This window comes from Halanaerobium hydrogeniformans (genome assembly GCF_000166415.1).
Classification (GTDB): Bacteria; Bacillota; Halanaerobiia; order Halanaerobiales; family Halanaerobiaceae; genus Halanaerobium; species Halanaerobium hydrogeniformans.
Genome location: NC_014654.1, coordinates 1,787,817 through 2,018,502 on the forward strand (window position 1 = coordinate 1,787,817; position 230,686 = coordinate 2,018,502).

Consider the following 230,686-nt stretch of genomic DNA (forward strand, 5'->3'; position numbering starts at 1 on the left):
CAAGCATTTCTGCTCTTTCAATTATTTTAATTCGATTATTTTGAGCTGCATTAATTTCTGGATTATTTTCTGGAATAGCGCTTGTTTTTACTATTAAGTCTGCTCCCACAATATTTTCTTTTTTATGACCTAAATAAATATCAATATCCTTTTTTCTTAATAAATCTAAATATTTACTGTTATTTAAATCAGATCCAGAAACCTTATAACCACGCTTGTATAATATTTCTGCAATCCCACTCATTGAAACTCCACCTATACCTATTAAATGAATATGACTACTTTCTTTTAACACATTAATCACCTAATCTTTACTTACTATATTATCAATTAAAGTAATAATTTTTTCTAGTGAATTATAATTTGCTGATTCTTTAGCTGCCTTAGACATTTCTTTTAATCTGCTGTTCTCAGCAAATAGTTTCATAACTTTTTCGTATAATATTTCTTCTGACAATTCTTTTTCCTTAATTATTAATGCTGCTCCATTTTTTTCTAAAGTTTTTGCATTATAAAATTGATGACCTTCTGCTGCAGAAGCTAAAGGAATTAAAATTGAAGGAATACCACAAATCATTATTTCTGAAAGTGCCGTTGCCCCAGCTCTAGAAATAACCAGGTCTGCTACTGCTAAGGCGTATTCCATCTCATTCAAATAAGCAATTACTTTAATCAATTTATTATCAAGATTTATATTATTTTCTTTTAAAGTCTGAACAACTGAATCATAATTTTTTTTGCCTGTTAAATGGACTATCTGAAATTTTCTTTTTTCAGATACAGATTGATAAAGTTTTATTAAATTTTTATTTATTATTTCTGCTCCCTGGCTTCCACCTGTAATTAAAAGAGTTTTTAAATTATCATCCAGATTTAAAGCTTTATAAGCTTTTTCACGATCAACTGAAGTTATTTCTTTACGAACCGGATTACCTGTTAAATAAATCTTTTTTTTATTTGCTTTTAGCTTTTTTTCTGCTTCAGGAAAATTAAGAAAAATATAATCTACAAATAAAGCTAATACTTTATTTGTAATTCCTGGGTAGGCATTTTGTTCATGAATAATTGTTTTCTTTTGCAAAAGTACAGCTGCTAACACCACCGGTCCAGCTACAAAACCACCAGTACCGATAACTAAATCTGCTTTAGATTTATAAATTATTTTTAGTGCATTTACAAAAGCTTTAAGATTATAAAAAAAAGCAGAAAATATTCTCAAAGAAATATTGCGAGGTAACTGCCTGGAAGCTAAACCTTTAAATTCATATCCTTTTTGGGGTACTATTTCTGCTTCCATTCTTTGCTTTGAACCAAGATAAAGTATCTCCCAGCCTCTTTTCTTTAATTCATCTGCAATCGCTAAAGCAGGATAAATATGACCACCAGTACCACCGCCCGTAATAATTGCCTTCATAATTCGCCTCATTCCTCCACATACCGAGAAAGGTTTAATAAAAGTGCTAAAGATATTATGTTAACCATCAAAGATGTACCTCCATAACTGATCAGGGGAAGAGTAATTCCTGTAACCGGTAAAAGTGAAGTAACAACCCCTATATTAATAACAGCCTGGATTACAACCATAACTGTGACTCCAATTGCCAGCATTGAAGCAAAAATATCATCAATTCTAATTGCTATCCTAAAGCCCCTCCAGATAATTACAAAGTATAAAGATAATATAAGCAAAGTACCAATTAATCCAAATTCCTCTCCTAAAACGGCGAAAATAAAGTCAGTTCCCGGTTCAGGAAGATATAAAAATTTTTGATAGCTATTACCGGCCCCAACACCTAAAAAACCACCTGAACCTAAAGCTAATAAGGATTGAATTATGTGATAACCACTGTCTAGAGGATCTTCCCAGGGATTCAAAAAAGAAAATAATCTTTTGCGTCTATAAGGCTCTATATATATAAATATCATAAATAATGCCGAAGCAACTAAAGAGAGAAGTGCAAACCAGCCTAGTTTAATCCCACCGATAAAAATCATTGAACCTGCCAGTGCAACTATTGTAATTGCAGTACCTAAATCAGGTTCTAACAAAATCAAAGCAAAAAATACTGACACTACCATAACTGGAGGCATTATTCCACTTTTCATTTTTTTCATTTTTTCTTTGTTTTTACTTATATAAGCCGCTAAATAGATAACAACTGTTAATTTTGCGAACTCAGAAGGTTGAAAACTAAAAGGTCCTAAAGTCAGCCATCTTCTTGAGCCACCTACAACCCTTCCAACCCCAGGAATAAGAACTAAAATAAGAGTGATCAAAGAAAAAAGTAAAATAACTGGTGCCATTTCTTTTATTTTTTTATAATTTATTTTATAAGCAAAAACTGCTAAAACTAAAGAAAAAGCAAGATAAATTAAATGTCTTTTAAAAAAATAATAACTGTCACCAAATAAAGTATTTGCCCTAACAGAGCTGGCCGATAAAATCATTACTACACCACTTAAGATAAGAGTTAATATTGTAAAAAGCAATATAAAATCTGGTAGCTTTTTTTCCATTGCAAAAATGCTCCTCAATTAAGATTCTTTAAGACATGTTTTCTAAATGAATCTCCTCTTATTTTATAACTTTCAAACATATCCCAGCTAGGACAGGCAGGTGATAAAAGCAAACAATTATTTTCGCTTAATTTTTCAGCTGCAATTTCAGCTGCTTTCTCCATGTTTTCTGCTTTAAATATTTCTAAGTTGCTTTCTCCAACTGCAGCGGCCAGCTTATCGCTTGTTTCACCGATAAGAATTAAAGTACTCACTCTTTTTTTAATCTCTTCAGCTAGTTGACTAAAATCAGCTCCTCTGTCCTGACCACCAGCAATCAAAATTATATCTCTATCTAAACTTTTTACTGCATTAAGAGCAGCACTTGGGTTTGTAGCTTTGGAATCATCAATAATTAAATATCCCCTATCATTATCAATTTTTTCCATTCGATGTGACTTTAATTCATATTTTTGAGCAGCATGCTTGATCTTTTCTAATTTTTGTCCACTTAAGTAAGCTGCCAGGGCAGCAAAAGTAATATTTTTTTTATTATGCAGAGCAGAAAAGTTTAATTTATCAAAATCAATTAATTCCTGCTTTTTATCTTCACCATTTTTTTGCAGAATAGCTTTATTATTTTCAATTATTACATCTGCTTTTTTATTAAAAGCTGATATTGTAAAAAGTTCTGCTTTAATTTGATTTTTTATTTCTGCTAAATATTTATCATCAAGATCAATTAAAGCATAATCTGACCTGTTTTGTTGACTAAAAATTTTCTTTTTAGCATTTTTATAATTTTCTTCACTTTTATGTCTATCAAGGTGATCTGGACTATAGTTTAAATATAAAGCTATTTTCGGGTGGAAATTTTTAACTGCTTCTAATTGAAAAGAACTCAACTCTAGAACTACTAAATCATCTTTCCCCATTTGCTCAACAATGGAGATAAATGGTATGCCTATATTGCCCGCAGCTTGAACTTTTCTACCGTTTAATTTATTAAGCATTTTCGCAAGTAGGTCAGTGGTTGTTGTTTTACCATTAGTACCTGTTACAGCAATTATATCTGCCTCATTCATTCTATAGGCAAATTCTATTTCACTGATAGTTTCTATTCCTTTTGTTCTGGCTTCTTTCAATATTTCAAGGTCATAAGGAACCCCAGGACTTAAAATAATTAATTCTGCTTCTAAAATAGCTTTAGTATTTCCGCCTAAGTCATAGCTAAGATTCTTTATTTCTCTTAATTCGTCCATTATAGGCTCTAGTTCTTTACTGCTTTTACTATCAGAAACAATAATTTTGGCTCCATATTTATCTAAATATTTTACAAGTGCCAGGCCAGTTCTTCTACTTAAACCAACAATGGCGACTTTTTTATTCTTTAATTGCAAAACAATCTAGCTCCTTTTGTTGATAAAAATTTAAATAATAGTTTTGATTTTTCTTATAAAAATGAACTTAAAGAAAGTAAAGCTAATATAATAGTAATAATTACAAAGCGAACAACTATTTTATTTTCAGCAGTTCCACCTAATTCAAAATGATGATGGATTGGTGTCATCTTAAAAAATCTTTTTCCACCAGTTAATTTATAATAGGGAACCTGGATCATTACAGACAATGTTTCAATAACATAAATAAAACCAATTACAAATAAAAAAAATTCAGTTCCAGTTAATACTGCAGTTGATGCTAAAAAACCACCGATAGCAAGTGAACCAACATCTCCCATAAAGATTTCTGCTGGATAACTATTAAACCATAAAAAAGCCATACAACTACCTGCCATGATAAGCATCATGATCATAAATTCTTCTAACGCAAGTAAATAAAAAATAATTGCAAAACTCAAAGAAACTATAACTGTAACTGAAGCAGCTAAACCATCTAATCCATCTGTAAGATTAACCGCATTAGCTGTACCAATTACTACAAATAGTGTTAAAGTAAATCTCAAAATACTATTTAACTCAAAGCTGTTAAAAAAGGGTAAAAGAAGAGGTGGAGTATCATTAAAATATATTAAAACTATCGCTACAATTAAAGCAGCTAAAGTCTGCAAGGTTAATTTCTGCCAGGCCTTTAACCCTAAAGAACGAGAGAATTTTATTTTTAAAAAATCATCCAAAAATCCTGCCAGCCCCATAAAAAAAGTTGTAAATAATACCACAGCTGTATTAAGCTCTAGATCAATGATAATTGATGTTATAAGCAAAAAAGTAAAAACAATCATCAAGCCACCCATAGTAGGAATGCCAGCCTTTTCGAGATGGCTTTCAGGACCATACTCTCTAATCTGCTGACCAAAATTAATATTTTTTATAAATTTAATAAAAATATTACCAATTAAGATGATAATTATCATCGGTAATATAAAAGCTTTTATATAGATCATTTAATAATTAAACTCCTTAATTTATAGTTCTGCAACTATTTTTTCCATTTGATTAGATCTTGAGCCTTTAATAAGCAAAAGATCATCTTTTTTTAAATTATCTTTTAAAAATTTTAAAGTGCTGGCTTTATCAGCAAAAGAATATATTTTTTCAACGGGCATTGCGGTTCTTTCTGCTCCTTCTGCGATTAATTCTGCAATCTCCCCAACTGTGATTAAAAGGTCTATATTTTGTTTAGCTATATATTCACCGATTTCCAAATGGGCCTTTTTTTCCATTTTTCCTAATTCAAGCATTGAAGCTAAAACAGCAATCTTCCGTTTACCTTTCATTTCTGCTAAAACATCAAGCGCTGCCCTAACTGAAATAGGATTAGCATTATAGCTATCGTTAATCACAATTGCTCCATTTTCTAATTCTTTTATCTCCATTCTTAAATCAGAAAAATCTATTTTACTTAAGCCATCTTGAATACCTTTAGGATTCATATTATTTAAAAAACCAATAGCAATAGCAGCTAAAGCATTATATATATTATGTTTGCCAGGCTTATTTAAATAAAATTTAAGCTTTTTTCCCTGCCAGATAATCTTAAATTCTTCCCTATTTAAATCTTTATTAAATTTATTTTCTATTACCTGCAGATCTGCTCCTGCAGAAAAACCAAAAGTTATTAGCTTTGAATTAAAATTTTCTGCCATTTTTCTCGTATATTCATTATCATAATTTAAAATTGCTGTACCAGATTTATCCAAAGAATCAAGAAGTTCTTTTTTTGCTGCTGCCACATTTTCAATTGAACCCAGTTGTTCAATATGAGCAGGTCCAACATTAGTGATCACAGCTATTTGCGGCCGGGCTAATTCTGCTAATAGTTCAATTTCTCCAAAACCACTCATACCCATTTCTAAAACTGCAAACTCATCTTTAGAACAGAGTCGCAGTAGAGTTAAAGGTAAACCAATTTGATTATTATAATTACCTGAGGTTTTTAAAGTTTTATATTTCTGGGCTAAAACTGCAGCTATCATATCTTTTGTACTTGTTTTACCTACACTTCCAGTTATTGCAGCAATTTTTAGATCTTTAAACTTCATTCTGTAATAATGAGCAATATCCTGTAATGCTTTAGTTGTATCATCAACTTTGATAACAGCAAGATTTGAATAATCATTAATTTGACGATCTACAATAACTGCTTTTGCTCCATTTTCTACAGCTGAATCAATAAATTCGTGACCATCATTTATTTCCCCAATAATAGCAATAAATAAATCATCTTTTTTTACCTCTCTGCTGTCAATAACAATATCTTTGATTTTGATTTCTGCTTTACCTTTAATAATTTTTCCAGAAGCCGCTTCTGCAATTTGGGCTAAGGTTAAACTTTCCATAATTAGCTGCTTCGCTCCTTTAAGGCTTGATAGGCAACCTTTCTATCATCAAGCTCAATTTTTTTATCTTTTATTACCTGATATTTTTCATGTCCTCTCCCTAAAATGAGTATGATATCATCTTTTTTTGCAAAATTAATCGCTTCAACTATAGCTTTTTTTCGATCAGATATAACCTCATAATTTGAAAAAGAATTACTAAATCCACTTTTAATTTCACTTAAAATAAATTCTGGATCTTCAGAACGAGGATTATCATTAGTTAAAAAAACATAGTCTGCATTATCCTCGGCTAGTTTTGCCATAACCGGTCTTTTAGAACGATCTCTATCTCCACCACAACCAAATAAAACAATTAACCTATTTTTTGTTATTTCTTTAGCTGCTTCTAAAACATTTTCCATACCATCAGGAGTATGAGCATAGTCGACTATTAATTGGAAATCTTGGCCCGCATTAATTAACTCGAATCTACCTGGTACTCCTTTAATTTCTTCTAAACTATTAACGATCTTATCAGCACTTATGCCAAGCAAAAAAACGCTTAAAACTGCAGCAAGTGAATTATAGATGTTAAATATACCACCTAGTTTAAGTTGAAAATTTCTTTTTATTAAACCCTGACTTTGATAATTCAAGGAATTTTGTTTTAATTTATAATTTTGACAGTATAAATCTGCATTTTGATTGCTTAAACTATATTTAAAATTATGTGCTTTTGATTTTTCCAGCATAAACCCAGAATTTTTATCATCCAGATTAATTACAGCAGATGCATCAGGGCTTAATTGAGAAAAAAGTTTTGATTTTGCCTGACGATAGCTGGCTAAATCTTTATGGTAATCAAGATGTTCTGGACTCAAGTTAGTAAATACAGCTAAAGAAAAATCCATCTGATGAACTCTATAAAGGTCCAGCGCATGAGACGATACTTCCATAACAATATATTGAACACCAGCAGTTTTTGCTTGAGAGAAATAACGATATAAATCTAAAGATTCTGGAGTAGTTCTTGTCGCAGAAATTTCTTCTCCAGCAATAATATTTTTAATTGTTCCAAACATTGCTGTTTTAAAAGAGTTTTTTCTTAAGATGTTGTAAATTAAATAGGCAGTTGTTGTCTTTCCATTAGTACCTGTAATTCCTATTAAATCAATATCTGCCAGTGGATTAGCAAAGAAGTTTTTTGCAAGCACAGCCATTTCTTTTCTCGTGTTTTCTACTTCAATATATGTTATCCCAGACAAATATTTTTTTAATTTTTTTTCAACAATAACCGCAGTTGCACCCTTTTCAACTGCTTCTTTTATATAATCGTGCCCGTCAACATTAAAACCTTTTATTGCTATAAAAAGATCATTATTTTTTATTTTTCGTGAATCATACTGCAGATCAGAAATATTAAGATCATTCTTGCCGTTTATAATTTTATGTTCAATTCCATTTAAAATTTTATTCAATTTCATTAAGCTTCCTCCAATAACAATGGGGATATCTTACTGCAGTTTTAAATTGATAACCTCATCAGTTTCAATTCTTCTACCTGGATAAACTGATTGTCCAATTACCTTACCACTATTACCACTGTAAGAAATTTTCAAACCTTTTAAAGCTGCCAATTCTTTTGCTTCCTCTATATCCATATTTCGAAAATCTGGAACAGGAATTAAAATATTATAATTTTTCACTTCATCATCAAAAAGCCAAACTGTAGAATCTTTATTTACTACTGCACCAGCTTTAGGAAGTTGATCAACAATTATATCTCCATCTCCCTGTATTTTAACATTAAAACCTTTTTCTCTCAAGCTTTGTTCTGCTTTAAATCTACTGAGATTTTTTAAATCTGGCACAGTTAATTTTTCATCACTAAGTTCATATTCTGGCTGCTGATTAAAATTAGGCTTTACATCTAAATAACTTAAAATATTTTCACCAAGATTTTTAAATACTGGAGCAGCAGTTTGGCTCCCATAATAACTATCTCCAGTTATATCGTATAAAATTACTAAAACCGTAAGGTCAGTTTGCTCTGTTGGCAATATCCCAACAAAAGAAGCATCATAAAGATCAGCATTATAATGCTGAGCAGTACCAGTTTTACCAGCGATTTCATAACCTTCAATTGCTGCTTGAGTACCAGTGCCACTTAATACAGTTTGTTTTAAAAGTTCTTTAGTTTTGTTGGCGGTCTGCTCTGAAATTACCTGACGGATAGCTGCAGGCTCATTTATGATATTTGCTTGGTTTTCTCCTCTATCAATCTCTCTTACCAACCTGGGCTGCATTAATTTGCCTCCATTTGCTACTGCAGATACTGCTGAAGCCAATTGGATGGGAGTTACAGAAAGCCCATGCCCAAAAGAGAAAGTAGCCAATTCTACTTGACCAATCCTATTATACTCAGGCAAAATACCATCAGCTTCAGCGGGAAGTCTAATAGAAGTTCTATTTCCAAAACCAAAGGCATCAATATAAGAATAAAATGTGTCTTTATCCATTTTTAAAGCAACTTCGACAAAACCTGGATTACATGATGTTTTTACAACATCTGCAAATGTATGAGCACCATGACCGGTATCACTCCAACAACTTATTTCATGTCGGCCAACATAAATATGGCCAGGATCAGTTAAAATATCATTTTCAGTGATTACACCTTCTTCTAAAGCTGCTGCTGTAGTAATAATTTTGAAGGTTGAACCAGGTTCAAAAACATCATTAATTGCTCGATTACGCCAATTTTTTTCTGGATAAGCTTGAAAATTATTGGGATCATAGGTTGGGGTGTTTGCTAAAGCCAGTACATCTCCATTCTGAGAATCCATTACAATGATTGAGCCACCAGAAATCTCAAAATTTTGCTCTGCTAATCTAAGTTCTCTTTCAGCAAAATATTGAATAACCTGATCAATGGTTAAATGAAGATCATGGCCGTTTTGAACTGGGATTGATTCTCTGATACCAGCTGGTATTGTTTGACCTGCTGCATCCCTTTCTACAGCCATTCTTCCTTCTTTACCAACCAGATAATTATTATACGAAAGCTCTAAGCCACTTAAACCATTATTATCAATACCCGTAAACCCTAATAAATGAGATGCTAATTCTCCCTCAGGATAATGTCTTTTGCTTTCATCAATAAAAATTATACCAGGAATATCTCTATTTAACAATTCCTGATGTAGTTCATCATCAATTTTCCTCTGCAAAAAAATAGCTGCAGCATCTGAGGTGATTCTTCGATAGATAGTATTATAATTTGCATCCAGTAAAACTGCCAATTCTTCAGCAGTTTTTTTGGGGTTTATAATACTATCCGGCAGTGCAACTACAGTTTTTGCCGCTAAACTAACTGCAAGTTTTCTGCCGGTATTATCATAAATTATTCCTCTTTCTGAATTAACAACAAACTCTCTCATTCTTTGATTTAAAGCTTTATCTTTATATTCTGCACTATTAATAACCTGTATCCATACTAAGCGGAAAGCAATAATAACGAATAGTAAAAAAATAACTACAAAATAAAACATTGCCCGATTTTTGATACTTTCTTTAAACTCTTGCAATAGCTTTCCTCCTAATCAATCGACTCAGCCTGTACTGTCATGATTCTAGCTACTATTTTATCATAAATACGAGCCAATAAAAACTGTTCTTGAGGAATATCTGCAACAAAACTCTCTTCAACTTCAATTTGATCATTATATACCAAATATTCTCTGTTTTTAGCTTCTACCATATTTAATTCATTTTTAGCTATTCTCTCTATCTGTGAGAGTGAGGTTTTTTGAGCAAGATTAAGTTCTAATTTTTGATTTTCGGCTTTAATGCTCTCTAACCTTCTTTCTAATTCTAAAAGTTCATAACTTGTTTGATTAATTTTTAAAGTTTGAGAAATAAATAATATAATAGAAATGCTGATTAATAATAAAATTATTATGTAAAAAATACTAAAAGCCTGTTTTTTTAGATCAAAAATTCCATAAGAAGAGCTGTCTAAATATTTATGCTGATAATTAAGATTATTATAACTTTTCTGATACATAATTTTACCTCCTCAAAACTCAAATTTTCTCTGCAGCTCTTAACTTAGCACTCCTCGCCCTTGGGTTACTATCTACTTCATTCTTTTTGGCTTCAATTGGACTTCTAGTAATTACTTTAACATGAGAAACCTTATCACACACACAGATTGGAAAGTCAGGTGGACAGGTACAATCTTTTGCTAATTCTCTAAAGCTATGTTTAACAATTCTATCTTCTAATGAATGAAAACTTATGATTACAATTCTTCCACCTTTATTTAAAAACGAAACACTTTTTTTAATTAATTTTTGCAGTTGGTTTAGTTCATCATTGGTTGCAATTCTTAGAGCTTGAAAAGTCCGTCTTGCAGGATGACCTCCACCCCTTCTAGCTCCTTTTGGAACTGCTGCTTTTATTATTTCAACAAGTTCAGAAGTTCTTTCTATTTCTTCTTTTTTTCTTGCTTCAACAATGAACTCAGCAATTCTAACTGCCCAATTTTCTTCACCATAATCACTAATAATCTTAATTAGTTCTTTCTGACTGTAATTATTAACAATATCTGCTGCTGTTAGAGCTTGATTTTGATTCATCCTCATATCAAGTGGACCATCTTTTTGGTAACTAAAACCACGTTCTGCATTATCAAGCTGTGGAGAAGAAACACCAAGATCAAACAACATACCATCTACTTTAGAAATTGAATGTTTATTTAATACTTTATCAAAGTCCAAAAAATTAGCATGTTCTAAAATTAGGGAAGAATTTTCTGGTTGTTTTTCCCGCACAGCTTTAATTGCTTCTATATCCCGGTCAATAGCAATTAATTTACCATGCTCTGATAATTTTTTTAAAATTTCAAAACTGTGACCCCCCCGGCCAAGTGTTCCATCAAGATAAACTCCGTCTTCTTTTATATTCAAATATTTTATTGCCTCATTTAATAAAACTGCTTTGTGTTCAAAACTCATATCTAATCCCTTCTAGATTCCTAGTTCTTCCATTGCATCTGCTATATCTTCATAAGAATCTTCTACATCTTCCATATATTTGTCCCATTTCTCTTTTGCCCAGAGTTCAATTCTGTTAGCTAAACCTATAATAACAATTTCGTGTTCAAAATCTGCATAATCTCTTAAATTTACAGGCAGCGATACTCTACCCTGTTTATCTAGATTACATTCATTTGCGCCAGAAAAGAAAAAGCGGACAAAATTTCTAGCATTTTTACTTGTCATAGGCAAAGAAGTGAGTTTTTCTTCTAATATTTTCCATTCATCCATAGGATAGAGAAAGAGACAATTATCCAGGCCACGAGTTATTACAAATTCCTCACTCAGCTCTTCTCTAAGCTTAGAAGGAATGATTAATCGGCCTTTATTATCCATATTATGTGTAAATTCTCCCATAAACATAATATCACTTCCCACTTTCCACCCTTTTACTCCACTTCTTACCACTTAATTATATCATTCTTCATAAAAGAAAAAAATCCTTTATAAATCCAAAATTATTTTAAAAATAATTGGATTTAAAAGGATTTTTATAATAAATAAGACTATTTTTATTATTTTCGTTATGATTTTAGCATAAATTGAGCAAAAAGCTTATTCATCATTTTTTAAATATAATTTTCTAGCTCGTGATATTTTATCAAAACCAAATTTTCTTTTTATATCATCTATGGTATCATCCAGATTATCATTTTCTTTTTCGAAAAGATTTAGTTGCTTTTGTTGAGAATCATGCAAATTGCTTACTCCAATTCCAAGTAATCGTACCGGTTTATCAAATAAATCATCTTTATCAATCAATTCTTGTGCAATTTTATAAATATTTTTTGTACTATCAAGAGAAAATTTAAATGATTTTTGTCTGTTTAAAGTTTTAAAATCGGCATATCTGACCTTGATGAAAACAGTATTACCACTTAAAGAATTGCTGTGCAAACGAAAAGATATTTTTTCACTCATTTTTAAAAGATAGGCCAATAATTGCTCGGAATCTTCAATGTTTTCAGCAAAAGTCTCTTCATGGCTAATAGATTTAATCTCGCTTTGACTTTCTACTTCTCGATTATCTATTCCTCTAGAAAGGTAAAATATTTTTACTCCAGCTTTCCCGAATCTATTTTTTAATTCTTCAAGCGAATAAGGCCAAATATCTTTAACCTTTTTAATTCCAAGCTCATTTAATTTTTTAGCAAAACTATCTCCAATCCCCCAGATCTTTTTAATATCAAGTCCTGCCATAATTTTTTTTATCTCAGCTGCTTCAATTACCGTCAACCCATCTGGCTTTTCAAAATCTGAAGCAAGTTTGGCCAAAAATTTATTAACTGAAAGCCCAATCGAAATTGTTAAGTCAGTAGTATCTTTTACATCTTTTTTTATTGTTTTAGCAATTTTTAAAGGACTTCCATATAGGCGCTGACAGCCTTTTATATCTAAAAAAGCCTCATCAATAGAAATTTTTTCGATCAAAGGCGTATATTTGTTTAAAATAAAAAATACTTCTTTAGAAACCTGTTTATATAATGTGTGGCGGGCTGGCAGATAAATACCATCTGGACATAACTTTTTCGCCTGAGCAATTGGCATTGCAGAGTGTATCCCATATTCTCTTGCTTTATAAGATGCGGTTGAAACCACACCTCTATTGCTTAAACTCTTACCTCCAATAATAACTGCTTTTCCCTTCATATCAGGATTTTCTCTCATTTCTACTGCAGCAAAAAAAGCATCCATATCTGCATGAATAACCCTTAGCTCATCCATTTTATATATCTCTATTCAAAGCTTGTTCTATCATTTGATCTAAAAGCTTTTGATAGGGAAAACCACTTTCTTTAAAAAGAAGAGGATACATACTAAATTGAGTAAATCCAGGCATGGTATTAATTTCATTAACTAAAAGATCATTGTTTTCGGTTAGAAAAAAATCAATTCTTGCCAGTGCATCTCCACCTACTGCATTAAAAGCTTTAACCGCCAGGAGTTTTATTTCTTTTTTTATTTTATCATCTATCTCAGCTGGAATAACCAACCTGGTCTTTGAATCTTGATATTTAGCTTTATAATCATAAAAATCATGTTGTGCAATAATTTCTCCAGGTATAGATACCCTGATTTCATTATCTAATGATATTATAGAGGCTTCTATTTCTCTTGCTTTGACGAAGTTTTCTATTATAATTTTATTGTCATGTTCAAATGCAGAATTTATTGCTTCAGCAAAGTTTTTTTTCTCATTCACTTTAGTTATCCCAATACTTGAACCCATATTTGCTGGCTTTACAAAAAAAGGAAGACCGAGTTTCTTTGTTAATTCTTCATAAAATTCTTTTTTTCTTTTTACTTTATATTGAGATTTTTTAAGTACCTGAAATTTAGTCTGAGGGATATCATGATAAGCAAATAATTTTTTCATAAGTTCTTTATCCATAGAAACAGCTGAAGAACTCAAATTGCAACCAACATAAGGTATATCTAATATTTCGAAAAAACCCTGTATTTTACCATCTTCACCATAAGGACCATGTAAAACAGGAAATGCTAAATCTATGTTTTTCTGCAAAAAATCAATAACTTCTAAAGGAAACAACTTCCTATCTGCTTGATCAGGAATACTATTTGTTTCACTATTTAAATATTCTAGAGATTTTTCAGTTTCAAACCATCTCCCTGTTTTAGATATTGCAATGGGAAAAATATTATATTTGCTTTTATCTAAATTATTATATATTGAGCGGGTAGAAAGAATTGAAACTTCATGTTCAGCTGATCTTCCCCCATAAATTAAAGCAATATTAATTTTAGAACTAGACAATATAATTCTCCTTTCTAAAAAATCTGCTTATAAATACTTTAATTATTAAAATAATCTATTTTCATAACTTCTCGAACCTTTTTTAAAGTTATGGCTGCTTCTTTTCTAGCTCTTTTAGTGCCTTTTTGAATGATTTCTTCAATTAGCTCTGGATTTTCTAAATATTTTTTTCTTCTTTCTCTCATTGGATCTAAAAATTCATTTAATTTTTTAGCCATTCTTTTTTTGCAAGCAACACAACCGATGGTTCCAGCCCTACATCTACTTGCAATTTCACCTGATTCTTCTTTATTAAAAGCCTCATGATAATGGAATACTGTACAGACTTCTGGATGGCCTGGATCATCTTTATGTATTCTAGCTGGATCAGTTTTTGCTTGCATTATTTTTTTATTAACTTCTTCAACAGAATCAGATAAATAAATAGCATTATTTAAACTTTTACTCATCTTGCTTTTTCCATCTAGCCCCATCAGACGAGGAAAATCACTTATTAGTGCTTTAGGTTCTGGAAATACTTCACCATATAAATTATTAAATTTACGCACAATTTTTCTTGTTTGTTCAATATGAGGTATTTGATCTTCACCGACAGGTACTAAATTAGCTCTGCAAAAAGAAATGTCTGCTGCCTGACTAACAGGATAACCCAAAAATCCATAACTCATTTCTTTATAACCATACTGATCTGCCTCAGACTTTATAGTCGGATTATGACGAAGTTGATTTACAGTAACCAGCATTGAGAAAAATATTGTAAGCTCAGCAATTTCTGGTACCATTGACTGAACAAAAATAGTTGTTTTTTCTGGATCGATTCCTGCTGCTAGATAATCTCTAGCAACCTGTCTAACATCCTCACCTAATTTTTCAGGTTGCTCAAAGTTTGTTGTCAAAGCCTGAACATCGGCAATAATTAAAAAGGTATCATATTCTTCCTGCAGCTCAACTCTATTTTGTAGACTCCCTACATAGTGACCCAAATGGAGCTTACCAGTTGGTCTATCTCCGGTTAAAATTCTTTCTTTTTCTTTATTTGACAATTTAATCACCCTTTGTTTTTGTTAAATTTACTTGAATTAAAAAATAAATTCTGTTAAAATATAATTAACAGTATTAATAATTATTATTTGTTTCAAAAGGAGGTTATTATGGCTAAACAAACAAGAATGACAAAACAGCGTAAAGCCATTTTGAGAATTCTAAAAAACACAGACTCCCATCCAACTGCTGACTGGATATATGAAAGGGTCAGAGAAGAAATCCCAAATATTAGCCTGGGAACAGTATACAGAAACTTAAATGTTCTTGCTGAACTGGGGAAAATAAATGTGCTAGATTATGGCAGTAATCAAAGTCGTTATGATGGTAAGTCTGGTCATCACTATCATTTCCACTGTGAAAAATGTGGTAATGTTTATGATTTAGAAATTGACTTAGATACTGATTTAAATAATAAGATAAATGAAGAAACCCAATTTATTGCGGAAAACCACCGTCTCGAATTCAGTGGTATCTGCCATGAATGTCAACAAAAAAACTAATCTTTTTTAATTTCCTTTTTAGCTAAAGAATCAACTTTTTCGTTATATTCATCACCACTATGACCTTTCACTTTTTGAAATTCAAGTTTATAATCAGAAATTAATTTATCAAGGTGTTGCCATAGATCTTTATTGGCAACATTTTTTTTTGAAGCAGTTTTCCAACCATTAGACTTCCAGGTTTTAATCCACTTACTCAACCCTTTTAAAACATAAGTTGAGTCACTAAAAAGTTCTACACTACTTCCTTTAGGAACTCTTTTTAAACCTTCAATAACAGCTTTTAATTCCATTCTATTATTGGTTGTATCTTCTTCTGACCCACTTATTTCCTCTAATTCTTGATTATCATTTTCTAAAATTAAGGCTGCATATCCACCTGGCCCCGGATTGCCAGAACATGCTCCATCTGTATATAATTGATATTTTTTTACTTCTGTAAGTTTATTATTCGAGTTCTTTGTTTCTGTTTTAAATTCACTATTAAAATCAAATTTTTCCAGTATTTCTGCAGCCCTTCTGAGATGAGGGATTACTATCGAACCTCCTACAATTAAACCTACATTCAGTGCTTCGTATATTTCTTTTTTAGTCCACCCTGCTTCAGCTGCATTAATTAAGTGATATCTAATACAATCATCACATCTTAAAACTAAAGATGCAGTTAAACCCAATAATTCTTTGTATTTTGAAGAAAGCTCTCCAGTTTGATAAACGCTATTATCCAAATTAAAGAATCGCCTGGTATTTAAATCTCCCTCTTCTAAAATGATTTTATCCATTTTCTCTCTAAATTGATTGAATTCTTCCTGTTCTTTCATTATCTCACCTCAAATTGATGTAATATAATCTAATATAAGCAGGGTTATTAATAAAATTGTAGAGTAATAATATAACTTGCGAGAAAAAGAAACTATTTTATATTTTTTATTGTATGACAAGAGATTTTCCTTGTTTTTTATTTTAGTCATTACAAATGGTAATGATATGTATAATAATAAAAAGAGTACATTATTATAATATGAGAATATTAAAGCAAAAGAAGCATAAATTAAAAGCAGTAAAACTTTAAAGCCTTTAAATGAATATTTGTTATTATGCTGGCTGACCCACCTTAAGTTAATTATAAATAAAGCTATAGGTAGAGAAAGTAAAATAACAGCAAGATTAAACTCACCACTGTGAATAATATATGAAATAGAAATTAACATTGGGCCACCCAGTAAACCAATTATGAATTCATCAAAATAACTATCGATAATTTTTACCTGAAGAAAAATATAAAGAAAAAATAATAGCAAAGATGAAATAATTAATATAAATAAAATATTAGATATGTTTATAGTAAAAAAAATTAAAGTTATAGTCAATAAAGTGAAAATAATAGCGATTAAAAATAGTTCTTTTTTTTCGATTTCAAAATATTTTGCAGTTGATTTTTTTTTGTTTTTCAAAAAGTGAAGCTGATAAATAAATTGATAAAGGTTGGCCTTATCAAAAAAATATTGAATCCAGCTGTTAGCTGCTATTATAAAAACTAAAAGTGTAAATAAAGTAATTAATAAATAAATAATATTAAATTGTGAACTTAAATTCAAGGCTAAAGCTGCTCCAAGTAAAATAGGCAATAAAATATCCAGCCAGATATCTTTTAAACTTAAATAATATAATTTATAAATTAAAGTATTTTCTTTAATAGACATTTATTCAATTATCTCCTATTATTTTATATTATGATTAGAATCCGGACAGCCTATGCTATCCGGATTATTTTTTAAAATATTTTTTTTTCTTAAATAAATAGTTATTTTTGAATGCTTTTTAAATAATCTTTAACCTCATCAACAGATTTAAGCTCTAATACTTTTTCTGCTTTTTGAGCTGCTTCACTGATCGTCCACTGTGAAAGCAGTTCTTTGATCTTTAAAATAGACACAGCACTCATACTGAACTCATCCAGTCCTGCTCCCAGCAAAAATGGTAAGAGCAGTTCATTACCGGCTGCTTCTCCACACATTCCTACCCAGATATTTTCCTGGTGGGCACTCTCAATCGTCTTTTTTACCATCCTTAATACTGCTGGATGATAAGGATTGTGCATCTGAGCAATCTTCTCATTCATCCTATCTACTGCCACTGTATACTGGATTAAATCGTTTGTTCCTATACTGAAAAAATCAACCTCTTTAGCCAGCTGATCTGCTGTCATCACTGCTGCTGGTATTTCTATCATCATCCCGATTTCTAGATCTTTATTATAATCTTTGTCTTCACTTTCTAACTCTGCTTTGACTTCTGCCACCTTTGCTTTGGCTGCTAATAGCTCATCCATTGTCGCTATCATCGGAAACATTATCTTTAGATTACCAAAGGCACTTGCCCTTAATAGTGCTCTGAGCTGTGGCTTAAAGATATCATCTCTTTCTAAACAAATTCTGATCGCTCTGTAACCTAAAAATGGGTTCATCTCTTTTGGAAAATCTAAATATGGTAAATCCTTGTCTCCCCCAACATCTAATGTTCTGATTACTACTGGCCTATCACCCATTGTTTCTGCTGCTTTTTTATAAACCTCAAATTGTTCTTCTTCTGTTGGTAATTCACTGCGATCCATATATAAGAATTCGGTGCGGAAAAGGCCTACTCCTTCTCCCCCTTTTTCTAAAATGGGCGCTATATCATTTAAATTACCCATATTACCTACTACTTCTATATCTACCCCATCTTTGGTCTGGGCTTTTTTGTCCTTATAAAATTCTAAACGCTTCTGCTCTGTTTTATATTCTTCAAGCTTGGCTTGATACTCTTCTTTTGTTGCCTTATCAGGTGAAAAATACACCTTACCACTGCTGCCATCTACTATTACTTCCTCATCATTTTCGGCGGCTGTTAAAAGCTCTTCACCTAAACCTACTACTGCTGGTATACCAAGCGTTCTTGCCATTATCGCAGTATGAGATGTTCTTGAGCCATCTTTGGTTAAAAAGGCCAGTACTTTTTCTGTATCAAGCTGAGCTGTGTCTGAAGGGGTTAAGTCCTCGGCTATTATTACTACCTCTTCTTCCATCTTTTCTGCTATATCTTCTACCCCAAGCAGAATCTTAATTACCCTCATTCCTACATCTTTAATATCTGCTCCTCTTTCTTTTAAGTACTCGTCTTCCATTGCCGAAAACATCGCAGCATACTCATCTACTACTTCTTTAACCGCTGCTGCTGCATTTAACTTTTCTTCTTTAATCTTATTTTCAAAAGCTGGAATAACTTCTGGATCATCTAAAATCATCAGATGGGCTCCGAATATTTCTGCTTTTTCTTTTCCCATCTTTTCAGCAGTACTCTCTTTTAACTCTTTAAGAGATTTTTTTGCTTTTTCAAGTGCACTGTGAAGTTTGGCTATTTCTTTTTCGACCGCTGAATCTGTTATGTTCTCATAATCAATTTCTACTTTTTTATCTTTTTTGATTAATACCTTACCAACTGCAATTCCTGGTGATGCTCCGATTCCCTGCATCAAATCACCCCTCATCTTCTTTCAACATCTCAACTTCAACAAAATCAACCAATTCTTTTACTGCCTGCTCAGAGTCTTCACCCTCAGCTTTAATTGTAATTGTATTCCCTTTACCTGCTCCGAGACTCATAACACCCATGATACTTTTAGCATTAACTTCTTTACCTTCATGAATAATGTTAATTTTAGATTCAAATTGACCAGCTTTTTGTACAAACTGAGCTGCCGGTCTAGCATGTAAACCGGTTCTATTTTTGATTTCTACAGATTTTTCAATTGACAATTCAATCATCCTTTCTAAAAATATTTTAATTGTTTCATCTATTTATATATCTTATCATAAAGAAAGGGATGATTTCATCCCTTTTTATAAAAAAATTAAATTAAATTTGTTTTATAATGATTAATAATTCCAAAGTTCCTGTCTACTGGTAGAAATTGCAAAAACTCCTTTATCCACCAGATATTCTATTTCTTTTTTTTCTTCTACTAATCCTCCAGCAATAATTTGATAATTATTATTTTTATCCTGTTGAGATTTTTTTATAAAATGTGGAGCTGCAATAGCAGGTAAAATTTCAACCGCATCAACTGAACGATCTCCTAACATTTTTTTAGCACTTGTTAAAGAACCAGAATCTAAAAGAAATATTCTTTGAATTGTCATCAAACCATTTTTATGAGCAATTTTTATTAAATAACTTTTAGTTGAAATAATTCCATCACATAAATTGTTTTCTGCTAAATACTCAATCCCCTTTTTGTCATGGGCAATTCCTTTTAAAAGATCTATATTTATCATTAAGATTTTATCATTTTTATGGGCAAGCTCCATTGCTTCTTTTAAATCAAAAATAGATCCAGCAAGTAAAAATATAATTACCGCCTCTTTTTTCCCCATTGCCTGTTCTAATAGCTTCATATCTCTTACTGCAGGAATTACCGGATATTTTTTAAAATAACTTGCTAAATGTCTCAATTTTACACCCCCAATGTAATCTACTAATTTCCATTACTATATATACTTTTATCTAGCATAGCAAATTCCTTCTTTTTAATTAACATTTTAAGCAAAAAACATATTTTAAATTTAAAAACCCCAGGAACTTTTAAGTCCCTGGGGAAAACAAACTTATAAATTTCTAGCTAAATTTCTTGTAGCAACTATGTCTGCTCCAGTGTCTAAGATGTTTTCGATTAAAACATCTCCCATTTTGATTGGAGCTTCAACTTCTAGGCTACCAATAATTGACATTGCATCATGTATAACTTCAAGCGGAATTGCTTTGGTTGTCTTAACTGGTACTAAAGGAAGGGAACCATTTTTTACAACAGCAGTGGTTGGTAAAATTCTTGTTGGTGCAACTACCTCTTCTTTAGCATAATCTTCTCCCTGAGGACAAGCATGTCCATCAATTGAGATGATCTCATTACCTTCAAATTCAACTGCTACCTCACAGCCTTTAGGGCAGGCAACACAGGTTAATTGTTTTTTCTCTATCATTTAATTTCCCTCCTTTTCTATAATATCTACTCTTATTTCTGATAAGTCATCTAGACCATCTAAGGTTTTTTGGGCTAAAGGAACACTTATCATTTCACCAGGTTTAGCAAATGGTTCTGAGAAAGAATATAGTTTTTTACCATCTGCATATAGGTTAATGTCCACAGCAGTTAATGGAGTTGAAACTCTCATATAAAGAGGAATTCTTTTTCTATCTTCTGACTCCAGCTCTATTTTTTGAGGTATAACATAGCTTACATTTTCCCCTGCTTTTACATCTACTTCAGCATCTGTTCTTTTGTAGTCACCTTTAATATACTTAGCTGCCCAATCTCCGGCAATCTCTGACTCCTGGGTTACCCAGTCTACAAGGTCATGTACATGTAATACATTACCACAGGCAAAAATACCTTCTATATTAGTTTCACGACCTTCATTAACAATCGGGCCACTAGTTCTATCATCAAGTACTACATCAGCTTTTTTAGAAAGTTCGTTTTCAGGAATTAATCCAACAGATAATAGCAAAGTATCTGCCTTGATAATTTTTGCAGTCTCAGGAATAGGGTTAAGATTTTCATCAACCTCGGATATCTCAACTGCCTCTAATTTACCATTACCTATTATTTCTGTAACTGTGTGGTTCAGCATAAGGGGTATATCATAGTCCTCTAAACACTGAACTACATTTCTGGTTAATCCACCAGTATAAGGTAGAAGTTCACAAACAGCTTTTACATCTGCACCTTCTAATCTCATTCTTCTAGCCATTATTAAACCAATGTCTCCTGAACCAAGTACAACTACTTCATCTCCAGGAACATATCCTTCTATATTTGTATACCTTTGAGCAGTACCTGCAGTAATAACTCCAGCTGGTCTTGTACCTGGAATTCCAATTGCACCAGCTGTTCTTTCTCTACATCCCATAGCTAAAATTACTGCTTCAGCCTGGATTTCTGAAAATCCTTCATCTTTATTAACCGCATATACTTTTTTATCTTTGCATACATCTAAAACCATTGTATTTAACTTAACTTCAATATTTCTCTCAGCAACATCGTCAATAAAGCGCTGAGCATATTCAGGGCCAGTTAATTCTTCTTTAAAGTGATGAACACCAAAACCATTATGAATACATTGAGGAAGAATACCTCCCAATTCCATATCTCTTTCAATTACCATTATATCTTTTATACCTTTATCAAATGCTTCTTTGGCAGCTGCTAATCCGGCTGGTCCTCCACCTATTACTACAAGTTCTTTGTTTATTTTATGCATTAACGCTCACCTTGCTTTCAAGTAATTCTTTTATTTTATAATCAAGAATTTTTGAATTGTCTTCTTCCTGCTTAATCTCAGTTGGATCAAGTCCAAGTTCATCTGCTAATATTTCTACTACTTTTGGTCCACAGAAACCACCCTGACATCTTCCTGCTCCTGCTCTAGTTCTTCTTTTTACTGCATTAACAGTTCTTGCACCTACAGGTCCATGAATTGCATCTACAATTTCTTTGTAGGATACTGTTTCACAGCGGCAAATGATCTGACCATAATCTTTATCTTCATTTACATATTCTGCTCTCTCTTCATTTGTCATTTCATAAAATCTTACTGGTTCTTCCCGTGTCTCAATAATATTATCTTTTTCAGAAAGTTTTAAGCCCTCTTCCTCTAATATCTCTGCTGTAAGATCTGCAATTGCTGGAGCAGATGATAGTCCCGGTGACTGAATACCTGCTACGTTAACGAATCCTTTAACATTTTCCGCTGCTTCAATAACAAAATCTTCACTCTGGTCAGCAGCTCTTAAACCTGCAAAAACACGAATTGTATCTCTTAAATCTAATTCAGGGAATAATTTCTTCGCACCAGTATAAACTTCTTTTAACCCTTCTGGGGTAGTTGACAGATCTTCTTTACTGTCTACTGTTTCTGAAGTTGGTCCAATTAAAATATTATGTTCTACTGTAGGTGCTACTACTATCCCTTTACTAATTGGGGTAGGGATTGGGAAAACTACATGATTTAATTCATAATCTTTAGCATGATCATAAATATAGTATTCTCCCTTACGAGGAGTAATATCTACTTTCTCTACACCAGCCATTTTAGAAATTTCATCTGCATAAACTCCTGCAGCATTAATTACATAATCAGCTTCAAATTCACCCTGGTTAGTTTTTACACCAACAACCCTATCATCTTCAATTATAATATCTTCTACTTTAGTTTCTAATTGAACTTCAGCACCATTTACTACAGCATTTTCAGCCATTGCAAGAGCAAACTCCCAAGGTGTTATAATACCTGCTGTAGGTGCCCAAAGCGCTGCAACTGCATTTTCAGCTATATTAGGCTCATTCTCACGCAGCCACTCTTTATCAACTATTTTTAGCCCCTCTACGCCATTCTCTTTACCTTTTTCTAATAAATCATCTAATACACTTAAATCATCACCTTCTACTCCAACTACTAATGAACCAATTTCTTCAAAGGGTATATTTAAATCTTTAACAATTTCTTTTATTTGAATATTACCTTTATTATTTAACCTACCTTTAAGCTTTTTAGGATCTGCATTATATCCAGCATGGATTATTGCAGTATTAGCTTTAGTAGTACCTGTAGCAATATCAGCTTCTTTATCTAATAATAAAATATCTAGATCATAACGTGCAATCCTCCAAGCAACTGCACATCCGGAAATACCTGCACCAATTATAATTACATCATATTTTTTTGACAATTAGTTCCCTCCTAATTATTGTTAATTCCTTTTAACACGATTTAAAATGATTTTAAAGTTAAATAAATTTATTTGTTTTTTTTAGTTTATAAGATCCTCCTTTCATTAAAATTTAAGGTAGATAGACTTTTCTTGACTCAAAAATAAATTTTAAAAACAAAAAAACCTTATTGAAATCAAGTGATTACCGTTGACATAGTAATCCCCAGGTTTCAATAAGGTTATCTTTTCGACTCTACCTTATAAAATATTTAATTTGAAATAAGTATACCATTGAATTTTAACTTTGTCAAATACTTTACAAAATTTTTAATTTCTCATTTTTGGATCCAGGGCATCTCTTAAGCCATCTCCAAGCAAATTAAAGCCAAGTACTGTTAACATAATTGCAATTCCAGGAAAAGTAGTAACATGATGAGCAGTTCTTATATAACCACGCCCTTGACTTAAAATAGCTCCCCATTCTGGTGTTGGAGCTTGAGCACCTAAGCCAAGAAATCCAAGTCCTGCTGCCCATAAAATTGCAACACCTATTTGAAGTGAAGACTGAACAATAATTGGCGCAAGACAGTGTGGTAAAATATGCTTAAATATAATTACCGATTCTCTAACACCAATGGCCTTAGCAGCTTGAACGAATTCTTTGTTTTTTATAGATAATACCGATCCTCTAACAAGCCTAATATAGGTTGGTATAGAGACAATCCCTACTGCAATCATAGCATTTACAAGCCCAACCCCCATCACAGCAACAATAATTATTGCCAGCAGCATACCAGGGAATGCCATCATAATATCAACGAATCTTTGCGTGATAATATCTATTTTACCGCCATAAAAACCTGATATAGCACCAACAGGAACACCAACAATCAAACCTATCGCAACAGATATAAATCCGATGGTCAAAGAAATTCTAGCCCCATAAATAAGACGGCTCAAAACATCTCTACCTAAATCATCAGTGCCTAATAAATATTCTCTAGATGGTCCCTGTAATGTATTAAAAAAGTCAGTTTGATATGGATCATGAGGGGCAATATAGGGGGCAAATAAAGCTATAATAAATAAAGAAATTATGAATACTATTCCAATAATAGCTAACTTATTTCTTTTTAGTTGTCTTAAAGCTTTTTGATCTATTAAACGCATATTTCCCCTCCTCTAACTATAACTAATTTGTGGATCTAAAAATGCATACAAAATATCTACAAATAAATTGATTATAACAAACATTAATGCTAAAAGTAAAACAGAACCCTGAACTACCGGATAATCTCTAGCAAGTATGGAATCAACCATCAAACGTCCAACTCCTGGCCAGGAAAAAACAGTTTCTGTTAAAACTGCTCCACCTAAAAGCATCCCAAATCTTAATCCCAGGATTGTTGTAATAGGAATTAATGCATTTCTTAAAGCATGTTTAATTATAATAGCTTTTTCTTTTAATCCCTTCGCCCTTGCTGTAGTAATATAATCGTTTTTCAATACTTCCAGCATGCTTGACCTTGTCATCCTAGCAATTAAAGCTGTTGAATTAGCAGCAAGTGTAAGGGAAGGCAACACAAAATGAAGAGGTGTTCCCATTCCAGACGAAGGAAACCAGCCTAAATTAACCGAGAAAATAAGCATTAAAATCAATCCTAACCAGAATACAGGAGCTGCAACCCCAAATAATGAAAACATCATTACAACTTGATCATAAATTGAATAGGGTTTTACCGATGAAATAACTCCAGCCGTTATCCCAACCAAACTAGCAATAAAAAGCGCAATTGCTGTTAAATATACCGTGTTTTTAAATCTAGGCCATATTTCTTGAGCAGCCGGCCGCCTGGTTCGAGTAGAAACACCTAAATCACCTTCAAATAATCTATTAACAAAAACTCCAAACTGAACATGGATTGGCTCATCTAAACCCAATTCCGCTCTTACCTGTGATATATATTGTGGAGTTGCGTGTACTCCTGCCATTGCTACAGCAGGATCACCTGGTAACAACCTTACTATCCCAAAAACAATAATAGCAACTCCAATTAAAACAGGTATTAATAATAATAATCTTCTTAAAATATACGAAGACATATTAATCCCTCCAAGTAAATAAATTTACATAAAATAAGACCCTGCCTTTGCCTTGATGCAGGGCCCATTTAATTTTAATGATTAAACTAAATAAAGTCTAATTTCAGCCAATTCTATTCTACAAAATAAGCATCCATTACTTCGATGTGTTCTCTTGGATGATGAACTAAACCTTCAACTTCATTCCTAACCCCATTCAATTGAGAAATACTGTGTAAGAAAAGCCACTGAGCATCGTCCCAAATTAGTTCAATTGCTTCAGCATATAATTCTTCTCTTGCTTCAGGATCAGTATTAACTCTAGCTTCATCAAGCAATCTGTCAATCTCTGGATTATCAGCAAAGTGCCAGTTGTTGCCTTTAGGAGCGATTTCATCTGAATGGAATAATGCATATAAACCATAATCTGCATCACCAGTTACTGTACCCCAACCAAGGAAATACATATCATGTTCTACTTCTTCGGGAGCTCTTCCAACTAATTCAAGATAAGTAGCCCATTCCATAGTAGTCATTTTAGCATTGATACCAACTGCAGCCAACTGACTCTGAACTGCCTGAGATATAGTTGAATCCATTGGATATCTTCCAGTAGGATAATAAAATTCTACATCTAAACCATCTTCATAACCTGCTTCTGCAAGTAATTCTCTTGCCCTTTCTGGGTTATACTGATAAATTTCCTGAGCAGAGTAGCCGAAGATATCTGGAGAAATTGGAGCATCTGAAGGACGCCCAGCACCAGCTAAAATATTATCAACAATTGCTTCACTATCTACTGCATAATTTACAGCTTTTCTGACTCTAACATCGTCAAAAGGTTCTCTTTGATTATGAAGACCAATATATAGAGTTCTTAAGCTTGGAACACTTTCTACAGTGACTTCAGGATTTTCATTTAACCTTGGCACATCTCTTGATGGAACATTCATAATAGCATGTGCTTCTCCAGTTTCAAGCATAACTACCCGTGTAGCTTCTTCAGGTACAACTAAAACTTTAAAAGTTTCGATATTAGCATTTTCTCCCCAATAATCTTCATTTCTGGTCATAACAATTTCTTCTCCCCGTGACCATTCCTGGAAGATATAAGGACCTGTTCCAACAGGATTACTTCCAACATCATCACCATATTCTTCTACAGCTGCTGGACTAATCATTGAAATAAAATCATGAGATAAATGAGCTAAAATCGGAGCAAAAGGCTCATCAGTTTTTAATCTAACAGTATATTCATCAATTACTTCTATTGTAGTAATTCGATCAATTAGAAAAGAATAAACTGCTCCACCCTCTATTAAACGATCTAAATTAAACTTAACAGCTTCTGCATTAAAAGGTGTACCGTCATGAAATTCTACATCTTCACGTAGATATAGGTCATAAGTCAACCCATCTTCAGAAACATCATAATCTTCAGCTAATAAAGGAACAATATCTCCATTAGGCTTCATCTCAAACAATGTTTCCATCATATGAACCATAACCATAGCTGCTGGAGATGATTGAGCATAGAATGGATCCAGAGATTCCGGATCAGCACCGAAGGCAACTCTAATTTCATCACCTTCCTGGGCAGCAGCAGCAAAAGGTAATAACAAACTTACTGCCAATAAAAATATTAACATAGATAAGATCTTTTTCTTCATTAAAAATTCTCCTTTCTAATTTTTAAATATTGTATACTCTAATTTTATATATTAGATATAAATGTCTAAATTCCTCTTTTTTTATCTAAAATTGCCAAGAAAACTCCATCCAAGCTATGCATTGGCTGGAGATGAATTGGCTATTTATTCTGATTTTCAATATACTTTTTAATTGTCTCAATAGTAGCACCACCAGAAGATACAATAATGATATTGTAGACTATAAACAGAATGATAATTGTTATTTAAGTCTCTATTCATAAAAATCAAACCTCCATGTTTTCTTTTACAAGCAAACATATGTATGATATAATTATAGTAGGATGGAGGTGAAAAATCAATGCGATTATCATTTAAATTCAAGCCTAAATTAAGCCATAAGCAATTAGTAATAATTAATGAATTAGCCTGGCATTGCTCTAAATTATATAATACAGTCAATTATCAGATTAAAAATAATAAAGATGTAAAAGCTGTCTATACTGAATTAGAAACTAGATATAAAAATAACTGGCATAATGACTACCTTCACTCCCATAACAGACAACAGGCATTAAAGCAGTTAGCTAAGGACTGGAAAAGTTTTTTTAATTCTCTCAAAGATTATAAAAAGAATCCTCAAAAATATAAGGGGCAGCCAGAGTCACCTAATTTTAAACATATGAACAGTAATCCCTGTGAAATAATTTTTACCAATTTAGCTGTTAGAATTAAAGATAACAAATTACTCTTATCCTTATCTAAAAAGATACAATCTAAATATAATGTGAAGGTCACTAAAGCTTTTAATTTATAATACGCAAGGAAAGCTTTAGTATGACCGTATTCGATTTGGCCTCTTAATTTTGAGCTGCCTGAAGCAGTTCAAAGCATTATAGATTTAGATGCTGTCCAGCAGATAAAGATTAAGCAGGACCGTATTTCTAAAAGATGGTATCTCTTAATTATCTACAAAGTTAAAGAGGCAAAAGAAAGTAAGAAATCTAACATAATGGCAGTTGATCTAGGTCTTGATAATTTGGCTACTTTAACATTTAAAAACAATTCTGATTGTTATATTATCAATGGTAAAACTATTAAATCCAAAAATTCTTATTTTAATAAAGAAATTGCCAGACTACAAAGCATTAGAATGAGGCAGTTAGCTACCAGTAAAATTAGAGATACTAAACGAATAAAATATCTGAGATTAAAGAGAAAAAATTATATTAGAGATTATCTCCATAAAGCTAGTTGCAAAATAGTTGATTTAGCAATTGAAAATCAAGTAGAAACTATTGTAATTGGAGATATAAAAAATATTAAACAATGCAGCAAACTTAAATCTTTTGTCCAAATACCGATGTATATGATAATCTAAAAGTGACCCAGGATAATAATTTAAAATTGACCCGTTTAAATAGATAATATAAACTGTCCATAATAAAATAAAAATTATGGGCAGGTGAAAAAGGTGATAAAATTGAATGAAAAAGCCGATATTCTAATTAAACATTTTGTCGAGGGTCAATCAATTAGAAAAATAGCTAGAGAGTCAGAATTTTCAAGAAATACTATCCGCAAATATATCCGAGATCATGAAGAAAAACTTCAGAATCTGGATAAAGCAAAATCCAGAGATGAAATATTAACCTTAATTGAATCTCTAGTAGAAACTCCTGAGTATGACAGCTCTAACCGTAATAAATATAAAATGAATGAAGCTATCAAAAAAGATATTGATTACTGCATTAAAGAAAACAAAAAACGGCGAGCAACAGGTATGCGTAAGCTGCAGCGTAAAAAGATTGATATTCATGAATATCTGCTCGGTAAAGGTCATGATATTAGTTACTCAACAGTCTGCAACTACATCAGAAACACCTATGAAAATGCAGCCAAAGAAGCATATATAAAACAGCTCTATCATGAAGGAGAATCCCTTCAGTTCGACTATGGTGAAGCCAATTTAGAAATTGCAGGTAAAAACAAAACCCTTAATATGGCTCTATTCACAACTGGTTTTGGTTTTCATCACTATGGTAAATTTTATGCTAATAAAAAGATGACTTCATTTTTAGATGCTCATGTTAAAGCATTTAAGAACTTCAATGGAGTATATCATGAAGTAGTTTATGATAATTTAAAACAGGCTGTAAAAAGATTCGTTGGTCCTTCTGAAAAAGAAGCTACTGAGGATCTAGTTAAGCTTTCCCTCTACTATGGCTTTAAATACCGCTTTTGTAACGCATATCGCGGGAACGAAAAAGGCAAAAGTTGAGAAAGGCGTTGATTTCGTCAGGCGGCGGATCTTCTCCCAGAAAACAAGTTTTGAATCCATAGAAGAAGCAAATGAGTATCTTGCTGCAGGACTAAAAAGGCTTAACTCAATGAAAAAAAGCTGAATTAGATAACAGATCACCATATGAGCTCTGGCAGCAGGAAATACCATATCTACTGCCTTTAAAACCTCCATATGAGGCCTGCAGAGAAAAAGAATGTAGAGTCAATAAATACAGCTTTGTAACCTTTGAGCAGAATAAATATTCTGTACCTGATCATCTTGTTGGAAGATTTGTTAACAGCAGAATTTACTCAGATTATATAAAAATATACTACAACGATGAGCTGGTAGCAAAGCATCAGAGAATATATGAAGTTCATAAATGCAGTATTGAAATAGAACATTATCTTCTAACTCTAAAAAGAAAGCCTGGTGCATTGAAAAATCCCTAGCTTTTCATCAAATGGCACCAGACCTCAAAGAGATATATAAATTATACTACGATAATTATACCAGAAAAACTAAAGAATTCATAGAGCTTTTAGAACTGGTAAGTGAGAAAGGTCTGGATGAAATTAAGGGTGCTATAGAAACTCTTTCTAAAAACAAAAAGTCAATGGTAACAACTGCTAATATCAAAGTGTTAGTTCAAAAGGAGAATACTCCTGATTTTACAATTTCCAGTGAAATAAATGAGAATTCTCTGGAACTATTAAAAAAATGGGATACTATGTTTAGTCTCCAAAATCATCAGGAGGTGATCCAGTAATGAATAAAGAAATAATACTGGAAACTAAAAATTACATCAAAGAACTAAAGATTGCTGGTATTAGAAACGACTTAAATCAAAAACTGGCTGAAGCTTATCGCAACAATACACCTTACGAAGAACTATTAAGAGATCTATTTCGAGATGCATATGATATGCGTAAAGAAAATGGCCGTAAAAATAGGATTAAAAATGCTAAATTCCCATACAAAAAATATTTGGATACCCTAATTGTAGACTATCTACCTGAGAGTGCTCAAGCTAAGTTTAAAGAGTTAAAGTCGCTTAAATTTATTGAAGAAAATAGAAACATAATTTTCTCAGGAAATCCTGGGACTGGAAAAAGTCATTTGTCTATAGGCCTTGGTATCAAGGCCTGTAACGAGGGCTATAAAGTCTTCTTTGCCACAGTACCACAGTTTATCAACCAATTGAAAGAAGATTAACTAATTTTGAATCTAAATTCCAAAAATATGACTTAATAATTTTAGATGAATTGGGCTACATCTCTTTTGACCAGAAAGGAAGCGAACTTTTATTCTCCTTTCTTTCACTAAGAGCAGAACGCAAATCTACTATCATAACTTCCAATCTCTCATTTGAGAGGTGGAATGAGGTGTTTAATGATCCAGCATTAACTGCAGCTATGGTAGATAGATTGACCCACAAATCATATGTAATTAATATGAATGGTAATTCTTACCGAATGAAAGAAACTGAAGAGTGGCTGGGTCAATAAAATTAATATTATTTTTTGCTTACCCGGGTCAATTTTCAATTAATAAAAGGGTCAAATTTCACTTGACAAAAACATACCGATTCAGAGATTAAAAAAATTAATTGAATACAAAGCTAAACTAAAAGGTATCAAAGTTGTTGAAATTGATGAAAGCTATACTTCTGGGTGTAGTTCAGTAGATCTGGAAAAAATAAATAAAAGTAACTATGATAAATCCAGAAGAATTACTAGAGGTCTCTTTAAAACTAACGAGGGCCTATTAATTAATGCTGATCAGAATGGTAGTTTTAATATACTTCGTAAATACCATAACGATAAATGTATTCTCAGACCTATCAAAGAGGCGAGAGATAATGGATTTGTGGACAATCCTTCAAGATTAAGGGTATCCTAAACTATTAGGAGCAAAACTTAAAAGCCAAACATCTTGTAAACTGACCTAGTAATATAGGTTGAACTTTAATCTATATGAAGCAGTTAGAAGCTCCCTCTAAATCTTGGTTTTGATTTAGGTGGAGAGGTTCACAAATATTTGTTACTTATTTAAAGTAAATTATGACAGCATAAAAGTATTTTTCCAATATTCAGACAAATTAAAAAGGCATAAAAAAAGAATCCGGCAGAGACCTACTCTCCCACATCGTTACCAATGCAGTACCATAGGCGCTGGAGGACTTAACTTTTGTGTTCGAAATGGGAACAAGTGTTACCCCTCCGCAATTACCACCGGAAAGCTGTAAATTCAAAGATACATATAGGAAATAAATATGATTAAGCCCTCGATCTATTAGTACCGGTCAGCTCAGTGTATTACTACATTTACACCTCCGGCCTATCTACCTTATCATCTTTAAGGGATCTTAACTCTTTAACAGAGTGGGATACCTTATCTTGGAGTTTGTTTCACGCTTAGATGCTTTCAGCGTTTATCTTTGCCACACTTAGCTACTCAGCTATGCTCCTGGTGGAACAACTGATTCACCATCGGTGTGTCCATCCCGGTCCTCTCGTACTGGGGACAGCTCTCCTCAAGTATCCTCCGCCTGCGACGGATAGGGACCGAACTGTCTCACGACGTTCTGAACCCAGCTCGCGTACCGCTTTAATGGGCGAACAGCCCAACCCTTGGAACCTGCTTCAGCTCCAGGATGCGATGAGCCGACATCGAGGTGCCAAACCTCCCCGTCGATGTGAACTCTTGGGGGAGATAAGCCTGTTATCCCCGGGGTAACTTTTATCCGTTGAGCGACGGCAATTCCACACTATACCGCCGGATCACTAAGTCCTACTTTCGTACCTGCTCGACTTGTTTGTCTCGCAGTTAAGCTCCCTTCTGCCTTTACACTCTTCGTGCGATTTCCATCCGCACTGAGGGAACCTTTGAGCGCCTCCGTTACTGTTTGGGAGGCGACCGCCCCAGTCAAACTGCCCGCCTGACAATGTCCTGTGACCAGTTTATGGCCTCCAGTTAGAATTCCGCTGTAGAAAGGGTGGTATCCCACCAACGGCTCCACTGATATTAGCATACCAGCTTCAATGCCTCCCACCTATCCTGTACATTCTACACCAAAACCCAATATCAGGCTGCAGTAAAGCTCCACGGGGTCTTTCCGTCCTGTCGCAGGTAGCCTGCATCTTCACAGGCAATTTAATTTCACCGAGTCCCTTGTTGAGACAGCATCCAAGTCGTTACGCCATTCGTGCAGGTCGGAACTTACCCGACAAGGAATTTCGCTACCTTAGGACCGTTATAGTTACGGCCGCCGTTTACTGGGGCTTAGGTTCAGACCTTCGTACATAAGTACTAAGCCTTCTCCTTGACCTTCCAGCACCGGGCAGGCGTCAGCCCCTATACTTCGTCTTACGACTTAGCAGAGACCTGTGTTTTTGATAAACAGTCGCTTGGATCTTTTCACTTCGACCCTCTAGGTATTCCTAAAGGGTACCCCTTCTCCCGAAGTTACGGGGTCATTTTGCCGAGTTCCTTAACAAGGGTTCTCTCGCGCGCCTTAGAATTCTCTTCCCGTCTACCTGTGTCGGTTTGCGGTACGGGCACTGTAAATCTCGTTAGTGGTTTTTCTTGGCGATTTATCCGGTGGCTTCGCCTCTTTTGGCTCCACATCACTTTAAGCTGTTTAGATGGGTAAAGGGATTTGCCTCCTTACCCCAGCTTAATAGCTTATACATGCTCTTCCAGTCACATGCTCCACCTTCTTTACCGCGTCCCCACTTCACTCAATCAATTTACAGTGGTATCGGAATCTTTACCGATTTTCCATCACCTACGCCTTTCGGCCTCAGCTTAGGTCCCGACTAACCCTGAGAGGACGAGCCTTCCTCAGGAATCCTTAGACTTTCGGCGAAGGAGATTCTCACTCCTTTTTTCGTTACTCATACCGGCATTCTCTCTTCTGTGCCGTCCACTACTCCTTACGGTATAGCTTCACCCAGCACACAATGCTCCTCTACCTCTCTAGAAACCGCCCATAAAACCTATCTAAATTCATCCTAAATCATTAATAGATAAATTTTATGGACAGTTCCTAGAAACCACAGCTTCGGTGATATGCTTTAGCCCCGTTACATTTTCGGCGCGAAACCGCTTAACCAGTGGGCTATTACGCACTCTTTAAATGAATGGCTGCTTCTAAGCCAACATCCTGGTTGTCTGTGCGATCTCACTTCCTTTTCCACTTAGCATATACTTTGGGACCTTATCTGGTGGTCTGGGCTCTTTCCCTCTTGACTATGAAGCTTATCCCCCACAGTCTGACTCCCAGAGAACATTAATTGGCATTCGGAGTTTGAATGGATTTGGTAACCTTGTTGGGCCCCTTGTCCAATCAGTGCTCTACAACCAATTAACTTTTACTCTGAGGCTAGCCCTAAAGCTATTTCGAGGAGAACCAGCTATCTCCGAGTTCGATTGGCCTTTCACCCCTATCCACAACTCATCCCATGTTTTTTCAACAACACCGGGTTCGGGCCTCCACAGGCTCTTACACCCGCTTCACCCTGGTCATGGATAGATCACTCGGTTTCGGGTCTACTCATCATAACTTCCGCCCTATTCAGACTCGCTTTCGCTCTGGCTACACCTCTATGGCTTAACCTTTTGCTACGATCAGTAACTCGCCGGTCCGTGATACAAAAAGTACGCAGTCAGACTTTCTAATAGTCCTCCTACTTGTTGTAAGCTTACGGTTTCAGTTTCTATTTCACTCCCCTTCCGGGGTTCTTTTCACCTTTCCCTCACGGTACTTGTTCACTATCGGTCATTCAGGAGTATTTAGTCTTGGAAGGTGGTCCTCCCATATTCTCACAGGGTTTCTCGTGTCCCGTGATACTCTGGATATCGTTTGACTTCTTTTGCTTTTCGCCTACAGGGCTATTACCCTCTCTGGCGGAACTTTCCAGTCCCTTCGACTTAGCAAAAAATTTAAGCCATCTAAAGGCTGTAGCCTCTAATTAACAATATCCCACACCCACTAAAAGCAACACCTACAGGTTTACACTTTTAGTGTTTGGACTTCTCCCCCTTCGCTCGCCGCTACTAAGGGAATCTCGTTTTGATTTCTTTTCCTCAGGGTACTAAGATGTTTCAATTCTCCTGCTTGTTCTTACACAGCTACTTCTTTCACTGCATAATACCAGTGCTCCACACTGGTGGGTTGCCCCATTCGGATATCCACGGATCTACGCTTATTTAGCAGCTCCCCGCGGCTTTTCGCAGCCGGTCACGTCCTTCTTCAACTCTGAATGCCTAGGCATCCACCATAAGCTCTTTCTAGCTTAATCTATATTATTTCCTATATGCATTTTTCAATGTACAGTTTTTAAATGTTACAAATTAAAAGTTAGTTTTATTTTTTGCTTATATCCTAACTTCTGATTTCTAACATTCAAGGTGTTAAATTGGTGGAGGTAAGCGGATTCGAACCGCTGACCTCCTGCTTGCAAGGCAGGCGCTCTCCCAGCTGAGCTATACCCCCGTATAGTAGTTCTAAATTAGTGAAATGGTGGGTCTAGGTAGATTTGAACTACCGACCTCACGCTTATCAGGCGTGCGCTCTGACCAACTGAGCTATAGACCCATTCTCTTTTTAAATTAATATAAATCCTCACATCTTTTATTGCAGGATTTATTTGTTTTTTCTATTTTTTATTTTTATTGAATGATTTTTGCAAACCTTCAAAATTAAACAGCAAGCTCACGTTCTCTCCTTAGAAAGGAGGTGATCCAGCCGCACCTTCCGGTACGGCTACCTTGTTACGACTTCACCCCTCTTACCGGACACACCTTCGGCATCCGCAGATGACTTCTGGTGCATCCAACTCGATTGGTGTGACGGGCGGTGTGTACAAGGCCCGGGAACGTATTCACCGCAGTATGCTGACCTGCGATTACTAGCGATTCCAACTTCATACAGGCGAGTTGCAGCCTGCAATCCGAACTGGGATTGGTTTTTCAAGGATTTGCTCCACCTCGCGGCTTAGCTCCCCTCTGTACCAACCATTGTAGCACGTGTGTAGCCCGAGATATAAAGGGCATGAGGACTTGACGTCATCCCCACCTTCCTCCGACTTTCACCGGCAGTCTTCTTAGAGTCCCCGACATTACTCGCTGGCAACTAAGAACAGGGGTTGCGCTCGTTGCGGGACTTAACCCAACATCTCACGACACGAGCTGACGACAGCCATGCACCACCTGTCTCCGTGTGACATAAATGCCAAACCCTGCTTTCACAGGTAGTCACGGGATGTCAATTCTCGGTAAGGTTCTTCGCGTTGCTTCGAATTAAACCACATGCTCCACCGCTTGTGCGGGCCCCCGTCAATTCCTTTGAGTTTCAATCTTGCGATCGTAATCCCCAGGCGGGATACTTAATGCGTTAACTCCGGCACTGAAGGATTCGAACCTCCAACACCTAGTATCCATCGTTTACGGCTGGGACTACCGGGGTATCTAATCCCGTTCGCTCCCCCAGCTTTCGTACCTCAGCGTCAGTGTTAACCCAGAGAGTCGCCTTCGCCACTGGTGTTCTTCCTAATATCTACGTATTTCACCACTACACTAGGAATTCCACTCTCCTCTGTTACACTCAAGATAACCAGTTTCAAACGCAGTCTGTCGGTTAAGCCGACACCTTTCACGCTTGACTTGATTATCCGCCTGCGTACCCTTTACGCCCAATAATTCCGGACAACGCTTGCACTCTACGTATTACCGCGGCTGCTGGCACGTAGTTAGCCAGTGCTTCCTCCAAAGGTACCGTCAGGTGGGTATCATTTTCTATACCCACGGTTCTTCCCTAAGGACAGAGCTTTACAATCCTAAGACCTTCTTCACTCACGCGGCGTTGCTCCATCAGGCTTTCGCCCATTGTGGAAGATTCCCCACTGCTGCCTCCCGTAGGAGTCTGGACCGTGTCTCAGTTCCAGTGTGACTGATCGTCCTCTCAGACCAGCTATAGATTGTTGCCCTGGTGAGCCATTACCTCACCAGCTAGCTAATCTACCGCGGACCCCTCCTCAAACGATGCTAATAGCACCTTTTCTGATTGTGTGATGCCACACTCTCAGCTTACCCGGGATTAGCCCGACTTTCGCCAGGTTATCCCAGACTTGAGGACAGGTTATCCACGTGTTACTCACCCGTCCGCCACTATCTAGTCTCGTCTTCCGCCCGAAGGCTTCCGTCGAGGTAGACCGTTCGACTTGCATGTGTTAAGCACGCCGCCAGCGTTCGTCCTGAGCCAGGATCAAACTCTCCGTTGAAAGAATTTGATTTGGCTTCTATTATTTATATAAAAGCTTTGAACTAATAATTACTTTTAAGTTTTAACACTCAAAGTATATTAACGTTGGCTTGCTGTTTAATTTTCAAGGTTCAACGCGCTTTCTTTTTTATACAAAAAGGTTAGCGCCTTGCTAGGTCATTGAGTCCGTCGCACTCTATCTTCTTTGATTGGTGCTTTGCTCGGGAAGTTTCGCCCCTCACAGATTGCTTTTGTTTTTAACAGCGACATTTAATATCTTATCAATACTGCTGTCGTTTGTCAAGAACTTTTTACAAAAAAATTGATTATTTTTTCTGCTCAAAAGAACTTGTTTTTTTGCTCTTTTTCTATGCGACGTTTATTATCTTATCAATACTCTTTGACTTTGTCAAGGAGTAATTTAAAAACTTTCTTTAATTATTCCACCACCAAAAACCAGATCATCAAGATAAAAAACTACAGACTGGCCTGGAGTTACAGCTCTTTGAGAGTCTTTAAACTCCACTTTTATTTTATCTTCTCCAATTTTTTCAATAATTGCTGGAACAGGATAACTATTATAACGAATTTGAGCAGCAACTTCTATTTTACCATCTAAAGAAGAAAAAGGAATAATATTAATATCCTCTGCAAATAAACCCTTGCTAAAAACTTCTTCATCTTCGCCAAGAATAACAGCATTATTATCTGGATCAAGTTTGACTACATAAGCGGGATAGCCAAGAGCTACACCCAATCCTCTTCTCTGGCCAATTGTATAATTAGAAATTCCATTATGTGTTCCAACCTTATTACCTTCACTATCTAAAATAGGGCCAGGTTTAGAAATCTCAGGATAATTATTATCCAAAAACCTAACATAATCATCATCAGGCACAAAACAGATTTCCTGACTTTCAGCCTTATTGTGTATTTCAAAACCTAATTCTTTTGCTTTTTGTCTTATTTCCTGTTTTGTAAAGTCGCCTAAAGGAAAAAGAGCCCTACTTAATTGTTCCTGGTTAAGAACATAAAGCATATAACTTTGATCTTTACTTTCATCTCGACCTTTTTTCAAGAGATAACGACCATTATTTTTTTCTATTTTAGAATAATGACCAGTAGCAATATAATCACAACCAATTTCTCTTGCTTTTCTTAGCAAAGCATCAAATTTAATTTTTTTATTACACATAACACATGGATTAGGAGTTCTTGCTTTACTGTATTCATATACAAAGTAGTCTATGACTTTCTCCTGAAATTCATCTTTCAGATTAAAAACAAAATGAGGTATCTCCAGTTTTTGGGCAACTCTTTTAGCATCTCTAATTGCTGAATAAGAACAACAGTGATCTTCTCTATCGGTTGCTTCTTCATAATCAGGAAAGATATGCATTGTGCCACCAATAACCTCATAACCTTTTTCTTTTAATAATGCAGCAGCAACTGAACTATCAACCCCACCACTCATTGCTATCATAACTTTCTTCATTTAATAATTACACCCTCATCTATATAAATTGTTATTTTAATGATCTTAAATGCTTAACTGTATCTTTCAAATTGTTTACAAGATAATCGATTTGAGATTTATTATTCTCCAGGCCAAAAGTAAATCTAACTGCACTTTTTGCTGTTTCTTTTTCGATAGAAATCGCTTTTAAGACATGTGAAACACCAATTGAACCGGAAGCACAGGCTGAGCCTGTTGATACTGCAATATTTTTAAGGCTTAAATTATATAAAATTGTTTCTCCATCCAGTCCTTTAAATGACAGATTTGCATTATTAGCTAATCTATTTTTTCTATCAGCACCATTTAAAGTAATATTATTAATTTCTGAAAAAACTCGTTCAAGAAAATAATCCCTTAAATCTTTTATTTTTTCCACTTTGCTTTCTAACTCATTTCTGACAAGCTCTGATGCTTTAGCCATGCCAACAATCCCAGGGACATTAACTGTTCCAGCCCGCCTTTTTCGCTCCTGACTACCACCTGATTGCTGAGGAATTACTTTTATTCCACTTTTTAGATAAAGAGCTCCAACACCTTTAGGTCCATTAAACTTATGGGCAGAAAGGGATAGTGCATCAACACCTATTTCTTGTACATCAAACTTCATTTGTGGTACTGCCTGTACAGCATCAGTATGAAAAAAAATATCATTTTTTGCTGCAATATTTGCTAATTTTTTGATGGCTTGAATAGTACCAATCTCATTATTTGCAGCCATAATTGAAATTAAAATTGTATCATCTCTGATAGAACTTTTTAAAGCTTCAGGATTGACAAAACCATCCTGATCTACATCTAAATAACTAAGCTTAAAAGACAGATGTTTTTCTAAAAATCTGCAGCTCTCTAAAACCGCAGGATGTTCAATGCTTGAAGTAATTATATGTTTTCCCTGTTCAGCATAGGCCATTGCAATTCCTTTAATGACTAAATTATTTGCTTCTGTCCCACCTGAAGTAAAAATTATTTCTTCAGTATTATTTGCTCCAATTAATAAAGCCAGTTCTTCTCTGGCCTTTTCAATAGCTTTCTCTGATTGCTGACCCATACAATGCGAACTGGCAGCATTAGCATATTTCTTATTAAAAAATTCATGCATTACAGCTATTACTTCTTTTCTTAATGGGGTTGTCGAAGCATGATCAAAATAATAAATATCTTTATTTTTTATCATCTGATTTTTGTCTTCTCTCATTTTTCTTTTCAGCAATAGCCCTTTCTAATAAATCAGCTAGAGTAGTGTTTTCAATTATCTCATTAATAGCATCAGCCATTTCTTCCCAAAGACCATGCATTACACACCTATCAACATAATTGCAAAAATTTTCTTCAACAACACAATCTACAGGTACAAGTGGCCCTTCAAGGGCAGTTAATATCTCAGCAACACTAATATCTTCCGGTTCATGGTTTAACATATAGCCACCGTGTGCTCCACGAACACTTTTGACTAGTTTTGCTTTACGCAAAGTAGCAAAAAGCTGTTCTAGATACTGTTCTGAAATGTCCTGCCTTTCAGAAATTTTTCTGATTGGAATCGCTTTGCCTTCTTCATGTTCAGCAAGATCAACAAGAGCTCTCAATCCATATCTTCCTTTTGTAGAAATTTTCATATTTTCACCTCGTATAAACTTGACTTTAGTTATCAACTTTAACTTATTTTAACATATGCCAAAAACACTGTCAATGTTGATTTTTTAAATCCAGTTAGTTATTTAAAAAAAGTGTTTACAATTGTAAGTTTATAGTCTCCAGCAGTCTTCTCTTTGAGCCTTTTTTTAATAGTATTTAATATATGAGCTTCTATTTCAGCAACAACTACAGCTCCTTGATTGCTGTATTTACTCTCTTTTATTTCTGCTTCTAATGCTTCAAGCTGGGCTAAAACAATCCCAATTTTTTTGAAACTTACTTCAACCTCAATTTTATGAAATTCATTTAATTCTTCAATCCCAGCCTCTTTAATAGCCAGTTGAGCTGTATTACCATAAGCCCTTATTAAACCACCAATACCTAATTTTGTTCCTCCAAAATATCTAGTAACTATTATTACAGTATTTAATAAACCAGCACCCTTAATAGCTTCTAATACAGGTGGACCAGAAGAACCAGCTGGCTCTCCATCATCATCAAAATATTCTAAAGCTTCGTTCCTACCGGCCTCAACTCTGTATGCTGAAACATTGTGAGTAGCATCATTATATTTCTCTTTGATTTCATTTATTCTCTTTTCAGCATTTTTTCTAGAATTTACAGAAAAAATACTCCCAAAAAATTTGCTATCCTTAATATTTTGTCGAACTTCAATGTTTTGAGCAGGTCTTAATTTTTTTCTTGCCATAATTAACTTTCAGCTCCAGTTTGATCTTGTCTTAAATAATTTAAAAAATCCTTGACCTTTTTTTCTCTACCAAGATTTCCGGGTTTGTAAAAATCTTTCTGGCTTAATTCATCTGGTAAATAATTTTGCTCCACATAATTATTATTAAAATTATGCGGATATTTATAATCTACTCCATGCCCTAAATCTTTAGCTCCACTATAATGAGAATCTTTTAAATGGGCAGGTACTGAAGCAGCACCATGATTTTTAACATAGTTTACTGCTTCATCTATAGCATTAATTACAGAGTTACTTTTTGGAGCCGTTGCAATATAAATTACAGCTTCAGCAAGAGGTATCCTGGCTTCAGGAAAACCAATCTGTTCTACCGCTCTTGCAGCAGACTCTGCAATTATTAATGCAGTTGGATCGGCCATTCCTACATCTTCAGCTGCATGGATAACAACCCTTCTTGCAATAAACTTAGGATCCTCTCCACTTACAATCATCCTGGCCAACCAATAAATAGCAGCATCTGGATCTGAACCTCGCATGCTTTTTATAAAAGCAGAGATAACATCATAATGGTTATCTCCTTTATTATCATAGTTTAAAATTCTTTTCTGCATTGAATCTTCAATAATCTCTTTATCTAAATTAATCTGCCCATTTTTGTCATGAGGTGTTGTTAAGACTGCTAGTTCAAGTGTATTTAAAGCAACCCTGGCATCTCCATCAGCTAATTCAGCAATAAATCTAAGATCTTTTTCAGAAATATTAACCTCTAATTTTCCCAATCCCCGTTCTTTATTAATTAAAGCTTTTTTTAAAATTTTATAAATTTGAGATGCTTCTAATTTTTCCAGTCTAAATATTCTCGACCGTGATAAAAGTGGTGAATTAACTTCAAAGTAAGGATTTTCCGTTGTTGCTCCAATCATTATCAAAGTTCCATTTTCAACTGAAGGCAATAAAGCATCCTGCTGTGATTTATTAAAACGATGAATTTCATCGATAAATAAAATAGTTTTTGTATTATACAAACTTCGATTTGATTTTGCTTTTTTAATCACCTCTCGAATATCTTTAACACCAGATGTCACTGCATTTAATTTTATAAATTCTGCTTTTGTCTGATTGGCTATAACTTGAGCCAAACTTGTTTTACCTGTTCCAGGAGGCCCATAAAATATTAATGACCGCAGTCGATCAGCTTTAATTGCTCTACTAAGTAGTTTGTTTTCACCTACTATATCTTTTTGACCAAAAAATTCCTCTAAATTTCTGGGTCTCATTCTATAAGCTAGTGGTTGATCTTTTTTTTCTTGATCAGAATTTTCAAATAGATTCAATTAAAACACCTCAATTTCAAATCTTAATTATCTGATTTTCAGTAATTATTAAATCAACAGCTATGTCATGGTCTTCAACTGGAAAATCATCAATAATAAAATAATCATAGCAAAAAGCAACTTTTAAAGCATTTTGACCATGCTCAGCTAAAAATTTATCATAATATCCTCCACCATAACCAATTCTATAACCATCTTTAGTATATACTGCACCAGGTACAATTATTATATCCAGATCATCTGGAACCGCTTTGTTCCTTAATTCTCTTTTAGGTTCTTGAACACCAAAAACTCCATCTTGAAGGTCTAAATCTAAATCATCGATTTGAGCAGCACCCAGGGTACCCTCTTTTTTTATTGTATAAGGGGCATAAACTTTAAAACCTTTTTCAATTAATGATTCAAGTAGAGGATAAGTGTTCACTTCTTTACGCATTGATATATATGACATTATTTTTTGAACATTATTTAATTCATCTAAACTCAAAAATTTATCACAAATCTTTTTGCTCCATTTATTAATTTTCTCAAAAGTAATTTTGCTTCTCTTATCTAAATGATATTTTCTTAATTTATCTTTAGTGAGCAACTATATCACCTCAAAATAATATAAAAATAAATACAAATTTACTGTCTAACACTAATAATAGCAGAATTTAATTGATTCTGCAAAAAGAAAAAGCTAACCATTATTTGGTTAGCTAAATAAAATAATCCGCCATGCCGGTTGATTATTAATTTTGATCCCTGTCTGCCAAGTGGGTGCCCTCCTCCCTGGTTTGTATGTCCATCTAAGGCTTATACGCTGCAGGTAGAGACCAGGCTCCCTATGTGTAAGTGTTGGTCAAAATTTTGTTAATCATTATCGCACATAGCAGATTAATTTTCATTTTTTTATTATCTTTAACCTATAATAATATTAACATAAATGTTCCTATTCTGCAAGCAATTATGAAAACATTTTATCCATATTTTGCTTTTGAATTTTATAGTAATATTGCTTTTTAAGAACGTAGAGAAAGCCCTAATTCTTTAAGCTGTTTTTTTGAAACTTTCGATGGTGCATTTGTTAAAAGAGAAGTTGCTCTCTGGGTTTTTGGAAAAGCAATTACATCCCTAATAGAATCAGTTCTGGCAGTTATCATCATCAGGCGATCCATTCCAAAAGCAATTCCACCATGTGGTGGTGTCCCATAATCAAATGCTTCTAGTAAAAAGCCGAATTTTTCTTGCTGTTCTTTCTCGCTCATAGAAAGCACTGAAAAGACTTTTTGCTGTAAAGGCCGATTATTAATCCTGATACTTCCACCACCAAGTTCTTCACCATTTAAAACAAGATCATAAGCATCAGCTCTAACTGAAGCGGGATCTTTTTCTAATTTATCAATATCCTCATCAACTGGTGCTGCAAAAGGATGATGTTTAGATTGAAAACAATCTTCTTCTTCATCATATTCAAATAAAGGAAAATCAATAATCCAAACAAATTTATATACTTCAGAAGGGATTAAATCGAAGTCTTTAGCTATTTTCAAACGCAGATTAGATAAAGCATTTGCAACAATAGAAGCTTTATCAGCAACTATTAACAATAAATCTCCCTCTTCAGCATTCATTTTAGTTAAAATATTATCAAGCTCTTCCTTAGATAAGAATTTAGCAATCGGAGATTTCAATTCACCATCACGAAGGGCAATCCAGGCCAGACCTTTTGCCTTAAAAAGTTTGACATGTTCTTCAAAATTATCAATTATACTCCTAGAAGAATCTGCTCCTCCTTTATAATTGATACCTTTGACCTGACCTCCAGATTTTACTGTACCACTAAATATATTAAAATTACTATTTTCGACGATTGGGGAAAGATCTTTTAATTCCATTCCAAATCGCAAGTCTGGTTTATCAGTTCCAAACCTTTCCATAGCTTCCTGATAAGACATTTTTTTGATTTTGTCAGGCACATCAATATCAACTTCAGCAAATATTTTTTTCATTAAACCATTAGTTATCTCAAACACATCTTCTCTATTTACAAAAGACATTTCCATATCAATCTGGGTAAATTCTGGCTGCCTATTTGCCCTTAAATCTTCATCTCTAAAACAGCGAGCTATTTGAAAATATCTTTCCATACCTGAAACCATTAATAACTGTTTAAAAATTTGTGGTGATTGTGGTAAAGCAAAAAATTGACCAGGATTTACTCTACTTGGAACAAGATAATCTCTTGCTCCTTCAGGAGTACTTTTAGTTAAAATAGGTGTTTCAATTTCCCAAAAACCATTTTGATCAAGATAATCTCTTGTCGCTTTTGTTATTTTGTGTCTTAAACCCACAATTTGAGTCATTTTAGGTCTTCTTAAATCTAAATACCTATACTTTAATCTTATATCTTCTCCGGCATCAATATCATCTTCAACCTGAATAGGTGGTGTTTTAGCTTTATCAAGTATTCTTAGCTCTTGACATTTAATTTCAATTTCACCAGTATAAATATCTGGATTAATGTTACCTTCAGGTCTAAGTTCTACTTCACCTTTAACAGCGACCACATATTCTGACCGTAATTGATCAGCTTTTGAAAAAGATTCTTCACCGATATCTGGATTAAATACTACCTGAATAATACCTGATCTATCTCTTATATCAGCAAAAATCACTCCACCATGATCTCGCCTTTTTTGAACCCAACCCATAATTATTATTTCCTGGCTTTCATTTTTTTTAGAAATTTCTCCACACAGGTGGGTCCTCTTAAAGTCCTTTATTGTCTCGCCCATCTTAAATTTCCTCCTTATCTACTAGCTGCTTCATTACTTCCAATAAATTCGATAGTTTTATTTCTTCTTCATTTCCACTCTTCATGTTTCTGATTGTAGCAGAATTATTTTCAAGCTCATCTTCACCAATAATAATTGTATATTCAGCATTCATACGATCAGCAGATTTCATCTGTGAACCTACACTTCTATCTAAATAATCAATTTCAGTTTTAAAATCTTCATTCCTTAAAATATCAAGGAGTCTAAAAGCTTCTCGTTTAGCTTTTTTCCCAATTACTGTAATGTAGAGGTCAATGCCGGCTTCTTCAGCTACCTCGATACCTTTAGCATCCAGAGATAATAGAAGTCTTTCTATACCAAGTGCAAAACCAATACCTGGTATATCACGATTTCCAATCTCTTCAGCCAATCCATTATAACGCCCACCACCAAAAACAGTATTTTGAGCACCAAGAGCATTGTCTTTGATTTCAAAAGCTGTATTTGTATAATAATCCAAACCTCTAACTAATAATGGATTAATATTATATTCAATATTCAAGATATCCAAAAATGACTGAACTTCAGAAAAATGCTCATCACATTCAGGACATAAATGCTCAGTAATTTTAGGAGCACCTTTAATTACAGACTGACAGCTCTGATTTTTACAGTCCAGAACTCTTAAAGGATTTCTTTCAATTCTTTCTCGACATTTATCACAAAGATCCTCTTTGTTTTCGATTAAAAAAGATTTTAGTTTTTTCACATATTTAGGTCGACAGCTCTTACAGCCAACACTATTTAAATGAAGTTCGAAATCTTCTAAGCCCAGCTCCTCCATTAAGCGAATACCCAGAGATATTATCTCTGCATCTAAAGCAGGATCATCTGAGGCAATTGCTTCAACTCCTAATTGATGGAACTGCCTAAACCTTCCTGATTGAGGTCTTTCATAACGAAACATAGGTCCAATATAATAATATTTAGTTGGTTGTGCTTGACCATAAATTTTATTTTCTAAAAAAGAACGAATTACTGAAGCAGTTCCTTCCGGCCTTAAAGTTATACTTCTACCAGACTTGTCTTCAAAAGTATACATTTCTTTTTCAACAATATCTGTAACTTCACCTATACCTCGCTGAAATAATTCTGTATATTCAAAGATCGGAGTTCTAATCTCTTGATAATTATAATTTGTAAAAAGCTTATGAGTTAAATCTTCTATGTACTGCCACTTCTTTATTTCTGGTGGAAGTATGTCATTTGTACCTCTTGGAGCATTAAATTTCATTAATAATTCACCTTCTGTTTTATTCTTTTTTTAAAAAATTTTAGAAAATCTATCAGCAATTTTATCCAGCTTTAACGGATAAAAAGGCTGATAGATTGAAGTTTAATATAATTAATTAATTGGATCTTCTACTGAAATATCTTCTTCTGTATCTTCTATTTCAATATCTTCCATTTCTTCTTCTAAAATATCTTCTTCTAGAGCTGGCATATCTTCCTCTTCTTCCATTTCCTCACTTAAACCTTGAATTGTTTCTAATTCATTATTTGCTTCTTCTTCTGCACCTAATTGACTAAACATAATAAATAACTGATATCGGGTCATAAAATCATTTCCTGCTCTATCAGAAATATCATTTAATATTTCTATAGCTTCAGCTTCTTTATTCTGTTCAACTAAAAGCTGGGCATAATTAAAACCGATATCATTATCATTAGGAAATTCTGTGATAGCTTCTGAGAAAATTTCTTCAGCAGCCTCATAATTACCTAGCGCTGAGTGTGATAAAGCTAAATAATTATAAAAAACTGGGTTGCTTTCTAACTCAATAAAGGAAGAAAATTGTTCTACTGCTTCTTCATAATTTTCAGTTTGATATTCATGATAAGCACTTAAAACTGGTTCGTTAATTACAATCTCTGCCTCTGATTTAAGTCCTTCTAACCAATCTATAACAGCTTCATTTCTTTTACCTTCCCTTATTTCATCTTCTAGCTCTGCTTCAACATCAGCTAGAGCTGTCTCTTCTTCTGGATAACGCTCTAAATAAAGTTCTTCTATTTCCGCTTCAGAAACCTCAATCTCCCCTATAGCTTCATCTATAGTCTGAGTCAATCTTTTTGAGCGTTCTAGATTTCTTCTAATATCATCTTTCAGATCACCTAAGGTAAAACCCTGTTCAGACAGGTTTTCAACCAACTCTTCTTCAGTTATTTCATTTTCCTCTAAAAGAGCATTGTAATTTTCTTCAACTTCTGCTTCTGCAACTTCTACTTCAACATTAATATCATCAGCTTTTTCTAAAATTAAATGTCTTTCTATAATTGAATCAAGAATCTCATAGCGAAAACTAATTATCTCTGAGCTACTCAAAGCTCTTTGAGGAGCCTGCTGTTGTAAAACTGAAAAAAATTCTTCTTCTGATATTTCATGATTATTAACTTCAGCAATAACACCTGGATTTTCACTTGTTGGTGGCTGAGTACCTCCTCCTCCACCACCTCCATCAAAGTAAGCGCCATAACCCATAAAAGCACCAGTTACTACGAATGCAACAACAACTATATATACAACAATTCTACTATTATTTCTTAAAGTACTAAACAACTATCTTCACTCTCCTTTCTTAATATTACTTTTTCCGGTTTAATTTTAACTTATTAAACTTATCATGTCAAACAACTTAAATCATCTTGGGCCAAACATTTTTCTTGAAATCTTTTATATATCCTCTTGAACCATGTCCAGGACAAAATTCTGTTTTATCTGGTAGATTTAATATTTTATTTTCTATAGTTTCTTTAAGAAGTTCAAAGTCGCTGTCGTTAATATCAGTTCTACCAATACCATTACTAAAAATAGTATCTCCAACAAAAACAATGTTTTCTTGTTCAAGATAAAGAGCTATTCCTCCACTACTGTGACCAGGAGTATGAATAACTTCAAATTTCATAGATTCAAAATCAATTATATCTCCCTCTTTTAAAAGTTTATCTGCAGGAGGTGAAATAATTTCATCTTTAGTAAAATAACCAGAAAGATTTTTTTCTGCTGAGACTAATTTATCAGCTTCATTTTGATGAATATAAATCTTAGCCTTGGTTTTTTCCTGTAAAAATTCATTAGCTCCTATATGATCAAAGTGAGCGTGAGTATTTACAATAATTTTTAAATTTAAGTGATTATCTTCAAGATGCTGATAAATTTTTTCTCCATCCCCGCCCGGGTCGATAATCAAAGCATTGTTATTTTCAGTTATTATATAACAGCGAGTTAAGAATTGTCCCACAGTAAAGTGCTTGATTTGCAATTTTTACACCTTCTTTATTTAAAAGTTTTTCTTACTGTCTATTAACATTGTTACCGGCCCATCATTAATTAAACTAACATCCATCATTGCTTGAAATTCACCTGTTGCAATATCCAAACTGCTTTTCTTAGCTTCTTGTACCATATAATCATATAATTTTTCAGCCTCATTCGGTGGGGCAGCAGAAAAAAAGCTGGGTCTTCTTCCCTTTCGACAGTCTCCATAAAGAGTAAACTGGGAAACCAGCATTATATCTTTGGATAAATCAAGCGCTGAATTATTAAGCTTTTGTTCATCATCTTCAAAAATCCTTAAATTTATTATTTTATCCAACAAATAGTCTGCATCTTCTTGTTTATCATCTTTAGCAATCCCTATAAACACCAATAAACCGGGGCCGATTTCCCCGGTTATTTTACCATCAACTTCTACTGTTGATTTTTTTACTCGTTGAACTACAGCTCTCATAAAAAACAACTCCTCAATTATGCAGGATTTGACCTGCTAACATTTAATACTCCAGATATAGTTTCTATTTTTTTCATTATATCATACATATGCTCAGTTGAACTCAATTCCAAAGAAAGATTAATAATGGCTTTACTGTTATCATTGGTCCGTGCCATAACAGATAAAAGATTTAATTTTTCTTCTTTTATAATATGAGTAATATCATTGAGAAGAGCACTTTTATCAACCGCATCAATTCTAAGATCAACTTGATATGATTCAGTTCTACCTCTTTCCCAACTAACTTCAATTATTCTTTCTGGCTCACTTTCTTGAAGGCCTTTTAGATTCTTACAGTCAGTACGGTGAACTGAAACTCCTCTTCCCCTGGTAATATAACCAGTAATTTCATCACCCGGAACCGGATTACAGCACCTTGCCATCCTTACTAACATATTTTCCATGCCCTTAACTGAAACACCCTTATCTACAGACGATTTTTTCTTTTTGCGTGGTAGATGTTTTTTTTCAATTTCTTTTTCAGGGTGATAACCACTAAATTTATTGATAACCTGTTTAGGGCTTATATTGCTATATCCTAATTCTTCCATTAAATCATCTACATCTTTTCGCCCTAATTCTTTTGCTATTTCTTTTAGCTCTTTTTCTTTTTGTTTTTCTGTGATCTCAATGTGATGTTTTTTTAACTGTTCATTAATAATGTTTCTACCTTTTTCTATTATCTCGTCTTTACGCTGCTTTTTAAACCAGTGTTTTATTTTGCTCCTAGCTCGTGAGGTTTTAACAAAATTAAGCCAATCTCTAGTTGGTCCACTACTTTTTTTAGAAGTCAAAATTTCAACAATGTCACTGTTTTCCAGTTTATATTCAAGTGGAACTATCTTACCATTAACTTTTGCCCCAACACAGCGATGGCCTACTTCTGTATGAATGTAATAAGCAAAATCTACTGGAGTACCACCCTTAGGTAGTGATACAACATCACCCTGTGGAGTAAAAACAAAAACTTCATCCTCAAAAAGGTCGATTTTTAATGTTTCCATAAATTCTTGTGGTTCCTGTAAATCTTTCTGCCATTCTAAAAGTCTTCTCAGCCAGGAAAGTTTTTCCTCAAATTTCTCATCTCCAACTTTTCCTTCTTTGTATCTCCAGTGAGCAGCAATACCATATTCTGCAGTTTTATGCATATCATAGGTTCTAATTTGTACTTCAAGCGGATCACCACTGGGAGCAATTACCGTAGTATGAAGTGACTGATACATATTTGACTTAGGCATTGCAATATAATCTTTAAATCTACCCGGCATAGGTTTCCAGATCTCATGTATAATCCCTAAAACTTCATAGCACTCCTTAACATTTTCCACTAAAACTCTAACAGCTGTCAGATCATATATTTCATCAAATTCTACCTCTTTGCGTTTCATTTTATTATATATACTGAATAAATGTTTTGGTCTACCATAAATTTCTGATTCTATATCATGTTTTTCTAAAGTTTCTTTTAATTTTTCTATCGCTTCTTGAATACTTTTTTCTCTTTGTTCACGATTAGTCTGAACTTTATGAGAAACCTCATAATACATATCAGGTTTTAGATAACGAAAACATAAATCTTCCAATTCCCACTTTAATTTTGACATCCCTAATCTATGAGCTAAAGGTGCATATATTTCTAGTGTTTCTCGGGACTTTTCCTTCCTTTTCTCTTTTTTTAGATAATTTAAAGTCCTCATATTATGAAGCCTGTCAGCCAATTTTATCAAAACAACTCTAATATCTTCAGCCATAGCAACAAACATTTTTCTTAAACTTTCCGCTTGCTGATCTTCTTTTGTTTTAAACTGCATTCTTGTAAGTTTAGTAACACCTTCAACAATATGAGCTACTTCATCACCAAATTCTTTTCTGATATCCTCACTTGTTATTTCTGTATCCTCTACAACATCATGCATCATCGAAGCTACAATAGAAATAATATCAAGTTCTAAATCAGCTAAGATCATGGCAACACCAAGTGGATGATCCACAAAAGGTTCACCAGATACCCTGTACTGACCTTCATGAGCTTTTTTGGCATAATTATATGCTTTAATAACTAAATCAAGATCAGGTTCATCCATATAACTTTTTATTTTATCTAATAATTTTTCCAGCTTCATATATATATAAATACCCCTTTAGTTTTTCTCGATAAACAAAATCAGTCAATTAATAATGATCGAACCTCATAATCTTTTAATATTTCTCTGCCATTAAGGGCATCAAGTTCTAATAAAAACCCACATGCTACTACTTCTCCCCCAAGCTCTTCTACCATCTTATTTGCAGCATATGTAGTACCACCAGTAGCTAAAAGATCATCAATTATTAAAATTTTATCTCCATCACTAATTGCATCTTTATGTATTTCTAAAACGTTTTTACCATATTCTAATTCATATTCCTTTTTTAAAACCTCATGTGGTAATTTCCCAGGTTTTCTAATTGGAATAAAACCTTTATCTAGTTCTAAAGCAAGTGGAGTTCCAATTAAAAATCCTCTGGCCTCTATGCCAACCACATAATCAATTTCGTAATCCCTAAAAAAATCAGCTAATTTAACAATAGCTTCTTTTAAGGCTTCACTATCTTTTAAAAGTGGGGTTATGTCTTTAAACAAAATTCCCTTTTTGGGGAAATCAGGTATATTTCTTATTTTGTCTTTAAGATTCATTTTTTTCCTCCTTATAATTACTGAGCTTTTCTATCAGTACAAATAGGTTCTCAGCAAAGATAATATCCTTGAAATGAGAAAATTTTTCTATTTGCCTGGATAATTTATTATACCGTAAAGAAGCTTTAAAGTCCAATGCATTTTTCTTCTCAGGCCTGAATCTTAGGACTTGCTTCTCAACATCAAAAAGATTAAGTTCAGAAACAATTTTAAACATCTCATTAAATAAAGTTCTGTTTTTTAAATTAAAACAATTTGCATGTTGATATTCTTTTTTTAGTTTATTTAATTTAATATCAGCTAGCTGCTGAGAATCAATTTTTTTTACTAAAAGAATAAATTTTTCTATCATCTCTTTTGTTGGACACTTGTATTTTATTAAACTTAAATTAAAAGAAATATCTTTTTTTGAAAAGAGTAGAATTATTTTTTTTTCTTTATAAATGAAATCTACAATCCTTTTATTAAAATGTTCTAATGAAAAAGGAAGAGAATAAAATATTAAATGAGAAAATTCTCCATCAAAGTTGTTTTCTTCACTAAAAAAATAATGGTCTTTATATTTTAACTGAAATTTGTTTTTAAGGTCTTTTTGATTTATATATACAGCAGCACGCTCGATAAAAGAATCTTTTAATAAATAATCAAGGGTTTGAAATTTATTTTTATTATTTCGGAAATCATAAATTTTATAATCTTTTTTTTCAAAAATTATTGGTGGTATATTATCTCCTGCTTTTCTAAGATCAGATATTTTTAATTGAATATTTTCTCTACCTTTCCAGTAGTTAATTTCCGGCTGAGCAATAACATCTATTTTTTTAGCTTCGAGTTCTGAAAAAAAGTCACCCATATTAAAACCAACCGCCGATAAATTAGATCCCAAATTTATTTTTAAATGATTATTTTTTTTGCCCATTTTATAATAGCTCTCACTTTTTATATTTTTAAATAAAAATTTTGGTCTTGGATTTGCAACCCCAAAAGGGCTAAAAGCTTCTAATTTATTAACTAAAGTTTTGTTCAACTTATCAATATCTAAATTTACATCTATTTTTTTAATCTTAAAATAGTCTTCATCAGTTAAGTTTTGCTTTAAATATTTTACAAAAGCATCTTTGAAATCTGCTATTTTGTCTATTTTTATACTAAAACCAGCTGCAGCTTTATGCCCACCAAAATTGAGCAAATAATTTTCTGTGGACTTAAGTGCTTGATAAATATTAAGTTTTGCTATACTTCTAGCTGACGCTTTTGCAAACTCATCATTTTCATCTAAAGCCATTAATATAACAGGAAGATTATATTTTTCAACCAACTTTGAAGCAACAATACCAATAATACCCGAGTGCCACCTGCTATCAGCTAAAATAATTGATTTTTCTTCTTCAATATTTAAATTATCAATTTTTTCTAATGCCTGTTTGTAAATTAATTCTTCTTCCCGTTGCCTCTCACTATTAATTTTAATTAAAGTATCAGCTATTTTTTCTGCTTTTTTTGCTTTATCTGTTATTAAAAGTTCTAAAGCTTTATTTGCATTATAAATTCTTCCCGCTGCATTGATTGGAGGAGCTATAATATAGCCCATCTGACCTGAAGTAATCTTTTGACTGTCAAGATTCAATTTATTAATTAGAATTTTTAAGCCAAGATTTTTACCTTTATTAATAAGTCCTAATCCGTGTTTAACAATAATCCGATTTTCTCCTTTTAAAGGAGCAACATCTGCTACTGTACCAAGGGCGACAATAGGCAAAAAATCTTGTGCTAAATTTTCTAAATCAAAAGATTTATCTTTCTCTAAAGCCTGCACCAGTTTGAATGCAGTACCTACTCCAGCTATTTCTGATAAGACATGATTTTTTTCTTTAAGCAGGTGATGGTTTATAACTGTGGCTGCATCTGGTAATTTTTCTGCAGGTGTGTGATGGTCTGTAATAATAACTTTCATCCCAAGTTCTTTTATTAATTCTACTTCTTTAAAGGCAGTAATCCCACAATCAACAGTTATTATTAAGTCAATACCTCTGGCTTTGATTTCATGAACCGCCTTTTTGCTTAAACCATAGCCATTTTCAATTCTATCAGGAATAAAATAATCTACTTCAATCTTAAAACGTTTTTTAAAATACTGATATAATAATGCAGTAGAAGTTATTCCATCAACATCATAATCACCATAAATCAAAATTTTTCCCTTACTATTTAATGATTCGTTTATCAGCTTTACAGCTTTATTCATCCCAGGCAGGAGAAAAGGGTCACTTAAATATTTAAGATCTGAACTTAAATATTTGCGCTTATCTTTTAAATTATCAAAGCCTCTTTCTTCTAATAAATCATCGATTAATTTTTCACCTTCAATATTATCTCTGTAACTTTTGATTTGCCAAAATTTATTCATTCAATCACACCAGTATAATTTATTTTAATATTTACCCGAACGAAAAATAGAAATAATCAGTAAAAAGCCTAAAAACCCTGCAAAAATATAACCTATAAAACCTAATACCGGTATATTAAAAATCATTGGCTCCATTTCACTTTGAATCAGTAAGGTTGAACCAATTATTATAGATGAAATAATCATACTCATCGATAAACGATTTGAAACAATATCAAGTCTAGCAATAAAATTTTCTAAATTTGTATGACGAAAATTGATTGTAAAATCATCTTCATTTAATTTAGTTAGGATATTTTTTAGTTTTGAGTTAATCTCATATTTTTTGCGGCCAAATTTCCAGACTTCTGAACCAATTCTATTCATAATCTTTTTGGGATTCATTCTATCTTCAATAATTTCATTTAAAAAATCCTTGCTTACTTCTATAACATTAAACTCTGGATCTAAAGCCTGTCCAACTCCCTCACTAACAGCTATAGCTCGAAATAACAAAAAGAAATCCTGAGGCATGCGAATCTTATGCTCATAAATAAAGCTCTGTAAATCTTCAAAAACAGCTTTAATTTCAATCTCAGCAAGATCACTACCATAATACCTATCAAGCAGTTTCTCCATATCTAACTGAAAACGCCTTCTGTTAAAATCATCAGGCTTTTTCCCAAGCATTAAGATTACATCCATTAAGATATTAATGTTTTTATTAATCAAAGCATAAAATAATAAAGCCATTAAATCCTTATCTTCTTGAGTGATTCTGCCCATCATTCCAAAATCTACGTAAGCAATAGTTTTTTCACCAGTAATAAAAATATTACCTGGATGAGGGTCAGCATGAAAAAATCCATTGATCAAAACCTGTCTCATTAAAGCAGTTGCTCCCAGCTTTGCAATAAATTTATTGTGGGGATGATTTTGATCAACTTCTCTTAATTTGCTGCCAATAATCTCTTCCATTATAATTAAGTTCATAGTTGATAATTCTGAATATACTGCTGGAGCAGTTATATATGGATTATCAGCAAAGTCACTTCTAAAACGCAGAATATTGGCGATTTCTCCCTTGAAATTCAACTCATCTTTAATAGTTCTTTTAAATTCTTCAATTATATTTATAGGACTTATCATCAAATTAAATAATTCTCTTTCCTCAGCTATTCTGGCCAGATTTTGCATTATTTCTATATCAACATTTATCTTTTTTTCGATCCCAGGCCTCTTTACTTTCATAATAGCCTTTTTCTTTCCTTTTAAAATAACTCTGTGTGTTTGAGCAATTGAAGCAGCAGCACTTGCTTCTTCTTCTATTTTTAGAATTTCTGTTTCATAAAGTTCACCCAGCTCATCTTTTAAATAATTTTCAATATCTTCAAAATCCTCTGCTGGCACTTCATCCTGCAAATTTCTCATTTCTTGAATAAAAACAGGAGGAAATACATCTGCTCTGGTACTTAAAAGCTGGCCTAATTTTATATAGGCAGGACCAAGCTCCTGCAGCACCTCTCTAATTCTAACTGCAAGCATTTTACCTGTCGGACGCTCTGTTTTACTGACTCTCTCTTTAAAAGGTAAATATCTGTTTAAATCCAGCTTTGCAATGAGAAAACCAAGACCATTTTTTACAAAAATCTGAGCTATCTCACTATATCGTTGAAAATGCCGATAATGTTTCGGAAAGTTAATATCCATTTTAATCACAGCCTTTTTTAAAGTTAGAAACCCCTCCAAATTTTACTCGGGAGGGGTTATTATTACATACTAAGTGATCTGTTATTAAAAAGATTATTTACTAATCCTATTTTGCCAGGTAACTAATAATGGACTAGCTATGAAAACAGAAGAATAAGTACCGCTAAACATACCAATAAATAATGCCAACATAAAGGTCTGTAACGATGCTCCACCGAAAAAGTAAATAGCAAGTATAGCAACTAAAGTTGTTATAGATGTATTAATAGACCTTGGTAGAGTATCAACAACAGCAGTATTTGCCTGTTCAATAAAAGGAACCTTATGCATTAGTTTCATGTTTTCTCTTATTCTATCAAATATTACAATTGTATCATTTATTGAATAACCAACAATTGTTAATAATGCCGCAACAAAAGGAGTGTTTACTTCTCTCCCGAGCATAGCAAATATACCAATTGTTATCAGCACATCATGCATAAGAGTAATAATTGATACAGCTGCAAATCTAAATTCAAATCTAAAACTGATATAAGCAACTATAGCAATTGAAGCCACCAGCATTGCCAGCAGGGCATTAATTCTTAACTCCTGGCCGATTGTTGGACCAACCATATCAGTTCTTAGCATTTCTACATTTTCAAACTCATCATTAATTGCTTGCTCAACAGCAAGAATTTGATCTGAATCTAATGCCTGACCCCTGATCATAATACCTCTCAAACCATCTTGGTCGGTCTCCTGAATAGTAGCATCTTCAGCAATTCCAATTTGCTGCAATACAGCTCTTACATCTTCAGTTCCTACATTTTCTTCCACACTAAACTCCATTATAGTTCCACCAAGAAAATCTATACCTAAATTTAAACCATTAATTAATAAAAAGACTAAACCAATTCCGATTAAAATTGATGATATTATATACCATATTTTTCTTTTACCTAAAATATCCACTTAAATTACCCCTTTCTGACCCCGAAGGCTTTTTCTGCCTGCATTAGTTTACTGCCTGAGAAAATATCGATAACATTTCTTGTAACAAAAAAGGCAGTAAACATACTAACAACAATACCTATACCAAGCGTTATAGCAAAACCTCTAACTGTTCCACTTGTAAAATAGGCCAGAATAAGAGCGGTTATTATTGTGGTTACATTAGCATCTAAAATAGTGATATAAGCTCTTTTAAATCCTGAATCTACAGCGGCTCTCAATGTTTTACCACTTTTCATTTCATCTTTAATCCTCTCGAAGATAATAATATTAGCATCAACTGCCATACCTATCGAAAGTATCAAACCAGCTATACCTGGTAGTGTCAACACAGCCTGTAGTCCTGCAAGAGTTCCCATTAAAATCAACCCATAAATTGCAAGAATACCTGCAGCTAAAACACCAGGAAAACGATAGTAATAAATCATATACATAGCTACCAGTAATAAACCAATTAAACCAGCAGTTATACTTCTCTGAATAGCGATTGAACCCAAAGTTGGTCCAACTGTTCTAGTTTCGATTACCTCAACTGGAACGGGTAAAGCACCCTCTCTAATTAAAATTGCATGTTCTTCTGCTGCCTGAACAGAATCATAACCTGTTATCTGTCCTCTTTCTTCAATAACAGCCTGAACAGTAGGGTTAGTAAGTTGCTCATCATCTAAATAAATTCCAATTCTTCTTCCCATATATTCTCGAGTTATATTTGCAAATCTATCTGAACCTTCAGAAGTAAGGGTAAAAGAAACAACAGCTCTTCCATATTGATCATGATCTGCTCTGGCATCTCTAACAGCCTCACCAGTCATTAAAACATCCCCATCTTCATTTCTAAAAGTTAGCATAGCCGTTCTTCCAATGGTTTCGATTGCTTGATTTGGATTATCAACAGCAGGAAGCTCAACTATAATTCTATCACTACCTTCCCTTTGAATCAAAGGCTCAGATAAACCAAGTTGATTAACCCTTCTTTCAATTACCCCAACTATACCTGCCATTACAGTATCATCAATTTCTCGATCTTCAGTAGGTTGAGCCTGCAGTGAAATATGGGCTCCCCCTTGTAAATCCAGACCTAAATTAATACCATAATGAGAAAATAAAAAATAAGAAAAGGCAATTATAGCTATAATAATTATAAATTTAATTCTTCTTTTCTGTTTATACCTCATTAACTAAAAATCCTCCTAACAATAAATATCTAATTTTCAAATGATAAATCATAATCATGATGCTCAATTAACCTCATTTCGCTCAGAGGCCAGTATACCCAAAAAGCTTTTCCTGAAATTGAATCATAATCAACATAGCCAACAATGCTTTCAAATCGACTATCTGCACTGTGATTACGATTGTCACCTAAAACAAAAACACTTTCTTCTGGAACTTCATAGGGACCAAAGTCTCCGACTGTTTTATCTTTAATATAATCTTCTTCTATTGCTTCACCATTTACATAAGTAACACCGTCTTTAATATAGACGGTATCACTTGGAAGACCTATCACCCTTTTGATGTATTTTTGTGCAGGAGCTCCCCGGGGACTAAAAACAATTATATCTCCTCTTTCAGGAGGATTTATTCTATAAATAAACTTATTTACAAAAAGCCTTTCTCCATCCTGAAGTGTTTCTGCCATAGATCCTCCGTCAACAACAAAAGACTGGGCAACAAAGGTAATTATAAAAAAAGCTAAAATACCTGCTATTACCAATGACTGCAAAAACTCTTTTATCGCACCCTTCACATTATATCCCCCAGTTCATTTTAGTACATAAATTAGTCTTCTTTTTCTGAATTATCTTGACTGTCTTTTGATTTTTCTTTGACTTTAGAAATTGCACTTTTAATAAAATCAATATCAACATTTGAGCTAACTCTAATTCTTACATTATTGTCTCTGATCTTAACTACCTTACCTTTAATACCACCTATTGTAACAATCTGATCACCTACAGAAAGTTTGTCCAGCATATCTTGATGCTCTTTTTTCTGCTTTTGTTGTGGCCTGATAAGAAAAAACCAAAAAATACCAAAAATTAATATCCAGGGTAAAATCGCGTATAAATATTCCATTTAATATCCTCTCCTAATTAATTATTATCTCTCATAACTATTTCAACAATTAAAATAATATTCCTGCTAAATAAAAGATTTATTTAAAAGAATAATATCATCAATGCCTTTAATTTTCAACAACTTACTTCAATTTATATTTTTGATAAAATTCTTCCCTGAAATCTAAAAAGCTATCTTCTTTAATCGCTTTTCTTATTTTCTCACTAAATTTAAGCATAAAATACAGATTATGATAACTCGTTAATCTTACTCCTAATATCTCATTTCTTTTAATTAGATGTCGAATATATGCCCGACTGTAATTTTGACAAACATAACAGTCACAATCAGGATCTAAAGGATTAAAATCTTCCGCATAAGTTGCATTTCTAACCGTCAATCTCCCTTCAGCAGTAAAAACCTGACCATGTCTAGCAATTCTTGTCGGCATTACACAATCAAACATATCAATACCATAATATACACCTTCTAATAAGTCTTCAGGAGTTCCTACCCCCATTAAATACCTGGGTTTATCTTTTGGCATAATAGGAGTTGTATAATCTAAAATTTTATAAATTTCTTCTTTGGGTTCCCCAACACTTACACCACCAATAGAATATCCCGGAAAATTGAGCTTAGTCATTTCTTTAACACTTTTTTTCCTTAGTTCTGGATAAACCCCTCCCTGTATTATACCAAAAAGAGCCTGCTCACTGTTTTCCATTTCTTTTTTTGATCTTTCCGCCCAGCGCAAAGTTCTATTTAAAGATTTTTCTACATAACTTTTTTCAGCAGGATATGGGGGGCACTCATCAAAAGCCATTACAATATCTGAGCCTAGATTTTTTTGAATTTGCATTGACTTTTCTGGTGAAATAAAATGCTTAGAACCATCTAAGTGTGACCGAAAATAAACACCTTCTTCTTTTATTTCTCTCATATCAGATAATGAAAAAACTTGAAAACCACCACTATCAGTTAAAATAGGGAGATCCCAGCTCATAAAATCATGTAATCCACCAGCTTTTTTAATTAATTCATCTCCAGGTCGAAGATATAAATGATAGGTGTTGGCTAAAATAATTTGAGAATTAATTTCTTTTAATTCTCTTGAACTCATTGCCTTAACTGTTGCTTGAGTCCCGACCGGCATAAAAATGGGAGTTTCAATACTTCCATGAGAAGTCGTTATTTTCGTTAATCTTGCTTCTGTTTTTTTAGATTCTTTTAACAATTCAAAGTCAAACAAAACTAATCTTCCTTCCTGTTTAAGATCAACATAGCATCACCTAAACTAAAAAATCTATATTCTTCTTCTACTGCTTGATTATATGCTTTTAAGATCAATTCCTTGCCTGCGAGTGCAGAAACAAGCATTAAAAGTGTTGATTTAGGTAAATGAAAATTTGTAATTAAAGAATCAATAACTTTAAATTCATAACCTGGATATATAAATATATCAGTCCAACCTTTAAAAGCTTTTATACTACCAGATTGTGCTGCAGTTTCTAATGTTCTAGTTACTGTAGTTCCAACAGCAACTACCTTATTTCCATTAGCTTGTGTCTTTTTTATTCTTGCCACAGTTTCTGGAGAAATTTCTGCATATTCTGCATGCATTTTATGATCTTCAATTTTTTCACTTTTAACTGGCCTAAAAGTCCCTAAACCTACATGAAGGGTAATATAATCAATCTTAACTCCATAATTTTCTAAATCCCTTAATAGTTGATCTGTAAAATGAAGCCCTGCGGTTGGTGCTGCAGCTGATCCCCTTTTTTTGCTGTAAACAGTCTGATATCTTTCCGGATTATCTAGCTTCTCATTGATATAAGGTGGTAAGGGCATTTCACCAAGTTTATTTAAAATTTCTTCAAAACTACTACATCCATCATCCCAGCTAAATTCAACAATTCTTCCCCCAAAATCCGTATATTCCAAAACTTCTGCCTCTAGAATATTTTGAAACTGGATTTTAACTCCTTTTTTTGCTCTTCTACCTGGTTTTACCAGTACTTCCCATCGTCCTTCTTTTAGTTCATTTAACAATAGTATTTCAATTTCTGTACCTGTTGGAATCTTTTCTCCATATAATCTAGCTGGTATGACCCGACTGTTATTTAAAATTAACCTATCTCCTGGCTCTAAATATCTTTTTAAATTTTTAAAAAGATCTTCTCTTATCATTTTATTTTGGGGATCCAAAACCATCAACCTTGACATATCTCTTTCTGGAAGCGGTTTCTGAGCAATTAATTCTTCCGGAAGTTGATAATCAAATTCTTCTACTCTCATTTAATAATACCTCCAAAACTAATCTGAAAACAAATCTAAATTGCGTTTTTTAACATCTTCGTTAATCTTTAAATGCTGATATGCTTTTAAAGATGCAACTCTACCCCGAGGAGTTCTTTCTAAAAAACCAAGTTGAAGTAAATATGGTTCATAAACATCTTCAATCGTTTCCGTTTCTTCACTAATAGAGGCGGCTAGAGTATTTAACCCTACCGGACCTCCTCCAAATTTTAAGATAATTGTTTTTAATAGTTTATGATCGATCCTGTCTAAACCAAGCTCATCAATTTCCAGTAGTTTTAGAGCAGAATCTACTACTTTTTGATTGATAATACCATCTGCTTTAACCTGGGCAAAGTCTCTTACCCTTTTTAAAAGACGGTTAGCTATACGGGGAGTTCCTCTAGAGCGACGGGCAATTTCTAAAGCTCCATGAGATTCGATATCAACATTTAAGATCTCTGCAGACCTAAGTATGATTTCTTGAAGTTCATCTTTATTATAAAATTCAAGTCTGTTGATAACACCAAATCTATCTCTTAATGGTGAACTAAGTCTACCTGCTTTAGTCGTAGCTCCAACAAGTGTAAAAGGAGCTAAGTCTAATCTAACCGACCTTGCACTTGGACCTTTTCCAATTATAATATCTAAACAGTAATCCTCCATTGCAGGGTAAAGAACTTCTTCAACCATTTTATTTAAACGATGTATTTCATCAATAAAAAGAACATCTTTACTCTGTAAATTAGTTAGAATGGAAGCTAAATCCCCTGGTCTTTCAATTGCAGGGCCAGAGGTCTGATGAATATTAACATTTAACTCATTTGCAATTATAGCTGCTAAAGTAGTTTTCCCAAGCCCTGGAGGACCATAGAGCATAACATGATCAAGGGCTTCCTCTCTATTACAGGCAGCCTCAATAAATATCTTTAGTTTTTCCTTAGATTTACTCTGCCCAATATACTCTGCTAAAGTCTGAGGACGCAGCCCTTTATCAACTTTTATGTCATCTTTTTTCTTTTTAGGAGAAACAACTCTTCTTTCATTTTCCATCTTTATCTCTCCTTACCGAGATAACTTAATACCTGTCTAATCTTTTCAGAAACGGCTATTCCATCTTCAAAAGATATTTTCCTTAAAGCTTTATTAATCTCCGAAATTTTATATCCCAGAGCAGTTAAAGCATCAACAACATCCTGTCTATCTTCATTTTCAATTTTTGATGTAGTTGAACTTTTTTGGCCAGACTTTAAATAGACAAAATCTTCTAGTTTCCCCTGTAGTTCAAGTATTAATCGTTGAGCAGTTTTTGGTCCAATACCAGATATCTTTTTAAGAACAAGTTCATTTTCCTGCATTATAGCAGAAATAAAACGATCAGCAGGCATCGTATTTATTATATTTAAACCAGCTTTAGGCCCAATACCATTGACCGTTATTAATATTTCAAATAATTCTTTATCTTTTCTGCTTGGAAATGCAAATAATTTTAAAGCATCTTCTCTAACATAAGTATAAATATACAACTCTATATCATCACCAACAGTTGGTAAATCATCAAAACCAGCCAGTTCTGTTTCATAACCTACGCCATTGACATCTATTATAGCCTGTCCAGCTTCTAAATAAATCAGTTCTCCTTCTAAAAATCCTATCATAATCTTTCCTCCCATCCAGCATGGGCACTGTAAACATGACCATGACAAATAGATATTGCCAGTGCATCAGCAGCATCATCAGGTTTTGGCAGCTCAACTAAATTCAAAAGAGATTTAACCATCTCTTGAACCTGTCTCTTATCAGCCCTACCATAACCAACAACTGCCTGTTTTATCTGAAGTGGAGTATATTCGGCAACTTTTATTCCAGCTTGAGCACCAGCTAAAAGTATCACACCTCTAGCCTGCCCAACTTTAATTGCAGTTTTTACATTTTTATTAAAAAATAGTTCTTCTACAGCCATCTGTTCTGGTTTAAATTCTTTAATTAATTCCTGGATATTCCTGTGGATAATTTCCAGTCTTTTAATATTCGTTTTATCTGCTGAAGTTTTAATTACTCCATACTCTAAAACTTTAAAATTGTTGTTTTCTTTATCAACCAGAGCATATCCAATAGTAGCAAGGCCTGGATCTATTCCTAAAATCCTCAATTATAACACCCACCATTCAAACATAAGTTTGAAATAATTATATCATAAAATAACTAAGGCGACAATCTGAAACCCTATATTTTAATCTAAAATTAATTTACAAAAAAATAAAGACACTTTTTACAGTGTCCTCTTATTAAGACAAAAAGTCATTTTAAAACCAAGAACAAATATTAGCCAATTTAATCTTCCTCTGCTTCAATCTCTTCTCTAATTTCTTCATCAATTTCAAAATTAGAATAAACATCCTGTATATCATCATGATCTTCTAATTTTTCTATTAATCGAAGCATCTTTTTTGCATTACTTTTATCAAGTGATACCATATTATCAGGTATCATCGCTAAATCAGCAGAAGCAAACTCATAACCGTTCTCTTCCATAAGCTTTCTGGTTGATTCAAAATTTCCAGGCTCAGTATAAATATAAGCCTCTTCTTCCTCAATTTCTAAGTCTTCTGCCCCAGCCTCCAGGGCTTCTAAAAGAAGTTCATCTTCATCAATTTTAAATTCATTAAGATCGATTATCAGTTCACCTTTGCGTTGAAACATCCAGGATACACAACCATTTTCACCTAGATTACCTCCATTTTTATCTAGAACATGTCTTATTTCAGCAGCAGTTCTATTTCTATTATCGGTCATAATATCCATATATATCGCAACTCCACCTGGACCATATCCCTCATAAACAAAAGATTCATAACTCATACCTTCAAGGTTTCCAGTTCCTCTTTTAATAGCTCGTTCTATATTATCATTGGGCATATTATTATCTTTCGCCTTTTGAATAGCCATTCTGAGATCTGCATTCATTTCTGGATCTCCACCGCCCTCACGAGCAGCTACTGCAATTTTACGGCTCAATTTGGAAAACAATTTACCGCGTCTTTTATCTTCTTTTTTCTTTTTATGCTTTATATTTGCCCATTTAGAATGTCCAGCCATAATTAAACCTCCTTATAAATCAGTTTGCAGTTAATTGTAACATAATTACTGCTTTTTTTCAATATTTCCTAACCCATTTTACTAACCTTGCTTATATTAACAAAAAAAATTAGTTAAAGAAACCATGACTGTTAAGCCATGGTTAATTTATGAAAAACTATTTAGATTGTCGTAAATTGTTAACCAGATCTTGTAGTTCTTTTTTTCCATTTTCAGACCAATGAGAAATAAATGCCTCTATTTTTTCTTTATCATACTCGGTTAAATTTTCGGCAATTTCATTAATGTTTTTTTTATCTATTACTTTCATCATATCAATTGATTTTTTTAGTGGGTACTGTATTTTATAGTATATTTGATCAACCATTATTAACCTCCTCAAATTGATTTATCAATTTTTCTAAAGTAGGCATTGTTTCTCTTTCGATAAATCTTAAATATCCTTCAAGTGTAATTATTCTATTATCTAACACTCTTTCACTCATTTCAGGAGAATAATTATCGAATTGATTTGTTTTGTTGATTGCTGAGTCGATATAGTTGATTAATTCTAGAACATCTTTTGGCATCTTAACACCCCTTGTTTGAGTTTTTTAAAAATTACAAAAATAAAAGCCTTCAAAAAAATATAAAATAAGTCGACCGGTAAGCCGAGTTCTGTCGTGGATGATCATCTATCTAAATAAACAGTTACCTGTTTATTTTAGCGTCCTTACCCGGAGAAGAGCGGATCACTCTTAATTTCTCCCTATTTGGACTTACTCCAGATGGGGTTTACCTGGCATTCCAGTTACCTGAAATCCGGTAAGCTCTTACCTTACCTTTTCACCCTTACCTTAAATAATTAAGGCGGTATATTTCTGTGGCACTAGCCTGGGAGTTACCTCCACCGGGTATTACCCGGCATCCTATCCTATGGAGCCCGGACTTTCCTCATCTCATTGAGATGCGATCATCTGGTCGACTTATTTTTTTCCATTTAAAGTATATCACCAGTCTTATAATATGTCAAGTAATTTACTCAACTTAAATTATTGCCATAGTTTCCAAGGGTTTGTAATTTCTTCAGACTGTATAAATTTAATATCTTGCATTGATTTTTTTTCTGCTTTTTCAGTTAATTTTTCAAATAATAATTCTTTAACAAATTTCTCGCTGCCATAATGGCCAAAATCTATTAAAGCCATATTTAATTCTTCTGCAAGCTGAGCTTCATGATATTTTAAATCACCTGTGAGATATAAATCTGCACCATTAAAAGCGGCATCTTTTATAAAATCAGCTCCACTACCACTACAGATTGCAATTTTTTTAATTGTCTTATCTTTACTACCTACATATTTAAAACTCTCTAATGATAATTTATTTTTTACTATAATTATAAATTCTTCTAAAGTAAGAGGAGCATCTAAATAGGCAATTCTTCCGATTCCTTTAGATTCTTTGATATTTTCCAGTTTATATAAATCCCAGGCAGGTTCTTCATAAGGATGTGCTTTAATCATTTTCTTGGTTATTTTACTAATATCTTCTGCTTTGATAATAGTTTCAAGCCTATATTCTTCAACATTATTTACTTTATTTTTTTCACCTATAAAGGGTTCTGATTCTGCTAAAGGCTTAAAGCTTCCTGTACCACTAACAACAAAACCACTGTGGCTGTAATTACCGATTCTTCCAGCCCCGTTTTCATAAAGCGAATCTTTTAAATCCTGTAGGTGAGACTCAGGAACAAAAACAACTAATTTATAATAATTTTCTTCCCTGCTGACATTTAAAATTTCAACATTGATTAAATCTAGTTTATCAGTTAAATGATCGTTTAATCCACCTGCGGCAATATCCAAATTAGTGTGTGCTGAAAACAAGGCAATCTCATTTTTAATTAAATCCATGATCAAACGTCCTGTTTCACTTTGAGAATTAACAGAATTAATGGCTTTAAAGATTAGAGGATGATGAGTAATAATTAAACCACAATTTTTAGCTTTAGCTTCTTTTAAAACTGCAGCATTTAAATCTAAAGAAATTAAAACATTATTGATTTTCAAACTAGAGTCTCCAACCTGTAGGCCTACATTATCCCAATCTTCTGCCAGTCTAACTGGAGCTATTTCTCCCATTAATTGAATTATTTCTTCTATTTTAGCCATTAAAACTTCCTCCTTTAAAATATTCCAAAGTCCACCTCAAACAAAAATGTTTATTAACACAAGAAAACCCCGCTCTAATATCAGAACAGGGTTGATTTACTGGTGGGCCCACCAGGATTTGAACCTGGGACTAACCGGTTATGAGCCGGTTGCTCTGACCAGCTGAGCTATGGGCCCAGTAAACAATATTTTATTTATTTAACAGCCTTTAATTTGCGACGACAAGATTAATTATATGATATAAAAGCCAATAGGTCAAGACCTTTTAAGCTTTTTTTTCAACTTTTAATGACAATAAAGTAATAAGAGCTATAAAAAGCTTATAATAACGCATTTTTTCAAGGTTATTCTAAATAATCCTTGAGTTTTTTGCTTCGACTAGGATGACGAAGTTTGCGCAATGCTTTTGCTTCAATCTGTCTAATTCTTTCTCTGGTTACTCCAAATTCTTTACCTACTTCTTCTAATGTTCTTGGTCTACCATCTTCTATACCAAATCTGAGTTCTAAGACCCTTTTTTCTCTCTCGGTTAAAGTATCAAGTACTCCATCAAGCTGTTCTTTTAAGAGTATATAAGAAGCAGCAGAAGCTGGTGCAGGAGAATCTTCGTCTTCTATAAAATCACCAAGGTGACTGTCTTCTTCCTCACCAATAGGTGTTTCAAGTGAAACTGGCTCCTGAGCAATTTTCATAATCTCTCTAACTTTCTCAGCAGAAATATCCATTTCTTCACCAATTTCTTCCGGCTTAGGCTCTCTACCTTTTTCCTGTAATAACTGACGCGAAACTCTAATCAGTTTGTTAATGGTTTCAACCATATGAACAGGAACACGAATAGTTCTTGCCTGATCAGCAATTGAACGCGTTATTGCCTGTCTAATCCACCAGGTAGCATAGGTACTAAACTTATAACCTTTAGTATAATCAAACTTTTCTACAGCCTTCATTAGTCCCATATTACCTTCCTGAATTAGATCAAGAAAAAGCATTCCTCGACCTACATATTTTTTGGCAATACTTACTACCAAACGTAAATTCGCCTCAACAAGCTGCTGTTTGGCCCACTCGTCACCCTGTTCCATTCTTTTAGCGAGCATAACCTCTTCATCAGCTGTTAAAAGATCTACTTTACCTATTTCTTTTAAATACATCCGAACGGGATCATCAATGCCAACACCTTTTGGTACACTGAGGTCTAGACCACTGTCATCTTCCTCTTCTTCATCTTGCTGAAGCTTTTCATTGACAATATTTATATTCTTTTCATTGAAAAGATCATAAATTTGCTCTATATCTTCAGAATCAAGATCTATGTCCTCAAGAGCATCCATTATTTCCTCATATGTCAGCTCCCCTTCTTTTTTACCTCGGCTAATAAGAGCCTGAACTTCATCTATTTTAGCAGGACTTATATCTTTTTCAGCCACTTTAGTCCCTCCTTTCAATATTATAATTCATTTTTTGAAATGTAGTTAATATAGTGTTTAATTTATCAAGGTCAAAATTTTTGTTTGCTAAATAACTACATATCTTTTCTTTGCTTTTTGAAATTTTATATGAACTGATATATTCTGCCAGTTCTAAAATTCTTTCTTCACTTAAACCACTTTTTTGTTTGACAATAATTTCTGTCCAATAAGAAAAAAGCTCATCATCCAGTTCATCTTTTATACTTTCATTTTTAACTGAAGCACTGATTACCTTGCCTTGAAAAAGCAGATCTGCCAACTGAGCTGCTCTACCTGTGAAATCATCAGGAGTTAATATTTCTGATATTTCCTCCCGCAGTTCAGCCTGGGTTATATAATATGCTAAAATCTGTTCTTCAATTTTTTGATAATAAGAAATTTGAGTATTTAAATCTACTTTTTTAGAGGCACTATTAATTTTTTCTATATCCCTACGATAATTCCTGCTTTTATTTTTTTTAACTTCTTTCTTTACCTCTTTTGACAAAACTTCGGTTTTAAAAGAAGTTTTTTCAGCAGCTCTCTCTAAATATATCTCCCGCTTTAGTTCATCATCAATCTCAGCAATTAATTTTATAATCGATTTCAAAACCTTAAGCCTAACCCCTGGTTCATCAAGGTCTTTGTCCTGAATTATCATTTCAATCTTAAAATCAACCAGGCTTAAAGCACTATCCAGGTGATCAAAAAAAATCTCAGCTCCTTCTTCTCTTAACAAATCATCAGGATCATTTCCCTCATCAAGCTGAATTACTTTTACATCAATACCAGCATCACTTAATATATCCAGACCTCTTAGAGTCGCCATATTACCTGCTGTATCAGCATCATAAGCTATATAAGCTTTTTCTGCATATCTTTTTATCAGTTTTGCCTGTTCTTCTGTAAAAGCTGTACCTAAGGAAGCAATAGAATTTTTAAAGCCATTTTTATGAGCCTGAATGATATCAGTATATCCCTCCATTATAATGCAACTATTCTTTTTTCGGATTGAATCTTTAGCAAGATGCAGACCATAAAGATTCTTCTTTTTACTAAAAATTGCTGTTTCCGGCGAGTTTAAATATTTTGGCCCATATTCAGCAGCCTCTGTTTCTAAAATCCTGCCCCCAAATGCTATCACTTCACCCCTATTGTTGTAAATAGGGAAAATAACTCTATTTCTAAATTTATCATAATAAGAATTATTTTTACCTTTTGTGATTAAACCTGCTTTATAAATTAAATCAAGACTAAAATTTCTTTTCTTCAAAAAATTTAAAAGCAGCTGCCACTCATCAGCAGCATAACCGATTTGGAATTGCTTAATATCACTTTCGTTAATATCTCTATTTTTAAGATATTCTAAAGCTTTTTTTCCTATTTCTTTTTCAAGAAGAATATAATTATAAAATTTGGCTGCTAAGTTATTTAAGGCAAATAATTTTTCGCGTTCTTTGTACCTCTGCCTTTGTGCATCACTAAGATCCGGTAATTCCATCCCACTTCTTTCTGCTAAAACTTTTATCGTCTCTGCAAAAGTAAGGTTTTCAATCTCCATCACAAAATTTATTAAATCTCCGCCAGCTCCACAGCCAAAACAATGATAGAAATTATTATCAGGATTAACAAAAAAAGATGGAGTTTTTTCGCTGTGAAAAGGACAAAGCCCTTTATATCTATTACCTGACTTCTGCAGTTCAACATAATCAGAAACAAGATCAACTATATCTGCATTAGTCTTTAATTCATCTATAAAATCATCTGAATATCTGGTCAATTTATCCACCCTGACCTTTAAATTAACTTCTGTTGTAATTATATTTCTCTGAAAAATAAATTTATCCTGCATGTAAATAAATATCTTTTTATAAAACAGCTCTTTGAAATTTATTCACTAATTAATTTAATATTCCTGCAAAAAATCAATTATTTTTTTCCAACCAGGGAGTAGGAATAAATAATTCTCTGCCAAGATTGATTGCATAGCGATCTGTCATTCCTGCAATATAATCAATAATTGCAATTTTTTTGTTATCCTCAAAATCTAAATATTCTTTAGGTAAAAGATCAATATTATCCAGAAAATGATTATAAAGCATTTTAATCAAGCGCTTTGCTTTAGCTACTTCATCTTTACCTTTTGAATCTATATATACATTGGCAAATAAAAATTCTCTTAAATCATTACTTGCTTTTTCTATCTTTTTAGATCGCTTTATTTCTGGCTGCTGCCAGCTTTCTTTTATTATATCCCTGACCATTACATTGATTCTTTTAGAATGAGTATCACCAAGTATCTCCATAGTTTTCTGAGGAAGATCATCTACTGAAATCAAAGCTGCTCTTAAAGCATCATCAATATCATGATTTATATAGGCAATCCTATCAGCGATCTTAACAATTTGTCCCTCTAATGTAAAGGGCTTGTTATCACCTGTATGATTTACAATACCATCTCTGACCTCTATACTTAAATTTAAACCTCTTCTACCATTACTTCTTTTTTCTAAAAGATCTACAACCCTTAAACTCTGTTTATTATGCTGAAATTCTTTATCACTTATTTCAGAAAGAACACTTTCTCCAGCATGACCAAAAGGAGTATGCCCTAAATCATGGCCTAAAGCAACTGCTTCTACTAGATCTTCATTCAATTTTAGAGCTCTAGCAATTGTCCTGGCAATCTGGGCAACCTCTAGTGTATGGGTTAACCTGGTTCTATAATGGTCACCTTCTGGAGCAATAAAAACCTGTGTTTTATGCTTTAACCTTCTAAAAGCCTTTGAATGAAGTATCCTGTCACGATCATGCTGAAAAATTGTTCTTATATCACATTTTTTATCTTTTTTTAAACGACCTTTGCTTTCAGAACTTAATGCAGCAGTCGATAAAAGTTTTTCTTTTTCCCATTTTTCCTGTTCTATTCTGGAAAACATAAAATCAACTCCTAGCCGTTAAAATAGGCTAATACCTCCACAGCAGTTTCTTCTATATTATTATCTGTCACATCTATAACAGGGCATCCTATTTCTTCCATTATAGAATCAGCATATTCAAATTCTTGCTTTATTCGTTCCTTGGCAGCATAGGTCGCATCATCACCTAAACCCATTTTTTTGAGTCTTTCTATTCTAATATCATTTAAAAGCTCAGGATCAATTGTTAAACCGATTACTTTATTATCTTTGTTTTCCATTACTGCTGGGTGAACATCCACCTCTGGAACCAGTGGTACATTCGCAGTTTTATAACCCAGATAAGAAAGGTGGATAGATAAGGGGGTTTTAGATGTACGGGAAACTCCTACTAAAACAATATCTGCTTCAGCAATCCCTTTTTCTTCATTTAAATCATCAAATTGCAAAGTAAATTCCATTGCTTCAATTCTTTTAAAATAAGCCTCATCCAATTTATATTTCAGAGCAAATTCTTCTTTAGGATCTACTCCCAGTCTCTTAGTAATAATTTCTAATGGTTTAGTCATCATGTCCACATATTCCAGCCCATTTTTTTCAGATTTATCAATGATATATTTTCTAAGTTTTTCTTTTACAGTTGTAAAAACAATTACTGCATCTTCTTTTACAGCCTGCTCAATAATTTCATCGATCTTTTCAGTAGAACGGACAAAGGGAAAATTTTTCTTTTCAATTTTTTGTTCAGGATATTGACCAGAAGCAGATTCAACTAAATTTTTAGCAGTCTTACCAGTACAATCTGAAACAACATAGAATAAAACTTGTTTTTCACTCATCTTTTACACCCCTTTGAATAAATTTATTAATCAAGAGCTATTTCTTCAATATTAATTACCTCTCTCATCAAATCAGAAATCTCAGAAAGTATTGAAAGCCGATTCTTTTTAAGTTCTTCATCTTCCACCATTACCATAACATTGTCTAAAAACTTGTCTATGTCTTCTTTTAACTCAACCAATAAATAAAAGCCCTTCTTATATTCTTTTTTGGCAAAATGGTCTTTAATTAATGGTTGATTTTTTTGATAAACCTCATATAACTGTTTTTCTTCATCTTTAGTTAATAATCCTGCATTGATCTCTGATTTTGAATCTAAATTTTCAGATATATTTTTTGCTCTCACTAAACCTCTTACTAAATCTACAAATAACTGAGGATTTTGAGACCTAAATTCCATCAACTTTTCAGCTCTTTGATAAATATCAACAAAGTCATTATCATTAACATCTATAACTGCATTAATAATATCATAGCGAATTTCTAAATCTGAAAGGAGATTTTCAAGCCGCTGTTTAATAAATTCTTTTAGTTTTAGAGACACTTCATTTACTGTAGATTTATTAATATCCACAATTTTCATGCTCATTTTTATTATTTCTAAAATGTTAATCGAAAGTTCTTCTGCTAAAATTATTCGCAAAAGTCCTGTTGCCTGTCTGCGTAGAGCAAAAGGATCTTGAGAGCCACTGGGTATATTGCCAAGTAAAAAATGACTGCTTAAATTAAATAGCTTTTCAGCCATCGCTAAAAGCTTTCCAGAATCAGTTTTAGGTAAACTGTCTCCTGCATATCGGGGTAAATAATGCTCATAGATAGCCTCTGCAGTTTCTTCTGCTTCTCCAGCTAATAAAGCATATTCTCTACCCATAATACCCTGGAGATTGGCGAATTCATTTACCATTTCTGTTGCCAGATCATTTTTAGATAATTCAGCAGCTCTAACAGCCTTCTCTTTTTTATCTGCCCTATAATTTAATTTATCTGCCAGTTCAGAAGTTATTTCCTCAAGTTTTTGAACTTTATCATTAACACTACCCAAATCCTGTTGGAAAACAATATCTTTAATATCTTCACTTCTATTGATAAACCCATATTTTTGATCTTCCGCAAAGAAAAATTGGGCATCATCTAATCTTCCTTTTAAAACCATTTCATTACCGGCAATTACTTCAGCTAAATAATCGCTGCCTCCATCTCTGACACCAATAAATTCTGCCTTTAATTCTCCATTAGCTTTAACCGGAAAATAGCGCTGATGCTTTTCCATAGCAGTAATTAATACTTCATCTGGAAGTTCTAGGTATTCTTCTGAAAACTGACCTTTAAAAGCTGTAGGATATTCAACTAAATCTACAACTTCATCTAAAAGGCTTTCTTTAATAACTGCTTTACCACTTAAATTTAGTTTTTCGATCTGATCTTTGATAATTTTTCTCCTGGTGCCTTCTTTAACAATAATATAATTGTCCTGGAGAATATTGAAATAGGTATCAGCATGTTTTATCTTTACCTTACCCTCACTTAAAAAGCGGTGGCCAAGACTAAAGACTTCAGAATTAACATCTGCAATTTCTAAATCTATTTTTTCTTCTCCAAATAGGGCAAGTAACCATTTAATAGGGCGAATAAATTCCATTTTTACACTTCCCCAGCGCATTGCTTTAGGTAAGGGAACTTTTTTTACAATACTTTTTAAAATATCAGCTAAAATATCTTTGCTGGCTTTTCCTTTTTCAACTTTTTCAGCATATAGGTAACCATCTTTTTCAACCAGATCGGCTACTTCTACTCCCTGCCCTCTGGCGAAACCCTGACCGGCTTTGGTAGCTTCACCATTTTCATCATAAGCAATATTAACTGCTGGTCCTCGAACACTTTCTCTCTTATCTTTTTGCTTTTCTGCTAGATTTTTGATTGATAATACTAATCTGCGGGGAGTTGAATAAACATTAATTGCTTCATACTCTAAATTATTATTAGCAAAAATTTCTTTTGCGCATTCTAAATAATCTATTCTAAATTTTTTCATTGATTCTGCTGGCATTTCTTCAGTTCCAATTTCAAATATTAAATTCTTGGCCATTTCTATCACTCCTGATCTCCTGAGTCCAAATATCTGGCTGCACATTTGTGGGCCAGTTTTCGAACTCTTTTAATAAATCTTGTTCTTTCAGTAACACTAATAGCTCCTCTTGCATCTAATAAATTAAAATTATGAGAACACTTGAGTGTATAATCATAAGCTGCAAGTGTTAAATCAGCTTCAAGACAATTTTCTGCCTCTGCTTCATAAATATCAAAAAGTTTAAATAATCTATCGATATCTGCTATTTCAAAATTATAGGCTGATTGTTCAACTTCATTTTGATGATAAATATCTCTATATTTTACTCCTTCTACCCAGGTTAAATCATATACATTGTTTACTTCCTGTAAATACATGGCAATTCTTTCTAATCCATAGGTGATTTCTACTGTTACAGGATCTGCTTTAAAACCTCCAACCTGTTGAAAATAGGTAAATTGTGTTATTTCCATACCATCAAGCCAGACTTCCCAGCCAAGTCCCCAGGCTCCAAGGGTTGGTGATTCCCAGTTATCCTCAACAAAACGTATATCATGTTTTTTAGCGTCTATTCCTAATGCACCCAAACTGGCTAAATATATTTCCTGTATATCATCAGGAGAAGGTTTCATAATTACCTGATATTGAAAATATCTCTGTAGACGATAGGGATTATCACCATAACGTCCATCAGTTGGACGTCTACAGGGTTGTACATAAGCAGTATCCCATCCTTCCGGGCCAAGTGATCTTAAAAAAGTTGAAGGACTCATCGTCCCTGCTCCAACTTCAATATCATAAGGCTGTTCTATCACACAACCCTGATCACTCCAAAATTTATCCAGAGCAAAAATTATTTCCTGGAAATTCATAAATACACTTCCTCTCTTTTAACATTTTTCTATTTAAAATTAATTAAAATCATTTCTCAAAACAAAACCTTATCCTTTAGGACAAGGCCAAAGTTTAGCTATTCATATTCCTTAGGGTATATAGAAAAGATAAAGACTTTGGATTTAAATCAAGGTGATATGCCAAAAAATTTTCTGTTAGCTCCATTAATTTATTTGTCAGAGGCTCAGAAAATTGTTTGGCTTTCAATATCGTTATTTTAGCAAAAATAATTTTATACAGAGCTCTCATCTGATTTAATGAAAAATCGCTATAATCAAATTCTGCCTTGCTAAGACACTCTCTACAAATTGAGCCACCTTCTTTTACCCCAACCGCAGTAAAACCTTTTAAATTTATTTTTTCCCCGCAAACTGTACAGCTTTCAATTTCTGGTTTAACCCCCAGCAAAAGCAATAATTTTGCTTCAAAAACTGTTAAATAAAATAATAGTTCATTTTTTTCTGCTTTATTCATATATTCCAAGATTACAGCCAGCAGAGAAAATAATGCTTGATCTGCTTCAAATTCCAATCCTGCTCTTTCAATGTATTCAGCAGCCACACTGGCATGTGCCATATAGTCTAAATCCTCACGAAGTTTCGAATTCATGGCAATAGATTCAATATGATTTATTTTAGCCAAAGATCTGCCTTTATATAAGGTAAAGTGGTGATGGCTAAATGGTAAAACAAGACCTGAGCGTGACTTATTACCCTTTCGTGCCCCTCTGGCAACTGCTTTAACTTTACCATTTTCTTTTGTATACAGGGTAATAAGCCTATCTGATTCACCTAAATCAAATTGTTTAAGCACGATAGCTTCGGTCTCAAATGTAGCCAAATTAAGTCAACTCCAATTTAATCTTTCTCATCAGTCACTATAGTAACTCCAGAGCTGGCACCTATTCTATTTGCTCCAGCATCGAGCATATCTAGTGCTTCTTCAAAATTATGAATACCACCTGATGCTTTAACTCCTACATCACGGCCAACTGTTTTCCTCATTAGACTGACATCTTCTATTTTAGCTCCATAACTACCAAAACCTGTTGAAGTTTTAACAAAATCTACTCCAGCATCTTTAGCTATTTCACAGGCCTTTGTAATTTCTTTTTCATTTAAATAACAGGTTTCCAATATAACCTTGACGATAATATCAGAAGTTACTCCTGCAGTTTTAGTAGCATCAACTACTGCTTTAATGTCGGATTTGAAGATTTCTAATGCTCCAGATTTGAAAGCTCCAATATTCATAACCATATCGATCTCTTGAGCTCCATTTTTAATAGCATTTCTTGTTTCATATGATTTAACTTCAGTGGTGCTTGCACCCAGTGGAAATCCAACTACTGTACAAACTTTAACTGAACATTCTTCTAAAAGCTTTGCTGCTAAAGGAACATAAATAGGGTTAATACATACAGAGGCAAATTCGTGTTCTTTAGCCTCTTTACATAATTTTTTAATGTCATCCACTGTTGCAGTGGGATCTAAATTAGTATGGTCAATCATTTTAGCCATATCTCGCGGTTTGATCGCCATTATAAAATTCACTCCTTATTTTCTTTTAATTTCCATCAGTCAATAATTATATTCTTCAAATTCAACAATAATCCTGCATTTAAGTTAATCTTTCTAATAAAAGTGTTGCCAGAGTAAAGTAAATGAAAAGACCAGATATATCAATTAAAGTAGTTATAAATGGACCTGCAGCAACCGCAGGATCAACACCAAAATAATCAACTATAAAAGGAATACTGGTACCTAAGATTACAGCTGTAACCATTGTTGTAACCATTGAAAAACCTACTACAAAAGCAATTGCGATATTATTATGCCAGAAAAATGTAATCAACAAAAGAGAACCACCAATCAATAGTGCCATTACTATTCCAGCCTTAAATTCATTAAATAAATGCTTGAAAAAATGTTTAACTTCAAGCTCGTCTGTAGCAAGGCCTCTTACAACTATAGTTAATGATTGAGTGCCAACGTTTCCTCCCATATCCATTAATACAGGTATAAAAATTGCTAAAGCAGCTATAGACTGTAGTGACTCTTCAAAACGACCTATAACACTACCTGAGAGGAGCCCTCCAAATAGAAGTATAAACAACCAGGGGATCCTTTTTTTTACAGCCTCCATAAAATTACCATGGATATCATATGTACTAGTTGCACCAGACATTTTAAATAAATCCTCGGTTGTTTCTTCTTCAATAATATCTAAAATATCATCTACGGTTATAATACCCACCAATTGCTTGTGTTTATTAATAACTGGTACGGCTAGCAAATTATATTTAGAAAGTATTTTGGCTACTTCTTCCTGATCTAAATTTACATCTACCTTTACTACATTTTTATTCATGATATCATTTAACTTTTCATTTCTATGAGCTGTAAGTAACTGTCTAACTGATAAAACACCTAATAATTCTTTTTTTCTAGAAATTACATAAATATAATAGATCATTTCAGGTTCTATCATTAAGTCTTTTATTTTATTTAAAACTGTTGAAACAGAATTATCAGCATAAAATGCAATAAATTCTGTTGTCATTCGTCCACCGGCACTTTCATCATCATATTCTAGAAGCTCTTTTAATTCTAGTGCCTTATTTTCTTTCATTAATTTTAAAACTTCTTTAATTTTCCCTACTCTTAAAACACCCAGCAAATCTGCAGCATCATCATTATACATATTACTCAAAATTTCTGCTAATTTAAATGTTGATATTTTTGTAGTAATTTCTTTTTGCAGATCTTCATCAAAAAATATTATTATTTCACTTAAAACTGCTGGAGAAAGATTAACAATGTTTTCAAGCAAAACTTCTTCAGAAAGAGTAGATAAAAATTCTGCCACATCAGCTGGATAATTGTCTTCATAAAAGTCATAAAAGTTTTCATAGTTCTCAGGAACTAATTCATTAGTAATATTTTCTTTTATTATTGTCATAAGCACCACTCCAATGTATATAACTAAAAAGTTTTTATTTGTAACCCATTCTCTTCATCAGATTATCTTTATCTCTCCAATTTTTTAATACTTTTACCCAGAGGTCTAAATATACCTTGGTCTGCATCAAATCCTCGATCTCTTTTCTTGCTTCTTTTCCTATTCTTTTAATCATCTTGCCATTTTTACCAATTATAATTCCTTTATGAGATTTTTTTTCAACATAAATATTTGCCCGAATATAATAATCTTCGTTATCTCTTTCTTTAACCTCTTCAACTAAAACAGCAGCCCCATAAGGCACTTCTTCTCTTGTCAGATAAAAAATCTTTTCTCGAATTAACTCTGCAAAAACAAAACGTTCAATTTGATCTGTAATCATATCTTCGGGATAATACTGAGGCCCTTCTGGTAAATATGAAAAAATTTCTTCTAACAAAGTATCGATATTTTTGTTATTAAGTGCTGAAATCGGAATAACTTCTTCCCCAACTTTTTGACTGTATTTTTTCTGTCTTAATAAAAGATCTTTGTTAGAAATTTTATCTATCTTATTCATGACATAGATAATATTTTTTTTTGAACTTTTTATTTGATCATAAATCATCTGATCATTTTTACCCCAATAAGTACTGGCATCAAGAATAAATATAATTATGTCTATTCCGTCAAGACTGCTATATGCTTCTTCAAGCATAAATTTATCAAGTTTGTTTCTTGCCTGATGGATTCCCGGGGTATCAATAAAAATTATTTGCCCCTTTTCCTCTGTGTAAATTGCTTTTATACTATTTCTGGTAGTTTGGGGGCGGGGAGAAATAATATTTATTTTTTCCCCAACTAAATTATTCACTAAGGTCGATTTTCCTACATTTGGTCTGCCAATAACTGTTACAAAGCCTGATTTATAAGTCATTATTTTTCTCCATTGATTTCTCACTAAATGCTCCTGGTAAAAGTTCTAAATTACTCATAATTTTTTCTTTCCCACCTTTTTCTGTCACCATTATAATTTCTATTTCTCCATCAGCAAACTCATTAATTACCTGCCTGCAAGCTCCACAGGGTGTAATTGTTTTTTGAGTATTACTTACTAATAATAGAGCTTTAATTTTTTCTTTACCATCAGAAATAGCACTAAAAATAGCCGATCTTTCCGCACAATTAGTAAGGCTAAAAGAGGCATTTTCTATATTAGCTCCATTATATATTGAACCATCATCCATTAACACAGCAGCTCCTAAAGGGAAATTAGAATATGGTACATAAGCATTTTCTTGAGCTTTTAAAGCAGACTTTAAAAGTTCTCTTTTAATTTTTTTATCCATAATAAATGCATCCTTTGCTCTAATAATTTATTTCTGTACCATTAGGAACTAACTGGATCCAGGTTTGTCCCGGATTGATCTCAATTTCATTGTCATTGTTATCTAAATAAACAAGCTGGTTGTTAGAGTTTCTTTCCCAGTTCCCATTGATAACTGTTCCATCTCTAAATAGCTTAATATCGCCATTAGAGTTAAGATTAATATTTTGACGGCCTTCTTCATCTTTCGTATAGGTATCTACATATTTGACAATAATATTTTTAGCAGTTAAATGCTCTCCGCTTTCAACTTGATGTGGTGTGTCAAAATCATTAATATAACGGTAATAATTATTTTCTAAACTATTGTAACGATATAAGACATTATAGCCTCCCCAATAATCAATAGTTATTTCTTCTGCAGAACTAAAATTGCTGATTACAGAGGCAGTTATAAAATTAAATTGATCAGGATATTCTCTTTCATCTAAATTATTTAAATAATCACCTAAAGAAGATTTACCTGTATAAAGGTTGTTTGGTGCTCTTCTTTTACTACTTCTCCAAAAATACTGGCTTTGATAAATTTCATCTAAATGCATTAGTTCAATATCATTTAACATTTGAAAACCATCTGGACTTGCTCCTGCATGTAAAAAAAGCGCATCATAATCAGCTGCAGTTTCAATTATAAAAGGTCTAGCACTTCTAATTGGACCGATTTTTTCTGGAACTTCCGGCCAAAAAATTGCTAAAAATCTTGTAATACCTCCTTCAAGCATAAACTCATAAATTATTTCTGCCTCATTAATCCCACTTTGAGGACGAGCTGCCGGAGAATTTTCAATTGAGACGGCTATAGCCCTATTATAATATTCATCTTCAACCGGCATTCCTGTAAATGGTGAAACTGATTGATAACTATGGTCACCATTTTGTTGTATTTCTTGTCTCCCATTTTGGTATTCAGTTTCTATTCTATCGAGCTGCTCAAATATTTCTTCCTCAATCAGTTCTTCCTGAATAGGCTGTTCCGGATCAAGATGTTGATCATCATCTTGATCAGCACATGCTCCTAAAAATATCAAGCTGAATATAAGTAAAAAAACCAGTGCAATTGATTTTCTTTTCATTTTTACACCTCTATCTAAACTATTCTTTTTCTTTAAGCTCTAACTCTTTTTTGCTTATAAGTTTAACTTTTCTAATCCTATTATCAATTATATTTTCTACTATAAGAGTTAAACCTTTTAATTTTATTTTTTCTCCCTGGATTGGTAATCTATTTAAATTATTTAAAATTAAACCACTTACAGTTTCAAAATCATCATTTTCTTCTAATGGGTCTTTTAAAAATTTATTCAATTCTTCTATATCTGTTCTGCCGTCTAGCAAAAGTTTATTGTTATCGATTACTTCAATATAACTTTTTTCAAGATCAAATTCATCCTGAATATCACCTACAATTTCCTCTAATAAATCTTCGATTGTAATCAAGCCTGAAGTTCCTCCATATTCATCAACTATTATAGCCATATGTTCTTTTCTTTCCTTCATTTCTGATAATAATTGGTTGATCGGTTTACCTTCAGGGATAAAATAAATAGGCTTTATGAAGTCTTCTATTTCAGTTTTTTTATCTTTTTCAAGCAATAATTCTAACAAATCTTTTATATATACTAACCCGATAATATTATCAATTGATTCTTCATATACCGGTATTCTAGAATGACCTTTTTCAACCCCTAACCTTATTAATTCTTTTAAAGAATCATTCTTTTCAACACAAACTATATCAATTCTAGGCACCATATTTTCTTTAACCAGAGTATCATCAAACTCAAAAACACTTTGAATCATCTCCTGCTCAGTTTCTTTGATTACTCCCTCACGCTGACTAACCTCTACAAAACGTCTTATTTCATCTTCACTTAAAAAAGCAGAAGAAATTAAACTAGAATCTTTAACAAATAAATTTACTATACTGGTAAGAATAAAAATTACCGGCATAAATATTTTTTCCATATAATATAATGGGGTAGCAGCAGTTTTAGCATAAGCAATAGACAAGTTGTTTCCTAAAGCTTTCGGTGTAATCTCACCAAAAATTAATATTATAAAAGTAACCAGGCCTGTAGCTATCCCAACCCCTTTATTGCCAAATATTTCAATAGCAAGAGCTGTAGCTATGGAGGATGCAGCAATATTTACCAGGTTATTACCAATCAAAATAGTTGTTAATAACTTAGTCTGGTCTTCAAGTAATTTATCCACCTGAGACGCACCTTCATCACCATGTTGTACTCTATCCTTTATTTTTATTCTATTAACTGACATAAAGGCGGTTTCAGAACCAGAAAAAAAGGCTGATAAAAATAAAAGTATTAACAACAATATAAGCTCTAAATACATGCTATCTCCCCCAAAATAAAATCTCTTTCTTTATCTTAATCTAAAAAAATAAAAAATTATAACTGTTGTTATAAAACCAAGCAAAGCCCCAAAAAATATTTCTTTGAAGGTGTGGGTTCCAGACTCTAGACGACTTTGTGCAATCAAAAATAAAAGCACAAGTGATAATGAAAAAGCAATCAAATTTCCAGTTAAAAATAATATTATCAAAGAAGCAGAAGCAGCAAGGGCAGTATGGCCACTTACAACCCCCCCTCTTAATGGTGTACCACTAATAAAAATAGATTTTAACGCTACTACAAGTATAAAAATAATCATAATATTTATAAACGCTAAGTGCAGAGGTTCATGTCTAATTGTTAAGATTGTAGCTGCAGAAACATCCTTGAATTTATTAAAGAAAACTAAATAAGCTATAAATAGTGCATTGCCTGCAGCAATCACAACCGCAGCAGCACTGATGTTTTTAGCGATCCTAGCTTTAATAGTATATTCCTGACTAATAATATCTATTATTACTTCTACAGCTGTATTAAGCAATTCTGCAAAGATAACAAAGCTAATAGATATAATTACCAGGGCAAGTTCAACTCTGCTTAAATCGAAAAAAAGACTAAATCCCAACACCAATGCCGCAGCTAAAAAGTGGATCTGCATATTTAATTGGGTCCGAAAAGAATGAATTAAACCAGCTATAGCATGATTAAAGCTGTCGATAGTTTTTAGAAGCCACATAATAACACCTAATCCCTGCTTAAATCTAACTCAGTGAGTATTCGCTCTTCTTTTTGTCTCATCTTATTTTTTTCTTCCTGACCATGATGATCATAACCAAAAAGATGAAGTATACCATGAACGGTTAAATAAGCTAATTCTCGTTTTAAAGAATGGCCGTATTCTTCTGCCTGTGATACAGCTCTCTCAGAAGAAATAATTATATCTCCAAGTACTTCATCATCTATAGGAAAAGATAACACGTCAGTCGCTGCATCAATATTCCTATATTTTTTGTTTAACTTCTTTATTTCTTCATTACTCACAAAAGCAACACTGACTTCACCACCACTATATCCTTCTACTTCTGCAGCAGTTATAATCACTTTTGCTAATAAATCTTTCATTTTTTGATCTATCTCCAAAAAATCCTGCATGTCATTAAATTCAACATTAATCATTATTATCTCCGCCTTTCATCTCTTTGAGTAGTTTTTCTGGATATTCTACTCTCTGATGATAAATACCGGTTAAAACTTTGACAAAACTCTTTGTGATTTTATCTAAATCCCTTAGAGTTAAATCGGATTTATCTAATTGATTTTCAATTAATTTGTCTTTAATTAAGCCCCTGACAAAGCCTTCTATTCGATCATGATTATTTTTATTAAAGTTTTTAGAACGTACGGCTGCTTCTGTTATGTCTGCTAACATAATTATGGCTGCTTCTTTACTTTGAGGTTTAGGTCCATCATAACGAAAATCTTTTTTTTCGATATCATCATGCTTATTTTCCTGTATTGCCTGTTGATAAAAATAAGAAATTAAATTTGTGCCATGGTGCTCTTTTATAATATCAATAATTTTACCGGGAATCCCATACTCTTCTGCCATTTCAACTCCATCTTTTACATGTGATTTAATAATTAAAGCACTTAAATTTGGAGATGTTTTATCATGAGGATTTTCAGCTCCAAAATGATTTTCTGAAAAAAAGTAAGGCCTTTTTAATTTACCAATATCATGATAATAAGCAGCAGCTCTAGCAAGTAAAGAATCTGCTCCTACATCCTCTGCAGCTGTTTCAGCGAGGTTACCAACAATAATACTATGATGATAAGTACCAGGAGCTTCTACTAACATTCTTTTTAAAACAACCTGGCTTGGATTAGATAATTCTAATAATTTGACAGAAGATGTCATATCAAATAAGTCTTCTAAATAAGGTAAAAATCCATTAGCTAAGACACCTACTAAAAGACCATTTGTTATTCCTCCACCAACTGCCCAAATCATATAATTCCAATTTGGACTCTCCTGTAAAAGTGATAAACCACCAATTAAAAACATTAGTACAACACTAATATTAAGACCAGCCCTTATTATATCTCCCCGTTCCTTTACTTTGCTGACACTATAAATAGCAACCAGACCACCAAGCAAAGAAGTTAGAACTATATTATAGTTCATATCATATATAGGAGCAATTAACATGCTTAAAAACAAGGTAGTGACAAGAGCAGTATCAGTATCAATTAATATAGTTAACAAAATTGACGCCATAGCAGTAGGTACAAGAAAATCTACAAATGGATTTTGAAAAAAACTAAAAGTTTTTGCAAGCAAAAGAACAATAACAATTAAAATCTCAATTAATAATAATTGACTATTATCTTCCCAGATATTTTTTTTGTATTTATGAAAATAAAAAGCTAATAGAAGAACAATAATAAAGGCAATTAATATCCTTCCAAATATATTGAAATAATTAAGCTCTGACCTCTGCAGACCCAGTCTTTCTAAAATTTCTATGTCAGCTTCAGTTACAACATCACCCTGGCGAACAATAATTTCTCCCTGACGCACTGTATTTTGAATAGGCTCAATTTGGCCAACTGCTTCTTGGCGTCTGGCCTCGGTTGCTTCCGTGTTTAAAAACATATTTGCTTCCAGAGTATTTTCTGTTATTTCAGCGAGAGCAAGTCTTTTATCTCTTGAAATGTCCATTTCCATAGCTGACTGACTGATATTATCTCTAGCGCTGGATAACTCAGCTGGTAAAATTCTCCTGGATAATGCAGAAATCAATAAATTATCTGCCCGTGTTCTTATATCCTCTAATTCTTCTTCTGGCAGAGTAATTAACGTTTCCAAATTTTCATCAGAAATTTCAAAAGTAATCTCATCTTTAATATTTGTCATTATTAGATTTATATCTTCTGAATCTAAACTTCCTAATTCTTCCTCAGAAAAGCTAAGTTCTGGCTCAGAACCATCAGTTAAAGCTTCAAATTCTTCTTCAACCTGTTGGTCTGGACTTTCAAGTGCAGCCAATTTTTCTATTAGTACACTTTCTCGTTCTTCAATAATTGAATCAAATAACAAATCTATTCGATCTCTAATATCTCGCTCCACTGTACCATCTTCTTCATAAACTCTTGGGGCACTCTCCTCTGCTCTCTGTCTTAATTCTTCAGTTCTTGATTCATCTATAAATGTAATAGTTCGAGGAGCAGTTATATTGCTTTGACTCACCTGTCCAGGACGTAAATCTACCTGGTCAGGGATTAAATCTATGCTGAGAGTTAAGGCGATTATAATAAAAAATAGAACCCCCCAAATTATTTTATATGTCCTGTTAGAAAAGTTTAAATACTTTTCTCGCCATTTACGGAGTCTTATCCTTATTTCTTTCATTAATCTCATAATTAGCTCCCACTTTCGTAACTTTCGTATGCTTTAATAATTTCTTTAACTAAATCATGACGTACCACATCATGTCTGGTTAAATAAACAAAATCTATCCCCTTAATATCTTTTAATATTTTCTGGACAGTTGCTAATCCTGAGTTTTTCTTATGAGGTAAATCAATCTGGGTTATATCTCCAGTTATTACTGCTTTAGAATTAAAACCAATTCTAGTCAAAAACATCTTCATCTGTTCTAAAGTAGTATTTTGAGCTTCATCTAAAATCACAAAAGAATCATCTAAAGTTCTCCCTCTCATATAGGCTAATGGAGCAACTTCAATAATATCTTTTTCCTGATATAATTTTGCTTTTTCTGGACCTAGTATATCGTAAAGTGCATCATATAAGGGGCGTAAATAAGGATCAACTTTTTCCTGCATATCTCCTGGTAAAAACCCCAAATTCTCTCCAGCTTCTATTGCAGGTCTTGTTAATACAATCCTATTAACCTTATTATTCATAAGACTTTTTACAGCCATTACCATTGCTAAATATGTCTTACCAGTCCCGGCTGGACCAATAGAAAAAACTATATCCCTGTTTTTTATAGACTCAATATATAATTTTTGCCCCATAGTTTTGGCTTTGATTTTTCTGCCCTTATAATTTTCCTGAATTACCTCATTATAAATATCATTTAAATTAACCTCTGGATTTCTTTTAAGTAATTCAGCAGCATATTTTAATTTTCTAGGTGAAAATTCATCTTTTCTATTTGTCATAGAAAGGAGCTTTTTTATTATCATTTCTTTTTTCTCCATATCACAATCTTGACATTCTATTTTAATTTGATTACCTCTTCCACTAAGTTTTACAGATAAAATATTTTCTAATAATTTTAAATTTCTATCATTATGCCCAAAAAAGTTTTGGGCTATCTGGTAATCATTTATTTCTATTTTACTTTCTCCTTTAGACAATTTTTAATCCTCCCTCATTATTTAATTAACTTCTAGAGCAAAGAAAATATTCCTTCCTTTTTATAAATATAGCTTCTTATAAAAACCCTATTTTTTTATTATATCATATTTGTATTAATAGATAAATTCACTTGAAAAAACTGCAACCTGAGGCTGCAGTTTTATCCAAGATTAAATTCAATTCTTTCTTTGCAGGGCTTTTGGCTCTGCTAAAATTTCTTTATAGAGCACAGCTTTTTCTAATTCGCTGTAATCTTGAAACTTTTCAGCAAATGAAACCCCGTCTTTTTTAGAAGTAAAAATTCTTTTTTCTTTTTTCATTCTTTCGTTTCTTTTCAATTCAACTTTTTTGTTAATAGCTTCTTTTTCCAACTCAGTTTTGCTACTTTTTTCAGGTGGTTCTTCTTCATAAGCTAATTTATATTCTTCTCGAGATCCTTGTTGCTCTGTTTCATAATTATAGTCATAATCATAGTCTCTATTTTGTGAACGACCTTCTTTTACATCAGCTTCCAATTCTGCAGCTTTTTCTTGGATAAAGTTAAATATCTTTTTAAAAGTATTTATAACTTTAACAAAAACAACAAAAAAGAAGATTAAAACAGGAAGTAAATATATTAAACTCTCCATAACTATTAATCCCTCCTGTTGAGAATTCCAAATTTAATTTCCAATATTTTCGTTATTCTTTTCCGATGACTCCGAAATGCTTGATCTCATTTTTGTATCAGATTCAATATTTTTCAGATTCATATAATCCATAACACCCAGATTACCATTTTTTAAGGCTTCTGCCATAGCTAAAGGAACTTGAGCTTCTGCTTCTACCACTTTAGCTCTCATTTCCTGTACCCTAGCTTTCATTTCTTGTTCTTCTGCAACTGCCATTGCTCTTCTTTCTTCTGCTTTAGCCTGTGCAATTTCTTTATCAGCTTCTGCCTGATCTGTCTGTAATTGGGCTCCAATATTTTTACCTACATCTACATCAGCTATATCAATTGATAATATTTCAAAAGCGGTACCAGAATCAAGACCCTTATCTAAAACAGTTTTAGAAATAGAATCTGGATTTTCAAGTACTTTTTTGTGAGATTCTGCTGAACCAACTGTAGTAACAATTCCTTCTCCAACTCTTGCCAGTACTGTTTCTTCACCAGCTCCACCAACCAGACGTTCTATATTAGCTCTTACAGTTACTCTAGCAGTAGCCATTACCTGTATACCATCCATAGCCACAGCTGTAACGATTGGTGTTTGAATTACTTTTGGGTTAACACTCATTTTTACTGCTTCTAAAACATCTCTTCCTGCTAAATCGATCGCTGCTGCCCTTTCAAAACTTAGAGCTATCTCTGCTCTATGAGCTGCTATTAAGGCATCAACAACCCGATCAACATTACCTCCAGCAAGGTAATGAGCTTCAAGTTGATCACTGCTTATTTTCATACCTGCCTTATGAGTTTTAATCATTGGGCCAACAATTGAGGAAGGAATAACCCGCCTTAATCTCATTCCAATTAAGTTAAAAAAACTAACCTTTACTCCAGCTGCTGTTGCAGAAATCCAAAGTCCAATTGGAATAAAGTAAAAAAATAGAACCAAAAATATTAATAACGCAATTAAAATAAATACTGTCAATAATTCCATTTTATTTTGCCTCCTCTTCTATTTCCCTAACAACTATTCTGCTTCCAGAAACTGATACAACCTCTACTGTGCTATTTTTTTCTATAAAACCGCCTTCACTTACTGCATCAACCCTGCTGTTGTCAATTTCTATCGTCCCTGCCGGTCTTAATTTTGTTATTGTAACAGCTTTGCGACCTACGTAATCTTTTTTATCTGAAGATGAGTAATATCCTTCAGAACTTTTTTCAAGTGATATCTTATTCCAAAACCGGCTTGTGCCGAGTTTTTTAATCATTATAAAAGCAATTAAAAGAGTAAAAAACATTACTCCTAATAGGACATTAAGTGCTATTGTCCTGTTTGGAAAAACAAAGAATAAGCTAATTAAAACAGCAGTAATACCACTTATACCAGCTACACCAAAACCCGGAATAACAAAAATCTCGAAGAATATAAGTATTATACCGATCATAAAGAGGATTAACATTCCCATCCCTATAGCACCGGTTAGAATATGGCCTGCAAAGAAAATTAGTAAAGAAAGTATTCCTATTGTTCCACCTACAGCAAATCCGGGTGTTAGAGCTTCAAAAATTAATGCAGAAAAAGCTACTACTAACAATAAGGCACTAATATAAGGATTTGTTATCAAAGCAATAATGTTGTGAAGACTACTTCTTTCTATTCTTATAATTTCCTCTGTTCTAATCGACTTCAATTCACTTAATTCATTCAAGTTTTCAGCTATAAAATCTGCCATTCCTAATTCAACTGCTTCTCTAGCAGTCAGAGTAAGTAGTTTCTCTCTTTCGATTATTGACTCTATTTCTAAATCCGAATCAACCATTGCTTCTGCAATCTGACCATTTCTGCCTGTTCTTTCTGCAGTTGCAGCAAATTCTTTTCTTAGTGCAGAAATATACTTTTCTTCCTGGGGCCTAGTTTCGGCTGCTCCAATACTAGAACCAGAAGAAATATAGATCTCATCCCCGGTCAAAGCAAGTAATGCTGCTGCAGACCAGGCTCTACCATTTACAAAAGTAATAATTCGTAAAGGGGAATTGAATATTCTATCTCGAATTCTTAATGCTGGATCAACATAACCACCTAGACTATTTATTTCAATTATAAATTCTTCAGCACCTTCTGCCTCCGCCTTAGTTAAAGCGTCATTAATAAACGAATACTGAGCTATATTTATTTCGCCTTCTAGTTGGATGTGATATATAGAAGCTGAAGCTCTTTCAGCTGAAGAAAAAATAGTAATAATTATTAAAAATAGTATTAAAAAAATCAAAACTTTTTTTCTCAATTTTTTCACCCCTAAAATGAGGATCAGAGGGTTATTAACCTCCATAGTTTAAATAAAATTATTTTGAGCCGAGTTTTTCTTTAACCTTTTGGCTGACAAGACTTCCATCTGCCCTACCTTTTATTTTGGGCATAATTTTAGCCATAACCTGCCCCATATCTTTCATGCTTTCTGCTCCGGTTTCATTGATTATTGTTTCAACAATTTTATCGATCTCTTCTTCTGACATCTGCTCTGGTAAATACTCTTCTAATATTTCAACTTCTCCATATAGTTTATCAAGTACTTCTTTTTTTCCTGATTTTTTAAAATCTGGTATCGAGTCTTTAATAGATTTTACCTTTTTAGCTATAACGGCAATTACTCCCTTATTATCGAGTTCTTCTCCTGTTGCAATTTCTTTATTTTTGATTTCTGATCTTGTCATTCTAATTACTGCTAAACGTTCTTTATCTTTTTCTTTCATAGCTTTTTTCATATCCTCTAGCAGTCTATCTTTTAAATCTTTCATTTTCCCAACTCCCTAATGAAATATTAGCCTGGAGGCCACTGCAGTTTTCTTCCACCTAATAAATGGAAATGGATATGGTAAACACTTTGTCCACCATCATCATTACAATTGCTAACAATTCTATAACCGCTTTCAGCTATATTTTTTTCTGCAGCCAATTGCTTTGCAACCTGATAAATATGGCCTATTAAATTATTATTTTCTTTCTCTAAGTTATTTAGATTAGAAATGTGTTTTTTAGGTACTATCAAAAGATGAACAGGTGCCTGAGGATTAATGTCTTTAAATACCACAAGCCTATCATCACTATAAACAAAATCTGTTTCCATCTCACCAGTTGCTATTTTACAAAATAGACAATCTTCCATTTTAACACCTCCAAAAATAATTAAGTTGTCTTATCAGTTATTACATATATTCTCTTAAAAGCTGCTAGTTCCTGCTATTCTATAATTATTCCTTTAATATGAGAATGATCAAATGACTGCTCAAGTTTCACTTCTCTTAAAGTGTTTTTTAGATTATCTGGACCTTCTACCAGTATTTTAAGGTAATTATCTGTATAACCGGTTAAAAATCCTGTTTGCTGATCTCTTGCTTCTTCAATTAAAACTTTTTTGTTTTGACCTAAAAAATTCGCTTGATATTCTTCCATCAAAGATTTATTGATAAACCGCAATTTTTTGCTAAATTTTTTGATAATATTTCCATTAAGCTTGTTATCCATCTTAAAAGCAGGAGTGCCTTCTCGTGCTGAAAACGGAAAAACATGTATTTTGCTGAATTTAAGCTCTTTAACTAACTCTAATGTTTGCTTAAAAGTCTTTTCATTTTCTCCTGGAAAACCAACGATAATATCGGTTGTAATTGCTATATCAGGTATTTTAGCCCTTATTTTATTGATCGTTTCTTTAAATTCCTCTGCCGTATAGGGTCTCTGCATTGCCTTTAAAATTTCATTACTTCCGCTTTGAAGAGGTAAATGAAGGTGGGGACAAAAAATATCATTTTCAGCAATTAAATCAATCATTTTCGCATCAATTTCTGTACCTTCAATTGAACTAAGTCTTAGCCTCTGAAGATTATTTAATTCAGTTAATTGCTGCATCAGGTCAGTTAATGCAGTTTTATTACCCTTGTCAGTCCCATATGCCCCGAGATGAGTGCCAGTTAAAATAATCTCTTTAACTCCCTGGCCGATCATCTTTTTAATCTCATTTAAAATAGATTTTTGTTCCCTACTTCTTACAGGTCCTCTAGCATAAGGAATTATACAATAACTGCAAAATTGATTGCAACCATCTTCAATTTTAATATTAGCTCTGGTTGTATTACTTAATCTTTTTATTTCTAAATCTTCGTAATCTTTTAATTCCTGATATTCTTTTATCTCGTTATCTACATTTTTACCAGCCAGTAATTTTTTAACCTTATTAACTATTTTAGACTTATTACTACTACCCATTATAAAATCAATCTCAGAAATCGAACTAACTTCTTCCGGAAATGCCTGTGTATAACAACCAACAACAGCTACCAAACTGTCATTATTGCTTCTTTTTGCTCTTCTAGCAATTTTTCTACTTTTGCTAGCAGCCTGATTAGTTACAGTACAACTATTAATTATATAAACATCTGCCTCAGCAGAAAAATCTACAATTTCAAAATTATTATCTAAAAAGATATCTATTATTGCTTCAGTTTCATATTGATTTACTTTACAGCCTAAAGTATAAAAAGCTGCTTTTTTATTCATTTTAATCACCGAGTTCACCTTTCTCATATAATAAACAACATAAAGCTGCAATACCTGCAGTTTCTGTTCTCATTATTCTTGGCCCTAAAGTAATTGTCTCTGCATCTAGATCATTTTTAAGTTTTTCCACTTCATCTTCAGAAAAACCACCTTCTGGACCAATAATTAATAAAATAGAAGCATCAGATTTAACATTATTTTGATTAAAAAAGTTTTTTAACGAAAATTTATTTTCATCTTCCCACAATATTAATCTGAAATCAAATTGATCTTTAAGATCTTTTAAGCTAGAAGTAGAATAAAAGTTTTTAATTTCTGGAATAATAGATCTTCCCGATTGTTTAGCAGCAGCTTCTGCAACCCTCTGCCATCTCTTAAGCTTTTTTTCTTTCTTTTTATGATTATATCTAACAATACTTCTTTCTGATTCTAATGGTATCATAGCTTTAAATCCAATTTCAGTTGCCTTCTCAACAATTAAGTCCATTTTTCTCTTTTTTGGCAGGCCCTGAGCTAAAACAACATTCAACTGAGCTTCAACTGAAGACTTTTCACGATTAATAACTTCCAGTTCTGCTGACTCTTCTTGAAAAGAAACTATTTTGGCTTCAAGATCAAAACCATCTTTATCAGAAACAATAACCCTGTCACCTATATTAAGGCGCAGGGAATTTTTTAGATGATTATAATCATTTCCTTGAATAGAAATTTTTTCTCCGATTGCTGCACTATCTTTTATAAAAAATTTATTCATTTTCTTTCACTCCGTATAATTTCTTTATTCATACATTAAGTGCATCTTTTATTTTTTTTAAAAAACCTTTATGCTCCGGGTTTATTTCTTCACCACTGATTTCAGCAAATTTTGTCAGTAAGTCTTTTTGTTGACTATCAAGATCTTTTGGTATTATAACCTTAACTTTAATATATTGATCTCCACGACCATATCCATTTAGATGAGAAATACCCTTATTTTTTAACCTAAAAGTAGTTCCTGGTTGAGTACCTTCAGGTATATCAAACTGAACTTTACCTTCTAAAGTGGGAACTTTTATCTTATCACCTAAAGCTGCTTGAACAAAACTTATTGGAACCTCACAATAAAGATCATCCCCTTTACGGTCAAATATATCATGATCTTGAACATCGATAATTATATATAAATCTCCTGATGGTCCACCTTTTTCTCCAGCCTGACCTTCACCAGCCATTCTTAAACGAGTACCGGTGTCAACACCTTCAGGAATATTAACAGTTAATTTGCGCTGTTTACGAACCTTACCTGAGCCATTACATTTAGTACATGGTTCAGAAATTATCTTACCTTCTCCCCGACAGGTTGGACAAACCCTGCTCTGGGTAAACTGACCAAACGGAGTCTGTTTGCTAGTTCTCACTTGGCCCTGGCCATGACAATCCGGGCAAGTTTTTACATCTGAACCAGGCTCTGCTCCACTGCCTTGACAGTGATTACATTCTTCTTCACGTGGAAGTCTAATTTCTTTTTTGCCACCAAATGCAGCTTCTTCAAAAGATATTTCCATTCTATACTGAAGATCTGCACCGCGTTTTGGTCCACTTTGCCTTCTGCTGCCACCGCCGCCGAAGCCAAACATGTTAAATAGGTCGTCAAGACCACCAAAACCACCACGAGCAAAATCATCAAAGTTAAAGTCATTTTCATTTATACCAGAATGTCCATATTGATCATAACGAGATCTTTTATCTGGATCACTCAATATCTCATATGCTTCAGAAATTTCCTTAAATTTATCAGATGTATCTTCTCCATCCTGGTTCATATCAGGATGATATTTCTTTGCCAATTTACGATATGCTTTTTTAATTTCACTTTGGTCAGCATCACGGCTTACACCAAGTATTTCATAATAATCTTTTTGAGCCATCTTTTTAAGTCACCTCTCTAAAAAAAAAGATAAACAGTTACAGGGAGAGCCTAACTCCCCCTTTAACTGAGTTTATATCTTCTCTTTAATTATTTCTCTTCGTCCTCATCTACTTCTTCATAATCTACATCTACTGTATTATCATCTGCACTACTTTCTGTTTGTGCTCTACCTTGTTGAGCCCCTGGCTGAGGTCCAGCTGCTCCAGCCTGAGCACCTTCAGCTTGACTGTAAAGTTCAGAGCTCAATTCAGTTAATTCTTCAGTAAGTGCTTCCATTTTAGCTTTGATTTCCTCTATATCGTCACCCTCTAATGCTGTTTCAAGTTCATCTTTTGCTGCTTCTACTTTTTCTTTAACATCGGCAGGAACTTTATCTCCAGCATCTTTTAAGGTCTTTTCTGTTTGGTGAACTAGTGCATCTGCTTCATTACGTGTTTCAATTTTTTCTACTCGTTTTTTATCTTCTTCTTCATGTTCTTTTGCATCTTTTACCATTTCTTCAATTTCTTCTTCAGATAAACCACTTGTAGACTTAATTGTGATATTCTCTGAATTACCAGTTCCTTTATCCTTGGCAGATACATGAACAATTCCGTTTTTATCAATTTCAAACTCTACTTCAATTTGTGGTACTCCACGAGGTGCAGGAGGAATATCAGTTAATTGGAAACGGCCTAATGTTTTATTATCTTTAGCCATTTTCCTTTCACCCTGCAGTACATGGATGTCTACACTTGTTTGATTATCACTTGCTGTAGAGAATATCTTACTCTTAGAAGTTGGAATTGTAGTATTTCTTTCAATCAATTTAGTAAATACTCCACCTAAGGTTTCAATACCTAAAGATAGAGGAGTTACATCAAGTAGAACTACATCATCAACCTCACCTGAAAGAATACCTCCCTGAATTGCTGCTCCAACAGCTACAACTTCATCAGGATTAATACCTTTATGAGCATCTTTACCAATTAAATCCTCAACAGCAGACTGAACAGCTGGTATTCTGGTTGATCCACCAACTAAAATAACTTCATCTATATCAGAAGGATCCATACCCGCATCACTTAAGGCCTGACGAGCAGGTTTCATTGTATCTTCAATTAAATCACTAATTAGCTTTTCAAATTTAGCCCTTGTCAGATCTATATCTAAATGTTCAGGACCAGATTCTGTCTGAGTAATAAATGGTAGATTAACATTAGTTTGCTTTACACTAGAAAGTTCTATTTTTGCTTTTTCTGCAGCATCTTTTAATCTTTGCAGTGCCATCTTATCTTTTCTAAGATCAATACCAGTAGAATTCTGAAATTCATCAGCTAAATATTCAATAATTCTTTGATCAAAATCATCGCCACCTAAATGGTTGTTACCACTAGTAGCAATTACCTCAAAAACTCCATCTCCAATATCCAGAATGGAAACATCAAAAGTTCCACCACCAAGGTCATAAACCAGTATTGTTTGTTCTGATTTATCATCAAGTCCATATGCTAAAGAAGCAGCAGTTGGCTCATTAATTATTCTTTCTACTTTTAAGCCAGCAATTTTTCCTGCATCTTTTGTTGCCTGGCGCTGACTATCAGTAAAGTAAGCCGGTACAGTAATAACAGCTTCATCTACATCTTCACCTAAATATTCTTCTGCATCTCTTTTGATCTTCTGCAAAATCATAGCAGAAATTTCTTGGGGTGTATGTTTTTCTTCATTAAGTACTACAGTGTGATCTGTCCCCATCTCTCTTTTAATAGAACTTACAGTCTGATCAGGATTAGTAATTGCCTGACGTTTAGCATGTTCACCGACAATTCTTTCTCCCTTTTTAGAGTAAGCAACAACTGATGGAGTTGTTCTTCCACCTTCTTTATTTGGAATAACAGTTGGTTCTCCACCTTCCATTACTGCTACACAAGAATTTGTAGTACCTAAGTCAATACCTATAACTTTACCCATTTTATCTTCCTCCTTAAAAATTATATACCATTTTTTTATAAGTTTTATCTAAATTTAATATTAGCTTTAACATAAAAAGAATTAAAGAAATTTTAAACAGCAACTCTAACCATAGCTGGTCTAATAACTCTTCCCTCAATCATAAAACCTTTTTGCATTACATCTATTACAATTTCTTTATCCAGATCGCCTTCAGCATCAACCTTCATAATAGCCTCATGAAACTCAGGATTAAATTCTTCACCTTCAGCCTCAATTTCTTCTATTCCTTCATCGGAAAATGCTTTTAAGAACTGTTGATAGATCATTTTTACCCCATTATAAAATTCAGAGTCACCATCTTCAGCCTTTAGAGCTCTTTCAAAATTATCAAAAACAGGTAGAAGGCTGGAAGCAAGTTCTATTTTGCCCTGAATAGTCATTTCAGATTTTTCTCGCTGACTTCGCTTGCGATAATTTACAAAATCAGCCTGAAGTCTCTGTAATCTACTTAATAGATCATCAACTTCTGCATCTAATTCTTCTATCTTTTCGTTTTTCTCTCTCAATTCTTCAACTAATTCTTCTCTTGTTAATTCTAATTTAACATCCTCTTTTTTTGAGTCATCTTTAGAATTATTTAACTCTTCCTCAGCAACTTCTTCTGCTTTTTGCTCATTATTTTGATTTTCATTATTTTCATTTTCAGTGTTTTTTTGAAATTCCTCTTTTTCTTTGTTCACAAAAATCACCCACTCGCTTTCGAAATTAAGTTCCCTAAAATATCAGAAATCACATCAACCAAAGAAATAACTCGTGGATATTCCATTCGGGTCGGTCCGATAACACCGATTTTACCGACTGCTCTATCTGAAATATAATATGTTGCTACTACCAGTGAGCAGTTTTTAATGCCTTCTACCTCATTTTCTTGACCAATTTTTATTTCTAAATCATCATTAGAAATACTATTGATTATCTTTTTCAACATTTCTTCTTGGTCAAGTAATTTGAGCATTTTTTTCAGTCTCTCCAGATCATTAAACTCGGGCTGTTCCAAAATATATGAAGTCCCACCCAAATAAACCTTAACACTATCAGGCTCAAAAGCACCTTCTAACTCATTATAAAATTGTTTAAATAAATCCACTGACAAATCTAATTTTGCCAGCAGTTCTTTTTCAAGACTGTTTAAGTAAGAAACATCAAGCTCAGATAAAAGTTTATTTTCTAATTTATCACTTAAAAATCTGTTTAGATAAGAAATTTTTTGAACAGATAAATTCTGCTGCAATTTAATTATTTTATTATTGACCATCCCTGTATCTGTTACCAGAACAACCAACAATGAATTATTTTCTAATTGCATTATCTCAACTTTTTTTAATTTGCTGACCTGAGTTTTTGGTTCACTTACCAATGCAGTATAATGAGTAATATTTGAAAGCATTTTAGCCATGCCAGAAATAATATCCTGGACATCTTGTAGATCTTGATATAAATCTTCAATGTTTTTTATTATTCCAGTAACATCCTGTTCTTCTTTTCTTATCAATTCATCAACATAATATCGATAACCTTTATCAGAAGGTATACGGCCAGCAGAAGTATGTGGCTGTTCTAAAAAGCCTAGATCTTCTAAGTCAGCCATTTCGTTTCTGATAGTTGCAGGACTTACATCCAGATTGTATTTTTTCGCAAGAGTTCTTGAACCAATAGGAGAAGCAGAAATTATATGCTCCTGAATGATGGCCTGCAGTATTCTTTTTTTGCGTTCATCAAGTTCTTCAACCATCATTTCTCACCTCTTTTTTAGCACTCGCTTAAAGAGAGTGCTAACAGCTAATAATAAAATAACATATTGATTTTTTTTTGTCAAATAATAAAGCAAATTATTTTAAGAATTTATTTCAAAAAAGCTAGAAAAACCTCATTTGCCAGTAGTTTACCTTTTGCTGTCAAATATATACGTTGATTACTTTCTTCTAATAAAGATTTTCTTTTTAAATTATCTACTGAATCTCTGAAAATACTATTAAAATCTTTTTTGAATTTTAAATTAAAACGATGTAAACTTACACCCGCTTGAGTTCTTAGTGCTAAAAAGCAGTATTCAGCCATCATATCTTCTTTACTTAATATGTTGATTTCTTTTTCTATTTCTAGATGATCTGAAAAAGATTTTAAATATTTATTTAGATCAGCATTATTTTTATATCTGATACGGCCATTAAAACCAGCAGCCCCTGGCCCTAGACCAATATATCTTTTATAGTTCCAGTACAGATAATTATGCTGAGCTCTATAACCACTTTTAGCAAAATTAGATATTTCATAATTATTATAATCGGCCTTGAGCAAAAATTGCTGTGCTAGATTATACATTTCTGCATCAATTTTATCAGCAGGTAATTTAAACTCACCTTTATTTAATTTATCATAAAATGGTGTTTGCTCATGAATTTCAAGGTTATACAAAGAAATATGAGGTGGGTTAAAAGATGTTAAAACTTCTAGATCTTTTTTAAAATCTTTTACACTTTGTCCAGGAAGAGCAAAGATCAAATCTATGCTATAATTATCAAAGTATTTTTTGAGTAATTTAATTGCATTAATATTTTTCTTACGAGTACTATTTCTTCCCAAAAAATTTAAATACTTATTATTAAATGACTGTACTCCTAAACTGATTCTATTTATTCCGGATCTTTTATATAATATTATTTTTTCTTCATTTAAAGAGAAAGGATTAGCTTCAATGGTTATTTCAGCTGTTGGCGGCAGGTTAAAAGAATTTCTTATTTTATTAAGTAATATAAAAATTTTTTCACCACAAATTAAAGATGGAGTTCCTCCACCAATATAAATTGAACGCAGTAATTTATTGTCTACAGATTTAATTATATCATCTAATTCTTTAAAAAGGGCGGCCCAATAAAGGTCCACCCTCTTTTTATTATATTCAACTGAATAGAAATCACAGTATGGACATTTAGAATGACAAAAAGGTATATGAATATAAAGAGCTGATGGCTCTGAAAATCTAATTTCTTTATTCATCTTCATGCCTTTCTAGAACAGTCATAAATGCTTCCTGGGGAATTTCTACACTACCAACCTGTTTCATTCTCTTTTTACCTTCTTTTTGTTTTTCAAGCAGCTTTCTTTTCCGACTTACATCTCCACCATAACACTTCTGTAAAACATTTTTTCTAACAGCCGGAATATTAACTCTAGCAATAATCTTGCCACCAACTGCTGCCTGAATAGGTACTTTAAACATATGCCGCGGAATAACTTCTTTTAATTTTCTGGTTAATGCATTTCCACGCTGATAAGAATTTTCTTCATGAACTATGGTAGATAAGGCATCAACAACTTCTTCGTTAACTAAAATGTCAAGTTTAACAAGCTTTGATTCTTTATAGCCTTCTAATTCATAGTCAAGTGTAGCATAGCCTCTTGTCCTCGATTTTAGCTGATTAAAAAAGTCTGTAATAATTTCACTTAAAGGCATTTCATATTTTAAATTAACCCTATCCTGATTTATATACTGCATATCTTTAAATTCACCGCGGTTTTCCTGGCATAATTCCATTGCCTGGCCAACATATTCTTCAGGTAGATGAATCTCAGCAGTAACAAAAGGTTCTTTTATTTTTTCAGTCTCAGAAGGGTCAGGGAATAAGGCTGGATTTTCTATCTCTAATTCTTCCCCGTTTTTCTTAATTATTTTATATTCAACACTTGGAGCTGTAATTACTAAATCAAGATCATACTCTCTTTCCAGTCTTTCCTGGATTACTTCCATATGAAGCAGGCCTAAAAATCCACAGCGAAAACCAAAACCAAGTGCTTCCGAAGTTTCAGCTTCAAAAGTAAATGAAGCATCATTTAATTGTAGTTTTTCTAAAGCCTCTTTTAATACTTCATAATCAGCATTATCTGTTGGATACAAGCCACTAAAAACCATTGGTTTGACTTTTTTATACCCGGGTAGTGCTTTCGTTGCAGGTCGATCTTTTTTAGTTATTGTATCACCAACTCTACAATTGCGAACATCTTTAATTCCTGCAATAATATAACCAACTTCTCCTGAACTTAACTCATCCTTTTCTTTCATGTCAGGAGCAAAAAAACCTACTTCATCAACCTGGTAGCTTTTATTATTGGACATTAATAGGATTTTATCATTTTTTTTGACAGAACCTTCCATTATTCTAACATAAGCGATAACTCCCTGATAAGAATCATAAAAGGAATCAAAAACTAAAGCCCTAAGTGGTTCATCATTTCCTGCAAAAGGAGCAGGAACTCTCTCAATAACAGCCTCTAAAATTTTATCGATATTAGTGCCATCCTTTGCACTAGCCAAAATTGCTTCATCTGGATCAATCCCTATATCCATCAGCTGTTCTTTTACCATATCTGGATTAGCTGCTGGTAAATCAATTTTATTGATGACAGGAATAATCTCTAAATCATGTTCTAAAGCTAAATATATATTTGCCATTGTCTGAGCTTCTACACCCTGGGCAGCATCGATAACTAAAAGAGCCCCCTCACAAGCGGCAAGACTTCTGGAAACTTCATAAGAAAAATCTACATGTCCAGGTGTGTCAATTAAATTGAGTTCATAACCTTTATAATCAATAGTAACAGCCTGAGCTTTAATAGTTATTCCTCTTTCTCTTTCTAAATCCATTTTATCTAATACTTGTGCCTGCATGTTTCGATCTGTAATTGTATTTGTAAACTCCAGCATACGATCAGCAAGGGTAGATTTCCCGTGATCAATATGAGCAATTATGCAAAAGTTTCTAATCATATCAGTCTGCAAATAGCTTCCTCCTCCAAAATTTAATACTGTTGTAATTATAACACCACCATATTTTATAATCAAGCATCTCAAGTGTAAAAAAGGCTTTTTAACCCTTGCATTTTATAAATTTACATGTTAAAATTGTAATGTTGCAAATTAAGTCTAAAATTATAAATATCCATTATCAAGAGGGGGTGAAGTTAGATGCCTATTATTAAGTCTGCGAAAAAGAGAGTAAAAGTTACAGAAAAGAAGACCGCTCAAAACCGTGAGTGGAAAGATAAACTTAAAACAGCTATTAAAGATTTTAAAAATGTAGTTGAAGCAGGGAACAAAGAAAAAGCAGAAGAACAGTTAAAAGAGACTATTAAGGTCATCGATAAGGCTGTATCACGCAATATAATTCATAAAAATAATGCAGCCCGCAAAAAATCCCGCCTCACAAAAATGTATAATAACATGTAAATAAAAAAGATAGCTATCTTTTTAATTTTTAAAACTCATCCAATTTGGATGGGTTTTTTTATTATTTAATAATTTATCGCTTTAATAATTATCATTTCTAAAGCAGTATTTTGTTCTGGATAATAACCTGTTAAAAAATGATAATTTGCAGTTAAAATTTCTTCCAAAATTCTTTCTAATTCTAGTTGAGTAAAATTTCTGCTTCTCTGCAGAGCTTTTTTAACTGGATAAGGATGTTTGTTTATCTTTTTAGCAATTTCTTTATTGTTTTTTGTAAATTGACTGTAATATTTAACCTGCATCAATAATTCGATTTGATTTGCTAACATAGTTAATAAATACAGGGGATATACACCTTTATTTAACATTTCTTTAAGACTTATAAGTGCTTTATCTGTTTTCTTTTCTCCAATCAAATCTAAAAACGCAAAAATTTCTTCATCTTCTATAAATCTTTCTCTGCTGATTAAATCTTTTATATCATAATATGAGATTTTTTCCTTATCGGGAAATCGAGTAATTATCTTTTCAATCTCAGTTGCAAGAATTTCTAATTTGTTGCTAAACATATTTTCTAAAACCTTAATTGATCTTTTATCAATTTTTTTATTGTGTTCCCTAAAACGTCTAACAATCCATTTGTCTAAATTCCCATATTTGGGGGCTTTAAACTCAAAATAACTACCTTTTTTCTTTATGGTTAAATATAATTTTTTTCTCTTATCTAATGAATTGGAGCTCAAAAATAAAAGGCAGGTGGTTTTGTCTAAATTTTCAATAATAGAAATAAGCTTTTGTTGTGCTTTTTTATCAAAAGAGTCCTCAGCTTCTAATTGAGAGATCACAAATCTTTTTTTGCTTCCCAGAGGTGGAGTCTGAACTGCATTGCTTAGTTTTTTAAAATAATCCTCTCCAGGCTGAACAATTGATAAATTAAAATCTCTGATATTTTCTTCAACAAACTTATCAATAAATTTATCTTTAAATTCATCTCTAAGATAATTATCTGCTGAATAAATATAATATAGATTTTTTAATTTATTCTCATTTTCTATAAAGTCTTTAACTTCCATACTATATCCTCCAAAAAAATATTTTAATTTCTTCTCTTATTTCATATCTTATCATAGATCGTTAAAATACCGCAAACAATCTTCTGTGAAATCAGAAACTAGTCTAAAAAAGAATTAACTTTTAAATTAATCCCATCAGTTTTTACTGCTACTGCACCATCTTTATCAGTTCTAAAATATTTAATTTTTCTTTTCTCTAAATTTTTTATAACTTTTTCTGCAGGATGATTAAAATTATTTCTCCCAACTGGAATAACAGCATAATCTGGTGCAATAGAATCTAAAAAGAATTTGCTGCTAGATGTATCACTGCCATGATGACCAACTTTTAAGACATCAATTTTACCCAGCTGGTGTTCTCTAACGATCCTTTTTTCACCACAACTGTATAAGTCACCTGTAAAAATAAAACTGTGTTTACCATATTCTAATAAAAAAACGAGAGAATTTTTGTTTTCATCTTCAAATACTGTATTTTTGGGAGGATTCAAAAAATTAATTCTGCAGCCTGAAACATTAAAAGAATTATTCTCTGAAAGATAAAATAAATTACTATTTTTATTATTATTAGTATAATTAATAATATAATTTTTAAATTGGTCTCTTTCTGCCGGCTGAGCTATAAATATATTTCTAACATTTTTATTTTCTAATAAAGTAGGTATCCCTCCAGTATGATCTGCATGAAAATGACTTATTACAAGATAGTCTATGCTGGAAACTCCTTTGTAATTTAAAAATGGTAAAATGCTATATTCGATATTTCTTCCTTGAGGTCCAGGGGGACCTGTATCTACAAGCATGTTTTGCCCATCTGGAAACTGAATATATATCCCATCTCCTTGACCTACAGAAATAAAATGGAGTTCTAAAAGTCCTGAGTTAAAAGTAGAGAATATTAAGAGAAAAATAATTAAAAAAGTTACAGGAAAGATTTTTCTAGCCCAATTAAATTTTTTGTTGTTCAGCTCAATAATTCTTGTTTTAAATACATAAGGCAAAGTAAACATTATTATATAATATAAAAAGACCAAAGCAAGATTTGGGCGAGATATTGTGAGCATTCTACCCTGGATTTGAGTCATTAACTCTAAAGTTTTAAAAAATATATTTAGAATCATTTCTAGAGGTGGCCCAAAGAAATAAATAAGTGGAGGTAAAACAGTACTTAAAACCAGGATAAATAAAATCAGTGGAAGTAAAAAACTAATAATTGGAATTGCCCAAAGGTTTGTTATTAAAGCTATATAAGCATACTGACCAAAATAATAAGCTGTTAAAGGTATTGCGGCCAATTGGGCAGCAATAGATACGGCAAATATTTTATTTAAAAATTCTGAAATTAAAGGGGTTAAATAATATAATGTTAAAACAAGGGAATAAGAAAGTTGCAAACCTACTGTAAATAACAAATATGGATTTATAAGCAGATTAATTAGAAGGCTAAAAGCAATGATATTTAAGAAATCAGCTTTACGATTAAATATTTCTGCCCACAAATATAATAAAGCAAATATTGATGCCCGTAATATTGAAGCTCTTACTCCAACCAATATAATATATATAATATTAAATAAAGTTATGACACAAAGAGCAGTTTTTCTTTCTTCAAAAATATTAAAAGCAAAATAGCTAAAAACCATGATAATTATTGCGATATGCAAACCAGAAATGGCAAGTAAATGACTGGCTCCTGCCTCCTGTAATTGTTTTTCTTTGTGATAAGAAATTGCAGATCTTTCTCCTAATAAAATTGCTTTGATAAAACCTGCATTTTCATTACTAACTAAACTATCAATGGTCGAAAGTATATTATATTTGCTTTTGATGAGATAATTTTTATAAGAAAATTTTCTGTGATGATAGTTTATATTTTTAATCGACCAGCTTTGAAGATATATTCCATTCTGTTTTAAATGGCTCCGATAACAAAAACCACCAGGATTTTTTTGCTCTTCTGGAAGTGAGACTTTAATATCAGCAGAAATAACAATATTATTTTCATAATAATCGAAGTTCTGTTTTGCTGTAATAATCTTTCCATATTTAACTTTTTCTCCGTTAATATAATCAGCTTTAATATAAAGATTATTTCCTTCTAAATCTGCTGGGTCTATTATAATCCGTCCTTTAATATTTACATAATCATCATCAAGAAAATTTACAATAGAATAAGAACTATGATATTTATATTCTTGATAAGAATATAATGAGCTGCCAAACAGTAAAAATACTAATGATAAAACAATAATTAGCTTTCTTTTGGAAAAGTCATATTCATAAATAAAATAATATAATATAGAAATTAGTTGAATAAATATCAACATTTTTAAAGCAAAATAAAATTTTATTTCAATTAAAATTCGCGCCAAAATAATTCCAGTAAGCATTGCAAAAGCTATACATATAAAAGGTTTTCTATTAATATTCATCTCAAACTAATCTCATCTCTAATATTATCTAAAGTTTTTTCTCCTATTCCACTTATATTTATTAAGTCTTCTTTTGTTTGAAAATGACCATTTTCTTCTCGATAGCTAATTATAGCTCTCGCTTTTGCTTCCCCAATACCACTTAAGTTTACCAACTCATTAGCATCTGCTCTATTAATATTAATTAAAGAATTGTTATTATTTTCTGAAAAAAATTCTAAATTATCAGGTTCAGTTAAATTTTGTTCTACGGCATGATTATTAATACCTCTTTCTCTAGCATTTTTATTTGGAATTATAATTTTTTGGCCATCAACAAGCGATACTGCAAGATTAATTAATTCTAAATCAGCTTTATCAGTTAATCCACCTGCGATTTTGAGCAGATCAACCAGACGAGCACCATCTTCAAGTTGGTAAACACCTGGATTATTAACTTCTCCAGTCAGATGAACAATTATAGTGAAATTATTTTCAACTACATTAAGATTTTGGTCAATCTCTATAACTTTTTCTGTGTTTTGATTGAAATCCATATTATAATTTTCCTGGCTATTGAAAAAATAAGAAAACAACGAGAAAAAAACAAGAATAACAAGAACAAAATATTTCTTATTTAGTTTTTCAAACATTTTTAACACCCCCTATTTATTATTTATGGATAAATAATAAAATTCCTGTAAAAATATTACAAAATATCCAAAAAAATTAACCGACTTTAGAGCCGGTTATTTGAAATACACATATTATTAAATTAAGTTCGCAAATGGTCTTTTATTTTTTTAATGATCAAATCATTTGCAATATCATTTAAACCTCCATGGGGAATTATAATATCTGAATAATATTTGCTTGGTTCAACATATTTTTGGTGCATCGGTTTTACAGTGCTTAAATACTGTTTTTTTACAGATTCAAAGCTTCTATCTCTTTGTTTAATATCTCTAGTAATTCTTCGCAAAAGTCTTATATCAGCATCTGTATCTACATAAATTTTTAAATCAAATAACTTTCTTAAAGTTTCATAATGAAAAATCAAAATACCCTCAACTATTATTATTGGTGCTGGTTTAACCTTCTTTTTTTCTTCTAGCCGTTCGTTTTTTTTATAAGAATAAACAGGTCTATTAATAGCCTCTCCATTTTTTAATTTTTTTAGGTGTTTAACTAAAAGTTCTGTTTCAAATGAACCCGGATGATCAAAATTTATTTTATCATCTTCCACTTTAAAATAAGAACTATCATAATAATAATAATCATGTTTTAAAATAACTGCATTATCTGCAAAAGAGTCCTTTAATATTCTGGCAAGTGTAGTTTTGCCAGAAGCAGTTCCACCTGCAATGCCAATTAAAAATGTCTTCATTTTTTTGCCCCTTTTATATTTTATAAAATTCTATGTCATTATCTTTTAATTCTACCCTATACATTTCTTTATAAATAATATTATATTTAATAATAATATCGAGTACTTCTTTTAAATTTTTTTCTATTTTGATAGTTCTTCCGCAATCTGCCTCAATAACATCTGGTAGTGGAATTATTTTATATTCAATTTCATTTTCTTTTAAAATTTTTTCTGCTTTTATAGAATCTTCTTTTGACTGAAAAATTATTACATAATAACTATTATTATTTTTTCGCAATTTATTTAAACTCCTTTTCCCCTCTGTTATTTTGATTCCTGAATTCAAATATTTAATTCCTTATATAATTTAATAAGCTTTATCTTACTTTGTTTAAAAATTATTTCAAAAATATTTTTTCAGCAATATCTAATAATAGATCTTCTTTAAGTTGTTTGGGTAGAAATTTGCTGGTTTTAATAAATGCAGGAAGTTTTTTTCTTAAAGATTCATCTTTTTTATGATAGTTTTTCTTAACTAAATTTAAAAGTTTTTCAAAATGATATATTTCAAATCTATTAATTTTATTATTTTCTGCTAACTTTTCTAAGAGAACAATCATTATTTTGGAATAATCCGCTTGATAATCTAACTCTAGCAGATTAACTAGTTTGGGTATGAAATTTTCAAAAAAAGAACGTTGATGAGGTTCCTCTGGAAAAGAAAACTGTCTTAACAATTCTTTTTTTTCTTCTTTATTAATTTCCAAAAGATAATTAATAAAATAATTTTCCTGTTCAGGTCCTGTTATATAATATTTTTTACCAAGTAAATTTTTAAAATATTTTATTGTATCATAATAACCCATTTGAATATTTCGCCTGGCATTTTCCTGATCAAAATTCAACATTCTCCCTAAATCTTCAGATGGATTAATATATATTATTTCTGTATCTTCATCTTCTTTTTTTTCAATATCTCCCAGGCCATATGTTCTAATAGCAATTAGTTTTTTATAGCCTTTATCTAAAAGTGTTTTTATAGGCAAATTATTGTAAAAACCTCCATCTATTAAAATCTTTCCATCTATTCTTTCCAATTTAAAAGCAGGAAGATAGGAACTTGCAAGAATATAATCTATAACTTTACCCTCAGGAATATCTTCTAAAAATAATTCAAGTGGTTTAAAATCACTTAAAGAAAGTGTTACAATTGCAAAATCAATATCTGAACTTCTTAATAATCGCTCATCAATATTTTCTTTTAAAATAGATTTTAAATAAGAGCTGTCAAGCCCTTTATTTTGCAGTAACTCTTTTGCCTTAGCTATAAAATAAGAGATATTATCCTGGTTAATAGTAAGGTTAAGTAATTGAGACAGATATTTATCTTCTATATCTAAGACCTGTGAGGTAGAAACATTATACCAATAATCATAGGCCTCATCAAGTTTGCCCTGGACATACATTGCTCCATTCATCGCACCGATCGATGTCCCTGCAACAGCAGAAATTTTAATATCTAGTTCTTCAATTGCCTTTAAAGCACCAATGTGATAAGCACCTTTTGCACCACCACCCTCAAGCACTAAACCATACATTTTTTTAACCTCCTCAGTTTAAACAAATTATATTATAGATCTTTTTGTAAAAAAATCAATTTATCTAAAACTGCCAAGAAAGCTCCATCCGACGCGAAGCTAGTATCTCTTTTGATGCAAATCTTGGTTTTGATTTAGGTGGAGAGGTTCACAGTCTTGATTCAATATTCTTTAAATGATTCTAGTTATATTAATATTTCTTTAGAAATACATATTTCCCTTTAAAAAGTATAATTTAAACAAAAAAATCTATTTACACAACTTATTGTACACTACTCTGTTATTAATTTGAAACTGCTCAAATTATTGATTATTTTTATTTTGTATTCAAATAACTGATGATATGATATAATAAAAATAAATAAAGCTTGATATTGCTGGCTACTCCAAAAAATATAATTTTAAAGAGGGAAGGTGAAGAGCTTGCAAATTATAACAATTTCTCGCCAAACAGCAAGTGGAGGTAATGAAATTGCTGAACAACTTGCCAAAAGATTAGGTTTTAAATTAATTAATCGTGATTATGTTTTAGAAAAATGGCTTCCAGATGTAGCTGATGACCATCAATTACACATGTTAAAACAGAGTCGCAAATTTTACAACCGTAGGATTGAGCAAAAATATGGACTAGAAAAAGATCTTACTTTCGCTGGTTTTATTGAAAATAGATTGAGAGATTTAGCTAAAGAAAAAAATCTACTCATTGTAGGCTTGGGAGCTCAAGTTATATTCAAAAATCATTCTAGAGCAATTCATATTAAAATAGTTGCTTCCGATGAATATAGAGTTAATAAAATTTCAAAAAAATATGGTCTTAAAAAGGAGCAGGCTGAAAGAACTATTGAACTTAGTGACCGCAAAAAACGCCGCTATGTTTGGCAGGTTCATGAAGTAGACTGGTCTGACCCAACATTATACCACTTAAGTATTAATAGTGCTGGTATCAATCTTGAGCAGGCCTTAAGTATATTAAGCAACTTAGCAGATTTTAAAAAAGAAAGCCCAGAAGCTCTTAATGATAAAAATAATGAAGAAGAACAGAAAAAAGAGCATAATTTTGCTCATCCCAGTGAAAAAGAATTTGCTAAAATACTCGATATGCATCATATAAAATGGGAATATGAACCAACTGAATTTCCTCTTGAATGGGATGCTGAAGGAAATATAAGCATGGGATTTCGACCAGATTTTTATCTAACCGAATATGACACATATATTGAATTAACGACTATGAAAAGAAAATATGTAACTGAAAAAAATAAAAAAGTTAAACTACTTAAAGAAACTTATCCCCACATAAATGTAAAAATTGTTTACAAAAAAGATTTTCACACTTTAGTTGAAAAATTTAACTTTAATAAAGGAGAATAAAAAATGGAGACAGACAAAAATTTAGGCAAAATAATAATTAGTGAAAAAGAAATCTCAGAAAAAGTAGAAGAATTGGCTACTCAAATTAATAAGGATTATAAGGACAAAGAAATTATAATTGTAAGCATTCTCAAAAGTTCTCTCTATTTTATGACAGATTTGACCCAAATGCTTGAAATTCCTTTAAAATTAGATTTTCTAGAAATCAGTCATTACAGTGATGAAGATGATTCTGGAATAATCAGGGTTACAAGAGATTTAGAATTCAGTATTGCAAATAAGGAAGTCCTTATAATAGAAAACATTATAAGGACCGGGCTTACACAAAGTTATTTACTTAGAAATTTAAAATCCAGAAATCCAAAAAGTTTAAATATTTGTACTTTCCTCAATAATACAGAGAAAAAATTAGTAGAATTACCTGTTCATTATAGTGGTTTTGAAGTTAAAGATGAATATTTAGTCGGGTACGGTTTAGATTATAAAGAAAAATATAGAAATTTACCCTATATTGCAGAATATAATTTTAATTAACTTAAACTAATATCCTTATTTTTCAATCTACTTGAATTTAGAATAACGCTGATTGAACTTACTGTCATAGCTGCTGCTGCAATAATAGGATTTAATAAACCTAAAGCTGCAATTGGAATTGCTATAGTGTTATATATAAAAGCCCAGAATAAATTTTGCTTGATTGTAGAAAATGTATATCGGCTTAATTTTAAGCCTGAAACTACAGAACTTAACTCACCGCTTACTAATGTAAGATCTGAAGACTCGATGGCGATATCTGTACCAGTTCCAATTGCAATTCCAACATTTGCCTGTTTTAATGCAGGTGCATCATTTATTCCATCACCTACCATAGCCACTATCTCTCCTTGAGACTGCAATTTTTTGACCTCATTTGACTTTTGTTCAGGTAATACTTCAGAAATAATTATTTCTATTCCAACCTGATCTGCAATAGCTCTAGCGGTTCTTGCATTATCACCAGTTATCATAATAGTTTTTAGACCCATATCTTTAAAAGCTTTAATTGCTTTTACAGAATCACTTTTTATAGTATCAGCTACAGCAATAATCCCTACAGCTTTCCCATCATAAGCAACTATCATTGCAGTTTTTGCTTCTTCTTCTAATTCAATAATTTGATCTTTTAATTTTTTGATATCAATTTCATTTAACTCCATTAATTTTTGATTCCCAACTAAAATCACTTTGTCATTTAACACTGCTTTAATACCTCGACCTACTACTGCATTAAATTCTTCAGTTTCGTTAAGCTGTATTTTTTTTTCTTTTGCCTTTTTGACAATGGCATCAGCAAGTGGATGCTCTGAAGATTTTTCGGCACTTCCAGCAAGCTTTAGCACCTCTTTTTCATCAAAATCACCAACAGTTATAATATCTGTTACTTCAGCTTCCCCCTTGGTTATTGTACCAGTTTTATCAAGGACTACAGCTGTAATATCTTTCATTGTTTGTACTGCCTCTCCATCTCTAATCAATACTCCATTTTCTGCTCCTTTGCCTGTACCAACCATCAAAGCAGTAGGAGTTGCTAATCCAAGTGCACATGGACAAGCAATAACTAAAACAGCTATACTGGCAAAAACAGCAGTAGTAATTTCTTGAGTACCCCCGATAATAATCCAGGCCAAAAAAGTTAATATTGATAAAATAATTACTGTAGGTACAAAATATGAAGTTACTTTATCAGCAAAAGCTTGAATAGGAACTTTTGAGCCCTGAGCTTCCTCAACCATTTTAATTACTTGAGATAGAAAAGTATCTTCACCGATTTTAGTTGCTTTTACTTTAAGAACACCCTGTTTATTAATAGTACTACCAATGACTTCATCACCTTCAAGCTTTTTAACTGGCATAGATTCGCCTGTAGCCATTGATTCATCAACAGAACTTTTACCTCCGATCACTTCACCATCAGTCGGGATCTTCTCACCGGGTTTAACAAGCATAATATCTCCAATTCCAACTTCTTCTACTGGAATCATTTTTTCTTGATCACCAGTTATTACTCTTGCAGTATCAGCTCCAAGCTCCATCAGTTTCTTTATTGCCTGTGAGGCTCTTCCTTTAGCTTTACTTTCTAAATATTTACCTAACAAATGAAATGCCATAATACCAGCAGCTAAACCAAAGAATCTATCAAGATCAAAGAAAAAGGATGAAACACCATATGCATAAGCAGATAAAGTACCAAGAGTTATCAAAACATCCATATTGGCACCACCATGCTTAATCGAATTAAATGCACCTTTATGGGTCTTATATCCCAGTATAAACACTACTGGAAAGGCAAGAGCAGCCTCAATTAAAGCCTGGAAAAAAGGTGGTACTGGCAAACTGAACCCCAAAAGTGAGCCGAACATTAAGATAAAAACTGGAATAGTTAAAGCAAAAGCATATATCAATTTTTTTTGAGCCATCTTCATTTCTTGATTTTCATGTTCAACCTTATCTTCGGCGTCAGAAATATCATCGCTTTCCACATCATAACCTGCCTCTTTTACTGCTTTAATAATATCTTTTTTTTCTGTTAAATCACCAAAATATTCAACATGTCCTTTTTCAGTCGCAAAGTTTATATTAACTTCTATAACTCCATCAATTTTCTTAATACTTTTTTCAATTGCCTGAGCACAAGCTGTACAAGACATCCCCTTAATAGATAGGTCAAGCTTTTGTTTTTTAACTCCATAACCACTATTAACTACAATTTTTTCAAGTTCAAAAATAGAAATTTTATCTTCATTAAATTTTACGGTAGCTTTTTCAGTATTAATATTTACATTTGCCTCAGTAATACCTTCAGTATTTTTTAAAGATTTTTCAACACTCTGAGCACAGGCAGCACAACTCATACCTGTAACTGCAAAAGTTATTTTTTTATCAGACATTGCTATAATACCTCCTGTTTTTCTCATAAATTATATACCCCTATTGGGTATCTTTACTATAGTATAACACTCAACTTTAATTATGTCAAAAAAATTCTATCCCAAGTCATAACTCAGAATAGAATTAATTTTAAACAACTATTGATAAATTTAACGAATAGTAATTTCCCCAATATTTAAATTTATTAATCATGTATTATAGCTTTTTTACCCACAGACCTCTTTCATAACCTTTTTTATGATCAGTCGCAACACAATTAAAACCGAGCCCTTGATAAAAATTAATAAGTTTTTTATTCTCTAATGAAGAATAGAGCTGTACAAATTGAGCATTCTTTTCATTTAATTTTTCAAGAGCCTTTTTAAATAATTTACTGCCTAAACCATGGTTTTGATAATCTGGAGCAACAGCAAATCTTTTCAATAAATATCTATGCTCTACAACTTCTTCTAAACGTAGTGAAGCAATTATCTTATCATTATCAAGCATTATTAAAACAATATTTTTCTCAATATCTTCAGATATATCTTCAAGGCTCTCTTTAAGAGCAGAATTAACAACTTTTTGGTTTTTGTTTTTTGTTTTTCCGTAATCAGCAAAAGCTTTTTTCATAAGCTCATTTATTCCCTCAGCATCTTTTTGGGATGCAAGTCTACATGTATACTCTATTTTAGAACTAAACTCAACTAACAAATTAATCACCCCTAAATTGTTGCTGTCATAACAGCTTTTATTGTATGCATTCGATTTTCTGCCTGGTCAAAAACTTTAGAATATTTACTTTCAAATACTTCATCACTAACTTCCATTTCTGTAATCCCAAATTCATCTAATATCTTCTGTCCATTTTCAGTCTCACTGTTATGATAAGCTGGTAAACAATGCAAAAGTATAACTTCATTGTTTCCAGTATTGTTGATCATATCCATATTAACTTGATAATCTTTTAAAAGTTCAATCCGTTCTGCAAACTTTTGCTCTTCTCCCATAGACACCCAGACATCAGTATATATAACATCGGCATTTTTTACTCCCTCAACCGGATCAGCTGTCAGTTCAATTTTAGAACCCGACTTTTCAGCTAGAGCCTCACATTCCGCAAGCAAATCTTTTTCAGGCCATAATTTCTCAGGAGCTACAACAGTATAATTAATTCCCATTATGGCAGAACCGACCATTAAAGAATTAGCCATATTATTTCTTCCATCACCGGTATAGACAAGATTTATCCCTTTTAGTTTAGAAAAGTTTTCTTTGATAGTTAAAAAATCTGCTAAAATTTGTGTAGGATGAAAAAGATCTGTTAAACCATTCCAGACTGGAACTCCTGCATGCTCTCCTAAAATTTCTACGGTTTGATGCGAATATCCTCTGAACTCTATCCCATCAAACATTCTGCCTAAAACTCTAGCAGTGTCAGCAACAGTTTCTTTTTTTCCTAATTGTATATCATTCTTACCCAGATATTCAGTACTTCCACCTTCATCTTTAGCTGCAACAGCAAATGCACAACGAGTTCTAGTAGATGGTTTCTCAAAAATCAAAGCAATATTTTTCCCGGTCAATAAATCACCTTTAATACCTGTCCTTTTTTTTGATTTAAGTTCTGCTGATAAAGTTAATAAATAATCAATTTCTTTTTGTGAATAATCTTTCAGCTTTAAAAAATTTCTCCCTTTTAGATTAAAAGCCATAATTATCTCCTCCTTAAATTCTCACGGCTAAAAACTCTGCAAATTTTGCAATAAAACTAAAAAACCCCGCTCTCCTATTTATAAGAGACGAGGAATTACCCGTGTTACCACTCTAGTTGTCAGCATAAACTTAAGAACTGACCACTCAAAATTTAACGCCATTTAGCGTCTCTTCCTACTTATTTCAGAAGAGATCCTCCAGGTGCGTTTCAAAATGAATTTTAGACCGAACTCACAGCTACTTCGGCTTGCTTTACTAAAAATACAAATTTACTTTCCTTTCCCAGGATATAATATATTATTTTTTATAATTATATATATTTTTTTAAAAAATTGCAAGTTTATTAAAAAAGTAAAAATATTCTGACAATAATCTAAACCTCGATATTTTTCCATTTTCCTTTTTTAAATCGGATTAAAACATAGCTACCCCTAACAGACCAATCAACAACCATAGCAAGCCATCCACCTGCAAGACCAAGTCCAAATCTATGTACTAATAAATAACCTAAAAATAGTCTAAAAACCCAACTAGACAAAGCTGTACTATAAAAAACAGCTTTTGTATCTCCAGCTCCTCTTAAAGCACCTGCAAAAATAAAATGAGTTCCCATTTGCAGCTGAGAAAAAGCTATTATTCTCAAATTTAATGCACCCATAGCAATAATATCTGGGTTATCAGTGTAAAGTTTAATCAAAAATTCGGGGAATATTAAAAATATTAAAGCCATAAAACCCATAATTAACGAACCAATTTTCCAGGCTTCATAACTGCCTTTTTCTGCACCAGAAAAATTATTTGCTCCAATATTCTGACCCACAATTGTTGTTGCAGCCACTGCAATTCCAAAGCCAGGCATATAAGAAATAGATTCTGCATTTATTGCTATTTGATGTGCAGCATAGGCAGTAGTCCCTAAAGCTGCAATAATACGAACAAATAACAATTGAGCCATTCGCCTGACTGATTCTTCCAATGCAGTAGGTACCCCGACCCTAAGAATCCTTTTAATCAATGTTAATTTGATTTTAAAGAAATTTTTAAAATTCATTTTTAAAACACTATAATTTGAAAAAGACAGGGCTAATAAAACAATCCCTCCAAAAGAACGTGATATAGTTGTTGCTAAAGCAGCTCCATTCACACCTAGTTCTGGAAACCCAAAATTCCCAAATATTAAAAGATAGTTCAAAATTATATTGAGAAGATTTACAACGATATTTACCTTCATTGGAATTTTGGTTTCTCCAGCACCTCTAAGAGCAGCAGTTACTATAAATGCGAGCACCATAAATACAAACCCAGGAGTCATTATTCTAAGATATGAACTTCCAAGTTCTATAACTTCTGCGTCCCCTCCCATAAAAGCTAATAAATATGGGGCGGAAAAATAAAATAAAATTGCAGCAACAATACTAAATAGAATTGACATAAGTATCGACTGCTGTAAAACTAAAGCTGCATCTTTATTATTATCTGAACCAATGAATCTGGAAACCAAAGCAGTTGTTCCAACACTTAATGCAGAAGCAAAAGCAGCCGTAAAGAAAACAGGCTGCATAGTTAAACCAATTGCTGTTACAGCTGCTGCTCCTAAACGGCCAACCATCATCATATCAACTATGTGGGTGATAGTAGCTAAAAACTGTTCTGCAATTACAGGCCAGGCCAGCTTTAATATCACTTTTTTTGTAGAACTAGCTTCAGTTATAATTGCTTTGTTTTCTTTCCCCACCTATTGACCCTCCCGGGGCAAGCCCACAAGAATTCGTGTCCCGTAAGAAATACGGCTCACTCGTTAGCTTATCTTTTTAATTAAGAACCTTAATTTTCACAAAAAACTTCAGCATTATTTACTACCCTAATGATTTCTGGATGAAAATAACTTTTTGCCCCTGCCTTTTTATCAAAATACTTCAAAAAAGCAAAAGATAATAAAAAACCTACTACTGAACCTATAATACCAGCTATTTCATCTGCCAGAGCAAAAACTGCCAATAAATAGCTACCAGCAAAATAACCAGCTATTATAGCTACTAATGGAAATAAATATACCAAAAAAGCTGAAAACAATACAGGTTTTGCTCCCATCTCAAGTTCTACCATACTGCCAACTTCAGCATCTATAGGATCATTAACCAAAACATCCATTTCATCCACTTCATGGCTCTGATCAGCTCCAAGCATACATTTTTCATCACATTTATTGCAGGCAGAGCTCCTTACAATTCTAACTAAACTCTGTCCATTTTTTTTATCAATAACTTGAGCCATTTCTTTCATGATTTTCACCTCAATTTATTTAATTACAAGGTTAACTAATTTTGAAGGCACATAAATAGTTTTTACTAATTCATTACCTTCTAAATATGATTTAACTTTTTCTTCTTTCATAACCTTTTCTTTTACCTCTGATTCTGATATATCAGCATCTACATTTATTTTTTCTCTTACTTTACCATTTATTTGTATTACTATTGTAATTTCATCTTTTTCAAGTGCTGCTTCATTATACTCAGGCCAACTACCTTTATGAATACTTTCTTCATAACCAATTTTTTCCCACAATTCCTCACTTAAAAATGGAGCAAAGGGTGCTAATAATAAAAGTGTGTTTTCAGCAGCTGCTCTTAATAGAGAACTATTTATCTCTGCATTATCACGATCATTTAAATATGAATATACTTCGTTAGTTAATTCCATTATCGCACTAATTGCAGTATTAAAGTTGAGTCTTTCACCAATATCTTCACTTACTTTTTTGATGCTACTGTGCATAATCCTATATAATTTTTTAGCTTCTTTATCAAGTTCATCAGCTATAACTTCGCCTTCACCACTTCTTATTATTTCAATATTTTCTGTAATATATCTCCAGACACGATTTAAAAAGCGATTAGCACCTTCCACACCTTTATTGCTCCATTCAAGATCTTTTTCAGGAGGAGAAGCAAAAAGAATGAAAAGTCGAGCTGTGTCTGCACCATATTCTTCTAATATATCTTTGGGATCAACTACATTACCCTTAGATTTAGACATCTTAGCTCCATCTTTCAACACCATACCCTGAGCTAGCCAGTTTGTAAATGGCTCAACAGCTTCTGCCATCCCCATATCGTGAACTACTTTAGTAAAAAATCTCGAATATAAAAGATGTAAAATAGCATGTTCTATTCCACCAATATATTGATCAACCGGAAACCATTTATCTGCTTTTGCTTTAGAAAATGCTTTATGCTCATTATTAGCATCAGTGTAGCGGAGAAAATACCAGGAAGAGTCAACAAATGTATCCATGGTATCTGTTTCTCTTTTCGCAGCCCCACCACATTGAGGGCAAGTGGTATTAACAAATTCATCTACTTTTTTTAATGGTGATTCTCCACTGGGAGAAAACTCAACATCATGTGGTAATTCTACAGGCAAATCTTCTTCTGGAACAGCTACCGCACCACAATCATCACAATAAACTATTGGGATAGGTGCACCCCAATAACGCTGTCTGGATATTAACCAGTCACGTAATCTATAATTTGTTTCTAATTTAGCAAAACCTGCTTTTGAAAAATCTTCTGCCATTTTATTAAATGCCTCATCTACACTTAAACCATTATATTTATCAGAATTAATTAAATAGCCATCATCAGCATAGGCTTCTTCCATTTCAGATCCTTTAAACTTCTCTTCTTCATCTTCAGGCTGAATAACTGCTTTAATAGGAATATCATATTTTTTAGCAAAATCAAAATCGCGCTGATCATGAGCAGGTACAGCCATAATTGCCCCTGTTCCATAACTCATCAAAACATAATTTGCTATATAGATTGGTATTTCTTTTTCATTTACCGGATTTATTGCATATGCTCCAGTGAATATTCCCAGTTTTTCAGTTTCAGCTGAAGTTCTTTCTTCTTCTTTTTGCTTTTTAACTTTAGCTATAAAATCTTTTATCTCTTGCTCTTTGTCTGTCCCCTCAGTTAAATCACTAACCAGTGGATGTTCGGGAGCAAGCACCATGTAAGTTGCACCATAAAGAGTGTCTGGTCTGGTTGTAAACACTTCTAAATGTTCGTTTAAATCTTTTAGAGGGAAGTTTATTCTTGTTCCTTCACTACGGCCGATCCAATTTTTCTGCATTGTTTTTACTTTTTCTGGCCAGTTATCAAGCTCTTTAAAATCATCTAAAAGCCTATCTGCATAATCTGTTATTTTTAAAAACCACTGTTCAAGCTCTCTTGGTTCAACTTCAGTACCACATCTTTCACAACCTTCATTAACAACCTGTTCATTTGCTAATACGGTTTCACAACTTGGACACCAGTTAACTGTTGATTCTTTTCTATATGCTAAATCCCTTTCAAACATTTTAGCAAAAAACCACTGTGTCCATTTGTAGTAGTCTTTTGAAGCTGTAGTTACTTCTCTGTCCCAGTCATAACTTAAACCCATTGCTTTCATTTGTTCTTTCATATGGGCAATATTTTGCCAGGTCCATTCTTTTGGATGAATGTTTCCATGTTTTATTGCAGCATTTTCTGCCGGCAAACCAAAAGCATCCCAACCCATCGGATGAAGAACATTATAGCCTTCCATCCTTTTATATCTTGCCACTACATCACCAATAGAATATACTCTTACATGTCCCATATGTAAATTGCCTGATGGATAAGGAAACATTTCTAAAACATAATAGTTTTCCTTATCTGGATCTGTTCCAGTTTTATCTAAATTTGATTTTTCCCATCTGCTTAACCATTTTTCTTCTACTTTATGAAACGGATAATAATCCTGCAAAGATATTCACTCCTTTTTTATATGATTACTTACTTTTCTTCTCTTAATATTTTTTCAGCATCTGCCCAAAGTCTTTCTAAATCATAATATTCTCTTTCCCTTTTTTGAAAAATATGGATTATAACGTCTGAATAATCCATTAGCACCCAGTGAGCATCATCAAGACCCGCAATTTTTTTGGGCTCAATACCTTTTTTGGATAGTTCTTCATCAATTGCTCTAGCAACAGCTTTAACCTGCTTATCAGAATTAGCACTGCAAATCACAAAATAATCTGCAATAACAGTTAATCCCTCAACATTCAAAATATCAATATCTTCTGCTTTTTTATCATCTGCTGCCTGAGCAGCGATTACTGCAATATCTTTTATAGTTATTTCTGACATTTAATAATTCCTCCTCTAATGGGGTAGTTCATAGTCATGACCTAAAATAATCTCTAAATTTTTAGCTCCTGAGTCCTCTTCTGAAAACTTTTTTTCAGCATTAAGAAGTTCAGCTACTTTTTTTGCTGTACTTTCATCATCTTCATTAAAATATATAATTAATGAATTTTCATAATTAAAATGGTCAGCATTACCTATACGATCAATTTGAAAACCGTATTTTCTTAATAAACTAGCAGTATTTGAAGCTATACCATAACCTCCCTGACCATTTAGAATTTTCAGCTTATAATTACTATTATTGATATAAGATTTATTTCTAACCAGGTTTTCAATCATCACCTGACTTTTCTCCATATCAGCTAACCAATAACTGATTCCAGCAATATAACGTGCTTCTCCTGGTAAGGTTCTAATCTCAATATTATTTAAATCCATATCTTTTGCTGTTGACAAAAATGGACTAATATCTCTTATAGGTATGTCGGTATCTATCGATCTATTAATTTCTCTAAAAATACCCGGTAAACTAGTTACTGTTGAAGGAGAAACAACTTTTTCAATTACTGCATCAATAAATTTTTGCTGTCTTTCTATTCTGCCGATATCGCCACTTTGATCACGATAACGGACATATTTCAAAGCTTCTTCACCACTTAAATGCTGTTTGCCCTGACTTATATTAATATACAGGTCACCAGCTCTATCTACATAATTTAAATCTTTTTCAACATCAATTTCAATCCCGCCAAGCCTATCAATTATATTCTCAAAACCTTTAAAATCAGATGCTAAATAATAATCAATATTTATATCCAATAATTCTTCTACTGTTTCTTTTGTTAAATCTATACCACCTCTGGCAAAAGAGGTGTTAAGTTTGGTAAAATTTTTGCCTTCTATGTTAATATATGTATCCCTTGGCAAAAATATTACCCCTGCTTCATTAGTGTCTACATCAATGCTTATCAAAATAATTGTATCTGCCCTTGAAGCACCACCATTAATATCAGAATCATAACCTACAGCTAAAATATTAACTTTATTGTCTTCAAAAGGGCCATCTGTAATTTGACTTAGTTCATCATTCCAGATATAAGCAACAGAGATACCAATTATAAGCATAAATATGATTAAAGATATATATTTCCAGTCTGTCAATTTTTCTAACATTAATTATCACTTCTCTTTAACAAGAATTTATTTCGCAATTCATTAGTGTATGGATGAACAGGGTTGTCAAGTTCTAGCTGATATAAAATACTGTAATGAGATATTAAATAAATACCTCTATCTAAGTCAGCTTTAATTACCTTTCGGATTTTATCTAAACCTTTAAATTTGCGATCTTCTTCAACAAAATCAGCAGCATAAATAATTTGAGCAATTATACCCATGTTCGGATGACCTAAAGTATGATACCTTATAGCCTCAAGAATTTCATAATTTTTTATATTAAACTCAATTTTTGCAAATTCTGCTCCCGCTGGGGCATGCAAAACTGCTGAAATAGACCATTCCAGCTTGTTAATTTCCCATTTTGTATCTTTAAGCAAATCCTCAATTTCATCTTTACTAAATGATTTAGCTATATCATGTAAATAAGCTGCAGTTTTTACCTTGTCTAAATCAGCTCCATGAATTTCTGCTAATTCTACCGCAGCTTTAACAACTTTTTGAGTATGATTAAATCGTTCTGAATTTAAATAATTCTTCATCTCAGCAAGTTCGATATTTTCCTCAAAAAAATTTATATTATCCATCATATCACCTGTACAAATCTTTACGATAAATATAGTCAACAACATTGTCGTGACTTAAATATTTAATCGAATTATTTTCTTTAACTTGATTTCTTATAAAAGATGAAGAAAGATCTATGCTTATGCCCTGATAAAGCCTGATATTATCTAAATATGCCTGGTATTTACTCTTTTGTAAAATTTTATTAAGTTCATAACCGGGCCGTTTGAAAACAATAAATTTACCCCTTGATAATAAGTAATCAGGTTTATGCCAGTCAAAAATATCTGCCAGAGAATCAGCTCCAATAATAAAAAAAACTTTCTCGGCATTAATATTGGGAACAAATTCTTTTAAAGTTCTAGCAGTATATGAATAACCTTCTGACTTAATTTCCCAATCGGAAACCTCAAAAAAAGGATTATCCGCGACTGCAAGTTCAACCATTTTAAGTCTATCTTTATCAGAACTAACACATTGTTCTCTTTTATGAGGAGGTCTACCAGCAGGCATAAAAATAATTTTATCAAGCTCAAAATAATTTTTGATCTGTTCAGACAAAATTAAATGCCCTAAATGGGGAGGATCAAAAGTTCCTCCAAAGATTGCTACTTTATTATTTGACATACTTTCCACCTCTAATTTTATACATCTTTAATTATAAATTATTTCCTTTCAGCTTGCAAGCTAAATGGGTCAAACAGTTTAGACTTTTCTTATTATATCAATAATTAATCTTTCTAAAAAGCAGGAATTAAATTGTAAAGAGAGAAATTTAATCATAACAGCAATTTAAGGAGGTTTGATAATGTTATACAAATATAAAAACTTTAGGCCAGTTTTAGGAGAAAATTGTCTTAATACCCCAGGCTGTAGGATCATTGGTCGAGTAGAAATTGGAGACTACTGCAGCATCTGGTATAACACAACTATTCGTGGTGATATCGATGAAATTAAAATTGGAGATTATACTAATGTGCAGGAAAATTCTGCCCTCCATGTAGATGAAGATCAGGGTTTATATATCGGCTCTTATGTAACAATAGGTCATAATGCGGTTGTTCATGCCTGTAATATTGGGGATAACTGTTTAATTGGAATGAATGCAACTATTTTGACCGGTGCAGAAATAGGAGAAAATTCAATTATTGGGGCTGGTGCTTTAGTTCCTGAAAACAAAAAAATACCTGCAGGAAGTCTTGTGCTTGGTGTGCCGGCCAAGGTTATTAGAGAACTAAGTGAAGAAGAAAAAGAAGGTATCCACCAACATGCAGTAAATTATGCGGATTTAATTGATGATCATCAGAATGTGCAGGAACTATATTAATAAAATATAAACAGACTATATAAAACAAAAAATTTATATAGTCTGTTTTCACTTTTTTTAATTTATTAGCCAAAAATTTTCTTAGCTATTTCTACAGCATCTTTAGCATCTTTAGCATAGTAATCAGCATTTATCATTTCAGCATAATCTGGAGTTAAAACTGCTCCTCCAACCATTATCAAACAATCCGGATTTTCTTCTTTTACAATCTGAATAGTTTTTTCCATATTTTTTACCGTTGTGGTCATAAGAGCACTTAAACCTAATAATTTGATATTATTATCTTTAACTACTTTTTTCACTTCATTCTCTGACACATTACGGCCTAAATCAATTATTTTATAACCATAATTTTCTAAAACTGTTTTAACAATATTCTTTCCTATATCATGTACATCACCTTTAACAGTTGCTAAAACAATCTCTCCTCTCGAAATATCTTCATCACCATTTTTAGCCATTTCTGCTTTTAGAACAGCAAATGCCTCTTTAACTGTTTCAGCTGATTGAACCAGTTGGGGCAAAAATATTTTTCCTTCCTCATAACGTTCTCCAACAATATCTAGAGCAGGTATTAAGTGATTATTTACAATCTCAAGTGCATCTTTCTCTGCCAAGAGTTTTTTTGTTAATTTTGCCGCTTCTTTTTTTATACCTTTGACTATAATTTCTTCTAGTTCCATAGTTTCTATAGCAGAATTTTCTTTTTTAATTTCTTCTTGATCAACATTTGCCATAAATTCTATATATTCTACTGCCCCTTTATCTAGATTAGCCAGCACTTTAAATGCCTTAATATTGGCCATCATCTCACTATCATTGGGATCAATTATAGCTAAGTTTAAACCTTGATAAAGAGCCAGAGTTAAGAAGTTTCTATTCAAAACAGCTCTAGCTGGAAGTCCAAAAGATACATTTGAAACACCTAAAGTAGTATTTACATTAAGTTTTTCTTTAACCATCTTAAGAGCTTTTAATGTTTCTTTTACACCTTTCTGCTGAGCAGAGGCTGTTAAGGTTAAACAATCAACAATTATTTTTTCTCTTTTTATTCCGTATTCTTCCGCTTTATTTACAATCCTTTTAGCAATTTCAAAGCGGCCTTCAGCAGTTTCAGGTATCCCATCTTCATCCATAGTTAATGCAATAACCGCTGCACCATATTTTTTGATAAGAGGTAGTGTTTTTTCGAGAACTTCTGTTTCTCCATTAATTGAATTTACAACTGCTGTACCATTATAATAGCGCAATGCCTTTGCTATTACATTTTCATCGCTGGAGTCGATTTGGAGTGGTATATCAAGAATTGCCTGCAGTTCTTTAATAACTTTTACCATCATTTCTTCTTCATTAATCTCAGGCAACCCCAGATTAACATCAAGTATATCTGCACCTGCTTCTACCTGCTCAATCGCAACTCTTGTAATATAATCTAAATCTTTATTTCTAAGTGCTTTTTTAAATTCATTTTTTCCTGTAGGATTAATTCTTTCACCAACTACATTTATCTTCTTTAAATCTTTCCATTTTGAAGGTGTACATGCAATAGAAATTTCCTCATTATTTGATTTTTTTACAGCTTTATCTTTTAAAAAATCGGCAATAAGAGCAATAAAATCTTCATTAGTACCACAACATCCTCCTACAACTGCCAATCCTTTTTCATAAAGACGGGCAATAGGTTTATAATATTCTTCTGGACTTAATTTAAAAACTGTTTTGCCTTCTTCCACTACTGGTAAACCTGCATTTGCCTGAAGTATAACCGGAGTATTAGAATATTTTAGAACTTCTTCTGCTAAAGACTCCAATTTTTCTGGTCCTAAAGAACAATTTAAACCGAGAGCATCAACACCCAAACCTTCAAGTACAGAAATTGTTGAATGGATATTCCCTCCAGTAAATGTCCTGCCATCTTCCTCAAAAGTCAAAGTGCAAAAAACAGGCAAATTACTATTTTCTTTTGCTGCAAGCACAGCTGCTTTTGCTTCACAAAGATCAGCAATTGTTTCTATGTGAATTATATCTACCCCACTTTTAACTCCCTGTAAAATCTGCTGCTGATAAAGAGAATATGCTTCATCAAAAGTTAAACTACCCATTGGTTCAAGCAATTCACCTAAAGGTCCTAATCCAAGTGCAACCAGAGCATCTTTAGAGCTTTCAATAACTGCTCTTTTAGCATTTTCTACTGCTGCAGAAATTATTTCTTCAACTGTATAATCAATTTCTGACATTTTTAATTTGTTAGCACCAAAAGTATTTGTTGTTATAATTTCAGAGCCTGCCTTAAGATAACTTTTATGTATATCTATTATTACTTCTTTTTTTCCTATATTTAATATTTCTGGTACTGAGCCAGCTTTTAAACCACGCTGCTGTAAAACAGTTCCCATTGCCCCATCGAAAAGCATAACTTTTTTACCTAATCTATTTTCGAGCTCCACAATAAACCCCCTTTTTTCTCAGTTTGCATTCTTTGTAAAGCCTACAGAATCTGCAGTTTTTTTCTTCAAAAGAATTGTCATTTTTATTTTTTTGTTCTTCTTTATTTAAATATCCATTTTTTCCTATTACTCCAATTATAGCTGTAACAGATTTAGCAGGCATCAGTAAATTGTATTTAGAAGCTGTTAAACCTATTTTTTTGGGAGCATTTAAAACTTTTAAAAATTCTTTTTGAATTTTAATATCAAGATCCCCATAGCCCGGACTATATCTAAAAGTTATATTCTTTTTACCAGCGGCAAAAACCTTCTTTTTTATCTCCTCTTCAACATGATCACACGCTTCTTCAATCGCTGTTGTTGCACAAGCATCTAAAATCATCGATTTAGTAATAGAAGTCTTTTCATAATAGGATATTCTTTTATCAACCTGATTACCTAAAGTTGCAGCCATCAGAAAGACTTCTGAAGAATTTTTAAGATGTTTAATGATACTTTTTCCTCGAAGACATAATGTTGTATTTTTTATATCTACACAATTTTTTGTAATTTGTATAGGAAATTTTTTATATATATAACGAAAATTTATTATTTCTTTTAGCTCTTCAGTAGCTTCAGCAATTAAAGTATTAATAATTTGGTCATTAAAATCTTCATCAGTATTTAAATATCTTAATACTTCACTTTTATCAATTTTAAATTTAAATGACATATTAATCAGCCTTTTCCACATTTATATAATCAATTAAAGAACCCACTGCATCTTTGATTTTTTTGGCTACATAAGGGTTATTCATTGTATATAGATGTATGCCATCTACATCACTTGCTATAAGATCTACGATCTGTTCAACTGCATATGCAATCCCTGCATCCCTTAATGCCTCATCATTATCACCATATTTATCAAGAATCTTGGTGAATTTTTTTGGCAGGTATGCATCAGAAAGTTCTATTATTCGGCTGACCTGTCTTTTATTAATAACCGGCATTATTCCGGCTTCAATTGGAACATCAATACCTTTAGCTGCAGCTTTTTCACGAAATTTATAAAATAATTCGTTTTCAAAAAACATCTGGGTAATTAAATAATCAACCCCATGATCAACCTTTTGTTTTAAATGAATTATATCCTCTTCCAGACTATCTGACTCAAGATGGCCCTCAGGATAACAGGCAGCTGCAACACCAAAATCACCTTTTTGCTTGATATGATCTACTAATTGATATGAATAATTATAATCTCCAATTTCTTTGCCATGATCTGGATGATCTCCTCTTAAAGCCAAAATATTTTCTATGTTTTTAGCCTTCAAATCATCTATAATTTGATTTAATGTTTTTCTGGTAGAATTAATACAGGTTAAATGGGCCAGAGATTCTATACCATACTTTTCTTTTAAAAGTGAAGATATTTCAACTGTGCGATTTTTATTTACTCCACCTCCAGCACCATAGGTTACACTAATATAATCTGGATTTATTCCCTGCAGTTCATCTAATGTCTGATAAATATCCTCTATTGGCACATCATTACGTGGTGGAAAAACCTCTAAAGAAAAAACAAGCTTTTTTTCTGCAAATATTTTTTTTATTTTCATTTTAAATCCTCCTCAATTCTCTACTCCATTTAAAAGATAAATTGACTAAAAAACTATTCTTTTAAATTATCTCTTCTATAACTATCATATCATTAAATTTTTCTCTATAAAAGAAAAAAACCACTTCTAAGTAGAAGTGGTAACTCACAACTACTTATCTTTCAGGACACACCTGTTGGATTTAGCACCGGGCAGTATAATCTGCTGGTTGCTGGGTTTCAAAGGGCCAATTCCCTCCACCTCTCTTGATAAGAATTTATTCTATTTTTAACTACTTTAACATATTATTTTTTTTCTGTCAAGTATAAATGGTGCCCCCGGTAGGAGTCGAACCTACGCACACGGCTTCGGAGGCCGTTGCTCTATCCACTGAGCTACGGGGGCATCACTTAAATTATTCTAACAGAAGAGAATTACTTTGTCAATTTGAGAATTTATTGGATTATTTAGTTCACCGCTTTAAAATTATACAATTTTTATAAATTTATAGCCTACCGCTTCTATTGCTGCAGCTAATTTATCTTCTTCAGCAGCTTTATTTAAATCAATTACAGCTTGATCATTATCAGCACTTACTTCTGCAGATTCTATTTCAGCAAAATCTTCAAGTGCTTTTTTAACTCTTTTTTCACAATGGCCACAACTCATACCCTCAATAATTATTGTTTTTTTCATGATTTAGTCCTCCAGATTATTAATTTTAAATTATTTTAAATCTTTTTTTCTCTGCAAAAAATCTTCTCTTGATATTTTACCTAAAGCATATTCATGTTGTAATACAGCAAGCGCTTCTCTACGACCACTGTTATTTTTGGATTTAAATAATAGTACAATTGAAGTTAATATAGTTCCCCAGAATAAAAGCGGCATCAGCCACCAAAAACTACCGAGAAAATTTCCACCGATTCCACCATATCCACCTAAAGCTAAACAATATCCCATCTTTATTTGCCTCCTAATTTATATTTTGATTCATTTTTAATCTCTTATATCTTTTAAAATCTCATCAAGTTCGGACTTTGTTATTTCTCCTTTAGCATAACGTTCTTTTGCAATTTCTTCTGCACTTTTACTGCTGTTATTAGAATCTCTATATCTATGGTTCGAAGAATTTCCATCTTTGTTTTTATTTAAATTATAAATGAAGTAAATTACACCCACTATAATTAACAACCAAAATATCATAAAAAATCCTCCTCCCATCATTCCTCCCATCATTCTATGAGGAAATCTCATCATAATTAACATACCTCCTTTTAAATTGATTTATATACCATTACCCGGTATACCTATATTATAATTAGCAATTGTGAAGAAAATATGAATTTATCTAAAAAGTTTCTAAAATATACCCCTATAAGGTATCTTAAGTATAGTATAACACTCAGGATAATTCCTGTCAAAAAAAGACTGCTTAGATCATCTCAATGAGATTTTCTAAGCAGCTTTAAGTAATTTGATTTAAACTAAAATTTATTATTCTATGTCACCTGTTATTGTAGAATCTTCATCCATTGAAAAAGTTTCTTCAGCTTCTTCTGTTTCAAAATAGAGATTACCGTCTAGAGTAAAGTCTATTAACTCAAAGTTTTCAGCTTCTACATATACATCTCCAACAAAGGTTCCACCCTGGAATCTAGTGCTTGGACTCTGTACAGTAATACTAGGTGCTTCAAGAGTATATCTGTCAGTTAAATTACGATCATCATCCTGATCATAAAGAGCTATCTTGCGGTCTAACTCATTATTATTTGTAAATTCACCTACTAATATAATATCTTCATCAACACTCAGATCCTGCTGAATAATCACAATCCAGGACCCATCTTCAGAAGTTGCATTTAATAAAGATGCTTGATCAATAACTACAGAAGCAGATGCAACAACATCTTCATCTGTTTCTACTGCCTCTTCAGCAGGATCATCAGCACCACAGGCTGTTAAAAGTAAACCCACAGCTAAAATCAAAATAATTAACAATGCTACTTTTTTATTCTTTAAAATAAGATCACCTCCTCTTAATAATAATTAAAGGTAAAATAAAAATAAGATATATCTTTATTTAATCTATAGTATAGTACTTTGCTTTACTTTTGTCAAAAATTAATTCATAAACTTTATCTATTTGATTATCAATAAATGCAAATTATTCTAAGCTAAATTAAATTTGACAGATTGCTTTTCGGAAAGTATAATCTAAATTAGTATTAAATACATAATTCCGATAAAGTTATGATAGATTAAAAATATATTATAAACGTGACTGGGATGCTCTCACCTGTAAGGGAAAACTAACTGCTTCAATCTTAGTTATAATTAGTAAATTTCTTGCAAATAAGGAGGTTTAAGATGAGAAAAGTTAATAATATTACTCAATTAATAGGTAGAACTCCAATTGTTAAGTTAAGAAATCTTGTTGAAAAAGACTCAGCAGATGTTTATCTTAAACTAGAATATTTTAATCCAGGAGGTAGTATTAAAGACAGACCTGCTTTTAATATGATAAAAACTGCGCAAAAAAATGGCAGATTAAAAAAGGGTGGTACTATTATAGAAGCGACAAGTGGTAATACTGGAATTGGTTTAGCAATGGTTGCAGCTGCTGAAGGATATAATTGTATAATTATAATGCCTGACAGTGTTTCAGAAGAAAGAATTAAAATCTTAAAAGCATATGGAGCAGAAGTTATATTAACTCCTGCGGAAAATTTGATGCAGGGAGCCATTGATAAAGCTAAATCTATCAATGAAAATATAAGCAACTCATTTATAATAAATCAATTTGAAAACCCTGCTAATCCTGATGCTCACCGTCAGAGCACTGCCCTGGAAATACTTGAACAGCTCGATTATCAACTAGATGCTTTTGTTGCTAGTGCAGGTACAGGAGGAACGATCACTGGTACTGGGGAAAAGCTTAAAGAGAAAATCAAAAATTTAAAAATATATACAGTTGAATCTAAAAATTCGCCTGTTTTAAGTGGGGGTAAAGCAGGTAAGCATAAAATACCGGGAACTGGCCCGGGTTTTATCCCAAAAAACTTAAATACCAGTATTTATGATGATATTTTTAAAATATCTGATCAAAAAGTAATTGAAATAACGAGATTACTTGCCTCTAAAGAAGGGTTATTATTAGGTCCATCTTCTGGAGCAGCAGCCTGGGCTGCAATTAAAGTTGCAAAAGAATTAGGTAAAGGAAAAAATGTTTTGGCAATCGCAGCTGATAATGGGGAAAGGTATTTAAGTCAAGATTATTTCTCTAACTAAATTGTTAAAAAACACTTAATCCCCTGGATTAACCAGAGGATATTAAATATAGTTAAATATGATAAATATAACCATCACTATTATTAGCCTTTATTTCAGCAGCTCTTTTGCTTAAATCTGCCAGAGTTATAGCAGCTAAATGCTTAAATATAAGGTTTTCTAAACCATTCCATAACTCATAAGCAGCCTTTTTATAAATTTCAGCTTCCGAGCTTATTTTTTCCGGACCTTGCTCTGAAATAACAGGACCTTCTAAAACCTTCAAAATATCAGCAGCAGTTATTTCCTCAGGGCTTTGATTTAAAAGATAACCTCCATGGGCTCCCCTGATACCTTTAACTAAGTCAGCTTTTTTTAATTTTGCAAATAACTGTTCTAAATATCTTTCAGATATATTTTGCTTCTCTGCAATTTCCCTTAAAGGAATTGCTTGAGAGCCCTCACTAGCTGCTATATACATCAAAGCCCGCAAACCGTAACGCGCCTGACTTGAAATTTCCATTAAAACACTTCACCTTAATCTAAATCAATAAATAATATTAATTCTTAATTAAAATTATATTATATTTTTTGAAAAGATTCAATTTTATAAACCAAATTATTTATCTATTTTTTTCCAAATTTGATTTTTGGGATTATAGTTGTTATAATGAAACCGAATAAAAATACAAGGTGAAAATAAATTCTTTTAACAGTATTAGTTTTTCTTTTGATTTTGGCTTAAAATTAAAAAAGGAGGCTAATTATGTTAAAAAGATTAACAATTGAAACTGCAGAGGAAGTTGAATTTATTAAGATTACAGATCAAATCATGAATGTTGTTTAGGAAACTGATGTTGAGTCAGGATTGCTGCAGGTCTATGTTCCTCACACTACTGCTGCTGTAACAATTATAGGAAATAGTGGTGCAGGTATAACAAGAGATATAGTTTACGAAATAAACAAACTCGATGATGACTATGGACATTTAAAAGGAGATTCTTCAGCTGCCCATCTTAAAGCTAGTTATTTTGGTGTTGATCAGAACTTTATAATTGAAGACGGCGAAATCCTCTTAGGAGACAATCAGGATATTTATCTTGGCGAATTTTATGGACCTAGAACTAGAGAAGTAGTTGTAAAGGTTATGGCAGAGAAATAATTAGCGAGTCCAGTTTATAGTTTATAAATATATATTTAGAAAGGGGTCCCGGACATTAATGTCTGGAATCCCTTTTGTTCTTTAATTAATTTATTTAATTTTAATTCCTTTATCTGTTATATCAATGATTCTTTCTTTATAAAGTCCACCGATGGCCTTTTTAAAACTTCCTTTACTCATTTCTAGTTTTTCTTTAATCTCTTCTGGTGAACTATTATCATTTAGAGCTAAAAACCCACCTTCATTTTTTAGAGTTTTTAAAATTTTTTCTTTTGCATCTTCAATCCTGCCATAGCCGATTTTCCTTAAGCTAAGATCAATTCTATTGTCATCCCTGATATTTTTTATATAAGCTGTAGTTTCATCCCCAATTTCTAAATCCTTATAAATATCATTATTATAAACAAGCCCATAATACTTATTATTAATAATGGCTTTAATTCCTAAGTCAGTAAATTGATCAACCTTTATTTGAACCTCGTCCCCTTCACTAAATTCAACATTTTCTGGTTCTTCTTCAATAGTTCTATCATTTATTTCTTCACTGCTCATATTTTTACACCTCAAATAATATATTAATTAAGAAACTACATCTTTAAAATTTTCTTCATAAAGTAAAGTTGGTGGCTCTTTAATTATCATTCGCTTACTTAAATTATGATCTTGCACAAAGTCAAGTAATTCTTTGGCCATCATTCTAGCTTCCTTAATATCAGAAGCTGCCTTTTCTATTTCAAGCAGTACTGGATATTTTATCTGCTCAGTGTACATTAATTTTATCTTAAGGGATTTATAATCTCCTACAAAACTTTTGCCGTTAAATGACATAAATTCTTTATGTCCTATCTTTTCTATTTCTTTGATAACATCTTCTCTGCTTTTAACAGCTCTATTTCCACCCAAAATATTTATTATTTCACTATCAACAAAATTTTCATCAATTTTCTCACTATATTCACGCCGAATATTTATTGTTTCACCTAAATCTGCTTCTTTATAAGCAAGACTCTGTAATTCATGCTTGGCAAAATTTGTTTTACTTACTCTTAATACTATATCTTCCCTAAAAAGAGCTGAACCAAAGTGCACAGTTTCCCATCTTAATTCTTTCTCTAAAGCTTTTTTTAGAAAAGGTAGGGTTTTATATACTTCAGCTTTATCTTTAAAATTAAACCTTGTTTCCACTTCATAGATAAATTTTATTTTTACCACCCCTTTTTGACAATATATTATTTATATTTCTCCATTTCTTACTTTTTTAATTAGTTTTTTTACTTTACCATTAATAACTTCTCTGGTTGCTCTAAAAACCTCAATCGGTTTGCCAGCAGGATCTTCAAGTCCCCAATCTTCTCTAAATTTACATGGTAAATAGGGACACTCTACTCCACAACCCATAGTTATTAGAATATCCAGTTCTGAAGGAATATCTTCTAATAATTTTGGTTGATGATCACTTATATCTATTCCCACTTCCTCCATTGCTTTTACAGCATTTTTCTCTAACAGCATCAGCAGGGTCAGTCCCTGCACTATAGACATCGAGCACATCACTACCATAGGCCCTAGCAAATCCTTCAGCCATTTGACTGCGGCATGAATTACCAATACAAACAAAAGCAACTTTATATTTCATTATTTCATCTCCTTCAATATTTTTGATAAATTAAAAACAAATATAGTATTAATTCTTACTTAAATGATAGACTATAGCTAAAAAATTGTCAAGAAAAGTAGAGTAAAGAAAGCTTGCAATAATAGTTCTAATTTCATATTATAAAATTAGAAATAGAAATATTTTAGATCTTTATTAATCTTAGTAAGCAAGCATAATTAAGGAGGCCAAAATGAGATTTTATAATTTTCCAGCTGAAGGAGAAATGCAGTGTGACGTTCGCCTCTTTGCAACTGAATTAATCTATAATGAGATTGAAGATACTGCTTTAAAGCAGCTTTTTGATGCAAGTAAAATACCGGGGATCATCGCTGTTATTGGAATGCCAGACCTTCATCAGGGTTATGGACTCCCAATTGGAGGAATAATGGTTTCCCGCTTAAATGATGGCATAATTTCACCAGGTGCAGTTGGTTTTGATATTAATTGTGGAGTTAGATTAATGACTACTCAATTAGAGTTTTCTGATATCCAGAAAAACTTAGAAAAAATAATGAGAAAAACACAAATAAAAATACCAGCCGGGGTTGGAGAAGAAAGAGAAAATAATTTTAATAAAAATGAGTTTAAAAAAATTGTAACCCATGGTGTCCCCTATCTTGTAAATGAAAAAGGAATCGGAAATAAAAATGATATTGACTCTTGTGAAGATAATGGTTTTATAAAAGGAGCAGATGCAGACGCTGTGCCTGAAAAAGCAATTGAAAGAGCTTTCAACCAACTTGCAACCCTTGGTAGTGGTAATCATTTTTTAGAATTACAGAGAGTTAAAGAAGTTTATGCCGAAGATTGTGGATTATTTGAGGGACAGTTAGTATTTATGATTCACACAGGTTCAAGAGCATTTGGTCACCAAATTGCCAAACATTACAGCAATATTGCCAAAAAATCAGGAGTAGCAACCCCGACCAAGAATCTTGCTTCATTCAAAATTGATTCTGAAGGAGGAATTAATTACAAAAAAGCCATGGCTGCTGCAGCCAATTTTGCCTTTGCAAACAGACATCTAATTGCTCATAAACTCCGTCATATAATTAAAGAATTTTATCCTAAAGAAAGCTTTGACCTCTTTTATGATATCACCCATAACATTGCTAAAAAAGAATTATATCAGGGAGAGGAAGTGTTAGTTCACCGCAAAGGTGCCTGTAAATTAGCAAAAGAAGATATAGCTTTAATACCCGGTTCAATGGGTACCTTTAGCTATTTAATCAAAGCACAAAATAGCAAAGCAAATGAACTTTCTTACTATTCTACAGCTCATGGTGCTGGTCGAAAAATGAGCCGCAGTCAGGCCAAAAAAGATATTAGTCAAAAAGATCATTTTAACAGTATGGGAACTGTAAAACTCTTTCATAGTTCAAGAGATAGTATTTTAGACGAATCACCTCTAGCTTATAAAGATATTAATTCTGTAATAGATGCTTTAGAAAAAACTGATCTTGCTAAAGCTGCTGCCAAGTTTGAGCCATTAGCGGTTATAAAAGGTTAAAAATTTAAACTAAAATTGGCATTTTCTGTTTATAAACAGAAAATCTAACTGGAGAAGTTCCAACAGTTTCTCCATCAACTTCAATAGCTATTTTTTCTTCAGCAGAAATCTCTATATTTTCTGCTGTTAGAGATTCAACCAGTGGATGACCTAAATGCTCCCCATCATAGGCTTTGAATAAATTATAAGCTATTGACAATTTATTAAAATCTTTTAATAAGATTATATTTAATTTGCCATTATCTAATTTAGCCTGGGGAGCAACTTTTATACCACCACCAAAGTATTTACCATTTGCTATAATTACATTGCTAAGATTACCGGAAAAAACTATTTTACCATCTAATTTAAGTTCGGCTGATTTATTTTTATATTTAACTAGAGTAGTAAATACAGCTAATAAATAAGAAAAACTTCCGCCAATAATTTTTTTGCTTTTATTAACTCTGTATACTACCTCTGCTCCAAGTCCACAATCTCCCACATTTATAAAATATCTTGTTTTTTCTTCACCACTACGGGCTAAATATTCAGCTTTGACCAGATCAAGATATTTAACTTCTTTTCTTTTAATTATTTCAATTACTTCGTTTATTTCTGAGCTGATATTAAGACTTCTAATTAAATCAGAGCCTGTACCTTGAGCAAAAATTATTAATTTAGTCTTGATATTATCAAATCCATCAGCCATAATTATTCCGTTAACAATTTCATTAACAGTACCATCTCCTCCAACTGCCATAATATAATCATAAGAATTTTTTACAGCTTCTGCTGCAATTTTTATCGCATGTTCTGGATGGGTAGTAAATTGCTCATCTAAATTAATATTATTATTTAAAAATATTTTTTTGTATTTTGGCCATTTTTTTTCAGTTTTGGAACCGGCCGAAACTGGATTAACTATTGCTAATAGTTTTTGCAAATTAATTACCTCCACTCCCTATCTATTTTAAAAGCTATTAAGAATTCTATTTGCATTTCAGTGGTTTAACTTGATGAAGTTTAAAACTTATGTTAATATTTTAATATATGAAAAATTATGTTTATATTATATCATAACTCTAATAGTTGAGAAAATTATAGTTTTTGAGCAATTAAAATAAATTCTATTGTGAGAGGAGGAAAAATGCAAAACAATAACTCATCTGTAATTAAAGAACAAAAAAGCCGTTGGATTTATATACCACTTGGTTTGATTATTTTTATGTGTATGGGGACTATTTATTCCTGGAGTATTTTTAGAAAACCAATTGAAACAGCTTTTAATGTTTCAGCTACCCAGAGTTCTTTACCTTATATGTTCTTTCTAGTTTTTTATGCAATTACAATGCCCTTTGCAGGGAATTATATTGATAAATATGGACCTAAAATAATGACTATCCTAGGTGGAATATTTATCGGTGTAGCCTGGTTTCTTTCGGGTTTTACGGCAAATATTATTTTGTTAACCCTAACGTATGGAGTGCTTGGTGGGATTGGAGTTGGAATAGCTTATGGTGCCCCAATGGCAGTTGCTGCAAAATGGTTTCCAGATAAAAAGGGGCTGGCTGTCGGTTTAACTCTGGGAGGGTTTGGCTTCTCTCCTTTTTTAACTGCTCCTATAGCAAACTGGCTGATAAGCACCTTTGGCCCTTTTACAACTTTTAAAGTTTTAGGAATAGCATTTGCACTGATTATATCAATACTTGCTTTACCACTAAAATTTCCAGCTAAAATAGAGGGAGAAGCAGAGGATAATAGAAATAGTTCTAATTTAATAAAACAACTTGGACCTAAAGAAATGATGAAAAAGAAAAGTTTTTATGCTCTCTGGGGCTGTTTTACAATCGGAACTGTTGTTGGTCTTATGGCTATTGGTATCTCAAGCCCTGTTGCAGAAGAACTTATTAATTTAAGTCCTGCTACCGCATCAATTTTCGTATCTATTTTTGCTATTTTCAATGGAATTGGCAGGCCAATTTTTGGAGCTTTAACAGATAAAATAAAACCACAAAAGACAGCTATACTTTCATTTAGCTTAATAATTATTGCTTCTGTTTTGATGCTTTTGAATGTAAATGGGAATGCTGTTATTTATCTGATATCTTTTGCCCTGTTCTGGCTTAACCTAGGAGGCTGGCTGGCTATTGCTCCTGCTTCAACTGCTATTTTCTTTGGTAGTAGACATTATAGTAAAAACTATGGCTATTTATTTACCGCTTATGGTGTAGGGGCAATCATAGGAAATCTGGTATCCGGAAGCATCAGAGATATTTTTGGCAGTTATAGTTTTGTCTTTTATCCTACAATAATCTTAGCATTTTTTGGGATATTTATTTCATTTAAATATTTAGATCAAAAACAGGCCCGTGAACTCAAATAGTAAATTAATTAAAAAGAGCCTTCTAAAAGTTTTTATTTTTTAGAAGGCTCTTGTTATTTAAAATTTTAAATCAACAGTAACCGGACAGTGATCAGAACCCATAACATCTGTTAATATATCAGAGTGGTTTAGGTTATCTTCTAACTCTTCAGATATAAAGTGGTAATCTATTCTCCAACCGGCATTTCTTTCTCTGGCTCTGGTTCTATAGCTCCACCAGGAATAGGTCTCCTTGTCAGGATAAAAATAGCGATATGTATCTATAAACCCATGGTTTTCAAGTTTATCGAGCCATTCCCTTTCTATCTCCAGAAAACCGGATGTATTTTTATTGGCATCTGGATTTTTTAGATCTAAAGGATGATGAGCAGTATTATAATCCCCTGATACTACTACCCCTTTTCCTTCTTCTCTCAATTCTTCGGCATATTCTAAAGTTGCATCATAAAAATCAAGTTTATAGTTTAGCCTTTCTTTACTGCTTTTACCATTGGGAAAATATATATTCAGTAGATAAAATTCTGGATATTCTGCAGCAATTACTCTTCCTTCATAATCAAATCTTTCAATTCCAAATCCTTTCCAGACATCCAGAGGCTCTTCTTTACTATAAATAGCAACTCCACTATATCCAGCTTTTTCTCCATAATTAAAATAACTATGATAACCATCTATATTTTTGAGCTTATCTTTTAGCTGTTCAGGCTGGATCCTTATTTCCTGTAAAGCTAGTACATCAGGCTTTTCTTCTTCAATCCAGTCTAAAAATCCTTTTCTATTTACTGCTCGAATCCCATTAACATTCCAAGAATAAATACGCATCAAATACCTCCATAATTTAAATAATATCTCTTTGATATATTTTTTCTACTCTTTCAAATTCATTTATAACTTCTTTATCATTCTGTTTAAATATCTTACTAAAAAGATAAATGACAAATATATTTATTAAAAAGCCAGGTACTATTTCATATAAATGAGCACCTAAACCTGTTTCCTGCCAGACTATAACCGTAATTGTAGCAGCAATCATACCTGCGAATGCTCCCTGCCAGGAAGTTTTTTTATAAAATAAAGCAAAAAGTACTGTAGGTCCAAATGCTGCTCCTAAACCGGCCCAGGCATAGGCCACTAAATCCAGAACAGTATTATCTGGATTTAAAGCTAAAACAAAAGCAATAATTGCTATTAAAATTACAAATCCTCTACCTACCCACATTTTTTCTTTTTCTGAAGCTTCTCTACTAATGATTTTTGTATAAAAATCTTCTGTTAGCGTAGAAGAAGAAACTAAAAGTTGAGAATCAATTGTTGACATTATGGCTGATAAAATAGCAGCCAATAAGATTCCTCCAACCCAGGGATTAAATAGTTGCCCAATCATTTGAATAAATACAGTTTCACTATCAGCAAGGTTAGGAAACATCGGTAACCCTATAATACCAACAAAAACAGCTGCAGTTAAGGAAATTGCAACCCAAATAACAGCAATTTTTTTAGCTGGTGCAACCTTTTTAATAGTATCAATACCCATAAAACGGGCCAGAATATGTGGTTGACCAAAATATCCTAATCCCCAGGCTGCAGCAGAAATTATTGCAGTAATTGTGATTCCTTCAGGTAAAAGTGAAAGAGAAAGCCCATTTTCAACAGCTGCCTCTGTTATAGCACTCATCCCTCCTATATAACCAAAACCAAAAGCAGGTACAATTGTAATAGCAAAAAACATTAAAATCCCCTGAAAAAAATCTGTCCAGGACACTGCCATAAAACCTCCGAGAAAAGTATATAATACAATTGCCAAACCACCCAACATAACAGCCAGATTATACTCTATATTAAATAATGATTCAAATAATATTCCTGATGCTACCAGTCCTGAAGCTGAGTAAATTGTAAAAAATAATAATATTACAACAGCTGAAAAAATTCTAAGCATCCCTGTATTATCACCAAAACGATCTTCAAAAAAAGATGGTAATGTCATAGAGTCAGTTTTTTCTGTATAAACTCTCAGCCGTGCTGCAACATACTGCCAGTTTAAAACAGTTCCGATGAATAAACCTATAGCTATCCAGGCCTGCTCAATTCCTCCTAAATATACTGCTCCAGGCAGTCCCATTAATAACCAACCACTCATATCACTAGCCTGAGCAGAAAGAGCTGTAACCCAACTCCCCATCGCCCTACCACCAATTAAATAATCTTCTAAACTGTTAGTTTTTTTGTAAAAAAAGACACCAACACTCATTAAAAATACTAGATAAATTGAAAAAGACGCTAACGTTGCTGACATTTAATACTACACTCCTATCTTCTCTTTATATTTTATTTAAAGTCTAAAACTAAAAATTAGCTCCAGCCATTTTCCCCAGTTAAAGGAACAAATCTTACATAATCTAAATTTTCCTCTTTAAAAGTATTTTCTTTACTTTTAGTGATTAACTTTAGCTGCTGAACTCCAGTTTTCTCACCTACAGGAATAATTATTTTCCCATTTTCAGCTAACTGCTCTTTTAATTCTTCAGGAACATGAGGAGCAGCAGCAGATACTACAATCCCATCATAGGGAGCATATTCTCCCCATCCTAATGTACCATCTCCTACTTTAACTTTTATGTTATTATAACCCAGTTTTTTAAATCTTTGAGATGCCTTTTCAGCCAGGATTTCAAATCTTTCTATAGTGTAAACCTCTTCAACTATTTGAGCTAATATTGCGGCCGCATAACCAGAACCAGTACCAATTTCTAACACTTTATCTTCTTCACTCAAATTAAGTTTTTCGATCATATAGGCTACAATATAGGGCTGACTAATAGTTTGCCCCTTATCTATTGGTAGAGGAGAATCGTTATAAGCGTCATCTTTATATTTACTATCTACAAATTCTTCCCTGGCTACATTTTTAAAAGCTTCAATTATTTTTCCATCTTTAATTCCTCTTCTTATAATCTGGGTCTTAACCATTTTTTCGCGAAGTTTTGTGAAATTAACACTCATTTTTAATCCCTCCGCCACTTTTAATTTTCAAAATAATGTTCAATTAATATTTTATCTCTATTATATATATCTTTACGGAAATTTAAATTACCGAAATTATCTACCCAGGCAGTGTTGTATTGAAGATAAATAGGAATTGTTTCATCTAAATAAATAGTTTTTTCGTTATCTTCCTTCATTATTTCTTCTAAAGTCTCTCTATCCCATTCCTCCTGATCTTTGAGCAAATATAAGGCTAGTTCAATAGGTTTTTCTATTCTAATACAACCAGAACTAAACCCTCTTTCGGTTTCATCAAAAAGATATTTGCTTGGGGTATCATGCAAATAAACATTAAATCTGTTTGGAAACATAAATTTAACCCTACCAAGAGCATTCTCATCACCTGGTTCTTGACGCACTAAAAAATTAAAGTTGTCTTCATCAATGTTTTCCCATTCTATTTCAGATGCATCAATCTTCCTTAAAGTATTATTATTATTATATGCGAAAATTTTATAATTATTTTCGTCTAAATAATCTATATCATTTTTTACTGAAGGTAATATATCTTCTACAGCTATTGATTTTGGAACATACCAGTAGGGATTAAAAACTAAATATCTAATCTCATCACTAAAAACTGGAGTACTTCGCTGCTCATTACCTACTATTGTCTTCATATTCATAATAATATTATTATCTTCATAAACATTTAAACTATAATCTGAAATATTAACATAAATGTATCTTTCACCTAAGTCCTTAGGTAACCAGCGCCATCTTTCCATATTAATCATTATTTGTTTAATTCTTTTTTCATATGGTATATTTAAAGCTTCTAGAGTTTGAGGTCCTACTATACCATCATCACTCAAGCCATGGTTAAACTGAAATTCTTTAACAGCAGCATTTAATTGAGACCCAAAATAATATTTATCATCAATGTTTTCTTCACTAAGATACCCTCTATTAATCAAATTATCACTTAGCTGAGATACACGAATGCCTTCTGCACCTTGAGCAAGAAGACTTCCCGAGTCAACTTCTGGCCACTGTTCAACCTCTCCAGAATCTCTATAAATATAAAGTTTATGCTTTAATCTTTGATAATAATCTGATTCTGGCAACTTGCTTTGTAGATTAACTGTTATATTTTCACTTTTTAGACCCTCAAATATTTCTGAATTGTCAATTCGATTTCTACTAAAATCTCCATCTTCTAAAATAACTTCAGGGTCAAGCTTACCACTTAAATAATCTGTAGCCAGGCTGAAATAAGCGTCACTTAAGTATATATCGATGACAGCTCTTTTATTTGTATTTTCCTCAGCAAAAATATCATTCTTAGCAATATAGTCTTGAATAAATTCTAAATGATAATCTTCAGGATTTAAACCTTCATAATAACTGGCTTCTATTTCCTTTAGCAATTTTTCAAACTCAATTGAAAAACCATCTTCTTCAAGCCAGACTGGCTTATAATCATTGTTCTCATAAAAATCAAATAGTTCTTGATAATAGTTTGCTTTTTGATCTTCAGGAAATTGTCCATCCCTATCTTCTAAAACAACTAAATGATTGCGAATTGATAAATTTAAATTTATATCCGCAGAAGTATTTGAACTGAAAAATAATATTAAAATAAAAATAAATATTGCTAATGTTCTTCTCTTCAAATAAATCACTCCATTATTGATACATTTTTTCAATTTTTGTTAACAGTCTCTCTAAATTAGAATAAAGATCTTCAGCACAATCCTGCATATCCAGCAGAGCTTTTTTCATGAAGTCCTGTCTTTTTTCAAGCAGGCTTTCCATTATTTTTCTACCTTTATCGGTCAACTCAAGTAAAACAACCCTTCTATCTTTAGGGTCTCTATATCTTTTAACTAGCTGAGCCTCATTTAAATAGTCAACAATTACTGTAACAGTACTGTTAGCCATGTGTAATTCTTCATGGATATCCCCCATACTAACCGGCTGTGATTTTATTATCACCCTCATCACATGAAAACGACCCAGGGTTAAATTATAACATTTAAGCTGATCTTTGGTGTATTCATTTAAATATTTAGATATGTTTCTTATTTTTTCTTCAATCTTAATATTAATATTTTCCTCCAATTTTCAACATCCTTTATCTTTAATAATTTTGAAAATTTAAGCTTTCTTCTAATTTATAAATATTATATAATAATATAATTATAAAAACAAGCAACATAAGGTGTTCTAAGTTGCTAACAAAAGGAATTATAATATCTTTTTAAAGAAAAAAGCTCCCAACAAAGGGAGCTTTGAATTAAAAATCTTTAGTTGTTTTTCAGTTCTTTTATTTCTTTTCTCAATCCATCTAATTCACTACTGAGAGTTTTTACTATATCCTCCAGGCGTGAGAGTTCATCATTTTTACTATTCTCTTCATTTTTAAAAGCAGATTCATTTTCAGGACTATAATCTCCTCTTAAACGAGATCTTGAAAACTTTCGTCTCGGTCTCTCAGAGGCAGCTCTATTTCTGAAAGCCCTACCTCTACCACAGGGAACGGCATCAGCAGTAAATCCTGCTTCATCATAACCAGCACAAAAGCCAAGTCCTCTACCAGTCATTTGACCTCTACCTTCTGGACCTGTTCTGTCTCCTCTAGGCATAATTAATCACCTCACTTAGTTTTTTGAACATATGCTCTTTTGTTCTATTTACATTATAACTTTATTTTGAGCATATGTCAAGAATTATTTTAATTATGGTGACTTGAGCCTTGTTGCTGCTATATTAACTATATATAGTAGATTTTCAGACTCCCCCTTTACCAATTGCTACAGCAATAATTTTCTTTTAATATCTGCAAACCAAAAAAATAACCGTAGTCTTTAACTGCGGTCTGAATGAAAAAAATTACCAGCTTTTGGAATGGACTATATTTTTGCTGTACCGATCTGAAGGACTTTTTTCCTCAGCTGGATAACCAAGTGAAACAATTGAGAGGAGCTTGATATTTTCTGGAAGTTCAAACAATTCTCTCAAAGGATTTTCTTTTTCCTGATCAGGATAAACACCCAACCAAACTCCTCCTAAATCTAAAGCTTCTGCTTCAAGAAGTATATTCTGAGTAGCTGCTGCACAATCCTGCACCCAGTAATCTTCATACTTTAAATTGCTGAGATCAGCACAAACAGCAATAGCAAGGGGAGCCTCTTTGAGCATTTTTGCATGGGGATGTATTTCTGCAATTTTATTCAAACTTTCCCTATTCTGAACAACTATAAAATGCCAGGGCTGTTGATTGCCGGCTGAAGGAGCAGCAACTCCAGCTTTAATTAATTTTTCTATTTTTTCTTTTTCAATATTTTTAGCTTGATATTCTCTAATGCTTCTTCTTTTAAAAATTTCTTCCATAGCATATTCCTCCTTTGTTACTATTGTATTTAAGCCTTTAACTTAAAGTTATTATATAATATAAAAGAAATATTTTAAAACACTTTTGAACAATTAATTTGGCTCTAGCAAACAGCTGATAACATCCATTTTTTGCTTAATAATTATAAAAATAGTTTATAATAACATTTATTATGAAAATAATTGATGATTTTAATAATATATGATAAAATATGTATAATTTAGAGTAGTTTGAAACAAACGAGGAGGTAGTACAAATGCAAAGAGAAAATTGGACATCGAAACTTGGTTTTATTTTAGCAGCTTCTGGTTCTGCAATTGGATTGGGAAACATTTGGAGATTCCCATTTGTTGCTGGAACTAATGGAGGAGCAATATTCTTATTTATTTACCTAGTTGCAATTATTTTTATAGGTTATCCAGTTCTTATTTCTGAAATGACAATTGGTCGTAAAACAGAAAGAAACCCCGTGGGTGCTTTTAAAAAATTGGCTCCTGATACACCATGGTGGCTTGTTGGTGCTTTAGGAGTTATTGCTGGATTTGTTATTTTAAGTTATTATTCAGTGGTGGCTGGTTGGGGATTATTTTATATGCTAGAGTCTGTTACCGGACTTGCACCAGGAACAGATTTTGCTGATTTATTTGTCGGCCATATAAGCAGTACCTATTCTCCATTGTTCTGGCACTTTGTCTTTATGTTTCTAACAGTATCCGTAATTGGAGCTGGGGTTGTAAATGGTATTCAGCGAGTAGTTAAAGTATTAATGCCTATTTTATTTGTTCTATTGGTAGTATTGATCTTTAGATCTTTAACACTAGAGGGAGCTGGCGCAGGACTAGAATTTTATTTGAGCCCTGATTTCAGCCAAATTTCATTACAGACCTTTAATGATGCCATATCACAGGCATTCTTCACCCTTAGTTTAGGTATGGGTGCTATGATTACCTATGGTAGTTATCTAAGTCAGGATGAAAGTATAACTGATAGTGCTGGTTATGTTTTAGGTTTTGATACAGGTATTGCAGTTCTATCTGGATTTGCAATTTTCCCTGCTGTTTTTGCTTTTGGTCTTGATCCAGCAGCTGGCCCTGGTTTAACCTTTATAACATTACCCGCAGTTTTCAGTCAAATGCCTTTAGGTGGTTTCTTTGGATTTTTATTCTTTGCTCTTTTATCAATTGCAGCTTTAACTTCTGCTATCTCATTATTAGAGGTTGTAGTTGCTTATCTTGTTGATGAGTTTGAATATCCACGCAAGAAAACTTCCTATATTATTGGTTTTATTATCTTCTTAGTTGGTATTCCACCACTCTTAGGTTATAGTGCACTTTCCGACTTCAGCTTTTTAGGAATGGATGTACTTGATACTTATGATTGGATAGCTAACTTTATTTTACTCCCAACAGGTGGTATGTTAACAGCAATATTTATTGGTCACTATTGGGGTACTGATAAAGCAGTTGAAGAAGCAAATAGAAATTCAATGAAAGTTAAAGTCGGAAATATTTACTCACTATTAATTAAATATGTTGTTCCAGTAGCTATCTTTGTAATAATGGCTCTAACAATATATCAAACTGTAACTGGTTAATTTAAACTATATTTTAACTAAAATAAAAGCCTTCAATAGCCTTTTATGGTTATTGAAGGCTTTTTTTTGCGAAAGGAGTAGAATATGAAATATAACGAAAATGAATTATGTATTCATTATGAAAATTGTGGTGGCTGTTCTATTCAGCATCTTGATTATAATGAACAGATCAAAGCAAAACAAGAAAACCTATTAAAAATTTTTGCAGAAGAAGAATTGGATATAGATAAATTCGAAAAAATAATTGAAAGCCCAAAAATATTTGAATATAGAAATAACATGGAGTTTAGTTTTGGAGATCTAAAAAAAGGTGGTAAATTACAGCTTGGTATGCACCCTCGAGGCAAAAGATATGATGTTGTTACTGTTGACAGCTGTATTTTAGTTGATCAAGATTTCAGAAAGATTTTAAATATAATTATAGATTACTGTAGAGAAAACAATTTCAAAAAATATCATGTAAAATTAAGAGAAGGTTTTTTGCGCAATTTAGTAATCCGTAAGGGAATTAATACAGGAGAAGTTATAGTAAATCTAATTACAACATCTCAACAAAACCATGATTTCTCTCCCCTACTTAAAAGAATTAATAACTTAGATTTAAAAGGTGAATTAGTTGGTTTTCTCCAGACAATTAATGATAATTTTTCAGATCAGGTAGTTTGTGAAGAAATGATTGTTTATCAAGGAAGAAAATATTTTTATGATAAACTGCTTGACAAAAAATTTAAAATTGATTCATTATCATTTTTTCAAACTAATACACTGGGAGCTGAAGTCTTATATAAAGAGGCAAAAAAATATATAAAAAATCCAGATGCAAAAACCATTTATGATCTTTATTGTGGATCCGGTACTATTTCTCAATCAATTGCAGACAATGCTAAAAAAATATATGGAATTGATATTGATGAAGAAGCAATAAATCGAGCAAGAGAAAATGCAGATCTAAATAATGTATCAAATACATATTATATAGCGGGTGATGTTTTAGAAAAAATTGAAGTACTGGCTGAAAAACCAGATTTAATTATAATTGATCCACCAAGACCAGGCATCAATCCTAAGGCTTTGAATAAAATAGCCCAGACCAACTCAAAAGAAATTCTATATATATCCTGTAATCCCAAGACTTTAGCCAGAGACCTTAAAGAATTTAAACTTCACAATTATAAATTGCAAAAGTTTAAAGCAGTTGATATGTTTCCCCATACTAAACACTTAGAAGTTATTTCTTTATTAAAAAAAGCTTAAACAGAATTAAATCTGTTTAAGCTCTTTTTTAAGCTAATATTATAATTGTTCCTAAAGTAATCAATATCATTCCACCTAAATAATTAGCATATTTCTCAACTAATTCTATATGCTTAATATAGGAAACTACTTGAAAAGCAAAAGCAGTTAAAATTGAAGCTACAATACCAATTATAATTGAGTCTCTAATCATCATAGTATAACTTAACCTAAATAAAAGTGAAAACCCAGCTCCCATAGCATCTATACTAACACTCATCCCGAGTATAATAATAGTTATTAAATTTAAATTTATAAACATACAGTCATCTTCATTTTGACAGCCTTCATAAATTAAATAAATCCCAAGCAAAAACAGAATACCTCCACTGAAGTAATTAGAAATTTCAAAAAGATTTCTGTCTATATAATGACCTACTAAAGCACCGATTAAGGCAAACAAAAATTGAAAAAATCCAAAAGAAAATATTACAGCTATTCTTTCTTTTTGGGTAGTCTTACTTCCACATCCAATACCTAATGCAACTCCTGCAGCATCTAGACCCATTGAAAATGCAACAACTAGAATATTCAGTTTTATCCCCCCAGAAATAATATATTTATTTCTTAATTATATTATAGATTATTTTTTGCTTAGCTGCAAGATTTGCTTTTTATGTTATAATAATATAATAAAGATAAACTTAATTTAAAGAGGGAGTGATAATTATGGAACACAATAGTTTAGAAACTGCAAAAACTGCTATAAAAATGGCGATTTCTACACGTGAAGAAGAAAAACACTTAAAAAAAGATTTTGCAAAAAAAGGTATTAAAACAGCAGCAGTTGATTTTGGCGGTGAATTTAATAAATCTGTGCCTGATATCATTGAAAGAGCTGTTATAGCAGCCAAAAGAGAAAATATAATTGATAGTTCACATGTTGCTCAAGGTGCAGTAGCTGGAGCAGCACATGATGCACTGGCTCAAATGATGCCTAGAACAATGGGCTTAAATGTAGGTGGTAAAATAGGAATCTCGCGCAGTGGTGAACATATAGTAGTTGCAATATTTTTTGGGGTAGGAATGTTTAACTTAAATGAAGTTACAGTAGGCTTGAGCCATCGCTCACTCTAAAATTATTTGCTAATATTAATAATCGTTTTTAATTAGGTGAGTCTATTGACAAAATAGCGCAATTAATAGTATAATAAAGAAAATCAAATAACTGGTAGCATGGTAATACGGTAGGAGAATTTTATAGGGATAGCTATCTGCATTTTTACTATAATCTAACTTTTTATGGGTAGATTATGGCTAATCTTGCTGTTAACTATTATTAACACTCCACTAGGAGTGTTTTTTTTATAGCTAATTGTTATTCCCCACTACCAGTTAGAAAGGGGATTAGTAAATTATGAAAAAAAATTTATTTGCTTTATCAATTTTAATTTTAATTTTTATCATGGCTTTTTCTTTTTCAGTTTCCGCTCAGCAAGAATTGAGAATTGGGATCTCTCAATTTGTTGAGCACCCGGCACTGGATGCAGCTAGAGAAGGTTTTATAGAAGGCCTGGCTGAAGAGGGGTTTGGAGAAGACAGGGTAGAGTTTATAACTCAAAATGCTCAGGCAGATTTTGCAACTGCTCAATCTATTGCGCAAAGATTTAGAAGTCAAAATTTAGACATGGTTTTGGCAATTGCTACACCTAATTCTCAGGCTGCAGCGAACGTTATATCTGATATGCCCGTTTTATTTACAGCAGTAACTGACCCGGTAGAAGCTGGTATAGTTAATAGTATGGAAGCACCAGGTGCAAATATTACTGGTACAACAGATATGAATCCAGTAGCTGATCAATTAGCTTTAATTTTAGAATTTATTCCAGAAGCTCAAGATGTTGGCATCCTTTATAATCCTGGGGAAGTAAACTCAGTTGTTCAGGTTGAGATCGCTAAAGAAGCAGCTGCAGAAATGGATATCAATTTACATGAAGCTACTGTTACTAATAGTAGTGAAGTAACACTAGCAGCTTCTTCCTTAGTTGATAAAGTTGATGCTATATATGTTCCAACTGATAATATTATAGTTTCAGCACTTCCTTCAGTATTAAATATAACAAATAATAATAATATTCCTGTTTTTGCTTCAGAAAATGGTCAGGTTGAACAGGGAGCGATTGCAACTTTAGGCATAGATTATAAATTGTTGGGTATGCAAACTGGTAGAATGGCTGCTAGAGTATTGAATGGTGAAAACACTTCTCAAATGGCTGTTGAATCATCTGATGAACTTAAATTATATATTAATCAAACAGCAGCTGCTAATTTAAATCTTGATATTCCAGAAAGTGTTTTAGATAGAGCAGATGTAATTTACGAATAAGAAATAAATAAAAAATAATTGTTAAAATAATCTTGTATACGGTGTGAGGTGGCTTATGAGTCTAAGTTTTGCAATAACATCCCTCGAACAGGGCCTAGCGTTTTCAATTATGGCTCTTGGGGTTTTTATATCTTTTAGAATTTTAGATTTTGCAGATTTGACCGTTGATGGCAGTCTCCCCCTGGGGGCTGCTGTCTCGGCCAGAATGATAATGGCAGGATATAATCCATTTTATTCTCTTGCTGCAGCGGTTTTAGCTGGAGCTGGAGCTGGTTTTATTACTGGCTTTTTAAATACTAAACTTAAAATTGCTCCACTTTTAGCTGGAATTTTAACAATGACTTCCCTCTATTCAATTAATTTAAGAGTTATGGGGAGACCAAATATACCTTTAATTGGAAGAGAGAATATCTTTACTAAAATAAGAGATTTAGGGATAGAATATCCCTGGTATAATCTTCTTTTGCTTTTGTTAATAATAATATTGGTCAAATTGTTGCTTGATGCATTTCTTAATACACAAATAGGATTTGCAATGAGAGCAACCGGAGATAACCCACAGATGATTAGAAGCATGGGTATAAGTACTAATACCATGAAAATGTTAGGCCTGATAATTTCAAATGCTTTAGTTTCTTTATCAGGGGCATTAGTTGGACAGTATCAGGGCTTTGCAGATGTTAATATGGGTGTTGGTGCAATCATTGCAGGGCTTGCCTCTGTAATAATTGGAGAAGTTATTATTGGAACTAAGTCAATGATTGTAGCGACTTTTGGAGTCATTGTTGGTTCTATTCTTTACCGTTTTAGTATTTCTATCGCCCTTAACTTAGGCCTTGCAGCTTCTGACCTAAAACTCTTAACTGCGATTTTAGTAGTAATCTTTTTATCAACTCCCCGAATTAGAAAGGCATTGAGGTGATAAAAAATGCTTGAGATAAATAATTTAACAAAAATATTTTATAAAGGTACTCCAAATGAAAATACTGCAGTAAAAAATATTAATTTAGATGTTAAAAACGGTGATTTTATTACTATAGTTGGTAGTAATGGAGCAGGAAAATCTACTCTATTAAATTCAATTGCTGGTGTTTTCCCTGTTGACAAAGGCAGAATAATTCTTGATGATCAAGATATAACAAAAAAATGTGAATATAAATGTGCACAAAATATAGGAAGAGTTTTTCAAAACCCACTTGCAGGTACTTCACCTGAAATGACCATTGAAGAAAACCTTTCTCTTGCTATATCAAAATCTAAAAACATTTCTTTAAGATGGGGTTTAACTAAAAGCAAACGCAAAAGAATGCGTGATCATTTAGAGAAGATTGATCTGGGTTTAGAAAAAAGATTGACCACAAAAGTAAAACTACTATCAGGTGGACAAAGGCAGGCTTTAACTCTTTTAATGGCAACTGTAGCTAATCCTAGTTTATTGTTATTAGATGAGCATACTGCAGCTCTTGATCCTGCTACGGCAATTAAAATTAAGAATTTAACTTCTGAACTTGTAAACGAAAATAACATTACAACTCTTATGATTACCCATAACATGGAAGATGCCATTAAACTAGGGAATCGTTTAATTATGATGGATGGTGGAGAAGTAATTTATGATATCAAAAAAGAGGAAAAAGAAAATCTTACTATAGAAAAATTAATGAAAATGTTTGAAGTTAAACATGGTGGCAAATTTACCAATGATAGAATGCTTTTATCTGTCTAGATTGATTAGCTGAACACGAAAAATTAATACACGTGAACCTCTCCATCTAAATCAAAACCAAGATTTAGATGGAGCTTCTAACTGCTTCATATAGATTAAAGTTCAACCTATATTACTAGGTCAGTTTACAAGATGTTTGGCTTTTAAGTTTTGCTCCTAATAGTTTAGGATACCCTTAATCTTGAAGGATTGTCCACAAATCCATTATCTCTCGCCTCTTTGATAGGTCTGAGAATACATTTATCGTTATGGTATTTACGAAGTATATTAAAGCTACCATTCTGATCAGCATTAATTAATAGGCCCTCGTTAGTTTTAAAGAGACCTCTAGTAATTCTTCTGGATTTATCATAGTTACTTTTATTTATTTTTTCCAGATCTACTGAACTACATCCAGAAGTATAGCTTTCATCAATTTCAACAACTTTGATACCTTTTAGTTTAGCTTTGTATTCAATTAATTTTTTTAATCTCTGGATCGGTATTTGGACAAAAGATTTAAGTTTGCTGCATTGTTTAATATTTTTTATATCTCCGATTACAATAGTTTCTACTTGATTTTCAATTGCTAAATCAACTATTTTGCAACTAGCTTTATGGAGATAATCTCTAATATAATTTTTTCTCTTTAATCTCAGATATTTTATTCGTTTAGTATCTCTAATTTTACTGGTAGCTAACTGCCTCATTCTAATGCTTTGTAGTCTGGCAATTTCTTTATTAAAATAAGAATTTTTGGATTTAATAGTTTTACCATTGATAATATAACAATCAGAATTGTTTTTAAATGTTAAAGTAGCCAAATTATCAAGACCTATATCTACTGCCATTATGTTAGAGTTATTATTTTCTTTTATTTCCTCGACCTTATAGATGATTAGTAGATACCATCTTTTAGAAATGCGGTCCTGCTTAATCTTTATCTGCTGGACAGCATCTAAATCTATAATGCTTTGAACTGCTTCAGGCAGCTCAAAATTAAGAGGGCCAAATCGAATACGGTCATACTAAAGCTTTCCTTGCGTATTATAAATTAAAAGCTTTAGTGACCTTCACATTATATTTAGATTGTATCTTTTTAGATAAGGATAAGAGTAATTTATTATCTCTAATTCTAACAGCTAAATTGGTAAAAATTATTTCACAGGGATTACTGTTCATATGTTTAAAATTAGGTGATCCTGGCTGACCCTTATATTTTTGAGGATTCTTTTTATAATCTTTGAGAGAATTAAAAAAACTTTTCCAGTCCTGAGCTAACAGCTTTAATGCCTGTTGTCTGTTATGGGAGTGAAGGTAGTCATTATGCCAGTTATTTTTATATCTAGTTTCTAATTCAGTATAGACAGCTTTTACATCTTTATTATTTTTAATCTGATAATTGACTGTATTATATAATTTAGAGCAATGCCAGGCTAATTCATTAATTATTACTAATTGCTTATGGCTTAATTTAGGCTTGAATTTAAATGATAATCGCATTGATTTTTCACCTCCATCCTACTATAATTATATCATACATATGTTTGCTTGTAAAAGAAAAAATGGAGGTTTGATCTTTATGAATAGAGACTTAAATAACAATTATCATTCTGTTTATAGTCTACAATATCATTATTGTATCTTCTGGTGATGCTGCTATTGAGACAATTAAAAAGTATATTGAAAATCAGAATAAATAGCCAATTCATCTCCACCCAATGCATAGCTTGGATGGAGTTTTCTTGGCAGTTTTAGATAAATTTAGCACCAAACAATTAATTGCTTGGTGCTTTTTTTATATCATATTTAAATTTCAAGCATAAGAATTTAAAGAGAAATTTTTAATTTTTCTCCAGGCTCTATAATATATTTTTTATTAAAGACTTTAAATTCTATATCTCTTTTATTTGCTTTATCTGAGCTGATTAGAAATTCATCTCTAGTAAGTTTAAACTTCAGTTTTGCTTTTTTATAAATAAGCTTCCATTTAATGTGGTCCCACTCTTCAGGTAAATTAGGCTTAAATAATAGACCATCTTTATTTAAAATCATTCCAGCAAAACCGTTAATTAAAACTTGCCATACTCCCCCAGCAGCAGCAGTATGAACTCCACCAATAAATGTTCCACCACTAACAGCCTTATTACTACTTTTCAAATCTATATAAGCTGATTTAGTAAAATATCTATATGCTTCTTTGCTTCTTCCCAATCTTGCAGCAACAACTGCATATTGTGACGGACTTAATGATGAACCATGTTGAGTTCTTTTTTCATAATAATCATAATTTGCTGTAATTACATCTTCTGAAAATATATCATGAAGAGTAAAAAGTTGAATGACATCAGCCTGTTTTATAACCTGGGTAAACACTGCTACTCCATTTGGCCAGCCCCAATATTCACTTTTATCTATCAGCCTAGACCTTAAAACTTCAGCAGTAGTATCTTCTAAATCAAAATAACCATCAAATTGTTCAATTAATTTATTTTCAGGATCAGGCTTTGGCAGATATATTTTTTCTTTTATTTCCTGCCAGGCAGTTATCTCGCTTTCGTTTAAATCTATTTTATCAACAATTTTTTCAAGTTGTCCTGTGCTTTCATTTTTGAGTTTAAAATAAAAATATAAAGCAATTTTTAAGGCAAACCGACATTGATAATTCGTAAAGGCATTATTATCCACATTTTCGTGATATTCATCAGGCCCCAATAAACGAATAACCTCATATTGACCTTTATATTGATTAAAATGAACTCTAGAATGGATAAAACGAGCTATTTCAAATAGTATTTCTGCACCATATTTAGAAATAAAGTTAATATCATCGGTTGCTAAATAATATTTCCAGATACTATAACTTATATCCGGAGAGACATGTATTTGCCAGTCATTAAAATGATTTCTTATTTTTCTTCCACTTATAACATCCTTAAAGAAAAAAGAGGGACATAGCTCTTTACCACTTTTACCACTTATCCAGGCATAAAAAGCTCCATCATAACCAAGATCTTTAGCTTTTTTTCTGGCTCCATCTAAGGTATGGTAACGATATTTTAAAATATTTTTTGCACTATCTAAATCTGTATACATAAACATAGGTAAATTAAATATCTCCTGATCCCAAAAAGCTGCTCCCTGATATGCCTGGCAAGATAAGCCTCTTGCTCCAATAGGTAAATATTCACTATGAGTAGGTGTGGCTATTATATTATGATAAAGATTAAACCTAAGAGCTAATTGATCCATTAAATTACCTTTTATCTCTATATCTGCTATTTCCCACTTTTGATCCCATTTGTCTTTATGTTTTTCCAATAACTCATCATAAGTAAATTCAAGACTATTTTCTGCATCCTCTAAAGCCTTTTTAAGGGGATTTTTAGTATCATTGCTACTATAGATAATTAAATTTCTCTGAAGCTTAATTTCTTTTTTATCAGTGTTATCAACTTCAATAATTAGAAATAATGCTTTTTCTTTTTCATCAACTGCTATATTTTTAATTTTAGAATCTATTTTAAAAGATAAAGCAGTAACAAGCTCTATTTCTTCTTCAACTGTTTCTGCTTTGATATATAAAATATTTTTTTCTGAATCATAATCACTACTAAAATTTTTAAGATGAGTGCCATTTAAATCCCAGACATCTCCTTCAATACCAATTTTTATTTTAACAACATCTGAATCTTTTACCCCACTTAGAATATATTGATTTGCAATTAAATGTAGATTATCATAAGATGCAAATCTCTGAGAATATATTTTATAAGAATTTTCTTTTCTATTACTTAGGGTTGACCGCTCAAAAATTCCATATTTATAATTAAAATTAAGCTTTGTTTTTAAGTCAAGACTACCAGGATCATGGGCTAAGTTTTTCCCATCAATAGTTACTCGTGCATAAAGACCATCTGGAGCATTGGATAATTCTCGCCATTTACCATCAGCCATATCATAAGTATCAGTTACAATACATGCCTTATACTGTTCTTTTCCCCACTCTTCTAGAGTACCCCTATAGCCTAAATAACCATTGCCACAAAGCAAATTACTGCCATAATTTACTATTTGATTTTCATCTATTACTGGAATTTCTAAATTCCAGTCATCTTTTATTTTAAATAATCCCTGTTCTGCCAATTTATTTCCCCCTCAATTATAAAGATTTGACAATAATAAGGCCACTAAATTACATAATATCGCAAGATTTTAGAAATGTAATTTAAATGGCCTATTTTGATAATTTTCATTTTTATATTATCCTTTAACAGCACCTGCAGTTAATCCAGCAACTATCCTTTTTTGGAAGATTAATACCAAAACAACAATTGGAACGGTTACTACAACAGCTGCTGCCATAATCTCTCCAAATGGTTCCTGCCTAGCAAGAGCTCCAGAGAAATACTGGATTGCAACTGGTACTGTCCTAGCTTCAACATCAATTGAAGTAAATGTTAAAGCAAATAAGTACTCATTCCAGGCCTGAATAAAAGAAAGTAGTCCTGTAGTTACAAGTGCTGGAGCAGTCAATGGTAAAAGTATCATATGGAAAGTCTGAAAAGCAGTTGCTCCATCAACCTGTGCTGACTGCATTATTTCTTTAGGTAAATCTCTAAAGAATGCTGTTAAAACCCAGGTTGTAAACGGTAAAGTAAAGAGCAAATATGTTACAATCATACTTATTCTTGCCCCCAGATTAAGTGCTGTAATAACAGCATATAAGCCTGCCAAGACAGTAACCTGTGGAAACATTGTCATAGCAAGTATTGTGTAAAGGGCTGGTGTTTTACCTTTAAACCTAAGTTTACCCAGAGCAAATGCCGCAAAAGAACCTGTAATCAATGCTAATATTGTTGTTGAAGTTGCTACAATTGCACTGTTATATAATCCCCTGACAAATTGTCCATCCTGAAAAATAGCTAAATAATTGTTTGTATATATAGATATCTCTCCGGTACTAGGATCTCGCGGAATAAAAGTTGCAGGAGTCATTGAAAGCTGTGCCTCAGTTTTCAAAGAAGAGTTAACAGCCCAATAAAAAGGGAATAATAGATAAATAATGATTATTGCCAGCACAAAATAGAAAAGTACTTTTTTGAGTTTCTTATACTTATCTTTTCTCATTCTGTATCAACTCCTAAAGCTTTCATGTAAAGTATAGCGAAAGCAAAAATTATCACAAATATAATAACACCAATTGCAGATGCTAATCCCATTCTCCTTGCTGAAATTAATTGAAAATAATTATAACTTGCCATTGAATATCGTCTCTGAGACAACATAACCTGAAATACATCAAAAACCCTTAATGCATCTAATGTTCTAAAAATTAATGCAACTGCAAGTGAAGGTTTTAATAATGGCAGTGTTATTGTTATAAATTGTTTAAATTTACTTGCCCCATCAACTTCTGCAGCTTCATATAATTCATTTGGTATTAACTGCAAGCCTGCTAATATTAAAAGAGCCATAAATGGAGTTGTTTTCCAAACATCAACAGCAATAATTGAAGGAAGTTGTAAACTTGTATTTGTTAGAAAAGAATAACTGCTATCTATCAAACCCAATCGGGTTCCAATCATATTAAATAATCCTGCTCTAGTTGGCTGAAACATCCATTGCCACATTCTTGCAGATACAACTGTGATAACAGCCCAGGGAACAAGCATCACTGCCCTCATTACTCCTCGTCCTTTAAACTCACTGTTTACGACTAATGCAATTCCCAAGCCAAGAATTGTTTCTAAAAACACGGAAAAGAAAGTGAAAACCAATGTATTAACCACAGCCCTGATAAAATCAGGTGTTCTAGCACCAAGCACATATCTATTACCAAAAATATTAAACTGATAAACAGAGCGATATCGGGGCTCTCTTGGCAAAACCTGGATTGGCCTTTCATAAACTCTTTCTCCTGTATCTTCATCTACCATCTGTTCACCTGTATCTTCATCTACTACAGCTGGTAATTCTCTTACTGTCATTGATAATAAGCTACGGTAGTTTTCTAAACCAACAAACTGTGTTTCCCTTGCGGTAGCAAAGGTGCGATCAGTAAAACTAGTATAAAAAACCTGGCCGAGTGGATATAGAGCAATAATTACCAAAATTAAAAATGCTGGAATCAATAATTTAATAGCTAACTTTTGTTCATCTCTAGCCAGATTTGAAGAACCGCTTTTGGCCATGATATATTCCCCCCTCTTTATTAATTAGGAGAGGGTATATACCCTCTCCATTATTTTCTTAAATTTAACTGTTTTTAATATTCTGGGTCTCCTGTTTCAAAACCAGTTAAATCTATCAAATCAAGTTCTAAGTATTCTACAGCTGTTAAAGCGTCTTCCTGCCCAGTTAAGACAGAATGTACAGCCTGGAAGAATAATTCAGATGCCTGATTATAATTTGGAGCAGTTACTGTTGAGGGACGTGCAACTGCATTTGTAAATACTTCATATAAGCTACCAAAGAAAGGAGCAGCTTCTAATACTTCTTCATCTTCGTATAAAGACTCAATTGTTGGGTTCAATGTTGCCTGAACTGCACGCATTTTTTGAACTCTCTCACTTGCTAAGAACATAGCAAGTTTTGCAGCTTCTTCTGGATGATTACTATATTTACTTGCACCTAAGTTCCAGCCACCTAAAGTAGCTGCAGGTTCTCCATCTTCGCCAGAAGGTAAGGGAGCAACATCAAAGTTACCAGCAGTTGCTTTTCCTTCTTCATGACCTAAGGCATATGCATAAGGCCAGTTACGCATAAATAGTGCATTACCGGCTTCCCATGTGCTACGAGCATCTTCTTCTGCCATACCAGTTACACCAGTCGGAGAAATTGTACCAACCCAGCCGGCAGCCATTTCTATCATTTCAACTGCATTTTCATTATTGATAGTTATCTTACCATCAGGGCTAACAATATCTCCTCCATTGTTTGAATAAATCCATTCAAGGGCATTACAAGTTAGACCTTCATAAGCATCTCCCTGCCAGACAAAGCCTTCAAAGTCTTCGTTGCCAGCAGCTCTTTCCTGCTCAACAATATATTCTGCAGTTTCTTCTAATTCACTCCATGTTTCTGGTACATCACGATCATATTTTTCTAATAAATCAGTTCTATAGTATAACAAGCCTGCATCTGTAAACCATGGTAATGCAACTAAACGACCATCAGGTGTTGTATTGTTTTCAATTATTGCATCAAAATGGTCGTCCACGATTTCTTCCGCACCATAGTCATAGAAATCCAGGAAGTGTTCTTCTAAATCACCAGGCCAGATAACATCGATCTGATAAACATCTACATTTGGACTTTCTGCTTCTAAAAACTGTAGATATAATCCGAGTCTGTCTGTTGCTAAATCAGGGGTATCAAGTACTTCTACATTAACATGAGGGTTTTCTTCCATATACCACTCAGCAGCAAGCTCGGTTGTTTCTTTTTCTTGGCCAACTGCCCCACCAGCAATGGTAAGAGTAATCTGTTCTTGAGCTAAAACAAAACCACTAAATACCATAATAAAAACTAAAGTCAAAACTAAGATTAAATTTTTTCTCATTAATTATTCTCCTCCTCTAAATTTGTATAATCACATCAATTTACTAGAAAATAAAAATTAATTAAGTTTTGTATTTTCCACCTCCTTCTTTAAATTAAGTTTATTTAATTTATTTGTACTTTCTCTAACCACAAGTTTATGTGGTATAAAAACCTTATTATCTTCTACCTCCTGGCCTTCAATTATTTTATTTAATAATTCTATACTTTTAAGACCAAGTTCATAACCTGATTGTTTTATGGTTGTCAAGGAAGGTTTTACATATTCACCCATTTCAATTCCATCAAAACCAACTACAGATATCTCTTCTGGTACTTTGATTTGCTGTTCGGCTAAATATCTAATTGCACCGATTGCCATCTCATCATTAAATGCAAAAATAGCTGAAGTATTTGGGAAACGATCAATGATTTTTGCAGCAGCTGAATAGCCACTTTCAAAAGTAAAATCACCTTCTATAAACTTTTGCGAATCATATTTTATCTTGCTCATCCGCAAGGCCAGCTTAACACCTCTTAAACGTTCCTGACTTGCTAATAAATCAAGATCAGGCCCTTTAATAAAAGCGATCTCTTTATGTCCAGCCCTGCATAAATATTCAACAATATCATAAGCAGCTGCCACATTATCTACTGTAACACATGATATTTCTGGATCACTTATATAACCAGAAGCAAAAACAACAGGTATTTGATAGTTTTTAACTATGTTCAGTAAATCATTATAATAATTTGTAGTAATCAAGATAATACCGTCAATCTTTTTTTGTTTCATAATATTTAGATAATTTTGTTCTTTTTCGAATTCTCCATCAGAATCACCATAAATTAAGGCATAACCTTTTTCTCTGGCTTCAGCCTCAATTCCTTTTAGTAAATTTGCCAAAAATGGATGTTCCATACCAGCTCCAATTACACCAATTAAATTGCTTGTATTTGTTCTCAATATACGAGCAGAGTCATTAATTTGGTAATCAAGTTTTTCTACTGCTTTTTTTACTTTAAGAGCAGTTTCTTCTCTAACTAGTGAGCTGTCATTTAAAACTCGTGAAACAGTACTTAATGAAACTCCTGCTAATTTTGCTACATCTTTCATAGTAACATCCATAATACTCGCTCCTCATATTTTATGAAATCCATTTCACTATTAATAATATTCAATATTCAATTAATTATTCCTGCAAAATATTTAAACTTTTTTGATAATTTGATAAAAAAACTAATTATTAAGCGATTTTATATGGTTTTAAGCTATAAATATACTTTTATTGCCATATTTTCTTTTTTATTTTAATTATTAGAAATTATTAAAATTTTCTGTTAATTAACAATGAAAACCACTTGAAATAAATGAAATGGTTTTCATTTTATAAAAAAGAATGGCTAATCACCAAAATAAAGTCTCTTATATTTCGGAGCCTGATAATAATTATCTAATATATCTATATTTTTTATTCTTTTATCAATTAAATAGCTTTCAGCACTTTGAAATAAGTAGATAACAGGTGTTTCTGATTGAATAATCTCTTTTATTAATTCAAAAGCTCTTTCTCTATTATTTGGGTCACTTTCAATTTTAATATATTCTAGTAAATTATCTAGTCTTGAGTTGTTAAATGCATTATAATTACTGCCTGATCTTAAATTATCAGAATGAAAGTTTTCATATATAAAATTATATGGAGCAGCAATGTCAGAGGTTCTGGCAATTAAATATTCTTCTTTAAGAAGAGAGTTATCTTTAAAGTTCAAGTGATTTACCCAATTTCTTTTTTCTATTTCTATTGAAATTCCATAATCTCTAAGTTGTTCTTTTATCTCTTCTGCAATTTTTTGATTAAGAGAATTTTCATTAACTGCTAAGTTAATGCTAAGATTAGAGTTTAAATCAAAACCTTTTATTATTTCTTCTGCTCTTTTAGGATCATATGAATATAAAGATTCATTAGATGCAGTCAAAAAATCCTGAGCAGGTATAAAGTTGTTTAAAGCAAGATTACTAATTATTTTCTCACGATTTAAAGCATAATTTAAAAATTCTCTAAATTTTTGCTTATCTAATAACTCACTATTATTAACATTAATTATGATTCCATAATACTTTAAATTATTTCCTACTATTTTTTTAAATCTATGGCTCTTTTCTGTAAAAGAATCAGTAAGAAATTTACTATATTCTTCAGATGTTAATTTATATAAAGAAAAATAATCTTTAGATTCTTGATCAGAATTAGGAAAATAAAATTTAATTCCATCTAAATATGGTAAAGATCTATTTTCCATATCACTCTGCCAGTAATTATTATTTCTTTTTAAACTTAATGATTCTGAATTAATTTCTTCAAAAACAAAAGCACCACTACCAACAGGATTTAAACCCCAAATCAGATTTGAATTTAAAACATCTTCCCTTGGCATAACAACAGTCGCATGATGAGCTAAATTATATAGGAAGGGTATATTAGATTTCTCTAATTCTATTATCAAGCGATATTTGCCTTCAGTTCTAATTCCACTTAATTGCTCAATCTCTCCAGATGTGAATTCTTGATAACCTTTTACATCTTTTAATAATTCCCGATAGGGAGATTTATTTTCAGGAGAAGCTAAATAATTTAAAGACCATTTCCAGTCGTCAGCAGTTACCTCTCTACCACGATTTTTAGTATTTTTGTTTTCTTTAAACTTTTCATGAAAATATATATTTTCTTTTAAATCAAATACAAATTTGCGGCCTCTATCAGTTATCTCCCAGGATTTAGCTAATAGAGGTTGTAAATTTCCACTTTCATCAATAGTAAGCAGATTTTCAAATATTTGATTAGTTATCTTGAGAGAAGCATTATCAACTGCCTGGGTTGGATTTAAAGTTATTACCTGATTCAAGGCATTGATTCTCAGCAAACCACCATATTCTGCTGCATTAACACTAATTGAAAAAAACAGTAATATTATTAAATTTATCAGCAATATTTTTTTCTTCATATAATAACTCCCCTATTTATAAAATATTTTTCTTAATTATATTATTCCAGATAAAAATCAAAAAACCTGTTTTGAGGATCATCAAAACAGGAATTATAATCAAATATAAAATTATTTTTTTCTAAATTAGATAAAGAAAATTATTCTTCTAATAAATGACAGGCTGCAAAATGACCATTACCATAGTCCTTAAATTCAGGTTCTATAACTGGACATTTATCAAATGCTTTAGGACAACGGGGATGAAAACGACAACCTGAAGGTGGATCAATAGGACTTGGAACATCTCCTTTTAAAATAATTCTATCTTTTTTCTTTCTGGGATCTGCTTCAGGAATTGCAGATAAAAGTGACTGTGTATAAGGATGAATTGGGTTTTTAAACAATTCTTTTTTGTCGGCTAATTCTACAATTTTGCCTAAATACATTACAGCGACTCTATCACTAATATGTTTAACAACACTCAAATCATGAGCTATAAACAAATAGGTTAATCCAAATTCTTTCTGTAAATCTTGCATTAAATTAACCACCTGGGCCTGAACTGAAACATCTAAAGCAGAGACAGGCTCATCAGCAATTATTAGTTTAGGATCAACCGCCAGAGCTCTTGCAACACCAATTCTCTGCCTCTGACCTCCACTAAATTCATGGGGATAGCGATTCATATACTCCGCACCTAAACCCACATTTTCTAAAATCTCTTTAACTTTATTATTGCGATCTTTTTTATTTTTAGCTAATTTATGAATATCAATTGGCTCTCCTACTATATCTGCTACTGTCATTCTAGGATTTAAAGAAGCATAGGGATCTTGAAAAATAATCTGCATATCCCTTCTAATTTCTATTAATTGACTTTTAGTAAGTGCCATAACATCTCTGCCCTCAAATAATACTTCTCCTGCAGTAGCTTCCAAGAGTCGGAGGATTGTTCTTCCAGTTGTAGATTTTCCACAACCAGATTCACCAACAAGGCCCAATGTCTCACCATCATTAACATAAAAAGAAATATCATCTACAGCCTTTACATAAGCAACAGTTCTTTTTATTATTCCAGCTTTAACTGGAAAATATTTTTTTAAGTTTTTTTACCTCAAGTAATTTATCAGGCATCACCCACCACACCTCCATTAGAATAGATTTTTTCTCCTCGCTGTTTAATTTCTTCAAGTTCTTTATATCTCCAGCAGCGAACCTTGTGCCCTTTAACAACCTCTTCTAAAGCAGGCTCAACTTCATAGCACTTTCCTTCTGCAAGAGGACAGCGGGTATTAAATTTACATCCATCTGGAAAATTCAATGGGGATGGTACACTTCCAGGAATAGCTTCAAGTCTATCTACATCTTTATCAAGTTTTGGAATTGAATTCATCAAGCCCCAGGTATAGGGATGTTTAGGATCTTCAAATAATGTATTTACATCTGTATATTCTACAACTTTACCAGCATACATAACTGCAACCCGATCTGAAACTTCAGCAATTACACCTAGATCATGGGTTATCATCATTATTGCCATTCCATACTTCTCTTTTAAACTATTCATTAATTCTAAAATCTGGGCCTGAATTGTGACATCTAGTGCTGTTGTTGGTTCATCAGCAATTAATAGTTGAGGGTCACAGGATAAAGCCATAGCAATCATAACTCTCTGCCGCATACCTCCAGAGAGTTGATGTGGATACTCTTTAACCCTCTGCTCAGGTAAGGGAATCCCAACTTTTTTTAACATTTCTATAGACTGACGTATTGCTTCTTTACGCTTTACTTTTTTGTGAAGCATAATTGCCTCTGCAATCTGATCCCCAATTGTGTAAACGGGATTTAAAGAGGTCATAGGTTCCTGAAAAATCATTGAAATATCATTACCTCTTATTTTACGCATTTCTTTATTACTTAACTTAGTCAGATCTTTACCTTCAAAAATAATTTCACCAGCCTCTATTTTCCCTGGTGGTGATTCTACAAGTCCCATAATTGAAAGAGAAGTTACACTTTTACCACAGCCAGATTCACCTACAATACCAAGTGTCTCACCAGGGTAAATTTCATAATCAACTCCATCTACGGCCTTAATAATGCCTTCTTCTGTATAAAAATAAGTTTTTAAATTTTTGACTTCAACCAGCTTTTCTTTACTCAAAAATTCCACCTGCCCTATTAAAATAAAATTACTGTTAAATCAAATTATATCTCTAATTTAATAAAAAATCAAATTACTACTTTTTTAAAAATTAATAAATATATTACTCTTTTTATAATAATCTTTAGTAGAAATTACCCTTCTTACATATTTATCTGTTTCCGCAAAAGGGATTTGGTGATTATCTATTTCACCCTGCCAGCCATTTCTAACCCATCTTCTAACAGTATTTTGACCCGCATTATAGGCGGCAAGGGTTTTAACTAAATGTCTATCATGTCTTTCATAAAGATAGGCAAAATACCAGCTGCCAAATTTGATATTTAATTCTGGATCAAGCAAATCTTCTATACTAAAATCATCTACTCCTACCTGTTCAGCTATCCATACTCCAGTTGAGGGCATAATCTGCATTAATCCTAAAGCTCCACGAAAAGATTCTGACTGGGTATCAAATCTACTTTCAACATAAATTATTGCAGCAAGCAATTCTGCTTCAATAGAATATTTTTCTGCATATTCGAAAATATAATCCTCATATTTTATAACTTCAAATGACCTTCTTATCTGCCAAAAGTCAAAATCTGCCGAATATCCAACAAAGATAATAATAATTAAAATAATTAAAGCAGCTGCTTTTAAAAAATTCTTTGCAATCAATACTTTTCCTCCCTAACTTACAATGGAATCTAATTTGTCTTTTTACCCAGAGCATGGATTATCATTTCTGCAGTTGCCAGATTTGTTGCAAGAGGTGTTTCATGAACATCACATAATCTTAAAAGAGCACTTACATCGGGCTCATGAGGCTGAGCTGTTAAAGGATCTCTTAAAAATATTACACCATTTAATCTACCTTTAGCAATTTCAGCTCCAATCATCTGGTCACCACCTAATGGTCCAGAAGCCATTCTTTCTACATCTAATCCAGTTTCTTCCCTAATTCTTTTTCCAGTAGTCCCAGTTGCTATTAACCGCATTCTTCCAAGAATTTTTTTATGCCTTTTTGCAAATTTTATCATAGATTCTTTTTTAGCATCATGGGCAATTAGAGCAACTCTCATAAACTCACCATCAACTATTTTTATGGTTTTTTCCCAATGAAAATCTAGTTTCTCTTTTAATTCTTCAATTGTCCCATTATTATCTATAACAAGGTCGGCTTTTTCTTCTTTTTCTTCTAATGGGATTTGAGATTCTATTCTTTTTTCTGCATCTTTTTTGTTAATATTATCTCTATCTTTTAATCTTTTTATCTGCTCTTTCTTAGATGAAGAAATCACCCAAGTTTGATCACAAAAATGATCTAAACCTACTTCAAATAATAATGGGGCCATAAAAATAACAATTTTGTTTTCTTCTAAATAATAAAAAGCTTTTTCTTTCATTTCATAAATGATTAAAGGATGAAGCAGTGATTCCAACTTCTTTCTTGCTTTGGGATCAGAGAAAATAATATCAGCAAGTTTTTTTCTATTTATTTCTCCATCTGCATTTAAAAATTCTTCTCCAAATTCATTTACAACTAACTGCCAGCCTTTTTTCCCTTTTTTTGTTAATTGATGTGATATTTTGTCTGCATCAATAACAATAGCACCTTTACTTTCAAGATATTCTGCAGCAGTTGATTTGCCACTTGCAATACCTCCTGTCAAACCAATAATCATTTAAACCCCTCCCGATTATAGCCTAGTCCTGACATTTTGAACAAAAATAACTAGCTCGACCACCTATTTTTTTCTTTTTAATTTTACTACTACAAATATGGCATTCTTCTCCTTCACGTTGATGTACTTTTAATTCTGCCTGAAAGGAACCTTTTTCTCCAAATGCATTCACATAATCACTAAAAGAAGTACCACCATAGATGATACCTTTTTCCAATATATCTTTCATATTAAAATAGATTTTTTCTTTTTCTTCTTCACTTAAAGTGTCAGCTTTTCGGTCAGGCTTTATACCTGATAAATAAAGTATCTCATCTGCATAAATATTACCAATACCTGCAATGAATTTCTGATTCAAAAGCAGAGATTTGATTACTCCTCTACGATTAGTAAATAAATTTTTAAAATCTTCCAGGCTAAGCTGATCACTTAAAGGCTCTGGCCCAAGAGTTGCTAATCCTCCGGCCTGTTCTGGCCTGTCTGGATCAATTAAATAAATTCGGCCAAATTTACGCACATTATTAAAGCGAATCTCTTGACCATCATCCAGACTAAAAATTATATGAGTATGTTTATCTCTAAATTCTTCTACCTCTTTAACCAGTAGTTTGCCTGTCATCCGTAGGTGAATAACCAGAATTTTATTAATATCTAACTTAATCAATATATATTTACCTCTTCTACTGATTGAATCTATTTTAGCGCCAATTAGCATTTGCTTAAGTTCAACAGTTGAAAGGTCAGGATATCCGATTAGATTTTCTTCTCTAACTTCAAGATCAGTAATTGTTTTATTTATAATTAAAGGCCTAAGCCCTTTAATTACTGTCTCTACTTCTGGTAGCTCAGGCATTTGATCCCACCTCATAATCTTCTTTATCACGCCAGTTTTCAGCAATCTGCAAATCTACAAGCAGAGGTACATCCAACTCTGCCGCTGCTTCCATTTTATCTTTAATTAAAAGAGCAGCTTTTTCAAGATCTTTGTTTGCAACTTCAAATACTAATTCATCATGAACCTGTAATAAAATATTAATTTCTAAATCTATATCTTTTAATGAATCATAAACATCTAACATTGATTTTTTCATAATGTCGGCAGCAGTTCCCTGCACTGGAGTATTAATTGCTGAGCGTTCTGCAAATGAACGTCTATGGTAATTGCTGCTATTAATCTCAGGTATATAACGCTTTCTTCCATATAAAGTTTCTGCATAGCCTTTTTCTTTAACTTTCTGAATAGTTTCATCCATATATTTTTTTACTCCAGAAAAACGTTCAAAATATTTATCTATATAATCCTGAGCTTCTTCTACAGGGATATCAAGATCCTGACTCAATCCATAAGCACTCATACCATAAGCTAAACCGAAATTGATCACTTTAGCATGTCTTCTTAAGTTTGGGGAAACCTGTTCTGCTTCGACTTCAAAAATCTCACTTGCAGTTTCTGTATGAATATCTCGCCCAGAATTAAATGCTTCTTTTAAACGTTTATCTCCACTTAAATGAGCAAAAACTCTTAATTCTATTTGAGAATAGTCTACTGCAAGTAATATCATATTATCACTTGAGGGAATAAAGGCTTTTCTAATTTCTCTCCCTTCTTCAGTTCTAATTGGAATATTTTGCAGATTAGGATTTGTGCTACTTAATCGTCCAGTTGCAGTAACCATTTGATTAAAAGAAGTGTGAATCTTACCGGTTTCTGAGTTTATTAAAGGTGGCAGTGAGTCAATATAGGTTGATTTTAATTTTGCTAGTTCTCGGTATTCGGAAATCAGAGGTATAATAGGATGTTTACCTTCTAGTTTCTCTAATACGTTTGCATTGGTAGAATAACCTGTTTTAGTTCTTTTAATAACAGGCAGACCAAGTTTTTCGAACAAAATTTCTCCTAATTGTTTTGGGGAGTTTAAATTAAAATCCTCTCCTGCTAATTCATGGGCTTTTTTTGTTATTATCTCTAACCTTTTTTCTAATTTATCAGATAATTGTTGCAGCCAATCTTTATCAATTTTAACCCCATTATATTCCATTTGAGCCAGAACTTTAATTAAAGGTAATTCCATATTTTTAAATAAGTCATATAAACTATCATCTTTAAGCTTTTTAATTAATATATCTCTAAGCTTAAATAATTTAATTGTTTCTACTGCCAATATTTGATCCTGACTAAATTCTTGCATTCCAATATCAAGTTCTCTACTAAAAATTTCCTCTAAATCTGGTAAGCTTGAGGATGGCTGCAATAAATAATAGGCAAGTAAAGGTTCAAAAGAGATATTTTTAACTTCTATACCCGCACATAACAAGGCCAGTGAAGATTCTTTGGCATTAATAAATAATTTTTCTATTGTTTCTGATTCTAAGATTTCTTTTAAAGCATCTGCAATTTTATTGTTTTCAGTTTTATATGAATACACACTTTCATCTTGAAAGGCATATAAAATTTCCGTTATTTTTCCATTTCTTGCACAACTATCTTTGGCAATTTTTAATGAAAATGCAATTTCTTTATATTCCAAAGCTTTCTGCTTTAATTCTTCTAATTCAGTTTCTCCCACATTTAAAAAATTAATATTTTCAGGTTGTATTTCTTTTTTATATTCAAATCTATCAAGTAAACTACTGAACCCGAGTTTTTTAAAATGTTCAACCACTTGCCCATCATCATAAAGATCTAATCTGCATTTATCAAAATCTAATTTAAGTGGAACATCTCTTTTAATTTTAGCTAAGCGATAACTCATTTTAGCTTGATCAGTAAATTTTTTTAAATTTTCTTTTCTTTTTTTTCCAGAAACTTGATCGATATTATTTAATATCTCATCAATAGAATCAAATTGTTTTAGCAGTTTAATTGCTGTTTTTTCTCCTATTCCTGGAACCCCGGGTATGTTGTCTGAACTATCACCCATCAGACCTTTCATATCAATCAATTTTTCAGGTGGAATTTCATATTTATCAAATATTTTTTCCAGATCATAAATCACAAGATCAGAAAGCCCTTTTCTGGTGTACATAACTTTTATATTTTCAGAAACTAACTGCAGAGCATCTCTATCACCGGTAATAATATATACATCATAATTTTGAGCAGCTGCCTGTTTTGATAATGTCCCCAATAAATCATCTGCTTCATAACCTTCTTCTGCAATAATTGGAATCTCTAGTTTAGCTAAAGTTTGCTGTAATAAAGAAATTTGGGGAACAAGTTCTTCAGGCATTTTTTTTCGATTAGCTTTATATTCTTCATATTCTTCATGCCTAAAAGTAGGTGCCTTTTTATCAAAAGTCACAATCATTCGATCCGGATTCCACTCATCAGTAAGACTAAAAAGCATCCTTATAAAACCAAAAACTGCATTGGTATATTGACCATCATCATTTGTTAAAAGTGGTAATGCATAAAATGCCCGATGGGTAATACTATGTCCATCTAAAAGAAAAAGTGTCTTTTTGTCTTTTTTTTCAACATTAGTCAAGCTAAATCATCTCCCGTTATTTTCTATATCTTAAGTTATTTATTTATTGGTAAATAAATTCTAAAGGTAGTACCCTCTCCTTCGGTACTCTCAACATCGATTTCCCCATTATAGCTATCAACAATCTCTTTAGCAATTGCCAGACCAAGACCAGATCCTTCTTTTTTACGTGTTCTAGATTTATCTGCTTGATAAAAGCGGTCAAAAACATGGGGAAGATCCTCCGCCGCAATTCCTTGGCCCTTATCTTCAATGCTGATTATACAGTTACTTGTTTCTGTTTTATCAATCATTAATTTAATATTTTCACTGTTCGAGGTAAACTTAATTGAATTATCAATAAATATCCTAATCAATTGTTTGAAAAGATTCTTATCTCCCCAAAAATTAATCTCTGCTTTTTCTTGAAAATTGATCTCAATATCATCTTTTAACAATTTGAATTCTTTAATTATTTCTTTAATTAAATTATTTAAATTAAATAACTCTTCATTTTTAATTAATTCACTGTCATCTCCTCTTGCTAGTAAAAGCAGATTTTCCATTAATTGCTTCATGTTTTCTGTTTCTTTTTTGATTGCTTTTATTGCTTCATCACGTACTTTGGGTTTTTCTTTACCCCATCTGTTAAGCAAATCAACATAACCCTTAATTACAGAAATTGGAGTTCTCAATTCATGAGAAGCGTCAGATACAAATTGTTTTTGTTTTTTAAAAGCTCTTTCAAGTCTATCAAGCATGGAATTAAAAGTTAAAGCTAATTTTTTTAATTCATCATCTGGTCCTTTTACAGAAAGTCTTCTATCTATATCATTAAAACTTATTTCTCTAGCGGTTTCGGTAATTTTGTTAATCGGAGACAGCATCTTCTTAGTGGTAAAGTAGCCAAGAAAAACAGAGATTAAAGCTCCAAAAGCTGCGGCTACAATTAAAACGAGAATTAAGAAATCCAAAAAGTTTTTTTCAAATGTTATATCTTTTACCACCTGTAGATAACCATGAATAGATGAATATTCAGCAAGATTGATTGTCCGTACTGCTAGCCGACGATTACCAGATCTAAATTCTGTTATTTTAGCAGCAAGAGGTATTTCCATCTCCTGTAGATATCTTGATTGTGCCCTTATTTCTCCATCAGTACCCAAAATTCTAAAAAAAACATTTTCTTCACTTCGACTTATTTCTTGTAAAATTTCCGCATTAAAATATTCTAAAGTATCTTTTTCGTTATTAATTTGTGAAATTACAAATTCACTGGTATTATTAATATTTTTTTTAATATTATCATCTATAAAATTTGATAAGAAAAAATAGATAGCAAAATTTATTAAAAATAATAACATTATAAACATTAATGCATACAGTATTGTAATCTTCCAAGAAATTTTGCTTTTTTTGTTAAAAAATTTAATCATCTTGATCAGACCTCATCACATAACCAACTCCACGTACTGTATGTATTAATTTTTCTTCAAATGGCTCATCAATTTTACTTCTTAAATACCGAATATATACATCTACTATATTAGTCTCACCGGTATAATTATATCCCCAAACATTATTTAATAACTTATCTCTACTAACAACTATTCCTTCATTTTTAATTAAATAAACTAAAAGATCATACTCTTTTTTAGTTAGTTCAATTTTTTGGCCAGCTCTTTTTACCTGGTGAGCATCAAGGTTTACTTCTATGTCAGAAATATTTAAAATATTGGCAGATTCTATAGTGCCTTTATCTCTTCTTAATAATGCCCTAATTCTTGCTAATAATTCTTCTATTTCAAATGGTTTAGTTAAATAATCATCCGCTCCAGTATCCAAACCTGCTACCTTATCTTCTAATTCAGATTTTGCAGTGAGCATTATTATTGGCAGATCAGAAAATTCTCTTATTTTATTGCAAACTTCTATTCCATCTAAACCTGGGAGCATAAGGTCTAGTAATAAAAGGTCATAATCATCTTCTTTAAGAGCATTAATCCCATCATAACCGTTATCAAATTTTTTAACTTGATAACCCTCATGTTCTAACTCTAATTCAACAAAACGAGCTATCTGAGCATCATCTTCAATAATTAGTATTTTTTTACTCACTATTTCACCTCCCAATAAAACAGTTAAATATAAAATGTGATTTTTACTTCAATAATTTTATTATATCAACAAACATAGTTAATTTAAACCATCAAAATCTCTTTACCACTTCTGGATTGTCATTAACCTTATCATCATGCTTACACAAAATCAGTTATTAGTACTACTATTAAGACCATCTAAAATCTTTACATGTTTTATATTCTTAAGATAGATAATACTTTCAAAATTATTAATAGAGCACACATATAAAGATCCGGACTTCAAGCTGAAGTCCGGATTAAATTACAAAGAGATAATTAAATATTTTATTATTTAAATATCACTTGGTTTATCACCAACTATTCCAAAAAGCATCTCGGTACTTCCATCTCTTATAATTTTAAACATTATTTCTTCTCCGACTTCTTTATTTCGAATTATTTCTGCTACATCAGAAGTGGATTCAATTTTTTGACGGTCAATTTCTTTTATTACATCATAATTCTCCAGTCCCGCCTCTTCTGCTGGACTATCTTCATAAACTTCAATTACTATTACTCCCTCTCGATCTTTGAGATTAAAATAACTCTGCATTTCTGAACTAATATCGCTGTAAGCTATTCCAATCCATGGTTGAGTTATTTCTCCAGTTTCTTTAAGTTGATCTATTATACCTTTAGCTTCATTTATAGGAATTGCAAAACCGATTCCCTGGCCTGCAGCAGAAACAGCTGTATTAATACCAATTACCTCACCTTTGTTATTCAAAAGAGGTCCACCACTATTACCAGGATTAATTGCAGCATCAAGCTGAATCAAATTTTGATAGGTTCTAACCTGTCTACCTTCTGTAGGTATTTGAATTGGTCTTCCTAAAGCACTTATAACCCCAACGGTTACAGTATGTTCAAAACCAAAGGGATTACCAATTGCAATTGCCCAATCACCAGGCCTAATTTTATCTGAATCACCAAGCTTGACAGCAGATAAATTTTCATCAGTTTCAATTTTTAAAACTGCCAGATCTAAACTAAAATCTGACCAAATAACTTCTGCCTCTAATGACTCATCAATATTATTTATTTCAACTTCAATCTTATCCGCATTTTGAACTACATGTTGGTTTGTCAAAACATAACCATCTTCAGAAACTATAAATCCTGAGCCAAAACCCTGTTGTTCTCTAGGTGGACTTTCGGGTATTTGAAAGCGATCTCCAAAGAAAAAACGAAAATATGGATCATCAAAAATATCAGGTATTTCTCGTTGTTCAGCTCTTTGAGCTGTTGTGGTAATTTTAACCACACTATTATCAACTTGTTCTGCAATATCTGCAAAATGATTACTCTGATAAATATTTTCACTTTGCTGAGCTTCTGCACTTATATTAAAAGAAAATATGAGTACTAAAAAGAGAAAAGATAAGAGTAATTTAGCTAATATATTTTTAGCAGATCTTTGTTCTAATAAATCCATTTCAAACACCTACCTTAATTTGATGTATTTCAATGATCTCTTTACTTAATAATATAACATAGTTATATTAAAAATCAATTAAAAAAATGTTAAGCTCAGATTAAAATCAAGATTTTGCTTGATCTTTAACTTTCTGCATTTCTGCGTCAATTTCTTCTTGATCTCCTAAATAATAACTATCTAAAACATTCATTTCTTCGTCAAACTCATAAACAAGTGGTCTACCTGTTGGAATGTTTAAAGAACTAATTTCCTCATCAGAGATATTATCTAAATGCTTTACAAGTGCCCTTAAACTATTACCATGGGCTGAGATGATAATTTTTCTACCTTCTTTAATCTTAGGTACAATTGTTTTTTCCCAGAAAGGCATAACTCTTTTAATTGTCATTTTTAGGCTTTCAGAATCTGGAAGTTCTGCTTCTGAAAGTTCATCGTATTTACTCTCATTTTTAGGGTGGCGAGAATCATCAGCATCTAAAGCAGGTGGTGGAGTATCAAAACTCCTTCTCCAAATATGAACCTGTTCTTCACCAACCTTTTCGGTCATTTCTGCCTTGTTTAAACCTTGTAAATCACCGTAATGTCTTTCATTTAATTTCCAAGATTTTATAACAGGTATCCAGTGTAAATCCATAATATCTAAAATAATATTCAAAGTTTTTGTTGCCCTTTTTAAATAAGAGGTGAATGCTAAATCAAATGTAAATCCTTCTTTTTCTAATATTTCACCTGCTGCTTCTGCTTCTTTTATTCCCTGCTCACTTAAATCTACATCAGTCCAGCCAGTAAATTTGTTTGCTAAATTCCATTCACTTTGACCGTGTCTAACAAAAACAATTTTTTTCACAATTATCATCCTTTCTTTATCCTATATTCAAAAATAATAAATTAAGCCATAAAATGCTATTAAATAATTAACAAATTAGTCAAATTTCTGAAGCTAAAAAAGACTTTTTATTCATATTTTTAATTAAAACTTTTTGCCAAAAAACTCTAAGATCAGTATTATAACTGCTCCAGCAAAAAAGAAATACACTCCTTCTAAACTTATTTTTGCAGGGAAAACAGCTGCACTAGAACCAAGTATTAATCCAGTAAGCACTGTCATTATTTGTTGATGATATCTTTTCAATAAATAAGAAAATAACCAGGCAAAGATCAATAAGCCAAAAATAATCCCTAAAGTAAATACACTTAAATATAAAATTTCAAAATTATTAACTGCTGATAATACTGGATGATATAACCCCATTAAAACTAGTAGTGTGCTTCCACTTATCCCCGGAACAATCATGGCAATACTTCCCCAAAAGCCTCCCCAAAAATAAAGCATAAGACCTCGACCAGCATTTATATTAACTCCAATTTCCATGCTCACAAATAGTGCTAAAGCAAATGCAGCTAATAGAAATAATATTTTCAAAAAACTGAGTCGACCAATTTTATGGTAAGTTGCATGGGCAGAAGTAAGTACTAGACCAAATAAAAAATAATTTAATAATAGGGGATTGTTGTAATAAAAATCACTTATTGCTGCAGCTCCAATATAAACACCTAATAAAGCTCCTAATCCAATTACACTTAATTTTTTATAAGAAATATTTTTAATTGCATAAATTAATGTTTCATAAATATTTAAAACAAGGGCGATGGTTCCACCACTAACTCCAGGTAAAGTATTTGCAATTCCGATTGGAATAGATTTAAAAAATAAAGAAATATAGTTTGTTTTCTTTGACAAACAAATCTTCCTTTCTACTCTTTGCTAAAAAATTCTATTAAATATAGATCTATATCTAATAAATATATTCAAGATTAAGTTAGTTAATACCTGCATATAAAGAGAATAAAAAAACTTCAGCTTATAAAGATTTCATAAACTGAAGTGATTTCTTGGATATTTTTTCTCTAAGCCTAATGAATTTAAATTATTAAGCTTTGCTTCCTGGTCTGGTAATTTCAATTTTTCCCTCACATAATTTACACTGTCCAGCCTTATATGATTTAATATCCATTTTCAGCAGTGGTTTAAATTCATATTTAAAATCAACTTTACCATTACTTCTATCAACAATAGAACTAATGCCAACAATTTCTACATCCATTCCCTCTAATAAAGCTAAAACTTCTTTAACCGAACCTCCTGTAGTAACAACATCTTCAACAACCAGAACTTTTGACCCTTTTTTAATTTCAAATCCTCGTCTTATCTGCATCTGTCCATTTTTTCTTTCACTAAAGATTGAAGGAACTCCAATTTCTGCTGCAACAGCATATGATAATACAACCCCACCCAGTGCTGGTCCAATAACTAAATCAATTTCTTTATCATCCCATTTTTTTGCGATTTCTGCTGCTAGAGTTGATGCATGTTCAGGATATTGTAAAACTTTAGCACACTGCATGTAAATATCTGCATGTCGACCTGAGCTTAAAACAAAATGTCCTTCTTGAATTACTCCTGTTTCTATTAAAAGTTCTTTGATTTCTTTTTTTGTCATTTTTTTCACCTCTCCGTTTAGATTAAATTAATGTGCAGCTCCAATTAAAGATGATAATTTTTTGATTTTATGCTTAGATAAATAGCTCTCGATTTCTTCAATTATCCTTAAAGCAGCAGCCGGTTCAAGCATATTTATTGTTCCAATTCCAACAGCGGTTGCACCTGCTAAAATAAATTCTAAAACATCTTCCCCAGAACTTACACCTCCGAGTCCTATAATTGGAATCTCAAGCTTTTTGTAACTTTGATAAATCATTTTTAAAGCTACAGGTTTTACTGCTGGACCTGAAAGACCACCAAAGGTATTTGCCAATAATGGCTTTCGTTTATCAATATCTATTTTCATAGCAGATAAGGTGTTAATCATAGCAACAGCATCTGCCCCTGCGTTTTGAGCAGCAAGAGCTGTTAAGGTAATATCTGTAATATTAGGGGTCAATTTTACTATTATGTAACCAGAATAAATCTCTCTAATCTTTTTGCTTATCTGATAGACCTTTTCAGGATCTGTGCCAAAAATCATTCCTCCACCTTTAATATTTGGACAGGAAAGATTAACCTCTAAACCTGCTATTTCGGGACGGTTATTTAATTTGTCTGCTAAAACTAAGAAATCTTCTGTACTATAACCAGAAATATTAGCAAAAATTGGTAGACTGTATTCTTTGCATTTGGGAAGAATCTCACTTATAAACTTATCTACTCCTGGGTTTTCTAAACCTATTGAGTTAATAATACCTGAAGCAGTTTCTGCAATTCTAGGTGTTTTATTACCTTTTTGTTCTTTGACTGTTATTCCTTTAGTGCAAAAAGCACCTAATTTATTAATATCAAAGTAATCATTCAACTCTTCACCATTACCACAAGTCCCGGAAGCAGTTATCAGGGGATTAGATAATTTTAGGTCATCTCTTTTTTTTGATTTTAAAATCGTTGTTAAATCAAATTCTTTATTATTCACAGTATTTTACCTCCCCTAAACCAAAAACCGGACCTTCAACACAGGCTCTTTTGTTTTTTTCATTTACTTTTTGACTTTCACAGCTACATGATAAACAGACTCCAAAACCACAGCCCATTCTTTTTTCTATAGAAATTTCACCTGGGATTCTACTCTTTAAACATTGATTTTCTACTGCAAATAGCAATGGTTCTGGGCCACAACAATAAACAAAATTGGGAATTTCTTTTTCTAAATAAATATCCCATAATCTGAGTGCTGTTCCCTGAATTTCCAACTTTTCTTCCATAGCTGCTAAATGAGTTTCTATCCCTAAATTATTAAATTTATCTGCAAAAAAATCTAACTCAGCTGCATTTGCAGCACCTAAAAATACTTTTATTGGCAAATCTTTTAATTTTTTTGCTAATAAATAAAGAGGAGCTATACCCATTCCTCCACCAATAAGATGTATATTAGAACTGTTCCTGTCACTTATAGTAAAAGGATTGCCAAGTGGCCCTAAAAGATCGATTTCTTCACCAGGACTATAATTAGCCAGCATTTTTGTTCCTTTTCCAACTACTTTGTAAACAAATTCTACCCTTTTTGTTTCATTTTCAAAATCAAAAACACTTAAAGGCCTTCTTAAAAGAGGATCATAACTATTATTTCTGCTAACTTTAATATTAAAAAACTGACCTGCCTCAACTTTTTCACTAAGTCCTTCACATTTTAAAACAAGATGATAAATATCGGGTCCAACCTCTTTATTAGAAAATATTTCAAACATCTCTTCTGCCTCCTTACTGCTGATAAAACTTTTCTATGTTTATAAATCTAAAACTGAATTAATATCATTTTTCATTTTTTTAGCAGCTAATGCTGCTGCTTTACCAAAGTTTTGGGGAGCTAAATCTTTGTATTCTTCTTTTCGATAAGCAAAGTTAATCCCCCTAGAAGAATTTATAACTGCTCCTCGGCCTTGCTTATCAAATGCTGCTTTGACATCTTTTGCTCCCCCACCCTGGGCTCCATAACCAGGAATCAAAAAGAAAATAGACGGTATTAATGCTCTTATCTCAGCTAGTTCTTTAGGATATGTTGCTCCTACAACTGCGGCAAGATTGGAATAGCCAGTTTTACCCAAATAATCTTCAGCAATTTTAGCCAGAAATAAAGCTACTGCTTCGTAAACTTTTTTGCCATTATTTAATTTTAAATCTTGAATATCAGCAGAAGAAGGATTAGATGTTTTTAACAGTGCAAATGCTCCCTTAGTCTTGTCTTCCAGAAATGGAGTAATCCCATCTCTACCAAGATAAGGGTTGATGGTTAAAGAATCAGCACCAGAATCTACATGTAAATAGGCTTCAGCATATGCTTTTGCTGTTGAACCGATATCATTTCTTTTCCCATCTAATAAAACTAATAACCCTTTTTGCCAGGCATAATTTATTGTTTTCCAAAGAGTCTCCATTCCTGCGGTACCCAATTTTTCATAAAAAGCCATTTGTGGTTTTACAACAGCTGTATGTTCTGCTGTTGCCTCAATTATCTCTTTATTAAAATATAAAATAGCTTCAGCTATTTCTTTTTGGTTTTCCTGAGGATTTTTTAATAGAGCTGAATCTAAAACAGAAGCAGGCATTAAATTTAGATGAGGATCTAAGCCAACACATATTCTCGAATTTTTTTCTTCAATTTTTTCAATTAAATTATCAATAAAGTACTTCATTTTTTCCTCCTCTATCATCATAAACCATTTTGCCTTCAACAAAAGTTACTTCATTTTTCCCAGAAAGTTTTTGACCAGCAAAAGGAGTGTTTTTGCCTTTAGATTTAAATTTATCTTTTTCAACAGTCCAACTACGATTAGGATTAAAGATGATTAAATCTGCTGTAGATCCTTTTTTAATTCCATCAGCCTCAACATTTAATATCTCTGCAGGTTTATAATAATACATATTTATAAGATCATTCCAGCTAATATCATTGCTTTTTATAAAATGTTCAAATAGTAGAGCTAAAGCAGTCTCAAGGCCAGAAATACCATTAGCTGCATAATCATATTCGCCCAGTTTATCTTCATAAGTATGTGGTGCATGGTCAGTTGCCAGAACATCTATTTCTCCTGATTTCAGTGCTTGTCTTAATACCTCTACATCTCTGCTGGAACGTAATGGTGGATGAACTTTTGTATCAGGATTATAATCCCCAACAGATTCGTCTGTTAAAATTAAATGATGTGGGGTGACTTCAAAAGTAACATTGACTCCTCTTTTTTTCGCGGCCATAACCTGTTTAAAACTGCCCTCTGTACTTAAATGAGCAATATGGAGGTGAATACCTGTCATTTCAGCAAGTACAATATCTCTTGAAACCATTATTTCTTCAGAAGCAGCTGGAATCCCTTTAAGTCCATAGATTGTAGAATAATAACCTTCATTCATTACTCCATCCTTACTTAAATTTTTATCTTCACAGTGATCTATAATAGGTAGATTAAAAGCTGATGCATATTCCATAGCTCTTCTCATAATCTCCGAGTTCATAACAGGATGACCATCATCAGTGAGAGCCTTAACTCCTGTTTTGGCTAGAGTTCCAATTTCTGATAGCTTCTCACCTTTACTTCCTTGAGTAATACTACCAATTGGATAAACTTTAACTAACGCTTCTTTGGATTTTAATTTTAAATGTTCAACAACTGCTGGATTATCGGCAACAGGATTTGTATTTGGCATTGCTGCTACTGCAGAAAAGCCACCCGCGGCAGCTGCTTCACATCCCGTCTTAACTGTTTCTTTATCTTCATAACCAGGTTCTCTAAGATGAGTATGTATATCAATTAAAGCTGGAATAACCACCTTATTTGCCCCATCTATTAATTCATATCCCTGATTTTTGATTTTTTCATTGACCTGAATAATATTTTTGCCTTCAATCAAAATATCATATTTTCCCTCTAGATTATTTCTAGGATCAAAAACTTCTGCATTTTTAATTAAGGTTTTCATTATCTACTTCCCTCCCTGCCAACAAGTATAAGAGTGCCATTCTTATAGCTACACCATTTTTTACCTGTTCCGTGATTACTGATTGACTGCTGTCTGCTACAGAACTTTCTATCTCTATACCTCTATTCATAGGGCCAGGATGCATAATAACTGCTTTTTTGCCTATTCTCTGCAATCTTTCTTTATTCATTCCATAGATTTCTCTATATTCTCTAATTGAAGGAAAGAGTCCACTTTCCTGTCTTTCCATCTGAATTCTTAATATATTTACTACATCTACATTTTCTAAAGCTTTATCCAAATCATTATAAACTTTTACACCCATTTTTTCTATTTCTCTAGGTAATAATGTTTGCGGTCCAGCTACACTAACCTGAGCCCCAAGTTTATTTAATCCCCATATATTGGATCTTGCTACTCTACTATGAGCTATATCTCCAACGATTAATACATTTAATCCTTCAATATCACCAAGTTTTTCCTTTATACTATAAATATCTAATAAAGCCTGAGTTGGATGAGCATGAGCACCATCTCCAGCATTTAATACACTGGCAGAAATATTTTCTGCTAAAAATTGAGCAGCTCCTGGTGCACTATGCCTAATTACAACTACATCAGCTCCCATAACCTCCATGGTTTTTGCTGTATCAAGTAAACTTTCACCTTTTGCAATACTACTACCTGATTTAGAAATGCTCATAACATCTGCACTTAGACGTTTTGCAGCCAGATTAAATGAGAACTTAGTTCTTGTACTGGGTTCATAAAAAAGATTAATAACTGTTTTACCACGCAATGTGGGAACTTTTTTAACAGTTCTTGTTAATATGTCTTTCATAGCTACAGCAGTTTCTAGAATTTCTCTTATTTCTTCTGCTGAAGCATCATACAATCCTAAAAAATCTTTTCTTTTTAAGCTCATCAATTTACCTCCCTTGAATTAAAAATTCGTTTTAGCTGCTTTCATAACCTAACTCTCTTTCCATATTCAAAGCTTCTTCTTCACTTTTTTCCAGAACTTTTTCTTCTTCATTAACTTCTGGTAAGATTAAATTCATTATTATTGCAACCAGGGCTGCAAGTCCCATCCCAGCAAATTCCAGACCAAGGAATGTTATTGTTAGGTTGCTAATTCCTACCAGCAAGGTTACAGATACAATCACTAAATTTCTATTGTTTGAGAGGTCAACCTGATTTTCCACTAAAGTTCTTAAACCGATAGAAGCTATCATTCCAAAAAGCAAAAACACTATTCCTCCCATTACTGCTGCAGGAATTGTTCTAATCAAAACACCTATTTTTTGAACAAAACTACTTAAAATTACAATTACTGCGGTTAGCTGAATAATAATTGGATTATAAACTTTTGTAATTGCTAGAACACCAACATTCTCACCATAAGTTGTATTTGGAGGTCCACCAAAAAATCCTGCTACTAATGTTGCTATACCATCACCTAATAATGTTCTATGCAGACCCGGTTCTTTAATAAAATCATTTTCTGTAGTTGTACTGATTGCTAATACATCTCCTAAATGTTCAACAATCGTAACAAGTGCTATTGGGGCAACTAATGTAATAGCCCTTAAATTACCATTGATTTCCGGAAAAGAAAATTGAGGAAGTGCAATCCAGGAAGCTTCCATAACCGGGGTAAAATCTACAATCCCCATAAAAGAGGCGAATATATATCCACCTATTATCCCCAATAAAATAGGTATGACTTTTATTATCCCTTTAGCAAAAACGCTTACTGCCACTGCAATAGAAAGTGTTACAAAGGCAGTTAAAAGATGTTCAGAAGCCATATCTCTGGCAGTTGGAGCCAGACCAAGACCAATTGTTATTATAACTGGACCTACAACAACCGGTGGTAATAATTTTCGGAAAAAATCCGTTCCTACAAGTTTAATTATTACTGACATAAGAGCATAAACAATTCCAACTGTCATTATTCCCAACATCGCCCCGTCGACACCAAACTGATTTTGAGCTGCGATAATTGGTGCAATAAAGGCAAAAGAAGAACCCAGATAGGCCGGCACTTTTGCTCCAGTTATAAAATGAAAAATTAATGTTCCTAAACCCGAAGTAAATAATGCAACCGCTGGGTTTAGTCCTGTAAGAGATGGAACAAGAACTGTGGCACCAAACATAGCAAACATGTGCTGTAATGAGAGGACAAAAAGTTTTTGATTATTAATCCCATCTGCCTTAAGATCATCTAAATTTGATTTAGTCTGTTTTATTAAGCTCATTTCATTCCTCCTAAAAATTGATATTTAGACATTAAAAAACTTCTTAACAGTCAGACTGATAAGAAGTTAACAAATTCAGAGCATTAAAATAGCTCTATGTTTTCTCCTTATCTGCCTCACTGGACTGATTTAAAGGAAATATTTAACTTTTATTTTTTTCTAGCAATAATACTAAATCTTTTCCATCTGTTTCTTTAAAATTTACATCTACAACCTCATTTTTTGAAGTAGGTAAGTTCTTGCCAACAAAATCAGCTCTAATAGGTAGTTCACGGTGACCACGATCAATCATTATAGCAAGCTGTATCTGTTTTGGTCTACCCAAATCAATTAAAGCATCAAGTGCTGCTCTTACAGTTCTTCCTGTATAAAGAACATCATCAACAAGTACAACCTTTTTTCCAGTAATATCAAAAGGAATTTCTGTTCGGTGAACTATTGGCTGATAGGCAATTGTAGATAAATCATCTCTGTAAAGAGTGATATCTAAAATACCAGTTTCAATTTTTACATCTTCGATCTCTTCAATTTTAGCAGCTAACCTTTCTGCTAAAGGAACCCCTCTTGTTCTAATACCAATCAACACTAGATCATCTGTCCCTTTATTTTTTTCAAGAATTTCGTGAGCTATTCTTGTAATAGCTCTGCCCATTGCATCAGAATCAATAATTTCTTTTTTCTTTTTCATTTCAGATTCCATTAACTATATTACCTCCTTTGGGGAAGAATATAAATTTACATAAAAAAACCTTCTTAGGGCAAATAAGAAGGTATTTAAATTCTATATTTTCCCTTACTAGCCTCGCTGGACTAATTTAAAAGAATATTTTTTATTTGAATTAATGATATCAGACCAGCATTATTAAGTCAAGAAATATAGACGATTTTAATACTAAAAAGCAAATATTAAAACTCCCGGCCAAACCGGGAGTTTTAATATAGATAAATCTATTAGTAATAAGATAATAAATAGAGTATTTGTTATAATAACAATTATTTAAAATGAGAAGCCTAAGAATAGCATTGCTGCAGTTATTAAAACAGCTATTGTACAAGCAGGTGGATCAATGTGGGTATCTCCCCAGTCATAGAATAGACGGGCGAAGAACTCACCAATAAAAGCTCCTAAGATTCCGAATATACCACCCCAGATAACACTACCAGTAGCCATAGCAGCTGCTGCAGCTGGGAATGCAATATGGTGTGTTACAGGCCCTTTACCCATAGTCTGCAGGATGATTAAAGAAGCAGCTGTTATACCAAACATAATGAAGACACTTTCAGTAACAAGTGTAATATGTCCAGCAACTAAACCAACACCTAAACCAAGAGGTAACAATTGAGACGTATTCATTTGCCAAGGTAACCATGCAATATCAGAAGGTGGATTCCACCTTGAGTCACTCTTTTCTGGATCATATGTCCCAAAAATACCAGTATCACTAAAGGCAACTCTATGAATAAAAGCAGATATAGCAACTGTAAGAGCGATAGTATCAGTAGGTGTTCCAATGTCAGCCAAAAATGCTTCAATAACTAAACCAAGAATACCAAAAATACCACCTATTAATAATATATCCCAGTTTTCTTCGATCCCATACAATGGGGCTAAAATATCAGCACCGCTTTCCAGCCTGCCTTTTTTACCAGCATATGCGGTTGCTGCAGCTCCACCACCAAAAGCGATATGTGGGCCAAAAAGAGTTCCAAATCCGATCGCCCCTGTTATAGATTCGGTTCCAACGGCAAGGGCAAGTGCTTCACCAGCCATAACTGCAAAACCACAGAAAATAAAGGCAGGCAATGCACCTAAAGCAGCACCAAAGAGTCCACCACCAAAAGCAGCAAGAACAGCGTTCATACCTATACCAAACATTTTATTATGCCTCCTTTAATTTAAAGAGTCCATAAACAAAGCACAGTACAGATAAATAAGAATTTTTTCACATTTTAAACCGCTACAATCCCCCCTCCTTTTGATTTACTATCGGCAAAGAAAAATTCTCTATCAAAAGAGTTATTTAATAAGAGACCTAAAAAGTTCACAATTAAATAAGTCAGAATAGAGAATTACCATACCTTGCCTTTATTTTATGTACATTTTATCACCTTTATTGGCAATTGTCAAAATATTCGCATTAAATATTTGGTTTTTTTTTCTACTTTATATTTATTATTAAAATTAAAACAAAAAAGCAAAAATCAAATTATAAATTCTCATGATTTTTGCCTTTGAAATAGAATATTAAATTATATTATTAATAAATTTATTTTACATAATCCTGAAGGGCTCTGCACTCAACCTTATCTCCTGCTTTAATCTCCTTTAGGACTTTGAGCATAGCTTCTGTAGTATCAAGTGATGTCAAACAGGGAATACCCATCTCAACAGCACTTCTTCGGATTTTAAAACCATCCCTTTCCGGAATTTTTCCTTTCGTTAATGTATTTATAACAAGATCTATCTTATCTTCAGAAATTAATTCAAGTGCATTCGGAGAACCTTCATCTATTTTCTTAATTTCATTAACTTTAAGTCCTTTTTCTTTCAACTTTTCTGCAGTTCCACTGGTTGCAGAAATTTCAAAACCAAGTTCTGCAAAATCTTTTATATACTCTACTGCTTCTGTTTTATCTTTATCTGCAATTGTAGCTAATATTCTACCCTCTCTAGGGATTTCTAACCCGGCAGCAATTAAACCCTTATAAAGAGCTTTTTCATAGCTTTCAGCCAGGCCTAAAACCTCTCCTGTTGACTTCATTTCAGGGCCAAGATTTGTATCAACCTGAGTGAGCTTAGAAAATGAAAACACAGGAACTTTTACGGCATAATGATTTTTTTCAGGTAAAAGACCACTTTTCCAGCCTAGATCTTTAAGCTTAATTCCCAATAATGCCTTGGTTGCTAAATCTACCATTGCAACTCCTGTAACCTTACTTAAATAGGGAATAGTCCTGCTTGATCTTGGGTTAACTTCTATAACATAAACTTTATTGTCATTTACCACATATTGAATATTGATAACTCCCTCGACATTAAGCTTTTGACTAATCTTGATACTATATTCTTCAATTTTTTCTTTTATTTTTTCTGAAAGATTATGGGGAGGATAAACAGCAATACTATCACCTGAATGCACACCAGCTCTTTCTACATGTTCCATTATTCCTGGTAAAATAACTGTTTCTCCATCTGAAATTGCATCAACTTCAACCTCAGTTCCAGTTAGATATTTGTCTATTAAAACTGGTCTGTCTGGAGAAACTTTAACAGCATTTTTCATGTATTCTTCTAATTCTTTTTCATTATAAACTACTTCCATTGCCCTACCACCAAGAACATAAGATGGCCTAACTAAAACTGGATATTTAATTTCAGCTGCAATTTTTTCTGCTTCTAAAAGTGATGCAGCAGTTTTTCCGGCAGGAGTAGGGATATCTAATTCATTTAAAAGTTTAATGAATCTATCTCTATCTTCAGCCAGATCAATCGAATCTACCGAAGTCCCTAAAATATTTACACCTTCATCAGCTAATTTAGCAGCTAGATTTATTGCAGTCTGTCCTCCAAATTGAACTATTACACCTTCTGGTTTTTCGTTTTCAATAATGTGCATTACATCTTCTTTTGTTAAAGGCTCAAAGTATAACCTGTCAGAAGTATCAAAGTCTGTACTAACTGTTTCCGGATTATTATTAACTATAATAGATTCATATCCTTCTTCATGTAATGACCAGGCCGAATGTACACTGCAGTAGTCAAATTCTATCCCCTGACCGATTCTTATCGGGCCTGACCCTAAAACCATTATCTTTTTCTTATCTGAAGCTACTGCTTCATTTACTTTTTCATAACTGGAATAATAATATGGTGTTGCTGCTTCAAATTCCGCTGCACAAGTATCTACCATTTTGTAAACCGGATTAATCTTTAGTTGCTTTCGAAGCTTTTTTATTTCTATTTCATCTAAGTTAGTTAAAAGAGCAATTTCTAAATCAGAAAAACCCATTTCTTTAGCTTTGAAAATTGTTCCTTTGTGTTTGATTAAATCCTCTTCTTTAAGACTCTGCAGTTCTTTTTCTAAATCTGTAATATTCTTTATTTTATGCAGAAAAAATGTACTTATTTTTGTAATTTGATGAACTTTCTCTACACTCCAACCTCTTCTGAGTGCCTCAGCTATTACAAATAACCGGTTGTCATCTGCTTCAATAAGAAAATCTTTAATTTGCAGATCAGATAAATCTCTAAATTCTTCTAAATAAAAACCATACCTGCCTATTTCAAGAGATCTAACTGCTTTAAGCATTGATGATTCTAAATTTCTTTCAATAGCCATTACCTCACCGGTAGCTTTCATTTGAGTTCCTAAATCACGATCTGCATAATGAAATTTATCAAAGGGCCAGCGGGGTATTTTAAAAACAACATAATCTAAAGCAGGTTCAAAACAGGCAGTAGTTTTACCTGTTATTGCATTATCTATTTCATCTAAATTATAACCTAAGGCTATTCTAGCAGATACTTTAGCTATTGGATAACCTGTTGCTTTTGATGCAAGCGCACTAGAGCGGCTGACCCGGGGGTTAACCTCAATGATATAATATTGGAAACTATCTGGGTCTAATGCATATTGAACATTACAGCCACCTTCAATCCCGAGGGCCCTAATTATTTTAAGCGCAGAGCTTCTAAACATCTGATATTCTTTATCACTTAAAGTTTGGCTGGGAGCTACAACTATACTATCACCTGTATGAACCCCCACCGGATCGAAATTTTCCATATTACAAACCACAATACAGTTATCATTAGCATCTCTCATAACTTCATATTCTATTTCTTTCCAACCTTTTATGCTTTTTTCAATTAAAACCTGGCCGATAAGACTGTGTTTGAAACCCCTGATGGTTATTTCTTTTAATTCTTCTAGATTATCTGCGACTCCTCCACCAGTTCCCCCCATGGTATATGCTGGTCTAACGATTACAGGAAAACCAATTTTTTTCGCAATTTCTGCAGCCTGTTCCACATTTTCTGCAATTTTACTATCAAGTACAGGTTCACCTATTTGATCCATTAATTCTTTAAATGTATTTCTATCTTCTGCTTTTTCAATTGTTTTAATTGGAGTTCCTAATAATTCAACATCTAATTCATCTAAAATCTTACTTTCTGCAAGATCTATCGCTAAATTAAGTGCAATCTGTCCACCTAATGTAGGAATTAAACCATCTGGTTTTTCTTTTCTTAAAATTTCTATAATACTTTCTAAAGTTAAAGGTTCTATATAAACCCTATCTGCCATATTTTCATCGGTCATTATAGTGGCAGGATTGCTATTGACCAATACAACCTCTATTCCTTCTTCTTTTAAAGCTCTACAAGCCTGACTTCCAGAATAATCAAATTCTGCAGCCTGCCCAATAATTATTGGGCCTGATCCAATTACCATAACTTTTTTAATATCGTCTCTTTTAGGCATAATACCTCCTTTAATTTAACTGCTATTTTTTGAGCATTTCAATAAACTGATCAAATAAATAATGTGAATCCTGGGGGCCAGGTGATCCTTCAGGATGATACTGTACAGAAAAAGCTGGATATTTTTTGTGTTTTATTCCTTCTATAGTGTTATCATTGACATTAAGATGAGTAATCTCTATATCTAAATTTTCTAATGAATCTTTTTTTACTGCAAAACCATGGTTTTGTGAACTTATATAAACTCTACCGTTTTTTAAATCTTTTACAGGGTGATTAGCACCTCTATGACCAAATTTTAGTTTATATGTTTCTGCTCCACATGCCATAGCAAGTAACTGATGACCTAAACAGATACCAAAAATAACTGTTTTGCCTAATAATGCTTTTATAGTTTTGGCTACATAGGCAGCATCTCTGGGATCACCAGGACCATTTGAAAACATTACTCCATCTGGATTAAAAGCTAATATTTCTTCTGCAGAAAATGAGGCTGGAACTACGATAACCTCTGCTCCCCTCTGTAAAAGTGAGTTCTTAATATTATCTTTAGCCCCTGAATCTACTAAAACTACTCGCAGGTTTTTTCCTTCACCATATTTTCTAACTTTACTGGTAGTTACCTGAGAAACAAGATCCCTTCCCGACAAAGCAGGAACATTTTTTGCCTTTTCAATTAATTGTTCTTCACCCAGATCTTCAGTTGTTATGATACCACGCATAGTACCCTGACGGCGCAAAGTTTTTGTTAAAGCTCGAGTATCTATACCTGTAATTCCAGTAATATTATTTTCTTTTAAATACAGTTCAAGCTTTTTTTTCAACCTCCAATTTTCAGGATTATTTGAAAATTCCTTAACTATAAAACCATTAACATGAGGTTTTATAGATTCAAAATCATCAGAATTAATCCCGTAATTACCTATTAATGGATAGGTCATACAAACTATTTCGCCTTTATAAGAGGGATCAGTTAATATTTCTTGATAGCCAGTCATACTAGTATTAAAGACAATTTCCCCACTTGTTTCGCCTTCTTTTCCAAAAATCTTACCTTTGAAAATACTCCCTTCTTCTAAAACAAGTTTAGCATTTAGCATTTAAAAACCTCCGTTTTCTTTTTTGAATCAAGAAGAAAAACTAATGTTTATCTGTTTATATAAAAATAAAACCTTCTCTCCAGAAACTGGCAAGAAGGTTTAATAATCATTGATAAGCTTTTAAGTTGCTTTATTTTAGACAATAAATATCTATTAGAAAAATTTACTAAAAGATATAAAAGCACTTAGAATTTTGCTGCTCTCTAATTTTTATAAAGCAATCTTCCTTTGCCAGCCTCTCTGGACTGATTTAAAAGGACAAATATATTTTTTATTATTGTGCTTTAGTTTAACATCAAAATTATAAGCTGTCAATAGCTGCAAAGAACATTTAGATAACAAAATAACTATTATCCTTGTATACAATCAAATAATATTGTTTGTTTTCCTTTTTTTAACTTAAATACCTCTTTTAATATATTCAGTATGAAGTAAACGATGAGCTAATTCACTTCCGGGTTTATCTAAATATTCTTCATATAATTTTTTTATATATGGATTTTCATGAGATTTTCTGAGTTTTTTGTTTTTATCTATTTGATAGATTGCTTTTCTTCTTTTCTCAACAACATCTTCATCATAACTTATAGGTTGACCTCCACCATTAAGACATCCGCCTGGACAGGCCATAAATTCTACAAAATGAAATTCTTCACCTTCATCGATCATTTTCATTATTTTATGAGCATTATTTAAACCATGAACAACTGCTACTTTTAACTCAAAACCCTCAATATTTACTGAGGCTTTTTTAATTCCCTGATCACCTCTGAGCACTTCAAAATCAATTTTTTCTAATTCTTTTTCTGTGATTAATTCATAAGCTGTTCTTAAAGCTGCTTCCATAACCCCACCTGTGCTTCCAAAAATATCAGCTGCACCAGAAGAAACACCTAATAATTTGTCATATTCTTTTTCTTCAATGTTTAAAAAATCTATTCCAGCGGCTTTAATCAACCCTGAAAGTTCACGGGTTGTTAAAACATAATCTACATCACTACCCATTTCTTTTCTTTTTGCTTCAAATTTCTTAGCAGTACATGGCATTACAGACACAACTACCAAATCATCAGGATCAATACCTGCTTTTTCTGCATAATAGTTTTTTGCTACTGCTCCAAACATCTGCTGAGGAGATTTAGCAGATGAAAGATTGCTCAAATATTGTGGATAAAAGTGTTCTATAAACTTAATCCAACCAGGACTACAAGAAGTAAATAAAGGCAATGTTTCTTTATTATTTATTCGATTGATTAACTCAGTTCCTTCTTCCATTATCGTTAGATCTGCTGCAAAATTTGTATCAAAAACAGCATCAAAACCAAGTCTTTTTAAAGCAGCAACAAGCTGACCGGTAGATATTTCTCCAGCCTTAGCACTAAAAGGTTCAGAAATAGCAACCCTAACAGCTGGAGCAGTCTGGACAATAACATGCTTATTCTCATTTTCTAAGGCCTGCCAAACCTTTTCTTTTTGATAAACTTCATGTAGGGCGCCGGTTGGACAGGATAAAATACACTGCCCACAATTTGTGCACTCTACATTACCCATTCCCATATCTTTAAATGTTGTTACAACTGTATCAGGCCCTCGATTTGCTGTAGTAAAAATACCTATACCCTGTATTTCTTCACATTTTCTGATACAGCGATTACAACTAATACATTTATCCGGTTCTCTAACTATTGAATAACTCGAATTATCTACACTGTGCCCACCTCTAATTGGATCAAGTCTTACCTTTTCTATTCCTATATCTTCGGCTATCTTTTTGAGTTCACAACTTCTATTACGACTACAGGTTAAACAATTTAACTGACAATCAATATTATGAGTTGCGATAATCAACTCAAATAAATTTTGTCTCAATTTTCTTACTTTTCGCGAGTGGGTTTTAATTTTCATGCCACCTTCTACAGAAGTAGCACAGGCAGGTTTTAGAAGTTCTTCACCTTCTACTTCTACAACACACAAACGGCAGCCCCCATAAACAGAAAGCTCTTTTTCATAACACAAAGTAGGTATATATATATTAGCCTTTTTAGCAGCTTCTAAAATACTTATCCCTTCCTCAACAGATAATTTCAAACCATCTATTTCAATATTAAGCATATTTTACTCCCCCTGATTTAAATTTGCTGCTGTAATTATTGATAACAGAACTAATAAAACTTAAAGAGCTCTGTCCTAAACCACATCTTGCAGCAAGTTTGATTGTATTACCTATATCATTAATTAACTCGAAATCCAATTCAGACTCATTATCTTTATATCTTTTTAATATACGATTTATCTGTCTATTACCCTCCCGACAGGGAAAACAGGTTCCACAAGTTTCATCCATATAAAAACGGGATACATTGAGCATTAAATCTAATAAATCATGACTTTCATTGACAGCAATTACAGCTCCAGAGCCGAGACTACTGCCTAATTTTTCAAAAGTTTGATAGGTATAAGGAAGCTCTAAGTCTTCAGCCTTAATTAATGCTGTAGAAACTCCACCAGGTATAATAAAGCTTAAAGTCTCTGAGCCTCTCATGCCCTGACCAAGTTTATAGATAATATCATTTAAAGTAACTTTAGCAAATTCGATTTCATACAAACCAGGTGCATTGACATCCCCACTTAAAGAAATTAATTTAGTACCCCTACTACCTTCAACTCCTAATTCAGAAAACTCTACAGAATCTTCGTTAAAAATTTCTGCAGCACAACAAAGGGATTCCACATTATTGACTACAGTTGGATTATCAAATAACCCTTTTTGAATTGGATAAGGTGGTTTAATTCTTGAACGACCTCTTTTGCCTTCAATAGAATTTAAAAGTGAAGTTTCATCACCACATACATAAGCACCTGCTCCTCTGACCAACCTCAATTCCAGACTAAAATCACTGGAAAAAATATTCTCTCCCAAAATATTTTTCTTTTCTGCTTTATCAATAACATCTTGAAATTTCTTAATTGCATTTATATATTCTCCTCTAATATATATATATGCTCTAGCTGCTCCAACTGCATAAGCAGCAATCATTATACCTTCTAATACCTTTAAAGGTCTTTCTTCAAGCAAATAACGATCTTTAAAGGTTCCCGGTTCTCCTTCATCTCCATTACAAACTAAATATTTATTATCATTATCAATATCCTTTGCAAATTGCCATTTCAGACCAGTCGGAAATCCTGCTCCACCTCTCCCCTTCAGTTCAGAATCTTTTACTTTTTGAATTATTTCTTCTCTGCTCATAGTTAAAGCATTTTTTATTGAGTTAAAATGATAATTATCTACATCATCAAGTCGATCACCTTTAAGATATACCCTTTCTAAATTCATCATTAGCCTCCTTAGATACAGTTATTTAATATTTCTATAGCTTTTGTTTTTGTTAGTTTTTCATATATTTGATCATTAATCATCATTACAGGACCCTCTGCACAATGGCCTAAACATTCAACTACTTCAAGAGTAAATTTTTTATCTTTGCTAGTCTCATTATTTTCTATTCCCAGATATGATTTAACTGCCTTTAAAAGAGATTCAGATTCATTTAAATGACAGGAAATACTGTCACAAATTCGAATAATATATTTTCCTGTAGGCTCTGTATAAAGCATAGAATAAAAACTTATTACTCCATAAGCATTAGCTCTTGACAAATTAAACTTCTCAGCAAGATTTTCAATTTCATTTTCTGGAATATATCCATAGGTATCTTGAACATTATGAAGTTCTTCTAAAAGACTACCTTCTTCGAAAATAATATCCTCTATAATTTTTTCATTACTCATAATTTAACCATCCCCTTTTGTGAATTTTTTCTTTTGATTAAATAAAAATAAAGTATTCATCTATAATATTATGCATTTATCATACCAGTCATTATAAAATATTGATTTTATTATGAAATATAAAAAAATATTATTTGATATAAACTAAGTATAGGTTTCCATAGCTGACATGATAGGGTTCGCAAAGGTTTAATTATTTATATAATAAAAAAATATTTTTTTATTTTACATATTTAATTTAAAATAAGATTATATTTCTCTATAAAATAGTAATTTAATCACAACAGGAGAAAAATAATGCATCAATGCATTAAAAATAGGCCTTATTCCCAGCTGAAAAAGATTGAAATAGGCCTAATCTTTGATAAATTAATCACAATCTTAAAATAATAAAACTGATGCATAAACGCATTAATAATGCATCAGTGCATCAGTTCTAATTAAAATATTTTTTTAGCTTTCTAACTACGGTAGACTGATTTACTTTTAAAAGATCTGCAATTTCATAGGTTGTTAAATCTTCTTTCAGCATAGCTAAAATATCTTTTTCTACCTGAGCCACTGCTTCTTTTAAAGGAATTATCTGTTCAACCGTTATTTCTTTATTTTCTTCTATTTCAATATTTAATAATTCTTTAAGATCTTCTTTGGTGATCTTATTATCATCTGCGGTTATAATGATCCGTTCTATTATATTAGATAACTCCCTGACATTACCCGGATAATTATATTTATAAAGCAATTCTCTTGCTTCTGAATTAAATTCAATATTTTTTTGGTATTTTTGCATATATTGTTTGCTATAATAATTGATCAAAGCTGGTATATCTTCTCTTCTTTCTCTAAGTGGCGCAATATTAATAGGTACTACATTTAAGCGATAAAACAAATCTTCTCTAAACTCTTTATTTTCAACCATATTTTTTAAATCTCTATTTGTGGCTGTAATCAATCTGAAATCAACCTCTATTTCCTCTAATCCTCCTACCCTGCTCAATTTATGGTCCTGAATAACCTGTAGTAACTTTGCCTGCATGGAAAAAGGTAATTCCGCTATCTCATCTAAAAATAAAGTTCCTCCATCTGCGTTTTCGATTAAACCCTTTTTACCTTTCCTTTTAGCACCACTAAATGAACCCTCTTCATAACCAAATAATTCTGATTCTAAAAGATTTTTCGGAATAGCAGCACAATTTATTTTTACAAAGTCACCACTTTTTTTGCTTTTCTCATAGATAAATCTCGCTATTACCTCTTTACCTGTGCCAGACTCTCCAGTTATTAAAATTGTAGATTCAGTCTCAGCTACCCGGACAGCTAAATTAAGTATTTTTTTCATTTCTTTAGATTTAGAAATTATATAATCAGGAATATCTTGATTATTTAAATCATTTTTAGAATCATTAAAATTTATTTCAGATAAATCTCTAGCATTAATAATAATTTGTTCAAGCTCACCAGCTTGGTTTTTAATAGGTTTTGCAGTTAAAATTATGCGTTGATTTTCCCCATGATTTTGAACAAAAGTAATTTTATTTTTGTTTTCTAAAAGTTTTAATTCGAAAAGTGGATAAAGTTCTAATTCTTTTTCTACCTCTGTAATTCTTCTTCCTTTGACTTCTGTCAAATTTAAACCTAACATTTCTAGATATGAAGTATTGATTTTTTCTACCACTCCATTTTTATCAAGCAGCATAATTCCATCATAAGAAGAACTTATAATTAAATCTAAATTTTTATTTACCTTTTGTATCTCTTTTAATTCTCCTCTTTTTTCTTTCAGCAAATAAGGAAGACAAATATTGACTTCTGCCAGTCCTTGTGCAACTGCCACAGCTTTATCCCAACAACTATTATAACCACAGGCACCACAATCAAGCAGATCTTCTTCTGAATATTTATCAGTCTTATTTAATATTTCCCATAGTTTTTCTTCAGATGGCTCAGGTAACGAAATATCTTCATTTTGATATTGACATGATAAATCTATTTGGGCAGCAATATCTTTATTATACTTATTAAAATAACTGTTTGATTTTAGATAATTAAAAAAGTTTCTTTCTTTTACATAATAGTTTTTATCTTTTAAATCAAATCCATCAATACAACCTTTGCAAAATAGTAAATCTGCAAATTTTAGTTCTATATCCCCATCTTTTAAAGCTTCTATTAATTCTATAACTTCTTTTTCTCCTTCAATATGGAGTGAATTATCATTATAATCACTAACTTTTTTTAATAATTCTCCCCCAATTGCAAGAGATCTTGCTGAGTTCGAGATATCTTTTTTATCAAAATTAAGTTCTACTTTAGACTGCTTATTATTATTGACTTCTTGCTCAATTTCTAGTTGCTCAGCAATTGAAAATAATTCGCTAAAAGTTAAAACCGCTGCAAGATTTTCTTCTTCTTTAAGCTCAATTTTTTTGGCCTGACAGGGACCAATTAATACAAGCTTCTCTAGAGGCTTTTCTTTTTTTAAATACCGGCAGAGTGCCCTCATCGGTGAAACCACTTCTATTAGATTATCACTTAATTGAGGATAGTATTTATTTATTAAATTTACTATAACAGGACAAGCAGAAGAAATTAAAGACTTATCAGTTTTTTGCAAAATTTCTGTATATTTATCACAAATTAATTCTGCTCCCCAGGCTACTTCATAAATATTATTAAAACCAAGTTTTTTTAAAATAGAAAACCAGTCTTCTTTTTGCCATAATCTATTATAAACTGCATAACTTGGTGCCAGGGCTACTGCAATATTGCTTTCTTCTGTTAATAGTTTTAATACTAAGTCTTTTTCGCTTATTATTTCCCTGGCATTTTGTGAGCACAAATTTACACATTTGCCACAATGAATACATCTTTCTTCTATAACCTCAACTTTACCTTCATTTACTTTAACTGCACTGACAGGACAATTGCGAACACAGGCATAACATTCATGACAATATTCTTTTAAAATTTTTATAAACAATTAAAGCACCACCTTTAGGTGTTAAGATTATAGTCAGCGTAATAATTGAATTTAAATTAATTTTACTTCTAATTAAAATTTTATCACGGTAATTAAAAAACAGCAAGCAAAAAAGTCTGCTTGTAACAAGCAGACTTAATGTCAATTAAAGAATGTAATTTTAACTTTTAAGGTCTAGGTTTTCAAATTTAATAATTTTTTCCATAACTGTTGAAATTATAAAAATAGAAATTGTTGTAAACACAAATCTCAAAACAGAAAATTTAACTCCTATAAATTGTATTTCTACTCCCAACTGAGGAATTTTTAATGATGCCCATACTCCTAAAAAAATGATAACATTGCTTAAACTGGCTTTTTTCCGCAATAATTCTCCTGCAATGGGAAAAGCTATATACATTGGTCCGGTTGGTAATGTTCCCAGAAAAAAAGAAAAAAGTTTTCCTTTAAAACCTGATTTTTCACCCAGATATTTTTTTACTAAGGAAGTTGGTACCCAGATATCAGCTAAACCCATAATTATTAATACAGCTGGAAAGATCATAATCATTTCTTTAATATATCTCAGTGACATATCCTGAGCCAGCGGAAATCGACTCGGGAAAAATCTTTTAAATAAATATGCAATCACTAACCAAAAAACAACTATTTTTAATATCTTAAATAATTTAGCTTTAAATTTATTTTTCACATGAACACCCCAATTAAAAATGCAATTATGACCGCAAATATAAAAGCAAAAAAGTTTCTGTAAAAGGTTATCTTTTTGCCTAGCTCATTTATTTCAACTGGGATTGTGACAAAACCAACCATAGTTAAGGTTGTTATAAAAGCTGCAACCGGGGTATAAGAAGCCCCAGCATCTATTAAAGATCCAGCTAAAGGTAAGGCAATTAAACTGGGAATCATCATTAGAGAACCAAATAATGCTGCAGCTGCAACCTGAATCAAATTAAAATCTGCCCCCAAATAATTTCTTATCATTTCTGGAGGTATGAATGCAAAAACAATACCAATTACAGCCACAAGTGAAATCAAGGCAGGGGCCAGCTCTAAACCTTTACTTAAGGCAATCTCCAGAGCTTTTTTCGACTTATTTTTACTGTGTTTAAATGAAACTCCCAATAATATCAAAGCTATTAAATTTATAACAAGAGCTACCATCTTTTTATCCCCCAATAATCAATAAAATAATCTAAGTAATTAAAGTTTAGCCAATTACTAATTTATTTTCAATGAGCTATATCACATTAATATTTTATAATGCGCAAATGATAAAAAAATACCTCCAAGTAGATAGTCTGTTTTAATTAATTAGACTGTCTACTTTGGAAGTATCATATCATTAGAAAAGATCTTTATTATTAATCTATTCACCAAAAGAGGATTATAAAATAATTTATTATTCTATTTCTTCAACGAAAATTTTATGTAACTTATAATTTAGCTGATAACCTAAATCTCTTAAACTATGATCAAAAGCTTTTAAAGTTCGATAAATTTTTTCTTCATAACAATTCTCACCCATATGACCAATTCTAATTAATTTATTTTTGAATTTCCCAATTGAACCTGCTATCATAACATTATATTTTTCTGTCATATGTTGATTTAATTCTTGAAATTCAATCTTTTCAGGAACTTTAACTGCAGTTACTGTATTAGAATGACCATTCTCTGCATATAGTTTGAGTCCTGATTTTACCAGAGCTTTTCTCACAGCTTTAGCTATCTTATCATGTCTAGTGTATACATTTTTATCTGCCAGCCATTTATCCAGACCAGCATCAAGAGCATAAATATCGCTAATAGCTTGGGTATAAGGGAAATGCTTTTTTTGATACCAGTTCTGCCAGTGCTGTAAATTAGTATAATAACCTTTAACTGCTGTTTCTCTTTGTTTTATTACATCCCAGGCTGTCTTACTTACACTCATAAAGGTTAACCCAGGTGGCACAGACAAACATTTTTGTGAGCCTCCTAAAATAATATCGATCCCCCAACTGTCAACATCAATTTCAACTCCTCCAATTGACGAAACAGAGTCAACAACAGACAAAATATTATAGTTGTTCAGCAGCTCACAAATCTCTTCTGCTGGATTAATAATTCCTGTCGGAGTCTCACAGTGAACAAAAGTGGCAAATTTGAAATCATTATTTTTACTGAGTTTCTTTTCTAATTTTTTAATATCAATCGCCTTATCATAGGGAAACTCCCATCTTTTAACATTAGCTCCATAAAGATTAGCAAAATCTGCAAATCCTTTACCAAAAATGCCATTGTCCAAAACTAAAACCTTATCATTATTCTCAATTAAAGAAGCACAGGCCGACTCTAAGCCTAAAATTCCTTCCCCACTCATAATAATCATATCATTTTTAGTTTTAACTACTTTTTTTAACTTATTACAAACATTTAAATAAAAATCAAAAAATTCTGGGTCAAGATCGGGGTTGGTAATTTTTCTACTCATTGCCCGTCTCACTTCCTCACTAACCTCAGTTGGCCCAGGTGTCATAATTAATAGATCATTCACACAAACCACTCCAATACTAAACTGTAATATAAATCTTATAATTTATAGACGGGTATTGTCAATAGTTTTTACAAAATAAGAATAAATTTTTTAAAACTTAACTGACTAATTTGCAAAGAAGGATAAATTATTTTATAATAACTAACAAAGTAAATTCATCTTGTCCTGGAGGTGATCTATCTTTGGCAAAAGAAAAAAGTGATAAGTCAATTCCTTTTATTATAACAAGTTCGTATTTGCTTTCCTTTTTATTTATTCGGCTAGCAGTTATTATAGCTGGTGCTGCAGGTAGTGCGGCGTCTCAGGCTGCCAAAGCAGGCGAAATAAGGTTCTATATTGGTACAAATATAATATTATTTGGTTATCATATTCACCATTTGTTTATAGGAATATTTTTAATTGCACTGGCCGGTTGGTTTGCTATAGTTGGTTCTGACTATTTTGATCGAAGGGACACCGCCTTAATGTATGGAATTGGCATGGGCCTATTTATGGACGAAATCGGTCTCTTATTGTCCTGGGGAGATTACTGGTCAAGTACAACCTATTTATTAAGTCTACTTTTAGGTGGTATCTTTTTAAATATAATCTTCTTCCCAGACTTTTGGAATGATGTAAAAGGACATCTGAGAGCTGTTGATCCTAAAAAAATGGTTGTTTCACATTATAAAAGAGACTCTATTATTCGGGGGGTAGACAAAATGGCAGAAGAAGCTGATAAAACAGAAAAAATAAGTCAAATATTTTCTGGGTTGATATATATTGCAGTAGGTATATTGATAATTTTTAATCCAGAATTGGTTTATTACTGGGTGGCAGGCGGTTTCTTCCTCCAGGGATTAACTAATTTTGTTAGAGCCTGGAAATCATAAGATTATTGCTTTAAAAATATAGCAAAGCACCTGAGAGTAGTAATCTTTCAGGTGCTTTAAGTTCACCTAGATTAAAAGGCCAAAACTACTCCACCTTCATTAGCGTAAACAGTACTTATTCCAGCAGTTTCAACTATAATAACTTCTCTAAAATTATATTTTTTTAGGGCTTCATTTTTTATATACTCTGCTTTTTCAAGGGCATTACAATGCGAAATCCCAAGAATTTTTTCTTCTAACTCTTCTCCTCTTTGTCCAATTTTATCCACCAATTTTTTTATTGCTTTTTTACTACCCCTTGCTTTATCTAATAAAATTATTGTCCCATCTTCAGCACCTGCTAAAATTGGTTTAATGTTGAAAAAGGAAGCAATTTTTCCCTTCACTTTATTCATTCTTCCGGCTTTAATTAAATTATCAAGAGAATCTAAAACAAATAAAGTCTCCATTTCAGCTATGTATTTTTCTGTTTTTTCAATTATCTCTTCTCTTCCATATCCAGCTTCAATTAATTCTCCTATTTTATAGGCTATCATAGTTTCTCCTACAGTAGCACTATAGGAATTAAAAACATGCACAAATATGTCTTCATCTTCATCACTGAGCAGCTGTTTGGCCAGCAGAGCATTTTGATAGGTGCTGCTTAGTTCTTTAGATAAGGTAACAACAAATACATTCTCATATCCCCTAAACAACTTTAAAAATGTTTCTGGAGAAGGACTAGCAGTTTTTGGAGCATTTTTACTTGCTTTCATAGCACTTAAAAGTTTTTCCCGATCTAAATTATGATCATCAGTAAATGTTTTATCTTCGATATCAATGGAAAGAGGTGCTGTAGATATATCAAATCTCTCACGAATATCTTGATTTAAATCACAGCAACTATCTACTACAATTTTTGAATTCATTATTTTTACCTCCAAAAAATATATATGTTACGTCAAATCTAATAGTTTTTTCAAAAATATTAATAGTTATCATAGTTGTCAGGCTAGGAATCTCCATAAAAAGAAGGAATCCCTCCCCCTGAGCTAGTAAATAGTAATTGAGAAAGTCACAACCTACTAGACCCAGAAAGGAAGGGATGTAAGTTATGTTTTCTCGAAAAATACCTAATTTCCTGCTTAAACCTATCATGAATTTTGTTCTTTTGACCTATCTTTTTTTCGCCAGACTTTTCCAGGTTGATTTTGAACCCAATAATAAACTCGATGATAGTTATACTAAATTTAACAGTTTTGATGACCCACAACCTATTATAGAATATAATCAGGTTGACTATCGCGATATTCTAGCTGAAGCTGAAAAAAATGGTGAAACTATTCAGCCTGTTAATCGCAATAAACCTCTAACTGTAAAGGTTGAGGAGTGCTCTCAATGTGGAGCTCCCAAAAAATATCTCTACAGTTTCGGTCATGATCCAGATGGATACCAAAAGTTCCAGTGTAAACTCTGTAAACATCAGTGGGCTCCTAAGAAACCTAAAAAACCTAAGAACCACCCTACATATCGCTGTCCTTTCTGCAACTATGCTCTTGCTAAAGAGAAAAAGCGCAAGCATTTTACCAAGTATAAATGCCGCAATGATGACTGTTCTAAATGGAAAAATGAACATAAGCGTTATCGCTACAGAGCCTATAATTTTGATATCAATAAGCTTGAACTTTCCAGACCTGATAAAGAACCTGTTAACCTTGATCATTCTCACTATGGAAACTTTACCATCTCTAAGGCTATTGACTTTTATGTCAGTCTTGGTCTTTCTTTAAGACAGGCTGAAAGAGCTCTTAAACTTGCCTATGGTGTTTCACCTTCAGCTCAAACCATCCAAAATTGGACTGTCTCTTTAGCTTACAGACTTGCTCCTAAAATCAATGAGCTTGATCTGCCTTTATCTGGTATTGTTGCTGTTGATGAAACATATATTAAAATAAAAGGCAGCTGGCATTATCTTTTTACTGCCATAGATGGTGAAAATGGCTGTGTTATCGCTCAGCATCTTTCTAAAAATCGCGACGCTAAAGGTGCAATAACCATTTTAAAAAGAATAATCGACCAATATCAAGACCAAAAATTTGTTCTAGTTACTGATATGGCTCCAATTTACAGAGCTGCTGTCCATGCTGCTAAAGTGTTTTTGAAAACCAATATTGACCACAAACAACTTAAGGGGCTATTTGCTAACGATGATAACTCAGATGAAATTTACAGACCTTATAAAAACATCATTGAAAGGTTTTTCGGTACTTATAAAGCCCATTACAAACGCCATAAAAGCTTTAGCTCTTTTGATGGTGCACTTACTCATATAACTCTTTATCAGCTCTATTTTAATTATTTAAAACCTCATAGTTCCTTTAATGATAAACCACCACTGATAGTGGAAGGAGCAAGAGGTCAGCCTATCGAATCCTGGGCCCAACTTATCAGATGGATCACCAAAACTGATAGGTAATTAAATATCTTTTAGAAAAATCATGTTTTATCTCTTTAGATATTTATAATCACTAAATACCATTTTCTTACTTTATTTACAACTTTAAACTTTTGACATTCTGATCATTTTCATTATAATCGTAATTAGTGGTGCTCTATTACTATTTGCTTACATTTTATGGTAACTATCATATTTTATTTGACGTTATCAATATATAAGTATTTAACCTAAATATATTTTATCTGTAGTTAAAGTAAAAATCAAATATTTTTAAAAAAATAAAAACCCCGACTAAATTAATAGCCGAGGCGTTTAAATTCTAATTTTAATTATAATTACCTAATTAGTACTATATAACAACAACATTTTCTGCCTGAGGACCACGGTCTCCTTCAACAATTTCAAATTCTACCTCTTGATCTTCACTCAAAGTTTTAAAGCCTTCCTGTTCAATGGCAGAAAAATGTACAAATACATCATCTCCATCTTCTCTTTCAATAAACCCATAACCTTTTTTCTCATCAAACCATTTTACTTTACCTGTGTAAACCATATTAATATCTTCCTCCTAAAATTTAACCTGAGTAATGTTACTATTTTAGGTTACTCAGTGCTTTTAATATATCATCCATTTTATAATTTGTCAAATATTGCGAACATCTACCAGTTTATTTTAAAACAAATTATAGTTGAAAAAATTTATCCTGAACTTAATCGGAAAATAGCTTTAATAATAATTTTTTTTTTAATTTAGCCAATTGTCTTTTCTGCTGCTTTAATCTATGATATAATTCTTTAAGAAAGTTTTAGTGCTTAAATTAAAAATTTAACTTTTTATATATACTATAATTACAAATATATATTTCAGGAGGAAATTACATGCCTCAATATTTTTACAGTAACTTTGTTTTTGATAATATTAATCTTTTATTATTAACAACTGGTGTTTTGGTTACATTATTTACTTCATTATCAGCCTGGCGCAAAATAGAAAAGAACAAAATAATATTTTATCTATTGATTATTTTTTACATATTAAGCTTTAGTATAGTTATTACTACAAATAACTGGTTTTTATTTATGGTAGGTTGGGAAATTGCAACTTTAGCTACTTCTTTAATGCTTGTCTGGGATAATAAAAATATTGCCTGGGAATATTTTGTTATACAATTTATTGCTGGAGCATTTTTATTATTAACTGTAATAACTGCTTATACAAATGGGTATAATCAAATAGGAGCAATAAATGAATTTTGGCTTCAGTTAATGTTTATTATAGGTGTCGGTGTAAAAAGTGCTTTAATTGGTCTACATTTCTGGGTTCCCTATGTATATAAACAGGCATCTACCACCTTTTGTGCAATTTCATCTGCCTGGGTTGCTAAATTAGGTTATATTGCTCTTCTAAAAATAATTACAGAAGGGAATAGAATATTACTTTATATGGGAATTATTATGATTTTTTATGGTGGTATAAAAGCTTTAGAAGAAAAAAATTATAAATTAATCCTAGCTTATAGCTCGATCAGTCAATTTGGTTTTATTGCACTGGCAATTGGAAGTGGAAATATTTATGGTTACACCGGGGCAGTATTACATATTATAGCTCATGCTATTGCAAAATCAGTATTATTTAATGGTGCTGGAAATTGGATTAAAGAATTTAATTCTACTTCTATCTTTGATTTTAAAAGATGTGAGTTAAAACAAAAAATTAATACAGCAAGTACTATCCTGGCTTTTCTATCTTTAATGGCAGTCCCTAGCTTTTTAGGTTATAACAGCAAACATCTCATTAAATATTCACTTGAATCAATAGAAATGTTTGAATTTCTTTTGCACCTCGGGAGTATCTTAACTGTAGCGTATTCAATTAAAATAATGTGGGTTATTATTTTTAAAGACCTAAAAGATAATGATTTTAACTTTAAACTTAAAGTAACTAGCAATTATAAACCGACTATTATTGAAAATACCTCTTTAATAATTCCTGCAGTTACGCTAATTTTCCTTGCTTTAACTGCAAATTATTATCTGCATCCTCATTTTGATTTTCACTATATTAACGGGATATTTACAACTGTAATTTATTTTGGTATCGCCTATCTGATTCGCTTCCCGATTATGTCAAGACTAAAAAATTAAATCTTTAAAAAAGGCTGGTGATTTACACCAGCCTTTTATTTGTCAATATAATATTTAACTAAATTTAATTATTAATATAGTTTGCTAAATCACTGATAGTTTTTAAATTCAATTCTTCTGCTCTTTCTTCTCTCATCAATAGTGTATAAGTATTATTTGCTTCTGCAAAATTTAGCCAGTGAATATTATGAGTTTCTTTATCCCATTCTCTTACTTTTTCATAGGCTTCTTCTGCACTTACAATACCTTCTTCTCCCATGCTTGTCATCAAAGTAGTCCCTGTATATTCCCAATAAATATCAATTTGGTCTGATTCTATTGCATTACGCAAAACAGCAGTTGAACCAAGGCTACTCCTGTCCCTAACATTATAACCATGATTTTCTAATAACTGTACAGTAATACTGCCTAAAATTAACTGCTCTGTCCAGTTTTTAGATGAAACAACAATAGTTGAGCCTTCCTTTTCTTCTGCGTTTTCAACTAATAGAGAACTTTCTAAAAGAAAATCTTCTGCTATTTGGTCTGGCTCTTCACCATCTACATCTGCTCTTTCATTAAGCTCAATTAATTTTTCATCGGTAAATAATACTGTTAAATCATGGATTAGTTCTTCTAATTCTGGATGTTCAGCAAGTACCTCTCCCCTAACAAGCGCTGCTACATTATAGGCAGGAAAAAATCTTCTATCATCTTCGAGCATCCTTAAATTAAGAGAAGAGATTCTGCCATCTGTTGCATAACCCATCGCAACATCTACCTTATCAGAATCCAAAGCCTCATAACTCAAACCAATCTGAATTGTACTCAAAGCATCACGATCAAATCTGAAATCATATTCTTTTTCTAAACCTGGAATTCCATCTTCTCTTTCTAAAAAATCGACACTTGTAGCCATCCTAATTGCTTCTTTCTCTTCAGAAGCTTCTTGTGTATAACCTCCTAGAAAAAAAGCTGATAATAATACTAAAACAACAATTAAAAATATCATTTTTTTATTTTTTAACATAAAGACAACTCCTATCTTATTTTAATTTTCTTCCCAGCAGTTCAAATGAACGATCTATAATTATTGCAATAAATGCAGCTAATAACGATCCGAGTAATATTTTTCGTCTATCAAACATAGCTAAGCCTGTAAAAATCATCTGGCCTAGACCACCAGCTCCTATTAAATTGGATACAACAGCTGTCCCTACTGTTACTACAGCAGCTGTTTGTATACCAGCAATTATAACTGGTAAGGCTAATGGTAATTCAATTTTATATAGAATCTCAAAAGGTGTCATTCCCATTCCCTGAGCAGCCTCTATTAAATCGGTTTCAATATTATTCAAACCTGCAATTGTGTTTCTAATGATAGGTAAAAGGGCGTAAATTATCAGAGCAGTAACTGCAGGTACAAATCCTATTCCTAAAAAGGGCAGCACTAGTGCTATTACTGCAAGACTAGGTAAACCCTGGGCAATATTAAAGAAAAATATTAACTTTTCACTGTAATTTTTAATAAAATTCCTGCTTAGAATTATACCAGTTGGTAGAGCAATTAATATTGCAATAAAAACCGAAAAGCCTACCAACCTTAAATGCTGTATCATCAATGTTATACCCTCTTCAACAAAAATCTGCCAGTATTCTAACAGCATTTATTAACCCCTCCCCAGGTTAAGACTTTTTTTGACTCCTGGAGAAAGGAATTTCTTTTCTAAAAAACCCATTAAAATATCTACACTTACAGATATAGCAGAAACCAAAACAGCTCCAGTAACAATCATTTCTGTTCTGGTCCTTACAATTCCCTGATAAATTAACTGGCCTAAATTTCTTTCTCCTATGAAAACTGCCAGGGTTGCAATGCCAACCATCATTACAAGAGCTACCCTTACCCCGGCAATTATAACCGGTAAAGCAAGGGGAAACTGTATCTTCCACAGTATTTGTCTTTCCGACATACCCATAGCCCTGGCTGATTCTATAATCGCTGGATTTACCCCATTTAAAGCAGTATAGACATTCCTCAAAATAGGAATCATGGAATATAGCACTAAAGCAAATACAGCACTTCTAATATTTAAACCAAAAGCAGGGATTGTCATCAAGATTCCATATAGTGATATACTTGGTACTGCCATTATGAAACTACCAAAAGCAATCAATGTTTTGGCAGTTTTGCTCTTATTTCTGATAATTATTCCCACACTCAGCCAGAGGAACAAAGATAAAGTTATAGAAATCATAAGTAAATAAAGATGGGCAAAAGTATATTCAATAATATTATCTAAATTTCCAAAAAAGTAATTAATAATAGACATCTTTTAACTCCCCTTGATTATTTCTGATACTCACAGCTAATATGTGATTTAATATTATCTAAAGTTACCCTTGCCAACAACTTATTATCTTTATCCACAACCGGAAATATGGTAAATTCTTTTTCTAACATCAGATTAAAAACATCTTTTAATGATGCATCTTCCTTGATAACAGGTATTTCTTTAATATAATCCTGCCAATCTTTATTGCCGTTTTTTTCTAAAGATCTTAAAGTTACATAACCAGCCATTTTTTTATCGTCAGAAGTTATTAATAAATATTTTTTTTCTTTCTTCTTTATTTTTTTGAGAAGACTATGATAATCATCAGAAAGTGATGCAAATTCAAAAGTGCTTTCCATGATTTCATTTACTTTAATTAAATTTAAAACCTTTAAAGCACGATCTGAACCAATAAAATCTTCCACAAATTCATTTTTTGGACTAAACAATATGTTTTTGGGGCTATCATATTGAACCATTTTACCTTTATTCATAATTAAAATTTTATCCCCCATTTTGATAGCTTCATCTATATCATGGGTAACAAAACAAATAGTTTTATTAATTTTTTTCTGAAGTCTTAAAAATTCATTCTGTAGTTCAGCTCTTGTGATTGGATCTACAGCCCCAAATGGCTCATCCATTAACATAATTGGTGGATCTGCTGCCATAGCTCTTGCTACACCAACCCTCTGCTGTTGACCACCTGATAATTCATGTGGATATTTATCCATGTTATTATCTGCATCTAAATCAATTAATTTAAGCAGTTCCATTACACGTTTATTGATCTTATTTTGATCCCATTTTAATAAGACAGGTACAGTTGCAATATTTTCTCTTACTGTCATGTGAGGAAAAAGTCCAATTTCCTGTATAACATAGCCGATTTTCCGTCTCAGTTCACTCTTTTTTTGTTCTGCAGTATTAACTCCATTTATATAAATATTTCCAGAACTGGGTTCAATTAATCTATTAATCATTTTTAATGTTGTTGTTTTCCCACAACCTGAAGGACCTACAAATACACAAATTTCTCCTTTATTAATTTCAAGATTAAGGTTATAGACAGCTTCTTTTGCTTCACCCTGATAAGACTTAGTAAGATTTTCTAGTTTAATCATTTATCTGCACCTCTTAATATTTTTCCTAAAAATCTATAAAAATTAATCCATATAAGTTTAATAGGAATTTTTATTAATAAAGTATACAGGGAAAAAGATAGATTTGTCAAGTAGTAAAAATACTTAAAAAGAAAAAATTCCCTCTAGAGCAGAAATGTAAATAATAAATCTATCTGCTCAAAAGAGGAAATTATAATTAGGATATAAACAATATTAGTTTTAAAAATCAAATGTTTTCATTTAACATGTTTAGATATTTAAGTGCTTATAGTTTACTCATTACCTTCACCATGTGCATAGCGACTGGCTGCTGCAGAAGCTATTCCTGCAACTAAGTCATCTAAAAAGGTGTTGACCTTCCCATTTTTTTTAGTATCAAGTTTTTCAATAATGCCAAATTTCTTTTTATCTAAAAAACCATAACTGGTTAATCCAATTGTCCCATATAAATTTACAATGGAAAGGGGAATAATTTCATCAATACCATAAAGTCCTTCATCCGTGTCAATAATAGTTTGAATAGGTTCTGGAAGCTGTTTTTTCTCAGCTAGCTCATCAAGAGCAACTCCAGTTAAAATTGCATGAGCAACTTCCCTTTTTTTTAAAACAGCTTCAACATTTTCACGACAAGTTTTTAAAGTTATTTCTGGATTAAAAGGCTCCTGTAATGATTTAACCAATTCTGCAATATCTTTAACAGTCACCCCTCTGGTATTTAAAACTTCGATTGATTTTTCATATAATGATTCCATTCAGACACTCCTTTATAAATTTTAATTCTCTTTAAATTGATTAACTAGCTCTCATTTTACAATAATAAGCTGAGCATTGCAAAAATGCTTTTAATTTAACTACCTAATCTTTTTTCACTAAATTCATCGATAAGTTCTAGGACTTCATCTAATCTTGCCAGTTTTCTTAGCCATTCAGCAGGAATATCAGAATATCCATAATGAATTCCTGCCAGTCCACCTGTTACTGCTGCGACAGTATCCGTATCTTCACCTAGATTTACAGCTTTCAATACAGCATAGCTGTATGAATCAGTATTTAAGAGCACCCAGAATGCTGCTTCAAGTGTATCAACAACATAGCCTGTTGATTTGATCTCATTTTCGTTATAGTATTTAATATTTCCAGCCAAAATTCTTTTATAATATTTCAATTCTTTTTTATATGCTTCATCTTGAATAAAATCTTTTAAATGTTCTACTGTTTCTTGATAGGCATTTTTAAGCTCAGCACCCTCAATTATTCGAATAGCAAAATCAATATAAATATAACATCCCAAAATTGAACGAGGATGACTGTGGGTTAAAGAAGTGACTTCTTTTGTTTTATTAAATCTCTCTTCATTATCCGCATCTAAAAGATAAAATGCCAGTGGTAAAATTCGCATTAAAGCTCCATTCCCATTATCTCTTTCTCCACCAGCACCTGCCCTTGTTGGAGACTGACCAGCTTTAAGCCTTGATATAGATTCCCGAGTAGAGTTCCCTACATCAAAGGTTCTACCCCTAGCTGTCCAATAAGCATCATAAAGCCAGCTGACAAATTTATCGGCCTGGTCTTGAAGATCATATCCATTTATAAGTGATTCCAAAAGACAGAGAGTTAAAGAACTATCATCAGACCATGTACCAGGCGGCTGATAATAGGTTCCATAACCCCGCATTTTTTGAACAGGATCTTTTTTTAATTCTTCCCGGCTCTTAAATTCCACAGGCACACCCAGAGCATCAGCAGTTAAATGAACAATTATTCCAGCCTTAAGTTTTTCTTTAATCTTTCTAGCACTCATTTTTTCACCTTCTTAATTATTAGCTTTATTGATAACGCCTGACTACTGCAGCAATAATGACCCCATAAATAATACCAGCTAAAAATGAAACTAAATCTGTCATACCAGTTGATAGATAAAAAGCTAAAGAAACCATTAAACCGAGCAGCCCACCTTTAATCAATCCCTGGCTACCTGCTTCGATTTTAGTCAGACCGATCAAAAATCCCATGAGCAACCTATTATACCAGAGTGCAAAAAGGTATAATTCATTTCCACTAAAACCCTGTCTGATACTTCCCCCAATTATACAGATGATTCCCAGGAGTGCTCCACTAATGATTGAGATTTGCAATTTTTTATTAAACATATCAGTCTCCTCTTTCTCTATATTTCATTGATTATTATTTTTGTTTATACTATATATTTTAGGGTTAAAAATTCTAAATAAAATTGGAGTGTAAAAATCTTTAAGCAGATCAATATATTCTTTTTCTTCTACTTCTTTTCCCTGCAGAGATAAAACTTCGTATTTTTCTTTATCTTCTTCCATAATTAAGCCAATAAAATTATAATTATTTTTTAAATAAAACTTTTTTCTCTTAATTCGCTGCTTATAATTAGCTGCATCTTCATAAGGAGATTCAATATCCAAAATTATTTTTTGATCTTTTTTCAGCTCACTTAACTCATAAAGAACTTTGCTGCCATAACCTTTTCCCCTGTGTTCTGAAGCTACAGCTAAATAAAGGACAAAAGTTATTTCTTGATGGTTAACAAGATAAAAAAAGCCAATAAATTCACTCTGATCATAAATAGCAAGAAATTCAACCCTATCTTTTAATGCTCGCAAAGATAAAAACCATAACGGTAATCTCTGTTCAGAAGGAAAGGCTTTTTTATATAATTTTTCAATTCTTTTATAATCAGCTGATAAAAAGTTAACTGCTTTAAATTTAAAGCTTGACTTCATCTTTTCACTCCTAAGATTATATTATTTAAAGCTGCTCGGCTAAAAAATATTTAGCAAAACTTTCTCCGGCAATCTTTTACAGATATACTTACTTTATTGATTCTTCATTCTAGTATTTTTTCCTGCCTATTAGATGAATTAAGTCAAAAAGCCCTGAGCAAATATTAAACCCTGTTGAAATTGAATACTTCAGTAAAAGTAGTCTTTATCTTTAACCACAGCTTTTGTTTTTCAACTTCTATTTTAAAATGAATTGATTTAAATATTATTTATGTTATAATTGTCCTAATTGTCCTAATTGTATTATTAAAATTATCTAAACAGCGAAAGGAGATTTATAAGTGAAAAGCAAGGATAGATTAATTGATATTCAATCAATAAAAAATAAAAATTTAGGTGGCTCAAAACCAGATTTTCTCAATGCAGAGACTGCAAAACATGTTCGAAAATTTCATATTTCTTTTGATGAATACAGAGCAACTCCTCTGACTAGTTTGAAAAACCTGGCTGACTACCTTGGTATTAAAAACATCTATGTTAAAGATGAATCATATAGATTTAAGCTTAATTCTTTTAAAGTTTTGGGTGGTACCTATGCTATCGCAAGATCTCTAGCTGAAAAACTGGATCGAGATATTGAAAATTTAAATTTTGAAATGCTCAAATGCAAAGAAGCTAAAGAAAAATTAGGCGAGATAACTTTTATAACAGCGACTGACGGAAATCATGGTAAAGGAATTGCCTGGGCAGCAAATCATCTCGGACATCAGGCAGTAATTTATCTGCCAGATGGTTCTGCCCAAAAAAGAGTTGATGCTATTAGAGAAGTAGGTGGAAAAGCAATTGTTACAAATTTAAATTATGATGATACGGTTGCTTATGCAATGAAAAAGGCTAAAGAAAACAACTGGCATCTGGTACAGGATACTGCCTGGGAGGGTTATGAAAAAATACCGACCTGGATTATGCAGGGCTATACCACAATGGCTGAGGAAATTAAGCTTCAGCTCGAACTAGAAGGTATCGAAGAACCAACCCATATGTTTCTTCAGGCAGGGGTGGGATCTATGGCCGGCTCTATTCTGGGTTATTATATCAACCAATTTGATAATTATCCGATCACCACAATTATTGAACCAAATGAAGCAGCATGTGTATTTAATTCTGCCTCTCACTCTGATGGAAAAACCCATAAAGTTGAAGGAGATTTAAAAACCGATATGGCAGGCCTTGCCTGTGGAGAAGCTAATCCTTTAGCCTGGGAAATTTTAAGAGATTATGCTCATATGTTCGTTACCTGCAATGATTATGTTTCTTCAAGGGGAATGAGAATTTTGGCCAATCCAATCGCGGATGATAAACAGATTATTTCTGGTGAGTCAGGATCTGTTGGGCTTGGTTTTCTTTCTTTATTGATGGAAAAAGAAAACCTACGCTCTTTAAAAAATGAGCTTCAATTAGATGAAGATTCAATTGTTCTAATCTTTAATACTGAAGGAGCCACAGATACAATTAATTATAGGAAAATTGTCTGGGATGGAAAAGACAGTTTGTTGGATTAAATACAAATCAAATATGATAAAGCAAACCCTTCTCTTTTAGATTATGAGAAGGGTTTTATGCTTGAAAGATAAAATTTTTAATTGTGCCATATCTATCAACTTTCTTACCTCTCGCATAATATGATTTTTTGTTTACAAGAGGCGGTGATAGAATGGTACATTTTTAGTTTAGCATATGCAAATTTAAGTGAATAATTGAGGTGGTTTTAATCTTATTGTTAATTGTATCAAAATACTATGACAGCATATTGTCGCGGACTGATGTATATTTTACTTATTATTTAAACATCTGTATAATTATTTTAAAGATTTAGTTGTTATTTGATTTAAATTAAAATTTGAAAGGAGTTATTTTGATGGATGAATTGATATATTTTTTAATTGCTACATCCATATACTTTTTAAAAACAAAAAACCTCCAGAGCTTTCGCCCTAGAGAGCTATTAATTCCATTAACACTTTCGAAGTTATCACTTATTTTATAAACTCCAGAAATTTTTTAACTAAATCAGGATCAAATTGACTTCTTGCAGCTGCTTCAATCTCAGCTAGAGTTTCTTCTTCAGTCATTTTTTCTTGATAAGGTCTACCACTTATCATAACATCATATGCATCAACAATAGAAATTATCCTGGCTAGATAAGGTATATTTTTGCCTGAAAGACCTTTTGGATAACCACTACCATCCCATTTTTCATGATGGGTTAGTATTTCCTCTGCTACAATAGAGAATTCTTCAGATGAATGGATCGGGTATAATTAATTAAACAGTTTTTTCTCGGACATGATATAATAAGATAATAACAAACTAAAATGGAGGAAAATATCATGCCTACAAAATATCCTGAAGAAATCAAAAGAAAAGTTGTTGCTCTGGCCAATAATGGTAAAAATCAAACTGAAATACTCAATGAATATGGAATGGCAAGGTCCACACTTCATAAATGGATAAAAGACTATAATAACTCAGGTTCATTCAGCGCTAAAGATAATAGATCTGATAAAGAAAAAGAATTAATTAAATTACAAAAAGAAAACAAGCAGTTAAAAATGGAGAATGATATTTTAAAGCAAGCGGCGCTGATAATGGGACGAAAGTAGCAGTTATTAAGGCAAACAGGGATAAATACAGTATTAGCGCCATGTGCAGAGCACTCAATATATCAAGGGGTATGATCTATTATACCCCTAAAGAAAAACAGGTTGATGTTGAACTAGAAAGCGAAGTGATTTCCATTTACAAAGCAAGTAGAAATCACTATGGAACCAGAAAAATCAAAAGAGAATTAGCTAAAAAAGGTTATCAGGTGTCCAAGCGAAGAATAGGTAAAATAATGAAAAAATATAATCTAGTTTCTACTTATACTAAAAAACAATACAAAGTTCATTCTCCAAGCTGTAATGAAGATAAAATTGCCAATATTGTAAACAGAGAATTTAACAAAGAAGAAGCTCTAGACGTTGTTGTCAGTGATTTAACCTATGTTAATGTAAAAGGAAAATGGAACTATGTCTGTCTGATCATAGATCTCTTCAACCGTGAATTTGTTGGTTATGCAGCAGGTAAAAAGAAAAATGCCGAATTAGTAACTGAGGCTTTTAAAAGTATTAAAAGACCACTAAATCAAATTAATATTTTACATACTGATAGAGGTAATGAATTCAAAAATAAAGCTATCGATGATATTTTAGTCAGGTTTGATATTGAGCGTTCTTTAAGCAATAAAGGATGCCCATATGATAATGCAGTGGCAGAAGCAGCCTTTAAAGTAGTTAAGACTGAATTTGCTTATGACAGAATATTTAACAGCTTTGAAGAGCTGGAATATGAGCTATTTGACTATGTTAACTGGTATAATAACCACAGAATCCACGGGTCGTTAGATTACCTAACACCTGTTGAATATAGATATTTAATGTTCGATAAAAAATTGTTGTAAAAAGTATTGACAATCCAGAAAGTGCAATTTTATAACCCTGTTGAGGATGAGATTTTAAAAGGTCATACTCTTATTTGCTCAATTTACTCTTCTTATTTAATATTTTTTCTGGAATACTTACCTTACCAATATCATGTAAACTTGCTAAAAGTGATAATCGGTTTGTTTCAGTAATATTAAGTTCAAGAAAATCCGCAAAGTTTTTAGCTAAATTTTTTAATCTCATAGTATGTTCTTTCGTTTCATGGCTGATCATATCCAAATAATTTAAAAGTCCATAAACTATCTTGCTTGACCGGCTGCTATTTTGAGCTAATTTGTTTTTATACATGATGTCATCTGCTTTGATAAAAACACTATTTATTTCCTGATCCACTTTAACCTTTGTGGCAGCTCCTAAAGCAATTGATAGTTTTGAGTCTTGTTTTTTAAAATCTTCAACTTTATCTTTTATTCTCCTGATTATTTTTTCTCTTTCAACTTTGGCAGTATTCGGCAGTAATATTGCAAATTCATCTCCACCATATCTGGCTAATATATCCTCTTTCCTGAGAGAAGCCTTCAATATTTTAGCAGTTTTTTTAATCAACTTATCACCTTCTTGATGTCCATAATTATCATTTATGAACTTCAAACCATTTACATCAGCTACTATTATAGATAAAGGCAGCTGTCTTTTTGCATCAAGTCTCTTTAATTCTACCTCAAAGAAGCGTCTATTGTATATCCCGGTTAACCCATCTTTAAAACTCAAATCAAGTATTCTCTGATGGTCTATGTGTTTCGCAAAAGCATTTTTAATAATATCAGTAAATATTTTTAAAAGACGTATATTTTCTGTATTAAAATTAATATTTTCTATCTTATAATCAAAACCAAAGAAGCCGAATAAATTATTATCGATAAATATTGGTATTATAATTATTGAATCAACTCCAAATTTTTTTAAAAGTCTTTTTTCTTTTTCTGCCTTGGCTGACATTTTATTTATATCTTTAATATTTATTATTTCATCATTTGATAATCTTTCCATCCAACTGGAAATAACTTGGGTAGATATGCCCTGCAAGTAATCTTTATGAGATCTTATATTTTTCTTACACCATTCATGGGTATTAGAAATTAATTCATATTTTTTTGAAAACTGAAAAATATAACTTCTCTCTACAGCAAAAAACTCACCTATTTTGGCTAGAGAATTATTTATTTTTCTATCAATATTAGCTTCATTAACCTCAAACAATGATGAAGATATTCCAGCCAGAGTTTTCTGGAATTGATGCTGAAATTCTAGATTCTTCTCTCTTTTTATTCTTTCACTTATATCTCTTTGTATACCAATATAGGTATAAATTTTTCCCTTCTCATTTTTAATCGGTGTTATTTTAAATTCACAGATAAATTTTGAACCATCTTTTCGTCTGTTTAAAAACTGTCCTGTATGTGTTTTGCCCTCTGATATCTTTTCATACATTTCCTGCTGGAGTTGCTCTGATAAAGGCTCCGCATTAAAAATCTCTGGCGTTTTATTTTTTAATTCATCTAAACTATAACCAAATAGCTCTTCAGCAGCTTTATTAATATATTTAATATTAAAATTATCATCAGTAATAATTACTGAATCAGAAATATTTGTCATTGCATTTACTAATAATTTTGATCCTTCAAAGTCAAAAAATTCTTTTTTTGGCATTTAGCCCACTCTCCTGCAAACTAATAATACTAATGTCGATACTCTTTATAGATAAATTTTGTCAAAATAAATCAAATTTTGTAGAATAATATAGAAAAGTTGTAATAATTATCCTTATAATATAATTAAATAAAACTCTTTTTATTCCTTTTTTATTATCCTTGAATTGCAATGTTAAATTGAACTAGTTTCAAACTGTAATAATTTTAATTGTATAGAATTAGTTTTAGTTGGTCTTCAAAAGCTTCATCAGGAGTTAAATATCCTAATATTTTTCTAGGTAAAGTATTACACCAATTTTGAACTCTAGCAATAGCTTCAATTGAAAATTCATTTATACTTCTACCTTTAGGTATAAACCTTCTTATCAAGCCATTGTGACGTTCATTTGTTCCTCTTTCCCAGGCTGAATAGGGATGAGTATAATAAATTTTAGTGCCAACTATTTCTTCTACACTGGCTAGCTCTGAGAATTCAGAACCATTGTCACTGGTAATGCTTTTAAAGACTGTAGAAAAAAGATCTCCAGTTTCTTTGATTAGCTTTGTCATAGCTTCCTGAACAGAACAAGATGTTTTGTCATCAATTTTGCGAATAATTTGTGAGCGAGTTGTACGTTCTGTCATAGTAAGTAGTGCTGCTTCATCTTTAGTCTTTTTACCAATAATAGTATCAATTTCCCAGTGGCCAAATTCGCTGCGATCATTAACGCTTTCAGGGCGTTCATCAATGCTGGTACCCAGTTTCTTTTTATTCTGCTTAATACGTTTTGGTTTTGTAGAACGCTTTAATTTCAATGGTAGATCAATATTTTTAATCTTAAGTAGTCCAGCATCTATGTAATTATAGAGAGTTTTGGTGCAAACCATCTTTGAATTTGGAAATTTATTATGCACCTGAGCTGATCCACAAATAGAATCAATTGAATGATCTGAGTTGTAAAATTTATCTAAAACATGTTCTATGAAATCTTCGCACTCTAGGAGTTTAAACTTAGGTCCGCAATTTTTACGATTATTTTCATAAACTCTTTGACCAACATCAGGGAAATAAATATCAACCTTTTTATTGGCCTTTATTTGAGAAACTGTACCACGTTTCAACTCGTTTCTAATTGTATTTGAAGCTCTACCTAAGCGTTTACCAATTGCATAAGGTGACATTCCTTCTGAATGTAATAAAGCAATTTGACCGCGATCATAAGCATTAAGGTGTTTATTTTTTCGAGAATTTGGTGTATCATATAAGTAGTCCATAGTGTGCACCCTCCTGTAATGTTTATTGTTTGTAGTAATTCAATTATATTACAGTTTGTGCCACTATGGGCATTTTTTTATTAGTTTTTTTTAATTAGTTCAAGTTCATTTTACAATTAAGCCTTTTTTATTATCAAATATTTTTTCGAAAAAGAAAATCTGCTGTTTTTATTAGTAGTTCATCTACTTTTTGGTGCCATAACTATCATTGAGCACCAAATAGGATTTAAAGTGCTTGAAAAACAAAATATGGATTTAACAGATGAAGATCTATATGAAAGTATGAGAAACATGGAATCAATGATAAATTCTCAAATGTCAGATACTTATCCTTTAGGTCATTTTAATGATAGTGAGCTAACTATTGAAGAAATAGCAGAAAGACTGGCTGATTTTGATGAAGTTGATATGCCTCCACCTTAAAATCTAAGGACCATCGCAAATATAAATCAAGTAGGGCAAGCATTAAATTGCTTGCCCTACTTGATTAAATTCAATGTTCTGCTTCCCAAAATAAAATTTGTTCTGGCAGATCAAAATAATTTGATAATTTTTCTCTTACTTCTGGTTCAGGTACTTTCCCTTCACAGCACCACTCATGAAGTTCTTCTACACTAACATCCAGTTTTTGAGCCAGCAAATTAAAAGGCATTTTCTCAGCAAAAATCAAACCATAGAGTATCCTATTTTCAGTTTCAGTAATCAGGTCCTTTTTAGACAATTCAGTACAGTCTAAACCATCTAAGGTCACAAATACCACCCCCAGAAGGATAGAGCCTTCTTCTAATTGTATTTTTATTATAGCATAGATAATTTTATATCTAAACAGTATTTGCTGGAAATGGCTAAAAACAGAAAAAAGCCCTCTAAAAAGAGGGCTTTCAAAATGGCCATAAGGCCAGTCATATCAAGTGGTGCCGAAGGCGGGGGTCGAACCCGCACAGCCGAAAGGGCCACTGGATTTTGAATCCAGCGCGTCTGCCAATTCCACCACTTCGGCATTAACATTGATTATTTTAACATATAATTTATTTAAAAGCAAGCATTATATAAGTTATACTCTTTAGGTGAATTGCAACATGCAATGCACGCTTTTTTAATCTTTCTTAAAATCACCTGTACCTTCATTACTTCTAGACACTAAAGCTTAATTTCTCTTTAAATAATTTATCTGAGTTTTCATAGTTAAACATTTTTCTAGGATAAGTATTTATAAAATCCTGAATCTTTTTTATCAGTTTTCTCTTAATACCTTTAAAACTTGTGCCTTTAGGTAAAAATCTTCTGATAAACTTATTAGCTACTTCATTTGATCCCCTTTGCCAGCTACAGTATGCATCACAATAATACAAACTAGTTCTAGGTATACTGCTACCTGTATATGATTGTTCTATACCTTCATAATCTGCAAATTCTGAACCGTTGTCTGTAGTAATCGATTTAAATGTTTCCCTAAAATTAACAACCCCAAATCGTCTTTCTATACGATCAAGTCCTTTTACCACTGACTTTGCTTTTTTGTTTGGTATTTTTTCTATGATTTCCTGCCTAGTTTGTCTTTCTGTCAGCACTAGTAAGGCAGGTTCATCTTTTTGTTTTAACCCTTCTACTAAGTCCATCTCCCAATGCCCAAATTCCTCCCTGGTATCAGCTCCTTCAGGCCTATCTCTAATTGTACGACCTTCCTTACGCCTCGTAGTGCTTTCACTTTCTTTTGGTCTGTCTTTCCCAGTTTTATAATTACCATGTGGGAGATCGCTTCTGTCTATATTCAAAACACCTTTATCTATGTAATTATAGATTGTTTTCCAGTGTAATTGAATTTCAAATTTATCTGATTCTTCAATGTCTTTTGCCACTGCTGCAGGAGATCTTAATTCCTTGATTTTTTCTTCTATAAATTCTGCTAACTCTTTATTTTTATCGATTTTTAAATCAGGGCCTTTATTCGAATTATTAAATTCATATACTTTCTGTGCTATCTCTGGTACATATTCTTTTCTGGTTGTTCCATCACCATTATCAAGTTCTACCTCACCTTTTTTTATTTCTCGACTGATTGTTGTTCTATGGCAGTTTAATTCTTCGCCTATTTCAGTATAATTTTTTTCTTGGACATTATATAAATGTTTAATTAATTTGCGATCATCAAAATTCAGGTGTTTTCCTTTGCTTCGTTTTGTGTTACAATTACTTTGACACATATTCTGTACCTCCTAATGTTTTTGTCGCTATTAACATTATACAAAAGGTACAGGTATGTGTCTATTTTTTTATCTAATCACCGCGTGCATTTAATTATACAATTCAAAGTTATACTCTTTAAATTAATACCTGTAGATAGCTGCTATATCAGCATTATCAGGCATTTTATCTTCAGTAAGTGGATATACCTTTCCTCCATTTAAAATGGTCTGAACAGCAGCATAATTATAAAGATCATAGTTTTCTCGATCATTAATATCTTTAATTTCTTTTTCTTCTGCAGAAAAGAAACCTTCTTTATCTGCTTCTTTATTAATCATTAAAGAATCTACTCTACTGAAATATGCTGCTTCTAATATTTCTTCAAGTTCTTTTGAGATCTTTTCTGAACCCTTTAATTGAGCAAATTCCTCCTTAACAGATTTAAGATAATCATGAATATGAGGTTCTACTATTTCCCAGCTCTTTTCTTTTAGTTCTTTTTTATTTATATCTTTCACATTACCACTTAGGTTTTTCTCTAATAGATTAGAATAGCTATTTATATCATCTTTATAAAGAGAAAAGAGGTGATCATCTGAAACTATTAAAAGATAATCATCTTTTGATTTTAGTTCTTTAAAAATTACCCTATCTACTTCTCTTAAATAATGAAGCAGGTCTTCCTGATCATCATCAGTTGCTCCCTCACCATGGAATACCGAAGCTGTTCCAGCCCTGCTCATTGATTGATATTTCTGGGCACCTTCATCATCAATATTTAAAAATTCTTTAATATTTGTAGGTAATTCCTTAAGTTCAACCTCATCTATGGTATTTCTGTCGGCTCGATACAATTGATTAAAGTTAGGGCTTAAAGCTAAAATATAATATTTTTTATCATACCAGAGACCTGATATTAATTGCTTTATATTAAAACATTGACTTATATGAGTGCTATTATAAATATCTATTGGAAGTTTAAAAAGCTCAAATTTATTTTCACTGATAAAAACAGCTAATCCTTCTTTTTGTTTCTGCCAGAAATTAATATCAGCTGCCAGATCAGCAGCTTCATTTAAGAATTCATCTACATCTCGCTGCTTATAACCCCAGATATCTTTTAATTTTTTCTCGGTTTCCTGCAGCAGATTTTTGAATTCGATTTCCAGTTTTTTGAATTCACCTTTACGAACGGCTTTAGTTGACATATAAATAGAGACACAGGGACTATCCTGACAATTGATAAGATCTTTTAAAATCTCCTGATTAATTTCTGTCATTATTATTACCCCCTATTATTTTACTTTACTTAATACTCAATACTCCATTACTATTAATGTCCAACTAAATTCAAGTTTTCTATTCTAATTACATTTTATCAAAAAATAGAGTAAATTGAAATAGCTTAATCAAATTAACTAAGATATTGCCGATAAATTTTTGCTAATTTAACAACCCCCTGCCTAATGCTAAATTGATCGAGTGCTGCAGTTGACAAAATAACCTGATTGCTCTTTGCATCTATTAAAAAGTTCCTGTAGTCTGCCAGTAAAACACCTGTTTTTTCTGAGAATTTATTAAAGGCTTTTTGATCTAATTGCTGTTCTAAATAGAGAATGCTGTAAAAAGCAGTTTGACTGCATTTAACTTCAATATCCCTGAAACTTTTATGCAGTTCATCTTTTAATAAAAGATTTCTATTTTTTATCCTTTGTTTTAAAAGTTTGGTTCTCTTATTCAAATAAGATTTTTCTAAATAATAGGATAAAACATTTTCTAATAACTGATCACCTGCTGATAAAGATCTATATTTGTCTTCCAGTAAATTTTTATTCAAATTACTTTCTTCTTCATAATAATTACTTTCTGCAAGAAAAACAACCCCTGAATCAAGCCCGGGAAAGACTTTATTGCTTAATTCTCTAATTAAGATTAAATTATTTTTAAAACTTGAATTAAGAAGTGTCTCTATCTTTTCATTTTTACCAAAGAGATAGTATGACTCAAATATAATTATTTTAAATTTTAGCATCTCAGCCAGTTCAAATAATGATTTTAATTTTGAAATACTCCAGCTTAAAACATTAGCAAAAACCGGCTCATCACTTAAAATCAAATAATCAATTTTATTCTCCCGCAAATAATCCATCAGAACTTCATAATCTGCATTTTTCAGTTTAAGAAACTCTGGTTTTTCAAAATTATTTTCTTCTCCAATCTCATTATCTATTGTTAAAAAATGAGCAAATGGGCCCAAATCTGATGGAGACTCAAATAATAAAAGGTCATTTTTTTGAATAAGCAATTCTAAAACCATTATTAATTCAGAGCGAGAATTATAATACAGAGCCTTGTGTTCAAAACTATCTACTATATCTTTTAAAAAGCAAAACCACTGATTACTTTTAAAATCTATTTCTTTAAAAATATTCCCTTGAAATTTGCTGTAAAATTGGTCAAAAACAAGATCAAAAGCATATTCTGGCATATACTCTCTGTTATTTTGAGAACCACTAAAATCAATTATTCTATTTACAGAAGATTCTTTTGAACTCAATATCCTCAATCTCTGATCATCTTTATTGGACTTATAACCAGCAGCAGGAGCTATATAACTACCACTACCCTCTTTTTTGTAAATCAAAAATTCTTCCGCCAGAAGATCATATGCTTTAACAACTGTTTCGTTATTTACTCCCAGGCGAGCAGCTAATTTTCTAATGGAAGGCATTTTAGAATCTGGAGTATACCTATCTTCTAAAATCTCTGCCTTGATCTGTTGATAAATCTGCTTATATAAATTTTCTTCTCCCTCACGGTCTAATTCTATATCGAACATTTAACTGCCCTCCCTAATTATATTGACTTTTTATTTCCAGCTTACATCTTTTACACTATCAACATCAAAATATTTTTCTTTATTCTCCTTATTATCTGTTTCTTTTGCTAACTTGTAGATCTTATGAATAAGATATTTTTTATCTTCCTGCTCTAATTATTAATTGTATTTATCAGCTAATTTACTTAATTTTATATCATAGATTAACTGAATATAACCGCTCTTAGTAGGTTTTACCTCACAAAATTCTTTTTTCATCTTTTCTTTTAAATCATCTGGACCCTTATTCTTTATAAGCTCATTATTATCATTTCTCTCCTTAATTTGATCTACTATTTTTATAATTTCTTTTTTTAGATTTTCTATTAAAAGATTAACCTGAAAAAAGTGTAGCAATAACTGCATATAATGATGGTATAAAATATATTTTATTTTCTATATTATGGAGTAATTTAAGCCTCAAAAAAATTTAGTAGTGTACAATAAGTTGTGTAAATAGATTTTTTTCAATAAAAAAAGAGGAATCCTTCTTTGAATGGTTGAAATATTTATTAGCGAAATAAACTCAACCCAAAGGAGGACTCCTCATGAACAGTATACCCGAAAAAAACAGTGATGGTCAAGTTGAATTTCACGATTTAATCATTGAACTCATCAAAAATTTTCTCGAGAATTTCCTCAAGGCTGAATTAACTGAATTTCTAAACTATGAAAAACATGAATACTCAGGTAGAAACTCTGGCAATAGTCGTAATGGATCTTATCTTCGTGATTTCTTAACTCAGTTTGGCAGTATTAAAGGCTTAAATGTTCCTAGAGATAGAAATGGTGAATTCCAAACTGAACTATTCCAACCATATAAACGCTATGATAACTGGCTTGAAGAAGCTATAATAAACATGTATGCTAATGGCCTTTCCACCCGCTATGTAGCTGATTGGATAGAGCAGATGTATGGACAAAAATATAGCCCTACTACTATTAGTAATCTAACTAATGTTGCTCTTGAAGAGGTTAAAAAGTGGAAAGAAAGACCACTTCAAAAACGGTACAGCGTTATTTTTATTGATGGCATGAGCATAAAAGTCAGACGAGATACTGTTGCAAATGAATCTGTATATATTATCATTGGTATCAATGAAGACGGCTATCGTGAAATACTTGATTTCTACATTGGTGCAACTGAATCTGCTGCTTTATGGGAAGAAGTACTAAGTAATTTAAAAGAACGCGGAGTCCAGGAAGTCCTACTAGGTGTTATAGATGGACTCCCAGGACTTAAAGATTCTTTTCTAAAAGTATTCCCTAAAGCGGATGTGCAGCGTTGTATAGTTCATAAAGTGCGTAATACAATAGTCAAAGTTAGAAAAAAAGATACTGATGAAATCGTTAAAGATTTAAAAAAGATCTATAGATCTCCCAGCAGAGAGTTTGCAGAAAAAGCTTTAGAAGAATTTGATTTTAAATGGAGTAAAATCTATCCTAAAGTTACTCAAAGCTGGTACGTAGATAAAGATGAACTATTAACATTTTATAAATATCCAGAAAGCATACATAAAGCCATATACACAACAAACTGGATTGAAAGAGCCAATAAAGAAATCAAAAAAAGATTAAAGCCTATGAATAGTTTGCCTAATGTACAAGCAGCTGAAAAAATAATTTATTTAAAGATTATTGAGTACAACTCAAAATGGTCTGATAGAAAGATGAGAGGATTTTTAGCTGCAAAAGATCAGCTCCATCAACTATTTAAAGAACGATACTGATTTATTTACACAAGATTCTTGACGTTATCCAAAATTTCATTTACTTCCGATATTTTTTGATAATTCAACAAAAATTTATAATAATCTAATATTACTACTTATTAAATAAAATTCAACATAATTGAATAATATCCTTTTTTAATGTTACTATTTAAGGGGAAAGAGCTAAAAACTTTAATAAACCATCTTGTTATAAGCAAAAAGATTCTATATAATTAAAAGTGAGTAAAAATAGAAGAATTATATTTACTACATACTAAATTAATCAGAAAGGAGTAAAATATGTATTCTAAAGAATCAATTGAAAGTTTTTTAAATGACCTGGCTTCTGAAAAATCAATACCTGGAGGAGGGAGCGCTGCTGCTTTAAGTGGTGCACTCAATGCTGCTGTTGTAAGTTTTATCTCTAATTTAACAATAGGTAAAGAACAATATAAGGATGTTGAAGAAGAAGCAAAAAATATTTTACTAGAAAGTAATCAGCTAAAAAAAGAAATGCTTCTAATGATCGACCAGGATAGTCAAATACTCTCTAAAATTTTAGACAGCTACAAAGCAGGAGACCAAAATAAGGTTAAATCAGTCTGCAGTGATGCAGTTGAATTCTCGATGGATATGACAAAAAAAGCGCTTAGATTAATGGAGTTAACACTTGCAATAAGTAAAATAGGCAATAGAATGCTGGCTAGTGATTTTGAAGTTGCTGCCTATATAGGTGACGCAGCAGTAGGAAGTGCAATAGCCAATATTAAGATTAATCTCAAAAGCCTTGATGACAATAAATATAAAAAAAATGTAGAAAAAGAATATAAAGCTCTTAAAAAGAAAAGCTCTAAATTAAAAGAAGAAATAATTAAGTTAGCTAATTAAAATATTTACACAACAGGAGTGGATCAATTGAAAGAATTAAGCGGTAAAAAACTTGCAGCAGAAATAAAAGAATGGTGTATTGATGAAGTTGAAAATTTAAAGGCAGAAACCGGTAGTTCTCCTCATTTGTTGGTTTTGCAGTATGGAGAAGATGCTGCCAGCAAAGCTTACACTAATAGAATTGCAAAAAACTGTGAGAATATTGGAATTGAATTTGAATATCAACAGATCAAAGATGATCCTGAATCTTTTTTAGCAATATTAAAAAATGCTAATCAAGACCCAAAAATAACTTCAATAATGGTCCAACAGCCATTACCAGATGAGCTTAAAGACAGTCTAGAAATGATTAACCCCAAAAAAGATATTGAAGGTATAACCTCTGCTTCATTAGGCAAACTTTTTGCCGGTTATGATACCTTAGTACCAGCTACTGCAGAAGCCTGTATGGAAATACTCGATTATTATAATATTCCACTTAAAGGTCAAAGAGCTGTTGTTGTTGGCAGAAGTAATATAGTGGGTAAACCAGTTTCTATCTTACTGCAACAGCGACATGCTACGGTAACAATGTGTCACTCTAGAACTAGAGACTTAACAGCTGAACTGCAAAACGCTGATATTGTTGTAGCAGCTGTTGGTAGACCAAAATTAATTACAGCTGAGATGTTAACTGGAAATTCTATTGTTATCGATGTTGGAACCAATTTTGTGGATGGAAAATTAATAGGAGATGTCGATTTTGATTCTTCAGCAGAAAAGGTTAAAATGATTACACCTGTTCCTGGAGGAGTAGGCACAGTTACTAATCAGGTGTTAATGCGTAATATAGTTAAGTCATTTAAAAATTTACATTAAATAAAAAAACTCCCCGGGGGAGGGGAGTAAATTTATTATAATTATATTGACTCTAGGTCAGAACTGACTCTAAGTCGAATTATATAATAAATTTTCTCTTTTGTCCAGCTTTTTCATGAATTATTAGCTAAAATTTTCACCTAAAACAAAGCCCCGGTTTTAATCGGGGCTAAACAGAGCACTAGTGCTCTGGGATAAATAATTATCCACATTTTAATTTATTGTAATAATTATATTCTAAACCTTACAATGGATAACTTTTATCCATAATTCCACTTTTATGATCAGGGGCTTGTATTTCAGCCCCTGACTTGTAGTGGAAAAGATTTAATAATCTCTGCTAAGAGATTATTATATTTTTATAAAATTGTTTTTCCACAACAATTTAAATTTATTAAATCTGCTTCCACTACATAATTCCACTTGTACTTAATTTAAACACAGCTTCTTCAAGTAATGTTCTGACTACAAGATTAATTACTTCCTGTTGTCCCCTACCTGTTTCAAACTCTACAATGTTGTCTCCTATAAAAGAAAATGTGTTGACTCCAACTTTTTTGCCTTCAATTTCTCCTTTTAAACTTTCACCCCATACAACTGTTCCGGTTGTAGAATCAATAACCCTAATATCAATAGCAGTACTTGCAATTGCTTTTTGACGGTTACCTCCTATTGATCCAATAGCAAAACCAAGACCTCCTGTTTGCATATCAACCTGATACTCAGTAATTGCTCCAGCAATAATATAATCTGCCCCTATAAGCATATCTATTTGAGGACCTTCTCCTTCTTTAATTCTATCAAGTTCTTTCAAGTTTAATTCTATTGTTATATTAGATAATTGAATTCTGTCTAATATTTTAAACTGTCGAGACCGATGTAAAGCAGTTATTAACATATCTTCTGCCCCCTGGGTCACTACAGTAGAACGGTTATTACTAAAACGATTATCTTTAAATTGACCTGTCCTATCTTCAATTCTATAAACTGCTACAGTAACTCTATCTTTTCTTTCAGGTAACGCTGATAACAACTGGGTGGTGATTGTAACATTAGGTTGAGAAATTTTAATTGTATCAATATTATTTAATATTTCTGCTGACTTTTCTTCTAATTGAGATAAAACATTTGTGTCACCTAAAGAACTTGCTGAGACTCTTGGGCTTAAAATCGAAAGGACCATAATTACTATCAAAACATATCTAATTTTTTTGTAATTTTTCATTTACAAACCACCTCTAAAACTATTAGATATATCAAAAACGGCTTCTTCTATTAAAGTGCGTAGTACTAAATTTATAACTTCTTGCTTACCAGTTCCTGTTTCCAATTCTACAATATTATCTCCAAAAAAGGAAAACATTTGTAAGCCAACTTTTTTACCTTCTACCTCACCTTTGAGGCTATCAGCCCAAACAACTTCCCCCGTGGTAATATCTATTACCCTAATATCAATAGCAGTACTTGCAATTGCTTTTTGACGGGTACCTCCAATTGCTCCGATAGCAAAACCCAGCCCTCCTGTTTGCATATCAACCTGGTATTCAGTAATTGCTCCTGTTATTATATATTTTGGACCAGACATCTCTCCTAAAATTGGTCCTTGATCCGGAGCTAAACGGCCTTCAGACTGTAAATTTTGTTCGTTCATAAAACTTCTAAATATAGTTCTATCAATAATACTAAACTGTCTAGATCTCAATAAAGCAGTAGTTAGCATATCTGCCGCACCTCTGGAAACAACTGAAGAATCCCATGATTGATATTGCCCGGTTTTATCATTAAATTCATAAACTGCCACAGGTATTTTAATATCAGTATCAGGTAAAGCAGCCAGCAACTGAGTTGCAGTAGTTACATTAGGTTTACCAGAAAGTATAGACTCAGATGCATTTAAAATCTCTTGAAAATCTTCTGCAGCAGTATTTCCTATAAAAACAAAGCAAGTTAAAATCAAAAATAATAATACTACCTTCTGAACCAATTTTCTTTTCATAGTTAAGCCCCCTCCCTTCCTGTTAAATAGATAAACTAAAACTCAATATCATTATAATCATCCATAAATGAATTGTAAGTTAAAGTAGTTTTGTCTCCAGTAATTCTATCTTCAATAGTTACAATAACTTCCCCGTCTAATCCTTCGGTAATGTTTATAATTAAATCTCCTACCCTTAAGTCCTCAATTTCTTTGAATTCTTCTTCATTTAATAACTGTCTTATTATACTTCGCTGAACTGAGGATAATAACCTTTGTTCTAAACTTGCTCTAAACCTTTCATAACTGCTTATATCTTCAGTAATCATACCCGCTTGTTTTTCTGCTATATTAATTGCAACCTGCCTGGCATTTGGGTTGTTAAAATACTGAAAATCCCAACTCATAGTATAATTAGCAGCTTGAGAAACACCGGAAAGAAAGAAAAATATGCAAATTGTTATTACCACTACAAATAATTTTTTCATTATAATTGACCTCACTTTCATTTTTATTATTAAAACTTAATTTGAAAGCCTGCTACTGCAGCAACATTGCTATCTTCTGAACTTAACTCTTCATCTATATATTTAGCTTCTATAAAAAAATTCTCCGAAACATCAGTGCCAAGGAAAACTTGATAATTAGCTTTTCCAGTAACTCCGACTCCTGCTCCAATATATGGTGTAAGCATTTGATATTCAAGTGGCGAAAATTTAACTCCAATAAATGCATCTCCATTTGACTTTGCTCTATAATATATGCCTTCAAACATGATACTTAAACCAGAAACCGGAACATCTACTCCCAAACGCAAACCAGGATTAACTTCATTCCCATTTATTTTATAATTCGTAAAAAATACTGCCAATGAATTATGGTTTGCATAAGTTTTTTCTTCTTCCATCTGTCTTTGTAAATTTTGAGATGCTTCTATTAATCTAATTCTTTCTTCCATACTCGTTTGCGCAGAAACTGAACTACTTATTAACAAAATGATCAGTATCCCAAATAATAAAATAATAAATTTTTTTTCCACTAAAATCATCCTCCCATTTTTTATATCCGTTCAGCCGATCTATTTTTTAAATATAATTTAAAAATTTTATAAAAAGCCGTTTTGATAAAAATAGTCAAAACGGCCTTAAATAAAATAAACAGATTTTTTGACCTTAAAACTGAACTTCCAATTTAAGATCATGACCATCTTGAATAATGATAGCGTTTTTATCATTACCCCCTTGAAGGATCAAAGCCATATTATTTGATCCATATTGAGAGATAGAAGCGGTATGTCCATCACCAAATTGACCGATACCAGCCCATTGCTTAAAACCATTCTGATAAATATTTGCCTGATTGTCATTTCCATATTGAAGAATCCCGGCAAAGTTAAAATCTCCATATTGGTCAAGATTCGAAGTATTATTATCACCTTTCTGATAAATACCGGCCCAATTCCAATATCCATGTTGATCAATACACCCATAATTTTCTTCACCGTTCTGGATTATAAAGGCTTTTGGAGTAAATTCATACCAAAAATCATAGTCCCCGTTTCCACCATTATTTCCATTATCATCTCCAATAAAGGGATTCAAATTGCCAGGGAATTCACCAGGACCGGGAAAAGGAAAACCAGGACCTCCACCAGGACCACCTTCTATACCGGGAGGTCTTTCATCTACTAATCCGGGTGGACCTCCTCCACCAGGAGGGCCTTGAGCAAAAACTCCTATAGAAGTAATGAAAATCATTAGAATCATAACTGTAAAAACAATTGTTTTTTTATAGTCCACCATATATTCACCACCTTTTCAAAAAGGGATAAAAAGCAGCCTGAAGTTTAAAAGTCAGACTGCCTCTTTTTTTGTTAATTAATTGCTCTGATTTATTATACCTAAATTACTATTTCCATTTTGGCTAATAAAAGCGGAAAGGCCATCTGCATTCTGATGAATTTCTGCATCGTTCCAGTTACCTACCTGCATGACATTAGCTAAATTATCGTAGCCTCTTTGCTCAACAAATGTTCCGTTACGGTCGCCATCTTGAGAAACTGTTGCTATTTGGCCTTCACCAAACTGCTCTACTAAAACATAGTTGAGCTCTCCACCCAATTGATCAACTGTTACAGAATGGAAATCTCCATCTTGTCTGGTTCTAATTCTATTTAGATATCCGTATTGAGTTATATCAGCAAATGAACCTTCTCCACCAAACTGGCTGACTCTAACAAAACTTCTATCTGCATCCTGATATATAAAAGCTTCCATTAAATCGCCATTTTGCCCTACACCAGCATAGTTTAATTCACCTTTTTGATCAATATCAGCTAAGTTAAATTCGCCGCGTTGATTAACTTCGCCTTCATTGTAGTATCCGTCCTGCATTATATAAGCTTCATTCATATAACTACCAGCTTCAGCAGGTGGAGTAAACTGAAAATCTATGCCCTGGCCGATATGAGCCCAGTTGTCACCAATTTGAGTAATTTCAGCAAGATCAAAATTGCCTTCCTGAATTATTTCTGCATTATAACCAGCATAAGGTACATTACCGAAATAGTCATTGGTCAGAGTATACCAAGGTTGATTATTAAAATTATCACCATCAAGATAACTAGCAGCTACACCTAAGCTCATGCTTAATACAAAAGCTAAAACTAGAGCCATTATTAATAATTTTCTCATTTAAATCACTCCTCATTTTTTGTTTTGAATTCTTACTTTGGCCGCTTTCAACATTGACTAACAGCCATCTATAGGTGATCATTTGAAAATAACGTGTCTTAACATCCAATTAATTAATTCTTTGTTTCTTGACTGTCTTTTCCCACTAATTTTTGTGCCACCACAGTTGATTTTCATGTTGTTTTTTGCCACCCACCTCCTTTAAGGCTTTCTCTAATACTTTTACTTTTTATTATAAACTCCTCAAAAAAATATAAGGAGATTGTCAGCTTAGAGCTTAGATTTTGTTTTAAAAATTAATTAAGATCGGGGGTCATAATTTTCAACCCACGTTTTGTAGTGGAAAAGTGTTAGTTTTATAACACTTATACTACTATAAAAAAGTTATTTTTAATAAGATGTTATTACTAATTTCTTTTTTATATTTATTTCTTTTTTCTTAAGTTAATGATAACAGTCGATACTATCAATATTTTCTAATATAAATCGAAAAAATCTCGAAAAAAAGAAAAAAACCACCGATTAGGGTGGTTTAGTAAAAATTATTTTAAAATTCTATAAATTTTAATTAATTTCTGTTATGTCTATACTTGGTTTTTTTAACAAATTTAGTTCCTCACAAAAATTATTAAATCTTTGCATGATTATTCCACTATTGACAAGGCTCATCTCATGTAAAATTAAATAGATTTTGTCATTACCAAAAGATAAGATATCACCAGATCTGAGCATTGCAGCCATTTTTTCAGCTGCTTTTTCAACTGGAACAGTTAATTTACTGCCATTGAAATCAACAGACATTAAAATAAATTCTTTTTTTAATCTTTTTACCTGTCTTAATTCAAGTTCATATATTTTTTCGAATATATCAAAATCACAAATCATCGCTCCAGAATTAAAATCTTGTTTGTTATTTAGATTAAATTGAACCTGTTGAGTTAAATCTCTACTCAATTTTATTCTGTGATATACATTATTTAACTCCTGGCCGGGAAGCAAATCCAATTCTTCTTTTAATATTCTCTCACACTTTTTATAACTATTTATAGCTTCTGCTATCCTACCAAGTTTTACAAGTGCTTTAATATAGAGTAAATAAAAGTTTTCTCGATAAGGATCATATTCTATCCCTTTATGCAGATAGTTTACTGTATCCCGATATTTTTCTTCTTTAAATAGCTTATCAGTTAATACTTCAATTAAATTTAAGTAATACTCTCGTAACTCTTCCCGATAGATTTCAAGCCAGTCTTCATATTTTAAATTGCTGAAAAAATCTCCTCTGTATAAAACAAATAAATCTTTTAAACTTTCAAGCTTAATTTCCTCGCCTTTAAGTAGTTTATCTATTTCGCTCTCAAAACATTCCCAATCTGTCCATATTTCATAATTTTTATTTATGGTATAACTGCCGGTTACTGATTCTATAATATCCTTCGGAACCCCATCTTTAGTAAGCGACCTTCTCAACAAATAAATTGTATTATATAATTTTGTTTTCCCATCTTCTAAATCTGATTCAGGCCAGAAAACATCTACCAGCTCTTCAACACTAACATTGCGTTTCCACTCTAAAGCCAGATACATCAACAAATACATAGCCCTTTTGGAGACCCAATTACTACCATCAACCTGTTTTCCTCCATACTCGAGATAAAAAGAACCCAAACCATAAAAACAAAGTTTTCCACTACTCATTTCTAACACCCCCAAAATTAAGACTTTCCCATTTCACAACTTTTATATTTGGGGCACTTTGTTTTAAAATTTTTATATAAAAACAAAGGTGTCCATTATTTTTTTAAAAAGCAGCTTCTAAAACACTTTCTATATCCTCTCTTTTAACTTTACCGGCTGATGCTAGAACAGCAGTATTATGCATGGCTTTTTCTATAATATCTGGAAAATCATTTCTTTTAACTCCTATTTCAGATAAAGTTAAGGGGATTCCTGTTAATAATTGTAGCTCATTTAAAAGTGTTGCTATCTCAGCAACTGCAATCACTGCTCTATCTTTTGCAGGAGTATTAGAATATTTTTCTGGGCCAGAAAGAGCCAGCAAAATATCCTGATATGAATTGCGACAGTACTCAAATTTAAGGTTATGGAACATTCCATGTGGCAATATAATTGATAAAGCATCACCATGTGAAACTCCAGAAATTTTTTCACAGGCATCTCCTATTGCATATATAATGCCAGCTCTTGAATTAGCAAATGCGATCCCTGACATTAAAGCAGCATTATTCATTGCCATTCTGTGATATTTATTACTTATATTTTTAACCAGTGGTTTAAGTGAACTCCCAATTAATTTTAAAGCCGAAAAAGCATAAGCATCACTTAAAGGATTACGCTGTAATCCCGTGTAGGCTTCAATTGAATGAACCAGTGAATCAATCCCCGTTGAAGCAGTAAGTCGTGGCGGCATTTCATAGGTCATTCTGGGATCAATGACAGCCAGGTCAGGCATCAATTTATTTGATATAAATTCTAGGTTTTTATTAAATTGATCATCAGTGATAACAGCTTTTAAAGCAGCTTCTGATCCTGTACCTGTAGCAGTTGGAATAATAATAAAAGGCTCCATCTTGGAATGTATGGTATCTATACCCCTCAGATCTTTAAGGCTTTTACTTTTCTCAGATATTAAAAGATTTATTCCTTTAGCGGTATCTATTATTGCTTCTCCACCCAGGGCAATAATACCATCACAATTATATTTGTTATATTTATCAGCACATCTTTTCACTATTTCTACTGTTGCCTGATTTGGTATATTCTTTATTATTTGTTCTGGAGAAATATCAGTACTTGCTAAACTTTCAAGTAAAATATCTAAATTTTTAATCTCATCTAACATCTGATTTGTTAAGATCAGAGGCTTATCCACATTGAGTTGTTCTAACTCATAACTTAAAGTATTTAATGAATTTTCACCGGAATTAATTTTGATTGGATTAAAAAACTCGTAATAATTGGGTAAATCCATTCTAAATCTCACCCTTTTCTTTTTTTGTCAAGAAAGCTTTAAAAATTAATGAAATCCAAGAAATTTCTTTTTTTAAATTATATCCTAATAAATCATTAGAGGCTTGTTCTCTACTCAGATAAGCTTCTATAATTTCTAAGATATAAATAAAGGAAACAGCAAATTCAAGCTCACCTTCTAAAAGGATTTTCCCTTCAGAAAAAGCTAATCTTATTCCTTCTTTTGCTGCTAAAACTTGATAGGCAAACTCTTCGTTTTTAAAATAAATTTTCAAATCAATATTTTCAAAATTTTTGCGGCTGCCAAAGTATGTTATTTCTTTATTGTTTTTTTTGATTATTAAAGCTGGTGAATTCCGATCAACAGCTAAAGCTAAAATAAATTCTTCAGGTAAATAGGATAGCTCTTTTTTAATTCTAGAATCTAAAGAGCTTAAAACTACCAATGATCTACCAATTAAACTCAAAATTATTTTATCTGCTAAATGATGTAAATAATTCAAAACGAGACCTCCAAATTAATAACTTCTATATTTTGCTCTAACTCCACCAACCATCTTTAATCTTGTTTTTGCAGCAGTAAGATGGGCTTTTCCTATTTCTTTTAAGCTCAATCTAACTGGCACTGCTATATTTTTTAAATGCATAGCAATCAAAACATCTCCAATATCAATACCTAAGTCAGCCTCAATTTTTTCTACAGTTACCGGATCTTTAAATTGTTTATATGCAGCTGTCGCAAAAGCACCTCCGGCATTACGATGAGGAATAACATTGACTTCAGGAAATGAGTATTTTTGCTGGCACTCTCTTTCAATTACTAAAGAACGATTGATATGCTCACAGCCTTGAACTGCAAGATAAAAATTCTTTTTCTTTACAATATCTATTACTCGTTTTATTATTTTTTCGCCAAGTTTTAAATCTGTAGCAGAACCGATTTTTTTACCTTGAATTTCACTTGTGCTACCACCAAGAACCATTATTTGACCAGGCTTTGGCTCAGCGATATTTAGCAATTCTCTGATGGAGTTTTCTACATCAGTTAAAATCTTCTCTGTTTGCATTAAAAATCTCCTTCCTTATCTTGCTAATTATATTCTATATTATTATGATCTATATCGCAAACGTGAATTATAGAAAAAAGCCGGGTAGACCCGGCATTTAATAAAAGTTAATGTTCTGATTCCCAAAAAAGAATCTGTTCTGGGAGATCAAAATATTCTGATAATTTTTCCCTAACTTCTGGGTCAGGCAGCTCTCCTTTAAAACACCATTTATGCAGTTCATGAGTTGATACATCCAGTCGTTCTGCCAACAGATTGAGCGGCATTTTCTCAGCATAAATCAAACCATACAGTATCCGATTCCGGGTTCCAATCATTAGCTTTTCTTTAGATCTAACTGTGGAGTCCATGCCATCTAAACTCATAATAACACCCCCAGAAGGGAACACCCCTCATTTATTGTGTCTTAATTATATCACAAAAATTTAAATAAACAAAGCAGGAGGATCTGTTATTTTTGTCTAAAAATCATTTAATGTCTTACCATTTAAATAATTAAATTTTTTACCCTGATAAGTATTTCTTTTATTCATCTTTTTAATTATTAGATCATGAATTTCCCACCATGGTTTATCCCAATTTAAAAATATTGTGCCTTCTTCAGGAGCTCTACCTATCAATCGTTGTACAGCAATATCAGGAGATAAATTCTCTAAAAATAAAATAACTCTCTCAATATATTCTTCTAATGAACATAATTCTATTTCCACATTATGATATTTTTCCCCCATAACTGAGTTCTCTCTGATATATAAAGCATGTAATTTTACATGATCTAATTTTAAAGCAGATATAATTCTTGCCCCTTCTTTTACATCAAGTCGAGAATCACCGGGCAGGTTTAATATCAAATGGGCTCCCACTTCTGCCTGATATTTTTTTGCAGTTATAACTGCATCAATAAATTCGGCTAATCCATGTTTTCTATTTACTTTCTCTAATGTCTTATAGTTTACAGTTTGCAGCCCAAACTCAAAAGCTAATTTAATCTCAGGTGAAATTTCATTTAAAGTTTTTTTTAAAACTCTAATATATTTTTCGCTAATAGAATCTGGTCTGGTTGAAAAATAAACAGCAGCAATAGCTTCAACTTCACAGGCTTCCTTTAAATATTTAATGAGCTGATCTAAAGGAAGATATGTGTTTGAGAAATTTTGAAAATAAGCTATAAAATTATCAACCCCATAACGTTCTCCAATATATTTTTTATTTTCTAAAAGTTGATTTTTAACAGACATACTTTCCGGCAGCATTTCAAAGTCTGCTCCTTCTTCGCCACAAAAAAAACAACCCTTTGTTCCTAAGTTTCCATCTCTATTAGGACAGGTTGTTGGTAGATTAACCGGGAGCTTATAAGTTTTTTCTCCATACTTATCTTTTAAAAACTTAGAATATTTATAATAGGGTTGTTCCATAAATTACACCTCATAACTAAATAGTTTTTTTCAGCTCTTTTAGCCGTTGTTCTCTTAAGCGAAGATAATTTAAAACACTGTCCTGAGAACGATTTATAATTAGATTCCTATCATAGTGTTTACTATTAAAGATAAATTCTAGATTTGAATAATCTCCAATATCTTTATGAAAATGAGCATCACTATTAATCGCGAGTTGGAAACCATATTTTTTAGCAAGTTTAAGCAACTTTATTGATTCTGATTTTATACCTCTAAAAGAATCTTTTTTGGTACTATAGGAACTGGCATTTAGCTCTAAAATAACATTGTTTTTCGCTGCTGCTTTAGCCACTATATCTAAATCAACTGGATACTCCTTTTGCACAGGATGAGTAATCATATCAAGATAAGGATTTTCCATAGCTTTAATTGTAGCTTCAGTATAATCTTGCTTGTTTTTTAGAGTATGGCC

Annotated in this window: 205 protein-coding genes, 5 tRNA genes, 3 rRNA genes, 2 other RNA genes, 10 pseudogenes, 1 riboswitch and 1 other annotated feature (2 of these 227 only partly in view); of the genes and pseudogenes, 28 read left to right on the forward strand and 197 right to left on the reverse strand. The window is 32.2% G+C overall.

What is annotated here, in order from left to right; genetic code table 11:
- From murC to trpS, 14 genes are all read right to left on the reverse strand, one after another.
- Positions 1-295 carry the beginning of a UDP-N-acetylmuramate--L-alanine ligase gene (murC, locus tag HALSA_RS08145; RefSeq protein ID WP_013406105.1) on the reverse strand. It extends 1,067 nt beyond the left edge of the window, so the window shows 295 of its 1,362 coding nt (coding positions 1-295); the start codon lies at positions 293-295; its stop codon lies off the left edge, out of view.
- 9 nt (positions 296-304) lie between these two features.
- Positions 305-1,414, reverse strand: coding sequence for an undecaprenyldiphospho-muramoylpentapeptide beta-N-acetylglucosaminyltransferase (gene murG / locus HALSA_RS08150; RefSeq protein ID WP_013406106.1), 1,110 nt, complete (start codon positions 1,412-1,414; stop codon positions 305-307).
- 8 nt (positions 1,415-1,422) lie between these two features.
- Positions 1,423-2,517: a putative lipid II flippase FtsW gene (gene ftsW / locus HALSA_RS08155; protein ID WP_013406107.1), complete on the reverse strand. Its 1,095-nt coding sequence runs from the start codon at positions 2,515-2,517 to the stop codon at positions 1,423-1,425.
- 14 nt (positions 2,518-2,531) lie between these two features.
- Positions 2,532-3,896, reverse strand: coding sequence for a UDP-N-acetylmuramoyl-L-alanine--D-glutamate ligase (gene murD / locus HALSA_RS08160; protein ID WP_013406108.1), 1,365 nt, complete (start codon positions 3,894-3,896; stop codon positions 2,532-2,534).
- A gap of 53 nt (positions 3,897-3,949) precedes the next feature.
- Positions 3,950-4,900, reverse strand: a complete 951-nt coding sequence (gene mraY, locus HALSA_RS08165) for a phospho-N-acetylmuramoyl-pentapeptide-transferase (RefSeq protein WP_013406109.1) — start codon at positions 4,898-4,900, stop codon at positions 3,950-3,952.
- 21 nt (positions 4,901-4,921) lie between these two features.
- Positions 4,922-6,295 (reverse strand): UDP-N-acetylmuramoyl-tripeptide--D-alanyl-D-alanine ligase, encoded by a 1,374-nt coding sequence (locus HALSA_RS08170; protein WP_013406110.1) that lies wholly within the window; start codon positions 6,293-6,295, stop codon positions 4,922-4,924.
- Positions 6,296-6,297: 2 nt separating this feature from the next.
- Entirely contained in the window at positions 6,298-7,761 is a 1,464-nt protein-coding gene (locus tag HALSA_RS08175) for a UDP-N-acetylmuramoyl-L-alanyl-D-glutamate--2,6-diaminopimelate ligase (RefSeq protein ID WP_013406111.1), read from the reverse strand.
- Positions 7,762-7,791: 30 nt separating this feature from the next.
- Complete coding sequence (locus tag HALSA_RS08180; protein ID WP_013406112.1) at positions 7,792-9,864, reverse strand: penicillin-binding transpeptidase domain-containing protein; 2,073 nt, start codon at positions 9,862-9,864, stop codon at positions 7,792-7,794.
- 11 nt (positions 9,865-9,875) lie between these two features.
- Positions 9,876-10,343, reverse strand: a complete 468-nt coding sequence (locus HALSA_RS08185; protein ID WP_013406113.1) for a septum formation initiator family protein — start codon at positions 10,341-10,343, stop codon at positions 9,876-9,878.
- Between the two features lie 19 nt (positions 10,344-10,362).
- On the reverse strand, positions 10,363-11,295 hold the full coding sequence (rsmH, locus tag HALSA_RS08190; protein ID WP_013406114.1) for a 16S rRNA (cytosine(1402)-N(4))-methyltransferase RsmH: 933 nt from the start codon (positions 11,293-11,295) through the stop codon (positions 10,363-10,365).
- 12 nt (positions 11,296-11,307) lie between these two features.
- Complete coding sequence (gene mraZ, locus HALSA_RS08195; protein WP_013406115.1) at positions 11,308-11,739, reverse strand: division/cell wall cluster transcriptional repressor MraZ; 432 nt, start codon at positions 11,737-11,739, stop codon at positions 11,308-11,310.
- Positions 11,740-11,931: 192 nt separating this feature from the next.
- Complete coding sequence (locus HALSA_RS08200; protein WP_013406116.1) at positions 11,932-13,101, reverse strand: DNA polymerase IV; 1,170 nt, start codon at positions 13,099-13,101, stop codon at positions 11,932-11,934.
- Position 13,102: 1 nt separating this feature from the next.
- Positions 13,103-14,152, reverse strand: a complete 1,050-nt coding sequence (locus tag HALSA_RS08205) for a D-alanine--D-alanine ligase family protein (RefSeq protein WP_013406117.1) — start codon at positions 14,150-14,152, stop codon at positions 13,103-13,105.
- A 38-nt stretch (positions 14,153-14,190) separates the two neighbouring features.
- Positions 14,191-15,195 (reverse strand): tryptophan--tRNA ligase, encoded by a 1,005-nt coding sequence (trpS, locus tag HALSA_RS08210; RefSeq protein WP_013406118.1) that lies wholly within the window; start codon positions 15,193-15,195, stop codon positions 14,191-14,193.
- A 108-nt stretch (positions 15,196-15,303) separates the two neighbouring features.
- On the opposite strand from trpS, the gene HALSA_RS08215 reads away from it, so the two are divergent.
- Positions 15,304-15,696: a Fur family transcriptional regulator gene (locus HALSA_RS08215; protein WP_013406119.1), complete on the forward strand. Its 393-nt coding sequence runs from the start codon at positions 15,304-15,306 to the stop codon at positions 15,694-15,696.
- Here the strand turns inward: HALSA_RS08215 and rnhA are convergent.
- The 12 genes and pseudogenes from rnhA to HALSA_RS08270 form a co-directional block, all read right to left on the reverse strand.
- A pseudogene (gene rnhA, locus HALSA_RS13345) lies at positions 15,693-16,130 on the reverse strand (ribonuclease HI); the annotation flags it as partial. The gene HALSA_RS08215 and the pseudogene rnhA overlap by 4 nt on opposite strands.
- An 84-nt stretch (positions 16,131-16,214) precedes the next feature.
- A pseudogene (locus HALSA_RS13350) lies at positions 16,215-16,517 on the reverse strand (carboxymuconolactone decarboxylase family protein); the annotation flags it as partial.
- A gap of 9 nt (positions 16,518-16,526) precedes the next feature.
- Complete coding sequence (locus HALSA_RS08225) at positions 16,527-17,399, reverse strand: UbiA prenyltransferase family protein (protein ID WP_013406121.1); 873 nt, start codon at positions 17,397-17,399, stop codon at positions 16,527-16,529.
- Between the two features lie 101 nt (positions 17,400-17,500).
- On the reverse strand, positions 17,501-19,210 hold the full coding sequence (gene ptsP, locus HALSA_RS08230; protein WP_013406122.1) for a phosphoenolpyruvate--protein phosphotransferase: 1,710 nt from the start codon (positions 19,208-19,210) through the stop codon (positions 17,501-17,503).
- A gap of 4 nt (positions 19,211-19,214) precedes the next feature.
- Positions 19,215-19,493 (reverse strand): HPr family phosphocarrier protein, encoded by a 279-nt coding sequence (locus HALSA_RS08235; protein WP_013406123.1) that lies wholly within the window; start codon positions 19,491-19,493, stop codon positions 19,215-19,217.
- A 120-nt stretch (positions 19,494-19,613) separates the two neighbouring features.
- Positions 19,614-20,189: a glycerol-3-phosphate responsive antiterminator gene (locus tag HALSA_RS08240; protein WP_013406124.1), complete on the reverse strand. Its 576-nt coding sequence runs from the start codon at positions 20,187-20,189 to the stop codon at positions 19,614-19,616.
- A 153-nt stretch (positions 20,190-20,342) separates the two neighbouring features.
- Positions 20,343-20,714, reverse strand: a complete 372-nt coding sequence (locus tag HALSA_RS08245; protein ID WP_013406125.1) for a DUF1667 domain-containing protein — start codon at positions 20,712-20,714, stop codon at positions 20,343-20,345.
- A complete protein-coding gene (locus tag HALSA_RS08250; RefSeq protein WP_013406126.1) occupies positions 20,715-21,995 on the reverse strand; it encodes an NAD(P)/FAD-dependent oxidoreductase in 1,281 nt (426 codons plus the stop codon).
- Entirely contained in the window at positions 21,988-23,463 is a 1,476-nt protein-coding gene (locus HALSA_RS08255) for an NAD(P)/FAD-dependent oxidoreductase (RefSeq protein ID WP_013406127.1), read from the reverse strand. Before HALSA_RS08255 ends, HALSA_RS08250 begins: the two co-directional genes overlap by 8 nt.
- Before the next feature lie 309 nt (positions 23,464-23,772).
- Positions 23,773-24,615 (reverse strand): nickel transporter permease, encoded by an 843-nt coding sequence (gene nikC / locus HALSA_RS08260; protein ID WP_013406128.1) that lies wholly within the window; start codon positions 24,613-24,615, stop codon positions 23,773-23,775.
- Between the two features lie 12 nt (positions 24,616-24,627).
- On the reverse strand, positions 24,628-25,548 hold the full coding sequence (locus tag HALSA_RS08265; RefSeq protein ID WP_013406129.1) for an ABC transporter permease: 921 nt from the start codon (positions 25,546-25,548) through the stop codon (positions 24,628-24,630).
- 113 nt (positions 25,549-25,661) lie between these two features.
- Positions 25,662-27,197, reverse strand: coding sequence for a glutathione ABC transporter substrate-binding protein (locus tag HALSA_RS08270; RefSeq protein WP_013406130.1), 1,536 nt, complete (start codon positions 27,195-27,197; stop codon positions 25,662-25,664).
- Positions 27,198-27,537: 340 nt separating this feature from the next.
- Here HALSA_RS08270 and HALSA_RS08275 point away from each other — a divergent pair.
- The 4 pseudogenes from HALSA_RS08275 to HALSA_RS12655 form a co-directional block, all read left to right on the forward strand.
- A pseudogene (locus HALSA_RS08275) lies at positions 27,538-28,542 on the forward strand (RNA-guided endonuclease InsQ/TnpB family protein); the annotation flags it as partial.
- 108 nt (positions 28,543-28,650) lie between these two features.
- A pseudogene (gene istA / locus HALSA_RS13400) lies at positions 28,651-30,229 on the forward strand (IS21 family transposase).
- A pseudogene (gene istB / locus HALSA_RS13360) lies at positions 30,229-30,968 on the forward strand (IS21-like element helper ATPase IstB). Before istA ends, istB begins: the two co-directional pseudogenes overlap by 1 nt.
- Before the next feature lie 73 nt (positions 30,969-31,041).
- Positions 31,042-31,362, forward strand: a pseudogene (locus tag HALSA_RS12655) (zinc ribbon domain-containing protein); the annotation flags it as partial.
- A 220-nt stretch (positions 31,363-31,582) separates the two neighbouring features.
- Here the strand turns inward: HALSA_RS12655 and rrf are convergent.
- The 66 genes from rrf to lepA all read right to left on the reverse strand — a co-directional run bounded on the left by rrf (position 31,583) and on the right by lepA (position 99,011).
- Positions 31,583-31,699 (reverse strand): 5S ribosomal RNA (gene rrf, locus HALSA_RS08290).
- A 36-nt stretch (positions 31,700-31,735) separates the two neighbouring features.
- Positions 31,736-34,766 (reverse strand): 23S ribosomal RNA (locus HALSA_RS08295).
- A gap of 118 nt (positions 34,767-34,884) precedes the next feature.
- Positions 34,885-34,960: transfer RNA gene (locus HALSA_RS08300), tRNA-Ala, on the reverse strand.
- Between the two features lie 25 nt (positions 34,961-34,985).
- Positions 34,986-35,062 (reverse strand) — tRNA-Ile (locus HALSA_RS08305).
- A gap of 134 nt (positions 35,063-35,196) precedes the next feature.
- Positions 35,197-36,746, reverse strand: a 16S ribosomal RNA gene (locus HALSA_RS08310).
- The 16S, 23S and 5S rRNA genes sit together here with 2 tRNA genes alongside, the layout of an rRNA operon.
- Before the next feature lie 402 nt (positions 36,747-37,148).
- On the reverse strand, positions 37,149-38,222 hold the full coding sequence (mnmA, locus tag HALSA_RS08315; protein ID WP_013406131.1) for a tRNA 2-thiouridine(34) synthase MnmA: 1,074 nt from the start codon (positions 38,220-38,222) through the stop codon (positions 37,149-37,151).
- A gap of 31 nt (positions 38,223-38,253) precedes the next feature.
- Positions 38,254-39,420 (reverse strand): cysteine desulfurase family protein, encoded by a 1,167-nt coding sequence (locus HALSA_RS08320; RefSeq protein ID WP_041596028.1) that lies wholly within the window; start codon positions 39,418-39,420, stop codon positions 38,254-38,256.
- Positions 39,407-39,859 carry an RrF2 family transcriptional regulator gene (locus HALSA_RS08325; RefSeq protein ID WP_013406133.1) on the reverse strand — a complete coding sequence of 151 codons (453 nt, stop codon included), beginning with the start codon at positions 39,857-39,859 and terminating at the stop codon, positions 39,407-39,409. Before HALSA_RS08325 ends, HALSA_RS08320 begins: the two co-directional genes overlap by 14 nt.
- Before the next feature lie 98 nt (positions 39,860-39,957).
- A complete protein-coding gene (locus tag HALSA_RS08330) occupies positions 39,958-40,587 on the reverse strand; it encodes a YigZ family protein (protein ID WP_013406134.1) in 630 nt (209 codons plus the stop codon).
- 2 nt (positions 40,588-40,589) lie between these two features.
- Complete coding sequence (locus tag HALSA_RS08335) at positions 40,590-41,921, reverse strand: replication-associated recombination protein A (RefSeq protein ID WP_013406135.1); 1,332 nt, start codon at positions 41,919-41,921, stop codon at positions 40,590-40,592.
- Positions 41,922-41,937: 16 nt separating this feature from the next.
- Positions 41,938-42,510 carry a 5-formyltetrahydrofolate cyclo-ligase gene (locus HALSA_RS08340; RefSeq protein WP_013406136.1) on the reverse strand — a complete coding sequence of 191 codons (573 nt, stop codon included), beginning with the start codon at positions 42,508-42,510 and terminating at the stop codon, positions 41,938-41,940.
- Between the two features lie 119 nt (positions 42,511-42,629).
- Positions 42,630-42,805, reverse strand: a non-coding RNA gene (ssrS, locus tag HALSA_RS12660) — 6S RNA.
- Between the two features lie 120 nt (positions 42,806-42,925).
- The gene (aspS, locus tag HALSA_RS08345) at positions 42,926-44,701 is read right to left on the reverse strand and encodes an aspartate--tRNA ligase (RefSeq protein WP_013406137.1); all 1,776 of its coding nucleotides are present in this window, start codon (positions 44,699-44,701) and stop codon (positions 42,926-42,928) included.
- Between the two features lies 1 nt (position 44,702).
- Positions 44,703-45,977 carry a histidine--tRNA ligase gene (hisS, locus tag HALSA_RS08350; RefSeq protein WP_013406138.1) on the reverse strand — a complete coding sequence of 425 codons (1,275 nt, stop codon included), beginning with the start codon at positions 45,975-45,977 and terminating at the stop codon, positions 44,703-44,705.
- 111 nt (positions 45,978-46,088) lie between these two features.
- A complete protein-coding gene (locus HALSA_RS08355) occupies positions 46,089-47,303 on the reverse strand; it encodes a SurA N-terminal domain-containing protein (protein ID WP_013406139.1) in 1,215 nt (404 codons plus the stop codon).
- Positions 47,304-47,379: 76 nt separating this feature from the next.
- Positions 47,380-48,006 (reverse strand): MBL fold metallo-hydrolase, encoded by a 627-nt coding sequence (locus tag HALSA_RS08360; RefSeq protein WP_013406140.1) that lies wholly within the window; start codon positions 48,004-48,006, stop codon positions 47,380-47,382.
- Positions 48,007-48,024: 18 nt separating this feature from the next.
- A complete protein-coding gene (gene dtd, locus HALSA_RS08365; RefSeq protein WP_013406141.1) occupies positions 48,025-48,474 on the reverse strand; it encodes a D-aminoacyl-tRNA deacylase in 450 nt (149 codons plus the stop codon).
- 17 nt (positions 48,475-48,491) lie between these two features.
- Positions 48,492-50,639, reverse strand: a complete 2,148-nt coding sequence (locus HALSA_RS08370) for a RelA/SpoT family protein (protein WP_013406142.1) — start codon at positions 50,637-50,639, stop codon at positions 48,492-48,494.
- A 41-nt stretch (positions 50,640-50,680) separates the two neighbouring features.
- Positions 50,681-51,193 (reverse strand): adenine phosphoribosyltransferase, encoded by a 513-nt coding sequence (locus tag HALSA_RS08375; protein ID WP_013406143.1) that lies wholly within the window; start codon positions 51,191-51,193, stop codon positions 50,681-50,683.
- Complete coding sequence (gene recJ / locus HALSA_RS08380; protein WP_013406144.1) at positions 51,183-53,600, reverse strand: single-stranded-DNA-specific exonuclease RecJ; 2,418 nt, start codon at positions 53,598-53,600, stop codon at positions 51,183-51,185. The genes HALSA_RS08375 and recJ overlap by 11 nt, the downstream gene beginning before the upstream one ends.
- 24 nt (positions 53,601-53,624) lie before the next feature.
- Positions 53,625-55,289 (reverse strand): ABC1 kinase family protein, encoded by a 1,665-nt coding sequence (locus HALSA_RS08385; protein ID WP_013406145.1) that lies wholly within the window; start codon positions 55,287-55,289, stop codon positions 53,625-53,627.
- A 93-nt stretch (positions 55,290-55,382) separates the two neighbouring features.
- Complete coding sequence (gene secF / locus HALSA_RS08390) at positions 55,383-56,243, reverse strand: protein translocase subunit SecF (protein ID WP_013406146.1); 861 nt, start codon at positions 56,241-56,243, stop codon at positions 55,383-55,385.
- Between the two features lie 5 nt (positions 56,244-56,248).
- On the reverse strand, positions 56,249-57,457 hold the full coding sequence (secD, locus tag HALSA_RS08395; RefSeq protein ID WP_013406147.1) for a protein translocase subunit SecD: 1,209 nt from the start codon (positions 57,455-57,457) through the stop codon (positions 56,249-56,251).
- A 29-nt stretch (positions 57,458-57,486) separates the two neighbouring features.
- Positions 57,487-58,032, reverse strand: coding sequence for a signal peptidase I (gene lepB / locus HALSA_RS08400; RefSeq protein ID WP_013406148.1), 546 nt, complete (start codon positions 58,030-58,032; stop codon positions 57,487-57,489).
- Positions 58,033-58,064: 32 nt separating this feature from the next.
- The gene (yajC, locus tag HALSA_RS08405; protein WP_013406149.1) at positions 58,065-58,361 is read right to left on the reverse strand and encodes a preprotein translocase subunit YajC; all 297 of its coding nucleotides are present in this window, start codon (positions 58,359-58,361) and stop codon (positions 58,065-58,067) included.
- Between the two features lie 124 nt (positions 58,362-58,485).
- Positions 58,486-59,595, reverse strand: coding sequence for a tRNA guanosine(34) transglycosylase Tgt (gene tgt / locus HALSA_RS08410; protein ID WP_013406150.1), 1,110 nt, complete (start codon positions 59,593-59,595; stop codon positions 58,486-58,488).
- Between the two features lie 2 nt (positions 59,596-59,597).
- The gene (queA, locus tag HALSA_RS08415; RefSeq protein ID WP_013406151.1) at positions 59,598-60,641 is read right to left on the reverse strand and encodes a tRNA preQ1(34) S-adenosylmethionine ribosyltransferase-isomerase QueA; all 1,044 of its coding nucleotides are present in this window, start codon (positions 60,639-60,641) and stop codon (positions 59,598-59,600) included.
- An 18-nt stretch (positions 60,642-60,659) separates the two neighbouring features.
- Positions 60,660-61,694, reverse strand: a complete 1,035-nt coding sequence (ruvB, locus tag HALSA_RS08420; RefSeq protein ID WP_013406152.1) for a Holliday junction branch migration DNA helicase RuvB — start codon at positions 61,692-61,694, stop codon at positions 60,660-60,662.
- A 2-nt stretch (positions 61,695-61,696) separates the two neighbouring features.
- Positions 61,697-62,299, reverse strand: coding sequence for a Holliday junction branch migration protein RuvA (gene ruvA / locus HALSA_RS08425; RefSeq protein ID WP_013406153.1), 603 nt, complete (start codon positions 62,297-62,299; stop codon positions 61,697-61,699).
- A complete protein-coding gene (ruvC, locus tag HALSA_RS08430) occupies positions 62,296-62,793 on the reverse strand; it encodes a crossover junction endodeoxyribonuclease RuvC (RefSeq protein ID WP_013406154.1) in 498 nt (165 codons plus the stop codon). The genes ruvA and ruvC overlap by 4 nt, the downstream gene beginning before the upstream one ends.
- 182 nt (positions 62,794-62,975) lie before the next feature.
- Positions 62,976-63,740, reverse strand: a complete 765-nt coding sequence (locus HALSA_RS08435) for a YebC/PmpR family DNA-binding transcriptional regulator (protein WP_013406155.1) — start codon at positions 63,738-63,740, stop codon at positions 62,976-62,978.
- A 157-nt stretch (positions 63,741-63,897) separates the two neighbouring features.
- A complete protein-coding gene (locus tag HALSA_RS08440; RefSeq protein WP_013406156.1) occupies positions 63,898-64,107 on the reverse strand; it encodes a hypothetical protein in 210 nt (69 codons plus the stop codon).
- Positions 64,100-64,309: a hypothetical protein gene (locus HALSA_RS08445; RefSeq protein ID WP_013406157.1), complete on the reverse strand. Its 210-nt coding sequence runs from the start codon at positions 64,307-64,309 to the stop codon at positions 64,100-64,102. The genes HALSA_RS08440 and HALSA_RS08445 overlap by 8 nt, the downstream gene beginning before the upstream one ends.
- 61 nt (positions 64,310-64,370) lie before the next feature.
- An RNA gene (rnpB, locus tag HALSA_RS12545) (RNase P RNA component class A) lies at positions 64,371-64,708 on the reverse strand.
- A gap of 63 nt (positions 64,709-64,771) precedes the next feature.
- On the reverse strand, positions 64,772-65,893 hold the full coding sequence (locus HALSA_RS08450; protein WP_013406158.1) for a Nif3-like dinuclear metal center hexameric protein: 1,122 nt from the start codon (positions 65,891-65,893) through the stop codon (positions 64,772-64,774).
- Between the two features lie 100 nt (positions 65,894-65,993).
- Positions 65,994-66,070: transfer RNA gene (locus HALSA_RS08455), tRNA-Ile, on the reverse strand.
- A 167-nt stretch (positions 66,071-66,237) separates the two neighbouring features.
- Positions 66,238-67,320: an RNA polymerase sigma factor RpoD gene (gene rpoD / locus HALSA_RS08460; protein ID WP_013406159.1), complete on the reverse strand. Its 1,083-nt coding sequence runs from the start codon at positions 67,318-67,320 to the stop codon at positions 66,238-66,240.
- 1 nt (position 67,321) lies between these two features.
- Complete coding sequence (dnaG, locus tag HALSA_RS08465) at positions 67,322-69,130, reverse strand: DNA primase (protein WP_420795051.1); 1,809 nt, start codon at positions 69,128-69,130, stop codon at positions 67,322-67,324.
- Positions 69,131-69,266: 136 nt separating this feature from the next.
- Complete coding sequence (locus HALSA_RS08470; RefSeq protein WP_013406161.1) at positions 69,267-70,280, reverse strand: deoxyguanosinetriphosphate triphosphohydrolase; 1,014 nt, start codon at positions 70,278-70,280, stop codon at positions 69,267-69,269.
- 11 nt (positions 70,281-70,291) lie between these two features.
- Positions 70,292-71,098, reverse strand: a complete 807-nt coding sequence (locus HALSA_RS08475) for a pyruvate, water dikinase regulatory protein (protein WP_013406162.1) — start codon at positions 71,096-71,098, stop codon at positions 70,292-70,294.
- A gap of 26 nt (positions 71,099-71,124) precedes the next feature.
- Positions 71,125-73,185, reverse strand: coding sequence for a glycine--tRNA ligase subunit beta (gene glyS, locus HALSA_RS08480; protein ID WP_041596032.1), 2,061 nt, complete (start codon positions 73,183-73,185; stop codon positions 71,125-71,127).
- 5 nt (positions 73,186-73,190) lie between these two features.
- Complete coding sequence (locus HALSA_RS08485) at positions 73,191-74,039, reverse strand: glycine--tRNA ligase subunit alpha (protein ID WP_013406164.1); 849 nt, start codon at positions 74,037-74,039, stop codon at positions 73,191-73,193.
- Between the two features lie 94 nt (positions 74,040-74,133).
- Entirely contained in the window at positions 74,134-74,901 is a 768-nt protein-coding gene (gene recO, locus HALSA_RS08490; RefSeq protein WP_013406165.1) for a DNA repair protein RecO, read from the reverse strand.
- A 17-nt stretch (positions 74,902-74,918) separates the two neighbouring features.
- Positions 74,919-75,602, reverse strand: a complete 684-nt coding sequence (deoC, locus tag HALSA_RS08495) for a deoxyribose-phosphate aldolase (RefSeq protein ID WP_013406166.1) — start codon at positions 75,600-75,602, stop codon at positions 74,919-74,921.
- Positions 75,603-75,681: 79 nt separating this feature from the next.
- The gene (gene mgtE / locus HALSA_RS08500) at positions 75,682-77,022 is read right to left on the reverse strand and encodes a magnesium transporter (RefSeq protein WP_013406167.1); all 1,341 of its coding nucleotides are present in this window, start codon (positions 77,020-77,022) and stop codon (positions 75,682-75,684) included.
- Positions 77,023-77,056: 34 nt separating this feature from the next.
- Positions 77,057-77,938, reverse strand: coding sequence for a GTPase Era (gene era / locus HALSA_RS08505; RefSeq protein ID WP_013406168.1), 882 nt, complete (start codon positions 77,936-77,938; stop codon positions 77,057-77,059).
- The gene (locus HALSA_RS08510; protein WP_013406169.1) at positions 77,928-78,350 is read right to left on the reverse strand and encodes a cytidine deaminase; all 423 of its coding nucleotides are present in this window, start codon (positions 78,348-78,350) and stop codon (positions 77,928-77,930) included. The genes era and HALSA_RS08510 overlap by 11 nt, the downstream gene beginning before the upstream one ends.
- A 19-nt stretch (positions 78,351-78,369) precedes the next feature.
- The gene (locus HALSA_RS08515) at positions 78,370-79,461 is read right to left on the reverse strand and encodes a DUF3048 domain-containing protein (protein ID WP_013406170.1); all 1,092 of its coding nucleotides are present in this window, start codon (positions 79,459-79,461) and stop codon (positions 78,370-78,372) included.
- 19 nt (positions 79,462-79,480) lie between these two features.
- Positions 79,481-80,740, reverse strand: coding sequence for a hemolysin family protein (locus tag HALSA_RS08520; RefSeq protein ID WP_013406171.1), 1,260 nt, complete (start codon positions 80,738-80,740; stop codon positions 79,481-79,483).
- 30 nt (positions 80,741-80,770) lie between these two features.
- On the reverse strand, positions 80,771-81,475 hold the full coding sequence (locus HALSA_RS08525; RefSeq protein ID WP_013406172.1) for a diacylglycerol kinase: 705 nt from the start codon (positions 81,473-81,475) through the stop codon (positions 80,771-80,773).
- 8 nt (positions 81,476-81,483) lie between these two features.
- Positions 81,484-81,915, reverse strand: a complete 432-nt coding sequence (gene ybeY, locus HALSA_RS08530; RefSeq protein ID WP_013406173.1) for an rRNA maturation RNase YbeY — start codon at positions 81,913-81,915, stop codon at positions 81,484-81,486.
- Positions 81,908-84,160 (reverse strand): HD family phosphohydrolase, encoded by a 2,253-nt coding sequence (locus HALSA_RS08535; protein ID WP_013406174.1) that lies wholly within the window; start codon positions 84,158-84,160, stop codon positions 81,908-81,910. The genes ybeY and HALSA_RS08535 overlap by 8 nt, the downstream gene beginning before the upstream one ends.
- A gap of 2 nt (positions 84,161-84,162) precedes the next feature.
- Positions 84,163-85,125 carry a PhoH family protein gene (locus tag HALSA_RS08540; RefSeq protein ID WP_013406175.1) on the reverse strand — a complete coding sequence of 321 codons (963 nt, stop codon included), beginning with the start codon at positions 85,123-85,125 and terminating at the stop codon, positions 84,163-84,165.
- Positions 85,126-85,302: 177 nt separating this feature from the next.
- Positions 85,303-85,755 carry a hypothetical protein gene (locus HALSA_RS08545; protein WP_013406176.1) on the reverse strand — a complete coding sequence of 151 codons (453 nt, stop codon included), beginning with the start codon at positions 85,753-85,755 and terminating at the stop codon, positions 85,303-85,305.
- 33 nt (positions 85,756-85,788) lie between these two features.
- Positions 85,789-86,772 (reverse strand): flotillin-like protein FloA, encoded by a 984-nt coding sequence (floA, locus tag HALSA_RS08550; protein ID WP_013406177.1) that lies wholly within the window; start codon positions 86,770-86,772, stop codon positions 85,789-85,791.
- A 1-nt stretch (position 86,773) separates the two neighbouring features.
- Positions 86,774-88,075 (reverse strand): NfeD family protein, encoded by a 1,302-nt coding sequence (locus tag HALSA_RS08555; protein WP_420795037.1) that lies wholly within the window; start codon positions 88,073-88,075, stop codon positions 86,774-86,776.
- 49 nt (positions 88,076-88,124) lie between these two features.
- Entirely contained in the window at positions 88,125-88,577 is a 453-nt protein-coding gene (locus HALSA_RS08560; RefSeq protein ID WP_013406179.1) for a GatB/YqeY domain-containing protein, read from the reverse strand.
- Between the two features lie 23 nt (positions 88,578-88,600).
- Positions 88,601-88,945 (reverse strand): histidine triad nucleotide-binding protein, encoded by a 345-nt coding sequence (locus HALSA_RS08565; RefSeq protein WP_013406180.1) that lies wholly within the window; start codon positions 88,943-88,945, stop codon positions 88,601-88,603.
- Between the two features lie 74 nt (positions 88,946-89,019).
- On the reverse strand, positions 89,020-90,333 hold the full coding sequence (mtaB, locus tag HALSA_RS08570) for a tRNA (N(6)-L-threonylcarbamoyladenosine(37)-C(2))-methylthiotransferase MtaB (protein WP_041596033.1): 1,314 nt from the start codon (positions 90,331-90,333) through the stop codon (positions 89,020-89,022).
- 1 nt (position 90,334) lies between these two features.
- On the reverse strand, positions 90,335-91,087 hold the full coding sequence (locus tag HALSA_RS08575) for a 16S rRNA (uracil(1498)-N(3))-methyltransferase (RefSeq protein WP_013406182.1): 753 nt from the start codon (positions 91,085-91,087) through the stop codon (positions 90,335-90,337).
- Positions 91,088-91,115: 28 nt separating this feature from the next.
- The gene (dnaJ, locus tag HALSA_RS08580) at positions 91,116-92,240 is read right to left on the reverse strand and encodes a molecular chaperone DnaJ (RefSeq protein ID WP_013406183.1); all 1,125 of its coding nucleotides are present in this window, start codon (positions 92,238-92,240) and stop codon (positions 91,116-91,118) included.
- Positions 92,241-92,329: 89 nt separating this feature from the next.
- The gene (gene dnaK / locus HALSA_RS08585) at positions 92,330-94,192 is read right to left on the reverse strand and encodes a molecular chaperone DnaK (RefSeq protein ID WP_013406184.1); all 1,863 of its coding nucleotides are present in this window, start codon (positions 94,190-94,192) and stop codon (positions 92,330-92,332) included.
- Between the two features lie 92 nt (positions 94,193-94,284).
- Complete coding sequence (grpE, locus tag HALSA_RS08590; protein WP_160143064.1) at positions 94,285-94,914, reverse strand: nucleotide exchange factor GrpE; 630 nt, start codon at positions 94,912-94,914, stop codon at positions 94,285-94,287.
- 5 nt (positions 94,915-94,919) lie between these two features.
- Positions 94,920-95,969 (reverse strand): heat-inducible transcriptional repressor HrcA, encoded by a 1,050-nt coding sequence (gene hrcA / locus HALSA_RS08595; protein ID WP_238524743.1) that lies wholly within the window; start codon positions 95,967-95,969, stop codon positions 94,920-94,922.
- A gap of 107 nt (positions 95,970-96,076) precedes the next feature.
- Entirely contained in the window at positions 96,077-97,231 is a 1,155-nt protein-coding gene (hemW, locus tag HALSA_RS08600; protein ID WP_013406187.1) for a radical SAM family heme chaperone HemW, read from the reverse strand.
- Positions 97,224-99,011, reverse strand: coding sequence for a translation elongation factor 4 (gene lepA, locus HALSA_RS08605; protein ID WP_013406188.1), 1,788 nt, complete (start codon positions 99,009-99,011; stop codon positions 97,224-97,226). The genes hemW and lepA overlap by 8 nt, the downstream gene beginning before the upstream one ends.
- A gap of 186 nt (positions 99,012-99,197) precedes the next feature.
- Here lepA and rpsT point away from each other — a divergent pair, with 186 nt between their 5' ends.
- Entirely contained in the window at positions 99,198-99,458 is a 261-nt protein-coding gene (gene rpsT / locus HALSA_RS08610) for a 30S ribosomal protein S20 (protein ID WP_013406189.1), read from the forward strand.
- Positions 99,459-99,523: 65 nt separating this feature from the next.
- On the opposite strand, the gene holA is transcribed toward rpsT, so the two are convergent.
- From holA to HALSA_RS08640, 6 genes are all read right to left on the reverse strand, one after another.
- On the reverse strand, positions 99,524-100,531 hold the full coding sequence (holA, locus tag HALSA_RS08615; RefSeq protein ID WP_013406190.1) for a DNA polymerase III subunit delta: 1,008 nt from the start codon (positions 100,529-100,531) through the stop codon (positions 99,524-99,526).
- 98 nt (positions 100,532-100,629) lie between these two features.
- Positions 100,630-102,963, reverse strand: coding sequence for a DNA internalization-related competence protein ComEC/Rec2 (locus tag HALSA_RS08620; RefSeq protein ID WP_013406191.1), 2,334 nt, complete (start codon positions 102,961-102,963; stop codon positions 100,630-100,632).
- Complete coding sequence (locus HALSA_RS08625) at positions 102,960-103,595, reverse strand: helix-hairpin-helix domain-containing protein (RefSeq protein WP_013406192.1); 636 nt, start codon at positions 103,593-103,595, stop codon at positions 102,960-102,962. The genes HALSA_RS08620 and HALSA_RS08625 overlap by 4 nt, the downstream gene beginning before the upstream one ends.
- Positions 103,596-103,717: 122 nt before the next feature.
- The gene (gene udk / locus HALSA_RS08630) at positions 103,718-104,329 is read right to left on the reverse strand and encodes a uridine kinase (RefSeq protein WP_013406193.1); all 612 of its coding nucleotides are present in this window, start codon (positions 104,327-104,329) and stop codon (positions 103,718-103,720) included.
- A gap of 13 nt (positions 104,330-104,342) precedes the next feature.
- A complete protein-coding gene (locus HALSA_RS08635; RefSeq protein ID WP_160143065.1) occupies positions 104,343-104,609 on the reverse strand; it encodes a putative Se/S carrier protein in 267 nt (88 codons plus the stop codon).
- Positions 104,610-104,709: 100 nt separating this feature from the next.
- Positions 104,710-105,909, reverse strand: coding sequence for a patatin-like phospholipase family protein (locus tag HALSA_RS08640; RefSeq protein WP_013406195.1), 1,200 nt, complete (start codon positions 105,907-105,909; stop codon positions 104,710-104,712).
- A 414-nt stretch (positions 105,910-106,323) separates the two neighbouring features.
- Between HALSA_RS08640 and HALSA_RS08645 the strand changes: the two genes are divergently transcribed.
- Positions 106,324-107,280, forward strand: a complete 957-nt coding sequence (locus HALSA_RS08645; protein ID WP_013406196.1) for a cytidylate kinase family protein — start codon at positions 106,324-106,326, stop codon at positions 107,278-107,280.
- A 3-nt stretch (positions 107,281-107,283) separates the two neighbouring features.
- Positions 107,284-107,814, forward strand: coding sequence for a hypoxanthine phosphoribosyltransferase (gene hpt / locus HALSA_RS08650; RefSeq protein ID WP_013406197.1), 531 nt, complete (start codon positions 107,284-107,286; stop codon positions 107,812-107,814).
- On the opposite strand, the gene HALSA_RS08655 is transcribed toward hpt, so the two are convergent.
- The 10 genes from HALSA_RS08655 to nadD all read right to left on the reverse strand — a co-directional run bounded on the left by HALSA_RS08655 (position 107,811) and on the right by nadD (position 119,453).
- Entirely contained in the window at positions 107,811-110,207 is a 2,397-nt protein-coding gene (locus HALSA_RS08655) for a heavy metal translocating P-type ATPase (RefSeq protein ID WP_013406198.1), read from the reverse strand. The two genes, hpt and HALSA_RS08655, sit on opposite strands and share 4 nt — an antisense overlap.
- A gap of 196 nt (positions 110,208-110,403) precedes the next feature.
- Positions 110,404-110,910 carry a GNAT family N-acetyltransferase gene (locus tag HALSA_RS08660; RefSeq protein WP_420795038.1) on the reverse strand — a complete coding sequence of 169 codons (507 nt, stop codon included), beginning with the start codon at positions 110,908-110,910 and terminating at the stop codon, positions 110,404-110,406.
- 2 nt (positions 110,911-110,912) lie between these two features.
- Entirely contained in the window at positions 110,913-111,902 is a 990-nt protein-coding gene (gene argF / locus HALSA_RS08665; RefSeq protein ID WP_013406200.1) for an ornithine carbamoyltransferase, read from the reverse strand.
- Between the two features lie 80 nt (positions 111,903-111,982).
- Positions 111,983-112,196, reverse strand: a binding site (T-box leader).
- Between the two features lie 80 nt (positions 112,197-112,276).
- Positions 112,277-113,638: an MATE family efflux transporter gene (locus HALSA_RS08670; protein WP_013406201.1), complete on the reverse strand. Its 1,362-nt coding sequence runs from the start codon at positions 113,636-113,638 to the stop codon at positions 112,277-112,279.
- Positions 113,639-113,727: 89 nt separating this feature from the next.
- Positions 113,728-114,186: a SoxR reducing system RseC family protein gene (locus HALSA_RS08675; RefSeq protein ID WP_013406202.1), complete on the reverse strand. Its 459-nt coding sequence runs from the start codon at positions 114,184-114,186 to the stop codon at positions 113,728-113,730.
- Positions 114,187-114,201: 15 nt separating this feature from the next.
- The gene (gene leuS / locus HALSA_RS08680; protein WP_013406203.1) at positions 114,202-116,697 is read right to left on the reverse strand and encodes a leucine--tRNA ligase; all 2,496 of its coding nucleotides are present in this window, start codon (positions 116,695-116,697) and stop codon (positions 114,202-114,204) included.
- Between the two features lie 29 nt (positions 116,698-116,726).
- A complete protein-coding gene (gene rsfS, locus HALSA_RS08685) occupies positions 116,727-117,083 on the reverse strand; it encodes a ribosome silencing factor (protein WP_013406204.1) in 357 nt (118 codons plus the stop codon).
- Positions 117,084-117,098: 15 nt separating this feature from the next.
- A complete protein-coding gene (locus tag HALSA_RS08690) occupies positions 117,099-118,256 on the reverse strand; it encodes an LCP family protein (RefSeq protein ID WP_013406205.1) in 1,158 nt (385 codons plus the stop codon).
- Complete coding sequence (yqeK, locus tag HALSA_RS08695) at positions 118,256-118,846, reverse strand: bis(5'-nucleosyl)-tetraphosphatase (symmetrical) YqeK (RefSeq protein WP_013406206.1); 591 nt, start codon at positions 118,844-118,846, stop codon at positions 118,256-118,258. Before yqeK ends, HALSA_RS08690 begins: the two co-directional genes overlap by 1 nt.
- A 4-nt stretch (positions 118,847-118,850) precedes the next feature.
- Entirely contained in the window at positions 118,851-119,453 is a 603-nt protein-coding gene (gene nadD, locus HALSA_RS08700; RefSeq protein WP_013406207.1) for a nicotinate-nucleotide adenylyltransferase, read from the reverse strand.
- Positions 119,454-119,634: 181 nt separating this feature from the next.
- Here nadD and HALSA_RS08705 point away from each other — a divergent pair, with 181 nt between their 5' ends.
- Entirely contained in the window at positions 119,635-120,153 is a 519-nt protein-coding gene (locus HALSA_RS08705) for a gamma carbonic anhydrase family protein (protein WP_013406208.1), read from the forward strand.
- A gap of 65 nt (positions 120,154-120,218) precedes the next feature.
- Here HALSA_RS08705 and HALSA_RS08710 read toward each other — a convergent pair whose 3' ends face one another.
- The 8 genes from HALSA_RS08710 to HALSA_RS08745 form a co-directional block, all read right to left on the reverse strand.
- Complete coding sequence (locus tag HALSA_RS08710) at positions 120,219-122,600, reverse strand: homocysteine S-methyltransferase family protein (RefSeq protein WP_013406209.1); 2,382 nt, start codon at positions 122,598-122,600, stop codon at positions 120,219-120,221.
- Positions 122,584-123,312 (reverse strand): Vitamin B12 dependent methionine synthase activation subunit, encoded by a 729-nt coding sequence (locus HALSA_RS08715; RefSeq protein WP_013406210.1) that lies wholly within the window; start codon positions 123,310-123,312, stop codon positions 122,584-122,586. The genes HALSA_RS08710 and HALSA_RS08715 overlap by 17 nt, the downstream gene beginning before the upstream one ends.
- A gap of 1 nt (position 123,313) precedes the next feature.
- The gene (metF, locus tag HALSA_RS08720) at positions 123,314-124,201 is read right to left on the reverse strand and encodes a methylenetetrahydrofolate reductase [NAD(P)H] (protein ID WP_013406211.1); all 888 of its coding nucleotides are present in this window, start codon (positions 124,199-124,201) and stop codon (positions 123,314-123,316) included.
- 151 nt (positions 124,202-124,352) lie between these two features.
- A riboswitch (SAM riboswitch) is annotated at positions 124,353-124,456 on the reverse strand.
- Between the two features lie 54 nt (positions 124,457-124,510).
- Positions 124,511-124,585, reverse strand: a tRNA-Arg gene (locus HALSA_RS08725).
- Between the two features lie 81 nt (positions 124,586-124,666).
- The gene (locus tag HALSA_RS08730) at positions 124,667-124,876 is read right to left on the reverse strand and encodes a heavy-metal-associated domain-containing protein (RefSeq protein ID WP_013406212.1); all 210 of its coding nucleotides are present in this window, start codon (positions 124,874-124,876) and stop codon (positions 124,667-124,669) included.
- Positions 124,877-124,906: 30 nt separating this feature from the next.
- Entirely contained in the window at positions 124,907-125,143 is a 237-nt protein-coding gene (locus HALSA_RS08735; protein WP_013406213.1) for a hypothetical protein, read from the reverse strand.
- Positions 125,144-125,179: 36 nt separating this feature from the next.
- Positions 125,180-125,440: an SHOCT domain-containing protein gene (locus HALSA_RS08740; protein WP_013406214.1), complete on the reverse strand. Its 261-nt coding sequence runs from the start codon at positions 125,438-125,440 to the stop codon at positions 125,180-125,182.
- A 237-nt stretch (positions 125,441-125,677) separates the two neighbouring features.
- Complete coding sequence (locus HALSA_RS08745; protein ID WP_238524744.1) at positions 125,678-126,181, reverse strand: hypothetical protein; 504 nt, start codon at positions 126,179-126,181, stop codon at positions 125,678-125,680.
- A gap of 369 nt (positions 126,182-126,550) precedes the next feature.
- Between HALSA_RS08745 and cysK the strand changes: the two genes are divergently transcribed.
- Positions 126,551-127,471, forward strand: coding sequence for a cysteine synthase A (gene cysK, locus HALSA_RS08750; RefSeq protein WP_013406216.1), 921 nt, complete (start codon positions 126,551-126,553; stop codon positions 127,469-127,471).
- A gap of 52 nt (positions 127,472-127,523) precedes the next feature.
- On the opposite strand, the gene HALSA_RS08755 is transcribed toward cysK, so the two are convergent.
- Positions 127,524-127,973 carry an RrF2 family transcriptional regulator gene (locus HALSA_RS08755; RefSeq protein WP_013406217.1) on the reverse strand — a complete coding sequence of 150 codons (450 nt, stop codon included), beginning with the start codon at positions 127,971-127,973 and terminating at the stop codon, positions 127,524-127,526.
- A 339-nt stretch (positions 127,974-128,312) separates the two neighbouring features.
- Between HALSA_RS08755 and HALSA_RS08760 the strand changes: the two are divergent.
- Positions 128,313-128,612: pseudogene (locus HALSA_RS08760) on the forward strand (secondary thiamine-phosphate synthase enzyme YjbQ); the annotation flags it as partial.
- 90 nt (positions 128,613-128,702) lie between these two features.
- On the opposite strand, the gene HALSA_RS08765 reads toward HALSA_RS08760, so the two are convergent.
- The 3 genes and pseudogenes from HALSA_RS08765 to HALSA_RS08775 form a co-directional block, all read right to left on the reverse strand.
- Entirely contained in the window at positions 128,703-129,164 is a 462-nt protein-coding gene (locus HALSA_RS08765; RefSeq protein ID WP_013406218.1) for a S1 RNA-binding domain-containing protein, read from the reverse strand.
- A 27-nt stretch (positions 129,165-129,191) separates the two neighbouring features.
- Complete coding sequence (locus HALSA_RS08770) at positions 129,192-129,824, reverse strand: hypothetical protein (protein ID WP_013406219.1); 633 nt, start codon at positions 129,822-129,824, stop codon at positions 129,192-129,194.
- A gap of 21 nt (positions 129,825-129,845) precedes the next feature.
- Positions 129,846-130,248, reverse strand: a pseudogene (locus HALSA_RS08775) (arsenate reductase ArsC).
- Between the two features lie 211 nt (positions 130,249-130,459).
- On the opposite strand from HALSA_RS08775, the gene HALSA_RS08780 reads away from it, so the two are divergent.
- Positions 130,460-131,779 carry an RtcB family protein gene (locus tag HALSA_RS08780; protein WP_013406220.1) on the forward strand — a complete coding sequence of 440 codons (1,320 nt, stop codon included), beginning with the start codon at positions 130,460-130,462 and terminating at the stop codon, positions 131,777-131,779.
- Between the two features lie 4 nt (positions 131,780-131,783).
- Here HALSA_RS08780 and HALSA_RS08785 read toward each other — a convergent pair whose 3' ends face one another.
- Positions 131,784-132,704: a diacylglycerol/lipid kinase family protein gene (locus tag HALSA_RS08785; RefSeq protein ID WP_013406221.1), complete on the reverse strand. Its 921-nt coding sequence runs from the start codon at positions 132,702-132,704 to the stop codon at positions 131,784-131,786.
- Positions 132,705-132,908: 204 nt separating this feature from the next.
- Here HALSA_RS08785 and HALSA_RS08790 point away from each other — a divergent pair, with 204 nt between their 5' ends.
- On the forward strand, positions 132,909-134,144 hold the full coding sequence (locus tag HALSA_RS08790; RefSeq protein ID WP_013406222.1) for an L-lactate MFS transporter: 1,236 nt from the start codon (positions 132,909-132,911) through the stop codon (positions 134,142-134,144).
- Positions 134,145-134,201: 57 nt separating this feature from the next.
- On the opposite strand, the gene HALSA_RS08795 is transcribed toward HALSA_RS08790, so the two are convergent.
- The 7 genes and pseudogenes from HALSA_RS08795 to HALSA_RS08825 all read right to left on the reverse strand — a co-directional run bounded on the left by HALSA_RS08795 (position 134,202) and on the right by HALSA_RS08825 (position 140,525).
- Positions 134,202-134,966 carry an exodeoxyribonuclease III gene (locus HALSA_RS08795; RefSeq protein WP_013406223.1) on the reverse strand — a complete coding sequence of 255 codons (765 nt, stop codon included), beginning with the start codon at positions 134,964-134,966 and terminating at the stop codon, positions 134,202-134,204.
- A gap of 97 nt (positions 134,967-135,063) precedes the next feature.
- Positions 135,064-136,440: pseudogene (putP, locus tag HALSA_RS08800) on the reverse strand (sodium/proline symporter PutP); the annotation flags it as partial.
- Positions 136,441-136,496: 56 nt separating this feature from the next.
- Positions 136,497-137,147 carry a protein-L-isoaspartate(D-aspartate) O-methyltransferase gene (locus HALSA_RS08805; protein WP_013406225.1) on the reverse strand — a complete coding sequence of 217 codons (651 nt, stop codon included), beginning with the start codon at positions 137,145-137,147 and terminating at the stop codon, positions 136,497-136,499.
- A gap of 20 nt (positions 137,148-137,167) precedes the next feature.
- Positions 137,168-138,814 (reverse strand): L,D-transpeptidase family protein, encoded by a 1,647-nt coding sequence (locus HALSA_RS08810; RefSeq protein ID WP_238524811.1) that lies wholly within the window; start codon positions 138,812-138,814, stop codon positions 137,168-137,170.
- A gap of 4 nt (positions 138,815-138,818) precedes the next feature.
- On the reverse strand, positions 138,819-139,253 hold the full coding sequence (locus HALSA_RS08815) for a MarR family winged helix-turn-helix transcriptional regulator (protein ID WP_013406227.1): 435 nt from the start codon (positions 139,251-139,253) through the stop codon (positions 138,819-138,821).
- A gap of 185 nt (positions 139,254-139,438) precedes the next feature.
- Positions 139,439-139,777, reverse strand: a complete 339-nt coding sequence (locus HALSA_RS08820; protein ID WP_013406228.1) for a DUF5320 domain-containing protein — start codon at positions 139,775-139,777, stop codon at positions 139,439-139,441.
- A gap of 247 nt (positions 139,778-140,024) precedes the next feature.
- Positions 140,025-140,525 (reverse strand): nitroreductase family protein, encoded by a 501-nt coding sequence (locus HALSA_RS08825; protein WP_013406229.1) that lies wholly within the window; start codon positions 140,523-140,525, stop codon positions 140,025-140,027.
- 257 nt (positions 140,526-140,782) lie between these two features.
- On the opposite strand from HALSA_RS08825, the gene HALSA_RS08830 reads away from it, so the two are divergent.
- Both HALSA_RS08830 and rlmD read left to right on the forward strand, forming a co-directional pair.
- Positions 140,783-142,120 (forward strand): sodium-dependent transporter, encoded by a 1,338-nt coding sequence (locus HALSA_RS08830; protein ID WP_013406230.1) that lies wholly within the window; start codon positions 140,783-140,785, stop codon positions 142,118-142,120.
- Between the two features lie 84 nt (positions 142,121-142,204).
- A complete protein-coding gene (gene rlmD / locus HALSA_RS08835) occupies positions 142,205-143,374 on the forward strand; it encodes a 23S rRNA (uracil(1939)-C(5))-methyltransferase RlmD (RefSeq protein WP_013406231.1) in 1,170 nt (389 codons plus the stop codon).
- A gap of 28 nt (positions 143,375-143,402) precedes the next feature.
- Here rlmD and HALSA_RS08840 read toward each other — a convergent pair whose 3' ends face one another.
- Positions 143,403-143,921, reverse strand: a complete 519-nt coding sequence (locus HALSA_RS08840) for a manganese efflux pump MntP (protein WP_049773883.1) — start codon at positions 143,919-143,921, stop codon at positions 143,403-143,405.
- Positions 143,922-144,082: 161 nt separating this feature from the next.
- Between HALSA_RS08840 and HALSA_RS08845 the strand changes: the two genes are divergently transcribed.
- The 4 genes from HALSA_RS08845 (at position 144,083) to HALSA_RS08860 (ending at position 147,465) form a co-directional block, all read left to right on the forward strand.
- Positions 144,083-144,490: a HutP family protein gene (locus tag HALSA_RS08845; RefSeq protein ID WP_013406233.1), complete on the forward strand. Its 408-nt coding sequence runs from the start codon at positions 144,083-144,085 to the stop codon at positions 144,488-144,490.
- Between the two features lie 280 nt (positions 144,491-144,770).
- On the forward strand, positions 144,771-145,739 hold the full coding sequence (locus HALSA_RS08850; protein WP_013406234.1) for an ABC transporter substrate-binding protein: 969 nt from the start codon (positions 144,771-144,773) through the stop codon (positions 145,737-145,739).
- 55 nt (positions 145,740-145,794) lie between these two features.
- Positions 145,795-146,661, forward strand: coding sequence for an ABC transporter permease (locus HALSA_RS08855; RefSeq protein WP_013406235.1), 867 nt, complete (start codon positions 145,795-145,797; stop codon positions 146,659-146,661).
- 6 nt (positions 146,662-146,667) lie between these two features.
- Entirely contained in the window at positions 146,668-147,465 is a 798-nt protein-coding gene (locus HALSA_RS08860; RefSeq protein ID WP_013406236.1) for an ABC transporter ATP-binding protein, read from the forward strand.
- A 164-nt stretch (positions 147,466-147,629) separates the two neighbouring features.
- Here HALSA_RS08860 and HALSA_RS08865 read toward each other — a convergent pair.
- From HALSA_RS08865 to HALSA_RS09045, 36 genes and pseudogenes are all read right to left on the reverse strand, one after another.
- Positions 147,630-148,947: pseudogene (locus HALSA_RS08865) on the reverse strand (RNA-guided endonuclease InsQ/TnpB family protein).
- 327 nt (positions 148,948-149,274) lie between these two features.
- Positions 149,275-151,590, reverse strand: a complete 2,316-nt coding sequence (locus tag HALSA_RS08870; protein WP_013406237.1) for a glycosyl hydrolase family 65 domain-containing protein — start codon at positions 151,588-151,590, stop codon at positions 149,275-149,277.
- 117 nt (positions 151,591-151,707) lie between these two features.
- On the reverse strand, positions 151,708-152,574 hold the full coding sequence (locus tag HALSA_RS08875; RefSeq protein WP_013406238.1) for a carbohydrate ABC transporter permease: 867 nt from the start codon (positions 152,572-152,574) through the stop codon (positions 151,708-151,710).
- Positions 152,571-153,638 carry a carbohydrate ABC transporter permease gene (locus HALSA_RS08880; RefSeq protein ID WP_013406239.1) on the reverse strand — a complete coding sequence of 356 codons (1,068 nt, stop codon included), beginning with the start codon at positions 153,636-153,638 and terminating at the stop codon, positions 152,571-152,573. The genes HALSA_RS08875 and HALSA_RS08880 overlap by 4 nt, the downstream gene beginning before the upstream one ends.
- 74 nt (positions 153,639-153,712) lie before the next feature.
- The gene (locus HALSA_RS08885; protein ID WP_013406240.1) at positions 153,713-155,008 is read right to left on the reverse strand and encodes an ABC transporter substrate-binding protein; all 1,296 of its coding nucleotides are present in this window, start codon (positions 155,006-155,008) and stop codon (positions 153,713-153,715) included.
- A 57-nt stretch (positions 155,009-155,065) separates the two neighbouring features.
- The gene (locus HALSA_RS08890; RefSeq protein ID WP_013406241.1) at positions 155,066-156,115 is read right to left on the reverse strand and encodes a LacI family DNA-binding transcriptional regulator; all 1,050 of its coding nucleotides are present in this window, start codon (positions 156,113-156,115) and stop codon (positions 155,066-155,068) included.
- 275 nt (positions 156,116-156,390) lie between these two features.
- A complete protein-coding gene (locus HALSA_RS08895; protein ID WP_013406242.1) occupies positions 156,391-157,992 on the reverse strand; it encodes an ABC transporter substrate-binding protein in 1,602 nt (533 codons plus the stop codon).
- Between the two features lie 140 nt (positions 157,993-158,132).
- A complete protein-coding gene (locus HALSA_RS08900; RefSeq protein ID WP_049773884.1) occupies positions 158,133-159,047 on the reverse strand; it encodes an ABC transporter ATP-binding protein in 915 nt (304 codons plus the stop codon).
- A gap of 53 nt (positions 159,048-159,100) precedes the next feature.
- Complete coding sequence (locus HALSA_RS08905; RefSeq protein ID WP_013406243.1) at positions 159,101-160,138, reverse strand: ABC transporter ATP-binding protein; 1,038 nt, start codon at positions 160,136-160,138, stop codon at positions 159,101-159,103.
- Between the two features lie 84 nt (positions 160,139-160,222).
- The gene (locus tag HALSA_RS08910) at positions 160,223-160,798 is read right to left on the reverse strand and encodes a lytic transglycosylase domain-containing protein (protein ID WP_013406244.1); all 576 of its coding nucleotides are present in this window, start codon (positions 160,796-160,798) and stop codon (positions 160,223-160,225) included.
- A gap of 29 nt (positions 160,799-160,827) precedes the next feature.
- Positions 160,828-161,805 (reverse strand): dephospho-CoA kinase, encoded by a 978-nt coding sequence (gene coaE / locus HALSA_RS12665; RefSeq protein ID WP_013406245.1) that lies wholly within the window; start codon positions 161,803-161,805, stop codon positions 160,828-160,830.
- A 22-nt stretch (positions 161,806-161,827) separates the two neighbouring features.
- Positions 161,828-162,658 carry a DNA-formamidopyrimidine glycosylase gene (gene mutM / locus HALSA_RS08925; protein WP_013406246.1) on the reverse strand — a complete coding sequence of 277 codons (831 nt, stop codon included), beginning with the start codon at positions 162,656-162,658 and terminating at the stop codon, positions 161,828-161,830.
- Entirely contained in the window at positions 162,651-165,293 is a 2,643-nt protein-coding gene (polA, locus tag HALSA_RS08930) for a DNA polymerase I (protein ID WP_013406247.1), read from the reverse strand. The genes mutM and polA overlap by 8 nt, the downstream gene beginning before the upstream one ends.
- 35 nt (positions 165,294-165,328) lie before the next feature.
- Positions 165,329-166,708 carry a sensor histidine kinase gene (locus HALSA_RS08935; protein ID WP_013406248.1) on the reverse strand — a complete coding sequence of 460 codons (1,380 nt, stop codon included), beginning with the start codon at positions 166,706-166,708 and terminating at the stop codon, positions 165,329-165,331.
- Positions 166,701-167,390 (reverse strand): response regulator transcription factor, encoded by a 690-nt coding sequence (locus tag HALSA_RS08940; protein ID WP_013406249.1) that lies wholly within the window; start codon positions 167,388-167,390, stop codon positions 166,701-166,703. Before HALSA_RS08940 ends, HALSA_RS08935 begins: the two co-directional genes overlap by 8 nt.
- A 315-nt stretch (positions 167,391-167,705) precedes the next feature.
- The gene (locus HALSA_RS08945) at positions 167,706-168,848 is read right to left on the reverse strand and encodes a S1C family serine protease (protein ID WP_013406250.1); all 1,143 of its coding nucleotides are present in this window, start codon (positions 168,846-168,848) and stop codon (positions 167,706-167,708) included.
- 106 nt (positions 168,849-168,954) lie between these two features.
- Positions 168,955-169,698, reverse strand: a complete 744-nt coding sequence (gpmA, locus tag HALSA_RS08950; RefSeq protein ID WP_187323460.1) for a 2,3-diphosphoglycerate-dependent phosphoglycerate mutase — start codon at positions 169,696-169,698, stop codon at positions 168,955-168,957.
- A 123-nt stretch (positions 169,699-169,821) separates the two neighbouring features.
- Positions 169,822-170,592 carry a DUF368 domain-containing protein gene (locus HALSA_RS08955; RefSeq protein WP_013406252.1) on the reverse strand — a complete coding sequence of 257 codons (771 nt, stop codon included), beginning with the start codon at positions 170,590-170,592 and terminating at the stop codon, positions 169,822-169,824.
- 190 nt (positions 170,593-170,782) lie between these two features.
- Positions 170,783-171,352 carry an orotate phosphoribosyltransferase gene (gene pyrE, locus HALSA_RS08960; protein ID WP_013406253.1) on the reverse strand — a complete coding sequence of 190 codons (570 nt, stop codon included), beginning with the start codon at positions 171,350-171,352 and terminating at the stop codon, positions 170,783-170,785.
- A gap of 27 nt (positions 171,353-171,379) precedes the next feature.
- On the reverse strand, positions 171,380-172,315 hold the full coding sequence (locus HALSA_RS08965) for a dihydroorotate dehydrogenase (protein WP_013406254.1): 936 nt from the start codon (positions 172,313-172,315) through the stop codon (positions 171,380-171,382).
- Entirely contained in the window at positions 172,308-173,087 is a 780-nt protein-coding gene (locus tag HALSA_RS08970; RefSeq protein ID WP_013406255.1) for a dihydroorotate dehydrogenase electron transfer subunit, read from the reverse strand. The genes HALSA_RS08965 and HALSA_RS08970 overlap by 8 nt, the downstream gene beginning before the upstream one ends.
- Positions 173,088-173,126: 39 nt before the next feature.
- Entirely contained in the window at positions 173,127-174,032 is a 906-nt protein-coding gene (gene pyrF / locus HALSA_RS08975; RefSeq protein ID WP_013406256.1) for an orotidine-5'-phosphate decarboxylase, read from the reverse strand.
- Positions 174,016-175,314: a dihydroorotase gene (locus HALSA_RS08980; protein ID WP_013406257.1), complete on the reverse strand. Its 1,299-nt coding sequence runs from the start codon at positions 175,312-175,314 to the stop codon at positions 174,016-174,018. Before HALSA_RS08980 ends, pyrF begins: the two co-directional genes overlap by 17 nt.
- Entirely contained in the window at positions 175,298-176,239 is a 942-nt protein-coding gene (locus HALSA_RS08985; protein WP_013406258.1) for an aspartate carbamoyltransferase catalytic subunit, read from the reverse strand. Before HALSA_RS08985 ends, HALSA_RS08980 begins: the two co-directional genes overlap by 17 nt.
- A gap of 31 nt (positions 176,240-176,270) precedes the next feature.
- Entirely contained in the window at positions 176,271-177,575 is a 1,305-nt protein-coding gene (locus tag HALSA_RS08990; RefSeq protein ID WP_013406259.1) for a uracil-xanthine permease family protein, read from the reverse strand.
- Between the two features lie 142 nt (positions 177,576-177,717).
- Positions 177,718-178,275, reverse strand: coding sequence for a bifunctional pyr operon transcriptional regulator/uracil phosphoribosyltransferase PyrR (gene pyrR, locus HALSA_RS08995; protein WP_013406260.1), 558 nt, complete (start codon positions 178,273-178,275; stop codon positions 177,718-177,720).
- 297 nt (positions 178,276-178,572) lie between these two features.
- The gene (locus tag HALSA_RS09000; RefSeq protein WP_013406261.1) at positions 178,573-179,451 is read right to left on the reverse strand and encodes a DUF7973 family transport facilitator; all 879 of its coding nucleotides are present in this window, start codon (positions 179,449-179,451) and stop codon (positions 178,573-178,575) included.
- Positions 179,452-179,842: 391 nt separating this feature from the next.
- Positions 179,843-183,061 (reverse strand): carbamoyl-phosphate synthase large subunit, encoded by a 3,219-nt coding sequence (gene carB / locus HALSA_RS09005; RefSeq protein ID WP_013406262.1) that lies wholly within the window; start codon positions 183,059-183,061, stop codon positions 179,843-179,845.
- Between the two features lie 22 nt (positions 183,062-183,083).
- Positions 183,084-184,160, reverse strand: coding sequence for a glutamine-hydrolyzing carbamoyl-phosphate synthase small subunit (gene carA / locus HALSA_RS09010; RefSeq protein ID WP_013406263.1), 1,077 nt, complete (start codon positions 184,158-184,160; stop codon positions 183,084-183,086).
- A 399-nt stretch (positions 184,161-184,559) separates the two neighbouring features.
- Complete coding sequence (locus HALSA_RS09015) at positions 184,560-186,272, reverse strand: NADH-dependent [FeFe] hydrogenase, group A6 (RefSeq protein ID WP_013406264.1); 1,713 nt, start codon at positions 186,270-186,272, stop codon at positions 184,560-184,562.
- Positions 186,265-187,497 carry a complex I 51 kDa subunit family protein gene (locus tag HALSA_RS09020; RefSeq protein WP_013406265.1) on the reverse strand — a complete coding sequence of 411 codons (1,233 nt, stop codon included), beginning with the start codon at positions 187,495-187,497 and terminating at the stop codon, positions 186,265-186,267. Before HALSA_RS09020 ends, HALSA_RS09015 begins: the two co-directional genes overlap by 8 nt.
- An 11-nt stretch (positions 187,498-187,508) precedes the next feature.
- A complete protein-coding gene (gene nuoE / locus HALSA_RS09025; RefSeq protein WP_013406266.1) occupies positions 187,509-187,952 on the reverse strand; it encodes an NADH-quinone oxidoreductase subunit NuoE in 444 nt (147 codons plus the stop codon).
- A gap of 436 nt (positions 187,953-188,388) precedes the next feature.
- Positions 188,389-190,932, reverse strand: coding sequence for a sigma 54-interacting transcriptional regulator (locus HALSA_RS12490; protein WP_013406267.1), 2,544 nt, complete (start codon positions 190,930-190,932; stop codon positions 188,389-188,391).
- Between the two features lie 160 nt (positions 190,933-191,092).
- Entirely contained in the window at positions 191,093-191,623 is a 531-nt protein-coding gene (locus HALSA_RS09035; RefSeq protein ID WP_013406268.1) for a permease, read from the reverse strand.
- On the reverse strand, positions 191,620-192,096 hold the full coding sequence (locus tag HALSA_RS09040; protein ID WP_013406269.1) for a permease: 477 nt from the start codon (positions 192,094-192,096) through the stop codon (positions 191,620-191,622). The genes HALSA_RS09035 and HALSA_RS09040 overlap by 4 nt, the downstream gene beginning before the upstream one ends.
- Positions 192,097-192,334: 238 nt before the next feature.
- On the reverse strand, positions 192,335-193,471 hold the full coding sequence (locus HALSA_RS09045; protein WP_013406270.1) for a pyridoxal-phosphate-dependent aminotransferase family protein: 1,137 nt from the start codon (positions 193,469-193,471) through the stop codon (positions 192,335-192,337).
- Between the two features lie 182 nt (positions 193,472-193,653).
- On the opposite strand from HALSA_RS09045, the gene HALSA_RS09050 reads away from it, so the two are divergent.
- On the forward strand, positions 193,654-194,343 hold the full coding sequence (locus tag HALSA_RS09050) for a hypothetical protein (protein WP_013406271.1): 690 nt from the start codon (positions 193,654-193,656) through the stop codon (positions 194,341-194,343).
- A 71-nt stretch (positions 194,344-194,414) separates the two neighbouring features.
- Here the strand turns inward: HALSA_RS09050 and HALSA_RS09055 are convergent, their stop codons facing one another.
- Positions 194,415-195,251: a DegV family protein gene (locus HALSA_RS09055; RefSeq protein WP_013406272.1), complete on the reverse strand. Its 837-nt coding sequence runs from the start codon at positions 195,249-195,251 to the stop codon at positions 194,415-194,417.
- 185 nt (positions 195,252-195,436) lie between these two features.
- On the opposite strand from HALSA_RS09055, the gene HALSA_RS09060 reads away from it, so the two are divergent.
- Positions 195,437-196,798 (forward strand): DDE-type integrase/transposase/recombinase, encoded by a 1,362-nt coding sequence (locus tag HALSA_RS09060; RefSeq protein ID WP_013404750.1) that lies wholly within the window; start codon positions 195,437-195,439, stop codon positions 196,796-196,798.
- A gap of 331 nt (positions 196,799-197,129) precedes the next feature.
- Here the strand turns inward: HALSA_RS09060 and HALSA_RS09065 are convergent, their stop codons facing one another.
- Positions 197,130-197,333: a cold-shock protein gene (locus tag HALSA_RS09065; RefSeq protein ID WP_013406273.1), complete on the reverse strand. Its 204-nt coding sequence runs from the start codon at positions 197,331-197,333 to the stop codon at positions 197,130-197,132.
- 326 nt (positions 197,334-197,659) lie between these two features.
- On the opposite strand from HALSA_RS09065, the gene HALSA_RS09070 reads away from it, so the two are divergent.
- Positions 197,660-198,925 (forward strand): complex I subunit 5 family protein, encoded by a 1,266-nt coding sequence (locus HALSA_RS09070; RefSeq protein ID WP_013406274.1) that lies wholly within the window; start codon positions 197,660-197,662, stop codon positions 198,923-198,925.
- A 64-nt stretch (positions 198,926-198,989) separates the two neighbouring features.
- Here the strand turns inward: HALSA_RS09070 and HALSA_RS09075 are convergent, their stop codons facing one another.
- The 8 genes from HALSA_RS09075 to HALSA_RS09110 form a co-directional block, all read right to left on the reverse strand.
- Complete coding sequence (locus HALSA_RS09075; protein ID WP_013406275.1) at positions 198,990-199,934, reverse strand: ABC transporter substrate-binding protein; 945 nt, start codon at positions 199,932-199,934, stop codon at positions 198,990-198,992.
- A gap of 16 nt (positions 199,935-199,950) precedes the next feature.
- Complete coding sequence (locus HALSA_RS09080) at positions 199,951-200,571, reverse strand: ABC transporter permease (RefSeq protein WP_013406276.1); 621 nt, start codon at positions 200,569-200,571, stop codon at positions 199,951-199,953.
- A 3-nt stretch (positions 200,572-200,574) separates the two neighbouring features.
- Positions 200,575-201,237, reverse strand: a complete 663-nt coding sequence (locus tag HALSA_RS09085; protein WP_013406277.1) for an ABC transporter permease — start codon at positions 201,235-201,237, stop codon at positions 200,575-200,577.
- A 17-nt stretch (positions 201,238-201,254) separates the two neighbouring features.
- Positions 201,255-202,364, reverse strand: a complete 1,110-nt coding sequence (locus HALSA_RS09090; RefSeq protein ID WP_013406278.1) for an ABC transporter ATP-binding protein — start codon at positions 202,362-202,364, stop codon at positions 201,255-201,257.
- Positions 202,365-202,636: 272 nt separating this feature from the next.
- Positions 202,637-203,116 carry a phosphatidylglycerophosphatase A family protein gene (locus HALSA_RS09095; RefSeq protein WP_013406279.1) on the reverse strand — a complete coding sequence of 160 codons (480 nt, stop codon included), beginning with the start codon at positions 203,114-203,116 and terminating at the stop codon, positions 202,637-202,639.
- A gap of 95 nt (positions 203,117-203,211) precedes the next feature.
- Positions 203,212-204,165 (reverse strand): ADP-ribosylglycohydrolase family protein, encoded by a 954-nt coding sequence (locus HALSA_RS09100; protein ID WP_013406280.1) that lies wholly within the window; start codon positions 204,163-204,165, stop codon positions 203,212-203,214.
- 25 nt (positions 204,166-204,190) lie between these two features.
- Positions 204,191-204,514, reverse strand: a complete 324-nt coding sequence (locus tag HALSA_RS09105; RefSeq protein ID WP_013406281.1) for a hypothetical protein — start codon at positions 204,512-204,514, stop codon at positions 204,191-204,193.
- A gap of 24 nt (positions 204,515-204,538) precedes the next feature.
- Entirely contained in the window at positions 204,539-205,117 is a 579-nt protein-coding gene (locus HALSA_RS09110) for a GNAT family N-acetyltransferase (RefSeq protein ID WP_013406282.1), read from the reverse strand.
- A 341-nt stretch (positions 205,118-205,458) separates the two neighbouring features.
- Here HALSA_RS09110 and dpaL point away from each other — a divergent pair, with 341 nt between their 5' ends.
- Positions 205,459-206,679: a diaminopropionate ammonia-lyase gene (gene dpaL / locus HALSA_RS09115; RefSeq protein ID WP_013406283.1), complete on the forward strand. Its 1,221-nt coding sequence runs from the start codon at positions 205,459-205,461 to the stop codon at positions 206,677-206,679.
- Positions 206,680-207,153: 474 nt separating this feature from the next.
- Here dpaL and HALSA_RS13240 read toward each other — a convergent pair whose 3' ends face one another.
- On the reverse strand, positions 207,154-207,429 hold the full coding sequence (locus HALSA_RS13240; RefSeq protein WP_083789336.1) for an HD domain-containing phosphohydrolase: 276 nt from the start codon (positions 207,427-207,429) through the stop codon (positions 207,154-207,156).
- Positions 207,430-207,492: 63 nt separating this feature from the next.
- Between HALSA_RS13240 and HALSA_RS09125 the strand changes: the two genes are divergently transcribed.
- A protein-coding gene (locus HALSA_RS09125; protein WP_095522093.1) for an IS3-like element ISHahy2 family transposase occupies positions 207,493-208,619 on the forward strand; the annotation gives its coding sequence in 2 pieces (ribosomal slippage) (positions 207,493-207,745 and positions 207,745-208,619; 1,128 coding nt in all).
- A gap of 70 nt (positions 208,620-208,689) precedes the next feature.
- On the opposite strand, the gene HALSA_RS12495 is transcribed toward HALSA_RS09125, so the two are convergent.
- Both HALSA_RS12495 and HALSA_RS09135 read right to left on the reverse strand, forming a co-directional pair.
- Complete coding sequence (locus HALSA_RS12495) at positions 208,690-210,312, reverse strand: sensor domain-containing diguanylate cyclase (RefSeq protein WP_013406284.1); 1,623 nt, start codon at positions 210,310-210,312, stop codon at positions 208,690-208,692.
- Between the two features lie 206 nt (positions 210,313-210,518).
- Positions 210,519-211,568: an IS30 family transposase gene (locus HALSA_RS09135; RefSeq protein WP_013405143.1), complete on the reverse strand. Its 1,050-nt coding sequence runs from the start codon at positions 211,566-211,568 to the stop codon at positions 210,519-210,521.
- A 231-nt stretch (positions 211,569-211,799) separates the two neighbouring features.
- Here HALSA_RS09135 and HALSA_RS09140 point away from each other — a divergent pair, with 231 nt between their 5' ends.
- Positions 211,800-211,991: a hypothetical protein gene (locus tag HALSA_RS09140; protein WP_013406285.1), complete on the forward strand. Its 192-nt coding sequence runs from the start codon at positions 211,800-211,802 to the stop codon at positions 211,989-211,991.
- 70 nt (positions 211,992-212,061) lie between these two features.
- On the opposite strand, the gene HALSA_RS09145 is transcribed toward HALSA_RS09140, so the two are convergent.
- The 6 genes from HALSA_RS09145 to HALSA_RS09170 form a co-directional block, all read right to left on the reverse strand.
- The gene (locus tag HALSA_RS09145; RefSeq protein ID WP_013406286.1) at positions 212,062-212,319 is read right to left on the reverse strand and encodes a hypothetical protein; all 258 of its coding nucleotides are present in this window, start codon (positions 212,317-212,319) and stop codon (positions 212,062-212,064) included.
- Between the two features lie 161 nt (positions 212,320-212,480).
- Positions 212,481-212,568: transfer RNA gene (locus tag HALSA_RS09150), tRNA-Leu, on the reverse strand.
- A 133-nt stretch (positions 212,569-212,701) separates the two neighbouring features.
- Positions 212,702-213,772: an IS30 family transposase gene (locus tag HALSA_RS09155; RefSeq protein WP_013404838.1), complete on the reverse strand. Its 1,071-nt coding sequence runs from the start codon at positions 213,770-213,772 to the stop codon at positions 212,702-212,704.
- Between the two features lie 123 nt (positions 213,773-213,895).
- On the reverse strand, positions 213,896-215,035 hold the full coding sequence (locus tag HALSA_RS09160; protein ID WP_013406287.1) for a baeRF7 domain-containing protein: 1,140 nt from the start codon (positions 215,033-215,035) through the stop codon (positions 213,896-213,898).
- Between the two features lie 134 nt (positions 215,036-215,169).
- Entirely contained in the window at positions 215,170-216,594 is a 1,425-nt protein-coding gene (locus HALSA_RS09165; RefSeq protein ID WP_013406288.1) for a GntR family transcriptional regulator, read from the reverse strand.
- A gap of 159 nt (positions 216,595-216,753) precedes the next feature.
- On the reverse strand, positions 216,754-216,999 hold the full coding sequence (locus tag HALSA_RS09170) for a DUF2254 domain-containing protein (RefSeq protein ID WP_013406289.1): 246 nt from the start codon (positions 216,997-216,999) through the stop codon (positions 216,754-216,756).
- A gap of 182 nt (positions 217,000-217,181) precedes the next feature.
- On the opposite strand from HALSA_RS09170, the gene HALSA_RS09175 reads away from it, so the two are divergent.
- From HALSA_RS09175 to HALSA_RS09185, 3 genes are all read left to right on the forward strand, one after another.
- Positions 217,182-218,363 (forward strand): IS256 family transposase, encoded by a 1,182-nt coding sequence (locus tag HALSA_RS09175; RefSeq protein ID WP_013404695.1) that lies wholly within the window; start codon positions 217,182-217,184, stop codon positions 218,361-218,363.
- Between the two features lie 282 nt (positions 218,364-218,645).
- The gene (locus HALSA_RS09180; protein WP_013406290.1) at positions 218,646-219,233 is read left to right on the forward strand and encodes a cyclodeaminase/cyclohydrolase family protein; all 588 of its coding nucleotides are present in this window, start codon (positions 218,646-218,648) and stop codon (positions 219,231-219,233) included.
- An 18-nt stretch (positions 219,234-219,251) separates the two neighbouring features.
- The gene (locus tag HALSA_RS09185) at positions 219,252-220,091 is read left to right on the forward strand and encodes a bifunctional 5,10-methylenetetrahydrofolate dehydrogenase/5,10-methenyltetrahydrofolate cyclohydrolase (RefSeq protein WP_420795039.1); all 840 of its coding nucleotides are present in this window, start codon (positions 219,252-219,254) and stop codon (positions 220,089-220,091) included.
- A gap of 409 nt (positions 220,092-220,500) precedes the next feature.
- Here HALSA_RS09185 and HALSA_RS09190 read toward each other — a convergent pair whose 3' ends face one another.
- The 13 genes from HALSA_RS09190 to HALSA_RS09250 form a co-directional block, all read right to left on the reverse strand.
- Positions 220,501-221,316, reverse strand: coding sequence for a CsgG/HfaB family protein (locus HALSA_RS09190; RefSeq protein WP_013406292.1), 816 nt, complete (start codon positions 221,314-221,316; stop codon positions 220,501-220,503).
- A complete protein-coding gene (locus HALSA_RS09195; RefSeq protein ID WP_013406293.1) occupies positions 221,317-222,087 on the reverse strand; it encodes a CsgG/HfaB family protein in 771 nt (256 codons plus the stop codon).
- 35 nt (positions 222,088-222,122) lie between these two features.
- On the reverse strand, positions 222,123-222,554 hold the full coding sequence (locus HALSA_RS09200; protein ID WP_013406294.1) for a curli assembly protein CsgF: 432 nt from the start codon (positions 222,552-222,554) through the stop codon (positions 222,123-222,125).
- A 29-nt stretch (positions 222,555-222,583) separates the two neighbouring features.
- Positions 222,584-223,105 carry a hypothetical protein gene (locus tag HALSA_RS09205; RefSeq protein WP_013406295.1) on the reverse strand — a complete coding sequence of 174 codons (522 nt, stop codon included), beginning with the start codon at positions 223,103-223,105 and terminating at the stop codon, positions 222,584-222,586.
- Positions 223,106-223,238: 133 nt separating this feature from the next.
- Positions 223,239-223,865, reverse strand: coding sequence for a hypothetical protein (locus tag HALSA_RS09210; RefSeq protein WP_160143067.1), 627 nt, complete (start codon positions 223,863-223,865; stop codon positions 223,239-223,241).
- Between the two features lie 78 nt (positions 223,866-223,943).
- A complete protein-coding gene (locus tag HALSA_RS09215; RefSeq protein WP_013406297.1) occupies positions 223,944-224,759 on the reverse strand; it encodes a hypothetical protein in 816 nt (271 codons plus the stop codon).
- Positions 224,760-225,323: 564 nt separating this feature from the next.
- The gene (locus HALSA_RS09220; protein WP_013406298.1) at positions 225,324-226,457 is read right to left on the reverse strand and encodes an AfsR/SARP family transcriptional regulator; all 1,134 of its coding nucleotides are present in this window, start codon (positions 226,455-226,457) and stop codon (positions 225,324-225,326) included.
- A 103-nt stretch (positions 226,458-226,560) separates the two neighbouring features.
- Entirely contained in the window at positions 226,561-227,751 is a 1,191-nt protein-coding gene (locus HALSA_RS09225; protein WP_013406299.1) for an iron-containing alcohol dehydrogenase, read from the reverse strand.
- 1 nt (position 227,752) lies between these two features.
- On the reverse strand, positions 227,753-228,253 hold the full coding sequence (locus HALSA_RS09230; protein WP_013406300.1) for a hypothetical protein: 501 nt from the start codon (positions 228,251-228,253) through the stop codon (positions 227,753-227,755).
- A gap of 15 nt (positions 228,254-228,268) precedes the next feature.
- Entirely contained in the window at positions 228,269-228,817 is a 549-nt protein-coding gene (locus tag HALSA_RS09235; protein ID WP_013406301.1) for a TIGR01440 family protein, read from the reverse strand.
- A gap of 107 nt (positions 228,818-228,924) precedes the next feature.
- Positions 228,925-229,182 (reverse strand): hypothetical protein, encoded by a 258-nt coding sequence (locus HALSA_RS09240; RefSeq protein WP_013406302.1) that lies wholly within the window; start codon positions 229,180-229,182, stop codon positions 228,925-228,927.
- A gap of 96 nt (positions 229,183-229,278) precedes the next feature.
- Positions 229,279-230,232 (reverse strand): tRNA modification radical SAM protein MnmL/YtqA, encoded by a 954-nt coding sequence (mnmL, locus tag HALSA_RS09245; RefSeq protein ID WP_013406303.1) that lies wholly within the window; start codon positions 230,230-230,232, stop codon positions 229,279-229,281.
- A 16-nt stretch (positions 230,233-230,248) separates the two neighbouring features.
- Positions 230,249-230,686, reverse strand: partial view of a phosphatase gene (locus tag HALSA_RS09250; RefSeq protein WP_013406304.1) — the 3' portion only. 315 nt of this gene lie beyond the right edge of the window; the window shows 438 of its 753 coding nt (coding positions 316-753); its start codon lies off the right edge, out of view — the gene reads right to left on this strand; the stop codon is at positions 230,249-230,251.

Bases quoted from the DNA above. Each gene is read 5' to 3' on its own strand.
- murG (WP_013406106.1), bottom strand. From the start codon at position 1,414: ATGAAGGCAATTATTACGGGCGGTGGTACTGGTGGTCATATTTATCCT.
- ftsW (WP_013406107.1), bottom strand. From the start codon at position 2,517: ATGGAAAAAAAGCTACCAGATTTTATATTGCTTTTTACAATATTAACT.
- mraY (WP_013406109.1), bottom strand. From the start codon at position 4,900: ATGATCTATATAAAAGCTTTTATATTACCGATGATAATTATCATCTTA.
- HALSA_RS08170 (WP_013406110.1), bottom strand. From the start codon at position 6,295: ATGGAAAGTTTAACCTTAGCCCAAATTGCAGAAGCGGCTTCTGGAAAA.
- HALSA_RS08175 (WP_013406111.1), bottom strand. From the start codon at position 7,761: ATGAAATTGAATAAAATTTTAAATGGAATTGAACATAAAATTATAAAC.
- HALSA_RS08185 (WP_013406113.1), bottom strand. From the start codon at position 10,343: ATGTATCAGAAAAGTTATAATAATCTTAATTATCAGCATAAATATTTA.
- rsmH (WP_013406114.1), bottom strand. From the start codon at position 11,295: ATGAGTTTTGAACACAAAGCAGTTTTATTAAATGAGGCAATAAAATAT.
- mraZ (WP_013406115.1), bottom strand. From the start codon at position 11,739: ATGTTTATGGGAGAATTTACACATAATATGGATAATAAAGGCCGATTA.
- HALSA_RS08200 (WP_013406116.1), bottom strand. From the start codon at position 13,101: ATGGATGAGCTAAGGGTTATTCATGCAGATATGGATGCTTTTTTTGCT.
- HALSA_RS08215 (WP_013406119.1), top strand. From the start codon at position 15,304: ATGGCTAAACAAACAAGAATGACAAAACAGCGTAAAGCCATTTTGAGA.
- HALSA_RS08225 (WP_013406121.1), bottom strand. From the start codon at position 17,399: ATGTCTATTAAAGAAAATACTTTAATTTATAAATTATATTATTTAAGT.
- ptsP (WP_013406122.1), bottom strand. From the start codon at position 19,210: ATGCAGGGAATCGGAGCATCACCAGGAATTGCAGTTGGTAAGGTATTA.
- HALSA_RS08245 (WP_013406125.1), bottom strand. From the start codon at position 20,714: ATGATAGAGAAAAAACAATTAACCTGTGTTGCCTGCCCTAAAGGCTGT.
- HALSA_RS08250 (WP_013406126.1), bottom strand. From the start codon at position 21,995: ATGCATAAAATAAACAAAGAACTTGTAGTAATAGGTGGAGGACCAGCC.
- nikC (WP_013406128.1), bottom strand. From the start codon at position 24,615: ATGCGTTTAATAGATCAAAAAGCTTTAAGACAACTAAAAAGAAATAAG.
- HALSA_RS08265 (WP_013406129.1), bottom strand. From the start codon at position 25,548: ATGTCTTCGTATATTTTAAGAAGATTATTATTATTAATACCTGTTTTA.
- HALSA_RS08270 (WP_013406130.1), bottom strand. From the start codon at position 27,197: ATGAAGAAAAAGATCTTATCTATGTTAATATTTTTATTGGCAGTAAGT.
- mnmA (WP_013406131.1), bottom strand. From the start codon at position 38,222: ATGAAGAAAGTTATGATAGCAATGAGTGGTGGGGTTGATAGTTCAGTT.
- HALSA_RS08320 (WP_041596028.1), bottom strand. From the start codon at position 39,420: ATGATAAAAAATAAAGATATTTATTATTTTGATCATGCTTCGACAACC.
- HALSA_RS08325 (WP_013406133.1), bottom strand. From the start codon at position 39,859: ATGAAAATTTCTACAAAAGGAAGATATGGATTGAGAGCTCTTGTTGAT.
- HALSA_RS08330 (WP_013406134.1), bottom strand. From the start codon at position 40,587: ATGGCAAGAAAAAAATTAAGACCTGCTCAAAACATTGAAGTTCGACAA.
- aspS (WP_013406137.1), bottom strand. From the start codon at position 44,701: ATGGGCGAGACAATAAAGGACTTTAAGAGGACCCACCTGTGTGGAGAA.
- hisS (WP_013406138.1), bottom strand. From the start codon at position 45,977: ATGAAATTTAATGCTCCAAGAGGTACAAATGACATACTTCCACCAGAA.
- dtd (WP_013406141.1), bottom strand. From the start codon at position 48,474: ATGAGAGCTGTAGTTCAACGAGTAAAAAAATCAACAGTAGAAGTTGAT.
- HALSA_RS08370 (WP_013406142.1), bottom strand. From the start codon at position 50,639: ATGAAGCTGGAAAAATTATTAGATAAAATAAAAAGTTATATGGATGAA.
- HALSA_RS08375 (WP_013406143.1), bottom strand. From the start codon at position 51,193: ATGAATCTTAAAGACAAAATAAGAAATATACCTGATTTCCCCAAAAAG.
- recJ (WP_013406144.1), bottom strand. From the start codon at position 53,600: ATGAATAAATTTTGGCAAATCAAAAGTTACAGAGATAATATTGAAGGT.
- HALSA_RS08385 (WP_013406145.1), bottom strand. From the start codon at position 55,289: ATGGATATTAACTTTCCGAAACATTATCGGCATTTTCAACGATATAGT.
- secD (WP_013406147.1), bottom strand. From the start codon at position 57,457: ATGAGGTATAAACAGAAAAGAAGAATTAAATTTATAATTATTATAGCT.
- yajC (WP_013406149.1), bottom strand. From the start codon at position 58,361: ATGGAATATTTATACGCGATTTTACCCTGGATATTAATTTTTGGTATT.
- queA (WP_013406151.1), bottom strand. From the start codon at position 60,641: ATGAGAGTAGAAGAATTTGATTATCAACTTCCGGAAGAATTAATTGCT.
- ruvB (WP_013406152.1), bottom strand. From the start codon at position 61,694: ATGGAAAATGAAAGAAGAGTTGTTTCTCCTAAAAAGAAAAAAGATGAC.
- ruvA (WP_013406153.1), bottom strand. From the start codon at position 62,299: ATGATAGGATTTTTAGAAGGAGAACTGATTTATTTAGAAGCTGGACAG.
- HALSA_RS08435 (WP_013406155.1), bottom strand. From the start codon at position 63,740: ATGGCTGGACATTCTAAATGGGCAAATATAAAGCATAAAAAGAAAAAA.
- HALSA_RS08440 (WP_013406156.1), bottom strand. From the start codon at position 64,107: ATGGTTGATCAAATATACTATAAAATACAGTACCCACTAAAAAAATCA.
- HALSA_RS08445 (WP_013406157.1), bottom strand. From the start codon at position 64,309: ATGCCAAAAGATGTTCTAGAATTAATCAACTATATCGACTCAGCAATC.
- HALSA_RS08450 (WP_013406158.1), bottom strand. From the start codon at position 65,893: ATGGCTAAAATAGAAGAAATAATTCAATTAATGGGAGAAATAGCTCCA.
- HALSA_RS08470 (WP_013406161.1), bottom strand. From the start codon at position 70,280: ATGTTTTCCAGAATAGAACAGGAAAAATGGGAAAAAGAAAAACTTTTA.
- HALSA_RS08475 (WP_013406162.1), bottom strand. From the start codon at position 71,098: ATGAGTGAAAAACAAGTTTTATTCTATGTTGTTTCAGATTGTACTGGT.
- glyS (WP_041596032.1), bottom strand. From the start codon at position 73,185: ATGGCCAAGAATTTAATATTTGAAATTGGAACTGAAGAAATGCCAGCA.
- HALSA_RS08485 (WP_013406164.1), bottom strand. From the start codon at position 74,039: ATGAATTTCCAGGAAATAATTTTTGCTCTGGATAAATTTTGGAGTGAT.
- deoC (WP_013406166.1), bottom strand. From the start codon at position 75,602: ATGGCGATCAAACCGCGAGATATGGCTAAAATGATTGACCATACTAAT.
- mgtE (WP_013406167.1), bottom strand. From the start codon at position 77,022: ATGACAATAATAAAAGAAAATATTACTAATGAATTAGTTCCTGAGAAC.
- era (WP_013406168.1), bottom strand. From the start codon at position 77,938: ATGACTTATAAATCAGGCTTTGTAACAGTTATTGGCAGACCAAATGTA.
- HALSA_RS08510 (WP_013406169.1), bottom strand. From the start codon at position 78,350: ATGGATAAAAAAATTAAAAGAGAACTTTTAAAGTCTGCTTTAAAAGCT.
- HALSA_RS08515 (WP_013406170.1), bottom strand. From the start codon at position 79,461: ATGAAAAGAAAATCAATTGCACTGGTTTTTTTACTTATATTCAGCTTG.
- HALSA_RS08520 (WP_013406171.1), bottom strand. From the start codon at position 80,740: ATGTATTTAGAGCTTATATTGTTGTTAATACTTTTATTTTTATCAGCC.
- HALSA_RS08525 (WP_013406172.1), bottom strand. From the start codon at position 81,475: ATGTGGCTTCTAAAAACTATCGACAGCTTTAATCATGCTATAGCTGGT.
- ybeY (WP_013406173.1), bottom strand. From the start codon at position 81,915: ATGATTAATGTTGAATTTAATGACATGCAGGATTTTTTGGAGATAGAT.
- HALSA_RS08535 (WP_013406174.1), bottom strand. From the start codon at position 84,160: ATGAGATTAATGAAAGAAATAAGGATAAGACTCCGTAAATGGCGAGAA.
- HALSA_RS08545 (WP_013406176.1), bottom strand. From the start codon at position 85,755: ATGGAGAGTTTAATATATTTACTTCCTGTTTTAATCTTCTTTTTTGTT.
- floA (WP_013406177.1), bottom strand. From the start codon at position 86,772: ATGGAATTATTGACAGTATTTATTTTAATTGCGTTATTAATATTTTTG.
- HALSA_RS08560 (WP_013406179.1), bottom strand. From the start codon at position 88,577: ATGAAAGATTTAAAAGATAGACTGCTAGAGGATATGAAAAAAGCTATG.
- HALSA_RS08565 (WP_013406180.1), bottom strand. From the start codon at position 88,945: ATGGAAGATTGTCTATTTTGTAAAATAGCAACTGGTGAGATGGAAACA.
- mtaB (WP_041596033.1), bottom strand. From the start codon at position 90,333: ATGAATAAAAAAGCAGCTTTTTATACTTTAGGCTGTAAAGTAAATCAA.
- HALSA_RS08575 (WP_013406182.1), bottom strand. From the start codon at position 91,087: ATGAATAAATTTTTTATAAAAGATAGTGCAGCAATCGGAGAAAAAATT.
- dnaJ (WP_013406183.1), bottom strand. From the start codon at position 92,240: ATGGCTCAAAAAGATTATTATGAAATACTTGGTGTAAGCCGTGATGCT.
- dnaK (WP_013406184.1), bottom strand. From the start codon at position 94,192: ATGGGTAAAGTTATAGGTATTGACTTAGGTACTACAAATTCTTGTGTA.
- hrcA (WP_238524743.1), bottom strand. From the start codon at position 95,969: ATGATGGTTGAAGAACTTGATGAACGCAAAAAAAGAATACTGCAGGCC.
- hemW (WP_013406187.1), bottom strand. From the start codon at position 97,231: ATGAATAAAGAAATTAGATTTTCAGAGCCATCAGCTCTTTATATTCAT.
- rpsT (WP_013406189.1), top strand. From the start codon at position 99,198: ATGCCTATTATTAAGTCTGCGAAAAAGAGAGTAAAAGTTACAGAAAAG.
- holA (WP_013406190.1), bottom strand. From the start codon at position 100,531: ATGGAAGTTAAAGACTTTATAGAAAATGAGAATAAATTAAAAAATCTA.
- HALSA_RS08620 (WP_013406191.1), bottom strand. From the start codon at position 102,963: ATGAATATTAATAGAAAACCTTTTATATGTATAGCTTTTGCAATGCTT.
- HALSA_RS08625 (WP_013406192.1), bottom strand. From the start codon at position 103,595: ATGTTTGAAAAACTAAATAAGAAATATTTTGTTCTTGTTATTCTTGTT.
- udk (WP_013406193.1), bottom strand. From the start codon at position 104,329: ATGAAGACATTTTTAATTGGCATTGCAGGTGGAACTGCTTCTGGCAAA.
- HALSA_RS08640 (WP_013406195.1), bottom strand. From the start codon at position 105,909: ATGTATGGTTTAGTGCTTGAGGGTGGTGGTGCAAAAGGTGCTTATCAC.
- hpt (WP_013406197.1), top strand. From the start codon at position 107,284: ATGGAGACAGACAAAAATTTAGGCAAAATAATAATTAGTGAAAAAGAA.
- HALSA_RS08655 (WP_013406198.1), bottom strand. From the start codon at position 110,207: ATGTCTGATAAAAAAATAACTTTTGCAGTTACAGGTATGAGTTGTGCT.
- argF (WP_013406200.1), bottom strand. From the start codon at position 111,902: ATGGCTTTTAATCTAAAAGGGAGAAATTTTTTAAAGCTGAAAGATTAT.
- HALSA_RS08675 (WP_013406202.1), bottom strand. From the start codon at position 114,186: ATGAAAGAAATGGCTCAAGTTATTGATAAAAAAAATGGACAGAGTTTA.
- rsfS (WP_013406204.1), bottom strand. From the start codon at position 117,083: ATGTCAGAAATAACTATAAAAGATATTGCAGTAATCGCTGCTCAGGCA.
- HALSA_RS08690 (WP_013406205.1), bottom strand. From the start codon at position 118,256: ATGTTAGAAAAATTGACAGACTGGAAATATATATCTTTAATCATATTT.
- yqeK (WP_013406206.1), bottom strand. From the start codon at position 118,846: ATGGATAATATAAATTTTTTTGAGGAAAATATCGAACTTGCTGAGATG.
- nadD (WP_013406207.1), bottom strand. From the start codon at position 119,453: ATGTCAAATAATAAAGTAGCAATCTTTGGAGGAACTTTTGATCCTCCC.
- HALSA_RS08705 (WP_013406208.1), top strand. From the start codon at position 119,635: ATGTTATACAAATATAAAAACTTTAGGCCAGTTTTAGGAGAAAATTGT.
- HALSA_RS08715 (WP_013406210.1), bottom strand. From the start codon at position 123,312: ATGTCATTTAAATTTAAAATTGATAAAAGTGAAGTATTAAGATATTTA.
- metF (WP_013406211.1), bottom strand. From the start codon at position 124,201: ATGAAAATAAAAAAAATATTTGCAGAAAAAAAGCTTGTTTTTTCTTTA.
- HALSA_RS08730 (WP_013406212.1), bottom strand. From the start codon at position 124,876: ATGAAAAAAACAATAATTATTGAGGGTATGAGTTGTGGCCATTGTGAA.
- HALSA_RS08735 (WP_013406213.1), bottom strand. From the start codon at position 125,143: ATGGGATATTGTTTAGCTTTAGGTGGATATGGTGGAATCGGTGGAAAT.
- HALSA_RS08740 (WP_013406214.1), bottom strand. From the start codon at position 125,440: ATGATGAGATTTCCTCATAGAATGATGGGAGGAATGATGGGAGGAGGA.
- cysK (WP_013406216.1), top strand. From the start codon at position 126,551: ATGAGAAAAGTTAATAATATTACTCAATTAATAGGTAGAACTCCAATT.
- HALSA_RS08755 (WP_013406217.1), bottom strand. From the start codon at position 127,973: ATGGAAATTTCAAGTCAGGCGCGTTACGGTTTGCGGGCTTTGATGTAT.
- HALSA_RS08765 (WP_013406218.1), bottom strand. From the start codon at position 129,164: ATGAGCAGTGAAGAAATAAATGATAGAACTATTGAAGAAGAACCAGAA.
- HALSA_RS08780 (WP_013406220.1), top strand. From the start codon at position 130,460: ATGAGATTTTATAATTTTCCAGCTGAAGGAGAAATGCAGTGTGACGTT.
- HALSA_RS08790 (WP_013406222.1), top strand. From the start codon at position 132,909: ATGCAAAACAATAACTCATCTGTAATTAAAGAACAAAAAAGCCGTTGG.
- HALSA_RS08795 (WP_013406223.1), bottom strand. From the start codon at position 134,966: ATGCGTATTTATTCTTGGAATGTTAATGGGATTCGAGCAGTAAATAGA.
- HALSA_RS08805 (WP_013406225.1), bottom strand. From the start codon at position 137,147: ATGAGTGTTAATTTCACAAAACTTCGCGAAAAAATGGTTAAGACCCAG.
- HALSA_RS08820 (WP_013406228.1), bottom strand. From the start codon at position 139,777: ATGCCTAGAGGAGACAGAACAGGTCCAGAAGGTAGAGGTCAAATGACT.
- HALSA_RS08825 (WP_013406229.1), bottom strand. From the start codon at position 140,525: ATGGAAGAAATTTTTAAAAGAAGAAGCATTAGAGAATATCAAGCTAAA.
- HALSA_RS08830 (WP_013406230.1), top strand. From the start codon at position 140,783: ATGCAAAGAGAAAATTGGACATCGAAACTTGGTTTTATTTTAGCAGCT.
- rlmD (WP_013406231.1), top strand. From the start codon at position 142,205: ATGAAATATAACGAAAATGAATTATGTATTCATTATGAAAATTGTGGT.
- HALSA_RS08840 (WP_049773883.1), bottom strand. From the start codon at position 143,921: ATGGGTCTAGATGCTGCAGGAGTTGCATTAGGTATTGGATGTGGAAGT.
- HALSA_RS08845 (WP_013406233.1), top strand. From the start codon at position 144,083: ATGGAACACAATAGTTTAGAAACTGCAAAAACTGCTATAAAAATGGCG.
- HALSA_RS08850 (WP_013406234.1), top strand. From the start codon at position 144,771: ATGAAAAAAAATTTATTTGCTTTATCAATTTTAATTTTAATTTTTATC.
- HALSA_RS08855 (WP_013406235.1), top strand. From the start codon at position 145,795: ATGAGTCTAAGTTTTGCAATAACATCCCTCGAACAGGGCCTAGCGTTT.
- HALSA_RS08860 (WP_013406236.1), top strand. From the start codon at position 146,668: ATGCTTGAGATAAATAATTTAACAAAAATATTTTATAAAGGTACTCCA.
- HALSA_RS08875 (WP_013406238.1), bottom strand. From the start codon at position 152,574: ATGAGAAAAGATAAGTATAAGAAACTCAAAAAAGTACTTTTCTATTTT.
- HALSA_RS08880 (WP_013406239.1), bottom strand. From the start codon at position 153,638: ATGGCCAAAAGCGGTTCTTCAAATCTGGCTAGAGATGAACAAAAGTTA.
- HALSA_RS08885 (WP_013406240.1), bottom strand. From the start codon at position 155,008: ATGAGAAAAAATTTAATCTTAGTTTTGACTTTAGTTTTTATTATGGTA.
- HALSA_RS08890 (WP_013406241.1), bottom strand. From the start codon at position 156,115: ATGGATGTTACTATGAAAGATGTAGCAAAATTAGCAGGAGTTTCATTA.
- HALSA_RS08895 (WP_013406242.1), bottom strand. From the start codon at position 157,992: ATGAAGAAAAAAATATTGCTGATAAATTTAATAATATTACTGTTTTTT.
- coaE (WP_013406245.1), bottom strand. From the start codon at position 161,805: ATGATTATTGGTTTGACAGGAGGTATTGCAAGTGGCAAATCAACTGCT.
- mutM (WP_013406246.1), bottom strand. From the start codon at position 162,658: ATGCCTGAGCTACCAGAAGTAGAGACAGTAATTAAAGGGCTTAGGCCT.
- HALSA_RS08935 (WP_013406248.1), bottom strand. From the start codon at position 166,708: ATGATTAAATTTTTTAACAAAAAAAGCAAAATTTCTTGGAAGATTACA.
- HALSA_RS08945 (WP_013406250.1), bottom strand. From the start codon at position 168,848: ATGGATTTATTAGAACAAAGATCTGCTAAAAATATATTAGCTAAATTA.
- pyrE (WP_013406253.1), bottom strand. From the start codon at position 171,352: ATGACAAAAAAAGAAATCAAAGAACTTTTAATAGAAACAGGAGTAATT.
- HALSA_RS08970 (WP_013406255.1), bottom strand. From the start codon at position 173,087: ATGTTTGAAATATTTTCTAATAAAGAGGTTGGACCCGATATTTATCAT.
- pyrF (WP_013406256.1), bottom strand. From the start codon at position 174,032: ATGAAGTACTTTATTGATAATTTAATTGAAAAAATTGAAGAAAAAAAT.
- HALSA_RS08980 (WP_013406257.1), bottom strand. From the start codon at position 175,314: ATGAAAACCTTAATTAAAAATGCAGAAGTTTTTGATCCTAGAAATAAT.
- HALSA_RS08985 (WP_013406258.1), bottom strand. From the start codon at position 176,239: ATGAGCTTAAAAAGAAAAGATTTTTTAGGATTGTATGATGCTTCAGCA.
- HALSA_RS08990 (WP_013406259.1), bottom strand. From the start codon at position 177,575: ATGAGCTTAATAAAACAGACTAAATCAAATTTAGATGATCTTAAGGCA.
- pyrR (WP_013406260.1), bottom strand. From the start codon at position 178,275: ATGGAATCTGAAATGAAAAAGAAAAAAGAAATTATTGATTCTGATGCA.
- HALSA_RS09000 (WP_013406261.1), bottom strand. From the start codon at position 179,451: ATGTTTGGTATAGGTATGAACGCTGTTCTTGCTGCTTTTGGTGGTGGA.
- carB (WP_013406262.1), bottom strand. From the start codon at position 183,061: ATGCCTAAAAGAGACGATATTAAAAAAGTTATGGTAATTGGATCAGGC.
- carA (WP_013406263.1), bottom strand. From the start codon at position 184,160: ATGCTAAATGCTAAACTTGTTTTAGAAGAAGGGAGTATTTTCAAAGGT.
- HALSA_RS09015 (WP_013406264.1), bottom strand. From the start codon at position 186,272: ATGCTTAATATTGAAATAGATGGTTTGAAATTATCTGTTGAGGAAGGG.
- HALSA_RS09020 (WP_013406265.1), bottom strand. From the start codon at position 187,497: ATGAATTTAGAAAGGGTATATCTTAAAGGTGATCGACTTGATGATGTA.
- nuoE (WP_013406266.1), bottom strand. From the start codon at position 187,952: ATGAGTAATGAAAAAATTATAGAGGATATTATTTTCGAAGAAGGTAGT.
- HALSA_RS09040 (WP_013406269.1), bottom strand. From the start codon at position 192,096: ATGGTAGCTCTTGTTATAAATTTAATAGCTTTGATATTATTGGGAGTT.
- HALSA_RS09055 (WP_013406272.1), bottom strand. From the start codon at position 195,251: ATGAATTCAAAAATTGTAGTAGATAGTTGCTGTGATTTAAATCAAGAT.
- HALSA_RS09060 (WP_013404750.1), top strand. From the start codon at position 195,437: ATGTTTTCTCGAAAAATACCTAATTTCCTGCTTAAACCTATCATGAAT.
- HALSA_RS09065 (WP_013406273.1), bottom strand. From the start codon at position 197,333: ATGGTTTACACAGGTAAAGTAAAATGGTTTGATGAGAAAAAAGGTTAT.
- HALSA_RS09070 (WP_013406274.1), top strand. From the start codon at position 197,660: ATGCCTCAATATTTTTACAGTAACTTTGTTTTTGATAATATTAATCTT.
- HALSA_RS09075 (WP_013406275.1), bottom strand. From the start codon at position 199,934: ATGTTAAAAAATAAAAAAATGATATTTTTAATTGTTGTTTTAGTATTA.
- HALSA_RS09080 (WP_013406276.1), bottom strand. From the start codon at position 200,571: ATGCTGTTAGAATACTGGCAGATTTTTGTTGAAGAGGGTATAACATTG.
- HALSA_RS09085 (WP_013406277.1), bottom strand. From the start codon at position 201,237: ATGTCTATTATTAATTACTTTTTTGGAAATTTAGATAATATTATTGAA.
- HALSA_RS09090 (WP_013406278.1), bottom strand. From the start codon at position 202,364: ATGATTAAACTAGAAAATCTTACTAAGTCTTATCAGGGTGAAGCAAAA.
- HALSA_RS09095 (WP_013406279.1), bottom strand. From the start codon at position 203,116: ATGGAATCATTATATGAAAAATCAATCGAAGTTTTAAATACCAGAGGG.
- HALSA_RS09100 (WP_013406280.1), bottom strand. From the start codon at position 204,165: ATGAGTGCTAGAAAGATTAAAGAAAAACTTAAGGCTGGAATAATTGTT.
- HALSA_RS09105 (WP_013406281.1), bottom strand. From the start codon at position 204,514: ATGTTTAATAAAAAATTGCAAATCTCAATCATTAGTGGAGCACTCCTG.
- HALSA_RS09110 (WP_013406282.1), bottom strand. From the start codon at position 205,117: ATGAAGTCAAGCTTTAAATTTAAAGCAGTTAACTTTTTATCAGCTGAT.
- HALSA_RS12495 (WP_013406284.1), bottom strand. From the start codon at position 210,312: ATGCCAAAAAAAGAATTTTTTGACTTTGAAGGATCAAAATTATTAGTA.
- HALSA_RS09135 (WP_013405143.1), bottom strand. From the start codon at position 211,568: ATGGACTACTTATATGATACACCAAATTCTCGAAAAAATAAACACCTT.
- HALSA_RS09155 (WP_013404838.1), bottom strand. From the start codon at position 213,772: ATGTGTCAAAGTAATTGTAACACAAAACGAAGCAAAGGAAAACACCTG.
- HALSA_RS09160 (WP_013406287.1), bottom strand. From the start codon at position 215,035: ATGACAGAAATTAATCAGGAGATTTTAAAAGATCTTATCAATTGTCAG.
- HALSA_RS09165 (WP_013406288.1), bottom strand. From the start codon at position 216,594: ATGTTCGATATAGAATTAGACCGTGAGGGAGAAGAAAATTTATATAAG.
- HALSA_RS09170 (WP_013406289.1), bottom strand. From the start codon at position 216,999: ATGCAGTTATTGCTACACTTTTTTCAGGTTAATCTTTTAATAGAAAAT.
- HALSA_RS09175 (WP_013404695.1), top strand. From the start codon at position 217,182: ATGAACAGTATACCCGAAAAAAACAGTGATGGTCAAGTTGAATTTCAC.
- HALSA_RS09180 (WP_013406290.1), top strand. From the start codon at position 218,646: ATGTATTCTAAAGAATCAATTGAAAGTTTTTTAAATGACCTGGCTTCT.
- HALSA_RS09190 (WP_013406292.1), bottom strand. From the start codon at position 221,316: ATGAAAAATTACAAAAAAATTAGATATGTTTTGATAGTAATTATGGTC.
- HALSA_RS09195 (WP_013406293.1), bottom strand. From the start codon at position 222,087: ATGAAAAGAAAATTGGTTCAGAAGGTAGTATTATTATTTTTGATTTTA.
- HALSA_RS09200 (WP_013406294.1), bottom strand. From the start codon at position 222,554: ATGAAAAAATTATTTGTAGTGGTAATAACAATTTGCATATTTTTCTTT.
- HALSA_RS09215 (WP_013406297.1), bottom strand. From the start codon at position 224,759: ATGAGAAAATTATTAATAATGGCTCTAGTTTTAGCTTTTGTATTAAGC.
- HALSA_RS09220 (WP_013406298.1), bottom strand. From the start codon at position 226,457: ATGAGTAGTGGAAAACTTTGTTTTTATGGTTTGGGTTCTTTTTATCTC.
- HALSA_RS09225 (WP_013406299.1), bottom strand. From the start codon at position 227,751: ATGGATTTACCCAATTATTACGAGTTTTTTAATCCAATCAAAATTAAT.
- HALSA_RS09235 (WP_013406301.1), bottom strand. From the start codon at position 228,817: ATGCAAACAGAGAAGATTTTAACTGATGTAGAAAACTCCATCAGAGAA.
- HALSA_RS09240 (WP_013406302.1), bottom strand. From the start codon at position 229,182: ATGAGTTTAGATGGCATGGACTCCACAGTTAGATCTAAAGAAAAGCTA.
- mnmL (WP_013406303.1), bottom strand. From the start codon at position 230,232: ATGGAACAACCCTATTATAAATATTCTAAGTTTTTAAAAGATAAGTAT.